Origin of the sequence: Flagellimonas aurea, from assembly GCF_017313785.1 — a bacterium.
GTDB lineage: Bacteria > Bacteroidota > Bacteroidia > Flavobacteriales > Flavobacteriaceae > Flagellimonas > Flagellimonas aurea.
On record NZ_JAFLNL010000002.1, the window covers coordinates 403,305 to 584,511 of the forward strand.

Here is a 181,207-nt window from a genome sequence, read left to right on the forward strand (position 1 = left end):
TTTTTGGGTACCCCTACCCTAGTCTAGATAACGTGCCTCCGGGAGAATACCAAGCGCAAGCGCTATTGCATGTTTATGAAACTTTTGATTTATCCACAGGGCATACCGTAAAGCTGCCCATGGACAATGGAGAAGGCCAACATTGGAACACTTCGCCAGGTAATTTGTACAGCAAACCTTTTAAGGTCACCATCGGTGACAATGGCCTTGAAAATGTTTCGATTGTGATGGATCAAGAAATTCCTCCCATTCCAGAACCCGAGGATACCGAATGGATAAAGCACATTAAGATCAAGTCCGAAAAATTATCGGATTTCTATGGACGGGACATGTATTTGGGGGCGCATGTTCTTCTGCCGAAAGGTTTTGACGAGCATCCCGAAGCCAAGTATCCGTTGATGGTATTTCATGGACATTTTCCCAGTGACTTTGGCGGCTTTAGGACCACACCTCCAGACCCGAACCTAGAACCGGAGTATTCTGCCCGTTTTGATTTGGAAGGATACAACATCATACAACAACAAGAAGCTTACGATTTTTATCAAAGGTGGAACGAGCCCGATTTCCCGCGCTTCCTTATCATCGAGATACAGCATCCTACCCCTTACTATGATGATTCTTATGCGGTGAACTCGGCCAGTCAAGGTCCATATGGCGACGCCATTACCTACGAGCTTATCCCAGAAATCGAAAAACAGTTCCGAGGCATGGGTGAAGGGTGGTCACGATTTTTATATGGAGGTTCCACAGGGGGTTGGGAAGCCCTTGCCGTTCAGGTCAAATATCCGGAGGAATACAACGGTTGCTTTGCCGCCTGCCCGGATCCCATCGATTTTAGGGCCTACTGCCTTACCAACATTTATGAAGATGAGAATGCCTACTATTATGATTCCGCACACAAAAAGCTGGAAGTCCCCTCCCATCGAAATTATTTGGGCGATATACAGTCCACATTAAGACAGGGCAACCATTTGGAACTTGTATTAGGTGATAAATCACGTTCAGGGCAACAATGGGATATTTGGGAAGCCACTTATTCCCCGCAGGGCGATGATGGTTATCCCGTTCGGATTTGGGATAAAATGACAGGGGATATAGACCACGAAGTGGCTGAGTATTGGAAAGAGAACTATGACCTTCGCCATATACTGGAAAGGGATTGGGACAAGCTCGGACCGCAGCTCAAAGGTAAAATCCATATATATTGTGGTGACATGGACAATTATTACCTGAACAACGCCGTCTATTTGATGGAGGACTTTTTGGAAAGCACTACCGAGCCCTATTATGATGGAGAAATATTGTACGGAGACCGTGCAGAGCATTGCTGGAACGGAGACCCCGACCAACCCAATGCCATAAGTAGATTACGGTACAATTCGATGTACGTCCCTAAGATCATGAAACGAATTGCCGAAAGTGCACCGCAAGGCGCAGATTTGACCAGCTGGAGGTATCAATAATAAAAAATGGGAGCTTTTTTGCCCCCATTACTTTGATTGGATATTTAGTACGGTTATCTGTACAGGGTAAAGTGCCCAACAAATTCCCTGGTATCCTCATCGCCATTTAATTTGATGATATACCAATAATCACCTGTTGGCAAATCGGCCTGATTATAGAAACCGTCCCATGGGTCGGTGTCCTGTAACATTTTGTATATGCTTCTTCCATACCTATCAAAAATGGATATGGTGATATTCGGGAATACTTCGATGTTTCTTGGTTTCCAGGTATCGTTCAACCCGTCACCATCTGGTGTAAAGAAATTCGGGATCTCAATATCGATGAACTCCATAAAGATTTCCTGGGTAACACTACACCCGTTTTCATCGGTAACGGTAACAGCATAGGTCGCTGTCTCACGAATCAAGAATGTATTGTCTTCTCCATACGACACCCCATCTACCTCAAAGGTGTAGTTGGGATTACCTCCTGTGACGGTGGCAGTTATCTCGTTGATATTATTATTGCTCAATGCCAAGGTCAATGGATCAAACCCTTCCACTTCAAAAGTAAAGGTACGGTCGCAACCGTTGGCGTGAGCCACGGTAAGGGTATGTTCCCCTGGTGCCAAGTTGGTGAAATCCGAGGTCAGGACCATATCGTTCGGGTCATTGGAATCCAAACCGTACAATAGGTCTGAAACCATGCTTGGGTCTTCAAAATTGAGGTCAAGGTAGTTCGTTGGTGAATCACCATCACACTCGTAAACCACCTCCACGCTGCCTTCCAAGTTCACCCCTGAGTTTATGGTAACGATTTCGGTCGTCATACAACCATTCGCATCTCTTATGAATACTACGTAGTCACCACTGGCCAGGTTGCCATAGCTCATCTGTCCCTCTACAAAATTCTCATCTTGACTGGAGTTCAAGCTTGTGCTATATGGAGCTGTTCCGCCTTGGACTTCCAAGTTGATCAAACCATCTTCACTGCCAAAACAAATCTCATGTTCCGCAGTTGAGGTAACGGTCAATGCATCCGGTTGGGTGATTGTAAAATCCAATACTTCAAAGCATCCGTTGGCATCTTGTACTATCACCGTATAATCACCGGCCGCAAGATCTGTGAATGTTCCTTCATCAACAAATTGATTCAAGTTGGGTGAAATTGCATACTGATAGCCTGCTGTTCCGCCCGATACATCGAGTACGATGCTACCATCATCGGCACCCATACAAGTTACATTGGTAACATCGCTGGTAATTGAGAGAGGTGTTGGTTCCGTAACATTTATGGCTCCGGATACCCATTCACAATCGCCACTGATCACTCCTGCATAGTACGTGCCTTGCGGAAGCCCATCAAAGTAACCGTTTAAATTGGTCGGTGCCACTGGAATGGTCATTGCACTGTCTTGGTACAGTCCATAAACGTAGTTTCCTAGACCTCCATCCGCATCTACGGAAATGAATGCGGTGCTATCACCATTACAGTTTACATGAGGATTATAGTTTTCTACTTCGGCAGTCAATGGAACAACATCAATTACGGTAACGCCACTACTTAATACGGGGTCACAACCGTTCGCATCAATTACGTAAAACTGATATGGGGCAGTCCTCGGACTTACATCAAAAACGTGGGTGTTTCCACCAGGCATAGCCGTATATGGCCCTGATTTGGATGTGCTGAATCGATACTCATTACCAGCAAATGGAGTTCCTCCGGATACCGTAAGGGTCAACTGGGCAGGGGTATCACAAGTAAGCCTTCGTGACAAAACCAAATTCGCCCTCACCGGGTTTGGATCATTGATTACAACTTCGGCAGTTGTCACGGTACATCCTGCATCATCGCTTATATTGATGGAATATGTACCCGCACTCAAATTGTTAAAGGTACTTGAAGTTTGAGTGGACGAGGTTGAAACGGTGCTTCCGTTCTCGATTCGGTTTAAGCTAAACAATACGGTTCCCACACCACCAGATGTCAACGTAGCCGTAATGCTTCCGTCGGAATCACCGATACAATCCAATGTTTGGGTGGCAGGTGTAATATCCGCCAATAAAGGATCTACGGTCTGAATGGTTCCGCTCAGCGTGTCGTTGGTACAACCCGCCGCATCGGTAACCTCGATGGTATAAGTTCCGTCAGTCAAATTAGTGAACACATAACTGTACACATTGGTCTGCGTCAGTCCCAAAGAAGGTATCGAAATTGTGTACGGAGCAATACCTCCCGTTGGTGTTACTGACAGTCTTCCTTGATCGTTAGCACATGATGCATTGCCAATCTCGGTGATGGTCGCATCCAAAACAGCATCTGCTCCGCCTACGGTAATTGTAGTTTCCTTGGTACAGAAGGGGAAGTCGCCCTGAACCACCTCAACACGGTAAGTGCCTTTGGGCAAATCAATATTTCCGCTGGTTGTTCCGCTTCCGCTTCCGAGAGGACCATACTGCGTATCGTCACTTGTATCGCTCAATGTGCCATTTGTATTGTAAACGGTCCAAGTGAAATCACCGGAATACCCTCCTGTTAGTTCAAAATGATATTGGGCATCGTCTCCTGCACATACCACTGGTGCATCTTCATTCATATTGATTTGGAACTGCTCTATTTCTTCCACATTGTGGGTAACGATTATTGAACAGCCCGTGTCTGTATTGGTTACTCGGAACGAATGCAACCCTACCTGTAGTCCCGTAAAAGTTCCTACCGCATTGGTATTTCCTGTTGAGATTTCTTCAAATTCATAGTCGTGTGGCCCTGTAGTGGAATCCGACAACAAACCATCTGCAATAATGGTGATAGTCTCTCCTGAGTTGGCACAAGAAATATCATACTCCACATTTATGGTCGCATCCTGTAGCTCATCAAATGGTCGTATCATTGCCGTAGTGGTTCCCAAACAGCCAGTATCATCATACACATTGATGGTATAGATACCTCCTGCTCTATTTGAAATTATGAGTTCGTTGTTATTTCCATTTTGAACCACATTGCTGGATGGGTCAACAAACTCATATCGAACATAAGTTCCGGTTCCACCGGTAATTGAATTTACCGTTATGCTTGCATTATCAGGATTATTTCCTGCGGCACATCCAAACTGTACCACATCGGCGGCTGGAATGGTCACAGCGATTGGAGTTGGTTCATTGATTGTCGGAACACTAATGTCCGAAGTACAATCATTGGTGCCTGTTGCCCTCACCACGTAATCTCCAGGAGCCAAATCGTTAAATGTCCGTGTGGTGGCATCCCAAGTGAAATCACCTGATGGTATTGGGGTCAATCCACTATCCAACAATTCATAGGTCAATGGTGTGATACCATTATCGGTCTGTCTTACCGCAATGCTTCCATCATTTGCACCATTACAGCTAACATCGGTAGGTGTAGCGGTGAAGTCCGGTTCTATTGGGTCTGGAACCACAATGGTAAATGTACGTTCACAAGCTTCGTGGTCCGCTGTGGCATCCACGTACACTTTGATTTCATAATCGCCTGCGGTCGTTGGATGGAATTCAATGGAATTACCTCCCATTGAGGTTTTAGGTACCTCAACAGATAATGTGGTAAGATTCTCCACGGAATAATCGTAACTGCCCGAACCTTGTAACGCTTTGATTTCAATAGTGCCATCCGGTGTGCTAGAACAATCGATAAGTTTGGTCAATTGGGCATTTGCTTGAAGCGGAGGATGAATGGTAAAAGTAGTCCACGTCATAGAACATCCATTACCATCAATTATATAAAAGTCATAGTCTCCAGCAGCTACATTGGTAAATAGGCCTCCATTGTTCAAAAATGTCGTTGGAGCTCCAGCTCCTGCGGTTACCATGGCATAACGAATACCTCCTACCAAGGAATTTCCTGTTACGGTTACATCTGCACTACCATCACAATTGGCGACCTGAATGTCGTCAATAGTTGGGTTGGGGGTCAATGTCATTGCAACCGTATATGGAACGCTTGTAGTACATCCATACACATCGGTTACGGTAACATGGTAATCCCCTGCTGGTGAATTAGCAGGTATTTCGATTGGGTTTTGAGTGGTTGCAGTAATTGCCGTAAATCCACCTGGACCGGTTACATCAAAGGTGTATGGTGCGGTTCCTCCATTGATATTTGTAACGGAAATCAATCCGGGTTGATTACATCCAATTTCTTGAGCTTCTGTAACATCGGCTGTGATTGGAAGTTGTTCTTCAATTAACACGTTTTCACTGCCTCCAAGACATGCATCTAGGTTTGAACCATCTACCTGCGTAATGTTTATGTAGTATTCTCCCGCAGATAATCCTGTAAAATCAAGGGTACTTGTATAAGGTACATTTGCCGCAGATAATCCACCTCCACTAACCTCCAAAGGAGTAGGGTTTCCTAGTTCAAAAAACTCCCATCTCATTTGCGGCTCCGCAAAGTCAGGATTTAGACTGAAACTTACACTTCCATTATTGGCGCCATTACAGCTTGGAATTGCCGTTTCCGTTATTTCTATTGGTAAATCAACTCCCGGAATTTCATTGACATTTCGGTCGCTTTGTCTTATACAACCATTGCTATCCATCACATAGAAAACATAGGTTCTTCCGGGTATTAAACCTGTGAACACATATGGATCGTTCAATCCTTGAGCTGGCGATGTCCAGGTTGCCAGTGAAGGGTCGAAATCGACAGGGTCTTCCGTATAGGCGTACACATAATCCGGGGTTCCTTGTTCCCCCTGCACCGTTACCTCCAACTCATTACAATTCACAACAATAGCTGAAATTGAAATATCGAGATCATCCAAAGGATAGGTTAAGGTATATTGTGGTAAATCGTACCTACAAAGTGTGTTTCCACTACCATCCACTGTCCTGATGGAAGGGCGTACTTCGTCGCCTGATGCCAATCCTAGATCATTAAAAGTATCACTGGCCCTCCAGCTTGTTCCATTGTTATGGCTAAATTGAAGCGAACCATTCAATCCACTTGTTGGATACCCGGTAATTCTGAATCCGATAGCTGGGTCGCAATCATCCGAAGGAAATTCAGTAAGTGCATATCCAGTCAATTCCGGTGGGTCAACTACGTCTAACAAAGTTTGATTCATGCTACATCCTGAACCATCCGTAATTCTAACTTCATAGGTGCCGGCAATCACATTGTTAAATGTATAAGTTGTAGATGCCAAATTAGAAACTAAAGCAATCTCGGTAGCCCCTTGATATAGCGAATAGGTAAAAGGACCTGCTTGGGTAATTTGTGCTGGTGAAAGACTTCCTCCTCCATTCAATTGTACATTGGCCACAATGCTTCCGTTACCACCATTACAGTTGGGATCTTCGGGCACAGCTGCAACTTCCCAATCCACTGCTGGGTTTATGATGATATCTTCTTCAACGACCTCACAAAAAGGTGAAGTGCCGTTGTTGTCTCGGACATATAAATCAAACCCGGTTGGGTTTGCAGTGGCAGTGGCATTATCTATCAAGAAATTGTTGGTTGTTCCAAAATCTCCCGAAGTGGGCACGTCACCTTCTGGGACCAATGCATAAACCAAAGTACCGTTTCCACCCGATGCTGTTACATTGATAGAACCATCCGCACAACTGCTCACATCCGTCGCTGTAACATTTACCAATAACTGTGCATCAATGGTAACCTGGGTCACTACATCCTCACATCCAAAAGCATCTTTTACATTGATATCGTATGTACCACTGGCCAATCCTGAAAAGGTATAGGTATCCGGTGTACTAGCGTCGGGACTTTGCCATGGCCCTCCATCAATCTGGAAGAGATATCCTCCATTTCCTGAAGTTACGGTAATATCGATTGATGCATTATTGCCACCGTCATAACAACTGGTGTAACTTACATCATAGGCCAATGTATCTGGAGCATCCAATGTTATGATGTTACTTCTTATCTCACAACCAGAAATATCACGTGCAATAATCACATAATCACCAGCAGCAAGACCGTTGAATATATTTCCTGTTGGATTTGGGAAGGCCACAATAGAACCTCCTAAACCATTCTCCAAGGCATACTCGTATGTTGGTGTCCCTCCTGTTACCGTTGCCTCGATACTTCCCAATGGATCATTACAGCTTGGACTTTGTAGAATACTTGGGTTTATGGCAAGAACTGCTGGCTCGTCAATATCTTGGTTGAGTGTAATGGAGCAGCTGGTATCATCTGCCTTACGGACAATCACACTTTGGGTGCCGCTGGACAACGTTGTTGCCGTAGTCACAGGTGATGTTGTTGATGCAATCCAGTTGCTACCGCCATCTATGGAATACTCAAAGCCTACAGTGGCATCAAAATTTTCTACTTCAAACGTGATGGAACCATCGTTTGCTCCGTTACAAGAAATATCTGTATGACCGATTACCGTTGCACCAAAGCCATTTCCTGCTTCTATGACCACGGGAATATCCATGGTTCTTGGACAAGATTCTGGTACCTGTTCCACCAAAATATCGTCGATGGCCACATCGTTACCGCTATTGCCTATTTTTTTGGAAATCAGAATAAAATCCAGTTCGGTATGCACTCCTGGGTTTATGGCAAAATCAAAGGTGTTCCAAATGCGGTTCTTTGGGATATCATTGGTCTGAACTTCTCCTATTACAGTACTTGTGCCAGGTATTCTCATCTGCACATAGATATCTGGATCTAGTTGACTTCCGCTTCCCAACAAATTGATTGCCGCGAAGGAAATACGCATATCCTGATTGGGTATAATGTCCTTAATTGGTTTTTGATAGATTATTTGACCTGGTGCCGGAGAACCTACATTGATTACCAAATATCTACCATTGGAATCGGAGCCTCCAGAAGTATGGTCCGTTGGCCTTATCCATGGGCCAAAAGGAGATACGATATAACTCGTTATGGAATATTCAAAATCATTGATTTGTGTATTACTACCAACCTGATCCTCATAAGTATAGCCCAATACGTAAGGACTATCAACGGTAGGTCCGCTCCCGAAGTCCTCTAGCAACAGTACGCTTGGGTTTGGCGGGTCACTCTCTGCATATTCTGCAGTAATGGTATAGGTTCCCGGTGCAATCCCAGAAAAAGTACCATCGGTGGATGTTGTTGCACTGGGCGATGTATTTATGGTATAGCTATAATCGTAAACCGTTTGGTCCGGAGTTAGCACCACATTTCCATTCCCGTCACAATCATAAGCTAAATCCAAATCAAAGTTTGGAATTGGCAATGGTGGGTCTATGGTAATGGGCAGCGTAATTTGGCACCCCCTGGCATCTCTGGCAACCAAAATATGATTCCCTGGTGGCAACAGACCAATTCTTACCGAGGGATCCATCGGGTCGTCGGCAATGAAGGAACTTCCCCCATCAAAACTAAATTCGTATGGTGCGGTACCTCCTTCCATATTGGTAAACCTTACTTCAGAATTACCATTTACGTCACAAGTCCCAGTACTTGAAATACCAGCATTTGCCTTGAAGGTTTCCGGGTCGTCCAACGTAAAAGTTGTACTGTCTTCGCAACCATCAGCGCTTCTCACCCTAATGGTATAGGTTCCCGGTGATAAATTCACAAAAGTCGGGTCGCTTTGTTGCGTAGCCCAATCATCGATACTATAAGTATAAGGAGTTTGGGACCCTGATACGTTCATGGTAACCTGTCCTGTATTTGACCCTTCGCAGGTAATCTCCGAGTCGATGGTCGGAGCTGCTACGGTTAGACTTCCCAAATCATTAATTGTGACTTCATTGGAAAGTGCCCAACAATTGTTACCGTCCACCACCACAAATTGGTATGTCCCTTCTTCCCCCGATGGAAAATTGAAAACTCCCGGGGCAATGGTATCCCTTTGAAATTCTATGGAAGGGATATCTGAGATACCCGAGTAAGATGTGCTGCCATCTTTTGCCCAAATGGCATATAAATAGGATGGACTTGGATCACCTTTTGAAGCACTCAATGTTATAGTACCATCAGTACAGGTTATTTGTTTGGTGGTTGATGCAGTAACTACTGGATCGGGAATTTCCACTATGGTAAACGCCTCGGTTTCTACACATCCATCATCTGTACTCACAACTACCACATAGTCTCCAGCAAGAAGGTTTTCGAAAGTATAGTCGCTATTGGCATTTGCCAGATTCTGATTTACAAAGGTTCCCGGATTTCCAGAACCGTCATCCTCGTATAAAACATAACCATAATTGGCCCTTGCTTGGGTCGCCTGGATTCGAACACTTCCCTGTCCTAAACAAGTTACTGGATTTGTCGTTATGTTGATGCTAAGATCCCTGCGCTGTATACCTATCTCTTCGGTACTAAAAACACAACTGCCGTCCAACGGATCTCCAGTTATAGGATCCAATTGGGTAAAATCAACACGGTAAGTTCCTGGGGTACTAATGTTAAAATTAGGTCCATTGTTATCGGTATAGGAAATCAAAATCGTTTCCGATGATGTATCCACCAATTGATAGCCATATCCAGAACCTACATTTTGAATTCTGATATGTCCATCAGTGGAACAAAAAATATTCTGCGTATCATAATCAAAATCAAGATTGTTCTGAAATACATCAAAGTAGAAAATGCTGTTACATCCACCTGCATATGACAATACGAGCCTATAACGTCCTCCTGTATTGGCTGTGAAGGAGTTTCCTGTCTCCACTTGATTCCATGTACAGCCCATTTGTGTATTTGGACAATCGGGATTGGTCGCGGCACAGCTGGCCTCGTCCAATTTTTCCCATCTAATGGCCTGGGCATCCGTAATATTCAGGACAATATCCTGCGTATCGTTTGTTCCGCATAGAAATATTTGCGGCAGCTGTGAACCATCATTTGCACAGGTCACTATTTCACCTTGTATATCGTTTGTGATATCGGCATCCCCATTCAAATTGTTGAAGTAAGTGATTATTGGGTTTACCTGAGTTGTTCCAAAACGTGTCACCTCCATAGATTCAATGTTGGTTCCACAACTGGCTGATTCTTTTCTAACCAAGTAATTTCCTGTCTCTTGCACAGTAACCGTTGTTGGGTCATTATCTGAATCTCCATCGGTATAAACCGTATCGGTTGCATCAATTTGGCCATTTTGGTTCAAATCACGGTACCAAGTGTAGGTATCGTAGCCCTGTCCTGCTGTAATTACGGTGCTAGCGCCGCAGATTTGGATTTCACTTTCAAAAACACAATTGGTCAAATCGTCCAATAAAAAGTTGGTGGCCCCATTGGTCACAAAGCCACAACTGTTCACATTGGATACACTCGGGTCATTTGAAATGGTCTGACCGCTTGTAACTCCATCGTATGTGGAGAATGCGGTATTATGAATGGTAGAACTACAGGCTGCAACAAAATCGTGACAGTTATCGGATACCTCGACACGAATGATTATTTCATAAGTGTTTCCTCCTTCCGTTACCAATGCATCCGGTACTTCAAAAATTATTTCTTCTGGGTCCGTACCACTGGTTGTCATGGTAACACCAGGAGCACCGGATAAATCTATATTGTTTAAATTGACATTATCAGGAAGTACATCACGAATGATAAAATTGGTAGCATCGTCGTTACCACGGTTCCAAAATCGTAAAACATACTCCAAGGACTGTCCAAGATTGACACCATCTCCGGTGATATCGTTTCCAACTAGATCTTTTACCTTTTTCTCTACTATAATTTCCGGGTTGATGATTTCAACCGCAACTGTGGTAAGAAAAAGAATTACTCCTTCGCTGGAGGTACTGATCAATACTTCACCGCTATCATGGTCGTTGGGCAACACTGAATTCCCAGCATTGGGCAGGTTCAATATATCGGCATCCCAGCCCAAAGTGTTCCTACTTGCAGGGGTACGGGTATCCACCCAGCTTCCAAGGTGGCTTATGGTACTGTTAAAGACGTTGTTGCTCGGGTTGATGGCATCACTCAGATAAGTCCAGCTATCGGTTGGATTTGCCCTAAAACGCATACTTGGCCCAGTGACACGGTCACCATCAATTGTACTAGCGCCTATCACCGCATTCACAGGTAGTGGTGCTGGAACGGTTCTAAAACCACTGAAGGGCACGTTTGTTTGGGAATAGGTACTGCCCATTGCTGCATACCCATCAAAAGTGGAAATATACTTGCTTGTCGAGTTCTGGTTCTCGTATATCACTACCATGGTCCAACCTGCACTTACATTGCTCTCCGCAGTAGAAGCTACTACATTGGCCACTGTATACTCACCATTGGGATCGCTAAGACCTGAAAGTAAATGTGTGACCTCCGCATAATTAAGATAAGAGGTCATATTGACCCCGCTCAAATAATCGACATCCACAATACCTGGATCGGTTACACCATCACCGTCCCTATCGCCGTCCTTATCATAAATCTGTTCAAACTTAAATTCAGGACCACTGTTCGGGCCGATATCCACATAAGTACCCCCGGGAATTTTAAATTTCACCTGTTTGTAAGGGTCGTCCCTGTTAGTGTCCCTGTATATCCCGCCCCAATATAGGCCCGCATATACCACAGCAGAACAGCTTGGTGCGTTCAACTCGGCACTACTGGAACTAAACGTGGATGGATCCCCATCAATATCGATATAATCCATAGTAACGTTCTGGTTACTGGAACTACCATTATAATCGGTATTGGGGTCACTGGCAATGCTCACAATATTATTGGCCACATATACCAAATCTCCTTTTACCTTCATATTGTCACCTGGCAATCTGGGTTCGAACGGTACGGAAAGTTGTGCTTGGGACAGCGATACAAATGCTATAAAGAACAAAAGGAATAGGGTCCTGTTGGAATGAATAGCAAAGAATTTATAATTCATGCTTGAGGTTTTGGATAGTGTCGGTTATTTGACTGCGGTATCAAATCTATCCAAAGAAGAAAACGTGAGGAATCTTATGTTGTGGAAGGCTTGCAAAATGTTGCAAACCTTACATATACTGGTGTTTAGAACTATTCTAAATCATAAAAATCTTTGATAAAATGGGGGGCTCACAGTATCTAACCATCAAAAAAAGCTATACATCAGTAGGATAATTTAGGCTCCAACCATATCCACCCCAAGGAGAAAAGAAGCAAAATATAGAACCAAAATGGGGATACAGGTTCCAATTCTTTATTTAATATCGACGCTGAGTCATCAAAGGTATTTTTAGAGCCGAATTTTCGATAATTTACTTTCATAATTTCCGATTGACCGATAGACTGAAGTTCTTCGTCCTCATATACAAAATAACTTAATGGCAGAATGGAATCACTGAAAACTCGGAGCTGGTTCCAGCCAGTTTTTTTGGGATATACAACTCCAGTAAACTTATTGGGCACCAAAACGTCTTCAAGCAATGGAATAATTTCATCGTCGTTGACCTGGACTTGGAAATCGGTCAACGGGGTCTGTACTTCGAATTGAAAAGGCTCATCGCGTCTTGGAATTTGGGTAATTGCCGTCCATTTCAGCATTGATTCCTGTTCCTTTGCAATATTGTTTAGTATTTGAGTCCAGATTTGAGCATAAAGTGCTTCCTTTCCATCCAAAATCAATTGATAAGTATTCTGGAGCAAGGTTGTACCGATTTTCCCTTTTTGAATTGGTAAGTAGGCCGCCACGGCAACGGAATCCATCAAAATCTCTTGTGACCGTAAAGTTTCCTTAAACTCATACGGGTACTTTGATAAGGTTTGTGCGGGCTGGCCCAATACGATTTCGGTAACATAATCCCGATTGAATTGAAACGGGGATTGACTTTTTGAAAGTCTGAACAAACCTTCACCGGCCTGCACAAAAACACCAAGACCTTGCGATTCAGCAACCTCTTCCATGGCTTCTTTTGAGGCACGTCCCAAACCGGTGTACGAATCCGTATCAATAATCAAGAGGTCATACTCCTTCAAATTTTCGGAAGTAAAGCCATACATAGATCCCGAAGCTCCATTGAAATATTCAAACTTATATTTCCCTTTGGTGAGTTGCGTTCGGGCCAAGACCTCATGTCCTTTTTCAGTCAAGAAGTTTTTGAGATATTTCGTCTCAAAAGTTGGAAATGTATTGACCATTAGAATCTTTAAGGGTCTTCCCTCCTTTACCTGAATAGGTACCGGCTCATTGGATACAACTTCACCATCTCCCCTTTTTTCCAAAAGATGATATACAAATTTTCCACTTGCTTTCGGCTCTGCGCTGAGTGTTACCACCTGAGCATCTGTTTCTTCAAAAAGCACTGAATCCAAAGGGTTTTCGGCATTATCAGCTAAAATGGCCCAATGACCTGCTTTGGGCTTTGCGTATTTGGCCCTTATTTCCAAAGGTTCACCTAAAATCATTTCGTTATTTCTGGAAATCACGGTCCACCCTTCTATCTCATCACTCCCTAAAAAAGCAACGGATTTATTCTCGACCTGCCAAAAATCAAATGCTTCCAATCCATGTCCCAACAGAAAAATGGAATCCACGTCGGTTAAAAGGGACAACGTGCGTCCTTTTGTATACTCCTCGGTTTTGATTCGTTTGTAAATTGACTTCAAACTATCCAGTTGGGTCGGGCTATAGCCTGCGGTCAAAACAATTCCTTTACCCCTTTCGGATTCTTGATAGGTACTTGGTTTCAATACAATCATGCAAAGCGAGACGATGGCCAAAAATGATGCGATCAGTTTCACATAAAACCGTCGTTCTTTTCGTTGCGACCATTCCTTCCAGATAAAAACAACCCAAAGAACCAGTCCCACTATAATCACTGGCCATAAAAGATTCTGGTTCAAAAACACCACGCCATCATTCATAAACGCCCAATTCTTTTAAGTACAACGAATTTATTTCACTATAATACTTTGTCTTTTTCATCGGAATGTCCTCTATTTGAGGTAAAACAGACAATAGATTTTTTTGCACTTCGGAATAGTTTTCTTTGGACCTGTTGGCGGCCTTTTCCAGATCGCGTAGTCCCTGCAAAACCTTAATATATTTCAAGGGTTCCGAAACTGCTCTTTGGGCCAATTCGTTTCCTGCATCAACAAAAAGAGCACTGTCGCCAGCATCAAACTTTTTTTTACCTTGAATCAAGGATTCTAATCGGGATATGGCTTCCCTTGTGGATGCAAAAGATTTTTGATACTCGAATTCCTGTCGCTTATCATAATTGGTGATGTTTTCAACATCTCCGCTCAACCTGTTTTCTTCCTTGATTGGCGGAGGGTCAAAACCAATCCGGTGAACATAAATCCTCGCACTGTTTTTGATTTCTTGTATGATTTCCAGAGCATCGTACTGGAACGGCAATGATTTTTCGGGTTCGTAAAGGCGTAAATGAAGTTCCGCATCCCACATAATGTTCAGGGCATCCCGAAGCTTTGCTTTCAATGATTTCTCGAACAAGGTCGACTCTTCGGGGTCGGAATGGTTGTGCAAATAGTCGTGCAAAGGGTCTTCCGCTTCTTGGCCTTCATTCTCATCACCGTGCTCCTCTACCAAATTATGCTCGTTATCGCTATCGTGTTTATGACTGTATTCGTCCAAAAGGTCTTCCTCTCCTCCCTCATTACTTTGTTCGGTTTCGCCATCGTTATGCGAAACCGCTCCTGCCGCCGCTTGCATCTCGGTCTCGTCTCCCATAAACTGCCCGTATTTTAATCGCAACTGTTTCTGGTCAAACCCCAGTTCGTTGCTCCTAAATTTGAAGTCTTTTTCAGAAATATTGGGTTTATCGGCAATCAGCTTTTCGGTATCGATAATTAATTGGCGCTGACTCCTAAAATAGTCGGGCATCAAATCCACCCCCAAGTTGCCCTCTACTGCAAACATGTCGGTCACGGTATCGCGGATTACCGCAAAGTAGGTCTCGCTTCGTGCAACATTTGGTGAAGGTCTTTTTTGGTCCAATGCCTCCACATAAAAATAGAGCTCATCCCCCGGGTCCATTTTGAGGTCATCCAAATCCAGAGGTTGCTGCAAATCCATTCGTTTATTCCCTTTGGGAACGGCCTTATTAAACCGAATGGTCTCTTCCCTAAACTTGACCGATTCACCTGACCCTTTGCTCACCGTTGCAATGATATAGGCATCTGCAATTCCGAAATCATCGGAAATGCTCGTATTGAGCATTAGTCTTTTCTCATCATCAAACTCGAAATAACTGTAACTGTCCAAGCCTTCAATTTGTACCATTGGGGGCTCATCCTTGACCATTTCCAAGGAATATAGGTCACTGACATAATTGTTTCCTTCGGAATCTTTAAATGTAAAACTGTAAAATCCAGAAGCTTCCAAATTTTTGGTCAATCGGTATGATTCATCAATTTTAGCAAAATCTATAAGTTCGCCCATTAAATCCAGCTGCACTCCTTGAACACCTCCATCAAATTCCAAGTTCCATTGAATACTGGAACCTTGCACCGCTTTAATATTGGGGTCGGATGTGTCCAATGCTGATTTTCCAGTGTAACCCGGATATCGAACCGTAATCTTGGTTCCTGTCAGCTCTGGAATTTTAATTGAAGTCGACAAGTTATCCTTTGGTGAAAATGTGATTTGCTCTTTTGTTGATTTATTTCCGTCCAATGGATTCCCAACTTTTGAAAATACAAACCTTCCCGCAAGCCCCAAAAGAATCATGGCAAACATAATAAGGGTTGCTTTCAACAAGTTGTGGGGCGGTCTCAATTTGGACAAAACAGGTTGCAATTGCAAGGCAACACGGTATTGCTGTAATTTGGACAAATCCGATAGCTCGTTGGAGGGCGACAATAAAAGTCCGCTACTAAATCCAGCTTGGGGCAAATGGGCATCAATGTAGCTCACGGCATTCTCTTGACTTATGCTCCACGGTCTCAAAACAAAAACGGCTATGGCGGCAGATACTATAAAACCTATAACTCCATGAACAAGATTATGGGTCAATAAGTAGACAAGACCACCAAATCCTATGGCGTAAAATAGCCCTTCCAGATATTTGGATCGCTGCCATCTCTTTTGAAACTGTTTTATGGACCGGCCCCCCATCATTGTTTTTTATAGTTTGATAATAACCGTTCAACAATCATCAGCACAGCAAGAATGCCAAATATCCAGAAGGAAATATCCAGCAAAGTAGCTCTTTCCCTTTTTCGCTTGGGTTCCACGTAATTGGGTCTGAGTTGCCCCTCGTCCATTTGCCTGATATCGGAACTCGCTACCAAATTCCTTACGTCGGAGTCCAATTCCAATAGTTGAAGCAATTGCTCCGGCAAGCGTTGTTCCATCGTATTCTTTGGGTTCAACCTTGATGTTAGGTAAAATAAATTTTTCTCTGGTCCTGCTTCGATCAATTCCTCGGACAACGGGTTTTCTTGATATACCAACTGTTTACCTTCCAACTGATTGTTATCTGTATTGCCCAAAACAACATTCAAATCGGCTTGATTGTTGATTGATTCGTCTTGTTTGTGAATACGTATTTCCCGTTTTAAAAACGTCGATAAGGCCTTGAACGATGCTTCAATATAATTTCCTTCCCGTTCAAACTCCGCCTCCACAAACATATTAACATGAAGGGTGTCCAACTTTTTTAAAGGAACTATTTTAGGTTCATCGGAAAGCAAACGAAGACTGTCATTTATTACCTCGAAGCCATCATCCCATACGTTTTTATTGGTTTTGGTTGTTTTACCACTGCTTGAAACTGTGACCAATTCAATGCCGTCTTTACCCTTAAATGCCATTAATGGTTGATCTTGTATTCCTTCCGTATCCGTGACCACCCAATGGATTTTCTTTTGGGTATTGGGTCGCATCGACCGAAAGCCTTTTTGCAATGCCTTGGTGAAGACCACAATACTATCGGAGCGTAAAGAATCCATTTTTTGCACCAATTGCCAATAGTTGGGCTGTTCCTTGTGCATTTGATAATCCCCGTCAGCTTCCCAAGCTGGAAAACCATTTGCTAACAGGAAAACCGGAGAATTTTCTTGTAAACTATCCAATATTTGGCTGATAGATGCATCGTTGGCTAGAGAAGCTTCCACAAGGTATGTGACTTGCTTCCTATCTCCTTTGGTGCGCCATTGGGGACCCGCCATCAACAATACGATAAGGGCTACCATCAACATCCGGAGCAATAACAACAGCCACTCGTTCAATTGAATGCTACTGGACTGCCGTGAATTGGATTCATCCAATAACTGGATACTTCCAATTTTTATGGTCTTGGCTTCCTTTTTGCTCCACAAATGGATGGCCAAGGGAACCAAAAGTCCCAACAATGCCCAGAGATATGACGGATTCGCAAAAACCATTTACACCAATCGTATTCGTTCCTTTAAAAAGAGCTGTAGGGCATCACCAAGGTCACTGTCCATTCGAAACAAATGATAGTGGACTCCTTGTGACAGCAATTGCTCCTTGGTCGCTTCTATTTTTTCTTCCAAAGCCTTTAAATAAGTGGCCTTGGCTTTATTGACATCAACCTTTACTTTGGCGCCTGTTTCCAAATCTTCAAAAGTGATGGACTTTTTGTAATCAAAATCCATTTCTGCTCCTGCCATAATTTGAAGCACCACCACTTCATTAGTTGCGGTTTTCAGATTCTTTACAAAGTCGGACAGTTCCGACACATCCTCGTACATATCGGTCAGGAAAAATATTAGTTCCTTTTCACCTCTGTTATGTATTTTTCGTGAAGCTATGGCAAGTTCAGGCCATTTCCCCTTGGTGGATATTTTTAAAAGCTCCAACAACAAACGGTTGAAATGTTTTTGGTCGGCTTTGGGGTAGATGCTCGTAAAATCGTCTTCATTCAAAGCAAAAAGCCCTACGGAATCGCCTTGTTTTTGTGCCAAATGGGACAGACAGGCCACCATGACACGGGCAAATTCCAATTTGGAGATGCCATGCTCTTCATGTTCCATAGAAGCACTGGCATCCACTATAAATTTTACGGTAACATGACTTTCCACTTCGGATTGTTTGATGTAGTACCGACCCGAACGGGCCAACATTTTCCAATCCAGTAGCCGAAGGTCGTCCCCAGGTTCGTATCCTCTGTATTGACTGAATTCCATACCAGGACCTACGCTCTTGCTCCGGTGCAGACCAGAAATATAGCCTTCCACCACTATACGTGAAATCAGGCTAAGGCCCGATACGGTGTTGATGACTTCAGGTTTTAAAAGATCGTGGTAGTCCCTTGAGGCCATTATCTATCTTTTAATTGAATTGCCTTAAATATCTCTTTTGTAACCGTATCCGAGGTGATTCCTTCTGCATCGGCCCTAAAGTTTACGAGTACCCTGTGTCGCAAAACTGGCAAGGCAACACTTTGAAGATCTTCCAAACCAACGGCCAATCGGCCTTCCAAGAGTGCATTGGCCTTGGCGGTCAATATCATGGCCTGACCAGCACGGGGGCCTGCCCCCCAATCCACCCATTGTTTTACATAGTCCACTTTGGATGTATCTGGACGGGTAGCCCTTATGACATCGCTCACATATTGAATCAGCCCATCGCTAATGGAAACTTCCCGCACCAACTGCTGCAACCTCACAATATCCTCTCCTGATAGCACTTTGTTCAGTTGGGCTTTTTTGGTGCCCGTAGTGGCTTTCAAAATTTGGGTTTCTTCTTCGTCCGTTGGGTAGCCTATTTTGATGTAGAGCAAAAATCTATCCTGCTGAGCTTCTGGCAAAACAAAGGTTCCCGATTGTTCAATGGGGTTTTGTGTGGCCAGTATGAAAAATGGCTTGTCCAACGGATATGTTTTGTCCCCGTAGGTTACTTCGAACTCCTGCATGGCCTCCAAAAGGGCTGCTTGCGTTTTAGGAGGTGTTCGGTTGATCTCATCCGCCAAAATGATATTGGAAAAAATAGGGCCCTTATTGAATTTGAAGAATTTTTTCCCCGTGCTATGATCCTCTTCCAATATTTCGGTACCGATAATATCCGAAGGCATCAGGTCGGGCGTAAATTGTATCCTTTTGAACTTTAAATCGATGGCATTCGAAAGTGTTCGGATCATCAAGGTTTTTGCCAATCCTGGAACTCCTTCCAGCAAGGCGTGTCCTCCTGCAAGAAATGTAATGAGCAATTGGGAAACCGTATCCTCTTGCCCAATGATTACTTTTCCTATTTCTTTTTTAAGGGCGGTCAGTTTTTCTGAAAGCCCTTCTACTTCACTTGCAATTTGTTGTAGTTCTTTATCCAAATTAGTCCTGTTAAGAGGTTAAAGCGTATAACACAATGTTTACCCCAAATCGGGTGTTGTCAATTTTGTACCAGCGTTTGTTCCTAAAGTCATAATCCCATTCACAACCATAATCTTTGTTGCTGTAGAGGACCCCTATTCTTCCATCTATGATGATGGCTTTTAGATAGTCATGCACCAAATCGTCGCCCCAACCGTTCAGCTCTTGGGATGTTGTGGGCGGACCATCATCAAACTCAAAGAAAATGGTATAGATTTCGTGGTCGTTGGGTATTTTTTTCAATTCTCCTGGCCCAAATATTTCATCCATTTGGCGTTCAAAGGATTTGGCAAAAAGGCCATCAATATCATGATTACAGTCATCAGCGAAGACAAAACCGCCATTGCGCACATATTTTTCAAAGTTTTCCCGTTCTTTTTTGTTGAACTGGACCAATTTATGCCCAGAGATATAACAGAACGGGCTTTTAAAAATATCGTCGCTCGCCAGCGTAATAATCTTCTCTTGGGTATCCACTTTTAAAGTGGTGTACTCGACCAAAGAATTCAACAGATTGGAAGGCATGCGCTGATCTACGTCCCAGTCTCCTGATTCATATTGCAATCGTGTAAAAAAGAATTCGTTATCCAATGCCATTTGGGTAGTTGGCTAAAATCATTGTCAAAATAAAAACTGGCGATCAAGGATTACCTGACCACCAGTTTGTTTTGATTTTATTGTTTATACCGCGTCCGAAAGACTGGTGAACGTAAAGTCACGAATCTTCATATAGGGAATCAAGTTACCTTCAACACGAACTTGTTGTCCTAGCGATTCCAAATTATTCAGCATAATAATGGGACTCTCGTTGAACCTAAAGTTCTTGACAGGGAACTTGATTTGTCCGTTCTCGATATAGAACGTTCCGTCCCTTGTCAAACCTGTGTACAATAAGGTTTGTGGGTCTACACTTCGGATGTACCAAAAACGGGTTACCAAAATACCTTTTTTGGTTCCTTTGATCATATCTTCCAAGCTTTCGTCGCCGCCTTCCATAATCGCGTTACTGGGGAATGGAACGGGTTCCACACCTTTTTGTTCGGCCCAATAACGGTCATATGCCAAATTTTTCACAACACCATTTTCAATCCAACTTGTTTTTTTAAGTGGTTGCCCAGCACCGTTCCAAGTAGCCGTAGGCACATCGGGATTCAAAGGATCTGACCAAATATTGACTCGTTCGTCCACTATTTTTTGACCTAGTTTAGTGCCGCCATCTTTTGCAGACATAAAACTTCGCCCTTCATCGGCAGATCTTGCATCAAAAGAGCGGAACATATTTTGCAACAGACCAATCGATGCTGCTGGCTCCAAAATCACCGTATATTTTCCCGGTTCAATGGCACGTGCCTCTCTGGACATTACTGCTTTGTCTATAGCTACTTTTGATGCTTCGGAAGCATCAAACTTGTCGATATCGTTATAATCCCTTGTCACCCAACCAGAACCTGTTCCGTCGTTGGTACGCATGGTCACGGTAAAGTCCACATTGGTGGATTGGTTGTATGCGAAGAGTCCGTTGGAATTGATCATTGCTGAAAATTGCGCTGAATCGTCCAAGAAACCTGCTGCGGTAACATCCTGCTCAGCTGCCGGCACAATACTTTTACTGGCCACTTCCGCCCTGTACTCTGGTGTAACATTGGCGGTTGACTCTTTATAGGTTATGGCCTCATCATAGGTCTGTGGTCCCAAAGGCGGCATAAATTCAGGGTTTTCAGGAGATAGCTGAGCTAACTCTTCAGCTCTTTTAACTACCTTTTCCAGTGATGCATCATCAAACTCATCAATGGTAGCGGTACCCACTTTTTTGCCAAAGCTGGATTGTACCACCAAACTTTGTGTAGATCTATATCCTGCGGTGGATACGGTATTTCTTGCATATCGGATATTACCGCTGTTACTTCCACTTAGGTTTATTTCGCAGGCATCGGCCTTGGAGAAACTCAAGGCTTTCTCCAAAATCTTTTTTGCTTCTTCTTTAGTATATATAGCCATTGTCTTATTATTTAATTTGAATAAACCTTAAATGGTCCTACCTGTATTGATTACGTTGATTCCGTTAAATCTTGATGTGGAACTACCGTGTGAAACGGCACTCACCTGAGAAGGCTGTCCTTTTCCATCGAAGAAAGAACCGAACAATCTGTAGTCGTCCTTATCACATATTTTAGCGCAGGAATTCCAGAATTCTGGGGTATTGGATTGATAGGCTACATCTTCGAGCATACCTACTATCTCACCATTCTTGATTTCATAAAACAAGGTTCCTCCAAATTGGAAGTTGTAACGTTGTTGGTCAATAGAGTATGATCCACGGCCTAAAATGTAGATTCCCTTTTCCACATCTTTGATCATATCCTGCAGTGAATATTTCTCCTTCCCGGGTTCCAATGAAACGTTTGGCATACGTTGGAACTGCACATCTTCCCAACTTTGGGCGTAGCAGCATCCGTGCGATTCGTTTTGATCGATCATATGAACTTGATCTCGGATGGCTTGGTAATTCACCAAGGTTCCATTTCTGATCAAATCCCATTTCTTGGTCTTTACACCTTCATCATCATAACCAACGGCACCTAAAGAACCTTCTTGGATTTTATCGGCTACAATGTTCACGATATCGCTACCGTAGTTAAAGTCCTTGGACTCCCATTTGTCCAATGTGGCAAAACTGGTTCCTGCGTAGTTGGCCTCGTAACCCAATACACGGTCCAATTCCAATGGGTGCCCCACAGATTCGTGGATAGTCAATCCAAGGTGGTTCGGCTCCAATACCAAATCATATTTTCCGGCCTCTACGGATTTTGCGGAGAGTTTTTCCTTGGCCTGTTTTGCTGCCATGGTAGCGTCTTCAACAATATCGTAGCTTCTATTGTATAGTTTGATGCCTTCCGGACCTTGAAGTTTTTCGGATTCCAGACCATCCATATATTCGTAGCCCATGCCCATTGGAGCACTCAAGGCTTGACGGCTTCTGAACTTGCCTTCTGCACGATCGATTGCCGTAACGTTAAAGGTCGGCCAAATTCGATGCACGTCTTGATCAATATAAGAACCATCGGTAGAGGCAAAATACTTTTGTTCGTTCACCATAAAAAGGGCGGAATTCACAAAATTGGCCCCATTTTCCATAGCGGCAGCGTTAGCACTCAAAAGCAAATCTACTTTTTCGGAGATAGGCACTTCTTTAAAGTCCTTTTTTATTGGTGTTTTCCAAGATACCTCTCCATGTCCTTGAACCGGTGCCAGAACAACGGGTTCTTTTTGAATCTTTGAGTTGGCCTTGGCAATGGAAACCGCATGCTGTGTAGCCTTTTTGATTCCATCCTCGGTCACATCATTGGTGGATGAAAAACCCCATGTACCATTGGCGATAACACGGATTCCAATACCAAATGATTCGGTGTTCACCACATTTTGAACTTTATCCTCACGGGTAAAAACATACTGGTTCAGATATCTTCCAATTCTGGCATCTGCATAGGTGGCCCCCATGGACTTTGCCGTATTCAGGGCGACATCCGCCATTTTCTTTTTAAGGACGGTGTCCATACCTGGTTCGAGCAATGCCTCCGCAGGGATGTCATTTCCCAGAAGAAGCGAGGGCATCATCATAGCCCCTGCACCCATACCAGCGTACTGTACAAAATCTCTTCTTTTCATTTTGATTAGTTATTTGATTTATTTTGAGTTATTAATAGGTAAGAACATTTTTTTTAAGATGATGGGGTCAAGTCCATTCGTTTTAAAATTAAACAGCGTACCCGTAGCTTTATGTTAATTTTAACCTAAAATCCTTGAACAACGGTCTACAGGCCCCAAACGACCAACCCTTATTACCAAAAAATCCGGCATTATTTATTCGTGATTATACAACTGAATTACAAGGTTTATCTTACAATGGCACTGACCATTGTATCTGTATTGATTTTCTATATTTTGTTACAGTACATTCCAAATTGATTAGAATGTTTCGAGAATCTTATCTTTGAAACAAACGTGGATTATATGGACCACATGCTCATACCTATCCTCATTGCACTCTACATTCTGGTTGCACTGACCATGGTCGTAAGCTTATTATTAAATGGAGTGAGACCCAGCAAGACCTTGGCTTGGCTGTTGGCCATCTTTACCATCCCCGTAGCAGGTGTCCTACTCTATATTCTGTTCGGCAGAAATAGGAGAAGGTCCAAGATGTTTTCCTTGAAAAATCAGTTTAATCCCATCAAACCATTGGAAAACGCAAATTGTGATCCCCAAATCTCTGACGATAAGCTCAAAATAACCCATTTGATCAACAAGACAACCCATTGCGGCATAACGTGCCATAACGATCTAGAGTTGTTGAAGGATGGAAAGATCACCTTTGAAAGCATCTTTGAGGCCATCGAAGGGGCAAAAGAGCACATTCACTTACAATATTACATTTTTGAAGATGGCGAACTGGCCGATAAACTTCTGGATATTTTTGAAAGGAAGGTGGCCAATGACGTAACCATAAGATTACTCTACGATGGTATCGGCAGTTATTCACTAAGTAAAAAATACCTCAAAAAACTCAAGGATATCGGTGTTGAAACAGCGCAGTTCCTTCCCTTTAAGTTTGGAAGGTTTCTGGCTTCATTAAACTATCGGAACCATAGAAAAATAATTGTGATCGACAATAAAATAGGGTTTACCGGTGGCATCAATATTTCGGACAAGTATCTTAGGGGCGACCAAGCATTGGGGAAATGGCACGATACCCATTTGAAAATAGAAGGTGAGGCCGTTGACTTTTTGAACCGATTGTTTGTTACGGACTGGTTTTTGGCCAGTGGCAAAAAAGTGGATGCTTCCAATTTTAAAATCCATGCAATCCATAAGCGTAAAACTTCACTACAAATTGTACCCAGTGGCCCGGACGACGATTTTGATGTAATGGAACAGGTCTATTTTTCCATTATCAATAGCTCTCAAAAATACCTCTACATCGTAAATCCGTACATAATTCCAAACCATGCCATATTGCAGGCACTCATGACGGCAGCTTTGAGTGGTGTAGATGTGAGGATTTTAATGTCGACCACCACCGATATCAAATTGGTGGACTGGTGCGTTAGGGCCTATTTTGAGTCATACTTAAAAGCGGGCATTAAAATATATTTATATGCAGATGGCTTTTTGCACAGTAAGGTGATGTTGTGCGACGACGAGATTGCCAGCATAGGAACGGCAAACTTGGACAATAGGAGTCTGCAGCAAAATTATGAAGCACAAGTGTTTGTTTATGACAGCGACTTATGCAAAAGGATGAAATCTGATTTTTTAAAGGATTGTGAAAAATCATTGATTTTGAACGATTACAACAAATACAAGGAAAGGCCTTGGATTCAAAAATTGATTCAGGGCTTTGCCAAATTATTGAGTCCTCTACTATAAGGTCACCGTTTCAAAACCCAGCTCATTTTTACAGATTTTCCCTTCTTCCCAACAGTCCAAATTATACATTGTGGTCTCGGCAATCCTCAACAAGGCCTCTTTGGTGGCAAATGCTTGGTGTGGGGTTAGAATCACATTGGGCATTTCTATTAGTTGCTTTAGGAGGTCATCGGTAATGCCCGTTTTTCTGTTATCCTTATAGAAAACACCTCTTTCATACTCGTATACATCGGTGGCATACCCTCCAAGGTGTCCTCCTTTCAGGACCTCAACAAGGTCTTCTGTTTTTACAATGCCACCGCGCGCCGTATTTACCAACAGCGCTCCTTCCTTCATGGCCAAGAACATGGGTTCATGTAGTATATGGTGGGTTTCGTAGTTCAACGGTACATTGATGGTGATAATGTCCGACAGTCTGCACAATTTCTCCAAAGGAAGATATTCCAGATCATAATGGTTTTCCAGATAAGGATTACGATGCAGGTCATGTGCCACAACTTTGCATCCAAAGGCATGGAATATTTTCACCAAAATAGAGCCGATTCTACCCGTTCCAAAAATACCGACTGTTTTTCCGTTAAGGTCAAACCCCATTAAATTGTCCAATGTAAAATTGTATTGTTTTACTTGGGCATTTGCCTGAATCAACTTCCGGTTAAGTGCCAATGTCAAGGCTATGGTATGTTCAGCAATGGCGTGTGGGGAATATTCCGGAGCATAGGCTACTTTTAGCCCTATACGTTTGGCAGATTTGACTCCTATGTTGTTATAGCCCGTAGATCGCAGCGTAATGTACTTGACACCAAGGTCGTGCAGTATTTCCAGTACTACCAGACTTGCATCATCGTTCGAGAAAATACAAACGGCATCGTAACCTGCGGCCATTACCGCCGTTGTGGAATCCAAGGCTTCGGGCACAAACACCATTTTATGCCTGCCTGCGTTCAATTTCTCCAAGTTTTTTATCTCAAAATCCTTGGCACTGAAAACCAATACTTTCATACGTGTTCTTGATTCAATTTAATTCAACAATCTTTTTTGTTTTCTGTGCTTGATCACTTTTGATATGATATCGAACATGAGGTTCTTGGTATGCCTGTACTTCATAAAATAATCGGACACATCCATGGACAAATCGTTGTGGGTATCCAGATAGGCTGCTTCCATTTTTTCTTGATCAATATCATCCACCATGATCTGGAGCTGATTTTCATGCAGTTGCACCCTTTTGAACAAGTCCACCAAATCCTTTTCGGATTGGTTCAAGGATTGCACCAAGGGCTGTACACTTTTGAACATATCCGAATCGATAATGTCCAGTGTATAATCCTTCACCATGGTATTCAGAAATTTTTGCTCGTCTCTGGCAAATTTCAATTCAGAAAACCACTTTTTTGATTCCTCGTGCAGCTCCTCTGCACTGAACCACTCTTTAAGCCTCCTTTTGTTTGATTTTGTTTCCATAACGGTAATTTGTACATAGTTACATGTCATGTATCGCCTAATTCTAGGTCAATCAAAAATAGACCACAATCGTTTGATGTATAATGATTTAAATCATATCAAACAATTGATTATCCGGATTCTTAGTTTCGACCGCCCTTCCCAAAGGATTTTTTTACCAATGCCTTTATCTGGTTTTCGGTCATGCTGTCCGCAGTCTCCTTCTTCTTTACTTTTTCGGCCAAACGGGAATGCCTTGTTTTTAGGGCGTCCAAAAATTTATCCGGCGTTTCTGCAGGGCCAAAAATGACTATTTCGTCGGCATCTGAAACTTGCTCGGCAATCTCTTCAAAGTATTTTTTTAATTGGTGTTTCTCCCTTTCAAGATATTTGCTGTCCTGTACCACATCCTGTGGACCCCATTTTGTTTTGGAACGCGAACCTCCCTTTGGGTTAAAAAAGTCAAGTTCCGAGGGAATATTAAAAAAACTTTCCTTGTCATTGTTAAGGACCACTCCTTTGGCTTCTTGCTTATCCATCCATATTCCTACTTGTTTCATACCATCATCCTTTTAATTATAATTCCTTTTAACATGGGCATTCTTCGGCCATGACCAGTATATCGGTTTTGCTGGAAAATACAAGGATTCATACTTCTCTACAATGATTTATATCACTTGATGGGGATAATCTTACTCAAGTAGTATATGGAAGTACCATAAAGGGGACTTTACTGTAGAGACCTATTTTTTTGATGACGGGGTCCAAAAAAAGACGCTCCAAAAATGAATGTTTGTTCTTTACCATGACCAGCAATTCAACGGGGTGCTTTTCTTGAAAGGCATTGATGGCCGGTATCAGTTCTTGGTCGGGCAGGTCGTAGAATTCATGGTTGTGTTCCAACAGTTTTCCTTCCAATCGTACTTTTTGGTTTATTTGTCCTTCATCGAGTCCTTCTGGCGAGGATATGTGCAATATATGTAGCTTGGAATGCTCTAGCTTGGAGAATTTGAGCAGAAAATCCAGGTGGGCTTTTTGGTAATCCACTTCATAATCGGTAGGGAACAAGATGTTTCTTGGTGGTTCATATTCAAAATCATTTGGGATCACCAAAACCGGTACTGCAGATTTTTGGATTACCTGAACCGTATTGGAACCAAAAAGAATTTCCATAGCTCCTGTGGCACCTTGTGTTCCCATCACAATAAAATCGACACCCTCCTTATGGGAAATGGAATCCATCTCTTCTGCCAGCGTATTAAAGGCGGCATGGGACACAAAAGTGTGCTTGGCGGGATTGGACAGGGGCTTGATTGTTTTTATGGTATCCTCCAGAGTTTCCTCTACACTATTTCTTTGAACATCCGGTAATCCCAACTGTCCAGGGCTGCCCAGTGTATAATCCACTCGGTAAATGGGAGGTGTGTAGGTATGCACCAAATAAAACCTGCAGGTATGATCTTGCAATAACTTCAAGGCATAGGCAATGGCATGGAACGCATTTTCGGAAAAATCGGTGGGCAATACTACTTTGATCATTACTCAGACTATTTTAAAACCCTAATTATATCAAAGTTACACAAGCTTTCCCAGTCATGGTATGATTTGCATCACATGGTTCCAAAAAATCGAAAGGATAATCTTTCAAACCTTATTCGTGTATCACATAGAAGGGTATTTTTGTATGAAAACTGATTTGTTCCACGATGGAATCGAACAAAACCTGCTGTATAAAATTGATATTCTTGGCTACCATGAACATCATATCAATTTCCCGGCTTTCCACAAAACATTGAATGGCAGACTTCACTTTTTTGTTGGTAATGGTGTGAAAGCTATGACCTTCTTGGAGAGTTTCCTTTATAAAATCCAAAAGATATTCTTTATTGTTCTTTTGTTCCTCGGTCAGGTGATCGCCCTCCTGTATTGCATGCATAATACGAAATTGCGACTTGCCCAGCCTCACCATTTCCATCATGGGTCGAAGGATTTTTAAAGAATAGAAAATGTTCAAGTCTGTGGGAAAGGCAATTTCCCTGGGTTTGGACAATTCAACATCCTCGGGAACCACTAGGGTATTACATTGGACCTTGGTGATAACATCTCCGGTATGGGTTCCCACTACCTTTTCCTTGATTCCCGATGCTCCCTTGGTCCCCATCACAATAAGGTCGATATTGTTTTCCTGAAGGTGCTTTTTGATGGTGGGGATAAAGAACCCATATTCGTGCAAAGGGAAAAAGAAATGATTGGCCTCCAAACTGTGCTCCCTAGTTTCCTTGACTAGATCGGCCAATTCCTTTTTGGTGCTTTCGGTGACCTTATCGGTTTCCGGGTAAAGTCCGGCATCGTTTTTAGTATCTAGGAGCGTACCAACATGGAGCAAATAAAAGTTGCATTCCAAAGAGCTGAACAGCATCTGCGCATACTTGAGTGCCCTGATGGAGTTCTGGGAAAAGTCGGTCGGTACCAGAATATTCTTCATTATGTCATAAATTGTGGGCACAAGTTTATCATTCACAAAAAAATAAGGAATGATAAATATCACTTACACTATTTATGGCATTGATTTAATTAATGTACCTGCTCCAGAGCCTCCTTGTCGAGTACCAAAATGTTTCTATTTTCGATGGCAATAAGTCCTTCTTGTTTAAAATCCGACAACGTTCGTATCAAACTCTCCGTTGCAATGCCCGCAACGCCTGCCAAGTCGCTTCGCGTAATTTTTAAGGCCTGTTGTTTATCCCTGTTTATTGCTTTGGAAAACAGCAAAAGAGTTTGCGCCGTTTTTTTTCTCACCGAACTGTATGCCATTTGCAACAACTGCTTTTTTATTTCCGTGAGGTTGCCCGCAATAACATCCATCAATTCCAGTGAAATGCTTTTATTGTCCTCTAAAATGGCCTTGACCTTTTCTTTGGATATACCCGCCAGTTCCACGTCATCGATGGCAATGGCATATTCCTGATACGGCAAATGGTCTGTCAATGAAGTAAACCCCAGAAAATCGTCCTCGGCGTATATGGAGGTAATCAGTTCCTTTCCTTCTTCATCCAGACTACAACTTTTGACGACGCCTTTTAGGATAAGGAATACCATGTTTGAATGGTCTCCGCTGTTATAGATAACCTCGTCCTTTTTAAAGGAGAGCTGTTCTCCATGATCATCAAAAAAATTTTTTAGTTCGTTCAGGGTACGTATCTCATCCTCCCTTACCTGTTGTGGCCGCTCCTTGAGCATGGTATCCATTTGTTTTGCCTTTTCCAAGCGGCACTCAATGGCGGACAAAAGCTCTTCTTCTTCAAATGGTTTTGTCAAATAATCATCGGCACCAAGATTCATGCCCCTCCTCACATCCTGTTTTTCGGTTTTGGCAGAAACGAAAATAAACGGGATATGGCGTGTGCTTTTGTCTGATGATAATTCTTCCAAGACCCCGTATCCGTCAAGTTCGGGCATCATAATATCGCAAAGTACCAAATCGGGGAGTTCCTTTTTTGCCATATCCACAGCTATTCTTCCGTTTGATGCCGAACACACATTAAAACCGGACAATTCCAACAATTCTGCTACATTTTCGCGTAGCGTAGTGTCATCTTCAACCAGTAAGATTTTTTTCATTTTCCTTGTTATTTATTGGTATGAACAGAGTGAACGTAGAGCCTGTCCCCATTTCACTCTTAAAAGTTACATTTGCGTTTAGGTTGTTCATATGTTGCCGCACAATATTGAGTCCTATTCCCGTCCCTTGAACGGTTAGCACATTGGTGGCCCTAAAATATCTGTCAAAAATAAATGGCTGATCCTCGGGCGGTATACCAAACCCATTATCCAAAATATCAATTTTCAGTTGGTCATTTTCTTGGGATACCTTCAATTCAATATCCGAATGCTCAGGAGAATATTTTATGGCATTGTGAACTAAATTGGAAAGTGCCAATCCCATGATTTTTTCATCAAATTCCACTACAATCCCATCGATATCCCTTGGATACTGTATCCGCTGGCCCTCTTTTAAGAGCATATTGGCGTCGTACACTACCTCATTTATCAACTTGCTCAGCGGAAAAGAGGTCATGGAATAATTCACCTTACCGAGGTCCAAACGCTCGATGGAAAGGAAATCCGTAAGTATATTATCCAGATACTTTACCTTGGATTTAATGGTGGTAATGTGTTTGTCCCGCTTATCCTGCTGTTCCGATGTGGTATATTTTTTCAAAAGGGATGTTGAGGTCAAAATACTGGAAAGCGGTGTTTTAAACTCATGGGATACCAAGGAAAGAAATTTGGTCTTTAGCTCGTTTAGCTTTTTCTCGGCCTGTAGTGCCTCCCTTAATTGTTGGGTTCGTTCCTCTACGGTATTTTCCAGTTGCTGTGTGTAATTTTTCCTCTCGGTAATATCCAGAACAATTGCCACACACACCCTCCTTCTCCCGATAAAGGAGAGTTGGAGATGTACCTCGACCGGATATAGGGAACCGTCCTTTCGTTTATGGATGGTTTCAAAAATCACCTTTTCCTTTCGTCCCAAAATTAATGGCGATATCAAACGTTCCAAAACATCCTTGGTGACCTCTGGTTTAATGTCCATTACGGACATCGTGCCCAAATCCTGCATATTGTACCCCAAATTCATTTGGGCACCACGGTTCACATTGATAAAAATAAAAGATTCCGCATCGAACACATAAATTTCGTTCAGTGACTCATCAAAAATCTGAAACCAATAATCTATGGTCTGTTCGGCCTTCTTTTTTTCAGTGATGTCCATGATCAGGGCCAAAACATATTGCTTTTCTTGAAGCTTGAAAGGGTTAAGGCTAATTTCCAATGGAAACTCTTCCCCACCTTTGCGAATTCCAACCAGGTCCAACCCCTTTCCCATTTGCCTGGCCTTGCCCTCGCCCATAAATTTATCGGCCAGTTTGCCATGTTTGTGCTTTGCGCGCTGTGGAATTAAAATGTCCAAAGGTTTGCCGATAAGCTCTCCCTCCCTATAATCGAACATTTTATTGGCCGCTTTGTTGCTCGCGGTAATTTTCTGTTGGGCATTGACAATGACTATGCCCTCGGAGATAACCTCCGAAAACATACCCAATATGTTACTTTCTTCAAATTTTTTCAAAACAATTCCTAAAATTAGTGATTTTGATCATGCATTAATGTCAATTGGATCAGTATATTTAATCTTGAGTTAAAAATTAAGAAAATGTTGGAATCTGAAAAAAATCAAGTGAACGAATTATACCAAAATCTAGGAAAACTCTTTTATGCTATGGCCATGGCTGACCATAGTGTTCATATGAAGGAAATGGAAAAGCTGAACGAAGTTGTCCGTGACCATTGGCTGGAGGTTGATGATATTGAAGATGAATATGGAACCGATTCTGCTTTTCAAATTATTTCTGTTTTTGATTGGTTATTGGAATATCAAAAAGACAGTGAAGAGATTTACGAGGAGTTTGAAGCATTCTATGTGGAGCATAAAATTCTGTTCACCCCAAAAATCAAACATTTGGCCATGTCCACTTCAAGAGCGATAGCCGCAGCATTTTATGGGAGCAATAAATCGGAACTTATCCTATTGGGCCGCCTGCAGTTACTCTTCGAAGAATAATCAAATTTTGATGGTCATTACCGGTATTTTGGCGTGATTGGAAACATTCTCGGCCAAGCTTCCAACAACAAAGTGGTCCAATCCCTTGCGGCCATGGGTTGGAATCACCAATAGGTCGGCGTTTCTTTCAAAACAATAACGCAGTATGCCCCGCTCCACGGAATTATCGTCATAAAAATGGATATCGATTTGCTCGCCCAATTCTTTTTTAAAGTTTTCCATTCGTTTGACCACATCATCCCTGCCCATAAAATTGGCCCCGGCACTGTGCACATATACCACTTCCAAGGAAGCGTTGTTCAATTGGGCAAATGCCTCGGCTTTGCGATATACCGGAATGGCCTCCATCTCCAGGTCACAGGCCATCACCATTCGTTTAATATCAAATTCATTGGAGCTTGCCTTGATTACGATAACGGGAAGTTCAGAGGAACGCACCACCTTTTCCGTATTGGACCCAACAAATAATTCCTTTAGTCCGCTGGTACCATGCGACCCCATTACGATCAAATCACAGTTTTGCTCAAGGGCCACCTGATTTACTTCTTCAAAATCCTTATAATTTTGGATAACGCCGTCCACAGGAATACCGTTGAGATACTTCTTTTTGGTAAATTCATTGATTTTATCCTTTGCCAATTTCAAGAAATACTTGGCTTCTGCCTCTTCGCTTACATCGGAATTGGCCAAAACGGAATCGGACATTCCGATCATGTGGAGCAAAACAATTTCGGCCCTATGTTGTTTCGCAATTTTTGATGCTGCTTCAAGGGCGTATTCGGAATGTTTTGAAAAATCGACAGGTACCAATATTTTTTTCATGACATCGAATTTTAGGGGTTGGAATGTTTCCCGAACCAACTTATCCTTAAAAGTAATCTCTAAACGATTCTTTTCCTATGACATCTGTCATGTCAAAAAAAACATGTTCATTTCAATGCATTGAGTCTTCTTTTTAAAGCTGCCACCTCCTGTTGTAGACTTTCCACTTGACCCAATAAATGGTAAATGGCCTGGATTCCTTCAGGGTTTATATCGAGTTCATTGTGCAGACGGACCATTTTTTCCAAAAGTGGCAGATCTTCCAAATGTAACTTTCCCCCTTCTTGTTCAAAATGAATGTGTAGAATCTCATATTCGTACATGGAACGAACAAAAGATTCACCAATCCCATGGCGTTCACAAAACGTTTTTAACGATATATATTGTTCTTCCTTCATTTGCACTATGCTAAGTTGGTTTTTTCCAAGGATTCAAACAACGACTTTTGTTCCGGGGTCAGGTTCTTGGGCATTTGTACCACATAAGTTAGGTACAGGTCGCCAAACTGTCCTTCCTTTTTATATTTCGGGAACCCTTTCCCCTTGAGCTTCACCTGTGTTCCGTTATCGGTTCCTGGAGCTACTTTTAATTTCACTCTTCCTGTCAGCGTCTCCACTTGTATCTCTCCGCCCAAAACAGCTTTGATCAAAGGAATTTCAATGGTTTTGTACAGATTTTCCCCGTCGCGTTTAAAAGTTGTATTGTTGACGATGGAAAAGGTAATGTAGAGATCCCCAGGCGGTCCCCCTTCGATACCTGGACCTCCATGCCCCTTGATTTTAATGGTCTGCCCATCTTCTACACCTGCGGGAATGGTCAATCGGATATTTTTTCCGTTCACCGTTAGCGTTTGTTTTTGGGTTGTGTAGACATCTTTTAGGTACAATTTTAATTCAGCGTTGTAATCCTGTCCCCTAAACCGTACCCGTTGGCCACCGGAACCAAACCCGGCACTTCCGCCGCCGAACATCGACTCAAAAAAGTCCGAAAAATCTTGGGCAGAACCTCCAGAGCGACTGTACGTATACCCCGAACCGGTATTTTGACGAGCATGTTGTGAACGTGATCGCTTTGCTTTTTCAAACTCTTCTGCATGTTGCCAATCCTTACCATACTCATCATATTTTTTTCTTTTGGAGGGATCGGACAATACTTCATTAGCTTCGTTCACGCGCTTAAAGTTCTTCTCCGCCTCCAGATCATTGGGATTAAGATCAGGATGATATTTCCTTGCCAACTTCCGATAAGCCTTTTTAATCTCATCGGTGGATGCTTTATTGTCCACCCCCAATACTTTATAATAATCGATAAAATCCATAAGTCAATCTAGCTAGAAATCTGAGTTTGGTTGAACCGTAAAATACCTTATCAAATTTCGCTAAAATCTTCTTTCTTCACAATGACCTATGTCAGAACATCCCACTTTGCCTTCAAAAGTTTTTGATTTTCGTATCTAAGCTACAAGAAGTACCTTTAAGTTGATAAATCCCAATACATGATCATTCATCAATTCGACCAGACCAATTCCGTTTTGAATAGTTTTATTGCTGAAATAAGGGATGTCAATATTCAAAAAGATGCCATGCGGTTTCGCCGCAACATTGAACGCATTGGAGAGGTTCTGGCTTACGAAATGAGCAAAACATTGGATTATGAACCAAAAGAAGTCACAACTCCTTTGGGGATCAAAAAATCCTTTCTATGTTCGGATAAGTTGGTGCTGTGCTCCGTGCTCAGGGCCGGTTTGCCATTACACCATGGCATCTTAAGTTACTTTGATGGGGCCGAAAATGCCTTTATTTCGGCATACCGTAACCACCCTAATAACGATGATGCATTTGAAGTCATTGTAAACTATTTTGCAGCACCTCCGCTTGATGATAAAATTTTGGTGTTAACGGACCCCATGCTGGCCACGGGAAAAACTTTGGAAAATGTACTTAACGCCCTAAAAGGCCATGGTTCGCCAAAACAGATTCATATTATATCCGTAATCGGTTCCAAAACCGGCGTGGCAAAAGTGGCAGAAACATTTCCCGATTATACCCAGTTGTGGATTGCAGCTGTTGACGAAGGACTCACCAGCAAGGGTTATATTGTTCCAGGTTTGGGCGATGCCGGTGATTTGAGCTATGGAGCCAAACTGTGACCTAACCTTAAAGAATCACCTCGAAGACCTCGTAAATTTTTGGAATATGGCAATGCCACCCGTATTTTTCATGAATTTTGTCCCTATAAGCTTCCATTGAAGAAAGTTCCCCATGTACCAAAAACACCTTTTCCGGAATGTTTTTAACAGCACCCATCCAAGTCAATAGTTCCGATTGGTCCGCATGTGCAGAAAGACTCTCCAAATGATGGACCTTGGCCTTGATAGGAACATGTTTACCGTAAACCTTAAGTTCTGTGGCTCCCTCCAATAATTTTCTTCCGCGGGTCTCCTCCGCTTGGAAACCTACCAATAAAATGGTGGTAGATTCCTTATCCGCCAATTGCTTTATGTAGGTCAGTACACGCCCCCCTGTTACCATGCCACTACCAGCAATCACAATTTTGGCCCTCGGGTCGTCAATCGTTTCCCATGTCTCCGCATAGGAGCTCACCAGATTGATGTGACCGTTCATATTTGAATATTCCGTTGGGGTCAATTTGTGCCAATTCGGAAAATTCTGGAATACTTCTAGCACATTGTTTCCCATAGGGCTGTCCACGAAGATGGGAATATTGGGAATCTTGTTCTTCCGGTAAAGTTCCCATAATTGATACATAAGGGATTGAAGGCGTTCCACAGCAAACGAAGGAATGATAAGCGTACCCTTTTTATGTAGGGTCTCTTTGATCAAACCGATCAAAATATCCTCTACATCCTCTTTTGGGTGCAGGCGGTCGCCATATGTGCTTTCCACAAAAAGATAATCGGCCCATTCGGGTCGCTTCGGCGGGTCGAGAAGTTTATCATGCTGCCTACCTACATCCCCGGAGAACACCAACCGTTTTCCATACAGATTGATTTCAATATAAGTGGAGCCTAGTATATGACCGTTATATAAAAAAGTTGCAGAACAATGGTCATAAAGGATAATCTCTTCTGCTTCTTCTACCTGCTCAAAGAACTTTAGGGCAAAGGCAGCATCCTCTTTGGTGTACAAGGGCAGTGCGGGATTGTGTTTACTGTAATCCTCTTTATTGGCCTTGGCGGCCTCTTCTTCCTGGATTTTGGCGCTGTCCCCTAAAATAATACGAGCAATTTCCAAGGTCGGGCCGGTACCCAGTATCTTTCCCCTAAACCCTTGGCGAACTAAAAGCGGTAAATATCCACAATGGTCCAAATGCCCATGGGTAAGCAGTACATAATCAATTTTAGAGGCATCAACTGGCAATTTATCCCAATTCAAGGCACGTAAGGCCTTTACCCCTTGGAACAGTCCACAATCCACCAAGATTTTGACCTCATCCGAATACAGATAGAATTTTGAACCGGTTACGGTTTCAGAGGCGCCTAAAAAATGGATTTGAAGCTTTTTCATGCTATGGTCACAAATTGCAAAGTGATTTCATCTCTTTTAGGATTCGTTGCTTGCGGCCATTTGACACCCCTAAATGATCGAGTAGAAAACTACTTTTTATCAATTGCCTGCAAAGAACTATATCTCTCTCCAACAAAAATTGTTTTTCCCGATTTGAAAGTAAGGTGGACACTGTAATGGGATACAACCGTAACCTGTCAATTCGTTCTTTGAGTCCATCACCTTGAGGGTAATCCCAGCTCAATAGGTATAAGCCAGCACACTTTCCATATTCCAGTGCATCTTGCGAAAACCTAGTGTTAGTGACCACCCAACCCTGAATGGTTTTATAGGTGCTGTTCCTTGTTGATTCCAATGGCCGCTTTACATCGATGTACCTGGAATTGATGTACAATGGGACCTTTACATTACATTTAAGACCATCTTCACCGTGAAACTTACATTCTATAACATTCAAGGTTTCATTTTTTGTGGCAAGTACATCGATTTCGTGAGAAACACAGGTGCCCTGTAAAACCTCTCCTGTTTTGGTATCAAAACCAGAATAATGCAAAATGCCACTAATGAATTTTTCGAATGGAAATCCAGTGGGACCAAGTTCATAAATGGCCTTTTTTAGTTTATACTTGGATGCGTAGACAGATGCCTTCTTCTTTAGAAGGGCAAAGGCTCGATTATAAATTTCTTTCGTGGTGATGCCTTGATAGAGTTCATCTTGAACACGACTCAAAATCTCTTCAACCATTTCATCGGAGGCTCCGCTGAACTGTAATGAGTTTTTCAGCTTTTCCATGGAAAAATCCACTTTTTCCCCCGATGATTTGGTAATATGAAAATGTTCTGCGCCCATACCACTAAAATACGCAAGGTTTTGATCATTAATCACATTTTAGGACGGAAATGATATCTGAAAAGGAGCTACATCAACATCAAGAAATGGCACTCTCCGACACGTCCACTTCCTTGACCGTTCTTCCTTTTTGAATGGACAACCGCGCATCTTCAAGAATCAGGTATAGACATGGCACTATAACCAGTATGATTGCCGTGGCAAATACAATACCGAATCCAAGTGAAATTGCCATGGGTATCAGATAAAATGCCTGACTTGAGGTTTCCAAAATAATGGGGGCCAAACCACCAAATGTGGTCATAGTAGTTAAAATTATCGGTCGGAACCTTCTCAACCCAGCTTCGTGAATGGACTTGTAAATAGGGTCGCCTTCTTTCCTACGCTTGTTTGCATAATCGATCATGATCAAAGAATCATTTACAACTACACCGGACAATGCAATGACTCCCATCAAACTGACCAGGGAAAGATCATAACCTAAAAGAATGTGGCCTATGACTGCTCCCACAATCCCGAAGGGAATGGCCGTCATCACGATCAAAGGTTGCACATAACTGCCAAAAGCTATGGCAAGTAATGCATAAATTAAAAGCATGGCTATGGCAAAACCGGCCCGAAGGGTACTTGTACTTTCCCGCATATCTGCCTGACTTCCCTCAAAAGTCCATGTAATCCCAGGAAAATCCGCCCTCAGTTGGGGCAATGTTTCCTCCTGTACTTTTGCAATGACCCTGTTGACAGCATTAGCGGGTTCCACATCCATGCCGACATTGACGACCCTACGTCCGTCCCTACGGTTGATACTGGTAAATGCCTCTCGTTGTTGAACCTCGACCACGTCCATTAAGGGTACCTCTACTCCATCTTGTGTACGAATCAGGAAATTTTCGAGGTTTTTGATATCCTTACGTTCTTCCATGGGAAGTTTTACCCTGACTTCAATTTCATCCATACCCCGGAGCTGTCTCATTGCCAAGGCGCCAAAAAACCCGTTCCTTACCTGCCTTCCCACCTCGTTGGAGGTCAGTCCCAAGTTCCTTCCTTGTGTCAAGAGCTTAAAATCGTACTGTAATTTTCCTTTATTGTAATTATCGGTGACGTCCCGTGTATTGGAAAACATCTCCATACGCTCTACAAATGCGGTACTGGCCTTTTCCAGCACACCGATATCGGTATGGCTCAAATCTATGCTAATGGCCTGCCTAGCTCCTCCGGGGCCTCGTTCCGCTTCAAAGGTAATTTGATCAACACCTTCGATATCGCCAATATTGTCGCGCCATAACGCAATGACTTCTCCCGCGGTAATATCCCTCCGGTCCGGTGGCAACATTACGATTTCCACATCAATAAAATTTTGTCCACGTACATTGGTCTTGATCCCTTCGGCAACCTCATATAAATTGTGTTCCTCGAACATTCTTTGGGTAGCATCGGAGATATCGTGGGCTACCTTGGCAGCTTGGTCCGGGGTTGTTCCCACTGGCAGGCGGACACCTGCCTCTATTTCATCCGCTGCTACTTCGGGCATCATGATCATTCCCATATGCCCACTGTAGCCATAGCCACCAACAATTAATAAAAGTGCAATGGCACTTGACAGGGTAATATATCTATGCTTAAGACACTTATCCAACAACGGGCGATACCATTTGTCGACCAACTCGTTGAACTTATTGGCAAAAGCGCCCTGCCAGTTTTCTAGTTTATGCACCCATTTGTTTTTGCTCGGGTCTTTTTTTAAGTGTGCCAAATGCGATGGTAGAATAAACAAAGCCTCCAACAATGAAACCGCCAATATTACAATGACCACAGCTGGAAGGGGTTGCCAAAACTTACCTGTTTCCCCGGGCATAAAAAGCAGTGGTACAAAAGCGATAATGGTTGTGGTAATACTAAAAACCACGGGCAACGACACATCCTTGGTCCCTGCAATTGCCGCTTTTATGGGGCTCAACCCTTTTTTCCTGTATTCGTAAACGTTCTCTCCCACTACAATGGCATCATCAACCACAATACCAAGTACCACCAAAAACCCAAACATGGATATCATATTGACACTTATACCTATGAGGGGAAGAAATATCATTCCTCCGATAAAGGAAACCGTCATACCCATCATCACCCAAAAGGCCAAACGGTATTCCAAGAACAAGGTGAGAATCAACAATACGATGATAATGGCCAAGACACCATTTTCGGTAAGTAAGGACAATCGTTCCCGATAATCGGATGCCCTATTGCTATCGGTACGATAATTCACGCCTGGTGGCAATTGGAAATCCTCCAGTATTCCCAAAGCTACATCCTCAATTTCCATAGGCGATTGGTCACCTATCCTAAAAATTTGGAGCTCCACGTAATTTTGTTGATTAAACTGTCCGTGAAATCCGGTTTCTTCAAAATCATCGGTAATGGTAGCAATATCGCTCAAGCTTACCTTGGCCCCAGCAGGTGTGGATACGATGGTAATGCTTCCGTATTCATCCGCCCATTGTTTACGTTCCTTCATTCTCAGCAATATCTCACCACTCTGTGTTTGTACTGCTCCTGCGGGAACATCGTTACTGCTCTGTCTTATTATGTCCGCCACTTGGCCAAGGGTCAAGTTATATTTTTGAAGATTGTTCCGGTTTATTTCGATACGGGTCTCATAATCGGGCACATTGTTGAGCTCCACTTGGGTAATGGCAGGATTGCTCAACAAAATGGTCCTCAAACGTTCGGCCAGTATCCGAAGTGTCCAAATGTCCGCCTTTCCATAAAGACCGATTTGGAGTACATCACGTTGTCTGGAACGTAGGCTCACCTCTGGCCGTTCTATATCATCAGGGAAAGTTCGAATTCTGTTGATGGCCTGATCAATGTCCTGAAAGGCTTTCATTCGTTCGGAACCTGCAATAAGTTCTATACTGATTTGGCCCGACCCCTCATCTGCCTGTGAAACGATTTCCTTTATGCCCTGAACACTTCGTACGGCTTCTTCCACGGGTTGAAGGACGCCTTGTTCCACCTCTGCTGGCGAAGCTCCCGGATAGGCCACGGAAACATCTACAAAATCCAATTGAAACTCTGGAAAAACTTCTTTTTGGATAGTATACATGGTAAAAATACCACCACCCAAAAGTATCAGCATCAATAGATTTGTGGCTATTGAGTTTCGGGCCATGTAACCTATGGCTCCTTCTTTCCTCACATTCTTGTTTGTATCCTTATCCTTCATCTTCTCGGTTTTCATCATCTTCATTATCTGAAGTTTCTTCTGAACGCGTTCGGAGTTCAACCCCATTGGTTACCGTACTTAGGTTTGTCGATACGACTTTATCACCATCTTCCAGGCCCGATTTTATATAAGCATGCTGATTGTCGGTCAAGATTATATCCAATTCACGGATTTCCAATAGATTGTCCTTCATTACCCATGCAGTTTGATTACTTCTGACCAAATCGCGGTCCAGTCGGACCACATTTGGAATGGAATCAGCTTGAATATTAACCTCCACAAAGGTCCCAATCATCAATTTTGGAGCTCCTTGCAGTTCGTCACTTGTGGCCAAAGGGTCATCTACACGCACCAAGACCCTTGCCAACCGCGTCTGGTTGTCCAATGCGCCTATCTGCCTGTCCAAATATCCTTCGCGATGCGCACCTGATGGCCATGCTGATGGGTTTTCAATACGCACCATAGAACCCTTTTCCTTTTCTGATTCTGGAAATTTCAACCATTGTAATCTTGAAACGGGGACCGTTGCCAATACCCAATAACTATCCGTTCCAACGATTCTGCCAAGGTCATCGCCCTGAGAAACTTGAGATCCCACCGTTACATTTTGACTCAGGATATGTGCATCGAAAGGTGCACGGATGGTAGTCCTGTCCAAGTTTAACTGAGCTTGGTTCATAGAGGCCCTTGCCGCTTCAATGTTAGCTTTAACGGCATTCAATTGTGGTTGACGAAGTACCAATTGGGTCTCGTTATCGGAGAGTGGGTTATCCCCGAACAACGAATCGTTATTGATGAGTTCAAGGTCTTGTTCGGCAATCTGCTGGCGGCCCATTTCCGTGGCCAAGGCCGTCTCGGATTGCAGCAACTCGCTCTTTCGCAATTCCAATGTATTGCGATAATCCGAGGGGTCTATTTGTAACAGGACCTCGCCCTTTTGTACAAAACCTCCCGGGATAAAGGCCGGGTCCCTGCGAACAATCTGTCCCGGTACCAAAGGGCTGAGAATAACGTCTTCTACTGGCTGCACTGTTCCAGTGGCCACTATGGTGGGGGCATATGTTCCTTTTTCCGTTGTTACCACATCAACCAAAATTGCAGTTTCAATGGTGGCTCCCTCACTTTGTGCTTCAGGCTCGGTGAAAAAAATGAGAGTGGTCACTAAGATTCCCCCAATCAAAATGGCTAAACAAATCCAGATTACTTTCTTATTGCTCATATAGTTCGTCGACTTTACTTTTTTGATTTTCTATAGTTCTACCGGTATCAAATCCTCCTGCCAATGCTCTGTATAAAGCTATCCGGATCTGTATATGCTGCAATTGCGCTGACACAAAATCCCTTCGGAGCTGTTGTTCCTGATCTAAGCCCAACAGCACGTCCAAATATGGACTGAATCCATTCAGAAACTCTACACGTAACTGTTTGTTGCTCTTTTCGGCCAATTCCAATTGTCTCCCAATATTCTCCAATCGCTCCGTTTGTTTTACATCTTGCACCATGGCATCTTCAACCTCCCTAAATGCAATCAATGTGGCCTGACCGTATTCATAGAGGCGCTGCTCTTTGATGGCAGTTGCCCTGTCTGCTTCGGCACTGAGCCTTCCGCCATAAAAAATCGGGGCTAAAAGGTTTCCTGCCAAAGAATAGGCCCAATTGTCAAAAAGGTTATCAAAATTGTTGGAACGCAGCTGTCCTCGACCACTCAACGAGAGTCTTGGGTATTTGCTCAGTACCGCAGAGGCCATATCCCTATCAGCTGCCAATAAGAGTGCAAAGGATTGTTTTACATCGGGTCTGCGCCGTACCAAATCCAATGGCAGACCTGCATCTGGTAGTTGGGATATATTTGGCAGGGAGGACCCATCCAGCGAAAGTTGAATTTGTGGTTGCCTACCCAAAAGGACAGATAATTGGTTCTTCAACAACTCAACATTGGTCTCGAATATAATCTTCTGCTCTTTGGTGCTTTCCAATAATTGTGCTTGCCGTAAAATATCCACTGCCCTGATCTGGCCTCCCACGAAGCGGGAACGAATCAATTTGATTATGGCTTCGTTGGTCTTGATTTGATCCTCCGTAATCTTTAATTGTTTTTTTGCTGCTTGTAATTGATACCAAGTGGTGGCTATTTCTGCGGAAAGGGACAGGGAAAGTGCTTCGTAGTCAAAATAACTGGCTTCTGACCGAAACCTTTCTGCATTTATTGCTGTTCCAATACGTCCCCATAAATCCACTTCGTAGCTGGAAAAAAATCCCAATTGTGTATTCTCACCGCCTACAAAATCAGGTTCGGGAAGTGTTCTTGCTGTTTGGGCAGATGCTTCGAGTGTGGGCCATCTGTTAGAAGTTTGCGACCTCACCGAAGCTCTGGAAGCTATAAACTGCTGCCACCTAGCAGCTAAGTTTAAGTTGGACTGCATGGCGGTATCTATCAACGTATTCAACTTCTCATCGTTAAAAACCTCCCACCATTTGCCGGATACCAATGTATCGCCACTTGTACTAAATTCCTGAAATTCTTCAATTGGAGGTGATAGATTCGAATATTTGGGAGAACAATTAAAATAAAGTGTCCCTACGAAAAGAATACAGACAAAAATCCAAAGGTTTCGCCAACGGCCAATTTTGGGATTCACCCGTACCACGTTGTTATTTACCATTACCTTGATTTGATGGATGTAGTTTTATAAAAACTCTACCTATATAATTTCGTGAATTTCAATGGATTTAAAAAATAAAACCGTTCCAACTACGCTACCACACCTCTCAACGTCAAGTTTATACTAACAAGCCGTTTGTCCCATAAAGAAGATTTTTATCCAGGTGACGACCGCAAATGAGTAATACATAACAGAATACTTAGCTTGAAGTTGATGGGGGCAGGGTTAATATTCCAAATAAGTTGGTATATTATACCGCCTTAAAAAACTGAACAACTTTATTATCATGAAATACTTATTTTACACCTTAGTTGGACTTTGCATGTTTATTTCTTGCAAGGAGAACAACGAGAAAACTGCGGAGCAAGAAAAAGACGACCAGAAACGGCCAAATATTGTTTTCATTATAAGCGACGACCATGCCTACCAGGCCATCAGCGCGTATGGTGGCAGGCTGGCCGAAGTGGCCCCTACCCCGAACATTGATAGGATTGCAGAAGAAGGAATGCTCTTTGAGCGCTGTTTGGTCACCAACTCCATCTGCGGGCCTTCCAGGGCAGCCATCCTTACGGGAAAGTACAGTCATTTAAACGGTTTTATCGACAATACCATCGGGTCCAAGTTCAATTTTGACCAGCAAACTTTTGGGGAGCTATTACAACAGGCTGGTTATAAGACCGGGGTTCTGGGGAAATTGCATTTGGGAGATACCCCTTCCAAAGGGTTTGACTATATAGATATTTTGCCCGGTCAGGGATCCTATTACAATCCTACCTTTATAAATGAACAGGGGCAATACGAACTGGAGGGCTACACCACGGAAATCATCACTGAAAAGGCCATTACATGGATGGACTCCGTAAAATCGGAAGAACAGCCCTTCATGCTATTTTTGGGACATAAGTCGCCCCATAGGCCATGGCAGCCCGGTCCCAATGAACTGGGAATGTACGAGAATGTTGAAATTCCCGAGCCCGAAACATTGTTCGATGATTATTCCGGGGGGCGTGAGGTGGCCGGCATGAACTATATGTCAATCTCCGAATCCATGAAAATGGGACCGGACCTAAAGATCACGGACCAGCCACAGAACGGCTTTACCGAAGAGCAACAACAAATGTGGGATTCCATTTACGGTCCCATCAATGAAAAGTACAATAGGGAAAAACCTACCGGCGATGCATTGACCCGTTTCAAGTACCAACGCTATATGAGGGATTACTTGGCCAGTGTGGCCGGGGTCGACAAAGGTGTCGGACATGTTTTGGATTATTTGAAAAAGGCCGGTCTCGATGAAAACACCATTGTCATCTATACCTCTGACCAAGGGTTCTATTTGGGCGAACACGGTTGGTTCGATAAGCGATGGATGTACAAGGAGTCCCTGCGAACCCCTCTTTTGGTAAAGTGGCCCGGCAAAATAAAACCGGGCAGCGTTAATACGGACCTGGTGTCCAACATAGACTTTGCCGAGACCTTTCTGGACATTGCGCAAACCGAAATTCCCGGGGATATGCAAGGTAAAAGTTTGGTCCCCATTCTTGAAGGGGAGACCCCTGAAGATTGGAGGAACGAGCACTATTACCATTATTATGAGCATCCTTCTGAACATGACGTTCGCAGACATTACGGTATAACCACGGATAGGTACAAATTGATTCACTTTTACTATGACCTTGACAAATGGGAGTTGTACGACCTTAAGAACGACCCGAACGAAATGAACAACATTTATGATGACCCACAATATGCAGACGTTCAGGAAAAATTACACCAAGATCTTGAGCACCTCAGGGCCAAGTACAAGGACAACGATTCATTGAACCAAAAATTCATCGAGGAATATCACGAAAAGGTCAAGGACAACCCGTTGATTGAATATTGGAAAATAGAGCCTGAAGAAAGGGAAAGATTATTTCAAGAATACCTGAAAAGTAGGGACAAATAATATCACATCAATTCTTAACTACGTTATAATTTTAGTGGATTTGAATTTGCTCAAAGTTTATTTAATGGCTTACTCCCTCTCAAAAAGTATTTGTTTCGTTTTGATAATCTTGATTATCGGTTGTAAGACCAAATCTGAAAATCAGGATAACACCAATGATAAACCACATAAAGAGGCTCCAAGAAAAGCACCGGAAGGAATGGTATGGATTCCGGGTGGAGCGTTTGTTCAGGGAGCCGTCCCCAACGACAAGATGGCCATGGGGCACGAAAAGCCGGCCCACAAGGTTCATGTTGATGGCTTTTTTATGGACATTCATGAGGTGACCAATGCCGAATTTGCAAAATTTGTGGAAGAAACGGGCTATGTGACCGTAGCAGAAAGGGAAATTGATTGGGAGGAAATGAAGAAGCAGTTGCCTGCCGGTACGGAAAAACCCCATGATTCAATCCTACAACCAGGTTCGTTGATCTTCAAAAAAACAAAGTCCAGTGTTCCCAACCTCTACGATTACTCCCAGTGGTGGGAATGGAAGATCGGGGCCGATTGGAAGCACCCCAATGGACCTGAAAGCACCATCGAGGGAAAAGATGACCATCCCGTTGTACATATAGCCTTCGAAGATGCGTTGGCGTATTGTGAATGGGCCGGACGGAGACTGCCCACCGAGGCCGAATGGGAATACGCCGCCCGCGGAGGGAAGACCGACAGCAAGTTTTCCTGGGGGGACGATATTTCCCGATTGAGCACACATGCCAACTCTTGGGAAGGAGAGTTTCCCGTGGAAAATACCATGAAAGATGGTTTTGAGCGCAGGGCGCCGGTTATGAGCTATCCCAAGAACGGATTTGGACTGTACGATATGGCAGGGAATGTCTGGGAATGGACAAACGATTGGTACAATACCAATTATTATAAGGAATTGGCCTCAAATAATGATATCGCCCAAAATCCACAAGGAGCCACTAGTGCCTTTAACCCGAACAACCCGTATGCCAAGGAAAAGGTAATAAAGGGAGGTTCTTTTTTATGCAGTGCTTCCTACTGTGCCAGTTACAGGATTTCTGCGCGCATGGCCACCAGTCCCGATTCAGGACAGGAGCATTTGGGATTTAGAACAGTGCTGTCCGAATAACTATTCTTTTTCCTTTTTGAGAACGGCTAAAGGAGAGTTCCTAACAATTCCTACACTATTACCTACACCTAGGGCAAATACCAAAAATGTAATGGCCGGTAAAATAATGGCAAACGGTATGACTGAGGGGACAAAAGTGGTATCAAAGAGCATCCACGCAAGCAAAGTGCTTCCCAATACCGCTAGCACAACACCCATAAAGGCTCCCAAAAATCCTAAAATGGTATACTCGATTGCAATCATTTTTAAAATTTGAAAGGTTTTGGCCCCTAGGGTCCTAAGCAATGCTCCTTGTTTTACCCTTTGATGTTTGCTGCTATAAATGGCTCCCATTAGCACCGCGACACCAACAAATATGCTGAAAAATGCCATAAAATTGATGATCCAACCTATTTTGGCCAAGATGTCTTCCAAAAGTTCAAGAATCCGTTTTAAATCCAAAATGGATACATTAGGGAAATCACTGACCAGTTTTTGCTGGAGTTTGGCAGAACTGTCATCATTAGGTGTTCTCAGGGTCATAACACTAAATTGTGGCGCACTTTCCAACACACCTGAGGGGAATACCACCGAGAAATTAGGCTGCAATCTGCTCCAATCCACCTCTCTTATGCTTTGCACGACCGTATTCATGATCCTACCTTGAACATTGAACGAAACCGGGTCACCGATCGTTACCTTGGCCATGTTGGCAAAATCACTGCTTACGGAAATCGGTATATCCATATCTGAATTGAAATTGTTCACCCATTTACCCTCGATCACTTTTTCGGAACCTATAAGACTGTCCCTATACGTAACCCTGAATTCATGGTTCAATATCCATCTACCGACTTGTGACGTAGTATCCTTTCGAATATCTTCCACATGTTTTCCATTGAGGGTCTCCACCCGCATGGTCACAATAGAAATTTTATCTATCACAGGCATGCCCGAGGCTTCAATAGTGTTGGATACGTCTTCGACCTGCTGGCTTTGGATATCCATGAGAATCATGTTCGCACTGTTTGCACTATCCTCAATGGCAGCCTTTTCCAACAACATATCCTTGGTAAAATATAACGTACTGATTAAAAATGTGCCTATTCCTATGGAGAGTACCAATACCAAGGTCTGGTTTTGTGGACGAAACAAATTCTTTAGGCTTTGGCGAGGAACAAAACCCCATGAATACGGGAAAAATCTTTTCAATAGGGCCATAAATAATCGGGCAACTGCGGTCAAAATCAAAAACACAACCAATAGGCCTACCACAAAAAAGAAAGACCTCAATAAATCATCCAATAACCAATATGAAAACCCGAAAACAAAAGATATAATTCCAAATCCCACAAGTAACGTGGCTCTTTTTGAACGGGTTTGGGTTTCCTGTACCACGCGCAATGCTTGCAATGGAGACACATACAGGGTTTTCATTAATGGGTAAAGGGCAAACAACACAGACATGGCCAACCCGAGCGATAGTCCCAAGACGATGCTTTGGAGAGATAGTGCAATGTCCACCTCAACCGGAATCAAATCGCCCAATAGTACGGGAAACAGTTGTTGCAATCCATAGCCAATAATGGTTCCCAAGAGACCACCAACGATTCCCATACAAGCTATCTGAACAAAGAAAATCAAATAGCTCTGCTTTTTTGAAGCACCTAAACATTTGAGCACGGCAATGGATTTCACCTTCATTTGAACATAGATGCCCATGCCACTGGCAATACCTACACACCCCAACAACAATGCAATAAATCCGACCAGATTAAGAAACTTTCCGAAGTTTTCATATCTCCTGCCCAAGCGCCTAGCTTCTGATAGGTGGGTGTCCAGGTCGGCGTCTTCAGCATCGAGAACAGGTTCTACTTTTTCATTCAACAGAGCCATATCCTGACCCTCATCTGCCTTGAAATAATATTTGTACTCGATTCGGCTCCCCGTCTGCACCAAACCTGTAGTTTCAATAAATTGAAAAGGAATCAGTACGGGTGGGGCAATGGCCCCAAACACAGAAGTACTTCCGGGCACATTTTCCAAAGCTCCTGCAATAGGGAGTGTGACTGCCCCCAATTTAATGCTGTCCCCCTTCTTCAAATTGAGCTGTAGCATGGTAGTGGCATCAACCAAAGCTCCACCAGCCTTAAAGCTTGTCTTCGCCGAGGATGGGTTGGTTTCCAAATCTCCGTAAAATGGAAAACCGCCTTCAACTCCCCTAACCTCCATTAACTTGGTTCCGTTGTTTCCTGGAAAAGCGGCCATGGACAAAAAATTGATTTCCTTGGCATCGGAACCGCCCAAGGAATCCATTATTCCTTGAACCTTATCGTTTACAGGTCTATCGCTTTCTATAACATAATCCGCACCTAAAAGGGATTTGGACTGTAGGGCTATATTTTCTTTCAACAGTCTACTAAAAGAATGGACGCTCACCACAGCGGCCACCCCCAAGGTAATGGAGAAGACGAACAATAAAAGTTTACCGTAACTTGCCTTCCCATCGCGCAAGGCCATTTTTAGCAGCCATAAAAATCCAGCGTTGTTTTTTCCCATGATCAACCTATGGTTTCTTCTATCTTACCAGACCTCAACCGGATACTTTTATCTGTTTTTTTGGCCAATTCCAAATCGTGGGTCACAATAACGAGTGCCGTACCCTGCTCTTTGTTCAATTCAAACAACAACTCTTCTATCCGGGCTCCTGTATCATCGTCAAGGTTCCCAGTGGGCTCATCGGCAAAAAGAATGGATGGCTTATTGGAAAAAGCTCGGGCAAGGGCCACGCGCTGTTGCTCCCCGCCTGACAATTGCGATGGATAATGTTCTGCCCTATTCAACAAACCCACCTTTTCCAGTAGCTCCCTACCATGGTCGGAAGCATTTTTTACCCCTCGGAGTTCCAAGGGTACTATTACGTTTTCCAAAGCGGTCAAAGTGGGCAATAATTGAAAGTCCTGAAAAACAAACCCTACGTTTTGGTTTCTTAAAACTGCTCTTCCATCTTCATCGAGCCCCGACAAACTTTCACCACAGAGCCATATTTCACCGTCATCCGTGGTATCCAATCCGGCACAAAGCCCCAATAATGTAGTCTTACCACTGCCCGAAGGCCCTACTATGGCAAAACTTTGACCTTTGTCCACATCAAACGAGACGTTATTGAGTACATTTAGGTCGTGTTCACCGCTCCGATAAGTTTTAGAGAGGTTTTGAACTTTTAATATCTTTGACATACCATGCTTTTGGTTAAAACTCTCAAAATACTAAAATTGTCCATGATCAAGAAAAACTCTGCCCTCAACAAGTCGTTAATGTTATGTTATTTTTTGATGCTGGTACTCGCAAGCTGCGGGGAAAAGAAACAGCAAAAAGAGGACGGTCAAGCTTCCGTTGAGGAAGAAGTGGTCGAGGGGACAACGGAGTCGAGCAAAAAAATCCTTTTTTTTGGGGATAGCTTAACGGCCGGTTATGGTTTAGAGCTTGGTCAATCTTTCCCGTCGGTCATACAACAAAAAATTGATTCCTTGGGTTTGAATTATGCCGTGATCAATGCAGGATTGAGCGGCGAAACCACAGCAAGTGGCAAAAACAGATTGGATTGGGTATTGGAGGATGATATGGATATCGTCATCATTGAATTGGGAGCCAATGATGGTCTCAGGGGTGTTCCGCTTTCCGAAACCAAAACGAATCTTCAGGAGATGATAGACCAAGTGCAGGAAGACCTTCCAAATGCCAAAATCATATTGGCCGGAATGAAGATTCCACCAAATATGGGACCCGAGTACACATCTGAGTTTGAAAACATATTCCCAACATTGGCAAATCAGGAAAATATTGCCCTAATCCCCTTTTTACTGGAAGATGTTGCAGGAATTCCCGAACTCAATCAAGGAGATGGTATCCATCCTACAGTTGAGGGTCAAAGATTAGTGGCCGAAAATGTTTGGGAGGTACTCAAGCCAATGTTGTAGGCAACCTTAAAAGTAATCCACAGCTTAAAAATCCCAAAGCAAGGGCAATAACAGGAATACGGCCAATGACATAATTGCAATGGAAATAAGGTTCATTAAAAATCCGGTCCGTACCATATCCGGAATCCGAAGGTACCCTGAGCCAAAAACGACTGCATTGGGCGGGGTTGCCACTGGCAACATAAAGGCGCATGATGCTGCCGAAGTGCATGCTACCATCAGTAAATAAGGATTTATGCCCAAAGTCAAGGCCAGTGGGGCCAAAACGGGAAGCATCATTGCCGTGGTGGCCAAATTGGAGGTGACCTCTGTCAAAAAATTGACGCATGTGATCACCAACAGTAGCAATATGAAGAGCGGAAATCCTTCAAAGAATGCCATTTGTCCCCCAAGATAGCTTGCCAGACCTGTTTCTTGAAATCCTTTGGCGATGGCCATTCCTCCTCCGAACAATAAAATTATCCCCCATGGAATCTGTACGGCTTCTTTCCATTGAATCAATGGCCTTCCTGACTTGTTCGCAGGTATGATAAAAAGTAAAATGGCCGACCCGATGGCTATAATGGTATCATCTATATTTGGAATAATTTTTTGTAAAAGAAATGATCTGGATATCCAACAAAAAGCTGTCAAAACAAAAATGAAGAGGACCATCTTCTCTTCTTTTCCCAAGGGCCCCAGTTCCTTTAAAAGTCTATTGATCTCTTCTTTACCACCAGGAAAACGTGACCTACGCAGTGGATAGGCGACTCTTGTGAGGTACAGCCACGCCAATACCAAAAGTAGGGATGCTACGGGCAATCCAAATTTCATCCATTGCCAAAAACTGATGTCTACTCCGTAGGTTTTTTGAACAAACCCTGCAAAGACCAAGTTTGGCGGTGTTCCAATCAATGTGGCGATTCCCCCGATAGATGCGGCATATGCGATGGCCAACATTAATAACTTACTGAAGATTTTGTTCTCATCTTCGGGCGTGTCGGGGTTGTCCTTGAGTTGCTTTACTATGGAAATAGCCATGGGCAACACCATTACAGTGGTCGCGGTGTTGGAAATCCACATGGAAAGAAAAGCTGTGGCCACCATAAAACCCAAAACTATTGTGTACATATTTGTACCGATGGTCTTTATAATTTGGAGGGCTATCCTTTTGTGCAGGTTCCATTTTTCAATGGCCATGGCCAACATAAATCCCCCCATATACAAAAACACATACTTATGCCCATAACTGGCTGTGGTATCTCCCAACGGAATAGTGTCCAACAACGGAAAAAGCACAATCGGCAACAATGCCGTAACTGCTATGGGAAGTACTTCAAAGACCCACCAAACCCCTATCCAAACAGTTGCTGCCAATATGTCCCGCCCTTGAGGTGAAAGTCCTTCCCCATTAAAAAAGTGGTGAATCAAAATAAATAGAAGAGGCCCCAATACGGCCCCGAACCGTTTGTACGACATATCGTTGTTGTTTAGTTATGTGCAAAAAAAGGGACGGTGGCCATGTGCGGCGCACCATCCCTTTCTGAAGATTACTAGATTTAGTCGATATTTTCCTTATCCATCCAATAAAGTAAATAAGGAATATTATATGCGTGGGTCCAACCAAATACACGGAGCCCTTGGTTGGTTTGCCAGTTGGTAAACCGCTTTTTGCTCATGGGGAGGTTGGAAATTTCCAAAAGGTCCTCGCTATAGGCTTCAGCATTTTGATAGTCTTCCGGTGATTTTGGCAGTTCACCTATTTTCAACATTTCTGCTCTTGTCAACGCTTCGTTCAAATATACTTTTTCACCACTTATTTCGTAACCCAACAACAATGGGTAAATGGTCGCCAGATAAGATTCCATTTCATGGTTCAATGGAGGTACGTCCCTGACCCATCTGGCATGCTTCAACAATGCCTTTCTTACCTCTTCATCTCCTGTTATTTGCTGATACTTATAAAGTCCTTGTGCCACGTAGGTCTGGCTGTATCCATATCTATCCAATAGCAAGTTGCCCCCTTGTCGTTCTTGGAACTCCAGCATAAGGTTCACCCTATCGTCCAGTTCATCCTTATATTTTTGAAGCTTGGTGGCATCATACAACTCCACTAAGTTCAGCACAGAAAGGTATAACCTTCGTCCCCTCAGGTCATGATCGCCCCAAATTCTTTTGATATAGGTGTCACCGGTCATTTTGGCCACCTCCAACGCTCTGTGGTCTGCGGCTAAATAATAATCGGCTATCCACCCTTGAATCCAAACATGCGCACTTAAAAGTGCGTACCAATGTTCGTTGGCATGTCGTCGCCCTATACCAAGGTATGGTGTGGATTCTGGCTCATCTTCATAATTCCAAAAATCAATGGCATCGTTGATCTCTCCGTAATACGTTCGTTTTTTGGGCCAATGGATGTTGTCCACATCCATCGTATGCCTACTCATCGCTTGGGCCATTTTAAAGTATTCCGGTTTACCGGTACGCATAAAATTAGTCCATAGCATAAAATCTACAGTAGGCTCATTGTTGGTCCATTGCACCCATCTTCCATCAAAGAAATAGCTTTTTCCATCACCATAATTGAACATGCCATACCATGGTTCGTTCTTTTGGTTATAGGCCCACCATTGGTATCTGTATTGCAATGCGTTTTCAAACTCTGGATGTGCTTGGGAAGCCGGTGCCATGTTCCCATACACTTTTGAATTTGTGTACCACTCGGGTGTGGCATGTGCGACCGGGCTTTCGGTAACATATTCCATTTTCTCCCCAACGGATTCCGTGGCGTCATTATCGTGGAAATAATAAACAAATTCCGTGGTCTTGGTGATACCTTGTGCAAAATTGTCCAACATGCCCCCATCTGGCTCTGTATTGTGTCTGGCAAAGTTCATTGGGCCGTTTTCTTTGGGCCAAATACTTCCCAGCAGAATATTGTTGGCGGGATCTACTTCTATCCCTTTTGGGTATTCTTTCATGAAATTCTTAATGCCCAGACCAACGCCCCGCTTTCCATCGGTGATGTTGATCCATCCCTTGGCCCTTTGTGCGGTAGCAATGTTGTCTTCTCCCTTGGACACAGTTGCTTCAAATCCCAATTCTTTTTCAGGGCCATCATTTGTCCCTTCTTTCTTAAAATCGTTCAGGTAAAGACTTCTTAAACTGGTGCTTTTGCGCCTATCTGGTCCTTTTTGTAACAATTGAACAGGAGTTTCATCGTTCACCGTCACTTCTTCCAATACTGTCTTTGCTTCATCATCTTTCCAAGCCCCGTCATAAAGTGGCATCGAAACGCTCACATTATCATCCAAATGATATTTTAGCTGGAGTCCAATAGCGGCAATCTGATCGTTCGGCTGTATCCAGCCCATATCATCTTCGGTACTCTCGGATATGATTTCCTGGTTCTGCGTTGCTATATTGGCATGCTCTCCCTTTTGCTGTTTGTGCTTGTCCGGAACGCCTGTGTAGGTCATCGTATGCAATACTTTTATATAACTCTTACCGGCATAGGCGTGCAACCAAATGGTAAATGGTGACAGATTATTGTCTTCCCTACCATAAGTGTAAGTCCCTTCTATTCTAAAAATGGTGTGCATAGGACCAGACCCTTTTTCCCTAAAAACCTCATTGATGACAGCTTTGGATGCATCTATGCCCGAATCGTCCAAAAGATCAAAGAAGGAGCCTCGGTTCTTTTCGGGTGATGAGCCAATTAGTTCTTCTTCGGTAAACTTTCCATCTTTGTTGGAATCAAGAAAGACTTCATCCAAAAAACCGTTTCCTTTTTTATGTATTGAAAATGATAGTGGTCCTGTATTTACATCTATTCCGCCCTGAGGTCTCATGTTGTTCATAGAAACCACCTTCTTCTCTGGAAGGATGGGCACCACGCCATCCCCATACTCCAGCACATAGTCCTGTGTATCTTCGGAAAAAAAGAACACCCATACCCATTTGATGCTGTCGTCCGTTGGTCCCCAATTGCTTACTTCCGTGGTCTGACAAGGTATTTCCGTGCCATCGGCGGTGAGTAAGCGTAGATGATCTACGGAATTCAATTCTCCTTTGGGGAAAGGTATTCCCAAGGTTATAGGAGCGCCCTTTTTATTGTTTTCTACCGTTATGGTCACCTGTTTCCCTTTCTCTATGGGTTGGGAGCAGGATTTGAGCAGAAAACATGCCAGCAGTAGTGATAGTATTATTCTCATTTGTATAGTGTAGTAAGGTTATTTTTTACAGACATAGTGCAGCTGCACCCAAAATGGGCGAATCCACCAAATCCGATGTTTCGATTTTAAAGTTTTCCAATTGTTTTTGATAGGCAAATGAATCCAGGGCCTCATCCAAAGAAGCCTTGAAAAATGGATAGGCATTACTAATAGATCCTCCCAGAACGATACATTCTGGTGCATACAGATAGAGAATTGCCTTTATGGCAACACCCAAATGAACCCCAAACTCGTTGAAGGCGGACAATGCATCGGTGTCTTTGTCAATGGCTTTTTGATATAGAGCCCTGGCGGATTCCCTATAAGTTTCTTCAAAAAAGAAGCTTCCTGCATAATGCTCCAGAATTCCGTCTTTGTAGGGTAGCATACCTATTTCCCCTGCACCGCACAAGACTCCATTATAGAGTTTGTTAGCTATTAAAATCCCCATGCCGAGTCCAGTTCCCAATGAAAGTGCAATACAATTTTTATAAGGTTTGGCCTTGCCAAAATATTTTTCTCCCAATGCAAAACAATTGGCGTCGTTGTTCAGGTGTACGGGGACGTTGAACTGCTTTTGCACCAATTCTTTTAGTGGGACTTTTTTCCATGCTGGAATGTTCTGCACATCGTATACCATGCCAGAATCCGGGTCCACTACCGCTGGCACCCCGATACCAATGGCCTCAACGTCGGCGGTCATGACTTCATCAATAGTCATCAATAATCTGGAAAGCGAATCCTCTTGTGAGTCGTTTTGGTTTACTTTGGAAAGACTGGTCTGCACCACCTCTTCACCAAAGACTCTACCTGTTTTTATCTTGGTTCCGCCAATATCAACCCCCAAAACCGTTTTTGCTTTTTTGTCCACTAGTCCTTTTTTAAGCTTATGGTTTTATTGTTCACCAAGGGTTTGGCCCAAAATCCTATGGATAGAATGAACGCCAACGGAATTATCAAAAAAAACATTCCTGATTTTAATGACATTAGTTCACCCAAGCCTCCCACGATAAATGGTATCACTGCTCCTCCTGCAATACCGGTACAAAGAATACCTGATAATGAACCATGATGCTCCTTTACCGAGTTGAGTGCCAAGGAAAAGATTATCGAGTACATCACGGAAATGAAGAATCCTACCATTGGGAAACCTATCAACGCCATTTGTTCCGAGCCGGTAAGTGCCAAAATTAAACTTATGATGGTGATGGAAGTTGCCAAAATCAATAGCTTTCTACTGTCCATAAACTTTAACAACAATAGGCCCAATAGGCAACCAACGGTCAACATGGCCCAGAAATAAGATACTGTATTGGCACCTACTGTCTGTGGATCCAGTCCGTGATATTGATTCAAAAATTGGGAAATCCAATTTCCAACACCTTGCTCTGTACCTACATAGCAAAAGATTCCCAAGAAATAGAGTATGGTCCATTTGTTCTTCAACAAATCCCAATACGAACTGGTATCTCCTGCTTTTTCTTCTTCGGTCTTTTCAAATTTTGGGTACTTGGTCAAAAAAACATAGAAAAACAATATCAGCGAGATTGCGGCAAAAACTATGTAGAGGGATGCCCATGGCAAAGTTTGTGGCACCCATCCGCGCAATGTTTCCGCAAATACATCCCCAGTATTGTTCTTGCTCACCAAATATTTATATAAATATGGGCTCAGGAACGATGCAGCCCCAAAAACCAGTTGTGCCAACACGGAATTGAATGCAAAATGTTCCTCTCCACCAGCTACCCGAAGCATTGGATTTATAATTACTTGTAGCACAGCCATACAGCATCCCAATACAAATAAGGTTATGCTAAAAACACCATACTGCGGCAATAGGGCAAAACCCAGGGAAGCAAGCGCCATGACCAAAAATGAAACTGAAAGTAATGTCCTCTCACTATACTTTTCGGATAAAAAACCTGCCGGTATGGACATGATGCCGTACGCTATAAAGAAGGTGAACGGCAATAGGCCTGTTAAAGTAAGACTAAGGTCAAAACTATCTTTAACGTCCACGATTATGGAATTTAGGATATTGGTTATGAACGAAATCACAAAGAATACGATCATTACCAGTCCTATAATGTGGATGTATCTTTTGGTCTTGGGCTTGCTGGTCTCCATTATATAATTGGTTGGTTATTTAATTTGGATTCTACCTGGGCGGTCAGTGGTATTTGCCTATTTGGAACCCAACATTGGGAACATTTGTTTGATTTCTTCATCCGTAGGCTGTTTTCCATATTCACAGATTTCAAAGAACTCCACTTGGTTAACTTTTGATGTATCTACGTTAGGGTACCATTTTTTAACGGCTTCCAAAGTGCTCGCATCCGGCTTTCTATTCATCCACTTTTCTTTGAGCCATTTTAAACGTTCCTGCTCACCGGTTGGAATAGTTGAAACATCTACCCCATTGGTCCATGGCAACCATTCGAACATTTGCGAATCGTGGGCTGCCAGGCCTTTTACCTTGGTATCTATAACATCGTCAACAATCACGGCTATATCCTTTTGAAAAGGGTATGGTTTCTTGAAATGGTCGCTCATATAAAGAAAAACCGGGTTCTTTTCCAATGGCGGCGTATCCGGGGCCACGTTTGGTACAATGTTCATATAAGCGGCATCTTGTACAACAGAGCCGGCATTTCTATGATCTGGGTGATAATCGTTCGGTCTCAATCCCAAAACGATGTCTGCATCCCATTCCCTGATTCTACGGATTACTTCCAATCGTACGTTCAAGGTGGGGAACAACTCCCCATCGTGGTTGTCCAACACTTCATATTCTGCAATGCCAAGTGCCTTTGCCGCATCCTTGGCTTCTTGCCGACGTTTTTTGGCAAGGACGCCACCGCCCATGGCATAATGTCCTGCGTCTCCATTGGTCAAAGCCAAAAACTTTACATTATGCCCCATTTTTGCAAACAGTGCCGCCGTTCCCCCGAACTTGGAATCACAATCATCGGGATGCGCACCAATTGCTAGAATATTCAAGGCCTTTTTCTGTTGTGCTTGAATTGTTGTAAATGCAAAGCATAAACAAACTGCCATTATCAACTTTCTCATTTTTCTATTTTATTATTTGGTTCTTTAAAATTTTACAATTCGGGTCCTGGTCACCTCCGGTGAAGCAACCAAACTTTTGCATTAAAAACATTCCATTTATAGGTCAGTTATCGCACATAGTGATAAGTAGGAAATCCATGGTTTGGGTGCACTGATCAATCAAACTAACCTAATGAATGAAAACATTAATTTTTGATACTAATTCTGATTAAAATTTGGATTGATATCCATTTCCCTCTGCGGGATAAAGAAAAACTCTTTTGTACTTGTTATAAAATCCTCTGCCTCTATAACTTTTTCCGTGGCACCAAAGCGCTTCAGGTCGGGCCACCTATGGTTCTCAAAGGCAAGCTCCACCCTTCTTTCATGTAGCAACTTCTCCTCAAAGGTTCCTGGTGTAGCGGCATCGATATCCGGTAATCCGGCCCTGTTCCTTACCTCGTTGATCAAGTCGTAACTTTCTGGTGTTTCCCCCAAGGCTTCTGCTAGCATAAGCAGAACATCGGCATAGCGGAACACCACAAAATTGATGTCGGAATCGTTCTCTATGGCCAAATCGGATTGGTATTTTCTGACATGTCTTGCCTCGACAACTTCTCCTTCAAGATTGACGTACGTAGCTCCCATTGAGGGCTCAAATCTTAAATCTCCATCTTCGTAAGCTTCTAACATAGAAACTGTTGGACGGTTTCTTCCAAACCCGGAACCTGTCTGTAAATCGGTACTGGGTGAAAAATCATTGGTGTAAAGACTTCCTTGGCCAATACCTCCACTGATATACTGGACCTCAAAAATGGATTCTGCATTGTTCTCATTGGCAACGCCCCATAAATCCGAATAATTAGGCAACAATTCGTAACCATAATCGGAAATGATACGTCTCAAAACGGTTTCTGCGGCACCATTGTCCCCCATGGTCAACAGTACTTTGGCCAATAAGGTAGCTGCAGCCCCTTTTGTTGCCTTGCCGACCTGACTTCCTGAATATGACACGGGAAGGTTGCCTTCTGCAGTGGTTAAATCGGTTACCAGTTGCTCCAATACAGTGTTTTGATCCACCTGAACAAGCTCGTCACCTGATACATAGGGGGTTAGTTGTAACGGTATATTTCCAAAACCAATGGCCAAGTGATAATACACTAAGGAACGGATAAACAGGGCCTCACCGGTTACCCGGTTTTTTAAAGTAGCGTCCATTTCTATTTCCGGGATACGATCCAGGATTACGTTACAATTGGAGATCACCCTATAGGAGTCGCTCCATGCAGAGGTTATCTGCTCGTTCAACGCATCCTCTGTAAAGGAATTTATCTCGGTGTACTGACGGGCCAATCCGGTGGCATCGGGTCCTTGGTCGGTATTATCGCTTCGCATTTCGAACATTGTCCAATAGCCGCGCCCGTATGTTCCTGTGCTCTGCAATCCTGCATAACTGGCATTTATGGCCACTTCGAAATCTTCGGGATCGTTATAAAAGTCCGCCTCGTTTCTATTGGAAATTGGTGCGAGATCTGTAAAATCTTCACTACATCCGGTAGCTAGCACCGTACATAGCATTATATATAGAATTCGTTTCATTTTTTTCCGTTTTTAGGTTAGAACTTTAGGTTTAATCCCAGTGTGAAAGACTTGGTGAGCGGAAACGCCCCATAATCCTCACCAGGTGTTAAACTATTCGTGGTAATGCTACTGACCTCGGGGTTATAGCCGAGATAATCGGTAATGGTAAAGAGGTTTGTTCCCGTAACATAGAACCTAAGTTTTTGGATTTTGCTTCCAAAAAGATTGTCGGTCGGCAAGGTGTAGCCCAAGGTCACATTTCTTAAACGTATATAAGAACCATCTTCCACTTGAAAAGAGGAGGGCCTGTTATTATTGCCATGGTTTCCGGATTCCCTATCCGCCCTTGGTATGTATCCATTGCCGGGCTCTGATGGAGACCTCCAACGCTCGTTGAAAACTGCATAGGAATTAAAGTTGGCCTCTCCGTTCTTCATGTGTCTTGAAGTAAGGTTAAGAATCTCGTTACCTTCAACTCCTTGGATCAAAAAGCTAAAATCGATGTTCTTAAAGGTCAACCTGTTGTTGACGCCCCATGTAAAGTCCGGAAAGTAACTCCCTGTAACTGTTCTATCATCGGGTGTGATCTCACCATCACCATCAACATCCTTGAACTTGAAGTCTCCAGGTGCCGGATCGGGCGCTTGGGTATCCAACGGAGCATTGTCTATTTCTTCTTGAGATTGATAGATACCATCCACTACGTAGCCATAATAACTACCTATGGGATCTCCTACCCGTGTTACGTGCCTTACACCAGCGCTTCCAGAAGAATAAATCGGTTCATTGCTCTCATTTAGGGAGAGAACTTCATTCTTGTTGGTAGAAAAGTTGATATCCGTGTTCCAAGTGAAGTTATCCCCTACAAAGTTTTTGGTGCTCAACGCAAGCTCCAAACCTGTATTTTTCACCTCTCCCAAATTCCGCAAAGTTGTCTCGAATCCAGACACTGATGATATGGCCACATTCAGCAACAGGTCTCTTGTTCTGGTATCGTAATAATCTGCCAAAAGGAATACTCTGTTATTGAAAAGCCCCAACTCAATACCTGCATCAACTTGCTCGGATTTCTCCCAAGTAAGGTTTGGATTCGGAATTGTGCTCTGTACAAGTCCATTGATTTCGTTTCCTCCAAGGTTATAGTTCTGAGGTGATAATAATCCTACGGCACCATAGTTTGGAATCTCAAAATTTCCTGTTTGTCCCCAGCTTACACGAAGTTTAAGTTCAGATATGGTTTCAGAATCAGCTAGAAACTCCTCTTCATTCATTCTCCATCCTGCAGAAAAAGAGGGGAAATAACCTGTTTGGTTATTCTTTCCAAATCTGGAAGATTTATCCGATCGGAAAGTTCCTGTAAAAAGATATTTATCCTTATAGCTATAGTTTACCCTAAATAGCGATGACAACAAGGACCATTGTTCCTTAACAGATGTTCCACCAAATACTTGCCCTCCACTAACCGTAGGTACAAGGTCATCTGGATAATTATTGGCCAATACCTGTTTTAGGGACAGGTTGTCCTTTTGCGCGGTATAACCAATCACCGCATCGATGTAGTGATCACCGAATTCCTTGGTCCAGCTCAACGTATTTTCCCAAAGCCAGTTGGTCTCCGTGGAAGAAGAAGCCTGACCATACGGGTTTCCATCAGCATTGTTCCTGTACAACAATGTATTAGATCTATAAAAATCTTGGTTGTACAGGTTGATGTACACGCCTCCAAATGTTTTAAAACTCAATCCAGGTAATATGTCGTAGGTCAACGCGAGGTTTCCCCTAGTCTGAAATTGAAAGATTTGATCATCCACCGCTTTGATAATGGCCAACGGATTACTCGCCGTTGTGGTACCACCGCCCAAATAGGATTGATTGTTCAACTGGTTGATGGTTCCATCTGGATTATAAGGGCTGACCGTAGGTGAATGTACTATTCCAGAGTACACGATTCCCGGAGGTGTGGCAAAATATGGGGAAGATGCCGGCACCCTCTGATTTTCGGTAACGGTCGGTGCCAATCTTAAGTCCAGGTTTAATTTTTCGGTCAATTGCGAATTTAAGTTCAACAATACCGAGTAGCGCTCAAACTTTGCTTTGTCTATAACACCTGTTTGGGAAAAATATCCTGCAGATGCATAAAAGCTGGTCCTGTTTCTTAGTGGTGAGGCATAGGAGAAATTATAACTCTGTACAACCCCTGTTTTAAATAGAAGGTCTTGCCAATCGGTATCCGTCCCGTCCCAGTTCAAGAACGATTCTGGCAATTCATAGTTAGCGTTGCCCCTGTCGCCAGGCCCAATAGGGTCGTCTACCGAAGCCCCATCAACTGCCTGAAGATAAGCGTTGTTTCTAGCGTCCCTTGTAAAATCTATCAATTCAGGGGCGTTCATCAAATCCAATTTGTTGGCAACGGATTGCATGCTCATGTAAGAATCAAAAGAAAAAACACCTTCTTCCCCATTTGAACCTTTCTTGGTGGTGATCAAAAGCACTCCATTACCACCTCTAGAACCATAGATGGCAGCCGCACTGGCATCTTTTAGAACCTGAATGGATTCGATATCATTAGGGTTTAAGGTAGCCAAAGGGTTTATGGTCGGTGGTTGAAACGTGGAACGTCTATTGGCCACACCCCCCAATTGACTTGAAGATGTAAGGTTACGGGAAATTGGGATTCCATCCACAACGAACAATGGGTCGTTTCCTGCAGATATGGAACCCGAACCTCTCACACGAATGTTCGGTGCAGCTCCTGGTTCACCAGAAACTTCTTGTACCTGTACCCCTGTTACTTGGCCAATAAGTGCGCTTTCTGGAGTTAGTGCCGGTACTTCTGTAATGGTCTCGGGTGTAATGGAAACTACGGAGCCGGTCACCTTTTTCTTTGCCAAGGTACCATAACCTACTACCACAACCTCTTCCAAGGCAGCAGCATCCTGCTCCATAGAAATGGTTATAGAGGTTTGCCCGGACACATTTACTTCTTTGGCCTTATAACCGATATAGGTAACTTGGATCACTGTAACTCCTGCGGGCAGGTTAATGGTAAAATTTCCATCAAAGTCAGTGGTTGTCCCTTCACTTGTGCCTTTGGCTATTATTGTGGCCCCGGCAAGCGGTATTCCCGACTCGTCCAATACCGTTCCTGTGAGATTGGCCTGAGGATTTTCTGCATTGACCTTGCTCTGTGGGGTTAAGCTTGGTAGTGACTTTCTATTCTTTTTTATGACAATCTGCCTCTCGATTATCTCAAATGACAAGTCGGTTCCCTTGAATATTTCCTTCAAAAAATCTTGTATGCAAAGGTTCTTCCCGTTTATGGTCACTCTTCGGTCAACATCTACCTCAGAGGCTTCATAAAAGAATTTATAGCCAGTGGACTCGGTAACGGTCTCGAACACCTCGCCCAACTTGGTTTGGTAAAAGCTCTTCTCTACCTTATCGTATTGAGCACAGGATGCGGCATTTACTTGGCCGAACATGAAAAGCAAGAAAAATCCGTACAGTAATCTTTTGCCCAGCCTTGGTACAATGGCAGGTTTAGTTTTGGTTTTTTTCATAATTGAAAAGTCTAGTTAGTTAGTAATTGTTTTTTGGTTTAATTGGTTTTCACATCATAGGCACTACTGTTTATTAGGATTTTTAATTGTTATTACATTATCGTTCTTGTCATAACTAAAGTGGGTATGGGCTTGTATGGTTCTCAGCACATGGTCTATGTTTTCTTCATCGAACATTCCCGTGAACCTCCGCTCATCCAACTCCTTGTATGTATTGTGAATTTTTATATTGTATTGGCGCTGTAGCCTTTTTATGATCTGTACCATGGATTCATTTTCAAACGCCAAAATTCCTTTGGTCCATGATATATATGGGGCAACATCAACATCTTCGACCCTGAAATCCGTATCGCCTCCAACAACACTGGTTGCCTTTTGCGAAGGTTTGAGCATTTGTATATCCCTTGAACTTAAGTTGGCTGGATTTCCCACACCTACGGAACCTTCTACCAGAACTACTTCTGCCGGGCCATCCTCTTCGTATGCGGAAACATTGAAAACAGTCCCAAATACTTGGGTATACATGTCCTTCGTTTTTACGATGAATGGTTTTTGTGGATTTTTGGCGACTTCAAAAAATGCCTCGCCTTTTAGTTTCACCTCTCTGGTATCGGCACCCTCAAAGCTTGATGGATAAGTGATACTGGATCCTGAATTGAGCATTACAACGGAACCATCTTGCAGGGTTATGGATAAATTTTTTCCAAATGGCACCTTGATCGTATTATTACTCACCTTATCCTTCTTTCCTTTTTCTTGCTTTTGGGACAGCATACCTTTGACCATAGATACCACCGTGCCCCCATTTTTACTCTGTATGGTGGCATCGGATTCAGGGTCAATGGTAAGTACTTCCCCATTATCCAATTGTAGTGTTATTTGGTCTGGATCTACTTCCAGTGGAATATCCATTACTGTTCCTTGGTTCAACAAGAAGAACAGGGAGGAACCAACAGTGATCATTATTACGGCAGCATACTTCCAAATATGGTTTTGAGCGTATAAGGACCTAACCTTCAAACTTTCCTTTTTCTTGATCGTATGCAGGAAGTTTTCAAAAGCTTCTTCAGTCTGCCAAGATTTATCCTCGTAGTTGACCAAAAAATCTGCTTGTACTAATTTTTGAAAAATCTCTTTATTGTTTCCTTTCTTTACCCATTCATATAAAATGGCCAATTCTTCTTGGGAAGCTTCTTGGTTGATATACCTGGTAATTATTCTTCTGATATCAATTTTGGTCATTTGAAAAATATTGTCACTTTTAAAAGAGACGCAACTTTTTCAAAAAACCCTTACATAAATTTATTTTTTTAACATTTTAGATATGAAGTAACCTGCTATCTTGAAGAATTGTTAGATAACAGATGTTACATGCCGAGCATATTCTGGGCAGGGAAAGTCTTATAAAAATGAGGTGAGTTGTGCTCTCAAGCGTTTCATGGCCTTAGCCATATGTACTTCTACCGTTTTAATTGAAATATGCAGCTGCTCGGAAATTTCCCTATACTTGAGTCCTTCCTTTTTACTCATTATAAAGACTTTTTTGCACTGCTCGGGCAGATTATCTATCTCCATCTCAACTTTTTTGAGCCGTTCTTCAAAAAGGGATGTATCAGCATCGACCAGTTCTAAATAGGCTTCTTGTTTAAGGTTTTCGAGCAATTCAAATTCTTTTTTCTTTTTTCTTTGGGAATCAATGAACAGATTATAAGCTACCTTGAAGAGGTATCTTTTCAGCTTATCTTTGGAAACGGAAAGTTTTTTTCTGTTCTCCCAAATTTTAATGAAGGTTTGCTGTGCTATATCTTCCGCAATCTTTGGATTCCCGGAAATCGCTGTCATATAATTACAAAGCTCCCCATGGTACAATTTAAAAAGGTGACCATAGGCCTCTTTGCAGCCATTCTTTAACTGCGCAATTAGGTAAGATTCATTTTTGAAATTGTCCTGGTCCATTTTTTCGCCTCTCATTTTAATGTGGAAAAGCAAAAAAGAATCAACATAAACTTAGTTATATGCCTTTTCTATTTCTCCACAAAAACGCTACTGGTCAAACTAAAGCAAGTAGCGAATACCTTAAACGCGAAAGTGCCATATGATGGAAACCTCCCAAAAGAGGTCTTCTCTATAAAAGAAGAGTTGTTTTACCTTTTGTATTTAGTAAAAAGCCAATTGAAATTGCACCAAAAAACGTTAACAAATTATAAAAAAATCTTTAAATAGTTCTACTACTACAGATTTTTTTTGATATGGGAATGAATTTGGCCACTATGCCAAGCCTTTATATATGTACGTTTTATAAGGTGAATACAGTAAAATACCATATTCACCTTATACAGGTGTTGCGCTCAATCGGTTATCTGAATATCCTAAAGAGTCTTGACTTTTACAGTCCCATCCTTCAAATTAAACTCAAATGTACCGGAACTAAGCTCATAGGTGCCAACTTTGATTCCATTGCGCTGCCCTATTCCTTTAAATTCAACACCTTTGATCGGTTCAAAGGAATCTTCTCCCTCTATTCCCATTGGCAAATAAAGAGTCGATGCAGTATTGGCAGGTACAGTACAACGATATGACTGCATATTGCCTTGACCATCAGATGTCCAACCACTAACTATTTTTCCGTAGTTGGATTGATAACTTCCGGACAATGACTCAAAGGTACCTGCTACTTGTGGCTGTAAAACAAAATGCTTGTAACCAGCCTCCCCTTTTTGATGATCGGTGGTGATACCCAATTGAAACTCGTACATCCATTGGCCAACAGCACCCAGAGCAAAATGGTTAAAGGAATTCATTCGGTTTTCGTTATTTTCCTTGAAAGCTGCCTTAAACCCGTTCCAACGCTCCCAAATAGAGGTTGCTCCTTTAGTAACGGGATACAACCAAGAAGTGTAATCTGTACTTGAAAACAATTTATATGCTTCATCAACCTTGCCTCCCCTGCTCAATGATGGCAATATATTCGGTGTCCCGGAAAAGCCGGTGGTCATGGTATAGGGTAAAAAATCTTCGGTTACTTGTTCGCTATTCATACCAAAACCACCTAGGGTGCCTTCCCTCATGGGATAGGTTACCCTAGTTCCATCAGGCTTTGTATTACTGGTGGAAGGCTCTTTTACCAGTTCTGCCAAATAGGCTTCAGCCTTTAGTTTATTTTTCTCACTGAAAACGTTGAAATTAAGCGGGGTGGCATACGACGATTGGGAATGCACTATCAATCCCTCTAGGTTTTTGGTTCTTCCAGATTCAGGATCGACAAAAAATTGGTTCCATTCTTCTTTTGCTTTTTGATGCCTGTCGCGTAATGTACCGGCATACTCGGTTTCCCCTATGGCATCGGCCATTATGGCCGTAACCTCCATCATATAAATGTAAATGGCATTGTTTACCAACTCGGGCGGCGTATTGTTGTCCATGGCCAGCCAATCGGCCAATCCATCGGTTTTGGAGGATAAATACGTATACTCCCCATTAAAATCATAATGATCCATCCCATCCAACCAAAGTCGCATGGTTTCCATGTTTTCTGCTATGACCTTGGTATCCCCGTACTGTTTGTATAATTGCCAAGGCACCATACAAACAGCTGCGGCCCATGTTGTTCCATTGGCAAAGCTCGTATCATCAGTCATGTTGTAGGTGGGTACCGTACTTCCGATTCCTCCTGGGGCCTCCGTTTCACTACCAACACCTTGGTCGTCTCTCAGGGCAACCATCCATTGCCTAAAAAAATTGTATGTATCGGAATTATAGGTTCCCGTTCTTGTATAGGCCTGTGCATCTCCCGTCCAACCCATACGCTCGTTTCGTTGTGGGCAATCGGTGGGCAATGTGAAGAAATTCCCCAATTGACTACGCTGTATATTTTTAAAGAGTTGATTGGCCAATTCTCCGGTGGCTCCATCCGTAGTAGTGGCCACATAGGTCCCCGAAGGTAGCTCATCCGAAGATAGCGATAGTCCCATTACGTTTTCCAATGGCAATGGCCCTGTATGATTGGGCAAAGTGACCTGAACGTATTGGTAGCCCCTAAAAGTTGTTTTTGGTTGAATGACTACTTGACCATCATCTTTGGCTATATAAAAATCGGTTGCCATTGCAGCTCTATAATTCTCTGTGAGGATACGTCCTGCAATGCCCTTACCATTTTTATACCCATACCTATCAATGTACTGAGGTTCATCCCCTTCTAGTCCAGGGTAAACTTGTTCCCCATACCTCAATATGACGGTATCCCCTTTTTTGAGCCATCCTTGGGGAACGGTAATGGAGGGAACGCCCACCATGTTGACCCCCATGTTGTAAGTGTATGTCCTTTCATCTTCACTATGCACTTCCATCACCTCGGTCGCCTGAAGGTTTTCCACAACACGTACAGGTCGGTCGTAGCGGGACACGATTTCAAAATCTATCCAATCCCTTGATTGTACTTCTTCGGCGTTGGACCATTTTGAATCATCATATGCCGTGGTGGCCCAGCCATTTATTTTACCATCAACCGCAATGTGTTCTTCTTTGAGGGCATTGTAGCGTTCCCCTTGAAAAAAACTTCCGTATTCCACTGGACCTTCGGTAAATATTTTCCAAGTATCTGGGTCAGTAACCACAGTTTGTTCACTCCCATCCTCATAAGTGATGACCAATTTGGCCAACAAAGCTTCGGTATCTCCAAAAAAATTGAAGTTTGTAGGTGTATAGGTCATATAACCTGTGTACCAGCCAGGAAAAACCAATGCTCCAATCACATTTTTCCCTTGATTGATGTTTTTGGTGACATCATAGGCGTAGTACCCCAAGGTTTCCCGAAACTGGGTAGCACCAGGTGCAAACCAATCTTCACCAATTCGATTACCATTGATATATACCTCGTTGGAACCCATTGAAGTAACATACAGTTTTGCCTTGGCGATATTCTTATTCCCTGTATTAAATTCTGAGCGCAACATGGTCGCGGAGCCATGACTTGGATCTGCATATTGAATCAAGGTTGTGTCAGTAGTATTACCAAGTTCGATGATGCCGTCTTGATTAAAGGAAACACCTTCAAAGTCTTCGAATATGGCATAAGTAGCCCCTACACCTTTTCCAAAGACCTCATTATTGTTTGGGTCGCTTTTTCCAGCATTCAAAATTTTGTAATCCTTAAAGATTGCCTTTGTGCCCGGTTCTGTGGCAAAACCAATTGAATTTATATGGGGATATGTCAAAAAGTTTCCGCCACCGACACCTGTAACGGAAAAACCTACTTCCCTAAATTGAGGAGGTATGGGATTATTGGGGTCTTCAGGTTCCAAAAGCAGCATTTCCCCATTAATTTTGATTACAATATTGCTGGCATTAACTCCGATTTTGAGTTTGTTCATTTGGGATTTGTTGTCCGGTGTAATCAATGCATTAATATTGGTTTGAGGGTAGTTGGCCTTGGAAATGGTCATATAAGGTTCCTTGGCCGAATCGTCCTTATCAAAACCAACGCGATAAATGTTCAAGAGTGCACCCTTGGAACTGCCCACCCCTGAAATATCAATTTCCAATCGGAGGTAATTTTCACCTCCCATGTTATTGATGTTCTGAAACTTATCATTGAACCTAAAATCATTGGCACCAATGATAAGAGACGCTGTATTCCCTTCCACAATCTGAAAGTCAGTTTCTATATCAAAGAGCAATGCGGACGTGGCGTCCAAGGTCATAGTATTGGTGCCGATAAATCGAGCGCCTTCCCAAGCGGATATTTCAGGATTCATCAACCCGGTTTCAAAACTGGATTCTTGATTATAGGTTTTCCCTTCGGCATCCCAAACGGTTAAATCCCAAGTATAGGCCGTCTCTGGCTCCAAAGGTTCCCCTTTGTAAGAGATGTTATTGGAAATACCGCTCTCGACCCTTCCACTATCCCAAACTTGGTTGCCATCGGATTTGGAAACTTTTATTTGATAGACTTTTTGTTGTTGTCCTACCACTTCGGATTTCATCTGCCACCCAAACAAGGGGTTTTCATCTTCAACGGCCATGGGGATTGCAGCATAACCTACTTTTAATCCATGTATCTCGGTGTTTGGTTCACCGCACGAAACGACTATAAAAAGACAGCCCCATAAAAAGGCGGTCATTGTTCTTGGAAAGAAATTCATTGTTTAGTTTTTATGTGAGGGAGCTCGATTATTTTTCAGACATCAAAGCCAAGAATTCCTTGTCGTGTTGTGGTTTAACTTCACATGTATTATCAAAAAACATGGTAGCTGTATTTTTGGGATTGTATTCCGGCCATTGTGGTAGTCCGTCATGATTAGGATTTCCTTTTTTGGCAAAGTTGATCCATGCACTACTCATTTTATCCGCCAAAACATGGGCTTCTTGACCGCCCCCGGTCATTTGTCTGGCCCGTTCCACATTATCGAAAACAAATGGCAGTTCCATGCAGTGAAGCGCCTTGTACTTCCCATCAAAAACAGGGGATTGCCATGTAAACATAAACATATACACCGGAGCACCATTATCCAATTGCGACTTTTTATTGGCTTGGAAAACGGCCCCAGGTCTGAAGGTAGCGTCGATATCCAGAAGGTCTGAAGGTCTTGTGTCGTTTGGATAGGCTTTTTTGACTGCTGCTATATAATCATCTGCCTTTTCCTTGTATGTTTCTTTGATATGTGCCATCACTTTTTCTTCAGATGCGTTAAAAAAGCGACCATTCATAAATGGGGTAAATTCATTTTTGGTAGTTCCCACCATCAAAGGAATATCTTTGGAAAGTTCGAATGCCTCATCGGACATCAAATCGTGAGGAAGTACAGTGCCGTCCATGCTTGGTCCCCAATTGAGGCTCATTCCCACGGGAACAATACCCTGTGCCTTCATTTGTTTGGCCACTGTTTGCAATGCTGCGCTCCCCGCTGCACTTAATTTATCAAATGGAATAGTCTGTAGACTATCCACTTGGTCCTCCGATAATGAAAGTTCCTTTAGTACCTCGGCTGCAATGGCTCTTGTTGTTTCTTTTTTGGAAAGACTTCCCCTAAAGGAGCCACTTTGGTTAATTGCCTTATGAAACAATCCCTTGGCCTTTGGCATGGCCATAAGCGTATTGACCTTGGCCCCACCCCCGGACTGACCGAAAATGGTTACATTGTTGGGGTCTCCCCCAAAATTGGTGATGTTACTCTTTACCCAGTCCAAGGCAGCTACAATATCCAACATACTATTATTGGGTGTATGTTTGTACTTGTCGCCATAGGCGGAAAGATCTAAAAAGCCCAAAATATTCAATCTATGATTGATAGAAACCACGACCACATCACCTTTGGCGCTCAAATTTTCCCCATGGTATGATGGGAGTTCTTGACTTGAGCCTGCTGTAAATCCTCCTCCGTGAATCCAAAAAAGTACGGGTCTTTTTTTGCCATCATCAATACTAGGTGTCCAAACATTAAGCCGAAGGCAATCTTCACTCGTGTATCCCCAATCATGGTCGAAAACGAATTCTGATTCATCTTGCACCTGTGTGGTAGGTGTCATCAACGGAGCTACCGGGCCATACATAGTGGAACTCCTGACTCCATCCCAAGGTGCTACTTTTTTTGCAGGCATAAATCGCTCTGCTGTCGCATAGGGAATCCCTTTATAAGTGTATATTCCGTTTTGGATAAATCCGCGGACTTTTCCGGATTCGGTATCGGTAACGGCCACATCTGCTCCGGTTACAACTTCGGTTTGTGCCATTGCGATGTGCCCAATAAGGCAGACCCCAATTAGTAACATTAATCTTGTTTTCATTTTTATGTGCTTAAATTATGTTCGTTCCTTATGGGCAATCTTTGTTGACTAAAGAGATTGCTATCCCTTAAATATACAATCCTGTTCCAAAAAACCACTCATTGTTGGCTAGGATTCCTTCAAAATCAGTTTTGCCATAAAAGCTGGATTTCCTCCTACTTACATTTTTTCAAGGATATCGGCTAGAATCCCGATTCCTTGTTTTGTAGCTATCTCTTTAATTTATAGACACACGGGGGCCTATTTTGAGCTCCGGTATATTTTTGTCCTAACGTTCCAGAACATTCAGTCCCAATATCTTTTTCTGAAAACTTTTCATGGGAAACTCCTAGTCATAAAACAGCCTCGTAGAGCTCCTTGACCTTAGTAAAGCGATTCAACGGCATGTATATGACATCCCTGTTCTTGAACAGGAGCCGGGCCTCCTACATAATATAATGTTGTTGGCAAGTCCTCAAATTAATTCGTTTTTAAACTACCATATTTAATAGGACAGAACCAAAATCAATAGTATGGCTCCCATCTAATCGCTTATTTTTTGTTACAAGTCTGGTTCTTGGTCCTTTTGGCAATCTTACTTAACAGTACAGAACACTTAAAAGAAAATAGTCTGGTAAATTTACGGGTGAAAGTAATCTGAGGGATATCGGAAGCATCGGTAGAACTATCAAAGTCGAGCCTCTAAAAGATTAACGCTGGTCATAAACAAGCCAAAACGTTCAAAACATAAACACATGCCACAATCTAAATTGAAAAGTCCAACAGCGATCATCCTACTAACCATATTGTTTAATTGGAGCTGTGCCATAAAGCCAAAAGAGGTTGCGAACATTTCAAAAAAAAAGGAAGGAGATATGTTAGGGCAAATGAACAATGTTTTTATTCCCTCTTATATTGATACTTGTAACAACGGCATGGGCAAGGAGCTCAAACTACTGATCATAGGGAACAGCCTTTCCTATCATGGAATAGCGCCCGGGATTGGATGGTACCACAATAGCGGAATGGCCGCTTCCGAAAAGGAAAACGACTATGCCCATCAACTATTTCAATCCATTCAGGTAAAACGTCCCAATCATAAGGTCTGCATGAGGATATCCAACTTTGCCAAGTTTGAAAGGGAGCCCAAGGGTTGGAATGCTCAGACAGTAAAGGAACTCCAAGACTATAACCCGGATATTGTGGTTTTTCAATTGGGCGAAAATGTAGATGGGGAAAATGCTTCGGTATTGGCACTCTTCGGAAAACAGTATATCAACCTGATTGATTCGTTCAAATCGGACAACCAGAGACATATTGTCGCTACCACTCCATTTTTTCCATCACTGGAGAAGAATAAAATAATACAGCAGGCCGCCATAGCAACGGGTATTCATTTGGTCGACCTTTCCCATTTAACATTAATCGATCCCGAGAACTATGCAAAAAATGAAACTGATTATCCAGAAGAAAAAAATGATTGGAAGGTAGATGGGATAGGAATTCATCCTGGGGATAAGGGAATGCAAAACATTGCTAATCTTTTGTTTATTTCAATACAACCGTTTTTGGATTCAAAAAATTAAATGTTCAGCCATCTCTTTTGACCAAAATAAGTATTTTACGAGTCCAAAGTCTAATGAACACAAAGTTTGCCATCACTCTCAAAGTCGACATAAAAACGTTGCAACTAACCTTAAATTCCCCCTAGAATACCGATGACATCCAAAAAAGTATTGAGTTACATAGAGGTAAAACAGAACTCTAGAATCCCCAAGTACAAACAAATCGTAAATTCCATTTTAACGAACATTGCCAACGGGAACTTTAGTGTGAACGACCGGATTCCCTCTATCAATGAGTTGAGCGAAGAATTTTATCTTTCGCGGGATACTGTAGAAAAAGCCTATAACCTGCTAAAGAGCAAAAAAGTGATTTCCTCTATCCCAGGTAAGGGCTCCTATATTTCAAGTACGGAACTTGTATCCAAGATCAATGTGTTCTTTCTCATTAACAAATTGAGTTCCTATAAGCTCAAAGTCTATCAATCGTTCATCGATAGGATGGGCGACCAAGCCCATATTGACCTTAATGTATACCATTGCGATGAAACGATGTTCCTAAACCTTCTGGACAAAAATATTGACGCTTATGATTATTTTGTGATCATGCCGCATTTTAAGACGGATGACCTAAAGCATGTTAGTTTTACGGAAAAAACACTCGAAGCTGTCAATAAAATTCCGGACAATAAATTGATCATAATGGACAACATTAAGTCCAACCCCAAGGAAAATGCTGCAAAAATATATCAAAACTTTCAAGAAGATCTTTTTGAAGCCCTTGTGGACGGCCTTGAAATCGTCCAGAAATATGAAAACCTGATTCTTATCTATCCCGAGAATTCACTTTACCCCTACCCTATGAGGATTACCAGGGGATTCAAACAATTCTGTGTTCAATATGGATTTGAATACGAGATAATCAATGAGGTCTATGAGGATATGGAACTTAAAGCCGGGGACCTATATATTTCCATTGAAGAGTCGGACTTGGTGAGCCTGATCAAATTAGTCCGTAAAAGCTCGTTGGAACTGGGCAAGGACGTTGGTATCATCTGCTATAACGACACACCCCTTAAAGAACTTTTGGGCATCACGGCAGTTTCAACCGACTTCGCTAAAATGGGAGAGACCGCTGCAGACATGATTTTGGAAAATAAGTTCGAAAGCGTGAAAAACCCTTTCTATTTTATAAACAGAAAGTCCACTTAATCATCTTATTGTGATGCTTGTTTGCAGGCACAAACCAGAAAATGAACAAATCAGAATAATTTAATCCAGCAACATAAAAATGAAACAATACAAACTTCCGCTGATGGCAACATTCCTGTCTTTGGGCATGTTGACCCTGGCATGTAAAGACAAAAATCAAGATGACAAAGAACCTGTGATCCAGACCAAAAAGGTAACAGAGCCACAAACCTGGGCCGAGAGACTTGGTTGGCCGGCAGGGAAAAAGGTTTTGGTGCTTCATGCAGATGATATTGGCATGTGCCCAGAAGCGAACCATTCGGTAAAACCCATGCTTACCGAAGGCCAAATCCAATCGGCCGCAGTTATGATTCCTTGTCCCAATTCACAGGAGTTTATGCACTGGGTCCAAGGACAGCCAAAATTGGACATTGGTCTGCACCTCACCCTAACAAGCGAATGGGAAACACATAGATGGGGTCCAGTAAGTCCTAAAGATTCCGTTAAAGGTTTAATGGACGAGACCGGTAACTTTTGGCGTTCCGTACCAGAAGTAGTGGAACATGCCACCGCCAAAGAAGTTGAAACCGAGATTCGGGCACAGATTGAAAAATCAATCGAATGGGGGCACAGGCCAACCCACATAGACACCCATATGGGAACTTTATATGCCGATAAAGGCTACACAGAAGCCTTTCTTAGGCTGGCCATGGAGTATGGGGTTCCTGCCAATGCCATTGACCTTACACAACCTAAAGTTGCCCAACATTTTAGGGATATGGGCTACCCAATTGACGATCAAATGATTCAATTGATCAAAGATTATGATTTACCCAAACTTGATTTCTTCGGAAGTGTTCCCGGTGCCCTAACCTACGAAGAAAAAATAGAGGCGTTCAAACAAACGATTCTTTCCTTTCCTAGCGGGCTTACTGAAATCATTTTTCATCCATCTGAACCTACGGAAAACCTAAAGAATATTACAGACTCTTGGCAACAACGGGGTTGGGAAGCCGAAATGTTCGCTGATCCAGCTGTGGTAGAGTTTTTGGAAGAAGAAGACATCATCTTTACCAATTGGAAAGAAATCATGGAACGTTTTGAGAAGATTGACAAGTAAGTTCCTCTGAATATTATTTATAAAAAAAGCACCCTTATGGTGCTTTTTTTTTGGCCTTTTCAAAAAAACAATGTTCAAAGCTATCCAAGAAAACATTCTCCCACAAAAACTCAGTATTCCACATAGGCAAGAAAAACATCGACAAATACAATGATAAGTCTAGTTGCGAACGTAATAAATACCCCCCTAAATCGAAAGAAGCTCTTAACAACTTAGCCAAAAGATTTATTACGATAGCAAAGAGGCTTTAAAACAAATACCGCCCTGAAAGATTTTCTTCTAGAGCGATATTTTATACAAAACTTAAAATTAACCGGGGAAGGATTACGAACCCTTGGGCCCGTAATTTGTGCTAATCCTATTCCTCGGAAAGAAAGTAATAATTATCGTGATAACTTAAATAAGTAGAGTAGAAGCCCGCTACACCACCAACAAAGGTACTTTGATCATCTACAACCGTTCCTTCAACAATGACTGCCCCTTCCGCCGTCAGTACCCTTAAATCAAACGTATATGGAGTATTGGAGCTGACCTCTAACCTATACGTGTTGTTTCCTGGTAATTGTGCAGCAAAACCAGAAGTGGACAATACTGCACTGGCATTTCCATCTATTACCCTGATTAACTGGAGCAGTCCTCCTCCTCCAATACGGAATGCATAGTAATCATCTTCACTTTGAACATGGAAAGCAATGCCACCAAGAGCAGAATCAGTAGTAGCAGGTATGTATACATCACCTCCAAGGCTATAGCTCATACCATTTTGGTTTGAAGTCACCGAAGGCATGTTCACCATAAGGTTATCACCCGCCACAACTCTTCTAGCTGAAATAAAGTTGTCTCCACCAGGTCCTTCAATCATCCACTCTCCACTTCCAATAACCCAATTGGAACCAATAGGGTTGGGCATGGTTTCCAAATCGGCCCATTCTGTAGTAGGTCGGTTAAAATCATCAATTATAGCAGGTATTCCTACTTCAAAAGTAACTTGGTTAGAAGAAAGACCATCACGCTCGACTTGGACCATAACTTCGCCATCGGCAGCGTCTTGTGGCACTTTCACCCATATATTTTCATAATTAAGACTGTCTATTTCAAGTGATTGCCCTCCAAACAAGACGGAAACCTCTTCTATATGCTGTATGCTGTCAGAAACAAGGTAGTTATTGGCCAAGAAGTCTCCCAAAATAGTGAAACTTGATCCTGCACGTCCTTGTGAAGGTGCCAAATCTGAAATAAAAGGTGGAGAAGGAATAAGTTCGAAACCGGCACTTACAATAGCTGTTTTTCCAGTTCTCACTTGAATATCCCCATCCCGCGCCCCCAAGGGCACTACCACATCGATTTCTGTAGGTTCGGCCGAGACTACCTGTCCCAACATACCTCCCTCAAAACCAACCACCGTGGTATGTAGCCCTTTAAAACCGTTTCCTCTAATTGTAATGGTATCACCGATCATTGCCTGTGGCGGCATTACACTATCAACTCTAAGGTCTTCTACCACATCATCGGAATCACAGGAAACCAAGGTGACGAGGACCAAAAAACATAATAATATTGAAGCTTTAGATTGAATCATGATAATAATGTTATTGCTTATGAATCTTTTATTTGAATATGTCCTTCCCTAGTAACCAGGGTTTTGCTCTATTGGGCTCAGTTCTATTTCGGTCAACGGAATAGGGAACCATATTTTATAGGGTTCCAAATTCGCCTGCATAATGGGAACTGCAACGTTCCATCTTCCTCCATTTTCATCAAGGCCCATAATGGCATCGTAAAACTTGCCGAACCTTATCAAATCTATTCTTCGTTGACTTTCAAAGGCAAATTCCCTAGATCTTTCATCCAAAAGTTCTTCCAAAAAATCAGCCTTATAATAGGCATCGTCCAAGATATCGACTTGGGAGACATCGCTCACCGACCTAGTCCTCACCTCTGTAAGCCTTTCACGTGCGCCTGCCTCGTCTCCTGTCATGTAAAGTGCTTCTGCATTGAGCAGCAAAATATCTGCATACCTCAACAAAGGATAGTTGCCCATGGATTGGCTAATGTCTATCGGTTTGCTTGAGGGATCCACATAACGGTATTTCGCCACAGAATAGAAACCTGCGGTTACACCGTCTGCTGGGTCGGGCACGTAATACGTCTCACCTTCAATAGTTTCGGTTGCAGAAGAACTGGAAAATGAATTGGAAAGGTTATGCGCTCTTCTTATGTCCAAAGCATTGTACCTATAGAACATCTCTCCTGTTGGGCGGAACCAACCATAACCGCCCCCCATGGTAGTAGTGTTCCCCGGTGGCACCATCCATTGGACCCAAACATGGTAGTTACCTATAATTGAGCTACTACTTGACACGGAAGAGAACAAGGATTCCTCCATTTGAAATTGATTGGTAGTCTCCCGAAACAGATAGTCGTAGTTGTCTATCAACTCATAACCGCTCTGGGCAATTATCCCATTGGTAATGTCCCTGGCACGTGTATAAAAATCATCGGCATCGACCCAGTCAAAACTATTGAGATCAAACCCTAGATCAGTACCAACTCCATTGGTCTTACAACTGGCTAAATAGGTATATACTTTCGCAAGGAAACCGGCAGCAGACCATCTGTTCGCTCTTCCTTGAATATCCGCTCTGTTCGGTAGATTTGAATAAGCTGTTTCAAAATCGGATATAATCTGAGCGTAAACCACGTCCAAAGGCTCCCGCAGGGCATTTTCATCGTGCTCCCCTGTGGTATACACTGGCACACCCCCATACATTTGGGCCAAATACATATAGTAAAGGCCCCTTAGGAAATGTGCTTCCCCGATGATTTCAGCTTTACGCTGTTCTCCCATCTCCGTATCCTCTATGGCATCCAAGAGATAGTTACATCTATTGATACCTACGAACATGGTAAAAAAGTGTTCTTCAATTGTTGGTGTCTGGCTTGTTACCGCCAAATTACCGAAGGGGGCGTATCCAATTGCTGTTAATCCATCCCTAGTGACCAACTCATCTGTTCCTGCGCTCAGCATAAAGGTCATACTTGAATTGAAATTACCTCGCCAAACGCCTTGTACGGATTGGGCATTGAGCGCACTATAGCAACCTATGAGTGCCGATTCCGCATCATCTGCTGTTTGGTAGAAATTCTCCACCGTAGTAAAGGATAGTGGCTTTGTATCCAAAAAATCGCTACTGCACGAACTACAATAAATACCGATGAACGTTAAGACAACAATATTCTTTAGTATTCTATTTTTCATCTCTATTGATTTTTTTGCTGTTATTAAAATGTGAAACTGGCTCCAAAAGTGAATGTTTTGGTCCTTGGATAGGTCAATCTATCATATCCGGGCAAAAGCGAGTTTCCTGAATGGATTTCTGGATCAAATCCAGAGTAATTGGTCCACGTGTACAGATTGGTTCCCGTAAAGTAAATACGGGCGTAATCTATACCCATTTCCTTAATCCATTTTCCTGGAAGGGCATATCCAAACGATATGTTTTGAAGCCTTAACCATGAAGCATCCTCTACATAATAGCTAGAAGCCAGCAAAGAAGTCCTGTTCCAAAGGTCGTCGGCAAAAGTACCATACTGATTTGTTGGGTTCTCAGGCGTCCACCTGTTACTAAAAAAGTCTTCCGAAATATTCATCCAGGTATTTGACACCCCTCCCTCTAGCCTATATTTGGCTTCGTTGAATATTTCATTTCCATAGGACCAGTTGAACATTACGGAAAGGTCAAAGTTTTTGTAATTAAAGGTGTTGTTAATACCTCCAAAGTGCTTAGGAAAGCTTCTGCTAATGGATGTTCTATCATTGTCCACATCAATGGTCCCATCTCCGTTTAAATCTTTGAACTTAAATGATCCCGGCTGCACATTGATCCCGTCTACGGTAACAACTCCTTCGTTCAAGACATAATCACGTTGCTCGTGCGGAATGGTCGCATCGCTATCGTTCTGCCAGTTAAAATCTGATATCTGATACACACCATCAAACTCATAGCCATAGGCGTTACCCAAAGATTCGCCTTCGATTACCCTACCTGCATTGGTAATCCAACCACCTCCAATGTTCACAGGAATAAAGTCTACACCTCCAAGGTCCTTTACAATATTCCTGTTGCTACTAATATTGAAATCTGTTTTCCATTTAAAATCGCCTCCTTCAATATTTCTGGTCGAAATCTGAAGTTCGGTACCATCATTGTCTACTCTACCAAGGTTTTGCCATTGCTGTTGGAAACCACTTCTTTTAGGCACCAATGCAGCAATCAACATATCTGTAGTAACTTTATAGTAATAATCCCATGTAATGCTAATTCTATCGTTCACCAGTCCAAGGTCGAAACCTGCGTTGAACTGTGAGGTCTCTTCCCACTTTAGACCATAATTGGCCCTAGAGTCTGGTGCAAGCCCCAAATCTCCACCATAATCGGTGTTCACCATTCGTGCCAAGTACCTAAAGGAAGGGATTCTGTCGTTACCGGTAATACCATAACTCAAACGGAGCTTCAAGTTGCTCAGGTCATCTACATTGGATAGAAATGGCTCCTTATGCAACTGCCAACCATAGGCGAAGGATGGAAAGTATCCAAATCGATTGCTTGGACCCAATTTATCTGACCCATCTGCCCTAAAGGTTGCTGTCAATAGGTGTTTACCCTTAAATTGGTAGTTAAATCTTCCAAAATAAGACATTCTATTTATAATGTCCTTACCTGTAGAATTACTTTTTATCCTCCTTCCCTTGCTGATATCGTGAACCCCCGTAGACTCATCGGCAAAATCGGCTACCTCCATAAACATATTCTCCCAGCTATACCTGTTTGCTTCAAAAGCCACCATGGCCGTCAGCAAATGATCTTGGTTGGGTCTTAAGGTATAATTCAACCTGCTGGTAACGTTCCATGAATTTGCCCTGGCCTCTTGCACCATAGCACGACCATTGTCCAAATTACCCCAGTTGGTATACTTACTATAGAATTCCTTTCCCTTGGAGCTGGAGAGAAAACCACCTCCCGAGACATGGATTTTTAGGTCCTTCATCAATGCATATTCCAAATAGGCATATAGGTTGTTCCTCAATGAAGAAACATTTTTCTCCGCATTATCGATCATCGATAAAGGATTGATATATCTTCCATCGGTATCCCAATTGGGGGCGAAAAATTCCAATGGTCTTGATATCACAAGATTTTGAACAACTCCATTGAATATTCCCGAACCACCACCACTCTGTGTGGCTCCGTTTAGTTCCGAATAACCCATATTGAAATTCAACCCCATCTTTAACTTATCGCTATGCTGGTCGTCAAGGTTGAGTCTCATGGTGTATCGTTGGAAGTTGTTGTTGATTATGATCGCTTCCTGATCTAACACTCCAATTCCACCAGAAAAAGTGGTTCCCTTGTTATCCCCACCGGAAATTGAAATATTGTGGCTATGGGAAACAGCGGTCCTCAACATCTCGTCTTGCCAATCATGCATGGGCAGCTCATAAGGGTCCCTTGGAATATCATCCGAATTGTACAACCCATCTTGATTGCTATCCGTATAGAACAAAAAGGTCTCAGGATTGAGTGCGGCCCTATACTCAATATATCTTTCGGCATTAAGCACAGGTAGTTTTCGTGTTACGGTACCCAAACTGACAAAACCATCGTAGGTAATCTTGGTATCCCCTGCTTTTCCTGATTTTGTCGTAATTATAATGACTCCGTTTGCTCCACGAGCTCCATAAATGGCAGTTGCAGAGGCATCTTTGAGCACTTCAACGGACTCTATGGATGATGGGTTCAGTGTTGCCAATGGGTTGGACGGTGTGCCGTTCCCTACACTGGCATCGGCAACCTCTCCGTTATTGACATCATAGGGTACTCCATCTATAACATAAAGTGGTGCAGAGCTACCAAATACCGTATTGGCACCACGAATGCTAATATTCATGGCCGCACCAGGTTCTCCGGAGGAAGACGAAACTTGTACCCCGGCCAGCCTTCCCTGTATAGCCTCTTGGAATGACAATACCTTGCTTTGGGAAATTTCTTCCGCCTTTACACTGGAAATGGAGCCGGTCACATCAGCTCTTTTTTGTTGACCGTACCCAATTACCACAACCTCATCCAACCTGTTCTGATTTTCGGATAGCTCAACGGTAATTGATTGCCTTCCCGACACCGGCACCTTTTTAGTAGAGAAACCCATGTAAGAAAACACCAAAGTTCCTTCGGGATCCATTGTTATGGTGAATTCACCATCAAAATCGGTAACGGCTCCGTTCGTGGTTCCTTCTACCACAACATTCACCCCTAATAGCGGTAAGCCTTCACTTTCTGAGATGACTTTACCATTAACCTCAATTCGTTCTTGTGCTGTTGCTGCTTGTATTGCTAAAATTACAATGAACAGACAGCAGAATGTTGTTTTTAGTATTTTCATATTGCATTAATTGTGAATTGTTCAAAAAAGTTGATCCAAATCTATATAATGGGAATAGACCAAGTATCCTGCCCCATCCTGTTCCCTTTAAACAAATGGGATAAAAGAGTTTTTGGCCTTATTTCACATGCGTCAATGCTACCTTGTCTCAACGCTTTTAACACAAGCGTTACAAAAGATTTAGTAGGAAAAAAACCACTTTAAATATCGAGATATAAGGTGTTAAGAATAGAAAGATTCCAAATAAAGAACAGTACCTGTACGGCATGTTTTTGTAGGTAAAACCAACAGTTTATCTGAACTGGTTCAGCAAAAACATTGAATAGATTCAAATAATCGAGATATTGTTGGAGAAAAATCAAAAAAAAGAAGAAAACCCGGGATAATGACCAACCAAGGCGCCAATATTCAACCTTATGGTACAGCATACATTGATAGGAGAAGTATTTTGCTCCTATGCGGTAGAAGCCCTAACCGCACACCCCCCACATCCCGGGAAGTTGTCCAGGCGCAAGACGCCTGTATTTATATGGACCAGCATATATTTAAATATGACCAATAGACTATTATTTTAAGTAAGGCGCCATGACCTTTTGCCAAATCTGATAGCCCTTGGCATTCATGTGAAGGCGGTCGTCCAAAAAGATTTCCTCTTTAATATTTCCTCCTTCGTCCAACATTGGGTAAAATATGTCGATGTATGATGCATTTGCCTTATTGTCCAGATAATCGGCTATCATTTTATTGGCCTCAATGGATTTATCCAAGATATTCATCCGAGAAGGACTTGGCTTAATGGACAAATAGTTTATTGTGGCTCTTGGGAAGTTTACACGGATCATCCCGTATAAGGTCTCAAAACGCAGAAAAAACTCTTCTACCGAGAGGTCGTTGTCAAAAGCAAAATCATTCTCACCACAATAAATGATGATCTGATCAGGGTTATATGGCACAACGATATCATAAAAATATCGGGTTACATCCACCAAGGTCGACCCACCAAATCCTCTATTTATAATCTGATGATTTGGAAAATAATCATTGACATCCTTCCAGAACTTAAAGGAACTACTTCCGATGAAAAGTATTCGATTTTTTGATATCGAGTCTGAAGCGTCCAACTCCTTAAAATCTACGATTTCATTCCATAGTGTTGGGTATTCCTGAGCTGACAACTGAAAGTTAAAAACAGATATTACCAACAAAATCAGAATGTTATATTTAATTGAATTAATTTTCATAAGTACTTGATTTACATTTCTATTTTATAAGTGGTGGTTAAATAAGTGTCGCTACGGCAACAGCCCAGTTGCAAAACTATTTTAAAGTCCCTGCAGTACCATCCTGTACCTTACTGTAAGCTAGTTTCCGGCGCGATACCTGCCCGTAAGTTGAAGTTCACGTACCAACATACCGGAATCGAAAGTCCCTGTGGTTTCCCATCCAAAATTGAAGCTGGAAATAAACATATCGGACCAGTGCGCATCTTCCAAATACCCTTGTCTCTTGGCTCGTTCAAATGCGTTTTTAATGTACGGCAATATATCCTTGTCCACATCTATACTTCCGGATTTTTGTAAACTTCCTGGGAAAAATTCCTCACTTGCTATACTCACAATGAACTTTTTACTGGCATCATCCTTGCCCAAATCTTGGGCAGCGTACAGCGGAATCCCATCTGGCCTCCTGTGGTCAAATACGGGAATACCAAACCAAAAAAAGTCGGTCGAATCACTAATGGTCAAATAAAGTGAAACCTGAGAGGTATGAAGACTTTCGTCAAACTCGGAAGGGTCCATCATCATCTTGTCATACACAAGCGAAAGGCCCATGTTCAATTCAAGGGACTCCATATCCTCTAGGGCTATTTCATCTGCCATGGTCTGTTCCAATAATAAATGGGGCCAATCTTCTCCATCTTTACGAACAGAAGTATAATCTTCGGAAGCTATTACTTCCAAAAGTACATGTGGTTTATCCTGAGCTTCCTCCTTTATGAATACTACCCGCTTTGCTTGATTGGCATAGATTATTGAATCTCCCTTCACCTCTTGCTCCACATTGCCCAATGCATGGTTACTGCCCCATTCGGCAAGTTTCCAGCTAGCTGTTTCCGTCCCTTTAGAATATGGATAGATAAGATTCAAGGTCTGAATGTCCCCAGTATCAGTACCGAGCAAGCGAATACCATTTATGAACCCAGTGTCCTTTACAAATTCAACGGAGCTCAGAGAATCTTCATCATCGACATCACCATCTTGCTGGGCAATATCGGATTGTGATTCGTCATCTTCCAGATTGTGCCCATTGCCGTTGCATCCAACAAATATGAACATGCCCAACATTACCATTCCTAGTTTTAGTGCTTCCGTCCATAATACTTTACTTAATCTCATATGCTTATATCTTTACGTTAGGTTCTCATCAACAGTTTCAAAACCCAAAGACTCTTAAATGAGTAAAAGATGAAACTTTCGTGCTAAAGTAACAGCAGTGACTTGGTTAAGCATCCTGAGGTGTCAGGTAATAAAATTCGGCAGGAACTGTCCTGTAAGACAGGAAATAGATAATTTTAAAATAAAGTCCTATTGAAATGATCAATCGATTTGGATGTCGTTCATACCTTCTTTAAGTGCCAGGTTACGACCATTCCAGATCAAGGTGCCATCTAGCCCCTTTGGAAGCTCAATCTTGCCCTTGAGACCGTTTTGCCCTCTTTTTTTAAGATCAAATTCTATTTCGCCCAAATGGTGCGGCACTTTACCATTGACCTCTTCTAATTTTCCTAAATGAGGTTCTACATGTATCTTCTGAAATCCCGGCTCGGCAGGCTGAATCCCACAGACCATGGATAGAAAATGATACATCGGCGAGGCGCTCCAGGCATGGCAGTCCGACCGGGTAGGTTCTTGCTTTTCCGCAAATGTAGTGAGGCCATTATCGAGCATTTCTTCCCATCTGCCCATAAGTCCAAGATATTTCTCTTCCATTCCGGTATGCCTAAGGGCCTCGGTCAAATAAAAGGAAAAATAATAGCTAGTCTTTGCTAAGGACTCATCTTCTAGAATCTTTTTCATTATAGAAGCGGCTTTTTCACCAGAGACAACATTCGCCAGTATGGCCATGATATTGGTATGCTGACTGAATTTTTCACCTTTCGGGGTATCACTGAACAATTCCTTTTGCTCATCCCAAGCGAGTTCCTTTACTTTGGCCCTTATGTTTTCCAATCTACTTCGATAGACATCGGCCTGCCCAGTATGACCAAAAACTTCCAACATTTCAATGGCATATTGAAGGGTATAGGCATATTGCAGGTTGAGAAGTATTGAGTTTCCTTTTTCAGCACCGGGAGGCACCCCTCGAACCCAATCATGTGTATCCACCCAATCGACGAACATCCACCATTCGTTTTGCTCCACCAGCCCGGATTCTCCACTTCTCTTTTCGAACCAGTTGAGAATATTGAGTACATTCGGCATCATTTTGCCAACAAATTCTTCATCTGGCAAAAGCATCCAGTAATCGTGCAGCATGGTTATCCATATGAGAGAAAAGGTTGGTATGAACTGTGTTTCGTTGCTAGGATAACGGCTTTGGGTGAGACCGAAAGATTCCTGTGAGTGCTGGAAGGATTCCAAAGCATTTTTATAAAGCCTTGAATCACCTGAAACATAGGTGGTCACCAAGCTCTGTATTCGGGTATCCCCGATGTACTGCAATTGCTCGTAGTAGGGGCAGTCAAAATAATTCTCGCCCGAACATAAACGCTGTGTTCTCCAGCTTACGTCCCATATCTTATCCAATAAAGGATTCTTGGTTCCGAACTCTGCAACTTGCTTAAAAGGATATCCCGTGAACCTCGATGCAAAATCATCCAAAACCAATGGTTGTTCCTTGGTCTCGATATCCAATTGCACATACCGGAACGTTCGCCACCAAAGCGGTTCATAAACCCGTCCTTCCTGACCATCTGGACGTATGATATCGATATTGCCCTCGATGCTCTTGCCGTTTACATCGTTTCGGTTGCCTTTTTGTCCGTGGTCATCGAAAAGCGCTTCTGCATAAGTGACAACAATTTGGGAGCCAGTTCCTTTTGAAAAGCTCACGATCGGATAGGCATTGGTTAAATGGCCCTGATCTACCAAAACGGTTAATTTGGTATGGGGAGGAACAATAAGTTTTTCTTTTCCTGATATGAAATTGGGCACCGACTCTTTCGTCGAGGTTCTCCTTATGGATTCGAAACGTTGAAACTTTTCCTCCATTAAAGGTATATCCCTTTGGACCAAGATATGTGGCGGAACAATGCCATACCCCGCAACCCCATTTTTAGGAACTCCCCTAGCAATACTTTTGGCGGGTACAAACTCGTCCGATTTAAAATCTTCGCCCATCCATCCCCATGGATACTCGCTTGAATCAAAATCCTCCCCTGCTCCCGTAATCAAGTAGATCCTTTGATCTATTTGGGTTGGCTTATGTGCACCACTTTGCATTACGGACCATTGTTCATCCGTATTTATCCTTTGTTCAACATCCCCGTTTCCTTGTAAAACAAAGCCTGTTTTTACCGTATGCTGTGCCAAGGGTCGGTAATCTGAAAAATTCCAAACTACGGCCGATAACGTATTTTCCCCATTTTTCAGGTAGGGAGCTATATTAAGGGATTCAAAACGCCAGTTCATTTGGTCCCCTCGGGCAGGTCCATTGGCCACATATGTTCCGTTTACGTAAAACTTGTACCTGTTGTCGGCGCTAAGATGTACAATAAATTCCTCTGGAATATCTCCGACCTGAGTAAAATTTCTCTTAAAAAAATAGACCCCATACTCATGGCCCTCTACTGTTGGGTGACTGATCCAGTTGGCTTCCCACGAGGTCAACAATTCCTCGTTTATTGTATCCACTTGCTGGGCTCCTGCCCTACTTCCGACGAGAAGACAAAGGACCAAAAAACAAACAACTTGTCTTATTAAATGATTAAATACTATAATCTGCATATTATAAAAGGTAACGATACGATTAATGGGAAATATTGCATAACTCCGAATCCAAGGACCAAAGTGCCCTAACAGAACAGGAAGATACCAATACAAGAATAGTAAAGAACACCAAAATAACCGTCCTGTACTATCATGAAGGTCATTTCATCCTTTGCAATGGGTTTCTCTTTATACAAAAAAAAGGATTTTACATATAAAAAAGGTAGCCTTTCAAAATGAGTTTGACTTCATTTTTTTCTTGCATTTGCAAACTATAATTCCTGTACTTTTTCTTAAAACCATGAGGATCCCAAGGATAGGATTATCAATTTTCTTTTGCTTTTGCTTTCCTGAATAGTATAGGATTTGACTCCCATAATATTCATCATCATCCCATAACTTAAGATATAACCATTTAAATAGTGAAATTGTTAGTTCCAGATTTAATTTTGGTCGATTTTCCCCGCCAAATAAATTCACCGTAAACCCCTTCAGGTAATGTAATGGTTGCCTTCACCTTCCTACCTGTTCTTTTATAATCCACGGATATCATTCCCGATGGATGAGGTATTTCGCCCCCAATTTTTTCGATGTTCCCCAAATTTGGGGCTATCCGTACCGTTTTAAAGTTCGGTGAAGCACTTTCTATCCCTAAAATAATCCTGAAAAATTCTATGTTAGGACTTGATCCCCACGCATGGCAATCAGAACGCGTAGTTTCCACTTGGGAAATCTCCGCCCAAGTGGTCAGCCCCAACGCTATATTTTTTCTCCAAACATCCAACCAATCCAGATACTCGTTGCCGTATCCGGCCTCGTTAAGAGCCAGATGTAGATAATAGCTAAAATAGATGGAGGCTGGAGCCAAGGATTTATCGTCCAACAGTGATTTCCCAATGGCCATTTTCTGGTCGGCATCCACTATATCGGCAAGAATGGCCAAAGAATTGGTGTGCTGCGAATACTTGTTCTTTTCCGGGGTATCGGCAAACATTTTCTTGTCCGGGTCCCAATATTTATTTTTGATGGTCTCCGTTAATTGCTCGACCATTGTTGTGTACAGGGTTACGAATTCCTGCTTCCCCAATTCCTTCTCCAGAGCTATCCCATATTGTAGGGCATGGAGCATTTGTAAATCCAAGGCGGCCGATGAACCGTCTTTGGCCATCGGGGCCACTCCCCCTTCCCACTCCGGGACCCAGTCCGTAAAGTTCCATCCGGGAACGTTCTTCAAAGAGCCATCCTCATCCAAATACGTAATGAAATAATTCAGTACCTGTCGAGATCCCATTAACTTCTCTTCAATAAATTCCATATCGCTGCCATACATCATATAATCATAGAGAAGGGCAACATACCAAAGAGAGTAGGTTGGGATTACCTGATCCTGTCTGTCCGGGTACCTGCTCAAGGTAAATCCGTCCGGTTGTCTTGAATAATCAATTAGATTGATGGCATTTTTGATCAACCGATCATCCCCGCTGTTATAAAATGATACAAAATGCTGGATTCTGGTATCTCCTACATATTGTAGCCTTTCATAATATGGACAATCCATATAGGTATCCACAGCACAAAGTCGTGCAGTTCTCCAACCAATTTCCATCATATTGGAAAGTTCTTTCTTATCCGAAATGAGATTTGCCTTCATTTGGAACGGATACCCCGTGAAAGTGCCATAAATATCGTTGATGATCAAGGGCTCTTCCTTTGTCTGAACCCCAACCTCCACATACCTATATGTTCTATAGGTCAAAGAAGTGTATTCTTGATCGGATTTTCCATTGGAAATGATGCTATCCCTTCTTCCTGCCATCGATTTTCCTTCGATAACATTGCGGTTTCCCTTAACTCCTTCGCTATCGAAGAGTCCTTCTGCATATGAAAGGGTAATTATACTATTCTTTCCTCCACTGAACAACAAGGTTAAGTAAGCGTTAGTCAAATGCTCTTGATCCAATAATATTTTGACATTGGAATTGGCCCCTACCTTGATATCCTTGGGTTCAGCTGGAAAAGATGATGGGACTTTCACTCCCTCGGACTTTCTCACCGCTGCCAAACGTTCCGTGGTCAATTCCATTTCCGGTAAGATCGTAGGGGTCAACTGCCAACCTTCTTGATACCGTATTCCACCACCCCTTTGCACCGCCTCAAAAACAGTATCGGGAGCTTGCCAAGAGCCATCATCAAAGCTCTGGGACTTCCAGCCCGTCAATGCCTTGTTCATATCTATAAAATCCCCGGAACCGGCCGCATAGTAGCCTCTTATATCCTGCTTCAAGGGGGTATAACTTTGATCCCTGGTGACTTTCCAGCTAGCATCTGTATCCACTATTTTTTCCAAATCGCCCTCACCTTGTACAAATAATGCAGTTTTATAAGAAAATTGTGCCACCGCTCGCATGTCGGCTTCATTCCAAACTTTTATTGCCAAAATATTTCCACCTGCCCTTAAATGCTCGGCAATATCCAAAGTGTGATAGTTCCAATGCTTAATATCTCCCCAATTGGGGCCTACAGAAACCAAGGTTCCATTCACAAAAAGCTTATATCTGTTATCAGCTGAAATACGTATTGTGAACTCGCTCGGTACGGATTCCAGAGCAAAGTCCTTTCTAAAAAGGAAAGAGCCTGCAGCTTGCGTATCTATTTTTGGCATAGTTATCCAATTTGCCGTCCATTCCGGCTCTGTACTGGGTCTCCGCTGGGCCATTGAAACTAAAGTAGTACATAAAATAAGTAGTGGTAGAAATCTTCTCATATTTTAAATATAAATGATTTGTGCAAGTATCCTCGGGCCTATGTATTTTGGTTTTGAATCCAGTAAAAACACACCATACGTTTCCATGTCTCAGGCCCAATGCAACGATAAGATAAGGTCTAAAGAAAACTATCCCGTTCTGTACTGTTCTGATAAAGAGGTAAGGCCCCCAATATTGGACTACAGGGAGCTCCTTTGAATTACATGGAAAGGGTTTTCCATATATACCCCTTGGTTCTTCAGTATTATTTCAGCAGCTTTTTTACCAAGGTTCTCAAAATCAGTGGAGATTACGGTGATGCCATCCAGAAGCACTTCCTTTAGCGGGGTCTCGTTATATGAAATAATCCCAACATCTTGTCCCAACACAAAATTGGTCCCCTTTATTTTCTTGATCAAAATGACCAAGTCACTTTCCTTAAGGTTAATATAGACAGTTTGCTTTTCAATTTCACCGGATTCAATTTCCTCTATAATTCCAAATTCGTAAGCAAATTGTGCGCAAAACTTTATGAAGCCCTTTTTGATCTCAATTGGATGGTACGTCTTCTTTCTTAATAAGAGTTTGATCTGCCGGTATTTTTTGAGTTTAGGGTTAAGTGCAACCAAAGCTGAATATATGTCCTGCTCAAAATCTTGATAAATGCTGGAAACGGTATTCGCCAGACCATCCAATCTTTTATCGAGTACGATCAGTTTTTCCAAAGGAATTTCATCTTTGATAAAGTTGATCACATCATCACCTCCTTCTTCAAAATGACTGATCACAACATAATGTGTGTAAGTGTAGGATCTTTTCTTGGACTCCAAGATTAGTTCCTTAAAATGTCTGTAATTATTTTCATAGATGAAAAAGTCTATGGTAGCATTGTCTCCCAAAGTTCTGGCAAAAGCATCATAAATAATTTTTTTATGTGCACTCAACTTATTAAAAAGAAGAAAAACTTTTGCTTTCAAGGCCAACTCATCTTCCTTTACATAATAGCCCTTTCCGGGTACGGACTCTATAATTTTGTTCTTCTTCAAGTGGTCGTAAGCCCTTACCACAGTATCGCGGGATATATCATATTCTATTAGCAACTCATTCACGGAAGGCAACCTATCGTCCAATTTGAGCTTGCCATTTTCAATGGCCGCTAAAATGGAATCAACGATTTGTTTGTACTTTGGAACCTTTGATTCCTCCTTTATATCTATCAATTCCAGCATTTTATTAACTTTTACGGTACAGTACAGAACACTTAATAGAAAATGGGTAAGTACATTTACCGACAACAATAATAAAAAAAATACCTGATGGGGATTAAGACTTTTAAACATGTGGATTATTTATGGGACGAAAAAAAGGCCTTGGAACTTGGCGATGACCAAGTGGCTTTGTTCCTATATAGGTCCAATATTTTGGGCTCCGATTTAAGGATTACAAACTACGGTGGAGGAAACACCAGCTGCAAGACAATTGAAAAGGACCCGCTGACCAATGAAGAGGTTGAAGTTATGTGGATTAAAGGATCTGGAGGAGACATTGGTACCCTTACCCGTTCAGGAATTGCCGGACTTTACACAGAACGATTGAGAAACCTGAAAAAAGTCTATAAAGGATTGCATGATGAGGATAGAATGGTGGGACTTTTTAACCATTGCATCTATGATTTGGACAGTAGGGCCCCATCCATTGACACTCCCCTTCATGGATTGCTCCCATTTAAACATATCGATCACCTTCACCCAGATGCACTTATCGCAGTGGCAGCAGCCAAGGACAGTGAAAAAGTGACCAAGGAAATATGGGGCGACACCATGGGCTGGGTCCCATGGCAAAGACCTGGTTTCGACCTGGGCCTCCAGTTGGAAAAATGTCTGAACGAAAACCCAGGTATACGAGGTATTGTTTTAGGAAGCCATGGCCTTTTTACTTGGGGAGACACCTCTTATGATTGTTACATCAACAGTTTAGAGGTCATAGAAATGGCCTCCGAGTATATCGAAAAGAAAATAAAAGAACAGGGAGAAGTTTTTGGCGGTCAAAAAGTGGAATCGTTGCCGGCCGAAGATAGAAAAGAGAAAGCGGCACAGTTGATGCCCCTCCTTCGTGGACTTTGCTCTTCTGAAAACCGCATGATCGGTCATTTTACCGATGCTGATGTGGTGATGGAATATATCAACAGCAACGATTTGGAAAAATTGGCCCCAATGGGGACCTCTTGCCCGGATCACTTTTTAAGAACCAAGATACAACCGTTGGTATTGACTTTGGATGCTGGGGAGGATCTATCCAATGCAGAAGAAGTACTTAAAAAATTGGAGCCTGCCTTTGAACAATACCGAAAAGAATATAAGGAATACTACGAAAACTGTAAGCACGATAACAGTCCAGCGATGAGAGACCCCAACCCTGTCATCATTATTTATCCCGGGGTGGGTATGTTCAGTTTCTCGAAAAACAAGCAAACTACACGAGTGGCCAGTGAATTCTACATCAACGCCATCAATGTGATGCGTGGTGCGGAGGCCATTTCAGCCTATACTTCGTTGCCGAGACAAGAGGCTTTCGATATTGAATATTGGCTATTGGAAGAGGCTAAGTTGCAGCGTATGCCCAAAGAGAAACCACTATCTAGAAAAGTGGCCCTGGTTACCGGCGCCGGTGGGGGAATAGGTAAAGCAATTGCCGATAAACTCGCCGAGCAAGGAGCCAATGTGGTGTTAACGGATATTGCCGAGGACAGATTGAAAGAAGCTGTTGAAACCTACACAAGGGACGTGGCCACTTATGCAGTGTGTGATGTAACAAGTGCCGATTCCATAAGAAAGGCATATAAAGATGCATGTCTGGAATTTGGAGGTGTGGATTTGATTATCCACAGTGCAGGATTGGCCATTTCCAAACCATTGGAAGAAACTACCGAAAAGGATTGGGACTTGCTTCAAAATGTTTTGGTGAAAGGACAGTTCGAACTCTTTAAACAGGGAGTCGATATTATGAACAAACAAGGTTTGGGAGGAGATATTATAAGTATTGCCAGCAAAAATGGTTTAGTTTCAGGACCGAACAATGTAGGCTACGGAACTGCGAAAGCTGCCCAACAACACATGGTACGTTTACTTGCGGCCGAACTCGGCGGCAAAGGAATCCGAGTAAACACGGTAAATCCTGATGGAGTCATCGTAGGCAGCAAAATTTGGGAAGGCGATTGGGCCGAAGGTAGGGCCAAAGCCTACGGCATTGAAGTTGAAGATCTTCCTGCGCATTATGCCAAGAGAAACTTGCTCAACGAAATTATATATCCAGAAGACATCGCCAACGGTGTATTCGCTTTTGTAGGTCTACTGGATAAAAGCACTGGAAACATTATCAATGTGGATGGCGGTATGGCAAATGCCTTCACTAGATAAGGTTTTGAGTTTAGTTATTTTTAATTCAAATTTTCCGCAGGTCTACATATTGGCCTGCGGTTTTTAAAGATTAAATCATCCTATGATTATCAATAAAGAACAAATCGCATCGCATAACCAAATCAACTTTGACAACCATGATCAAAGTTTTGATTTTTTGGCGAACCAGTTGTCCAAAAAAGGCTACGATGTTGAACATATACTCAAGAAAGTCACCGACTTTCAAGTAGCCATTCCAAGTTGGGCCTTGGGTGCAGGCGGAACGCGCTTTGGGAGATTCTCCTATCATGGGGAACCTGGCACTTTGGAACAAAAAATCGAAGATGTCGGAATGATTCATGCGCTAACCCAATCTGCAGGGGCCATTTCACTTCATATTCCTTGGGATGTGCCGGAAGATGCTGAAAAAGTCAAAAAATTGACCAGTGTCCTGGATCTAAAGTTCGATGCAATGAACTCCAACACCTTCCAAGATCAGCCCGATCAAGAGCATTCATATAAATTCGGTTCACTTTGCAGTACCGACGAAAATGCACGCCAACAGGCCATACAGCATAATATAGATGTCATCCGATTAGGAAAAAAATTGGGTTCCAAAAGTCTTACCGTATGGTTGGCGGACGGCTCCAGTTTTCCTGGGCAGAACAATTTCCAGACCGTGCTTAAGAACACCCAGGACAGTCTACAGCAAATCTACAAGACATTGCCCGAGGACTGGAAGCTCTTTATCGAATACAAACCTTACGAACCTTATTTTTACAGCACGGTCATCCAAGATTGGGGAACTTCCTTTATGTTGGCCAACGAATGTGGTCCAAATGCCTATACTTTGGTAGATTTAGGGCATCATCTGCCAAACACCAACATAGAACAAATTGTGGCCACTTTGATGATGAAGGGCAAATTGGGAGGATTCCATTTCAATGACAGCAAATATGGGGACGACGACCTTACCGTTGGAAGCATAAAACCATATTCCCTGTTCTTGATTTTCAACGAACTGGTTTATGGTATGGAGAACAATCCGCAAAACCCCTACCCTGCCTGGATGATAGATGCCAGCCATAACCTAAAAGATCCTTTGGAAGACTTAATGCAATCGTTGGAAGCTATTAGATCTTCCTATGCAAAGGCTCTCTTGGTAGACCAAAAGTCACTTCGTGAAGCACAGAGGAACCATGACGTGTCACAATGTCAAGAAATTCTTCAAGATGCTTACCACACCGATGTAAGACCGTTATTGGAACGTGCTCGAATCTCAAATGGGGGCGCTCTGAATCCATTGGACACGTACAGATATCTTGATATCCGTAAACAATTGATTGACGAGAGAGGCAAACACACCATGGCAACAGGACTGTAACTCATACTTTATATATGGCTAAAGAAGTGATCGCGATTTTTGATATAGGAAAGACCAATAAAAAATTCTTTCTTTTTGACCTTGACTTTAAGGAGGTCCATCGGGATTACACCTATTTGGAACCAATTCAGGACGAAGATGGTCATCCAACAGAAGATGTTGTCAAACTCCAGGACTGGATAAAAGCCACTTTTCACAACATCCTAAAATCCAAGGATTACAAAGTAAATGCCGTAAATTTTTCATCTTACGGTGCCAGTTTTGTGCACTTGGACGACATGGGCAACGTTGTGGCTCCGCTTTACAACTATACCAAGCCCATACCGGAAGAAGTTATCGAACAATTTTACGATACCTACGGTCCGGAAACAACATTTTGCAGGGAAACTGGAACAACAAAGGAAGGTATGCTTAACTCAGGCATCCAATTGTATTGGTTGAAACACCATAAGCCGGAAGTTTTTTCAAAAATCAAATATTCGCTTCATCTACCACAATATCTAAGCTATTTGTTTACAGGAATACCGATCAGTGAATATACCAGTATTGGATGCCATACCGCCCTTTGGAACTACGAAAAACAAGATTATCACGATTGGGTCTACAAAGAGCAGTTGCACAGGGTACTGCCTTCCATTGTAGATACAGGAACCAGTATCAACACGAGTTTGCTGGGGCACAACATAAAAGTCGGTGTTGGTATTCACGATAGCTCATCCGCTCTTTTGCCCTATATAAGAAGTATAGATAAAAAATTCCTACTACTCTCCACAGGCACTTGGAGCATATCCCTAAACCCATTTTCAAAAGAGTTTTTAACGGAAACGGACACCGTTTCCAACTGCATCAATTACATGCGGATAAACGGAGAGCCCGTTAAGGCCGCTAGGTTATTTTTGGGAAACGAGTACAATATCAAAATAAAGGAACTATCGGAGCGCTACGGTGTTGCGAAGGATCATCATAAATCGGTCGATTTTGATTCTGAATTGTACCATCGTCTCAAGGATAATTTTTCACATAAATTCCAATGGTCCAGTCTTGATGTTGGCACTTTGGAAAACCGCTCTCCACTTAAATTTAATTCCTATGAAGAAGCCTATCACCAATTACTGATGGAGCTGGTGGAGTTGCAGATAGATAGCATCCAAAGGGCTATCGGAGAGGAGCCTATTGAGCAATTGTACATCGATGGAGGCTTTGCCAACAATCAAATTTTTGTGGAACTATTGGCACAGGGCTTTAACCATATGAAGGTAAAAACCACCGATGCCTCCCTAGGTTCTGCGCTTGGTGCGGCCATTGTCATATCCAACGTGGAACTGGACCAAAAATTCCTAAAAAAGAATTACGCATTAAAAAAACATAGACCCCTAATCACAAATTAATATGGCCCAAAGTTTCGATACCCGATACCCTTCCGTTGATGACCTTAGGGAAAAAGCCAAGAAAAGAATCCCCCGTTTTGCTTTTGAGTATTTGGATGGCGGCTGCAACGAGGATGTAAATATTAAGCGAAACACCTCCGAAATTAGGGACGTTACGCTAAAACCGACCTATATTAAAGATTTTAAGGGAGCCTCTATCAAGACCAAACTTTTCGGACAGGATTACGATGCACCTTTTGGCGTAGCTCCGGTTGGTCTGCAGGGGTTAATGTGGCCAAATTCGCCAGAAATCCTCGCGAAGGCCGCCCATAAGCACAATGTGCCATTTATTCTGAGTACCGTAACCACTATGGATATAGAACGGGCCAGTGAACTGACCGAAGGTAAGGCTTGGTTTCAGCTGTACAATCCGGCAGAAGATGCTGTAAGGTACGATATCATTGACAGGGCCGCCGCATCTGGCTGCCCCGTTTTGGTATTGTTGTGCGATGTACCCACTTTTGGATACCGCCCGCGTGACTTTAAAAACGGATTGGCATTGCCACCTAAAATGACCATGGCCAATATACTTCAGGTTTTGGGCAAGCCCAGTTGGGCCATGCAGACCTTAAAATATGGCATCCCTACTTTTGAAACTCTAAAACCCTACACCCCGGAAGGACTGAACCTTAAGCAATTGGGCAAGTTTATGGACAAAACTTTTTCCGGTCGTTTGAACGAGGAGCGCATTAAACCGATCAGGGATAGATGGAAAGGTAAGTTGGTGTTAAAAGGTGTCGCTTCCGAAGAAGATACCGAACAAGCAATTCGATTAGGGTTTGATGGCATCATAGTTTCCAATCATGGAGGAAGACAGTTGGATGCCGGTGAATCCACCATTGCCCCATTGACCAGAATCGCTGCCAAATACAAAGATCAAATCACCGTAATGATGGATAGCGGTATGCGCTCAGGGCCCGATATAGCACGTTCCCTTGCACGGGGAGCGGAATTCACGTTCATGGGCCGTTCTTTCATGTACGGTACCGCTGCCATGGGCAATAAGGGTGGTGACCATACCATGACCATCCTTAAGGTACAACTACAGCAAATTATGGATCAATTGTGCTGCGAGAATATCCAAGACCTGCACAGGCACCTGATCTAACAAACTAGCACATAAAAATTAACGAACAAACCAAACCTATATGAGCCAATATAATATTGATGAAGAAGTTGAGGAAATAGCTGGCGGAGAATTTGAAAGACAGCCCGTTCCCCAGTCCAAATTAAAAAGCTGGAAAAGTTTCTTGGGCATGTATGCCGGTGAGCATGCCGCAGGTACCGAATTCGTGATAGGTCCCTTATTCTTGACCACGGGAGTAAGTGCTTTTGACCTTATAGTCGGACTGTTATTGGGAAATCTTTTGGCTGTGCTCAGTTGGAGGTTCTTGACGGCAGAAATAGCCGTAAAGTATCGTCTTACCTTATACTATCAATTGGAAAAAATTGTTGGAAAAAAATTGGTCATTGGATATAATCTGGCCAATGGGATTCTCTTCTGTTTCCTTGCCGGTGCCATGATTACCGTTTCGGCCACGGCAGTTGGAATTCCTTTTGACATGGAAATGCCCAAGTTAACGGATACCATGCCCAACGGTATTACATGGGTCGTTATCGTATTGGTTATCGGGGCCGTAATTTCGTTGATTGCAGCAAAAGGGTACGAGACCGTTTCAAAAGCGGCAAACTATATGTCCCCTATTATTGTATTGGCATTTTTGGCAAGTGGTATCGTGGCATTGCGTGATCTTGATGTAAATAGCTTCTCCGACTTTTGGAACATTTGGGGCGAAGGTGGAGAACCTTTCCCCGGACAGATAAAATATACTTTTTGGCACGTCACCATTTGGTCATGGTTTGCCAATGCTGCGATGCACGTAGGCATGTCCGACTTGTCCGTATTTAGGTTTGCGAAAAAGGCAGGATCAGGTTGGACCACTGCAGCGGGAATGTACGTAGGACACTATATGGCGTGGATTGCGGCAGCATTACTTTATGCTGTTTACCTTAAATCCCCAGAAGCTCAGGCCGCTTTGGCCGGGGGTAATGCACCAAATGTTGCTCCCGGACCATTGGCCTATAATGCTTTGGGCATTTTTGGTGCCATTGCCGTGGTCTTGGCTGGATGGACAACGGCCAATCCGACTATTTATCGGGCCGGACTGGCTTTTCAGGCCATTATTCCTAAAACATCCACATTTTGGGTAACCATTATTGCCGGTAGCGTGGCGACCCTTGCAGGGCTTTTCCCTGCCTTTGCAATGAAACTATTGGATTTTGTGGCGCTGTACGGTTTTATTTTGGCCCCAATGGGCGCGATTATAGTTTTTGAGCACTTCTATGGAAAAAAGGTCAACATCATAATAAATTATGCCGAAAAAATGAACGTGAAGTTCAACAGGGCCGTATTCTGGGCCTGGGCCATAAGTTTTGGACTATGTTATTTCATCTCCGTCACTTTTGATGTCTTTTTATCCTTCATGACGCTACCTGCTTGGTTGCTGTGTGGGACATTGTTCTTGTTATTGTCCAAAAAGAACCGTCAAACCAGCGAATCTTAACTAAAGATATACCAGAGGTTATAGGTCAACCGACCATAACCTCATTTTTTAAATTTATAGATATACGGGGCCCTATTCTGTGCCCCTGTATATTTTTTGCCAAGTCGTTCCAATACGTCAAGCCCCAATATCTTCTTTTGGAAATTGTTCATGGGGAATTCCTTATCATAAATGGCCTCGTATAATTCCTTGATTTCCCTCATGGTAAACTCCTCAGGAAGTAGATTGAACCCTATCAACTTCTCATCAAGGTTTTGACGCAGCGATTTATGGGCCTCTTCAACAATCTCATTATGGTCATGCGTCATATTGGGAAGATCCTCTATGCTGACCCATTTTAGAAACTCCTCGAACTCTCCTATTTTTGGGTCCACCTTGTTCAAATCCACCAAGGCATAATAACCGATACAGACAAAACGGCTTGTTACCCAGTCTATGGCTTCGTCATCAAATTTCTTTGCGGCAAAATCCCGAAGTCCTGCCCTTACCACTTCCCTATATTCACTTCCGATGATTCTATCAGGACTTCCGAAAGCTCTAAACTGCTCTAAATATATATTGTCCAGTCCAGTTCTCTCCATTAAAATACGTGAAGCTGCCTGATCAATACTTTCCGTTTGGAGAATAAACCCCCCCGGTAGACTCCATAAATCCTCGCCATAACTCAATTTTGAGATTAACACCTTCAATTCGTTATTATTATATCCGAAAATCACACAGTCGATCGAAAGTTGTGCGATATAATCTTCTTTTCGAAACTCTCCCATAATCGTTCTATTAACACAACTATAAATACAAGCATTCACAGCTGTTTAAATATCGTTGTAAACTAATTAAAGTAACAACACAAACCTATTATCTTTTATTGAGAAAATAATATATATATTTATCATGCACACAAAACTAAACAAAGTAATCATGAAGCATTTTTTTCAACTTCGGGAATACGCTTTGGGCAATATACTGCATCTGTTCCAAAGGTATTTCCTGTTTTTTCTTGGGCTTCTTATAAGTTCATCCATGCATTCCCAGAACGATTCCATTGCCATCATCAAATTATTGGAAAAGGAAGGGCTTACTTGGCGTATGGGCGATAAAAAGGCCCATGCGGATTGTTGGATGGAACGACCCTACAGTCGCATATTGGTATCCACTGCGGATGGTCGAACCATCGATGTCCCAACAAAGACCATTATTGACCCACCGTCCAGCATGATAGGAAAGGGAGGATTTGCCTTCCATACCAACCATAAAATGAGGATTGATAAAAATATCGCATGGGTGGCCCACGATGAAGTTTCGGTTGGTACCGATGGCAAAGAAACTCTATCCAACGAAGTCCGGTTTCTGGAAAAATTTGATGGCGATTGGAAATTGGTAGGGCAATCCAATCATTTTTATGATCATCCCCCAGAAAATAAAATCGATACCACCAGTTACATTCAAACAGTGGACATTGAAACCGGTAGAATCGAGACGGTTCTAACTATTGACGACCACTTTGAAGCCCCAAACTGGCATCCTGATAATTATCTGATAGTCAACAGTAAAGGAAAACTATATACATTGGACCTAAAAACAAAGGATTTAGAGCTATTGGATACCGGTTTTGCCGATCAGAACAATAACGACCACGGTATTTCCCCAGATAACCAATGGTTGGCCATAAGTCATAATGATGTAACAGACCCCTCACCAAAGTCCTATAAATCGGCCATTTATGTGCTGCCCATTGAAGGTGGCAAACCTAGAAGGGTCACCTCTGAGGTGATGTCCTTTTGGCATGGTTGGTCTCCCGATGGAAAACGATTGGCCTATTGTGCCGAGCGAAACGGCAATTATGATGTGTACTCCATTAGCGTTGATGGTGGCAAGGAAAAAAGATTGACCACGGCCGAAGGACTTGATGATGGCCCCGAGTATTCTCCCGATGGAAAATATATTTATTACAACTCGTACAAATCCGGACATATGCAGATTTGGCGCATGCGGACCAACAGCAAAAAACAGGAACAATTGACCTTTGATGAAAACTCGAACTGGTTTCCGCACCCATCTCCGGATGGAAAATGGATTGTGTATATTGCATACACGTCTGACCAAAAACAGAACCATTTATTCGGGAAGCAGGTCAAACTAAGGCTTATGAATATTGAAGCAAAGAAAATCAAGGATATTACACCTGTATTTTTCGGTGGACAGGGTACCATAAATGTGCCCTCTTGGAGTCCGGACAGTAAAAAATTGGCCTTTGTGAGCTATTCCGTCAACTAAACCATACATATTATATCAAAGCACATGAAAAACAACGATCAGAACAAACGACGAAAGTTTCTACGGCAAATTGGAGCCACTACCCTGGCTTCCGCCGCTACCCCATTTGCTTCTTTTGCTGCCCAAGAAAAAGCAGAGGAGAGAATCTTGAGATACAACAGGACATTCTCCAACAACGATACTGTAAGAATCGGTGTCATCGGATACGGTGTACAGGGCCATTTTGATTTAAGGACCGCCCTACAGGTTCCCGGTGTTGAGCTTGCTGGTATCTGTGATATTTACAAAAGTAGATTGACTCGTGCCCAAGAGGAATTTGGAAAAGATTTATTCGTAACCCGAAGCTACAAGGAACTTCTGGCCAAGGATGATATTGATGCCGTTCTGATATGCACCACCGATGTATGGCACTCCCAAATTACATTGGATGCCCTTGCCAAAGGCAAACATATTTACTTGGAAAAACCGATGATGCACAAAATTGAGGAAGGTTACCCAATGATGAAAGCCGCGGAAAAATCCGGAAAAGTATTTCAGGTGGGCAGTCAACGAGTGAGCAGCGTTGGATATGCAAAGGCCAAAGAGCTTTTGGCTGCCGGTGAAATCGGTGACCTAAATATGGTTCAGGCAGCTTGGGACCGCCAAAGTTCCATTGGTGCTTGGGAATATACCATCCCGGATGATGCCAGTCCAGAAACTACCGATTGGGATACCTTTACCGAGGTGACGGACAAAATGGAATTTGACGCCAAAAAATTCTTTTGGTGGAGAGCTTATAAAGAGTTTGGTACGGGTGTAGCCGGGGACCTATATATCCATTTGTTGAGCGGAACCCACTTTATCACCAATTCCAAAGGACCGGAAAGCATCTACAGTACCGGACAGTTCAGCTATTGGAACGATGGCAGAAACATGCCCGATGTTATGTCCGGGGTAATGCAATACCCAAAAAGTGAAGAGCACCCGGCATTTCAATTAAACCTTCGGGTAAACTTTATCAGTGGTACGGGAGGTCAGGAAGTAATCCAGTTGATAGGTTCTGAGGGCACCATTACCATCGACCGTAATGATATTATTGTAAGTTACAGCAAAATGCCTGAGGCTCCAGGTTTTGGAGGATACGATTCCGTATTTACTTTTCCAGAGGCTATGCAAGAACGCATGAAGACCGAATACAACGCCAAATGGACCGAGGCACAGCAAAAAAGACATCCGAAAGGTGATGTAATCCATAAAGCACCTGAGGGATATAGTGACCATTTGGACCATTTCACCAATTTCTTCGATGCCATAAGGGATGGTAAAGAAGTAGTTGAAGATGCCGAATTTGGCTTTAGGGCCGCAGCACCTGCACTAGCTTGTAACACGAGCTATTTTGATAAGAAAATCATACAATGGGATCCCACAAAAATGAAATTGGTATAAAATAATTTCCCACCATCTTTTGGAAGGAAAAAGGAGACAATAAGTTAATTTTTCATTGGTATATCCGATTGTTTTATCATTGTTTGGGCTAGCTTATTGTCTCCACCAAAAGTTATGGTTATGCTAAAACCTTGACGAGTATTTGTTGTTTTTATACTTATTGATATATTTACATGTTTCAATATATTATAGCATTTTGAACTTAAAACAAATAGAACGGATTTCGAAAGCGCTCAGTGATGTTAATCGCCTAAAGATTGTCCAAGCCATACAGTCCTGCGATGGTAAACTTGAATGTAGTACCATTACAGCGTCCTTGAACCTTTCACAACCATCGGTTAGCCATCATATCAAAAAATTAGTGGACGCCGACTTAATAGAACCACAAAAAGAAGGTAGGTTCTACTTTTACACGCTCAACCACGAGGTTATGGACAATTATTTGTCGACACTCAAAAAGCTATAATTTTTTTATTTCAACAATATATCGATACATATAAATATATGGATTCAAAAAAAATTGCTTACTCCATTTTGGAACTGGCCGTACTTCCCAAAGGAAGCACCATCAACCAAGTCTATAAAAATACGGTAGCCCTGGCCCAAAAAGCGGAAGAGTTGGGCTATGAAAGAATGTGGTTTGCAGAGCACCACAACATGCCCGCGATTACCAGTAGCGCACCCGAAATTTTAATTGGCCATGTAGCAGAGGCCACCACCAGTCTGCGCTTGGGCTCTGGAGGCATAATGCTGCCCAACCACTCCCCTTTTGTTGTTGCCGAACGTTTTGGAACACTGGCAAACCTATACCCAAATCGTATTGACCTTGGTCTGGGTAGGGCTCCCGGTACCGACCAACCTACCGCACATGCCATAAATCCTGGTTTTATAGAAGCCACTCATTCCTTTCCCAAGGATATTGAACAGATTCAAAACTATTTTTCGAACGACAACAAAACTTCAAAAATCAGGGTGCCATTGGCTGAAGGATTGAATGTGCCCATCTATATTTTGGGCTCAAGCACCAGTAGCGCCAGATTGGCCGCCCAGAAAGGTTTGCCCTATGCCTTTGCTAGTCATTTTGCAACGGCACAGCTCTTCAATGCCTTGGAAATTTATAGAGACCAGTTTCAACCATCTGAAGCTTTACAAAAACCTTATGTAATTGCCGGTATCAACGCAGTGGTTGCGGATACGGATGAGCAGGCCGAACGTTTATATACTTCTGCGCTAAGGATGGTCATTAATATATTATCCGGCACGCAAACACAGTTTATAGAACCTCCTACGCAGATGAGCACCAGTCTAAAGGAAGTAAGACAACACCCGGCCATTATGCAAATGACCCGCTACAGTTTTGTTGGGAGCAAAGAAACCGTAAAAAAACAGGTGGAAGAATTTATTGGGCAAACCCAGGTCGATGAAATAATTGTTTCATCCATGATGTATGATAGCGATGACCGTATAAAATCGGCTGGATTGTTCGCAGAAATCATGAAGGAAATCAATAAAAGCACTAAAGTTGCCAAAACATCTTCCTTGTAGTTTACCAAAAAGTGTAGTCAAGAATTGAAACCAACTTTTAAAATCACGCATGGAAACCCGTTTGTCAAGCATCCATAGCCAACTTCCCCAAAGGGCCGTATGAAAAAATCAATCAAAATTGACAAATTTGTGGTAGGTATAATCCTAGTAATAGTTTTGGCCTACTTTTTTCCAGGTCTTGCTAGTAGAGAGAGTGCGGTTCCTTTAGATACTATTTCAGGAATCGGGGTATCGCTCATTTTCTTTTTTTATGGACTAAAACTCAATCCCGAAAAAATAAGGCACGGATTAAAAAATTGGCGTTTGCACATTTTGGTGCAATCCTTCGTGTTCCTAATTTTCCCATTATTGGTGATAGTTTTCTACCCACTGTTCAAGTCGGGCGATTATTTACATATCTGGCTTGCATTCTTGTTTATGGCCTCCCTCCCCTCTACCGTATCCTCCTCGGTGGTGATGGTGTCCATTGCAAAGGGGAATATTCCCGCGGCAATTTTCAATGCGAGCATATCGGGGTTGATCGGTATTGTGGTAACGCCATTGTGGATGGGCATTTTCTTGGAACATCAATCAGGTGATTTTAGCCTCATGGATGTCTATACAAGTTTGATGTTACAGATTTTATGGCCCGTATTTCTTGGATTGTTACTACATCGATATTTGGGCGGGTTTGCCACACGATATAGTAGTTATCTGACCCTTTTTGATAAGTTGGTGATTCTATTGATCATATATAAAAGTTTTGTGCACTCTTTTGAAGATGGAATCTTTGACTCAGTGAAATTGGAACAGCTGGCCCTGATCTACTCAGGGGTACTTGCCCTATTCTTCTTGGTCTTCTTCATCATAGGCCGGGTTTCCAAACTACTGAAGTTTTCAACAGAGGACACTATTACAGCACAGTTTTGCGGCACCAAAAAATCCTTGGTACATGGAACCGTTTTCTCGAGCATCCTATTTCCCGCTTCTTTTTCGATAGGGATAATTTTATTGCCGTTGATGCTTTTTCACGTGACACAGATTTTCATCATCAGTATTGTTGCCAGTAAAGTCTCCAAACGTGATGATACAGGGGAAATAGTCACCTCTAATCAATAAAGCAAATAGAACGGCAAGACGTAACAACGACCATTTTTGGCAAACAAGCTGCCATTTAATCAATGGAGTCTTGATTTGTGGAATCAGTCTTTATGGCGGCACTATCTTTTGTTTTATTGGATTCGGACCATTCCTTGTACTTTTCCATACTTTCATTTTGGGTCTCTTTGACCTCCTTAAGTTCTTCTCCTTCTTTTGGATGATTCAATTTTTTTTCCCGGCAGGAAGTGGCAAGAGCCATCAAGAGAGCTAATGCTAGCAATAAACCATACTTCTTCATCATTATGTTTTTTTAAGATTGTACAGAAAAATAATATGTCTTTTTCTTGGACATGGTTCTTATCCGTTCGAAAATTGTCTTGATTCAAATAACCACATAAACTACTGTTAGTCAATTAGAAATGGATCAATTTTTTCTTGGAAAAAGCAAATACCCACCTTCAATCCCCAGTATCTTGAAAGTGGAAAAAGAGCTGGATGTTTCCAGTTTTATTTTAAAAAGAAATATTAATAAAAAACACACATTATGAAAACTTTGAAAACAATAACCGTATTGGCAACTTTTTTTGTTGCTTTCGGAACTTTTGCCCAAAACAGTAAGGACAAACAAATTATTGAAGATGCCAAAAAGGCTAAAAAACAGCTCATTGCAAAAGATGCTGGACTTAAAAAATTCTTTGAGACATCCACAGGTTATGTAATTTTCCCAAATGTTGGTGAAGGTGGTTTTATTTTAGGTGGTGCTTCGGGAAACGGAGTGGTATATGAGAACGGGAAAAAAGTAGGAATGGCCGACATGAAAAAGATTGATGTTGGGCTCCAAGCAGGAGGCCAGGCTTTGACCGAGGTTATCTTTTTTGAAACCGAAGACGCATTAAACGAGTTTAAAACCGGAAGTTATGCTTTTTCGGGAGACCTTTCTGCCATTGCCGTAAAATCCGGAGTCTCCAAAAGCGCAGATTATGACGATGGGGTTGTAGTATTTGCCATGCCTAAAGCGGGACTTATGGCAGATGCCTCTATCGGTGGCCAAAAATTTGAATATGTTCCTTTTCAATAGGATTTAAGGTATAGCTAACAAAAAAGGTCGGTATTTCTACCGACCTTTTTTTTATTACCTAAAATCAAACCTTATGGTTTGACCTTGACATCCGAATATACGTTCTATAAGTTTACAAATCCCTTTTCACTGGAAGACACATTGCTTTCCCCTGCTTCAAAGAAGGGCACCAACTTACTGTTCTCGTTATCCCAGAAAAAGGCATTTTCCATATTAACGCTGATGAGTGTAAGGTCGGGGTCGTCCTTACCTTCGAACCAATTGAGCAAATGATGGTTCCATAGTTCCTCTTTTTTCTGTTCGGCTATAATGTGTGTTGCATTTCCAAAAATGGACAAGTATTGCTGCTTGTTATCATCGTTGTAGATTATCTGAACCCGATTATCTTCCTCGATATCCTTAAAAAGTCCACTATCCTTGGAAACAAAGAACCAAAGGTCTCCTTTTTCATCCATTTGTTGGACGGTCATCGGGCAGACCGAAAATGGTATGGTATTTAAATTACTGGCCATCATCACAGTTTTCTGTTCATCAATCAAAGTCCTCACTTTTCTGAGGCCTTCTTCATTTTTCATATAATTTCTCTTGTTCATCGTTTTTGTTTTTATGTATTATTGATTCAGTTATATCATCCGGCCGAGAAGTGTTCTTACTATATTTTCATCTACTGGCCCTACTCTGACCATCATCTACTTTAGTTTGATGATTGCATTTGGATGATTTCATAAATCTAACCGAAATACAACTGTTGGCTTTGCTCATTAGATAATATGTTGGACGTAATCAAATAAATCGTAATATTCCCATTCACGATTCAACATACTCATATTCATTATGTTGCCCACACACATCCACCATATACGGCAACCTTTCAACCATTAATGTCAAAGAATGCGTCGTCTGTGCTTTATATTAATATTGATGATGAACGGTGCCTGGGAAACGGTACCATTAAAATGAACTTTTAACCTTTAAAAAGATAACTATGAGTATTGCAGATAAAAGAAAATTTAAACGAAAAGTAAAACAGAATAATCCAACAAACCCTACCGGGAACACCAATATTGATACGAATAAATTTGATATTGATGAGAATACCATTAAAGAACAGCAGAATAAAGAATAATAAAAATAACTGCAGTGGATTAAGAAAAAAAGCTCTCGTAAAAGAGAGCTTTTTTAATGATAATAAGTCCCGCAAGGAAACTATACTAATAAATGGATAACATAATTATGTTATGAATATATAGAGATACAACACTAATGTTGCAATTATTTTATGCTGAAATAGCAAAGCTTCTCTGTTTGTCCTTATACTCTTTGGGACTACAGTTATATTTTGCTTTAAAGATTTTAGAAAAATAGCTTCTACTGATAAAACCAATGCTGTAAACAACCTCGGAGATGTTCATATCGGTGGTCTTGATTAGGTTCTCTGCCAATCGTACCCTTACATCCCTTATATAGTCCGTTACCGTTGTGCCATGCATCATTTTAAAGCCTTCTTGCAATTTGGAAGGTGATAAACCTCCTTTTTTACAGAGATATGCTACGGATAGCTGTTTTTCGGGATAGTTGTTAATAAAGACGGACAGTTCCCTTACAATCTCTCTTTCCTTTTTTGTTAAGGAAGATTCTTGTACCGTTGCGTTCTTAAGGTCATCGGAATGCTGCTGTATCTCCAGGGCCAAGATCAAATGTACCAACCCTTCTATCATTAACTTTCTGGCAATCCCGGTCACGGATACGGTATTTATTTGACGTACCTTTTCCGCTACTTTTAGGTTGTAAGAACCTATGTATGCAAAATTGTCCACAACATTATCCTTGAAGAACAGTTTTTGAAGTTCATGGTTTAAATGGTTCTCGTTTCCCGCTCTTTTGGTAGGGCTTACGATAACCAGTATCATTTTAAGGCGCATGTCCTTCTCAAAATAGAGAACATTGTCCTGTAACGTTTTGCTTGTTAGAATACCTGTCTGAAAATTTTCCAAATCATGTTTTTCACCTTTGCGTCCAAAGCTGTGCGACACTTGACCTTGTGAGCAATAGGCAAAACAAATTGGGGTATATTGGGTGGAACTTGCCACCAACATAACATCTTCCGTGAATTCCATGTCAAACTCCATGTAGGATATGCCTCCTTTAAAAGAAATGCCTTTTATAAGGCCTTGCCCTAATGGATTGTCTATTTCGAGAATATGCTCCTCCGTATCATGTGTTAGGTTACCTGCAAAGTCTGCTTGCAATTGTTCGAACACTTGATGGATTTTTGCTGTTTTTAGGGATATCGTTTTCATGGCTTATTGTGTTTTAGGTTGTTTTTTCTATTACTGATTGATAATGAAAAATCTTGTTTTGTAAAGATCACCTACTAAGCCACAAAGTATTTTATACAACTTTTGGATTCTGTTATAGAACTTTTTGATATGCCCGGAAATAGTGTTAAAAAGCTCTTAAACAAGCTTTTTGATAGCGTCTTTGAGTAAGTTCCGGACTAAACAGGAAGGTAGATGGTGAAAACGGAGCCTTTGCCCTTCTCACCGGTTGCTTGGATATAGCCATGGTGGTTTTCGACTATTTTTTTACAAATGGCCAATCCGATGCCCGTACCGGAATATTGGGTTTTGGAGTGAAGGCGTTGAAACACTTCAAATATTTTATTTGCATTCGTATTATCAAAGCCTATCCCATTATCGGTAAAAGTTATTTTAAAAGAATGCTTTGAAGATTTCAAGAACTCTTCAGTAATCTGGTCATTGGCAACCATTTCAGATGTTACCCTTATTTTGGGAGCTACTTTGGGATTTCGATATTTTAAGGAGTTGGACACCAAATTACCGAAAAGTTGCTCGAGTTGAAAGCCTACTCCGTGTACCATGGGTAGATCCTCCCAAACAATTTCTGCTTCCTCGGCCTTAATGCGCTCTGCATTTTCTTCGCTGACCTTTTTCATGACACTGTTAAGGTCGACTACCTCAAAATCATCATGAGTGCTATCTATTCGAGAATAGTTCAACAGGTTACGGATCAAGGATTGCATCCTGGCCGCTACTTTGTCTATTCTATCAAAATATACTCTTCCTCTTTCGGACAATTTATTTTTTTCCTCCCCATCAATACGGGATATAAACATTTGGATTTTTCGCAAGGGCTCCTGTAAATCATGGCTTACTACCCTATTGAATGACTCCAGTTCCACATTGCTGCGCTCTAGTTCAAGATTCTTTATCCTCAATGCATTTTCTGCCGCTATTTGGTCGGATACGTCCTGTACTACACCGATCAGTACAGTTCTCCCATCCTTTTGTATAAACTGGCCCTTGGTACGTATGTGTTTTACTTCTCCGTTTTTAGATATGATTCTGTATGTATGGTCCCGTGGTTCTTTTTTTGCCCTATGCCATTCCCCGTATTCATCATATTGCTTCAAATCTTCTGGGTGCACAAAACTCCTGTATCTTTCCAGTGATGGTTTAAACTCGTCTGGTTCGCAACCCAATATTCGGTAATAGTTTTCGGATATTTCTGCCTCTCCGGTATCCAAGTACCATGTATAACTTCCAATTTTCGCCACTTTCTTGGCCTCGGACATAATAAAGTTCTGAACCTCCAATTCTTGGTTGGCCCTTAATAGGTTTTCCTTGGCCTTGTACTCCTCTGTATTGTTTCGCACTACTTCCAATATTCCACCATCCATTGCCCTAACAAAGGTGTGGAACCAAAATTGTTGGCCCTCCACGGTAACCTGACGCTCGAAATCTATGGTCTTGTTTTCAAGAAAACAATCTATCATCCGTTGCAGTTCGTTGTTCTTGAGAACAAACGGAAAAACATCGGTTATGGGCTTTCCAAGAAGTTCATCCGGTTCTAGGTTTAAATAGTCCCTGTTGCATATATTGGCGAAGGCTACCCTAAAATCGACCACCTTTGCATTGGAATCGTAAATGGGCTCATAATAGTTCATTATGTTATCGGTACTCTGAACAATGTTCTGCAACAAAGCCTCAGAGGATTGAATTTTGTTTTTGTGCCTCCGTAACCTGAAAAATGCTATAGTGAACATAACAATGGAAAACAGGGCAAGGAACAATGTGGTTAGCGGCGTAAGAAAGGTAAGCCTCCTATAGGTCACCAATTTGTCCTGAAGAAAGTTCTCGTTATTAGCCAGCATATTTCTCTTGAATCCCCTAAGTTTTTTTAGGATGGAAGCTGCTCTCTCCACATAAACCATGGCGGTAGAATCTGCCTCCATTGGTTTTACCTTACCGTGTAATGCGGTCAGGGTCGTATGTAGGCTATCCTTTAACTTTGAAACCGTATCCAAATTTCTCCGATGGTAGGGCATCTCCTTGACCAGTCCATACAACCTATCAAAGGTTCTATCATTTTGCAACTTATGGTCTATGTACGATGCTTCAAAAGTTGAATCCTTTAAAATCACAGATCTGAACTCTGCAGACTCCATCAGGTCATATTGGGTGAACAACTTATTTATTTCTTTGTCCACCGTTAAGGAATGGGATACCATCTCTGCGGAAACTTCCAGATCTCTTATCTGCTTGAACAATACGGTGGTAATAAAAAGAAGTAATACTATGGCCAATGCCAAGGCAATTCTGTCCACTACGGGTGATTGGGCTATGCGACGAAAAATCTTAAAATCCATTAGTAGTTGCAGTAACCTATTTTAAGGTTTTATTATAAGTAGCACATAATTAAAACATATGCTGCTCAATTTTGATCACAATCGCAACAAAAAATTATCCCGATTGAGGTTAGAGGTGTGGTACTGCCAATTGATCTGCAAAACCTTCTCTATGGAATCCCTCAATTTACTAAAGTTATTGGGCTTGTTCAAATAAACATTGGCTCCATTGACAAAAGTTTCCTCGATATCGTTTTCGGAACATGAAGTTGAATATATGGCAATGCACACATCATTGAGCTTTGGGTTTGAACGAATCTCCTTTAAACACTGCATTCCATTTTTAATGGGCATGTTCAGGTCCAAAAAAATCAAATTCGGCAGAATAATGTTAGGAAGGTTCAGGTAGTCCATCAATTCCTGTCCATCGCTCAACAACGATAGTTTTGTCCGGATGGAAATATCCTCAATAGCTTCTTGAAAAAATAAGCGGTCGTCCTCATCATCATCGGCAAGGGCTACATTTAAAATCTGTTTGCCTGAATTGGAAGGAAATTTATTCATATAGTTTGTTGTATTCTAGTACCTCTTCGTCTTTCCAATATCTCTTGAAACTTTGTAGGTGTCAATCCTGTTATTTTCTTAAACTGCCCGGACAAGTGTGCTACACTACTATAGTTTAAACGATAGGCTATTTCTGTTAATGTTAGGTCAGTGTCGGCCATAAGATCTTTGGCATGGTCGACTTTTCTGAGAATCACAAAATTCTCTATTGATGTATAGGTGGTTTCAGAAAAAAGGTTGGAGAGGTATGTATAGGAATAGTTTAATTTGTCGGCAAGATACTCGGAAACCTTTTGCGATTTTAACTGGTCATCTTCCAACATTTCGTTTATGGTATTCTTTATGCGCTGCACCAAGACTGTTTTCTGGTCGTTCAGGACATAAATGCCATATGCATTTAAATTATTGAACAATTCCTGCATCTCTTCATCAGAAATTGCCCGCTTTATCTCTATCTCACCAGTACCATGAAGCAGGTGGGGAATATCCAATTTATCCAATTGCTCCTTTAAAATGGTTTTACAAGTGATATTTAAATCATATTTGACACTAATTTTCATCCTTCTCCTGCATAATTTGGCAAAGTCTCTTTAAGGCCGGGGCAAGCCATTGCAAGTATAGACTAAATTTAAATAATTATTTAACACAATTGTGGTGTTTTTGGCCAATATTGAACTTACCGCATGAATGAAGGAAAGAATGTCTTGATGACTTATTCAATACTCTAATACAGAGTCTTTCCTTAAAAAAAACCTCTGTTTAATGGAACATACGTCCACGTTACCGTTAAGAAGAAAATAAATAATTGTATCTAGTAGAAGGGCACTAGATTTTTTTAAATGAATTTTGCGGATTCGTTGTTTATTAAATGGAAAAATCAAGAATCAATGCTTGCCTTATCGGAAACATTCTCATCGGGAATGGCCTTAAAGAATTCGGCTGCATCCAGATTCGCATTAGGCCCATATCCCAATAAATGGGTTCCTTTTTTTCCATCATTGGTTTCCAAAACATATAAAATTGACATGTCCGACGGGTTGCTCATACCTTCATAACGATGGTCGGCAACAATATGGACGTCATCTGGGGAATAGCTTGTTTTAGAATCGGAAGCAATCAGTTTTCCTTCCTCGAACCTAAAATTGGCAGTATATCCCTTTTCTTGATATGCTTTTATATAATCCTTTTCGTGCTTTGCGTTTTCATTTTCCATCCCTGATGCTATTTTTATCAAATATGGGGAAATGCAACTATTTTGGTTGACACATTACCTAACATTCTTGACCCATTTAAAAATAAAATTGGCACATAACTGAAAAATATACGTAATTAACAGTTTAAAACTAAATAATAGTGTCTTTGGCAATCTTCTTTTTACAAGTTGATCATAGCCCGGCCATAGCCTACTGCCTTATAGATTATAGCAATGAGCGTTACAATTGAAATACGTGATACGGACACCAAACAATTCATTAATGACCTAGCCGACAACCTCAAAATAAATGTTGAGGAAGAGAACAACGAACACTGCTTACGTTTACCTTCCAAATTGGGTTCGGGGTTCATTAAGGGCACTTGCTTTGAAAACGGTGTGGGCGTTTTGGAATTTGATTGCCAACTAAAAAAAGAACTGGTCCTGGCATACAAAAAAGGATTGGTACACCCTTTAAAACTTATTTTTAACAGGGAATCCCCTATTGTGCACAGGTTCGATGAAATCGATGGGGAGCATGAAATACAACGATTGGAGAACGCTATTTTATCGAGCACGCCACACAACAACCACATATTCAGTTTTCCTCCCAATCAACCCATTTGTGTTTATAGTTTGGAGATCAACAGGAAACTTTTCGAGGATAAGATCAGTGAGTTTCTTCCCGAAATGAATACAGATTTAATGGATCTCTTCCGCGATCTGAACGGTACCCAACTGTTTTATCACAAATCCCATTACAGTCTGGAAATTGCAAAGTTTATGGAAGAGTTTACAGAGTGCGATCTTACGGATTTTATGAAGACGGTGTACCAGGAAGGAAAGGCCTATGAAATATTATCCCATCAACTACAACAATATCTGGATGACCTCAATGGATCTGGAGAACATAAAATACTCAGACAGGCCACCCTGTCCAAAATTGAAAAAGCTGCAGAAATAATCCATGATGAGCTAAACAGAATGGACAATATTGTCAGTTTGGCCAAAAGAGTGGGATTGAACCAAACCACATTGCAACTTGGTTTTAAAAAGCTTTACAATGTATCGGTAAACGAATACATCCGAAATTACAGGATTGAAAAGACCAAAGAATACCTGGAAAATACCGACTTGAACATTACTGAGATAAGTTACAAGGTAGGAATAAATTCCAGAAGTTACCTTTCGAAGCTCTTTAAGGAAAAGTACAATATCACACCAAAGGAATACCACACTCAGGTCAAAAATGGCCATTCAAAATAATTTTCTATTTTGATTTAATCTTTACTTGTACAGTTTTTATGATTGTGCGATCTTTCCCAATCTTTTTATGATGTTTAAGTCATTGGAGATTTTGTTCATTTGTTGCCGAATGATCATCTCTACACTGGAAGGCAGATCTATTTCCTGCAATACCATTCTATAACTATCAAGCGTTGCTCCCTCGGCTTCTATGGCTCCTCCAAACATAGGCTCGTTCCTGTGTATGGAAAAATCCATCCATCCCTGTTGCAATGTTCCTGCGGAGCCTACGTTTTCCCTTATTTCTTGATTGAACTTCATCATCTCTATTTTCAGTTCATGCCCAAAATGACAGCGTTCCTTCGCCTTTTCTAAAAAAAAGTTTTTTAAAGAGGGACTATCGGCTAATTTCCCCGCCCTTTCGAACTCATTTTCGGAAATATATATTTTTTCCAGAAGATTATTGAGTTTCTTCCCCAGTGATCGAGAATAGTTCATTTACTTTTGATTTTAAGGGGGATGGCTTTATCGGGGGAGTAAGAATTCATCCTTATAACTAAAGATACTTCAAAATAAAGTTCAACGACTATCTCAGAAAAAATGATTGTTGACCCATTTGATCAACATATCTGTACAAAGAACACAAAAACATGCCCATTGCTGCCTTAATGGAAACGCAGGGGTTGATCTCCACTTTTTGAGTCAATATTTTTTTTGAATATGCTAAGGCAAAAAAATAAAAACCTATAGTTTCACCAAACCAATGATTAATCATTGGAATAACCTAGCCATCAACTTTAAGGTGACTCATTATGAAAAAGAAGGATCAAAAACAGCCTCAAGAAAACACGGAACTCGTTAAGGATGAAAACAGCCCCAAACGAAACTATATTTTCCAAAAAAGTGGTATTACCAAACTAGGATTTGTAATCATATTGGCAATACTCATACTCATCGTATTCGGAATTGTGCTTTCGGGACTCTTTTTTGAAACACCGGACCTTGCCTCCTCCTAGCATTGTGATATCATAATATTCTGCAAAGAGCAAGCTTAACACTGATTCAACTTTCCCAAACTTCTTTAAATGCAAAGTCTTCTTGGGGTACTCTTTGTCGGCCGGCCAACTCGCTTTCCTGAAGTTTCTTGGGCAACTTATCCAGTTCCCCGCCATAGTACCCTACCGCAATAGCGGATGAAATGTGGTACCCGTCCGGCACATTGAATTCTTTCTGGGCCTTTTTCCAATCTACACCGGCCATGTGGTGCAGTGCTATGTCCAAATATTGGGCTTGAACGGACATATTGCCCAAACAAAGCCCCAGATCGTGCAGCGCATGGAAATTCTCTTTTCCATCATTAGTTTTTTCCTTGTAAATGGCCAACATTAGCAAAGGGGCCTCTGGAGCCCATTTCTTGTTGAAATCACTTAAGCAATTCACAATCTTGTCAAAAGCTTCGGACCCTTTTTCGGCATAGATGAATCGCCATGGTTGTAAATTATTTGAACTGGCGGACCATCGGGCAGCTTCAAAAAGTTGATTTAACTGGCCTTTTTTAATTTTCTCGTCCCTAAATGTTCTCGGGCTGTATCTTTGCTTTAGCAAAGCAAAAATTTCGTAATCGGTATCCGCTATGTTACCTAATCTGACTTGTTCCAATTCTTTCTTCATCGCTCTTTTTATTTAAGTATACTTTTATCACTTCAGATCGCTTGTCACAAAACCTTATTATTTTGATGCTATTGCATTAAAAAAATCACATCGGTCTTTTTTGAACAAAATCGAGTTCTATCTATCTTTTGCCATTACGTTATTGAACATCTTCTTTACCATACTCCCTTTTGTATATCCTTACGATCACCAAAAACAGATTGATCAGTAAAGGGCCAAAAACCAGACCTATGAATCCAAACAAAGGTATTCCCACAATAACCCCTATCAAAGTGATCAGCGGGTGCACATCATCCAGTCTTTTGAGCACGTACAATCTGATGATGTTGTCCGTTAATCCTACCACAACGATCCCATATACAAGAATCCCCCAAGCTTGAAAAGTTTCCCCATCGCTCAATGTGAGTATAAAGACCGGAAGGGTTCCTAAAAGATTGCCTACAAAGGGAATCATGGAACCAATGGTAACCATTAGAGCCCAAAAAAATGGATTTTCTATTCCAAATATCAAGAAACCGATCAAAGCAACAACTCCTTGGGCCAACGCCACCAATGGGATTCCCAATGTATTTGCTTTGACAATATCCCGTATTTCCGCTCCAATAATCGTTAGGTTTTTGTTGCTTATGGGAACATAATCAAAAAGAGATTTGTAAAGTTTTTTTTGATTGGTTAGCATGTAATACAGAAGAAAATACATTATGGATATGGCGATTGCGGTATTGAAGGTGCCCCCCACAAAACCTTGCAGACTTCCCGACAGCCATTCAGATACGGCAGAAGCATCTACTTGTGAGCTGAACTTGTACCCCACTAGATTTTCAAAATACTGTATTTGTGATTTTATGATGGATGTGAGCTTTTCCGAATTATCCAACGCCTTACTGATTTTGTTTCCCAACATTAGCAAGGCCCCCGAAATCGGCAACAGTATAATGAAAAAGGACATTACCATTAGCAAACTGGCAGAGAGTACTGGATTCCATCCTTTGTCCACCAATTTTTTCATTGGCTTTTTCAATAATACAAACAACGTAATTGTTCCGAGCACTCCCGAAAAATAGGGAGCCATTTCCAACATGATCAACCCTCCGATCAATGAAATTAAAAGGAGAATAAAAATCTGGCGGATTATTTTCGGGTGGATATATTTCATAAACTTATTTAAATTGAAATCGCTTTATCAGTGGTTTCTCAAAGCACCTATGAGCTCTTTCTTTGACATTTTGGAACGGCCTTCTATACCTATCATCTTGGCCTTTTTATATAGTTCTTGCTTGGTCCATTCTTCATAAGGGCTTGCTTTGCCTCCTTTTTTTCCTGAATCCGGTGTATTTGCAATCCGGGCCGACTTTTCTTTACTGTAGCCCTTATCCCTCAAAGCTTCATATTGTTCTTCATTCTTTATTTGTGGATTTGGCATAACAATGATTTTTGATTTGTTGTAAGATTTAATACCTGACCTCTTCAAAATTTAAAAAATCAAGTGGGTATGCTTGCCCCATTTGACTTTTTTATTGTCTTTATAGGCATAATCAATCCTTGATAACCGTAAAAAAGATCAAACTTTTGATTGCGTCAATATTTTAAGTTTCCGGGGCGATCTCCCGCGATGGAAAGAAATACATTGGATGTAGAATTATTAATTTAAAATTATACAGATATGAACAACGATCAATTAGAAGGCAAGTGGAAACAGGTAAAAGGAAAGTTCAAAGAAAAATATGGTGAGCTTACCGATGACGACCTGAAATATTCCGAAGGAAAGTTTGACCAAATGTTGGGAAGACTTCAAGAAAAGACAGGAAATTCCAAAGAAACTTTGAAAAAGGAAATCGAAAAACTATAGGTTAAACCGGTTTTCCATAAAAAAGGCCCTCAAAATATTGAGGGCCTTTTTTATGGGTCAATATTTCCTGTGTTTTTACATCATTTGTCCAGGCTTGTATTGTCCTGCCTAAGCCACGATACCAAAACACCCAGAAAAAGAGCCAAAGCTATAAAGCCCAAAGAAATCCATTTTGGAAATACAATATGGTGAGCCAAAATCATTTTAAGCCCCACAAAACTTAAGATAGCGACCAAACTGTATTTAAGATATTGGAACTTATTGATCATATGGGCCAAAAAGAAGTACATGGACCTAAGACCCAAAATGGCAAATATATTTGAACTGAACACCAAAAAAGGGTCGGATGTAATGGCCAATATCGCCGGAACGCTGTCCAAAGCGAACAAAACATCAGTAAATTCAATAATTATCAACGCCATGAACAACGGAGTGGCTGCCGTAATGTGCCGTAGTTTCACAAAAAACTTTTGTCCATCCATATGTGAGGTGATGGGCATGATCTTTCGGAGATTCCGATAAATGAATGATTTTTTGGGTTCGAAGGGCTTTTCTTTGGAAACCACCATTCTTATGGCAGTAAATATTAAAAACGTCCCAAAGATATAGGTCGTGAAACTGAATTTTTTGATGAGCGCCACTCCAAAAAATATCATTAGGGCCCTAAAAACTATCGCACCCAGAATTCCCCAGAACAAGACACGGTGCTGATACTTTTGTGGTATTTGAAAAGAAGCGAAAATTACCGCGATAACAAAAATGTTGTCAATGCTCAAGGAAAGTTCAATAAGGTAGCCGGTAATGTAATCTATTGTGGCTTCCATGGGTTCGAGGCCATCAACATTATCTATTTTACCGGTACTGTATAGCCAATAGATAACTCCCGAGAACAGCATGGACAACGAAACCCAGACCGCGGTCCATAGTGATGCTTCCCTAACGCTTATCACGTGGGCATTTTTGTTGAAAACGCCCAAATCCAAAGCTAAAAAAACAAGAATACCCAAGAGGAAGATAATCCAAACCGTCATACGCTAAATGTATTATGGGTCGAAAATATACAAAGGAACAGATTCCCTCACCAAAACGTTGTATAATAAAATGTTAAACTGGAATTAAAGTAAATCAATGTCCTTGTTCCTTACTTAATCATACTGCGTTCAGGAGAGGTGTTTTATTGATACAACCTTACCTTTTTATACTATAATCATAAAATCTTCAGGTGAGAGTCGACGAAAAAATGCTTTTCAATTGAAGTGAATGAGCAAAAGAAACATTGGATGGGCTGCATAAGGAGCTCTTGTCTATCAATCTAAAAAACACCAAATACCCTTTTATCACCTGTTCCAATTGTTATCCAGCTCAACATCTATAGGTAACCGCACATAAAAATCGATTCCATCGGTTCTTTCAAAACATTTGGAACCACTTCATTTTAAAACCAAATATATACGCGAAATTTTAGTAAAACATAAAATATATGTATCTTGATTATAGTTCTCCTACAAAAAACATAGATAAATTTTTACAAATTCAACACCTCAATGGGTTGATTTTATCAATTTGTTAAAATACCTCCTTATGTGGAACAGGATTATCAAAACATCCGCGGCGCTTTATATTCCCCTCTTAATATTTACCCTTGTTTGGGGATATCTCCAAAAGAAAGAGCTGATTACCAACATGGGGCAAATACAGCAACGGAATATCTTAAGCAAAAGCTACAACTTGATAGATCAAGGAATGGTTTTGATAGATATTACCTCTTTTTGGTCAAGTGTTACATTTCCAGCATCCTTCTCCGATAAAAACCAATTAAACCCTGATTTTTTAAATAATTACATAAGAACCATGCAGGGACTGGATGTGTACGAACAATTCCGGCTGGTCGACCTTCATGGCAATGAACTAGTGAGGTATGAAAAAGTAGACCAAGATAGTATGGCTCCTGCCGACCTGCAAAATAAAGTGGATAGAGGTTATTTTCAGGCAGGGCTTTCTTTAAGAAAAGGGCAAGTGTATGTTTCGCCCATAGAACTCAACAGGGAAAATGGTGTCTTGGAAACTCCGCACAAACCAGTTATACGAGGAGTGACCCCTATATACGATATCAACAATGCCCAAGTCGGTCTGGCAGTAATCAATTTTAACATGAAAAAGATTTTTGATTTACTTAAAACCAGAATTTCCGGCGACAACTTTTATCTATTGGATAAAAGTAGAAACGTAATCACCACCAATCTTTCTGATAATGTTTTACCTCATCAAGCGCAGATGAGCCCTACAGACTCAGCCATAAAAAAGAAGCTCGAACTCAAAAAATTGATTTTTCCGAGGGACACCTTCTTTATGGAAAACGGCAGTTTATGGGTATACCAAAATGTAAGAACGGGCTTTGAAAAAGATGTTGGAATGAACCGCTACACTGATATGGCCGAAATCGTTACCGATAATGATTGGGCCATAATTCAGGAAATACCACCAACCTATATAAGGGGCAGACTGCAGACCATCAGAAAAAATCTGATTCTATTCAACATCCTTACCCTGATCGTAATCACCTTGATTGCTTTGATTTATGCCCGAACTCAGAGAGAAAAAAAGAATTTCGTCACCCAACTTCAGCAAAAAAACAAACAATTATTGAGCAGTCAGGCCCAGTTAAAATCAACCAATGAGCTTGTAAAGCTTTCCAATGAACGTCTTCAGGTACGTAACCGGCAACTCGAAAATTTCAGCTATGTTGTGGCCCATAATCTAAAAGCACCGGTAACCAGCATGTCCATAATGGTGGATCTGTTGAGCAAGTCCAAAGATCAGCAAACCTTTATGGAGCTGTTTCCCAAGTTGCAAACCATTTCCAATAACATCAGTACCCTTACAGAGGATGTAAGCACCTATATTTCCATTTTGAACAATAAGGAATTACAAGTAGAAAATGTAAACCTCCTTTTATTGCTGCAAGAAGTCGAGAAAGATTTTGTGGAAACCCTTTTGGATGATGACGCTCAAGATTTTGAGATCGTTTACAAGCTGGATGCATGGCATTCCATCAAATCCTCCAAATTTTATATGAAGAGCATCTTACAGAATTTCCTGTCCAATGCCATTAAGTATAGAAAGTCAGACGCCCCATCCCATATAATCTTTGAAAGCAGTTGGGAAAACGACCACAAAGTACTTTATGTAAAGGACAATGGTCTTGGTATTGATTTAGATAGGCACGGAGACAACATTTTTAAGCTCTACAAAAGGTTTCACCGGAATATATCCGGCAAGGGAATGGGGCTTTTTATAGTAAAATCCCAATTGGAAGTCATGGATGCCACACTGGAGGTGGAAAGTGAAGAAGGCGTGGGAACAACGTTTAAAATTACATTTAAAAGGATATGAAAAAACCTAGAATTTTATTGGTCGATGATGATGAAGTCTATCTATTTGTAACCAAAAAGATATTGAGCAATTTATCAGAAGAAATTGTCATAAACACATTTACCGACGGGGAACAGGCCATTGAATACATTTCCATGTGCCTTAAGGAAAACGTACCCTTGCCCGAGGTAATCCTACTGGATATAAACATGCCTTTTTTAGACGGATGGGGATTTTTAGCGGAATTTAAAAAAATGAAACCTTCCCTATCCAGTCAAAATGTGGATATATTTATGGTAACGTCTTCCGACGACCCCAATGATCTGAAAAGGGCCCAGAATTTTGAAGAAATAACCGGATATGTTGTAAAACCAGTATTCGAAGAAAAATTGGCCGAAATCTTAACCGAGGTATATAACAAGAAATGGTAAATAATTGTTTTTTCGTGGTTTTGAAATATTTCTGGGGTTAACTCAATTAGGTTCTTTGTAAATCAAGTTCTCCAAGTCTATTTCGCCTATCTTCTTTGTCAATAATGCATCTGAGTACAATTCCAGGGTCGGATCCAAGAAATGATAGGTATAATCGGCTCCGTAAACAAATGGATTGCTTGTTTCAAATGCTTTAAATACCGACCGAACCTTCATGGTGAGTTGAAGAAGTACACTTTTGTCGTTGATGAGAGCCTCGGCCTTACCGGGGTCTATTTTAAACAATACGTATCCATTGATATATTCTACTTGGGCCATAGTGTTCGCTATTTGGTTCCCGTAAGGTGTCTTGGGAGAAAACTCGCTGAAATAGTCCAAGGACGAAACTTCCATGGACTGCCGTTCAATGGGAAGCTGTACCCAGAACCCTCCTTTGTCAAAATCGTATTGGCCATAAAACTTAATGGCATGCACCAATTGAAAATCCTGTGAACCATCAGAAAAAAAATCCGAACTCCATTCCAATATTTCATCCAAATACTTTTCTACAAAATCGACATATCGTTCGTTCTCGGTAAAATCATCAGCCTGATGGCCTCCCCATTCCCTCACCAAAGCACTTTTTCCGGTTCCACTCCAATCGTTCATAAAGTATTCCTTTTTAAGGGCATCCGTACCCATGGTAAAGGCAAACTCCTTTAATACTTTTTGGGCCAAACTGGATTTGGCCTCCTTTTCTATAATCTTTCCTTTGGTAGGAACGGTAATCGCAGTTCTGTCCATCACCTTAAAATGTTCTTTCAACATATGAATGCGCACCAAATGCTGAAAACCTGCATATCCTAGACCCGTAAGATTTCTTTTGTCCGCAGCATCTTTGGAGAGATCCGCTTTTTTGGGATTGTCCCTGTCCATATATGAATCAATGGCCCCGAATCTTGGAAGCTCTTTGAATTTTTGAATCACTATATCCTTGAAAGCTGCAGGATTTGGCGATTTATAAACAAGGTAATCTGAATGGTCGTACGAGATTTTTTCTTCCGGTTTGTTCCCTTCTTGTGTATTCCCCCCTTTGCTCCCGTTGTCCATATTTCCAGATTGATGCCCTACCTCCTGATCTTTGCTTTTCTTGTTACCTTTAAATAGATCATCAACTTTTTTATCGGCCTTCTTCATTATTTTTTCTTCGGCCTGCTTTTTCAATTTTTTAAAAAACTGGGCATTGGTACACTGTGGCATTACCAGTATGAATGCCATCACCATCAACGGTCGAATTTTTTTGGAACGAATAATTTTCATCTTCTAATCCTTAAATGTTACAGTTTTCATATCAACCTCACCTAATTTTTGACTTAGGAGACCATCCTTATAAAATTCCACATCGCTATCTTCCAATTGGAATTCCCATTGTATTTGGTCCGGTGCAATAATTTTTGGGAAGACCTTCACTTTAAAAGCCACAAAAACAGGAGAAACATTGGTAAGGGCATACTCTTTTGCTTTTGAAGGTTCTACCGGCAGAAAAATACTTTTGGAACTGTGCCTTAAAGTTTTCTCATTTTCGGTATAGGGCATAAAGTTGGTATTGTGCAAAATAAAATCACCCCCTATGGAAAATATGCTCCGTATCCAATATCCCTTCTTCTTAAAATCATACTTTCCGTTGACCGCGCCCCGCGCAACAAAATAGGCGATTTGCTCATCATTGGGGAAAAACGTATTGCTCCATGCTTCCAATGCTTCAAGATGGTTCTGAATGAATGCCGTATAGCTCCGGTTTTGAGCAAATTCGTTGTTTCTTGTACCTCCCCAACTGGGCACCAGGCTTCTTTCTCCGGCGGTATTGTAGAAGTTACAAGGCGATTCAGCATCACAAAAGTATTCTTGTAGGCGTTTATCGGAAAGCACATCCTTACCGAGCATCAACAAATGATGTTGTGCTTTATTGGAATACTTGGTCTTTGTATCATCTTGCGCATAGTTGTACGTTGTCAACTTGGATTTGTCCATCTGCTCCAATAATTCCTTCATATATTTAAGCTCCAGTAAAGCTTTATAGGCTTTGCTATTGGTAGATGCTGTCTTACCTCTCAAATAATAGACGTCGCCGTATCTGGGCAATCCCTTGTGAGACTGTATCACAATATCAATAAAGTCTTTGTTCGGGGCTTTATGGGTGATAATATTATTGTCTTGGATAGTGGGCTTTGAACCATTTGCCGATGCATTATCCCCAATAGTGCCGTTTTCTGTCTCCTTGGTATTTTTGACATTGCCCGAATCATTCCCGGCACCTTCCCCATTTAAAAGTTCATCGGTTTTTTCACTGGCTTTATTGACGATCTTGTTCTCTACCTTTTTCTTCAGCTTTTTTAAAAACTGACCTTGGAGGGATATGGGCATTATCATGCAACCAAGTCCCATTACCAGAATCATATGTATTCTTAATCCTTTCATATCTGCAAATTATCGTGTTTTAATCTCCACCGAACCAATATCCATTTCGGCCACTTTACTTGTGAGGGAGTCATCAGAGTATATTGTAATTATAGAGCTGTCCAAGGCAAAGGTGGTTTTGAGCTGGTCGGCTCGATAATTTTCCAAACCATTTAGTGATGCGGATACCTTGAATACAAGAAAAATTTGTTGATACTTTTCAGAAAAGTCCTCCGCCTTGTCCGGTGCCATTTGTAACAATAGGGAAGAACCATTGGGGTGCAGCAATTTACGTTCGGAAGAATTGACCGGTTGTAGATCATGCCACGACAACAAAAAACCTTGGTTATGGAACTGATGGGTGTGAAACCAATATCCTCCAGCCTTAAAATCGTATTGTTCCAATTGCGTCTTTACCACATAATACCCTTCCAATGTGTTATCCGGATACAAAGTATCCGCCCATTGTTCCACGGATGGAAACAACTCTTCAACAAATGTGGTGTATGCCCTTAATTTTTGGAATTCCGAAGCACCTCTACCACCCCAACCTTTAATGTTCCTCGGTTCGTTATAATACCCATCTTTTGGAAAAACTGAGGTACAATCCCCCTCTTTTGGATTGCAAAACAAACGAACGGATTGTGTTTTGTTGCAGAGGGCATTGGCCAAGGTCAGTACATGTTGTTGAGCGGTATGGGATTTAATTTCCTCTTCATACATGTTTTGCCTTCGTTCCGTAAAATAAGTCTTGTCCATTGCATCGAACATCTCTTTTTTAAACCTCATTTTAAGCAGTTCCACAAAGGCATGTCTGCTTGCCCTGTTATGACTGGAGCGTTTGTCCGTTTCAAAATAACCATCATCCCTTGAGCTGATATAGGTTCCATCCGACTTCAGGAAATATTCGTCTTGATTACCAAAACGAAGCTTCCCCTCGTGCGTCTGTAAGGAAAGGGATATAAAATCAGGCGAAGGTGGCTCGAACACCATTTCTGGCGACTGTCCGTGTACGACTATTTGTATCAAAAGCAAAAGAACAATCCATATACGCTGGTCCATATATTAATTTTTAAGAGTAAGGTCGTTCATGAAAAGTGTTCTGTAATGATCGGTCAATCCTTGGTCCGTATAAATTTCCAAGTCTGGAGTTTCATGGCTGTATCCGAACTCGATTGGCTCTGTTGGGTCCCCCAACTCTTTATCCAAAGGTCTCAACGTGATTTTTTTGACCAGATATAATCGATTGTTTCCCTTTTTTTTGAAACCTTCGGCCGTTTGCGCATCCATTTGTAAAAAAAACGGAACGCTCTTAGGATTTTCCAACTTGTTTGAAAGTGCTCGTTCATAAGGGCTTAAAGGTTCAAATACCACCCGTTTCATCACACCTTGCCGCATTGGAAAAATATCATTGAGTACCAAGGAGTGATACACCCAATAACCTCCCCTATCAAAGTCATAATTACTGCCAATGTTAAGAGTGGAAACATGATAGATTATCCATTCTCCGTTCATAAAAACCTGCTGGCTCCAATTTAGAAGCGGTTCTAAAAATTTGTCTGTAAAAGTCTTGTAGTTTCGGAGTCTCTCAAATTCATTATTGCCGCGGCCTGCATTTCTGCAATCCTCGTTCAAGCATAAGTTTGGAGCTACTTGGCTCAATAAAAATCGCTGTAAAAAAGCGGAATTAGCCTCTGTTTTAGATATATTGCCTTTTACAGTGGTCAAACTTTGCTTGTCCAGATCATCCATAAATGGCTTTACATATTTTAAACTGACAAGAAGGGAAAAAGCATTTCTGCCATCGGCCACCATTTTGCTTTTTTCAAGCTGTGCCGAGTTCCTACCCACACGCACGCCTCCCCTTGGGTTTACATTCCGGTCTCCATAGTTGTCCATAACGCCTAGCCGAGGAAGTCCCTTAAATTCTTGGAGCTCAATGGAAACAAAATCATCAGAAGGTGGTGCGTAGACAATAGAACTTTTTGTCTGTGCAAAAGCTTGGGACACCAAGCCCAGGAATAAACATATAACCGCCATGAATTTCATCCTGCTTCTGAATAGTGTGAATTTTACTCCCATGTTACGGTACCATCCAAGGTAAGTATTGCTCCATCTTCGGTATTGATCACTGTCGTATTTTCAAAAGTGACCTTTTTCCCTTCAAAATCCACAGCGAACCCCTCTCCGCAATCCGTAAAAAAACTGAGATAGGGCGAGGTACAGGCATGTCTAAACTCCTCTCCGTTCCTCACAATGGTCATGGAAACGGTCTTGTCCACATCAGGAGAACCTCCAGTGGAAAAATCCGCTGCTACAATCACAAAACCATTCTGATCATCGCTGTACACAAATTCGTTATCAACAACAGTAATGTTCTCTGACAATAATATTATGGATTTGTCCGTACCGGAAAGAGTGGCATTGGCTACTTCGATATTGCCAACTTTCAACGTTTCCCCAAGTTCCGAGGTTTCCTCTCCCGATAGTCGTATGGTGCCCTGAACCTCTTTCTGATTGCCTTCCTCTGATAAATTCCCATCACCTGAACTGCAACTAAAGACAAGGAAAATCATGTGGAGGTACAGAAAAATTGAAAACATATGCTTCATTATAGTCAATGGTTTGATGATATAGCTAGCCCTAAACTATATAGAACCAAGTCACCATGCCAAGACCAATTATTTAACGTGCATATTTTCAATTTTTCCGTTACCATTTTTTTAATATCCGTAAAACATGGCATAACAGCGGATTAATGTAACAAATGGCTTAAATTTGGTTTCAACTAACCTCATCACATGCATCAACCAAACAAAATTGTATTCTACTTACTCTTTATACTCTTAATACCGTTTGGAGCATTTGGACAGGGAAATGAAATCGATTCTCTAAAAAATGAATTGAAGGGACATTCCCCAATGGATACAATACGGGCAGGACTACTGATTGAGCTGGCCAACAAATTAACTTATTTCGACCCCAATGAGGCCATTCCACTTATGGAAGAGGCTATATCCATTTCCAAAAAAACCGATTGGACATTGGGTGAAGCCCTGTCCCATCGTCAAATGGGCAACCTACATTATGTTCTTGGAGATAATATCAAAGCTCTCGATCAATATCAAAAAGCATTGGCCCTTAGTCACAAAACTACCGACCGACAACTACAATCAAGCTTGTTGAGCAATATCGGAAATATACACGCTGATCTAAAAGAATATGATCTGGCCTTAGAAAATTATCATTCCTATCTCACCACATCACAGGAAATGGGAAATAGGGCGGATGAGATCAAGGCACTTTCCAACATTGCCATAATCTATAACGACACCGAAAGGTTCGAAGAAGGGGTTTCCTATTTGGAGAAGGCATTGTCCCTGTCCAAACTTGAAGAAAACAATCTATTTATAGCTGCAATCACAAACAACCTTGCTCTGGCCTATAAAAAACTTAATGAAAACGAAAAAGCGCTTTTCCTTTATTTGGAAGCTGCCGAATTAGCCGAGCAAATAAACAATAAATACATTGAGGCTTCAGCTTTGAACAGTATAGGTAAGATATACCTTTTGTTTAATGATTACGAACTTGCCGAAACAAATGCAAATAAAGCATTAACGCTTTCCAAAGAGATTGATGCTGTGGAGTGGCAATCCGACTCTTGGGAAGTCCTCAGCGAAGTATACGAGCATAACAAAAAAATACCAGAGGCGCTCGATGCCTTCAAAAAACATGTTCAATTACGGGACAGTGTAGTAAACGAGGAAAAAAAATCGGAATTGACCCGAAAGGAGATGCAGTTTAAAATGGAGCGCCAACAAGCGGTGGCACAGGAAGAAATCAAAAGACAACAACTTGTCAAGAACGGATACCTGATCGGGGCCATACTTTTGTTAGTCTTCTCTATCATGGGATATTTTCTGTACAAAAGGAGAAGGGATGCATTGGAAAAGAGAAAATTGGCCGAATTCAATGCAAAAGTGGCCGAGACCGAGTTGAAGGCGCTCCGTTCTCAAATGAACCCCCATTTTATTTTTAACTCCCTGAACTCGATCAGCGATTTTATATCAAAAAACGACATTGAGCAGGCAGATGACTATTTGGTCAAGTTTTCCAAATTGACACGGTCCATACTTGAAAATTCGGAAAAAAAATGGATAACACTTGAGGAGGACATTGAATTAATGAAACTCTACATGCAGATTGAAGGCTTAAGGTTCGATAATAAGTTAAAGTACCATGTCTCCGTGGACAACAGTTTGGAACCGGACAATGTTCTAGTCCCCCCGCTCATTTTACAACCCTTTATTGAAAATAGCATCTGGCACGGCATTGCCCCTAAAAAAGGAGGTGGGAATATTGATATTAGAATCGCAAAAGACGGGACAATGTTAAAATACATAGTGGAAGATGATGGGGTCGGAAGATCAGGACAAAATAGGGAAGAGAAGAAGACAAAAGACTCCTACGGAATCAAAATCACAAGTAGTAGGATTGATATAATAAATCATTTAAAGAACACTAAAGGCTCTATAGAACTAATGGACAAAGCAGAAGGTTTCCGTGTGGAAATAAAGCTCCCTTTAGAGCTCCAATTTTAAAAAAGATATGTTAGAGGCCATTATTGTGGATGATGAGCAACATTGTATCAACCGTTTACAAAAACAGTTGGAGGCCGAAGCGCCCGATATCGAAATAATTGCTTGTTGCAAAACTGTTGAAAACGCACAACAAATTATTGCCGAAAACTCTCCTGACATCCTTTTTCTCGATGTTCAACTAGGAAACCAGACAGGTTTTGATCTTTTGGCAACAATGAAGAAAATCGAATTTGAAATTATCTTTACCACATCCTACGATAACTATGCCCTAAAAGCCTTTAAATTCTCCGCGCTTGATTATCTCCTGAAACCCGTTGATAAAGATGACCTAAAACGTTCCCTACAAAGACTAAGACAGCAGAAGGGACTAAAGGATACATCGAAAAAAATAGATATCCTGTTTCATAATTTTAAGGAAGGTAGCGAAACATCCAAAAGAATAGCCATTCCAACCGTCGATGGATATACCATGCTAGGTACCAAGGACATCATACGACTTCAATCGGATGTCAACTATACGAATATATATACCTCAGCAGGAAAAAAAATAACCGCTTCCAAAACCATAAAATTTTTTGAAACAATGCTTGAGGGCAATGACTTTTTCAGGGTTCATAAATCACATTTGGTGAATTTGAAATTTGTTGAATCCTATACTAAGGGGAAAGGTGGCCACATTACCTTAGCCGATGGCAACCAGATTGAGGTCGCAATAAGACGTAAGGAGGAACTGCTCAAAAGGATTACATGATTGTGGACTGGTATTCCTAAATCAAAGTTCGATGGGTCAGTCCTCCCTCGATTAAAAAGCTTCATTAAGATCCAATCAAAAGTTAGGAGCATCAAACTTCGGATCAACAGGGGGTGCTATGATTCATACGGATTGTCTAGGTAACAAATTCCGCTATTGCTTTCCCAATTTCTGAAGAGCCCTCGCTCATTTCTAGAATTTTTGAATGGGTACCGCTGTTAGGAAGAACCTTAAGAACCGTTTCAGCTACTGCAGCCCTTGGAATTTCTTTATTTAGTTGATGGGTTTCTGATTGGATGGTTATTTTACCTGCATCATCGTTATCCGTTAACATTACCGGACGAACAATCGTGTAGTCCAAACCGCTACGCTTCAATTCTTTGTCTGCCATATGTTTGGCAATGTAATAGGGCTTCATACCATCCGAGGTCCAACTGGAGGGGTCATCGGAAAGTGCTGCACTGATCATAACAAAACGTGAAATGCTGTTCTTTTTGGCAGCTTCTATTGTTTTTACTGCACCAAACAAGTCTACTTCAATGGTTTTATCCGCTCCTGTGGCACCGCCTGAACCAGCGGAAAAAACCACGGCATCGAAACCCCTTATGGCGTCTCCTATATTTTCTTCAGAGTTTTCTATACTCTCAACAACCACAGGAACTCCTATGGAATCGAAATATGCTTTCTGTTCTTTCTTTCGGATAAGAGCGGTGGGTTCAAATTCATCGGATGCGCTCATTTTTTGCGCTATCAATCTTCCTACTTTTCCGTTCGCTCCCATAATTATTACTTTCATTATATCTTTCTTTTTCAAGTTTACTTTTTAAATTTTTTTGATGCCTATACACCTATTCTGTAGATTACGGCATTATCACCGTCCGTAAGCACATAAAGGGCGCCATCGGAACCATTCAGTACATCTCTAAAACGTTCACCTTCATCTTCTAACAATCGCTCTTCACCGACCACAACATTTCCTTCTATGACCAACCTAACGATGTGTTGACCACTGAGAGCCGCCAAAAACAGATTATTTGTCCATTCAGGGATGGCATTAGCGGAATAAAAATCCATTCCGCTAGGTGACACCACTGGGTCCCAATAATAGACAGGCTGTTCCATTCCATTTTGCTGAGTGATTCCGGAGCCAATGGCCGCTCCGCTATATTCCAATCCATAAGAAATTGTTGGCCAACCATAATCAGCTCCAGATTTAATGAGATTAATCTCATCCCCTCCTCTTGGTCCGAGCTCGGATTCCCAAAGATCTCCGGTTACCGGATGAATGGCCAGACCTTGCACATTGCGGTGTCCGTAGGAATAAATTTCCGGCAATATCCCTATTTCGCCCACATACGGATTGTCTGCCACAGGTTCACCATCGGTAGTAATTCGCAATACCTTGCCCAATGCAGCATCCAATTCTTGTGCTTCTGGTCTAGTGACCGTACTTGATCTGTCGCCGGTGCTTACGAACAAATTTCCTTGTCCGTCCCACGCCAAACGAGAACCGTAATGGGCGGTACTGTTAAATTCCGGAATCGCCGTGTAGATGACTTCGACATTCTCCAGTTCATCCTCGCTATCCGACAACCTTCCCTTGGCTACGGCGGTTGCTGTACCATCGGGACCATTTTGCGAAAATGACCAGTATACCATTCTGTTTTCTTCAAAATTTGGGTCTACGGCTACATCCAAGAGACCACCCTGACCCGAGCTGTTCACGGAAGGGACACCGGTAATCGGGCCGCTCACTGTTCCAGAAGTGGACACCAACTTCATGACACCTGCCTTTTCGGTCACTAAAATTCTACCATCCGGAAGATGCGCCATACCCCAAGGGCTGGATAACCCTGTGGCAAAAACGGTAGTGGTATATGCTGTTTCCGTTTGAACGCCATTGATTCTTGTTTGTCCTTCGAAGGCCGGTGAATAATCCGTGTTCGGCTCATTTGTTTCTACAGGGTCCAGGGCTTCCTCTGGAGCTTCTGGCTCCTCATCATCACCATCGTCATCATCATTTCCCTGTTCAGAACCTTCAGGCCCCTCTATAGTTGGGTCCGTCCCATCATCCAAGCCACAGGATTGCTGCATTCCCAACATCAAAACAAAAACCATAGACCATATCGTAACTTTTAGAACGTTTTTCATGTGAACTTTTATTTGGAGTACTTTGCACATAAATTTAAGGTTGTTCTTTCGATAAGTTTGGTCGGTTCGGTCAAAGTTTTGACCGAAATACTATTCCAAGCACCGATACTGTCACGGAAACAATAAAAAACCTTTCATTTAAAAGGCCCTTTTACTTGGTCGCGAAACAGAAGCATTTCAGCTTCTATGAAGCTTTTAGACTTCCCGCTCCTTAGGTTTAATGATCATCCTAAAATATTGATCTCTGTGAATATAATATCCGATCCAGTCAACAAACGCACGCATTCGGTTCTTAAAATTGACCAAGCCCATGATATGGACAAATATCCAAATAAGCCAAGCCAAAAACCCCTTAACAGAATAATTTTGACCGGGAATGTCCAAAACGGCCTTGTTCCTTCCTATAATGGCCAAAGATCCTTTATCCTTATAGGCGAAATTCTTCCAATTGTCATCTTTCCTCTCCAAGTTCTTGGCCAAGTTTTCGGCCTGTTGTATTGCTGGTTGCGCCAATTGGGGGTGTCCATTCGGAAATGCCTCGTCGCCTAATACCAGCGCACAGTCTCCCAAAGCATAGATATTTGTATATCCCTCAACCAGATTGTACTCATTTGTTTTTAAACGATTGCCCTTGCCATAGCTTTCCTTATGGAATCCTTCAAAAGTCTTTGCGGAGACTCCTGCGGCCCAAATCAGGTTCTTGGTAAAGATTTCTGTATCGTCGGACAACAATACTTTTTCATTGTCGAAGTCTTTTACGAAAGTGTCCAATTTAATTTTAACTCCGTATTGTTCAAGCTTTTTGTGCGTGTATTTCTGTGATTTGGTGGACATGGCCGACAACACTGCTTTTTGACCATCGATCAAATAAATACCTCCTAGATCTTCCCGATCCAGTTCAGGATAGTCTTTTTTTAGAATTGAAGAGCTCATTTCAGCCAAAATTCCCGATAACTCAACACCAGTAGGGCCTGCACCGGCAATTACAAAGGTCAACAATCGTTTACGTTCCTCTGCTTTCTGCAAACGGGTGGCACGATCTAACCGTGTCAAGATTGTATTCCGTAAGGATAATGCATCGCTAATGGTCTTCATAGGAAGACTATATTTTTCGATATTCTTGTTTCCAAAGAAATTGCTTTCCGCTCCTGTGGCCATCACCAGAATGTCATAATGCAACTCACCATTGCTCAAGATTATTTTGTTCTCTGATGGCACCACTTTTTCCAAACTGCCCAAGCGAAAACGCACACTTTTTTTATCTCGAAGGATTCTCCGAAAGGGATAACTTATTGCTGAAGGTTCCATGAAACCTGTAGATACTTGATAAATTAATGGAGGAAAAAAATTATAGTTGTTCACATCCACCAAAACAACGTCGTATATTTTTGAGTTGCCCAACTTTCTAATAAGTTCCAATCCGGCAAACCCACCTCCTACGACTACAACTTTTTGCTTATTTTTCATTCCAATGCCTTTTATTCAAAATTACGGTTATCGCAACAGATTTCACTTAAACTGGTTTAATAACCTCACCAAAACATTCCATTTTATCCCAACCAATCACCAAAATGTATACAAAACAAAAAAGAAGGCCCAACAAAGGGCCTTCTCTACTAAACACACAACTATGAAGCAAAAAATAGTTAAGGGGTATAAATCTGGGGAAGCTTCGTATTCGCAATAAGCTGGTTGAATTCAGCAACTTCTTTGCTCTTTATGAATTGTAGATCGGTTTTTAGTTTGCGCCATTGATCAAGATAATCTTTGGTCACCTCTCTCACCCCTTCGGTAACCGGGAGATTTCCTTTACCAATACGGTTTAGAAAGTCTTTGTATTTGATCAACAATCTGGCCTCGAACATATAATTACTTTGATAGGTCCGCATTTCCTTCTGCAAGATTTTTGCTATCCAATCATCTATACGTTCTTCGAGCAGTTTTCCTTTGGTCTTTAGTTCTGGGGAATCCGATTCTTCCATCACAAATTTCAGCTGTTGCTTTACCTTTCTTAGGCCCCTTACCCCTTGGGTCATTTCGGTACCTGCACTATAAATCGATTTGAAAATTCCATCTCGCTCAACATAGGCTTCTTCCACATTATCGACGCTCATCTTGATTCGTGGGTCAATCGTGATGGCAAAATCTTGGGTCATGACAACATCACCAATGGTCAATCTTACTTTATAATCACCGGGAGCTGCATCATAAGCACTTAAATCTCGATTGGTGGTATAAAGCTCCGTTAGGCAATCGAACATTCCCTCCCTCATGTTCCACTTGTATCGGTGTGTTCCGATTGCCTTTTTTAATTGTGGCTTAATCAGGCTATCACATTCAGTTCTTGCAACATTGGTGAATTCGGCATGGATTACCTCGCCTTCGCTGTCCAGAATCTCTAACGACATTTTTGTATCCGCGGGAACCTCCTTGTTGTTCACGTAATGGATTTGAACACCCTTTGGAGGGTTTTGACCACTGCCATCGGAACTATAGGCAATCGATAATTCCGCATGGGTATCATTGGGTTGGTACAAAAAGTAATCAGATTTTGCCACTTCATCGGAAATTTGATGCAAGGGCGTAAGATCATCCAAAATCCAGATGGCCCTACCTTGTGTGGTCACTACCAAATCTTTACGCTGCACCCTTAAATCAGTAATGGGTACTTCTGGAAGATTGTTCTGTAGCGAATGCCATTGTTTACCATCATCAAAAGAAACGAACACTCCCGTTTCCGTGCCAGCGTACAACAATCCTTTTCTATCCGGGTCCTCACGAACCGTCCTTGCGAAGGTGTCGCCCGGAATCCCAGTTACAATTTTTTCCCAAGATGCTCCGTAGTCGGTGGTTTTATAGATCTGTGGGGTAAAATTGTTCATCTTGTATCCAGCCATGGCAAAATATGCTGTGCCGGCATCGTGTGGGGAGGGTTCCACTACATTTATGATTCCTTCCTCCAAACCTTTAGGTGTCACATTGGTCCATGTTTCACCACCATCTTGGGTTACGTGTACCAAACCACAATCTGAACCTGCCCAGACCACCCCTTCCTTAACAGGAGATTCTTCAATATTGAAAATATTGTTATAGCTCTCTGCAGTAATCTGTTCGTTGGAAATTGGAATACCACCTTTTCCTTGATGGTCCTTGTTGTTCCTTGTAAGGTCTTCACTCATGGTTTTCCATGTAACTCCCCTATTCGTCGACTTCATTACATATTGCGAACCGTAATATATTACGTTAGGGTTATGTGGCGACACCATTACCGGTCCGTTCCAATTGGCCCTTAACTTTAGGTTTTTTGGTTGTTCCCCACTAATTCTTTCGGGGTATGGGCGAACCATTCTTGTATTATCGATATCACGGTCCCATTCCACAAAATTGCTGGCAAAATAGGTGGAGTATACATATCTTGGGTTGTTTGGATCCACAGCTACGGTAGAAGACTCCCCTGCACGCATGATATCCCAGTGCATTTCCCCTATACCATTGTCCATAACCCGGCTATCTATCGCGATGGTACTGTTGTCCTGCTGGCCGGAATACACTCTGTAGGGGTAACCATTATCGGTTATTGCCCTGTAAAACTGTCCTGTGGGTTGATTCATAATGGTGGACCAAGTTTTACCTCCATTATAGGTGATGGAAGCACCACCATCATTCGCATTGGCCATAATGGCACTATTATTTGGGTTGATCCACATATCGTGATGATCTACATGGCTTCCCGGGTTACCGGTAAAGGTTTTGCCACCATCAATGGATTTCATGGCATGACTGTTCATTACCCACAGCTCGTCTTCATCATTGGGGTCCGCAATAATGTGCATGTAGTACCATGCCCTGGCATAGGTTGTCGCATCATTAGTGGTTTGAGAAAATGTTTCACCTGCATCATTGGAGCGATACACCCCTCCTTCTCTCTCCTTTGCCTCAATGGCCATATATACCACGTTTGGATTGGCCGGACTTATATCGATGCCCATTTTTCCCTTTAGCTTTGGAAGACCTTTGTTGATTTCCTTCCAAGTTTTACCACCATCTGTGGTCTTGAAAACCTTACTTCCTGGGCCACCACTCTGTACAACCCAGGGTTTTCTTTGGAAATCCCAAGAGGTTACCATCATAAAGTTGGGGTCGGATTCACTAACCGTCATATCCACAATTCCTGAATGATCATCAACATACAGAATTTTTTCCCAGGTCTTCCCACCATCTTCTGATAGGTACAATCCCCGATATTCGTCCGTTCCCCAAGGATTACCCTGTGCGGCGACATAAACTTTGTTGGGATTGGTAGGATGAACGTAAACTTCACCAATATGGCGCGTCTCTTTAAGTCCGATATGTTCCCACGTTTTTCCCGCGTCCAAGGATTTGTACATACCATCCCCATGAGATGTTTTTACACCTCGGATACAGGATTCACCGGTTCCAACATAGACAATATTATGGTCCGATGGTGCTACGGTGATGTCTCCGATGCCAGTAGTATTAAAATAGCCATCGGAGATATTGTTCCATGTTTCACCTCCATCCTCGGTCTTCCACACACCACCACCTGTGGCACCCATATAATAAGTAAAGATATCATCGGGAATACCTTCTATCGTTGTTGCTCTTCCACCGCGGAAGGGTCCAATGTTCCGATATTCCATGGACTCGTAAAGCCGCTCATTTATACCACTGTCCGGCTTTTTTCGTTGTCCATAGGACGAAAAGGATATTGCCATACAGAGCAATATCAAAAATTGATTTTTCATTTGATAAGGTTGATTTTGGTTGGTTCTATAAAATTTTACTTGTCCTCAAGTGCCGTACCTAGGCACTACAAACTTGATGCAGTCCATACATACGGAGCATGAGGTAATGATTCATCAATACATAAGTATTGTGGTATCTAAACCTTTTATTTTAAATTTTGAATACCCTAAGTAAAAGACTATTCTTAGGTGGTGTTTTTCTGTAGTGTCATATTAGTTTGATTTCGATTTACCCTGACCGAAAAAAACCAATTGAGGCCAATCAATTAAATGGTTTTCACTGTCATAATTTATTACACCAACAAATTACAAAATAAATTCATTTCATCTCTGATTTTCCCCTAAAAATAAAGACTTTGACCTTTAATTGACCCTCTATAAAGTTTAAAATGCATATCCCTTTTAGTAACTTTGCTACAACTGTGAAATAAATATTTAAAAATTAATTTAATCAAGTATGGGAAAAGGATTTTTTCATGTTCCGACCGCTATTAATGAGCCGGTCAAAAGCTACGCTCCGGGCACTCCCGAGCGAGAAGAAGTACTAAAACAATACAAGGCGTTTTACGACAGTGAGGTTGACATTCCTCTTTACATCGGAAGCGAAGAGATAAGAACGGGCAACACCAGGCCCATGTCGCCCCCGCACGACCACAAGCACATTCTGGGGCACTACCACTTGGCCGAGAAGACCCACGTGGAGCAGGCCATCGCCAACTGCCTGGAGGCCAGGGAAGCCTGGGCCGACCTCACTTGGGAACAGCGATGCGCCATCTTCCTCAAGGCTGCCGAGCTCATTGCCGGGCCGTACCGACAAAAGATGAACGCCGCCACTATGCTGGCCCAGTCCAAAAATATTTATCAGGCCGAGATCGATTCCGCATGTGAGATCGTGGACTTTCTACGGTTCAACGTGGAGTACATGGCACAGATCTATGGCGAACAGCCCGAATCCTCGGAAGGGGTATGGAACCGGGTCGAGTACCGTCCATTGGAAGGCTTCGTCTACGCCATCACCCCGTTCAACTTTACCGCCATTGCAGGGAACCTTCCCGCCAGTGCGGCCATGATGGGCAACGTGGTGGTCTGGAAGCCCAGCGATAGCCAGATCTATTCCGCCAAGGTGATCGTCGATGTCTTCAAGGAGGCCGGATTGCCCGATGGGGTGATCAACGTGGTCTATGGCGACCCCGTTATGATCTCCGACACCGTTCTGGACAGCCCGGACTTTACGGGAATACATTTTACCGGTTCCACCACCGTGTTCAAGAACCTTTGGAAGCAGATCGGGAACAACATCCACAAATACAAAACATATCCGCGCATCGTGGGCGAGACCGGCGGAAAGGATTTCATCATCGCGCACCCGACGGCAAAACCGCAACAAGTGGCCACTGCCATCAGCCGTGGGGCCTTCGAGTTCCAGGGACAGAAATGTAGCGCTGCATCACGGGTGTACCTGCCAAAGTCCACTGCCGATGAAATTCTGGAACTGGTGAAGAAGGACATTGCATCCTTCAACAAACCGGGCTCCCCGGAGGACATGGGCAATTTTATCACCGCGGTGATCCACGAGGGGTCCTTTGACAAACTGGCCAAATACATCGACAAGGCCAAGGCCGATGACAATGCAGAGATCATCGCCGGAGGGAACTACGACAAGTCCGAAGGGTACTTTATAGAACCTACCGTGATCTTGACCACCGACCCACAGTACGAGACCATGTACACCGAGCTCTTTGGCCCAGTGGTGACCGTTTACGTATACGAGGACAAGGATTGGGGCGAAACGTTGAAGCTCGTGGACGGCACATCGGAATACGGGCTCACCGGGGCAGTGCTCTCCGGCGACCGCTATTCCATCGACGAGGCCACCAAGGCCCTGCAGAACGCGGCAGGTAACTTCTACATCAACGACAAGCCAACGGGCGCCGTTGTGGGGCAACAGCCCTTCGGAGGGGCAAGGGCATCCGGGACCAACGACAAGGCGGGCTCCATGCAGAACCTCCTCAGATGGGTCTCCCCCCGTTTGATCAAGGAAACCTTCGTGACCCCCGAGGATTACAGGTATCCTTTTTTGGGATAACACCAAAAACGAATAACTTCAAGGCCGTCATATTGTAATGACGGCCTTTTTTTGTTCAATTCGATTTTGGTCAAAAAAAAAGGCCGTAAAAGCAATGCCCTTACGACCTTTACATACACCATTACGAATTCATTATCTCAATTTGGCCATTTCCTTTCGTCGTTGTAATTCTTTTTTGAGCAATTCCATTTCCCTTGAAGATTGTGAACCTACGGATGAGTTTTCTTCTGCTCGGCGAATCAAATACGGCATTACATCTTTAATTGGTCCGAAGGGCACATATTTTACCACATTATACCCTGCTTTGGCCATGTTAAAACTAATGTTATCGCTCATCCCGAACAACTGACCAAACCAAACGCGCGAGTCTGTAACGCTAATTCCCTGATTGTAGAGCTTCTTAACCAATTCCCTACAACTGATTTCGTTATGGGTTCCGAGAAACAAATCAAGAACATCCAGGTTTTCAAGAACAAAATCTACCCCGTTATCAAAATTTTTATCGGTCGTGGATTTGTCCGGACATACTGGGCTATCATATCCTCGTGCCAAAGCTCTGTCCCTTTCCTTTTCCATGTAGGCACCGCGAACCAACTTTACCCCCACTCTGATTCCGCTCTTTTCCCCAAAATCCTTTAAATGTTTTAGGTAGTCGTATTTTTTGCTCAAATAAAGTTGAACGGTTGCAAAAACAACAGTTCGCTCTTTGTTGTATTTAAGCATCATATCTTCTGTAAGCCCATCAACGGCATTGTGGCTCCAAGACTCTTCAGCATCTACCATAATCTTTAAATTATCGGTCTCTGCCACTGCCCTACATATGGCTTCAAATCTTTTTTTTATTCTTGCCCATTCTTCAGATTCCGACAAATTCATAGGTACATTTTCCGAAACCTTACGAAAAATTTCCAGCCTACCGAGTCCTGTTGGCTTGAAAACCAAAAAAGGAATCTGCTTTTGAAATTCGGAGAACTTACAGATTTTAAGCAGTGTATCTAAAGTGGCATCAAAATTTTTATCGTTCTCAGCTCCTTCGACAGAATAGTCCAATATGGACATTACTTCCCCATTTTGATATAGTTGATCTATTTGTGTTTTGCATTCTTGAAGGCTCTCACCTCCGCAAAACTGGGAAAAAATGGTTTTCTTTAATATTCCCTTTATCGGAAGTCTAGCTTGAAAAGCGAAATTAAGCATAGGTTTCGCCAGCTTGGTAAGCTGACCATACTCCAACATTCCAAATAAGAATTTGGCCTTTTTAAGTTCCATATTGGACTTTGTGGCAAAGGCCGTTTCTGTATTGTTAAAATTTAAAATGTCCGACATGATGTAAATTGTTAACAATTGCCACGATAGGGGTTACCCTAAAATTGGGTATAAGTTTCTTGCTCGTTGAAACATCAGGTTTACCGTAACAACCTATTTGTTCATACTGAAATGATTTTTGTTTGTAGTGAAGTATCGTGGTGATTGCGAACAACCACCACGATTGTAAAAAGGGTATATATTCTAACCTATTAAAATCAAACTAATTTTACCCTTTTATTCCTGGTTGCAATATTTTATAGTTTTTGGCTTCTTTTTCCTTATCCACCATTTCCTTCACATCTTTCAACAATTGTTTGGCATCATAGATGATTCCGTCCTTGATGGTATACTTTACACCACCCACTCTTTCAATGGTATTGTCCTCCATTAATTTGATGGCCCCAGTTCCGTACAACGATTTAAGGTTCGCCAACGGGTTCTCTTCTGTAATCACGAAATCTGCCAATTTGCCCACGGCAATGGTACCTATCTCATCATCCATACCCAAAGACTCCGCTCCGTTGAGTGTTGCTGCTTTGATTACTTCTAACGGGTGAAAACCGGCCTCACGCAACAATTCCATTTCTCTTGGATATGCAAATCCGTACAATTCGTAAATAAAACCTGCATCGGTTCCTACTGTTACACGACCACCACGGTTTTTATATTCGTTGATGAAAGTCATCCAAAGTTCGTAGTTGGCCTTCCAATCAATCTCTCTTTCTGTTCCCCAATAGTGCCAATAAGAACCGTGGGATTGACGGCTTGGTGAGTAGAATTCCCAAAGCGTCGGCAAAGTATACTCCTCGTGCCACTCAGCTCTTCTTGCTCTTGCCAAATCACGGTTGGCCTCATAAATCACCATTGTTGGCGATAGTGTAAAGTCCAACTCGAGCAACTCCTCCATTACGGCATTCCATTTATCGGAATATGGTTTTGCTGCCTGGGTCCACAACTGGCCTGCTTCACCAAAACGATCTTGCTCGTTCTGATAGTTATAGTCCAAAGAATAATCCTGAACTGTCCTATCATTGAACAATGCCTCTGGAAGTCCATACCAGTGTTCCATTGCCGTTAAACCTGCACGAGCGCTGTGAAGCACGTTCCATTGCCCCACATAGGTCTGGGAGTGGTGCATTTTGGAACGAAGTCCCAATTTTTTGTTCTCCACCAATGCAGCTTCCATAACTTTTGGTGGGGCTCCAAAGAATTTGATACCATCCGCTCCTTTTTTGGCATTTGCACGGACCCATTCGATGGCCTGCTCCGGTGTGGCAATGTTCTCTCTACCCATTTCACCATTAAGTTTACTACCAAAAGCAGTATATGCTTTGATTCGTGGGGCGGTAATTTCATTGTTTTTACTTTTCTTCTTGTGTTCCAAGGTCCACTCTATGCCATTGCCAGATGCTGGGTCGGCGATCGTAGTGATTCCATGTCCCATCCAAAGTTTAAAAACATACTCGGCAGAAGTTCCTTGTGCCATTCCGCCAATATGGGCGTGGGTATCCACAAAACCGGGCATTATGTACATTCCTTCGGCATTTAGTTCTTTTCCTCCAGGCTTTAGAGCTGGGCGTCTTTTAGGGTCTATTGGAACCCCTGGATAGCCAACCACCCTGACATCTACGATTTTGTTGTTTTCCACAACGATATCCACAGGGCCCTGTGGCGGGGCCAGTGTACCGTTTATCATCGTAGCTCCTCTGATGATCAGTTGGCTCCAAGGCCCTTCTCCTTCGGCACGCTCCGGTGCTTTTTCAATTTGTCCGTACATTGCTCCTTGCACTAAGGCAACAGCAAGAATCAATAAGTGAAATTTTAGTTTCTTCATTTTATAAGTTAATTGTAGTCTATTCTATTTTGGCCCTGCATCAGTTGTTTACTTTCTACTATATTTTGCGGGCATTCCTTCTGCCGGGAGCGACTTTGCGATAAACTCCCTGAGGTCATCGTTTGCGGTTTGCAAATCCTCATTCCTAAGATACATCATATGTCCGCTCCTATAACCTTTCCACTCCATTCTATCTTTAAGTTTACCACTGGGGTCCATCTGCCACATGTTATATTTTGCATTGAAGTAGTCCGTACCTCCATCATAATATCCGGATTGAACCAATACATTCAAGTACGGGTTTTGTGCCATAGCCTGTCTCAAATCGTATCCTGTTGTATTGTTGCTTCTATCCCAAGGACGCACCGGACCAAACATGTTATACTTTATATCGGTATGATAATTTAGATAGTTTTTGAAGTAATGGTTGATGGCTGGTGTGAAGGAATGTAACCAACTGGTTAGTTCTGCCGCGTAATCGGGCCTTGTTCCTGCGGTCTGCTCATCGATTCCCAAGTAGCGTGAATCCAATCTACCTATATTGTAGCCTTCATCTCTCAATAATTCTTTCCAAAAGAAGGTTTTTGGTATACGTAGGTTATGCTCCAATATCACTTTCTCCGATAATCCAGAGTATCTCGCTATTGTTGCTGCAACTTGTTTTTTTTCTGATTCTGGCAAATATCCTCCCTTAGAGATTGCCGGGGTAAGTACATCAATGGTATAGGCCTCTACTTCCGGAAGAATCTCCACTAAATCCTTGGATTGCAAATCAGCAGGTAATTGCTCGTGGAACCAAGCCGCAGCAGTATAATAGGGTAAGAAGTTCGCTGCACCTGCAACAGCACCTCTTTCTATTCCCAAGGTTGTTGGGGAAACCAAAATAACCCCGTTCAAATACATCCAATGGGAGTTTTGGAGCTCTAATGACAACCCTGAAACCCTTGGTGTTCCGTAGCTTTCTCCAATTAAAAATTTGGGTGAGGCCCAACGGTTGTTTCTTGTGACAAAATTATCAATCCATGTCGCCAAGTATTTTATATCCTGTTTAACACCAAAAAAGGTCTCCGATTTGGTCTTATCGTCCATTTCGTTTATAGCTCTGGAGTAACCCGTATTCACCGGGTTTACATAAACGATGTCGGCGACGTCCAAAATGGAATTAGGGTTATCCTTAATTCCATAGGGTTGTACCGGATATCCTTCTTCATCAATATTCAAAATTTTTGGTCCGGTATATGCAATGTGCATCCAAACCGAAGCTGAGCCTGGACCACCGTTGAAAGAAATTACCAATGGTCTTTTGGCAATATTGTCCACATCCGTTCTTTGGTAATAGGTAAAAAACAGTCCGGCTATTATTTTTCCTTTATCGTCCCATACAGGTTGCTTACCAGTTGTTGCTTTGTATTTTACTTCTTTCCCTTTAATATTCACCCTGCCTTGTACAGTTACCGTTGAGTCCATTGCGGTATTCAACTGCTGTGCAGAAACTGTTGTGCCTATAAAAAAGAGAAGGTATATTATTTTGTTAAGTCTTATGTTCATGGTTTTTACTTTTTAATGTGACGAGGATAGCCCAAAACGTTGGGTACAACAATTTATATCTTTAGAAATTTAAATGTGCGATCCATTAATTAAAAAAGGGGCAGGATTTTGATTTATTGAGCAATCAAATTTAGATAGAGCATATCCTGCCCCTTTGAGCTAATCAAACGGATAAAAAAATCAATGAGAGCCTGAGCTGGGTCACAGCCCAGGCAATCTTATGGTTAAGTTGGTTATTTTACAAGAATTTAATCCACATCCCAGAACAAACTTGTCGTAAGCAGGTCTCCACCTATGACCGCAGCTGCGCTTTCATAATTGGCCCTGTTCAAGGTTTGCTCGGAAATAGGGTACGTCAATCTTACGGGGACAGTTGGAACAAAGGATTGAGGTGGGGCTTCTAAGGTTGGATAATCCAATCTTCTGTACTCTGTCCACGCTTCCAATCCTTGGTTGAACAATGCCACCCATTTTTGCATACCTATTTTTTCTTCCCAAGTACCGGGAGCGCTAGTATATGCTACTTCTGGATTAGCCAAGTAGGCAGCTGCGCTGTCTCCAAGTCCGTAATAATCAAAATTTGCCTGTATGGCCGCATTGTAGTGCGATTCTGCATCGGTCACCCCAGCGATTCCTCTTTCAGCTGCTTCTGCCAACAAAAATTCTATTGTTGCATAATCCAAAAGGATTACCGGAGTGGTAGGCTGATAGAACAGTGTTCCAAATCTGGAGAAATCAAAATAAGCTACCACAAGGCCGGATTCTGAACCTCGATACACACCATCTGTGCCATCTACTTCTTGAAAGAAAACTGATCTTCGTGGATCTTCCAATTCGTTCATGTAGTCGATAAAAACATCTGTTCCCACAAAGTCCCTACGGTTACCTACTGCTAAATCCGTCCAAAGTTCAGCGGTATTTGGCTGTGACTCCAAATGCTCTATTTGTGCAATATCTGCATTTGAGGTAAAGATATTTGGCAAGGCGGTGGTTATGGCATCGTTGGCCAAAGTAGGATTGGCGTCAATGATCCTCATTCCCATTTGGAACAATAATGAACTTCCAAAACTGCTCCAGCTGGCCACATCTCCATTATAAAGAAGGTCTTGACCCCATGAAGGTTGGGATGCATCCAAAGCACTGATGGCTGCGGTCAACCTTGCAATCAAATCAGTGTAGATTGCCTCTTGATCATCATATTCTGGTGAAATGTTATCCACATCCAGTGCTTGTGAATAGGGAATATTTCCAAAAGACTCCACAAGTTTGGACCATGTATACACCTGAACAATCTCAATGATCGCCAATTGATTTTCGTTTGCGGGAGTCAGACTCTCAGCACTTTGAATTACTTCCTCACTTTGGCGAAGGTTGTTCAAGATATCCATATACACCTCGTTCCAGGTAAAGTTGGAATAGTACGTGGTTCCCTCGTTATAGGTTACAGAGGAAATTTGCTGCACCAACAATCTGGTTGTATTAAATGGGTTACCATTGGCCCCATAGGTGATACCGCTCATGGTATCGGACAGATTTTTCACGGCATTGTTGAAAAAGGTCTCCGCCGGAGCCTCTGTTGCGTTCTTCACGTCCACGTTCATGTCTTCCAAATCACCGGAACATGAGAAAAACAGTGCCATTAAAATTATGATATAATAGTTTTTCATTTTCTGATTTTTTTGGGTTTAGAATTGAACTTGTAGGTTAAAACCGATATTTCTTACCGTAGGCAAAACCCCGTTTTGAGAACCTTGCAAGTTACCGGAACTCAATCCAGCTTCTGGGTCAGCATATGGCAGGTTCTTATGGATGATCCACAAATTGGAACCTGTTAACCCCAATCTTAACGATTGAATGCTAAGTTTGTCCATAAAGGCCATTTTTGGGAAGTTATAGTTCAAGGCAACTTCTCTCAACTTCACATAAGATGCGTCGTATACGAAGTGCGCCTGTGGTGCCATAACACTACCTGTTGCATTTCTGTAATTATCCATTGCAGTTCTAACGGTGTTTGGAGATCCATCAGGAGCTACACCGTCCAATATGATTCCCCCGCCATCGGCCAAGGAGTTTCTTATTGGATTGCCCAAATCGTTAAGTCCTACAGACCAAGCGTACAGCCCTGAACGGTTACCTGTTGAGATATCGTTCGAATACACATCTCCGCCACTTTGGATATCGATCAAGAAACTCAAATCAAAGTTTTTGTACCTTAACTGGTTGGTGATACCCGCTGTCCAATCTGGGGTAATGTTACCGATTACGTTGTTGGAAGTGGTTGTACGCTCGTAAGCACCAGTTTCTTGGTTTATTAAACGTTTTCCATCCACGTAAATGTAATCGGTTCCTTGAATGGTTCCATAAGGTTCCCCCACTGTTGCATTAATGGAAACTCCACTTACCGTTCCCAATTGTAGGTTGCTACCACCTTCGAACAAGGAAACTACCTCACTCTGGTTCTTTGCCCAGTTTACATTGGCTTTCCATTGAAAATCCTCCGTTTTTACGATGTCTCCATTAATGGCCACCTCAATACCCTTGTTCTCAACTTCTCCAGCGTTCACAAATCTAGAAGAGTATCCTGTTGTGGTTGAAATGGCCACAGGGATGATCTGATCCTTGGAATTTGTTTGGTAAAGAGATAGATCAAAGCCTAATCTACTGTTCAAGAATCTCATTTCAAGACCTGCTTCGTAACTGATAGTTGTTTCGGGCAATAGGTCTTCGTTGTTCTTGGTATCGTTTGTTCCGTACAAAGGAACTGCTCCAAATGGTGTCGGTTTGTTCAATACATCGATCAAACTGTTTGCTGGTGCGGAACTACCTACCTCTGCATAGTTTAAACGAAGTTTACCAAAACTCAACCAGTTTTTGTCCACTAAATTGGAAAACACAAAACTGGAAGAAATGGATGGATAGAAATATGTACTGTTCTCTTCTGGCAATGTAGAGGAATGGTCAAACCGTCCTGTTAAATCTACATAGATCAAGTTATCGTAACCGAACGAGGCCAGACCGTAATATCCATCAACTCCAACTTTCTCCACATTCTCTATGGGTGCTGGTGGTAAGTTCAATGAATTTGAAAGGGAGAACAAATCCGGAAGTACCAATCCACCGTTTGTTTCGGCATATATGGAACTTAAGTCCGTTCTTCTGATATTGGCTCCCAAAACACCGCTGATGTTCAACTTGTCTGTAACATATTTGTTGAAGTTGATCATCAAATCATAGTTTTCTTCACTATAGTTGATGTTTCTCCTGGAATATCTTCCCACGGCACCAGCTGTACCTACATTATTCCTTTCTTCTTGAATAAAGGAATAGGTATCCAAGGAGACCCTACCTTCCACATTCAACCAGTCGGTGAATTTATATTTTGCGGATACGTTTCCAAAAATCCTACTACGGGAATCGTTCTGATAGTTTTCGTAAACGACCCAGTAAGGGTTATCGATTGTACCTCCCATAAATGGGTCAACATTGGTTCCCGTGTTGAAATAGGCATCCTTCAATTCGTCTATACCAACGTTCATGGCCCAGTACCTTCTCATGGATGAGATTACGTTCTGTGCATTGGCACCAGTTTCACTACCTGTCCTATTTCGTCCCAAGGCATCGGTAAGGATATAATTGGCACTTCCCGAAACGGAGAACTTATCGGTAATATCAAAAGTTGTATTGATGGAAATGTTGTCCCTGGTCATATTACTGTTAGGCATCAACCCATCTTGATTGAAACGGGTATAGGCAATCCTATAGGTTGCCTTATCACTTCCACCAGCAACCGCAACACTATTGGTCATAGTTACGGGGGTTTCAAAGAAATCGATCAATCTGCTTTCCGGAGCAACCCATGGACTTGGTTGGAGATAATACGGAGATCCTTCGTAAAAGGAATCCCATTGATATACCATTAGATTGGGATCAAACTGCGCACCATAAGAACCATATGCGGTAGCTGGTGTCACCAAATCCAATTCCCCATCGCCATTCACATCTTGGTCATTGAAAAAACTCATTCCATCGTTACCATAAACAGGACCATATCCTGTACCGTACTGATATTGGAAATCTGGCCATGTGGATTTATCGATGAATCCCATGGTAACGTTTGAGTTGATAGTTACTGTTGGTTTTTGTTTTGCACCGGCTCCAGATTTAGTGGTAATGATCACCGCACCGTTTGTGGCCCTAGAACCATAAAGTGCCGTTGCGGCCGCACCTTTAAGTACGTTAATGGATTTGATATCGTTCGGGTTGATATCCGAGGCCATGTTACCGTAATCGAAACCACCGGTACCACTCTGCTGATCGGCAGTGTTGAAGTTGGAGTTGCTCACAGGAACACCATCCACAACGAACAAGGCTTGGTTGTTACCTGTTAAAGAGGTACTACCACGAATTACAACGTTACTGGATCCGCCCATGTTGGTGTTGTTCTTGATCTGTACCCCGGCAATTTTACCGGACAATGCGTTCACCACGTTATCGGTGGGAGTTCTGTTAACATCTTCGCCATCAACTTCTTGCGTTGCATATCCCAAAGATTTTTTCTCTCTGGAAATACCAAGGGCGGTAACTACAACCTCATCCAACTGTGCGGAATCTTCTTGGAGTTCAATAGTGATGGGACCGCTACCCGTAACTTCGGTCTCCGAAGTCTTAAAACCGATGTAGGACACCACTAAAATGTCTCCTGGTTCGGCCTCTATGGTAAAATTTCCATCAAAATCCGTTTGGGCACCGTTGGACGTTCCTTTAACCATAACGTTCGCACCCAATAAAGGTACCCCGCTAAAATCCACGACCGTACCTGTTACAGTACTCTGTATTATTGGCTTAACGGGTTCCGTCGAAGAAAATCCATCCGATGATTTTTTACTTGCAGATTTCATCAGTATGATTTGTCTACCACGGATTTGATAAACCACTTTAGTGTCCCTGAACAAAAGCGTCAGGATATCCTCAACTTTTTGGTCTTTTGTCTTTAAACTTACTTTCTTTTTTAAAGGGATTTGACTGTACTCATACATAAAACGATACTCGGAACGAGACTCGATCTCGCCCAATGCGCTCTCTATGGTAACTTCTTCTAAATCAAGTGAAAGCTTTTCTCCTTGCGAATCGGAGTTAGCCGCCTTAATTTGGATTATCGAAGCAATTATTAGAAAAATGGTCAATTTGGTTGATAAACCATTCTTCAAGAATCTCTTTAAAAAAAGAATTCTAGATGGTTTTTTTTTCATAATTTTGAGTTGATTTAATTAGTTTGAATCGATATTTATTACACACAGTTCAAGAGAGGGAATGGGCCAACATTCCCTTTTTTTGTGTGCTTTTTTTAATAAAAAAGTCATTTCATTGGCATATATATTTTAGTATTAATAGTTTATCGTTTGGTTGTTATCTATCTGTTACTTTATTTTAACATCCTTCTTTTTACCTTTCTTACCATCAACAAACTCATACTCAAAAGGTGTTATAATCCTTAAGGCCTCAAGAACATCCTCTATTTTTTCTACATTTCTATTGAACCTTGCACTAAAAGTCTGTCCAACAATACTGTCGTTGGTGTTTTCTATTTTCACATTGTAGGTCCTCTCCAAACTTGCAAGCAATTCGGTAAACGGTGCATTCCTGAAAACAACCTCTCCATTAACCCAACCGGTATGTAATGAAACATCTACTTCTTCTACCTCGATTATTCCCTTGTCCCTGTTCCATGCACCTTTTTCTCCAGGTTTCAACAAAATCCTGTCAGAACTGTTTTCCGAACGTGAAAGACTCACCGAACCTTCTACCAATACTGTGGCCACTTCATTCTGATCGTCATAGGAAGACAGATTGAATTGTGTTCCCAATACTTCTATCTCAACTTCCTTGGAATTGACCACAAACGGACGCTCTTCATCCTTGGTCACATCAAAATAAGCCTCACCATAAACCAACACTTCCCTCCTACCTTTTTCAGGAAACTTTACAGGAAATTTGATTCTTGTTCCTGAGTTTAAATAAATCTTGGTGCCATCTGACAATACAAGCGTGAACATTTTCCCGTTGGGTATATTGAGCTCATTGTAAACAAAGTCCTTGATTTCTTCATTAGAACCATAAATTAGTGTATCCCCATTATGGATGGCCACTGTTTCACCTGATGGAAGTGTAACGGCATGGCTACCATGTGACTCTATCAAGGTTCTATCCGAACCCGTATCCAATGTTACATGCATATCGTCCGTATCGGACAATAGGACATCATTTTTATTATCACTTAGCCACACATAACCTATTCCCAAAGAAACGACCCCGATAAAAATAGCGGCATACCTGAGAATCCTTTTCGGATATAGTTTTTTGAGCTTACCTTTTGACATTCTAGCCTGCAAGGATTTCCAATCCTTATCCACATCCAAACCTTCCAAAAGTTCCAAAGATTCGTCTACCAAATCCTCTTCAATAATACGCTCGATCAATTTTTGAGTGAAATCTTCGAACTCCTTGTCAGATTTATCCTTCCAACCGGTCGACTCCTTCAACTTTTTTAAAAGTGTACGCAATGTTTCTTTCTTATGCATTCGATCATTGTTCTCATTTATTAGATAGTATTTTATTGAAATAGGGTGACAATCATCAAATATTTTTTTAAAAATCAATAATTTTTTCAACCATTTTGGGTAATGATCAACTTTAACTTTATATTTCGGTAACTTTAAATTTATATGAATATCCCCCGAAACCTCAATTTATGAGATTTAAGGTTGAAGAGCTTTTTAAAGACAACTATCCACTTTTGTGCTTGGTTTCCTTTTCCATAGTAAAGGATAAGGATATTGCAAAAGACATTGTGCAGGACTTTTTTGTTTCGTTTTGGAACAAAAGAGAGTCGATCACGATAAATATATCTTTTGAGGCCTATGCAAAAAAATCCGTCAAAAATTTAAGCTTTCAATATTTAGAAAAGAAAAAAAGGGAGCAAAAGCTACTGGATACTTTTGAAACGGACCCTAGTGCTCCGGAACCTAGATCGGACCGACAAAACAATAAGTTGAATGATTTAATAAATAAATTGCCCACAAAAAGGAAAGAAATTTTCGTATCGGTCGTAGTGGATGGAAAAAGCTATACTGAAATTGCCGAAGCCAACGGTATTTCAGTAAACACGGTAAAAACTCAAATGAAAAGGGCCTATGCGTTTTTAAGGTCCAACAAAAAAGAAGATTTTATCTCCTCAATTCTTCTGATCTTGCTCTCCCAAGTGGTAGAACAACTACCTTCAATTTGCTGATCACGATTTTTCTACACCATGACGGTTCTGTGATTTTTTGAGCCATTTATCAGGCTGGCTGTCTTAATCCCATATAACACTTCCATTATTTATCAAAAACGACAAAAAACAACCTTCTGTCACCCTAAATCTATATTTTTTTAACATAGTATTGAACAGTGTTATTAAATACGGATTGTTTATGCCCATTTTTCACAATCATGGGTTTGACCAACCACCAACCATTTAAACCTTAAATCATGAAAAAATTATTTTTTGCAACACTTCTTTTGCTCCCTTTGCTGATGTGTGCCCAGACCATTGGAGCACCTGACAGAAAACCGGGTGAAGGAGAAGGTCCCTTTGACCGGCTTATTATTAGAGGTGCCATTTTAATTGACGGTACCGGAGGTCCTGCTTCAGGGCCCGTGGACATTATAGTCGAAGACAATAAAATTGTGGATATCGCAAGAGTAGGTGTTCCAAAAGTACCTATTGACGAATCCAAGCGCCCAGCACTGGGCAATGGCAAGACCAAGGAAATAGATGCTACCGGAAAATATGTGATGCCAGGTCTTATAGATCTGCACGTACACACTGGAGGTGCTCCAAAAGCTCCTGAAGCAGAGTACGTATACAAATTATGGATGGCCCATGGAATTACCACAATAAGAGGCGTTCCTTTTGGAGACTTGGAATGGTCGCTCAAAGAAAAAGAAAGAAGTGCCAAGAACGAAATTGTGGCCCCAAGAATGGTCTCATTCCATAGGATCGGAACTGGAAAAGAATGGAAAGGACGTAAAATCCTAACTCCTGAAGATGCCAGGGAATGGGTTCGCTACGCCAACAAGAAAGGTGTGGACGGGCTAAAACTTAGTTCACATCGCCCAGAAATTATGGAGGCCGTACTCGATGAAGCCAATTCATTGGGAATGGGGAGCACCGCCCACCTTGCACAAAGCGGGGTGGCACAAATGAACACGATCGATGCAGCTAGATTGGGACTTACCAGCATGACCCACTTTTATGGACTATTCGAATCCATGTACGAAAACAACGATGTACAGCCTTGGCCGGTGGATATTAATTATGGAGATGAACAGCACCGTTTTGGCCAAGTTGCCCGCCAATGGAACCTGGTAAAACCGGGAGGTGAAAAGTGGAACGCACTTCTTGATGAATTTTTAAAACTGGATTTCTACATCAACCCTACCATGACCATCTATTCAGCAGGGAGGGATGTGATGAGGGCACGTAATGCAGACTGGCATGAAAAATACACATTGCCCTCTTTAATGGATTTCTTTTCCCCCAGCCGTACAAGCCACGGTGCATATTGGTTCGACTGGACCACGGAAGACGAAGTGGCATGGAAAAAATATTATCAAGTTTGGATGCAGTTCCTAAACGAATACAAGAACATGGGTGGAAAAATCACCCTAGGTTCAGATTCAGGTTTCATATACCAACTATATGGTTTTGGGACAATTTTGGAACTTGAAATGTTCCAAGAAGCAGGATTCCATCCATTGGAAGTTATTCGTGCCGCCACAATGCACAGTGCCCAAGAAATCTTTAAGCCTTTGAAGAAACCTATCGAATATGGTGTAATCCGCGAAGGCTTGTTGGCCGATATGATCATTGTGGACGAGAATCCCCTTCAAAACCTAAAGGTACTATACGGAACTGGCGCCGTTCGTTTGAACGATGAAACCGCAAAAGTGGAAAGAGTTGGTGGAATAGAATACACCATCAAAGATGGTATTGTATATGATGCCAAAAAGTTGCTGAGCGATGTGGAAGCTATGGTGAACAAGCAAAAACAAGAAAGAGGTGAGTAATACCTTGAGATTTTATTTAAACAATACTATTTCTAAGCGATTGTGAAGGAAGTTTGAGCCTTTCATGAAGCTGTAAAAAGGCCCTGAAACAGGGCCTTTTTTTTTGCTAAAAAATGAAGAATTTATCCCTATCGATTTTTCATATTCAGATGTATAATCGACCATATCCCTTTATGAACCAATTGAATACGAAAATTAAATTGTTGGATGTAGAAAGGTCGCCGAACTTTAGGCCATACAAATTCAAGCCAAGTACGTACATAGTATTTTCAATGAGACAATCTAAGCTCTCATTGGCTTTCTTTCAATGAGGGAAATAAAGTCATCTTTGATGCCATCACAAATGGCTACGGAGTTGTAAGTACAGTTTTTCATGTTTACAGGATCAAAACTGTACATTTTTATCTTAGAGGGTTTAAATTCCTTGCACTGCAAATGAGTAAACATGCTAAGCGCTGCTTTGGAGGTAGAATAGGCAGTAAGACTATATCCCGAATAACAAAAACTTTCATCCTTCATCTTATTGATGTCCCCTAAGGAGCTGGTGATGTTGATGATTCTAGGTTCTTCACTCTGATTCAATAAAGGCTTAAGTGTTTGTATGGTTCGAATGATAGAGAAAAAATTAATCTCATAGACCTCCTTTATATCCTCGATATTGATCTGATCTATCTTGTGGCCAAAACCATTGACAATTTCAGCATTGTTGATCAGCAGATCTAATTTGCCGTATGATTCCCTAATGGTATGTTCAAGCACACGCAAACTCTCTTCCGAACTAAAATCGGTTTTCAAAAGCTGATATCCGTGTAAATCCTCCCCGTCTTTGGAGAGTAATTCAAAGCTTTTCCCGCATGCCGCAAGCACAACCTCATACCCATTCTCCAATAAAATCTTGGCAAACTTGTGGCCCAGTCCGTTACCTGCTTCCGTTACAACGGCAACATATTTATCATTCTTCATTACTCATTTATTTCATGTTACAAATTTAGCATATGGTTTTTCATTCTTAGTAGTATTTCTTTTCTCAATTTATTGTTGGTCAAATCGGTATCAAACTATTTACATTCTCCTAAATTGATTTGGCGTTACTCCGCTCAAATTTTTGAAGAACCTAGTAAAATGTGTCGGTTCTTGAAAATTTAGGCGATAGGCGATCTCAGCGATATCCAGTCCCGAATATTTCAATAGGCTCTTACTTTCCATCAAAAGCCGTTCCTGAATAATGTCCTTTGCACTTTTTCCTGTCAATTTCTTGATGGTCGTGGTCAGGTAGTTCGGTGTTATGTTCAATTCTTCCGCATAATCGCTCACGTTTTTGGTATCCACATACATTTTGTCCACCAACGCTTCAAACTGATTTGCAATGATCTGTGACCTGCTCAGGTGATTTTCAGTTGTTTTATGCCGCTCATGGATTGCCTTACAGAAATATAGTAAGGAACCGAGCATTCCCTCCAACATTTTCTCTTGATATGGGTGTGGGTTTTTAAATACCGAATGCATCCGCTCCATATCAAAATACAACGACTCATGTTCTTCTTTGGTGAGCATCAGCACATTGTTTTCGGACATTTTCAAAAAAGGAAAATCCTTCTGCAAATCCGGAAAGGTATTGATCAAAAACTCCTTTCTGAACATCACATAATACCCGGACATCTTTTCATCCCTAAACCAAGAGAACACCTGTCCTGGAACCACAAACCATAAAGGAAATTCATTCAATTCCAAGGTATCGGTATTGAGATTGAGTTGACTCTTTCCTGTATAGTTCAACAACCCTATCTGATAAAATCCTTGACGATAGGGCGGCATACACCTTCTCGATGAAGCTTCCATATCTTCTACTGGAAACACATCAAAATTGGGCATATGGCTCCTATGGGCAAAACCAATGGCCTCATGTAAATCGTTCGTATTTTCAAAAACAGGTATATCGGCCTTGTTCATATATCTTGTAGTGGATCGGCGCTATTTTTTGTCCAAAATATCCGATCCACCTTACAACCTAAGTTTTAATTGGCATCGGCACTGGCCAGATGCAAGTTTTGAAATTTAGTATCCAATTCATCTTCTGAAATGATTTCCCAACCGCCGCCCAAGGCCTTGTAAATGGCTATTAGGGAGGTCGCCGACGAAATCTCGCTTAAAGCTAACGCATTCTCAGCCTGCAACAAAGCGTTGTCAGCATTTAGGTAATCAATAAAACTGTCCAATCCAGAGTTAAAGCGCTGCCTGGCAAAGGTTGCTGCCTGAGCACTTGCCTCGGATGAAATACGCAAGATCTCCCTTCGTTCCAGCTCTTTGGTATAGTTTGCCAAGGAGGTCTTGATATCTTCCAGTCCCTGCAGTACCGCTTTTTCATATTGATTGAGTGCGGCAATGGCCTGTGCATCGTTTTGTTTGATCTGTTGTTTTACACGACCCAGATTAAAAGCGGCCCAACTGATACTGGGCATCAAGGTCCAAGTAAAAGATGGCTTTTCACCGAAATTCGCAAAATCGACTGCCGAAAATCCAACCGAACCACCAAACTCGATCTTTGGGTAGAGGTCGGCCACAGAGATATTATAGGCAGCAATGCGCGCCTGAAGTGCAGCCTCCGCCCTACGGACATCGGGCCTTCTTCTTAGCATTTCCCTAACATCGCCCAGAGCTACCGTTGCCGGTAGGCTTGGCAATGGCCTTTTGTCAACCACTTCATTTCCCAAATTTCCGGGAACCTCTCCAATAAGCACGCTTAAACTGTTCTTCAATGCCTCTATCCTGGCCTCCAAAGGTGGAATACTGGCACGGGTACTTTCCAATTGGGCCAATGCCCGGGATACATCAAGGCTGTTACTGGTACCCGCTTCCGTTAATTTGACCGTGAGCTCATAAGTTTCCTGTTGCCCCTGTAAGTTACGTTGAGCGATATCGAGCAAATATTGTGTACCGCGAAGCTCCATGTAATTATTGGCCACTTCGGCAAATATGCTTACGTACATTCCGTGCATATCGGCCAAGGCAAGATTACTATTGGCATACGCCCCTTTGATTCTATTGGTTACCCTACCGAAAAGGTCAGCTTCCCAAAAAGCGTCAAAACTTGCATTATACGTATTAAAGGTAGGGTTGCTGCCCTGAACAAATACATTCTCTCCCAAACGGGTACGGGTATAATTGCCATTGGCGGTCACCGTTGGCAATCGGTCCAATTTGTTTTCTTTGAGAAAAGCCCGTGATGCCTTGTAATTGGCCACTGCCGTATTGATATCCAGATTGTGCTTTCTGGCCTTTTCAATGAGCGTATCAAGAATGGGATCATTGAATTCTGACCACCATTCTTTTGTTATCGCTGCTTCGGTATACGCTTTCTCACTGATTTCCTTTGCTAGGAAATCCTGCTTTACACCAGCATCATTTTGAACATTGTAATCTCTCTTTGTGATTCCACAAGAGGCCAACAGGAATGTTATTATGGTTACTATTATTGAATTTTTCATTGTTGCTTGATTTTAATTTAATTGATGAACCAGCTCCTTATTCTCTCTTACATCCCTTTTTAATGACCATTTTCTGCCCAAATAATAGAATACAGGGGTCAAGAAAATTCCGAAAACGGTTACGCCGAGCATTCCACTGAATACGGCGATACCCAAGGACACGCGTAATTCCGAACCTGCTCCTGTAGCAATGGCCAATGGAACAACTCCCAGGATGAAGGCCATCGCCGTCATTAGTATTGGTCTCAATCGCAGTTTTGATGCCTCAATTACCGCGGTTTTCAGTTCTTCCCCTTGGTCCTCCAATTGTTTGGCGAACTCCACGATCAAAATGGCGTTCTTACTCGCCAGTCCCACAAGCACTACCAGTCCAATCTGTACCATGATGTTATTGTCCAATCCGGCCAAATCGACCCCGATCATTGCGGATAACAATACCATAGGCACAATAAAGATTACTGCCAATGGCAATACCAAGCTCTCGAACTGAGCGGCCAACAAAAGGAATACAAACACGACCGCCAATAAAAATGCTATACCTGCGGTATTGCCCGCTTTTCTTTCTTGATAGGCAATTTCCGTCCATTGATAGGATAAGCCTTGTGGCAGTATTTCCGCAGCCAATTCTTCCATCCGGTCCAACCCTTCACCTGAGCTATGGCCAGGAGCAAAATCCCCATTGAGAGAAGCTGACGGATACAGATTAAATCTTGGGATTCGTGAAGGTCCGGCAATATCCTCTTGTTTGGAAACGGTACCCAAGGGAACCATCTCACCTTTATCGTTGCGGACCTTTATCCTTGAAATATCATCGGGTGTCAACCGGTTTGGGGCATCGGCTTGGGCCGTTACCTGAAAAGTTCTTCCCAAGTAATTGAACTCGTTCACAAAGGCGGAACCCATGTAAATCTCCAAGGATTGGAAGATATCCCCCACATCGATTCCCAATTTTTCGGCCTTTACGCGGTCGATATCCAAGAATAATTGCGGGGTCTGGTTGTTGAAAAAGCTGAACACGTTGTTCAATATAGGGTCCTGATTGGCCGCCATGGCCAGCTCATTGGTAGCCTTGAGGAGTTCTTCCGTTCCCAGGTTCCCTCTATCCTGGACCATCATCCTGAACCCACCTGCATTACCGATACCCCTTACCGATGGTGGCGGGATAACCAATACAATGGCATCATCAATTTGGCTAAACTTTGCTCTTACGGTTCCCAACAGATCTTCATATGCCAGGCCTTTTTCATTTCTAATGTCAAAATCCTCCAAGGTCAAGAACACGGCTGCTGCATTGGATGCATTGGTAAACGATGCTGCATCAAATCCTGTGAAAGAAACGGCATTTTCCACACCATCAATATCCAAGCCCAAGTCAAGTACTTCACGGACAACCTTATCGGTTCTGGTCAGCGAGGAACCCGGGGGAAGCTGGACAATGGTAATGAAATACTGCTAGTCCATAGCCGGGATAAATCCTTGGGGCACCCTATTGAACTCAAATCCTGTAATGGCAATCAGTCCAAAATAGACTGCCATGACCATGGTGGCGGTACGTACCAATTTTTGCACCGCTTTTCCATAGCGCTCGGAAACCCAATCCATAAAAGCGTTGAAACGATTTCCAATAAAGGCCAACGGTCGTAACCATATCACCGTCTTCTTTGTTGAAGATCTATCCTCGTGCTTCATGAGCAATGCAGCCATGGCCGGGCTCAAGGTAAGGGACACGAAAACCGATATGGCAGTGGCAACGGCAATCGTCATCCCGAATTGCTTATAAAATTGTCCGGAAATGCCCTCTAAAAATGCAGTTGGAATGAAAACGGCTATCAAAACCAATCCAATAGCGACCAAAGCTCCCCCGACTTCGTCCATCGTCTTGAAGGCAGCTTCTTTCGGGGATAATCCCTTTGCCAAATACCTTTCCATATTTTCGACCACTACAATGGCATCGTCCACCACAATTCCGATGGCAAGAACCAATCCGAACAAGGTAAGGTTGTTCAGCGAGAACCCGATTGCCTGCATCACCGCAAAAGTACCGATGAGCGAAACGGGTATGGCAAGAATTGGAATGATGGCCGCCCTCCAGGATTGGAGGAACAAGAGAATCACCAAGACCACTAAAATTACTGCTTCAAAAATGGTACGGTACACCTCATCAACCGACTTTTGGATAAATTCAGTGGGATTGTACGCTATTTTATATTCAAGATCGTTCGGGAAACTTTTTGACAGTTCCTCCATTTTGTCCTGAATCTGAGAAGCAGTTTCCAAGGCATTCCCGCCCGGTTGTTGAAAAATGGGCATGGCTATGGCGGGGTCCTTGCCCAAATATCCTTTTGTGGCGTAGTTCTGCGCGCCAAGTTCTACACGGCCAACATCTTTAAGGCGAACAATTCTCCCATCCCCACTTGATTTGATAATCACATTTTCAAACTGTTCCGTGGTCACCAGTTTTCCTTGGGTCTGTATATTCACCTCAAAGGCCGATTGGCTCCCGGAAGGGAGGGCGTTCAACGTACCACTGGCAATCTGTACGTTCTGAGCCCTTAGGGCTGCGACCACTTCTCCAGCAGTGATGTCCAATGTCGCAATTTTATCGGGGTTGAGCCAAATGCGCATGGCATATTCGGCCGCTCCAAAAATCTGTATATCCCCAACCCCTTTGATACGGGCTAGTTCATCTTTGAGTTGGAGCACGGCATAGTTACCCATATAGGTCTGGTCGTAGGTCTTTTTCGGAGAATACATGTTCACTACAAGAAGCATATCCGGCGATATCTTTTTGGTGGTGATTCCCAACCTTTTTACCGATTCTGGCAGTCGTGGTTCCGCTATGGCCACCCGGTTTTGCACCTGTACCTGTGCCTTGTCGAGGTCTGTCCCCAATTCAAAGGCCACCTGTAGTACCACTCGCCCATCAGCTGATGATTGTGAGGTCATGTAGATCATATCCTCAACTCCATTGATCTCTTTCTCTAAAGGTGCGGCTACGCTCTCGGAAAGGGTCTGTGCGTTTGCACCGGGATAAATTGCCACGACCTCAATGGTTGGGGGCGCCACATCCGGGAATTGTGAAATGGGCAAAGAGACGTAGGCAAGCCCTCCCACAATCAGGATCAGTACGCTGAGCACTGCGGCGAATATGGGCCTTTTAATAAATATATGACTGAATTTCATTGTTTTTACTTTTTGATGCTAGTTCTCCCGGCACCCTTCCAAACACCTTTTTCAAATAGGGTTTGGAGGGCAATAGAAGTATGCTTTTTATTCGTTTTTATTTTGCGGTTGGTAGCTCTTCCAATATCAATCTGCTTGGGCCACCGCTGTAAGGTTGTTGACCTCTCCTTGAATGGCCACTTGAGACGGACTTACCACCATGCCCGGTCTTATCTTTTGTAGATTGTTGACAATGACCTTGTCGTCCGGTGATATGCCACCCCTTACGATCCTAAGCCCATTGGAATGCAAAGGGCCCAATGTTACTGCCTTGCTTACTACTTGGTTGTCATCTGACAGGGTGTAGATATACCGAATGGATTGATTGGTGCCTATAATCTCATCGGGGACCATCATTGCCTTATGTTCCTCACTGCCTACCAATTTGGCCTTACCGTACATTCCAGGCTCCAACAAATGATCTTTGTTTTCAAGTACCGCCCTGCTTTCAATGGTTCCAGAATTCATATCAATTTCGTTGTCCACAAAATCCATTTTGGCCTCGTGAACAAATTCGTCCTCGTCCAATAATTTGATAAAAACGGGCAATGCTTCAGACCGTGCCTCGCCACGTTCCCCATTTCTTGCCAATCGTACATATTTTAAGTAATCCGATTCACTTCCTGTAAAATAGAAATGTATGGGGCTAGTTGCAACGATAGTGGTCAACACGGTAGAATTAGCGCTGCCTCCATCAATAATATTGCCCTCATTGACCCTGTCCCGGCTGACCAGTCCAGAAATAGGTGCCTTTACTTCCGTGAATTCCAAATTGAGTTTGGCATTGTCGACCTTTGCCTGTGCCAATTGGATACTTGCCTCTGCATGTACAAGGGCCTGTTTTCTTCTGTCGTATTCTTCAATGGACAGCGCTCCTGTTTCCCTTAAAGATTCCACTCTCTCAAAATTGTCCTGTGCGGTTTTCAGGGAAGCCAAAGCTTGGGCATAATTGGCCTTGGCCTCATCCAAAGCAATTCTGTAAGGTCTTTGGTCGATGACAAAAAGTGTCTGTCCTTTTTTAACAAGTTCACCGTCCTGGAAGTTGACTTTTTCCAAAAAGCCGCTCACACGAGCACGTACCTCTACCCTGCTGCTGGCCTCAAATCTACCGGTGTATTCGTCCCATTCGGTAATGCTTTCATATATAGGCTTGGCGACCTCTACCGGAAGTGCCGCCATCCCCGATTCTTGTTTTTCAGTTTCATTTTCAGCACTTGTGAAAGCATAAATGAATACTGATATCGCCAAAACCATAACACCTATGGTCAGGTTTTTCTTTGTGTTTAAATTTAGTCGTATCATGATTTCTACTTTGATTTTAGATTAGGTGAACAAAATTATAGGAGGGGTTGCCATTCTTGATAACCATATTATTTTCAAAAATGACCAAAATCTTAACTACGGACCATGGTTGGTATTATTTGGTCAGTAGCTGCGAATACTGCCAATATATCCAAGTATCCGTTCAAGGTTTTTGAACGCATGGCATCATACATTCCGGAAAGGGTTTTTCTATCTAGGTTATTGATAAAGTACAGTTGCTTTTCCAAAAAATAGGTCTTGAACTGTATGCTGTTGTCCGAACTTCTTGCTGCACGTTTAAAGTGCCTTAACAACTTGGTCTTGCTCAGGGTTGTGTCCCTGAAATAAAACACGGAATTATCAGATCTGGAGTCCTTAAGTTCCTGCCGGTAGTTAAATTCTTCCTTAAGTGCAATATCGTTTGATAGTTGCTTGAAGAGTTGCAAGGAATTTTCGACCATTTGATTGGTTTCAACACCAGTGTCGGTTGTTTGTGCTTGGGCGCTTATCCCTATCATAACAAAAGATAGCAGCACTTTGTTTATAAAATTGATTGTTTTCATGGTTCCCCGATTTGATTCCATCATTATTACATGACAAAATTAGCTGGTCAATCAGCGGTCGTGGTAACCAAAAAAGGGAAGGAAATGACCAAAATCTAATCTATATGAAGATAATGATCAACAACATCCAACCCAGCACATAGCCATAGGGAATCGGGGCGCTCAAAAGCAGTATTTTGTACAACAGTGCAAACAATCGCTCAATTAGAGAGGACCCTTTATGTACATAATACAAACAAAAACACGGACATTAATGTCCGTGTCTTATTAACTAAACTACTAAATCAAATTAATTGAACTAAAATTTAATTGAACCATTCCTTATCGGGCTCAGGTCCTAATTGATACTCTAATTTCGCCCCTTTTTTTAGTACATCGAGCGGTATCTGGTTAGTATGGCGCTGCGTACCATTCACCTTTAGGGATTGTATGTAATGATTTTCAGGAAGGTTGTCCTTAGTTTCTATGGTTATGGAGCTGCCCCAACCTGATTTTATTTCTATTTTATCAAAGATTGGGCTTGTCAATTGAAAGACTGGGTCGATTTCCACCAGTCCTTTCACGTCAAATAGGCCTATGGCAGCCATATTATACCAGGCTCCCAACTGCCCCTGGTCCTCGTCCTGACCATACCCATATCCATGAATGGGTTCCACACCATAAAAACCATCGCAAATCTCACGCACCCATTTTTGGGTAAGCCATGGTTTGTCCGTAAAATTGAAGAGGTAAGCAATATGAAGATTGGGCTGGTTCCCTTGATTATATAAATAATTCAATCCAGCAAAGGCATCGATTTGTTCACCTCCAAACTTCGTTTTTTCGGATACCGTAAAAATGGAATCCAATCGTTTTACAAACTTTTCCTCTCCCATCTTCTCCACAAGTTCCTTGGGTTGATGTGGGACATAAAAGGTGTATTGCCAAGCATTTCCTTCTTGGTAACCGATCCAAGGGGCAAAAGGGTCAAAGTCATCTAGAAAATTACCTGAGCTATCCTTTGGTCTTATAAAATCGGTTTGTTCGTCGTAAAGATTTTTCCAATTCTCGGAAAGTCTCATCAATTCTTCGTATTCCTTTTGTTTCCCCAAGGCTTTGGCAAACTGGGCCACGGCATAGGAACTGAAACAATACTCCAGCGTATGTGACACGGAAAATCCCGACCCTTCGGGTGTAGTTTCCATTCCCGGGATATAATTGATATACCCATTTTCCACAAAACCTTTTAAATCGGTTTTGCCGGCTCCTTCTATCCTATTTTTATAACGGACCTCATTTTCATAGGCGGCCTTAAACGCCAGTTCCACATCGTAATCCCGAATACCTGCCTGATAAGCGGATGCTATCATCAAACTCACAAAGTTGGTACCAACACCGGATACAAAACGGGAATTCGCTAGGCCATCTCCCATCCAACCGGAGTTTTTGTATACGGCAAGGTGGGTTTGAACCAAATCGTTATAATATTCAGGCCATGCAAGTGTCCATAATTGGGTAAGGTTCCAAAAGGCTCCCCATATAGCGTCGGTATTGTAAAAGTTAAATTCCGGATTTCCGTTTGCATCCAATGGAATCTGACCTATACTTCCATCATTTTCTGGAAACTGCCCGTTTACATCGTTTGCCAATCCCCTACCTAATAAGGCATGGAACAAACCAGTGTAAAATTTGGTCTTGTTGACCGTTGAAGTATCAGTGACCATAATTTTTGAGAGTTCGTCTTCCCACGTCTTAGTTGCCGTTGAAAGGGCTTCATCAAATGTCAAATTCTCTGCTTCTGCATTGAGGTTTGCCAATGCATTCGCTGCTGAAGTATAGGAAAACCCTGCTTTGATTTCAATAGCTTCATTCTCTTCCGTTTTAAATCGAAGATAGATTCCAGCACCTTCTCCTTTTTGATCAAGCACATCCTTGAATTGTTTATCGCTAATGAATGTTCCTGCCTCTTCTGCTTTTTTGTTTATCTCGCCTGCCACGAACATTTTTACCTCAGCACCTTGCTGATATTTTTGAACATATTTGGGGTACGTGATCACCCATCCCGTGAATGTACGGTCTTCGGGATTATAAGTTACTTCGGCATCTTTTACGTCGCCACTTTCCCCCAACTCGTTACCGATGTCCAAAATAACATAGGCACTGTCAGATTTTGGGAATGTGTATTTATGGAACCCCACGCGTTTTGTAGCCGTAAGTTCGGCCGTTACATCGTAATCTTTAAGTTTTACTTTGTAATAACCGGGGCGGGCAATTTCATCTTTTCTATCAAAACTGGAACGATAGCCTGTTTCGGGGTTTTCCATGTCACCCGGGGTTGTTTTTAGATCTCCTGTCATGGCGGTGAACAAAAAACCACCAATTTGAAATTCATGCAGGTTGGCAAATCCCTCGATGGTATTATCCCTTGAATCATAGCCCGTAGCTTCCCAACCTTGCTCATTTCCTAAGCTTCCATTAGTTGAAGGTCCCAGTTTCGCCATACCAAAGGGCATGGAAGCAGGTGTATAGAAAAACCATCGACTATGGGCGGTACCGATATTAGGGTCCACATAACCAAGAAGTGAATTCTCCGCAGTATCTTTCTTTACTCCATCTGCTTTTTTTGAAGTTTCGCAAGACACGAACAAAACGGCACAGGCAATCAAAAATCTATAAATCATTTAACCTCTTTTTTTAATAATATAATATGTAACAAAAACATATAGTGCAGACAATACGAGCACTACAAAACTCAATTGAACTCCAAAGGATTTATTGATCAATCCCATGATCGGTGGTATAACCGCTCCTCCCACAACTGCCATGATCATCAATCCGGAGATTTCGTTGGCACGTTCGGGCATCTTGTTTACCGTAAGTGAAAAAATCAATGGAAAAAGGTTCCCTGAGGTCAGACCAATCAGAAAAATAACTACTTGAGCCATCAGGCTTGATGTTGAAAAAACCAGGACTACAAGTAGCAGAATGGTCAGTAAGGACGACCAGTACAAAAACTTGAGATTATCAATTTTAGACAATAGGAGTGCGCCTAAAAACCGGGTTATCATCAATGCCGTAAAATAGATGCTTATACCTATGGATGCCTGTTCCAAGCTTATCCCAAACTGGGACGTAAGAAGATTTTGAATGTTGGTGTTCATGCCTACATCAAGCCCTACAATCAAGAAAATGGCGAGTACCATGGCGGCAATAAATGGATTCTTCAATAATTTGAGTGCCGAACCAAAGGTAGCCCTCTCTTCCGAAAATGATTCTTCAACAGGGGTCAGCATCAACCAAAGCCCTGCAATTGAAGAAGTAATGCCGTATACTAAAAACACAAGTTTCCAATCGCCATACCGAGATACGGCAAAGGTCACGATCAACGGGCCAACAAGTGAACTAATGGCCTTTATGAATTGGGACAGGCTCATGAAACTGGAAAAACGGTCCTTGGCCACTACATCCTGTAGCAATGGGTTTGAAGAAACTTGAATAATGGTGTTCCCTATTCCCAACAATACAAAGCAGACCAATAGTATAGCATAAGAATAATAGACAAAGGGCAAAAACATGCCCACAGTAGTAAAAAGTATACCAAAGAGCAATACTTTGCGCTTGCCTAAATTATGTTGCAGCACACCTACGGGTATGGATAGGAAAAAAAACCATACGAATACCATAGAGGGAATCAACTGTGCCATTTCCGGTGAAAGATTAAAATCACGTCGTGCAAAACCAGTGGACACCCCAACAATGTCCACAAACCCCATAACGATGTAGCACAAGAGTACAGGAAACACTACCTTAAAATTCATCTTTTTTGTATCCATTACATCAATTTTAAGGTTTCCGATATCCCAGCATAATAATGTTCATCCAACAAAAGGGCACTTCCCATAATCGCTGCTTCCTCTCCAAATTCTGACACATAAATCTCATCAACCCCTTTCAACGCATCTTTTAATGCAGGGCCAAAGAATTCAAACGCTTTGGAAATGTTACCTCCAAAGACCAAGACATCGGCTTCAAATTCCTCAATATAAGGGTTGATGAAATCGGCCAGTCGGGTTCCAAAATCGTTAAAGACTTTACGGGCATTGGGGTCTACATCAACCAATTCGCAAAGTTCCTTTACATTTTTTAGTCTCTTACCCGTCTCTTCTTCAAAAGCATTGATAATGCCCCTTGTGGAGAAAAGATCGTCCGCGAACACGTTTTGATAATATTGGTTGTAAAGGAAACCTCCTTCGGGAACTTGTTTATCCTTTATGATGGGCTTACCGTTCAACAAAAAACTAGATCCCAATCCCGTGCCCAATGTTATCGCAATTGCTTTTTTATATTTTGATGCTTTACCTATCAATGCCTCGGCAACGGAGAATGCGGTTGCATCATTTATAAACCTAATCTGGGAGGGCTGAATCTTAAGCCTATCGGCCAACTCCAAACGGAGATTGACATCGTACAGGGACTGAAGTTTTTCAACATCGGTGATTTTGCTAATTCCATTATAATAATCAAACGGACCGGGCATGGCCACTCCTATGCCACTTATTGGTTTGCCCAGACCTTGAATGGTGGTCTGCAATGCATCTACCCATCCGGTCAATATTTCTTCTTTTGTGCCTTGGGAGTTTATCTTCTTATAAGAAAACGTTTCCCTACATAAGGTTTTGTTCTCATGGCTATACGCACAAGATGAAATATGGCTTCCTCCTATATCAACTCCTATACTGAACATCTACTCTTTTATTCAATTACTGGAAAAACAGTATTTCCGATCAAAATCCATTTATGATTCATTTTCATATAAGGCCACCACGCCGTAAGCTTCTATCAAAGCTGCTTGATGAAGTAGCCAATAGTAACGGCCTTCGCTATTACCTGACCAGTCTTCAAAAAACTGTCCTTCGGCATTTCTTGCATTATCCCAAGCATAATCCATGTTTTTAATGAAAACGTCTATGTATTCATCCGTTTTGGAATCGTATGCCGATAATTGTACAAAAGCGGACAATAGCTCTACATTGAACCAAGAGTCGTGGGTTTGATAAAATATTTGCCCATTGACGACGCTTGTAAATTTGGAGTAGGCAGATCGTGCCGTGGCAATGGCTTCGTTCAAGTATTCCTGATCATCGGATATTTCATAGAGGTTGACCCCTGCCATAATCATCAAGGCTGCATTGTAAGTCCACTTTGTAGTATTTATTTGCTCTGTTCCTATATTGATATCGTTCCAATATAGGTTATCGCCGGGATCTCTTAAGGTGTTATGGTTCCACTCGTACACCCGTTCCGCAAAAGTTCTGTACTGTGACTCGTTGGTCAATTGATACATTTTGCTGGTTACATAGGCCGCATATGCGCTTGTATTGGCCGCTTTCATACAATTGGGTCCATCTGTACAATTTGTGGATTCCCCCTCAAACCAGTACAATCCGCCGCCCATTCGGGAATCTTCACCGGACATAATAAATTCTGTAACGGTCTTGGCCCTGTTCAAATAAAAGGCATCCCCCGTAAGCTCGTAAGCTTTGATGAGTTCCATGGCCACAATGGCACTATCATCATAATAATGATCGGTCTGTCCCTCGGTCACGGGAGCTGCTTGGTAAGTGGGCAGAACACTTCTGTCATCATAATAGGCCTCAAGGCCGGAAAACTCCTTATCCAAAATAGACCTGTCGTACCCTAGCTCATAAAGCACATTGCCAGCCGTGAGCATTCCCACATAGGGCCATAAGTAGCTATAAGAAGGATCTCCTGATTGTGATGGAAAATTTTCTTTATATAAATCCTCTTTTTTATAAAGGGATTGGATCATATCATAAACGGCCTTGGCCTTTTCTTTATGGCTCAAGGATTCCTCTTCTTCGGGAACCGGGTTTTCAGTTTCTTCGTTTCCTTCTTCCAACTGATCTTCAATGGAGGGGTCGCTGCTACAACTGACCCCCCATAAAAACAACAAGGAACAAAAAAATGTGATTTTTGAACTTATCATATTCTGTAATTATTCTTGTATTAATTCTTGGTAATAATTTTCAGCCTTGGGGTCAAACACTACCCTGACGGTAAAATTTGCACCGTTCAAGGCATCTGGAAATTTCCAGGCTCCTTGCCAATAGGCGGCCTCTGGTCCCAAGAAATACACATTATTGTAATATTCCGGTTCGCCTCCGTTGGGTCGTCCATTGTATCCTTCAAGCCCGGGAACCAAAGAGCCGTTCATTGCTTCGTTGTGCATACTTCCCAGATAGGAAACCTGTCCATCTCCCAGTTGAAATTGATATCGGTAGCGTTCTTCCTCCCAACCTAACCAATCCGGTGCATCGGGGGATTCTGGCGTTAAGAATTCAAAATAGGCGTTGGTAGCTTCAAAAGTATGATTTCCGACGTATTCAAGGTCTGCCTTAACCGCTTGATTGGCCAAAATATACAATTGAATGTTAGAAATTTCGACAAAGGAAATAGTGGCTTTGGCCAAATCCATACGTACCCTGTACACACCCTCTTCCATATCAAAAGTGGTAGGATCATCCCCTGATCTGATCTTTCCTTCCGAATTGATGTAATAATGGGTCAAGTCTTCAGCTGAAGCATTGTTTCCATTGACGATATAAAATTCGCCTGGAGAAAGTCGGGTTACCGATTCAAAAACGCCAGGTTGAAAATTATCATTGGGCAATTGATTGGAAATCTGCTTGAATGCCACTGCACTTGGAATATCGGATGCTTCGGTAGCAGAACCGTATACGTACATGTATTCTGGAAATATCGCCAGCCCTTCAGGTCGCTTCAAACTAAGTGTAGAAGGCTCGGTGAAATTCTCCCTGAAATAGCTGCTCGAGGCTTCGACCGTCCATGCCACATCACCTGTTTCCAATTGTTGAATACCAGCTTCTGCCGCTATGATGTTCATCCGCGAGGTGCTCATGGTAAAAGTAGTGGCGCCACCGCCATTATCGGACGGCGATGTATACAATGGGTCGCTAAAATCCCCGCCCGGTCTATCAAACTTTATGGTATACAATATGGTACCACCATCATTGGCCTGTGCCGGGGTCCATGAAAAGATGATATTGTCACCGTTCTCAAGGTCGATCTCTATAGTCTCATTATTACCTGGGCTTTCCAAGGAACCCGTTAGTGCAATTTCTGGATCTAAAGTGTAATCGTCATTATCACATGAAACCAATGTCATGGATAAAACCATCAATGTCAAAAGTGACTTTAGTATTGTTTTCATTACCAATTAGGGTTTTGGGTTAGATTGTCATTTATATCTCTCTCACTAAGAGGAATGGGCCACAAATAGTGTTTTGCGGGGTCAAAGTTTCTCTCATCCACTCTAATGTATCCATCGTCGACAATGCTGTCGTCCGTTTTAATACCGTGGGCCCAACCGTTGAGCACCTCTTCGGCAATTTCCCATCTTCTGATATCGAAAAATCGATGTCCGCCTTCAAATGCCAGTTCTATTCTTCTTTCGTTCCTTACAATTTCCCTTAACAGGTTTTGGTCATTTCCGGGAAACACAAGTGCATCCCCTTGAAGTCCGGCCCTTGCTCTTATGGCACCAATGGTAGCATCCCAATCCGCCTGACTGAATGTTCCCAACTCTATTTTTGCTTCAGCTAAATTCAAGAGTACTTCGGCATACCGAATCAAAATTAGGTTAAGACCTGAATTAACTTGGTTCCGGGCCATGGGATCGTAGAACTTGTGCACATAATATCCGGTCGGCGTACTATTGGATGAATAGTTCAGTCCATCCGGTTCATCGCCTGGAGAAGTTCCTATGACTATATCATTGCCTTCAAAATCCTTCATAGTGTATTCATCATAAATAATTGTCGCGGACAATCTTGGGTCACGATTTTGATATGGGTTGTTCTCATCATAATTTGCTTCTGGCTCATCAATACCATATCCATTTATGGTTGGATAGGCATCCACCAGTTCTTGCAAAGGGGAAAAATTGGCATACCCTCCCAAACTCGGTGGTATCAATGAATATTGATTGTTGTGTTCCCTAAATGTAGGGATGTACTGAAGGCTCAATAAAATTTCGTTGGCTGATTCATTTTCCGTTTTAAAAAGGTTAGCATAGCTGGGAAACAACGAATAATCGCCCAACAGTCCTTCTGCCAACGTTGCCGCCATCCCATAGTCTTCATTGTACAGGTGGACCCTGGACTTAAATGCTATTGCCGCATCTTTTGTTATCCTACCACTTTGATCGGCCGGATAACTATTCGGAAGACCATTGATTGCCGTAGTAAGTTCATCATAAATGAAGTCTAAAATCATTTCGCTATCGTCCCGTTCAAGGGTAAGCGACTCTTCTATACTAATTTCATCCGTAACAAGAGGGACATCGCCATACAGTTCTATAAGGTTGAAGTAGTGCCAAGCTCTAACAAATCTCGCTTGAGCGGTAAGGGCTGTTCGTTGGTCTTCGGTGATTTCAGCAACTTCATCAATGTTGTTGAGAAATATATTGGTTCTACGTATAGCTTCATATCTCCCGGACCACACACCTGCCACTACGCCATTTGCGGTGCCGTAACTTCCGCTGGCAATATTACGGTAATCTTCCATGGCCTTGGTATAGGCGTCGTCCGAAAGTGCGTTGAAGTATAGGTAGTCTTGTGCCGACATTAAATCAGCATAAATCGAGTTCAGGAATATTTGCGCATCCTCCTCGGTATCCCAATAATTCAATTCGCTCTGCGAATCCATTGGGGATAGATCCAAATCTGAAGAACATGCGGAAAATATCCATATGACACTTAGAAATAAAAATATTTTTTTCATGATGTTTTTTTTAGAAATTAATGTCTAGTCCCAAAGAGAAGATTCTGGACACTGGGTATACCCTTCCACTTGCCCCTGTATTTTCTGGGTCTACGCCAATAGCGTTCAACGGACTGAATGTGGCTATGTTCAAGCCGGTGAGATACAATCTGATTTTGCTCAGTCCCATCTTCTCAACCGCTAGATCAGGTATGGTATACCCCAATTGAATGTTCTTGATTCGAAGATAGTGGGCATCAAAAATGTAGAAATCAGATTTTGCCGCATTGTTCACCGATTCTGCACCGACTGTAAGTCTTGGATATGAAGCATCCATGTTTTGTGGGGTCCAACGATCAAGATGGCGATTGAACACAGGTCCTTCGTTACTGTTATGGAATGCCTCGATCACTTCTCCCCGCAGCCATTGCTTTCGCTGTCCCACACCTTGAACGAAGATTGAAAAGTCAAACCCGTTCCAATTCGCGGCATAAGTTGCACCATAAGTATACCGAGGAAATTCATTGCCAAGGATAAAACGGTCGTTGTCGTAATCGATTTGTCCGTCTCCATTGCGATCAACGTATTTGATATCCCCGGGGTCTACATCATTTACAAAAATCGGAGTAGGGCTATTGGCTATTTCCTCATCTGTGTTAAAGAAACCATCACTCTTCAATGCGTAGTAGGAATTGATGGAATATCCTTCCCGTAAAATGGTATTGACATCAAAACCATTTATAAATTCGCGACCTCGGAGATCTTCGACTTCATTCTTGTTATCAGCAACATTAATATTTAATGAATGGTCAACTTCCCCTGTTTGGAACCTATAACCCAAACTCAACTCCCAACCTCTATTTCGTACCGATCCTGCATTTTGGAAAGGCTGTCCTAGACCATAAGTCCCTGGAACTGGCAATTGGAGCAATATGTCCTCCGTAAGATTATCAAATAACTCAACGGTCAGGTCAAAACTTCTATTGAACAAGGATAGGTCTATACCCAAGTTTTTCATGGTTGATGTCTCCCATGTCCTATTACTGTTGCTTACGGAATAATAAGATCCGGAAACAGGCATGCCACCAAAACTGTAAACATTACTATTGATGTTAACCAAACTTTGATAGCCATATAGATCGTTGATGTCCTGATTGCCCAACTGCCCCCAAGAAGCTCTAACTTTGGCAAAAGAGACAAAATCAACGGATTCCATAAAAGCTTCATTGCTTATGGTCCATCCGGCGGAAACCGAAGGAAAAACACCCCAACGGTTCTTCGATGAAAATCTGGACGACCCATCGTACCTAATATTACCATTGATTTGGTAACGGCTATCATAGGAATATCCAATTTTACCAAAGAAGGATTGGATAGACCATTCATTTCCAGAACCATTGGCACTCTGGATATCACTGGCATTGCTGATTACTCCAAACTCATTTCCAGGAATATCGATTCCCGTAACACCAAAAAACTCACTTTTGAAACTTTCGGACGAAGCTCCCAACATCATGTTGAAACTATGCTTTTCATTAAAATCCTTGCTGTAACTAGCCGTCAAGAAAGGATTTAAATACAGGGACCTATTATAATTATCGGTTACCGAATTTTCATTGTTTCCCCCTCCTGGGTATGCAAAGTCTATGGCTTTGCGGAACTGATGCGTTTTATTGCTGGTCAAGTTACCACCCAAAACACCTTTTAATATTAAGTTTTCGACCGGTTCATATTCTATACTGAAATTCCCCAGAAACTCATCATTCTGATATTTGGTGGTCCCCCCTACCTCAAGTTGGGCCAAAGGGTTGCTGTTACTTCCACTTACAAGGGTGTAATCACCATTTTCGTCCACAATGTCATAAATGGGAGGTATACGCATGGTGGGCTCAATGATCCACTGTTCAAAATATGCATTGTCCTTGATATCATTTCGGGCAAATGACATACGCCCGCCCAACTTCAATTTATCATTGACCTGCTTTTCCAAATTTATTCTGGCGTTATATCGTTGGTAGCCATAATCAGGACCTTTGAACATGCTTTCTTGGTCCACATAGCCGAGCGATACCAAATAGTTAAGACCATTTTCTGCACCGCTCATGGACAGGTTGTGGCTACTTTGCAGTGCCATATCCTTGTATATCTCACGGTTCCAGTATACATTGGGACCATTCTCCTTGTAATCCAAAATCTGTTCCGGTGTAAACGCAGGTTGAAACCCTGAGTTCACCAAAGCCTCGTTACGTAATGTGGCGTATTCCCAAGAAGAGGCAAATTCAGGAAAATTGGTAGGCGTCTGCACTCCATAAGATCCTTGGTATTGAAATACAGGCTTTCCTGACTTCCCTTTTTTAGTGGTCACCAATATCACACCGTTGGCCGCACGGGAACCATAAATAGCGGATGAGGCGGCGTCTTTAAGAACACTTATGCTCTCAATATTGTTGGGGTTCACATTATTTAGAGAACCGATTACACCATCGACCACAATCAAGGGAGTGTTTCCATTGATGGTACTTACACCCCTAATGTTTATCTGGGGGACAGAACCGGGCCGGGAGGTTGTATTTTGAATGATCAATCCTGGCGACTCTCCTTGTAACGCCTGATAGGAATTGCTCACAGGTTTCCCTTGAATGGCAGTCTCATCGATGGTACTGATGGCCCCGGTAAGATCTGCCCGTTTTTCCGTACCATACCCTACTACGACAACTTCGTCCAAATTGGAGGTATCCGATTCAAGTGTTATCGTTAATGGCGTATCGCCTTCAACAATGATTTCTTGTGGTTTATACCCAATATAAGATACAAGAAGTACATCGCCTTCATTTGCGGTAAGGGAAAATTGGCCTTCCATACCCGTACTGGTTCCGTTAGTGGTTCCCTTGACAAGGACATTGGCCCCAAATATGGGTCCCAGTTCATCGGTCACCTTACCGGTAACGTTAATTTCCTGTGCGAATCCACAATATGTGAAAAGTGCCAGCAAAATCACGGTAGCATAAGACCTTTTTATAACAAAGCCCCTCTTGCAGTCCACCATTGCTGGAGCAACTGTCAGCCCATTTGAAGGAATCCCCGAAAAGAACCTCCAAAAATGGCATCCATTCCTTAAAAAGTTAGTTATTGATTTCATACGTTTGTTTTAAGCTAATTTTTAGTTTTTTGTGTGCGTTTAGTTGTACTACTGAGTGCGTTTTCGTTTGTTTTTCATGGTGTTTATTTTAGAAATGCGTTTATGACTTTGGCCCTACCTTGGCCCAAATTTTTCAACTTGAAGCTTTTAGCAGCAGCTGGAACAACAAAAGTTTCGGCATAAGCAAGTGTTTCCACATGACCGTTTTCAGTTTCCAATTGAATCCGGTCCCCTTCGACCAACATCATTACCTGACATGAGTTTTCGGTGCTTCTTTCAATAATTGCATCGAATTCAAGTCTTCTGACGTCATAGAAATGATCGGGATGGGTTGGGTAATTGGTAATGGAATGATCCGAGGTCTCTTCGGCCACATAAGTTTTAGAGAAAAGCTCCTTGGGTACATTTTCTCCTTTTCTATCAAAATTCAGGTTCTTAAAGGCATGCTCAATATTGATAGGACGTGGTTTTCCATTGAGGTCCAATCGCAACCAATCGTACATTTTGAAGGTGAAAATATATGGGGTAGCACTGATTTCCAGCACCATATTACCAGAACCTGCACTGTGTACGGTTCCATTGGGAATAAGGTAAAGCTCATGCTTTTTGGAAGGGTGCTTTTGCACATAGTCGACAATGTCCAATTCAACATTCTCATCCTGACTACGTATAAGATCTGCCTTGAATGCTTCTGGATCTATGTCGTTTTGAAATCCCAGATAAACACTGGCATCTTCCTTACAGTCCAAAATATAATAGCATTCATCCTGTGTTATGTTCTCCCCAAATTCCTCTTGAATGTAAGTAAGACTGGGGTGACATTGGATGGATAGATTCCCTCCTTCATAGGTATCCAAAAAATTGAAGCGAATGGGAAACTCGGTTCCAAAGGTTGCTTGATGCCTGCCCAACACATTTTTGGATTCTTGGTTCATCAGAAAATCAAAAGAAATCTCGAGAAGGTTACCATCACTTTCAAAAAGCAGTCCGTTTTCGGGAACGATCAAAGAAAATGCCCAAGCATAATTGACGACATCTTTGTTCAAACCAGATATGTGTTCCTTCATCCATTCACCTCCCCATGCTCCTGGCTCAAACCAAGGCCTTACCCTGAATACAGAAGTGGCCATCACTTTAAGAGCTTCCTTGATATCGTTCATGTGCGACCATGTAATCGTACTGCTGAACTGCGCATCTACAATGACATCTATTTTGGAGGACAATCTCTCTTTCTCTTGGTTCAAAACCACCCAATCAATAAAGTAGTAATGTTTGTACATTTTAAAATCCACATTGGAAGATGAAATACCCAAATTGGTTATTGAACCAGCCCTCATTCGGTACTGCAATTCATTTTTTGGTAAATCAAAATAAACCAACGGGCAATCCCAATCCACTAAACTGGCCCCGCTCCCGTATACTATATTGATCATATTTTGATCATTGGGCTGGACGGTCCTAAGCTTTTCCCTATCAAAGTAATCCACAAGGGAAAAATCACATTTTCTCCCCCATACCGATTCCTCATCCCCTAAAAAGGGAGCGACCATGGATATAATTTCATTTTCATCCTTTAAGCATTCCTCAATTGCGATGGCATTGACTTTAAAACCCTTGCTTTTTATAGCATCACATATTTTATGGGCCACAATCTCCCATGCTACCCCTGAAAACCCATCAAGGCAAACTGTTTTGTGTTTGATAATAAAATCTGCAAGCCCTTCGTAACCTTCGAAAACTTTTCCGCTTCCCATATGATGACGCGGATAAATATCATATTGGCCATCTTGATGCAGGCTTGAAACTTGAGTAGGGGGTAATATATATTGGTCGGTCTTACGCTTTATTCCCAATGTGCTTTTGCTTTTTTCTTCGTTCTGAATCATTAAATCAACAAATAAATTATAATGTACTTATGTACAAACATAATAATTTATTTTATTTAGATCATGATGTTTTAATAAAAAGTTGCTTTTGTAATTTGGAAAGTGCTTGATTATTGAGGATAATATTAGGAATTTAACAATCCCCTATCGACTACTTTCAACCGAATAAATAAAACTATCGGATTTATAATAGCCAAAATTGAACTCAATGGGGCGTTCCCCTTGATCAAAAACAAATCGTTTTCTGAACAACACAGGAGTTCCTATTTCAATTTCAAGTTTTTGGGACACCAACTCATTGGATGCTGTTGCGCTGATTTCTTCTTTGGATAGTGACGCTATTGTTGAATGCTCTTGTTCAAGCATCTCATACAGGGGCATTTTAAAATCCTCTTCACCTGTTAGCCCAATTCGGGGATGAAAGTAGGATACAAAATAAACGAAAGGCTCGTCTGGCTTTCCTCTTACCCGTTCCATCTTAAGAACTTTTTTGTCTTCAGGAATATTAAAAAAGTCAACAACATTGGAGGGGGGCTTTACCCAACTTAAATGCAGTTCAAAATTCCGTATCGGAATCCCCCTTACTTTCATTTCCTGCGAAAAGCTCAACCAATTATTGGAACGCGAACTTACAGGCTGTGGTGCAACTCGAGTACCTGCCTTTTTCTTCCTGACCAACAGCCCCTCAAATACAAGCTTTTTGACTGCTTGCCTCACGGTAGATCTGGAGATTGCCAGTCGTTTGCTCAATTCAACTTCGCTGGGAAGTGTCTTTCCCTTTTGGTATTCCTCCTGTGCTATTAATTCACGGAGCAATTGCTCAACTTGGGCGTGCAAGGGAACTGGACTTTTGTGGTCTATTTCAAATTTCATTTGGCATCTAAATTATAATACTGCTTTTTAATGTTTGCACATACAATCAAAAATAACACTATATCAGCGTTTTTCATTTATATGCATCAACATTTAAAAGAAACCTGGGAATACTCTATTAGTTATGTACATAGTTGTCCTTTGACATGTTCCTGCCATCCGGTCCTATGATTTTTACATCTAATCCCAATCCTCCCTTAGCTTGGAAATAATGGAGCGAAAGTTTATGATATCCTTTTTGAAGCGGTAGATCTATCGTTTTGGTATCCATGGCGTGGTGCCCATCATGTTCAATGACCTTCTTATCATTGATCCATAGCATGGAACCATCGTCCGATGTCAAATGAAAGGTATAAATACCATCCTCCATAAGGCGAACGTACCCATCGAATGTCAAGCCAAAATCGCTCTCCCGAGTTGCTTTGTCCAAACCAATGCCGTCTGCAATACCTGATTTCAATGATTCGAGTTGACTAAAATCTGGCAGATAATCCCATTGCCCTTGGTAATAAGAATATTTCAAGCCCTCCTGAAAATTGTCACCCAGTTGAAACTGTGGTGGATTCAAGGAGTCTACTTTTTCAAACTGCTTCTGCGTTACTTTACTCTTTTCATTACCGTCTATAGACCTTGCCTTCAGCAATGATGTTGCATTGACCCATATGGGTTTGGTATATTTATTTGAACTATCTGTAGGATCTGAGCCGTCTAGCGTGTAGTATATGGTCTCTCCTTTTCGATTTGCCAATGCGACTTTCTCATGCTCCAAAAACAACGAGTGATCGGAAGAAATGACTACCGGGGAAACCATATTATCGTTATGAACATTATAAAGGAATTCCACGGGCAATTTTATGATTTCACGATCATAGGTTACCAGACCATTTACTTCCCCTTCCACATCGGATAGCTGCGTGTACACCACTGCACTTGCCGCATTGCCCTGTTTCATATGCCATACATTGTCCCACAGTTCTTGATATGAGTTTTTAAACTCCAACGTATCCGTCATCTCACGGTAGCCCCAATTGTTCGACTGCCATAGGTGTTCTGGAACTGCCAATCCAAGGCCTCCAAATTCTCCCAATACGGTCGCCCGCTTTTCTTCCACCGGATAAATATCGGGGCCGGGATAGCTGTGCATGTCAATAATGTCCCCAACGTTATGATCTGTCCATCCGCTGGCATTGCTCACCAATCTTGTTTCATCCATATCTTCTACCCAATGGGTGAGCCTTTCTGTGTCGTACTGTCCCCACCCTTCATTGAAAACGACCCACATCACAATGCTCGGGTAGTTATAAAGATCATCCACCATGGCTTTGAGTTCGCTTTCAAACTGCTGCTTGTCTTTCGGGGTAAGCCTTTCTTCAAAATCTTCGTGTGGGTAAACTTGCGGCATATCTTGCCAAACCAGCATTCCCAATTTATCGCATAGGTAATACCAACGTTGGCTTTCGGTTTTTGCATGTTTGCGCAACAAGTTAAAGCCCATCTTTTTAAAGGTTTCAATATCCCATATATAAGCTTTTTCTGTAGGCGGTGTCATCAAACCATCGGGCCAGTACCCTTGATCCAGCACGCCGACTTGAAAATAAGGTTCGTTGTTCAATAGTATCTTGGTATCATTGTTTTTATCTTTTCCCAAACTGATTTTACGCATGGCCACATAGCTGGAAAACTCATCGGTAATGGAATCATCATTGACCAATTGTACTTCCAAATCATACAGAAAAGGCTGCTCTGGGCTCCATAATTTCGGCTCTGGGACCTGAAGTATAATATGCTCTCCTGGGGAGCCTTCTGTTTCGGTAACCAAATGATCTCCATCCTTTAGGACCAGCTTGATGGTTCCTTTCCCTTCTGTGGTATCAGCAAAAAAATCAATTTGCCCTTTATCGATATCCGATTCCACTTTGAAGGACTGGATATGGTTCGATGAAACTGGTTCGACCCATACCGTTTGCCAAATACCGGTCGTGGAAGTATAAAAAATTCCTTCAGGTTTTTTGACCTGTTTTCCTACGGGCTGTAAACCATCATTGGAAGCATCATGAACCTTGACCATCAATTCTTGCTCACCTTTAGTTAGATACTTGGTGATATTAAATGAAAAGTGGTCGAAAGCGCCCTTATGCTCTCCAACTTTTTGTGTGTTGACATAAATGGTAGCATGATAATCCACTCCCTCGAAATTCAATATGACTTGATTATCCCAATCCTCCGGTACCGTAAATGTTCTGCGATAGAGAAGGTCATCCGTTTTTTTTTTGACTCCGGAGAGATAGGATTCCACCGCGAATGGAACTAAAATAGTATCCGAAAGTGCCGTACCAAAAGGAATATCTTGCTTTGGAGAAGTATCAATTTGCCAATACCCGTTTAGATTCATCCATTCCTTACGTTGTTGGATAGGACGGGGATATTCGGGCAAAACATGGTTTGGGTCTACCTGATCGGTCCATCTGGTTTTTAAAATGGCTTCGGAACCCATGTTCGACCCATCTTTTTTTTCCTCCATTTTACAGCTAGTCAACAAAATAAGGAATAACAGTCCTGTGTGTAAAAAATATGATTTCATAATCTATTAAATGCGTTTCGGTTGTTCTATCTAAGGTATTTGTTTTATGGCAATGAGCGTTGCTATTAATTCTTTGTTCGAATTAAAACCTCTCCTCCCTTTTCAAATATGGAATGATCGATAAAGTAGCCATCTATTTTTGTTCCATTGACATATATGCCTTTGAGTGCTCTCGTGTTTCCTTCCAATATGATTTTCACATTCTTACCGTCCTTCAAATGCCAGGTTACCGTGTCAAAAATGGGAACAGTAACCAGGTATTCAGGGTCCGTAGGGGAAAACGGATATAGACCCAATGCATTGAATACGTACCAGGAAGACATTTCCCCGGCATCATCCATACCGGAAAGTGCCAGGCCTTCTTTACCAATTCCATAATAGTCGGACAATAATTTATCGATGACCGCTTGGGATTTCTCTGGCTTTTCAATAAAATAATAGGAGAACGGAGCCTCGTGCCCTGGTTGGTTTCCTTGGCTATATTGCCCCATAAACCCTGAAACATTTCGTGCAATATGGTTGGGGTTCCATTTATAGGAAAAGAGCGAGTCCAGTTTTTCCTCAAACTTTTCACTGCTTCCATATTGGTCGATAAGGCCATGCATATCGTGGGGTACAAAAAAAGAAACCTGCCAGGCATTGGCCTCTCTGTACATATACTCGTAATACGGGTATTCTGGATTGAAGGGAGTGATCCAATCTCCATTTGCCAATCTACCCCGCATAAAATTGGTTTTCCGGTCAAATACGTTCTTATAGTTGTTAGATCTGTCAAATAAATCATTTTGGTGTTCCGAATCACCCATTTCTTTTGCCAATAACGAAAGGGAATAATCATCATAGGCAAATTCCAAGGTTTTGGACACCCCTGCCTTTCCTTTGGATTCGGTGTTGGGCTCCTGTATTTTGGGATCCGAAATATACCCTAGTTCCATATACTCTTTTATATACGGACGAGTTCCTCCTTCTTTATAAGCATTGTTAAGTAGAAGCTCATATGCTTTTTCCACATCAAAATCTTTTATGCCACGCAAATAAGACCCCGTTATGAAAGATGCTGCATGATCTCCGTGGAAAAATGTAGGGATAAATCCGGTAACCTTCCCCCTGTCGATAAGCGATTCGATAACATCCGATGTTACTTCTGGCCTCAAAATCTCCATCAACACTACTTTATTTCTATAGGTATCCCATAATGAAGGTATGGTATAGTACTGAAAATCCTTATTCTGAATATTTCCTGAAGCATCCACAAAGTCTCCGTTACTGTCACTTCGTAATGCTGGCCATAAAAAAGATTTATAAAGGGAGGTGTAGAAGATTTCCTTTTCCTTTTCGGATCCGCCCGCAACCTCAATTTGATTAAGGAAATCCGACCATATTTTTTTCCCCTCACCAAACACTTCATCAAAAGATTTGGCCCCAACTTCTTCTTCCAAATTCAGCTTTGCATTAGCAACGTTCACATAGGACAATCCCATCTTTATGGTAACTTTTTCCTTACTATTGTCCTTTAAATGTACTATAGCGTATCCTTTGGGTTTTCCAAGGTTGGTCGATGCAATGCTATCAATAGCACCATCGATTCGGGCAAAAAAATGAATCTTATCCCTGCCCACCTTCTGAAAACCACTGATTTCGTTGGACGATACTTTGGAAATCTCCCAATGGGAAACATGGTTGTTGGCAGTTCCCAAATCAAACAATATTCTTTTCCCATCAGCCTTCCCATATTGATATTCATGTATGGCGGCCCTAAGTGTTGAAGTCAATCTTACATTGATATCATAATTCTGTAAATGAACCTGATAGAAATCGGGGGAAGCCGATTCATTATCATGTGAAAAAGTCCCTTTGTAGGGAGCTTTTGCTTGGGAAGAAATAGGCAGAACTGGTAGATTGCATAAATTCCAGTGTCCCTTGTTGGTATGGGCAAACCCCAAAATTTCAGTATCCTCATACTCATAACCTGCTCCTGTACCATATTCCGTGATTGGACTTAGCTGTACCATAGCGTTTGGCAATGATGACCCTGGGTAAGTCAAACCTGCCCAAACCCTCCAACCTTCGGGCGGTGTATATCCAATGATAGCCTCGTCCAAAAGAGGCGCTGTTCCCATAAATGTATTCACATATTCGTAGGGTGTTTTATCAAGATGTGCAGGTTTACCATCTGACTTGGTCTTATCTGTTTTACACGAACTTAATATCACGGATATACATAGAAACAGTATAGGTTGTTTAATTTTCATGGCATTGGTTAAAAAGAGATGAAACACCCGCTTGTTGAATGATCAGCAATTGTTTCATCTGAATAAATATGGAGGATATTTTTCGTTATTATGTACGAACATAATAATTAATTTTGATACTTCAACTTTTCTGCTCAAAAAATAGCTGGATTGCATTAGTGTAACTTACTTGTAGAATAACACCTATTATCCACTAAGACCTTGTTGCGAATACTGTGGTTAGACCCTTGCTTTTCTATACTGATACGTACATGGATAAGAACAAGGCCGTTGTTTTTTATAGTTTTTTTGTGGAAACCAGTACTGAATATGTTGGAGTATTTTATCTGCTCAACTACCCATAAAAACAGTAATGATCTAAAGCTATCTGTTTTCAACTTTAAAAACTTAATTACTCATCCTCAAAGGCAATCTATAGTTGAACGCTTTGTAACACTTTCTATAAAAGTGTAACCGACAGATACTATATCTAAAATTTTTGTAGCTTAATGTTCCTTAAAACATAGGGTATGTATGTTCATGTTAACGGGACGAGAATAATATTGATACCTTATTTGATGACCGATTATAATGTCTGTATTACATTTATTCGGAAAAATAACATAAATCTATACGGAACGATAATTTGCAAAATTTGGGCATAGCCAGCTATTTTGGAAGAATATGCCCAACAAAGTTCAGCATATAAACAAGTTGTAGTGCATTTAAAATCCATTCCGAATAACATATGAATTATAGAAAAATACTAGATTTCATTAAAAATGAACAAAAATCTGGAAAAGTATTTGTTGGCTTAATCTCAGTTATTATTCTTATCGGAATTGGAAAACAATATTGGGAACAGAAACAAATATTTGAGGATAGAGGGACTACAACAGGAATTATAACTGAATATCTTGAAGCTGGCTGGCAATATGATGCACTACTCTATGAATACACTGTGAATGGAAAAAAATACCAAAATAGTGTTGGAGTCTCTCGTAACACCGACAAAAAAGCTGGAGAAAAGCTAAAAATGAAATTCAAAGTTTATTATGCAAAATCTGAACCAAGACTTAGCGTAATTAATTTAGCTGAACTGGAAGAATATAAAACATATGTAGAGTTTTTTGATTTTTAAAAACGCACTACAACACTGGCTACAATTCATTGTTACCTCCTACCTTGAACTAAATTCCCTACTTTTAAGAAAACTAATAATAACTGGAATGCTTTCGTTACGCGGCTATGGCTCGCTGGAAAATCGCACTGGCCCACGCCGTCGCTCACCAGCCGCCAACCACAACGAAATCATAGCCGAGAACCGTGTGTCAGCTAAGAAAAAACACGAAAGAATAGAGTTTAACCTAAAATGAAAGTAAATCCGAAAAAACGAACCGAAAAACTTTTGCTAAGACAATTTGACGAGAACGACATAGAAAATGTTTTCAAAGGACTTTCACACACTGACGTTATCAAACATTACGGAATAAGTTTTGACAGTTTAGAAGCGACAAAAGAACAAATGACTTGGTTCGCTGACCTTGAAAAAGACGGAACAGGAATGTGGTTTGCTGTTTGTTCCTTAGACAACAAAACTTTCTACGGTGCAGGCGGACTTAACAGTCTAAGCAAAGAACATAAAAAAGCGGAAATCGGTTTTTGGTTGTTGCCAGAATTTTGGGGATATGGAATTATGAAAGACGCAATGCCATTAATTTGCGACTTCGGTTTTGACAAACTCGGACTTCATAGAATTGAAGGGTTTGTGGAATCGGAAAACGTAAATTGCAAAAACGCAATGGCTAAGCTTGACTTTCAACACGAGGGAACAATGAAAGACTGCGAAATCAAAAACGGAAAATTTATAAGTTTAGACATTTACGCTAAAATAAAGAATGAATAAAAAAGCCGAACACATAACATTGGCTATAAACAATTGGGGCAAAAGTGATAAAACGAAAGTATGAGCATAAAATAAAGGTCGGTGCTTAAACGAAAAGTTAAGGCATAATAACCCCAACTGTTCATAGCCTTGACCGTTTTGCCTACAATACGTGGAATGTAAATAACATGATTAAAATTATAGAGAATGACAATCCGATTAAACTGGAAATAGGTAGGGATTCCCTTTATCTAGCGACTGCGATAGCGACGTATATTGAAAATAATCCAATGGAGAGTGATTTTTTCTGTATGCGCCCAGACATTGAAGAAAATATATTTGCCGAAGTATTGGGTGTTTTAAGACAAGCCAGAAGTAGTATGAATAAGCATGATACGATAGGTTTTATATATTTGGATAAGGGGCAATATTGTGTACTGGAGGCCATATTTTGGTTTGGAAGGAACTTTGGTGATGACGTGGCAGAACTAGAAGAGTTACATGATGATATTTGGAATGTTGATATCCCCTTATCGAAAATATAATTTATCTTCCTATTGAGGTAAAGTGAACGTAATAAGCTTTGATATCAAAAATATCGAAGAAGATTCATACATTAAATGTCCTGAAAAAAATTCAAGAAATGTATGATGCGTTAATCAAATGTACTTTTGGGGAGTAGAAAAATTGAAAATGAGGAATGAAAACAGAAACACGAAAAGAAAACTTAAAGAAAACGGGATTGAAAATCTGATTCCAAACATTGCGTGGAACTGAATAGCGCTACGGAAAAAACGACCGAAAAACAACACGTGGAACCGAAGCAGGACGCTGAATCACAAAAACGTGGAATACAAATACGTCCGTTTAAGAAAAGGCAGATAAAACAAAAAGTACTGTAGGCAACAATGCATCCTATGAAAAGCCATAGTCCAGTTTCTCAAAGATAGTCAATATGTTCTTTTTGTCTTAAACCACTTTTTTCTTTTAGTATAACTTGCTCGGCATCCTATATGTGATACACTCTTTTCTGT

124 protein-coding genes and 1 pseudogene (1 of these 125 running past the window's edge) are annotated in these 181,207 nt (G+C 41.9%); 35 read left to right on the forward strand and 90 right to left on the reverse strand.

All coding sequences use genetic code 11. The features are described 5' to 3' along the window. Positions 1–1,463, forward strand: partial view of an alpha/beta hydrolase-fold protein gene (locus J0656_RS05190; RefSeq protein ID WP_207032034.1) — the 3' portion only. It extends 268 nt beyond the left edge of the window; only the last 1,463 of its 1,731 coding nucleotides appear in the window; the start codon falls outside the window, past its left edge; its stop codon occupies positions 1,461–1,463. A 53-nt stretch (positions 1,464–1,516) separates the two neighbouring features. On the opposite strand, the gene J0656_RS05195 is transcribed toward J0656_RS05190, so the two are convergent. The 9 genes from J0656_RS05195 to J0656_RS05235 form a co-directional block, all read right to left on the reverse strand. Continuing rightward, positions 1,517–12,295, reverse strand: coding sequence for a T9SS type B sorting domain-containing protein (locus tag J0656_RS05195; RefSeq protein WP_207032035.1), 10,779 nt, complete (start codon positions 12,293–12,295; stop codon positions 1,517–1,519). 203 nt (positions 12,296–12,498) lie between these two features. Next, positions 12,499–14,253 carry a hypothetical protein gene (locus J0656_RS05200; protein WP_207032036.1) on the reverse strand — a complete coding sequence of 585 codons (1,755 nt, stop codon included), beginning with the start codon at positions 14,251–14,253 and terminating at the stop codon, positions 12,499–12,501. Further along, the gene (locus J0656_RS05205; RefSeq protein ID WP_207032037.1) at positions 14,246–16,471 is read right to left on the reverse strand and encodes a tryptophan-rich sensory protein; all 2,226 of its coding nucleotides are present in this window, start codon (positions 16,469–16,471) and stop codon (positions 14,246–14,248) included. The genes J0656_RS05200 and J0656_RS05205 overlap by 8 nt, the downstream gene beginning before the upstream one ends. Further along, complete coding sequence (locus tag J0656_RS05210; RefSeq protein ID WP_207032038.1) at positions 16,468–17,739, reverse strand: BatA domain-containing protein; 1,272 nt, start codon at positions 17,737–17,739, stop codon at positions 16,468–16,470. The genes J0656_RS05205 and J0656_RS05210 overlap by 4 nt, the downstream gene beginning before the upstream one ends. Further along, positions 17,740–18,639 (reverse strand): DUF58 domain-containing protein, encoded by a 900-nt coding sequence (locus J0656_RS05215; protein ID WP_207032039.1) that lies wholly within the window; start codon positions 18,637–18,639, stop codon positions 17,740–17,742. Continuing rightward, entirely contained in the window at positions 18,639–19,643 is a 1,005-nt protein-coding gene (locus J0656_RS05220) for an AAA family ATPase (protein ID WP_207032041.1), read from the reverse strand. Before J0656_RS05220 ends, J0656_RS05215 begins: the two co-directional genes overlap by 1 nt. Positions 19,644–19,653: 10 nt before the next feature. Next, positions 19,654–20,274: a DUF4159 domain-containing protein gene (locus tag J0656_RS05225; protein WP_207032232.1), complete on the reverse strand. Its 621-nt coding sequence runs from the start codon at positions 20,272–20,274 to the stop codon at positions 19,654–19,656. Between the two features lie 90 nt (positions 20,275–20,364). Next, positions 20,365–21,681 carry a TldD/PmbA family protein gene (locus J0656_RS05230; RefSeq protein ID WP_207032043.1) on the reverse strand — a complete coding sequence of 439 codons (1,317 nt, stop codon included), beginning with the start codon at positions 21,679–21,681 and terminating at the stop codon, positions 20,365–20,367. Between the two features lie 27 nt (positions 21,682–21,708). After that, the gene (locus J0656_RS05235) at positions 21,709–23,349 is read right to left on the reverse strand and encodes a TldD/PmbA family protein (protein ID WP_207032044.1); all 1,641 of its coding nucleotides are present in this window, start codon (positions 23,347–23,349) and stop codon (positions 21,709–21,711) included. 345 nt (positions 23,350–23,694) lie between these two features. Here J0656_RS05235 and cls point away from each other — a divergent pair, with 345 nt between their 5' ends. Beyond that, positions 23,695–25,110, forward strand: coding sequence for a cardiolipin synthase (gene cls, locus J0656_RS05240; protein WP_237688850.1), 1,416 nt, complete (start codon positions 23,695–23,697; stop codon positions 25,108–25,110). Here cls and J0656_RS05245 read toward each other — a convergent pair. The 7 genes from J0656_RS05245 to J0656_RS05275 all read right to left on the reverse strand — a co-directional run bounded on the left by J0656_RS05245 (position 25,105) and on the right by J0656_RS05275 (position 31,681). Continuing rightward, positions 25,105–26,112, reverse strand: coding sequence for a 2-hydroxyacid dehydrogenase (locus J0656_RS05245; RefSeq protein ID WP_207032046.1), 1,008 nt, complete (start codon positions 26,110–26,112; stop codon positions 25,105–25,107). The genes cls and J0656_RS05245 overlap by 6 nt on opposite strands. Before the next feature lie 18 nt (positions 26,113–26,130). Next, positions 26,131–26,574, reverse strand: coding sequence for a hypothetical protein (locus J0656_RS05250; protein WP_207032048.1), 444 nt, complete (start codon positions 26,572–26,574; stop codon positions 26,131–26,133). A gap of 122 nt (positions 26,575–26,696) precedes the next feature. Beyond that, on the reverse strand, positions 26,697–27,113 hold the full coding sequence (locus J0656_RS05255) for a hypothetical protein (protein WP_207032050.1): 417 nt from the start codon (positions 27,111–27,113) through the stop codon (positions 26,697–26,699). Positions 27,114–27,249: 136 nt separating this feature from the next. Beyond that, on the reverse strand, positions 27,250–28,092 hold the full coding sequence (locus tag J0656_RS05260) for a universal stress protein (protein WP_207032051.1): 843 nt from the start codon (positions 28,090–28,092) through the stop codon (positions 27,250–27,252). Between the two features lie 112 nt (positions 28,093–28,204). Then, positions 28,205–29,038: a universal stress protein gene (locus tag J0656_RS05265; RefSeq protein WP_207032053.1), complete on the reverse strand. Its 834-nt coding sequence runs from the start codon at positions 29,036–29,038 to the stop codon at positions 28,205–28,207. 89 nt (positions 29,039–29,127) lie between these two features. After that, the gene (locus J0656_RS05270; protein ID WP_207032055.1) at positions 29,128–30,174 is read right to left on the reverse strand and encodes a response regulator; all 1,047 of its coding nucleotides are present in this window, start codon (positions 30,172–30,174) and stop codon (positions 29,128–29,130) included. Then, entirely contained in the window at positions 30,152–31,681 is a 1,530-nt protein-coding gene (locus J0656_RS05275) for a sensor histidine kinase (protein ID WP_313790183.1), read from the reverse strand. The genes J0656_RS05270 and J0656_RS05275 overlap by 23 nt, the downstream gene beginning before the upstream one ends. An 84-nt stretch (positions 31,682–31,765) precedes the next feature. Here J0656_RS05275 and J0656_RS05280 point away from each other — a divergent pair, with 84 nt between their 5' ends. Continuing rightward, complete coding sequence (locus tag J0656_RS05280; RefSeq protein ID WP_207032056.1) at positions 31,766–32,173, forward strand: hypothetical protein; 408 nt, start codon at positions 31,766–31,768, stop codon at positions 32,171–32,173. On the opposite strand, the gene J0656_RS05285 is transcribed toward J0656_RS05280, so the two are convergent. From J0656_RS05285 to J0656_RS05295, 3 genes are all read right to left on the reverse strand, one after another. Next, on the reverse strand, positions 32,174–32,995 hold the full coding sequence (locus tag J0656_RS05285; RefSeq protein ID WP_207032057.1) for a universal stress protein: 822 nt from the start codon (positions 32,993–32,995) through the stop codon (positions 32,174–32,176). 107 nt (positions 32,996–33,102) lie between these two features. Beyond that, the gene (locus J0656_RS05290; RefSeq protein WP_207032058.1) at positions 33,103–33,393 is read right to left on the reverse strand and encodes a chaperone modulator CbpM; all 291 of its coding nucleotides are present in this window, start codon (positions 33,391–33,393) and stop codon (positions 33,103–33,105) included. 5 nt (positions 33,394–33,398) lie between these two features. Continuing rightward, positions 33,399–34,313 carry a DnaJ C-terminal domain-containing protein gene (locus tag J0656_RS05295; RefSeq protein ID WP_207032059.1) on the reverse strand — a complete coding sequence of 305 codons (915 nt, stop codon included), beginning with the start codon at positions 34,311–34,313 and terminating at the stop codon, positions 33,399–33,401. Between the two features lie 177 nt (positions 34,314–34,490). On the opposite strand from J0656_RS05295, the gene upp reads away from it, so the two are divergent. Continuing rightward, complete coding sequence (upp, locus tag J0656_RS05300; protein ID WP_207032060.1) at positions 34,491–35,144, forward strand: uracil phosphoribosyltransferase; 654 nt, start codon at positions 34,491–34,493, stop codon at positions 35,142–35,144. A gap of 7 nt (positions 35,145–35,151) precedes the next feature. On the opposite strand, the gene J0656_RS05305 is transcribed toward upp, so the two are convergent. The 5 genes from J0656_RS05305 to J0656_RS05325 form a co-directional block, all read right to left on the reverse strand. Continuing rightward, positions 35,152–36,522, reverse strand: a complete 1,371-nt coding sequence (locus J0656_RS05305; protein ID WP_207032061.1) for an MBL fold metallo-hydrolase RNA specificity domain-containing protein — start codon at positions 36,520–36,522, stop codon at positions 35,152–35,154. 7 nt (positions 36,523–36,529) lie between these two features. Continuing rightward, entirely contained in the window at positions 36,530–37,372 is an 843-nt protein-coding gene (locus J0656_RS05310; protein ID WP_207032062.1) for an ATP cone domain-containing protein, read from the reverse strand. Between the two features lie 79 nt (positions 37,373–37,451). Continuing rightward, complete coding sequence (locus J0656_RS05315; RefSeq protein ID WP_237688851.1) at positions 37,452–40,619, reverse strand: efflux RND transporter permease subunit; 3,168 nt, start codon at positions 40,617–40,619, stop codon at positions 37,452–37,454. Further along, the gene (locus tag J0656_RS05320; RefSeq protein ID WP_207032063.1) at positions 40,585–41,814 is read right to left on the reverse strand and encodes an efflux RND transporter periplasmic adaptor subunit; all 1,230 of its coding nucleotides are present in this window, start codon (positions 41,812–41,814) and stop codon (positions 40,585–40,587) included. The genes J0656_RS05315 and J0656_RS05320 overlap by 35 nt, the downstream gene beginning before the upstream one ends. Beyond that, the gene (locus J0656_RS05325) at positions 41,804–43,258 is read right to left on the reverse strand and encodes a TolC family protein (protein ID WP_207032064.1); all 1,455 of its coding nucleotides are present in this window, start codon (positions 43,256–43,258) and stop codon (positions 41,804–41,806) included. The genes J0656_RS05320 and J0656_RS05325 overlap by 11 nt, the downstream gene beginning before the upstream one ends. A gap of 286 nt (positions 43,259–43,544) precedes the next feature. Here J0656_RS05325 and J0656_RS05330 point away from each other — a divergent pair, with 286 nt between their 5' ends. Next, on the forward strand, positions 43,545–45,206 hold the full coding sequence (locus J0656_RS05330; protein WP_207032065.1) for a sulfatase family protein: 1,662 nt from the start codon (positions 43,545–43,547) through the stop codon (positions 45,204–45,206). A gap of 64 nt (positions 45,207–45,270) precedes the next feature. Beyond that, on the forward strand, positions 45,271–46,341 hold the full coding sequence (locus J0656_RS05335) for a formylglycine-generating enzyme family protein (protein WP_207032066.1): 1,071 nt from the start codon (positions 45,271–45,273) through the stop codon (positions 46,339–46,341). On the opposite strand, the gene J0656_RS05340 is transcribed toward J0656_RS05335, so the two are convergent. Then, positions 46,342–48,879 carry an ABC transporter permease gene (locus J0656_RS05340; protein ID WP_207032067.1) on the reverse strand — a complete coding sequence of 846 codons (2,538 nt, stop codon included), beginning with the start codon at positions 48,877–48,879 and terminating at the stop codon, positions 46,342–46,344. A 2-nt stretch (positions 48,880–48,881) separates the two neighbouring features. Further along, a complete protein-coding gene (locus J0656_RS05345; RefSeq protein ID WP_207032068.1) occupies positions 48,882–49,559 on the reverse strand; it encodes an ABC transporter ATP-binding protein in 678 nt (225 codons plus the stop codon). A 42-nt stretch (positions 49,560–49,601) separates the two neighbouring features. Here J0656_RS05345 and J0656_RS05350 point away from each other — a divergent pair, with 42 nt between their 5' ends. Then, entirely contained in the window at positions 49,602–50,300 is a 699-nt protein-coding gene (locus J0656_RS05350) for an arylesterase (protein ID WP_207032069.1), read from the forward strand. Positions 50,301–50,324: 24 nt separating this feature from the next. Here the strand turns inward: J0656_RS05350 and J0656_RS05355 are convergent, their stop codons facing one another. The 11 genes from J0656_RS05355 to J0656_RS05405 all read right to left on the reverse strand — a co-directional run bounded on the left by J0656_RS05355 (position 50,325) and on the right by J0656_RS05405 (position 70,467). Continuing rightward, complete coding sequence (locus tag J0656_RS05355; protein WP_207032071.1) at positions 50,325–51,758, reverse strand: SLC13 family permease; 1,434 nt, start codon at positions 51,756–51,758, stop codon at positions 50,325–50,327. An 80-nt stretch (positions 51,759–51,838) separates the two neighbouring features. Further along, positions 51,839–54,493, reverse strand: a complete 2,655-nt coding sequence (locus J0656_RS05360) for an exo-rhamnogalacturonan lyase family protein (RefSeq protein ID WP_207032073.1) — start codon at positions 54,491–54,493, stop codon at positions 51,839–51,841. 25 nt (positions 54,494–54,518) lie between these two features. Next, positions 54,519–55,364 (reverse strand): ROK family protein, encoded by an 846-nt coding sequence (locus J0656_RS05365; RefSeq protein WP_207032075.1) that lies wholly within the window; start codon positions 55,362–55,364, stop codon positions 54,519–54,521. Further along, a complete protein-coding gene (locus tag J0656_RS05370) occupies positions 55,364–56,620 on the reverse strand; it encodes an MFS transporter (RefSeq protein WP_207032077.1) in 1,257 nt (418 codons plus the stop codon). The genes J0656_RS05365 and J0656_RS05370 overlap by 1 nt, the downstream gene beginning before the upstream one ends. Before the next feature lie 57 nt (positions 56,621–56,677). Beyond that, on the reverse strand, positions 56,678–57,565 hold the full coding sequence (locus J0656_RS05375; protein WP_207032078.1) for a PIG-L deacetylase family protein: 888 nt from the start codon (positions 57,563–57,565) through the stop codon (positions 56,678–56,680). Positions 57,566–57,763: 198 nt separating this feature from the next. Further along, entirely contained in the window at positions 57,764–59,143 is a 1,380-nt protein-coding gene (locus J0656_RS05380; RefSeq protein ID WP_207032080.1) for a RagB/SusD family nutrient uptake outer membrane protein, read from the reverse strand. A 17-nt stretch (positions 59,144–59,160) separates the two neighbouring features. Further along, a complete protein-coding gene (locus J0656_RS05385) occupies positions 59,161–62,685 on the reverse strand; it encodes a TonB-dependent receptor (RefSeq protein ID WP_207032082.1) in 3,525 nt (1,174 codons plus the stop codon). Between the two features lie 63 nt (positions 62,686–62,748). Beyond that, positions 62,749–63,927, reverse strand: a complete 1,179-nt coding sequence (locus J0656_RS05390; protein WP_207032084.1) for a FecR family protein — start codon at positions 63,925–63,927, stop codon at positions 62,749–62,751. Between the two features lie 159 nt (positions 63,928–64,086). Further along, positions 64,087–64,641, reverse strand: a complete 555-nt coding sequence (locus J0656_RS05395; RefSeq protein ID WP_207032085.1) for an RNA polymerase sigma factor — start codon at positions 64,639–64,641, stop codon at positions 64,087–64,089. A gap of 413 nt (positions 64,642–65,054) precedes the next feature. Beyond that, positions 65,055–68,825 carry a family 78 glycoside hydrolase catalytic domain gene (locus J0656_RS05400; RefSeq protein ID WP_207032086.1) on the reverse strand — a complete coding sequence of 1,257 codons (3,771 nt, stop codon included), beginning with the start codon at positions 68,823–68,825 and terminating at the stop codon, positions 65,055–65,057. A 28-nt stretch (positions 68,826–68,853) separates the two neighbouring features. Then, positions 68,854–70,467, reverse strand: a complete 1,614-nt coding sequence (locus J0656_RS05405; protein WP_207032087.1) for a carboxylesterase/lipase family protein — start codon at positions 70,465–70,467, stop codon at positions 68,854–68,856. Between the two features lie 734 nt (positions 70,468–71,201). Between J0656_RS05405 and J0656_RS05410 the strand changes: the two genes are divergently transcribed. From J0656_RS05410 to J0656_RS05420, 3 genes are all read left to right on the forward strand, one after another. Continuing rightward, positions 71,202–72,032 carry an SGNH/GDSL hydrolase family protein gene (locus tag J0656_RS05410; RefSeq protein ID WP_207032088.1) on the forward strand — a complete coding sequence of 277 codons (831 nt, stop codon included), beginning with the start codon at positions 71,202–71,204 and terminating at the stop codon, positions 72,030–72,032. 132 nt (positions 72,033–72,164) lie between these two features. Continuing rightward, positions 72,165–73,220 (forward strand): GntR family transcriptional regulator, encoded by a 1,056-nt coding sequence (locus J0656_RS05415; RefSeq protein WP_207032089.1) that lies wholly within the window; start codon positions 72,165–72,167, stop codon positions 73,218–73,220. Between the two features lie 103 nt (positions 73,221–73,323). Next, positions 73,324–74,319, forward strand: a complete 996-nt coding sequence (locus J0656_RS05420; protein ID WP_207032090.1) for a polysaccharide deacetylase family protein — start codon at positions 73,324–73,326, stop codon at positions 74,317–74,319. Positions 74,320–74,677: 358 nt separating this feature from the next. On the opposite strand, the gene J0656_RS05425 is transcribed toward J0656_RS05420, so the two are convergent. The 8 genes from J0656_RS05425 to J0656_RS05460 form a co-directional block, all read right to left on the reverse strand. Beyond that, positions 74,678–75,898, reverse strand: coding sequence for an IPT/TIG domain-containing protein (locus J0656_RS05425; RefSeq protein WP_207032091.1), 1,221 nt, complete (start codon positions 75,896–75,898; stop codon positions 74,678–74,680). A 48-nt stretch (positions 75,899–75,946) separates the two neighbouring features. After that, positions 75,947–77,578, reverse strand: a complete 1,632-nt coding sequence (locus J0656_RS05430) for a RagB/SusD family nutrient uptake outer membrane protein (RefSeq protein ID WP_207032093.1) — start codon at positions 77,576–77,578, stop codon at positions 75,947–75,949. A 23-nt stretch (positions 77,579–77,601) separates the two neighbouring features. Then, a complete protein-coding gene (locus tag J0656_RS05435) occupies positions 77,602–80,760 on the reverse strand; it encodes a SusC/RagA family TonB-linked outer membrane protein (RefSeq protein WP_207032094.1) in 3,159 nt (1,052 codons plus the stop codon). 566 nt (positions 80,761–81,326) lie between these two features. Continuing rightward, on the reverse strand, positions 81,327–82,001 hold the full coding sequence (locus J0656_RS05440; RefSeq protein WP_207032095.1) for a GDSL-type esterase/lipase family protein: 675 nt from the start codon (positions 81,999–82,001) through the stop codon (positions 81,327–81,329). Positions 82,002–82,121: 120 nt separating this feature from the next. Beyond that, the gene (locus tag J0656_RS05445; RefSeq protein ID WP_207032096.1) at positions 82,122–83,156 is read right to left on the reverse strand and encodes a hypothetical protein; all 1,035 of its coding nucleotides are present in this window, start codon (positions 83,154–83,156) and stop codon (positions 82,122–82,124) included. Between the two features lie 201 nt (positions 83,157–83,357). Next, on the reverse strand, positions 83,358–85,766 hold the full coding sequence (locus J0656_RS05450; protein WP_207032097.1) for an alpha-L-rhamnosidase-related protein: 2,409 nt from the start codon (positions 85,764–85,766) through the stop codon (positions 83,358–83,360). 397 nt (positions 85,767–86,163) lie between these two features. Beyond that, entirely contained in the window at positions 86,164–88,410 is a 2,247-nt protein-coding gene (locus J0656_RS05455; protein WP_237688853.1) for an alpha-L-rhamnosidase-related protein, read from the reverse strand. Between the two features lie 282 nt (positions 88,411–88,692). After that, positions 88,693–89,721 (reverse strand): GntR family transcriptional regulator, encoded by a 1,029-nt coding sequence (locus tag J0656_RS05460; protein ID WP_207032099.1) that lies wholly within the window; start codon positions 89,719–89,721, stop codon positions 88,693–88,695. 87 nt (positions 89,722–89,808) lie between these two features. On the opposite strand from J0656_RS05460, the gene J0656_RS05465 reads away from it, so the two are divergent. The 5 genes from J0656_RS05465 (at position 89,809) to J0656_RS05485 (ending at position 97,262) form a co-directional block, all read left to right on the forward strand. After that, positions 89,809–91,908: a bifunctional aldolase/short-chain dehydrogenase gene (locus tag J0656_RS05465; RefSeq protein WP_207032100.1), complete on the forward strand. Its 2,100-nt coding sequence runs from the start codon at positions 89,809–89,811 to the stop codon at positions 91,906–91,908. 82 nt (positions 91,909–91,990) lie between these two features. Continuing rightward, entirely contained in the window at positions 91,991–93,271 is a 1,281-nt protein-coding gene (locus J0656_RS05470; protein WP_207032101.1) for a sugar isomerase, read from the forward strand. Positions 93,272–93,285: 14 nt separating this feature from the next. Continuing rightward, a complete protein-coding gene (locus J0656_RS05475; RefSeq protein ID WP_207032103.1) occupies positions 93,286–94,659 on the forward strand; it encodes an FGGY-family carbohydrate kinase in 1,374 nt (457 codons plus the stop codon). 1 nt (position 94,660) lies between these two features. Continuing rightward, entirely contained in the window at positions 94,661–95,806 is a 1,146-nt protein-coding gene (locus J0656_RS05480; protein ID WP_207032105.1) for an alpha-hydroxy acid oxidase, read from the forward strand. A gap of 40 nt (positions 95,807–95,846) precedes the next feature. Continuing rightward, positions 95,847–97,262 carry a purine-cytosine permease family protein gene (locus J0656_RS05485; RefSeq protein ID WP_207032107.1) on the forward strand — a complete coding sequence of 472 codons (1,416 nt, stop codon included), beginning with the start codon at positions 95,847–95,849 and terminating at the stop codon, positions 97,260–97,262. 41 nt (positions 97,263–97,303) lie between these two features. Here the strand turns inward: J0656_RS05485 and J0656_RS05490 are convergent, their stop codons facing one another. Next, complete coding sequence (locus tag J0656_RS05490; RefSeq protein WP_207032109.1) at positions 97,304–98,029, reverse strand: NUDIX hydrolase; 726 nt, start codon at positions 98,027–98,029, stop codon at positions 97,304–97,306. Between the two features lie 151 nt (positions 98,030–98,180). Between J0656_RS05490 and J0656_RS05495 the strand changes: the two genes are divergently transcribed. The 5 genes from J0656_RS05495 (at position 98,181) to J0656_RS05515 (ending at position 103,604) form a co-directional block, all read left to right on the forward strand. Continuing rightward, positions 98,181–99,536 carry a TolB family protein gene (locus tag J0656_RS05495; protein ID WP_207032111.1) on the forward strand — a complete coding sequence of 452 codons (1,356 nt, stop codon included), beginning with the start codon at positions 98,181–98,183 and terminating at the stop codon, positions 99,534–99,536. A gap of 24 nt (positions 99,537–99,560) precedes the next feature. Next, positions 99,561–100,961, forward strand: coding sequence for a Gfo/Idh/MocA family protein (locus J0656_RS05500; RefSeq protein WP_207032112.1), 1,401 nt, complete (start codon positions 99,561–99,563; stop codon positions 100,959–100,961). A 196-nt stretch (positions 100,962–101,157) separates the two neighbouring features. Then, entirely contained in the window at positions 101,158–101,427 is a 270-nt protein-coding gene (locus tag J0656_RS05505) for an ArsR/SmtB family transcription factor (protein WP_207032114.1), read from the forward strand. Positions 101,428–101,465: 38 nt separating this feature from the next. Then, positions 101,466–102,506 carry an LLM class flavin-dependent oxidoreductase gene (locus tag J0656_RS05510; protein WP_207032116.1) on the forward strand — a complete coding sequence of 347 codons (1,041 nt, stop codon included), beginning with the start codon at positions 101,466–101,468 and terminating at the stop codon, positions 102,504–102,506. 99 nt (positions 102,507–102,605) lie between these two features. Then, positions 102,606–103,604 (forward strand): bile acid:sodium symporter family protein, encoded by a 999-nt coding sequence (locus tag J0656_RS05515; RefSeq protein ID WP_207032117.1) that lies wholly within the window; start codon positions 102,606–102,608, stop codon positions 103,602–103,604. A 55-nt stretch (positions 103,605–103,659) separates the two neighbouring features. Here J0656_RS05515 and J0656_RS05520 read toward each other — a convergent pair whose 3' ends face one another. Further along, the gene (locus J0656_RS05520) at positions 103,660–103,887 is read right to left on the reverse strand and encodes a hypothetical protein (protein ID WP_207032120.1); all 228 of its coding nucleotides are present in this window, start codon (positions 103,885–103,887) and stop codon (positions 103,660–103,662) included. 243 nt (positions 103,888–104,130) lie between these two features. On the opposite strand from J0656_RS05520, the gene J0656_RS05525 reads away from it, so the two are divergent. Continuing rightward, complete coding sequence (locus J0656_RS05525) at positions 104,131–104,664, forward strand: lipid-binding SYLF domain-containing protein (protein ID WP_207032121.1); 534 nt, start codon at positions 104,131–104,133, stop codon at positions 104,662–104,664. A gap of 104 nt (positions 104,665–104,768) precedes the next feature. Here the strand turns inward: J0656_RS05525 and J0656_RS05530 are convergent, their stop codons facing one another. After that, a complete protein-coding gene (locus J0656_RS05530) occupies positions 104,769–105,257 on the reverse strand; it encodes a pyridoxamine 5'-phosphate oxidase family protein (protein WP_207032123.1) in 489 nt (162 codons plus the stop codon). 392 nt (positions 105,258–105,649) lie between these two features. Between J0656_RS05530 and J0656_RS05535 the strand changes: the two genes are divergently transcribed. Then, a complete protein-coding gene (locus tag J0656_RS05535) occupies positions 105,650–105,790 on the forward strand; it encodes a hypothetical protein (RefSeq protein WP_207032125.1) in 141 nt (46 codons plus the stop codon). A gap of 151 nt (positions 105,791–105,941) precedes the next feature. Here the strand turns inward: J0656_RS05535 and J0656_RS05540 are convergent, their stop codons facing one another. The 5 genes from J0656_RS05540 to J0656_RS05560 form a co-directional block, all read right to left on the reverse strand. Then, on the reverse strand, positions 105,942–106,964 hold the full coding sequence (locus J0656_RS05540) for a helix-turn-helix domain-containing protein (protein ID WP_207032127.1): 1,023 nt from the start codon (positions 106,962–106,964) through the stop codon (positions 105,942–105,944). Positions 106,965–107,161: 197 nt separating this feature from the next. Further along, positions 107,162–109,333, reverse strand: a complete 2,172-nt coding sequence (locus J0656_RS05545) for a sensor histidine kinase (RefSeq protein ID WP_207032129.1) — start codon at positions 109,331–109,333, stop codon at positions 107,162–107,164. A gap of 75 nt (positions 109,334–109,408) precedes the next feature. Then, complete coding sequence (locus J0656_RS05550) at positions 109,409–109,876, reverse strand: response regulator (protein ID WP_207032131.1); 468 nt, start codon at positions 109,874–109,876, stop codon at positions 109,409–109,411. Continuing rightward, a complete protein-coding gene (locus J0656_RS05555; protein WP_207032132.1) occupies positions 109,873–110,436 on the reverse strand; it encodes a helix-turn-helix domain-containing protein in 564 nt (187 codons plus the stop codon). The genes J0656_RS05550 and J0656_RS05555 overlap by 4 nt, the downstream gene beginning before the upstream one ends. Positions 110,437–110,753: 317 nt before the next feature. Next, positions 110,754–111,089 (reverse strand): hypothetical protein, encoded by a 336-nt coding sequence (locus J0656_RS05560; RefSeq protein WP_207032134.1) that lies wholly within the window; start codon positions 111,087–111,089, stop codon positions 110,754–110,756. A gap of 213 nt (positions 111,090–111,302) precedes the next feature. Here J0656_RS05560 and J0656_RS05565 point away from each other — a divergent pair, with 213 nt between their 5' ends. Then, entirely contained in the window at positions 111,303–112,334 is a 1,032-nt protein-coding gene (locus tag J0656_RS05565; RefSeq protein ID WP_207032136.1) for a helix-turn-helix transcriptional regulator, read from the forward strand. Between the two features lie 36 nt (positions 112,335–112,370). On the opposite strand, the gene J0656_RS05570 is transcribed toward J0656_RS05565, so the two are convergent. Further along, positions 112,371–112,811, reverse strand: a complete 441-nt coding sequence (locus J0656_RS05570; RefSeq protein WP_207032138.1) for a DUF2383 domain-containing protein — start codon at positions 112,809–112,811, stop codon at positions 112,371–112,373. A gap of 314 nt (positions 112,812–113,125) precedes the next feature. On the opposite strand from J0656_RS05570, the gene J0656_RS05575 reads away from it, so the two are divergent. Then, positions 113,126–113,329, forward strand: a complete 204-nt coding sequence (locus tag J0656_RS05575) for a hypothetical protein (RefSeq protein WP_207032139.1) — start codon at positions 113,126–113,128, stop codon at positions 113,327–113,329. A 46-nt stretch (positions 113,330–113,375) separates the two neighbouring features. Here the strand turns inward: J0656_RS05575 and J0656_RS05580 are convergent, their stop codons facing one another. The 3 genes from J0656_RS05580 to J0656_RS05590 all read right to left on the reverse strand — a co-directional run bounded on the left by J0656_RS05580 (position 113,376) and on the right by J0656_RS05590 (position 115,407). Beyond that, complete coding sequence (locus tag J0656_RS05580; RefSeq protein ID WP_207032141.1) at positions 113,376–113,984, reverse strand: nitroreductase family protein; 609 nt, start codon at positions 113,982–113,984, stop codon at positions 113,376–113,378. 139 nt (positions 113,985–114,123) lie between these two features. Then, on the reverse strand, positions 114,124–115,140 hold the full coding sequence (locus tag J0656_RS05585; protein WP_207032143.1) for an AI-2E family transporter: 1,017 nt from the start codon (positions 115,138–115,140) through the stop codon (positions 114,124–114,126). A 27-nt stretch (positions 115,141–115,167) separates the two neighbouring features. Beyond that, on the reverse strand, positions 115,168–115,407 hold the full coding sequence (locus J0656_RS05590; RefSeq protein ID WP_207032145.1) for a DUF7218 family protein: 240 nt from the start codon (positions 115,405–115,407) through the stop codon (positions 115,168–115,170). A gap of 240 nt (positions 115,408–115,647) precedes the next feature. Between J0656_RS05590 and J0656_RS05595 the strand changes: the two genes are divergently transcribed. Beyond that, positions 115,648–115,833 (forward strand): CsbD family protein, encoded by a 186-nt coding sequence (locus J0656_RS05595; RefSeq protein ID WP_207032147.1) that lies wholly within the window; start codon positions 115,648–115,650, stop codon positions 115,831–115,833. Positions 115,834–115,913: 80 nt separating this feature from the next. On the opposite strand, the gene J0656_RS05600 is transcribed toward J0656_RS05595, so the two are convergent. Further along, a complete protein-coding gene (locus J0656_RS05600) occupies positions 115,914–116,864 on the reverse strand; it encodes a TerC family protein (protein WP_207032148.1) in 951 nt (316 codons plus the stop codon). A gap of 550 nt (positions 116,865–117,414) precedes the next feature. Between J0656_RS05600 and J0656_RS05605 the strand changes: the two genes are divergently transcribed. Together J0656_RS05605 and J0656_RS05610 are read left to right on the forward strand one after the other, a co-directional pair. Then, the gene (locus tag J0656_RS05605) at positions 117,415–119,226 is read left to right on the forward strand and encodes a sensor histidine kinase (protein WP_207032149.1); all 1,812 of its coding nucleotides are present in this window, start codon (positions 117,415–117,417) and stop codon (positions 119,224–119,226) included. Continuing rightward, the gene (locus J0656_RS05610) at positions 119,223–119,636 is read left to right on the forward strand and encodes a response regulator (protein WP_207032150.1); all 414 of its coding nucleotides are present in this window, start codon (positions 119,223–119,225) and stop codon (positions 119,634–119,636) included. Before J0656_RS05605 ends, J0656_RS05610 begins: the two co-directional genes overlap by 4 nt. Positions 119,637–119,678: 42 nt before the next feature. Here J0656_RS05610 and J0656_RS05615 read toward each other — a convergent pair whose 3' ends face one another. Genes J0656_RS05615 through J0656_RS05635 form a run of 5 tightly spaced genes read right to left on the reverse strand, consistent with a single transcriptional unit; the run spans position 119,679 to position 124,684 of the window. Further along, positions 119,679–120,935, reverse strand: a complete 1,257-nt coding sequence (locus J0656_RS05615; protein WP_207032151.1) for a hypothetical protein — start codon at positions 120,933–120,935, stop codon at positions 119,679–119,681. 3 nt (positions 120,936–120,938) lie between these two features. Continuing rightward, entirely contained in the window at positions 120,939–122,093 is a 1,155-nt protein-coding gene (locus J0656_RS05620) for a hypothetical protein (protein ID WP_207032152.1), read from the reverse strand. 9 nt (positions 122,094–122,102) lie between these two features. Beyond that, on the reverse strand, positions 122,103–123,134 hold the full coding sequence (locus J0656_RS05625; RefSeq protein ID WP_207032153.1) for a hypothetical protein: 1,032 nt from the start codon (positions 123,132–123,134) through the stop codon (positions 122,103–122,105). A 3-nt stretch (positions 123,135–123,137) separates the two neighbouring features. Then, on the reverse strand, positions 123,138–124,112 hold the full coding sequence (locus J0656_RS05630; protein ID WP_207032155.1) for a hypothetical protein: 975 nt from the start codon (positions 124,110–124,112) through the stop codon (positions 123,138–123,140). 32 nt (positions 124,113–124,144) lie between these two features. Beyond that, positions 124,145–124,684 (reverse strand): hypothetical protein, encoded by a 540-nt coding sequence (locus J0656_RS05635; RefSeq protein WP_207032157.1) that lies wholly within the window; start codon positions 124,682–124,684, stop codon positions 124,145–124,147. Positions 124,685–124,873: 189 nt separating this feature from the next. Between J0656_RS05635 and J0656_RS05640 the strand changes: the two genes are divergently transcribed. Then, positions 124,874–126,673: a tetratricopeptide repeat-containing sensor histidine kinase gene (locus tag J0656_RS05640; protein ID WP_207032159.1), complete on the forward strand. Its 1,800-nt coding sequence runs from the start codon at positions 124,874–124,876 to the stop codon at positions 126,671–126,673. 7 nt (positions 126,674–126,680) lie between these two features. Continuing rightward, positions 126,681–127,424 carry a LytR/AlgR family response regulator transcription factor gene (locus J0656_RS05645; protein ID WP_207032161.1) on the forward strand — a complete coding sequence of 248 codons (744 nt, stop codon included), beginning with the start codon at positions 126,681–126,683 and terminating at the stop codon, positions 127,422–127,424. A gap of 136 nt (positions 127,425–127,560) precedes the next feature. Here J0656_RS05645 and J0656_RS05650 read toward each other — a convergent pair whose 3' ends face one another. The 4 genes from J0656_RS05650 to J0656_RS05665 form a co-directional block, all read right to left on the reverse strand. After that, entirely contained in the window at positions 127,561–128,220 is a 660-nt protein-coding gene (locus tag J0656_RS05650; RefSeq protein WP_207032163.1) for an SDR family oxidoreductase, read from the reverse strand. A gap of 44 nt (positions 128,221–128,264) precedes the next feature. Next, positions 128,265–129,575, reverse strand: coding sequence for a PQQ-dependent sugar dehydrogenase (locus J0656_RS05655; RefSeq protein WP_237688854.1), 1,311 nt, complete (start codon positions 129,573–129,575; stop codon positions 128,265–128,267). Positions 129,576–129,770: 195 nt separating this feature from the next. Continuing rightward, complete coding sequence (locus J0656_RS05660) at positions 129,771–131,042, reverse strand: NAD(P)/FAD-dependent oxidoreductase (RefSeq protein WP_207032165.1); 1,272 nt, start codon at positions 131,040–131,042, stop codon at positions 129,771–129,773. A gap of 179 nt (positions 131,043–131,221) precedes the next feature. Then, positions 131,222–134,341, reverse strand: coding sequence for a WD40/YVTN/BNR-like repeat-containing protein (locus J0656_RS05665; protein ID WP_207032166.1), 3,120 nt, complete (start codon positions 134,339–134,341; stop codon positions 131,222–131,224). 457 nt (positions 134,342–134,798) lie between these two features. Between J0656_RS05665 and pruA the strand changes: the two genes are divergently transcribed. Then, positions 134,799–136,427, forward strand: a complete 1,629-nt coding sequence (gene pruA, locus J0656_RS05670) for an L-glutamate gamma-semialdehyde dehydrogenase (protein ID WP_207032167.1) — start codon at positions 134,799–134,801, stop codon at positions 136,425–136,427. Between the two features lie 132 nt (positions 136,428–136,559). Here the strand turns inward: pruA and J0656_RS05675 are convergent, their stop codons facing one another. From J0656_RS05675 to J0656_RS05700, 6 genes are all read right to left on the reverse strand, one after another. Then, positions 136,560–137,753: a proline dehydrogenase family protein gene (locus tag J0656_RS05675; RefSeq protein WP_207032168.1), complete on the reverse strand. Its 1,194-nt coding sequence runs from the start codon at positions 137,751–137,753 to the stop codon at positions 136,560–136,562. Positions 137,754–137,961: 208 nt separating this feature from the next. After that, the gene (locus tag J0656_RS05680) at positions 137,962–139,569 is read right to left on the reverse strand and encodes an amidohydrolase family protein (RefSeq protein ID WP_207032170.1); all 1,608 of its coding nucleotides are present in this window, start codon (positions 139,567–139,569) and stop codon (positions 137,962–137,964) included. 48 nt (positions 139,570–139,617) lie between these two features. Beyond that, positions 139,618–141,117 (reverse strand): S10 family peptidase, encoded by a 1,500-nt coding sequence (locus J0656_RS05685; protein ID WP_207032171.1) that lies wholly within the window; start codon positions 141,115–141,117, stop codon positions 139,618–139,620. Between the two features lie 248 nt (positions 141,118–141,365). After that, positions 141,366–142,784: a SusD/RagB family nutrient-binding outer membrane lipoprotein gene (locus tag J0656_RS05690; protein WP_207032172.1), complete on the reverse strand. Its 1,419-nt coding sequence runs from the start codon at positions 142,782–142,784 to the stop codon at positions 141,366–141,368. Between the two features lie 18 nt (positions 142,785–142,802). Next, complete coding sequence (locus J0656_RS05695; protein ID WP_207032173.1) at positions 142,803–146,366, reverse strand: SusC/RagA family TonB-linked outer membrane protein; 3,564 nt, start codon at positions 146,364–146,366, stop codon at positions 142,803–142,805. A gap of 168 nt (positions 146,367–146,534) precedes the next feature. Next, positions 146,535–147,695 (reverse strand): FecR family protein, encoded by a 1,161-nt coding sequence (locus J0656_RS05700; protein ID WP_207032178.1) that lies wholly within the window; start codon positions 147,693–147,695, stop codon positions 146,535–146,537. Between the two features lie 170 nt (positions 147,696–147,865). On the opposite strand from J0656_RS05700, the gene J0656_RS05705 reads away from it, so the two are divergent. Beyond that, positions 147,866–148,405 carry an RNA polymerase sigma-70 factor gene (locus J0656_RS05705; protein WP_207032179.1) on the forward strand — a complete coding sequence of 180 codons (540 nt, stop codon included), beginning with the start codon at positions 147,866–147,868 and terminating at the stop codon, positions 148,403–148,405. 239 nt (positions 148,406–148,644) lie between these two features. After that, the gene (locus tag J0656_RS05710) at positions 148,645–150,225 is read left to right on the forward strand and encodes an amidohydrolase family protein (RefSeq protein WP_207032187.1); all 1,581 of its coding nucleotides are present in this window, start codon (positions 148,645–148,647) and stop codon (positions 150,223–150,225) included. Positions 150,226–150,507: 282 nt separating this feature from the next. Here the strand turns inward: J0656_RS05710 and J0656_RS05715 are convergent, their stop codons facing one another. The 17 genes and pseudogenes from J0656_RS05715 to J0656_RS05795 all read right to left on the reverse strand — a co-directional run bounded on the left by J0656_RS05715 (position 150,508) and on the right by J0656_RS05795 (position 178,309). Then, on the reverse strand, positions 150,508–151,188 hold the full coding sequence (locus J0656_RS05715) for an SDR family NAD(P)-dependent oxidoreductase (protein ID WP_207032188.1): 681 nt from the start codon (positions 151,186–151,188) through the stop codon (positions 150,508–150,510). Between the two features lie 99 nt (positions 151,189–151,287). Continuing rightward, the gene (locus J0656_RS05720; RefSeq protein WP_166248512.1) at positions 151,288–152,175 is read right to left on the reverse strand and encodes a helix-turn-helix domain-containing protein; all 888 of its coding nucleotides are present in this window, start codon (positions 152,173–152,175) and stop codon (positions 151,288–151,290) included. Between the two features lie 65 nt (positions 152,176–152,240). Continuing rightward, complete coding sequence (locus J0656_RS05725; protein WP_207032189.1) at positions 152,241–153,710, reverse strand: efflux transporter outer membrane subunit; 1,470 nt, start codon at positions 153,708–153,710, stop codon at positions 152,241–152,243. A gap of 12 nt (positions 153,711–153,722) precedes the next feature. After that, positions 153,723–156,893 (reverse strand): annotated as a pseudogene (locus tag J0656_RS05730) (efflux RND transporter permease subunit). 126 nt (positions 156,894–157,019) lie between these two features. Next, positions 157,020–158,234 carry an efflux RND transporter periplasmic adaptor subunit gene (locus J0656_RS05735; protein WP_207032190.1) on the reverse strand — a complete coding sequence of 405 codons (1,215 nt, stop codon included), beginning with the start codon at positions 158,232–158,234 and terminating at the stop codon, positions 157,020–157,022. A gap of 92 nt (positions 158,235–158,326) precedes the next feature. After that, positions 158,327–158,797 (reverse strand): hypothetical protein, encoded by a 471-nt coding sequence (locus tag J0656_RS05740; protein WP_207032191.1) that lies wholly within the window; start codon positions 158,795–158,797, stop codon positions 158,327–158,329. A gap of 305 nt (positions 158,798–159,102) precedes the next feature. After that, complete coding sequence (locus J0656_RS05745) at positions 159,103–161,457, reverse strand: GH92 family glycosyl hydrolase (RefSeq protein WP_207032192.1); 2,355 nt, start codon at positions 161,455–161,457, stop codon at positions 159,103–159,105. Next, positions 161,458–162,609, reverse strand: coding sequence for an MFS transporter (locus tag J0656_RS05750; RefSeq protein WP_207032194.1), 1,152 nt, complete (start codon positions 162,607–162,609; stop codon positions 161,458–161,460). Then, positions 162,609–163,520, reverse strand: a complete 912-nt coding sequence (locus J0656_RS05755; protein WP_207032196.1) for an ROK family protein — start codon at positions 163,518–163,520, stop codon at positions 162,609–162,611. Before J0656_RS05755 ends, J0656_RS05750 begins: the two co-directional genes overlap by 1 nt. A gap of 51 nt (positions 163,521–163,571) precedes the next feature. After that, positions 163,572–164,783 carry a glycoside hydrolase family 76 protein gene (locus tag J0656_RS05760; RefSeq protein WP_207032197.1) on the reverse strand — a complete coding sequence of 404 codons (1,212 nt, stop codon included), beginning with the start codon at positions 164,781–164,783 and terminating at the stop codon, positions 163,572–163,574. Between the two features lie 9 nt (positions 164,784–164,792). After that, complete coding sequence (locus J0656_RS05765; RefSeq protein WP_207032199.1) at positions 164,793–166,028, reverse strand: SusE domain-containing protein; 1,236 nt, start codon at positions 166,026–166,028, stop codon at positions 164,793–164,795. After that, entirely contained in the window at positions 166,028–167,599 is a 1,572-nt protein-coding gene (locus J0656_RS05770; protein WP_207032200.1) for a RagB/SusD family nutrient uptake outer membrane protein, read from the reverse strand. Before J0656_RS05770 ends, J0656_RS05765 begins: the two co-directional genes overlap by 1 nt. A gap of 10 nt (positions 167,600–167,609) precedes the next feature. Further along, a complete protein-coding gene (locus tag J0656_RS05775; RefSeq protein WP_207032201.1) occupies positions 167,610–170,717 on the reverse strand; it encodes a SusC/RagA family TonB-linked outer membrane protein in 3,108 nt (1,035 codons plus the stop codon). Positions 170,718–170,800: 83 nt separating this feature from the next. After that, positions 170,801–172,603, reverse strand: coding sequence for a class I mannose-6-phosphate isomerase (locus J0656_RS05780; protein WP_237688855.1), 1,803 nt, complete (start codon positions 172,601–172,603; stop codon positions 170,801–170,803). Positions 172,604–172,747: 144 nt separating this feature from the next. Continuing rightward, on the reverse strand, positions 172,748–173,476 hold the full coding sequence (locus J0656_RS05785) for a GntR family transcriptional regulator (RefSeq protein WP_207032202.1): 729 nt from the start codon (positions 173,474–173,476) through the stop codon (positions 172,748–172,750). Between the two features lie 118 nt (positions 173,477–173,594). Continuing rightward, positions 173,595–175,997: a PA14 domain-containing protein gene (locus J0656_RS05790; RefSeq protein WP_207032203.1), complete on the reverse strand. Its 2,403-nt coding sequence runs from the start codon at positions 175,995–175,997 to the stop codon at positions 173,595–173,597. 125 nt (positions 175,998–176,122) lie between these two features. After that, the gene (locus tag J0656_RS05795) at positions 176,123–178,309 is read right to left on the reverse strand and encodes a GH92 family glycosyl hydrolase (protein WP_207032204.1); all 2,187 of its coding nucleotides are present in this window, start codon (positions 178,307–178,309) and stop codon (positions 176,123–176,125) included. Positions 178,310–179,036: 727 nt separating this feature from the next. On the opposite strand from J0656_RS05795, the gene J0656_RS05800 reads away from it, so the two are divergent. From J0656_RS05800 to J0656_RS05810, 3 genes are all read left to right on the forward strand, one after another. Then, positions 179,037–179,429, forward strand: coding sequence for a hypothetical protein (locus J0656_RS05800; RefSeq protein ID WP_207032205.1), 393 nt, complete (start codon positions 179,037–179,039; stop codon positions 179,427–179,429). 231 nt (positions 179,430–179,660) lie between these two features. Continuing rightward, positions 179,661–180,194, forward strand: a complete 534-nt coding sequence (locus tag J0656_RS05805; RefSeq protein ID WP_207032206.1) for a GNAT family N-acetyltransferase — start codon at positions 179,661–179,663, stop codon at positions 180,192–180,194. A gap of 167 nt (positions 180,195–180,361) precedes the next feature. Beyond that, entirely contained in the window at positions 180,362–180,718 is a 357-nt protein-coding gene (locus J0656_RS05810) for a hypothetical protein (protein WP_207032207.1), read from the forward strand. The last annotated feature ends 489 nt before the right edge of the window (positions 180,719–181,207 follow it).

Excerpts from the sequence above, each read along its gene's own strand:
- J0656_RS05335 (WP_207032066.1), top strand. The coding sequence starts at position 45,271 with ATGGCTTACTCCCTCTCAAAAAGTATTTGTTTCGTTTTGATAATCTTG.
- J0656_RS05725 (WP_207032189.1), bottom strand. The coding sequence starts at position 153,710 with ATGAAAAATTCAATAATAGTAACCATAATAACATTCCTGTTGGCCTCT.
- J0656_RS05745 (WP_207032192.1), bottom strand. The coding sequence starts at position 161,457 with ATGATTTATAGATTTTTGATTGCCTGTGCCGTTTTGTTCGTGTCTTGC.
- J0656_RS05770 (WP_207032200.1), bottom strand. The coding sequence starts at position 167,599 with ATGAAAAAAATATTTTTATTTCTAAGTGTCATATGGATATTTTCCGCA.
- J0656_RS05595 (WP_207032147.1), top strand. The coding sequence starts at position 115,648 with ATGAACAACGATCAATTAGAAGGCAAGTGGAAACAGGTAAAAGGAAAG.
- J0656_RS05410 (WP_207032088.1), top strand. The coding sequence starts at position 71,202 with ATGCCACAATCTAAATTGAAAAGTCCAACAGCGATCATCCTACTAACC.
- J0656_RS05695 (WP_207032173.1), bottom strand. The coding sequence starts at position 146,366 with ATGAAAAAAAAACCATCTAGAATTCTTTTTTTAAAGAGATTCTTGAAG.
- J0656_RS05315 (WP_237688851.1), bottom strand. The coding sequence starts at position 40,619 with ATGAAGATGATGAAAACCGAGAAGATGAAGGATAAGGATACAAACAAG.
- J0656_RS05550 (WP_207032131.1), bottom strand. The coding sequence starts at position 109,876 with ATGAATAAATTTCCTTCCAATTCAGGCAAACAGATTTTAAATGTAGCC.
- J0656_RS05390 (WP_207032084.1), bottom strand. The coding sequence starts at position 63,927 with ATGACCAAAATTGATATCAGAAGAATAATTACCAGGTATATCAACCAA.
- J0656_RS05810 (WP_207032207.1), top strand. The coding sequence starts at position 180,362 with ATGATTAAAATTATAGAGAATGACAATCCGATTAAACTGGAAATAGGT.
- J0656_RS05195 (WP_207032035.1), bottom strand. The coding sequence starts at position 12,295 with ATGAATTATAAATTCTTTGCTATTCATTCCAACAGGACCCTATTCCTT.
- J0656_RS05630 (WP_207032155.1), bottom strand. The coding sequence starts at position 124,112 with ATGGCGGTTATATGTTTATTCCTGGGCTTGGTGTCCCAAGCTTTTGCA.
- J0656_RS05715 (WP_207032188.1), bottom strand. The coding sequence starts at position 151,188 with ATGAAGAATGATAAATATGTTGCCGTTGTAACGGAAGCAGGTAACGGA.
- J0656_RS05420 (WP_207032090.1), top strand. The coding sequence starts at position 73,324 with ATGGCAACATTCCTGTCTTTGGGCATGTTGACCCTGGCATGTAAAGAC.
- J0656_RS05560 (WP_207032134.1), bottom strand. The coding sequence starts at position 111,089 with ATGGAAAATGAAAACGCAAAGCACGAAAAGGATTATATAAAAGCATAT.
- J0656_RS05760 (WP_207032197.1), bottom strand. The coding sequence starts at position 164,783 with ATGATAAGTTCAAAAATCACATTTTTTTGTTCCTTGTTGTTTTTATGG.
- J0656_RS05635 (WP_207032157.1), bottom strand. The coding sequence starts at position 124,684 with ATGAAGCATATGTTTTCAATTTTTCTGTACCTCCACATGATTTTCCTT.
- J0656_RS05445 (WP_207032096.1), bottom strand. The coding sequence starts at position 83,156 with ATGAGATTAAGTAAAGTATTATGGACGGAAGCACTAAAACTAGGAATG.
- J0656_RS05675 (WP_207032168.1), bottom strand. The coding sequence starts at position 137,753 with ATGTCGGACATTTTAAATTTTAACAATACAGAAACGGCCTTTGCCACA.
- J0656_RS05555 (WP_207032132.1), bottom strand. The coding sequence starts at position 110,436 with ATGAAAATTAGTGTCAAATATGATTTAAATATCACTTGTAAAACCATT.
- J0656_RS05590 (WP_207032145.1), bottom strand. The coding sequence starts at position 115,407 with ATGCCAAATCCACAAATAAAGAATGAAGAACAATATGAAGCTTTGAGG.
- J0656_RS05490 (WP_207032109.1), bottom strand. The coding sequence starts at position 98,029 with ATGGGAGAGTTTCGAAAAGAAGATTATATCGCACAACTTTCGATCGAC.
- J0656_RS05700 (WP_207032178.1), bottom strand. The coding sequence starts at position 147,695 with ATGCATAAGAAAGAAACATTGCGTACACTTTTAAAAAAGTTGAAGGAG.
- J0656_RS05260 (WP_207032051.1), bottom strand. The coding sequence starts at position 28,092 with ATGATCAAAGTAGTATTGCCCACCGATTTTTCCGAAAATGCGTTCCAT.
- upp (WP_207032060.1), top strand. The coding sequence starts at position 34,491 with ATGATCATTCATCAATTCGACCAGACCAATTCCGTTTTGAATAGTTTT.
- J0656_RS05495 (WP_207032111.1), top strand. The coding sequence starts at position 98,181 with ATGAAGCATTTTTTTCAACTTCGGGAATACGCTTTGGGCAATATACTG.
- J0656_RS05790 (WP_207032203.1), bottom strand. The coding sequence starts at position 175,997 with ATGGAGGAAAAAAAAGATGGGTCGAACATGGGTTCCGAAGCCATTTTA.
- J0656_RS05325 (WP_207032064.1), bottom strand. The coding sequence starts at position 43,258 with ATGGTAAATAACAACGTGGTACGGGTGAATCCCAAAATTGGCCGTTGG.
- J0656_RS05440 (WP_207032095.1), bottom strand. The coding sequence starts at position 82,001 with ATGAAAATTAATTCAATTAAATATAACATTCTGATTTTGTTGGTAATA.
- J0656_RS05565 (WP_207032136.1), top strand. The coding sequence starts at position 111,303 with ATGAGCGTTACAATTGAAATACGTGATACGGACACCAAACAATTCATT.
- cls (WP_237688850.1), top strand. The coding sequence starts at position 23,695 with ATGGACCACATGCTCATACCTATCCTCATTGCACTCTACATTCTGGTT.
- J0656_RS05320 (WP_207032063.1), bottom strand. The coding sequence starts at position 41,814 with ATGAGCAATAAGAAAGTAATCTGGATTTGTTTAGCCATTTTGATTGGG.
- J0656_RS05355 (WP_207032071.1), bottom strand. The coding sequence starts at position 51,758 with ATGTCGTACAAACGGTTCGGGGCCGTATTGGGGCCTCTTCTATTTATT.
- J0656_RS05720 (WP_166248512.1), bottom strand. The coding sequence starts at position 152,175 with ATGAACAAGGCCGATATACCTGTTTTTGAAAATACGAACGATTTACAT.
- J0656_RS05345 (WP_207032068.1), bottom strand. The coding sequence starts at position 49,559 with ATGTCAAAGATATTAAAAGTTCAAAACCTCTCTAAAACTTATCGGAGC.
- J0656_RS05310 (WP_207032062.1), bottom strand. The coding sequence starts at position 37,372 with ATGGGCGCAGAACATTTTCATATTACCAAATCATCGGGGGAAAAAGTG.
- J0656_RS05280 (WP_207032056.1), top strand. The coding sequence starts at position 31,766 with ATGTTGGAATCTGAAAAAAATCAAGTGAACGAATTATACCAAAATCTA.
- J0656_RS05665 (WP_207032166.1), bottom strand. The coding sequence starts at position 134,341 with ATGAAAAATCAATTTTTGATATTGCTCTGTATGGCAATATCCTTTTCG.
- J0656_RS05575 (WP_207032139.1), top strand. The coding sequence starts at position 113,126 with ATGAAAAAGAAGGATCAAAAACAGCCTCAAGAAAACACGGAACTCGTT.
- J0656_RS05690 (WP_207032172.1), bottom strand. The coding sequence starts at position 142,784 with ATGAAAAACTATTATATCATAATTTTAATGGCACTGTTTTTCTCATGT.
- J0656_RS05620 (WP_207032152.1), bottom strand. The coding sequence starts at position 122,093 with ATGAAAGGATTAAGAATACATATGATTCTGGTAATGGGACTTGGTTGC.
- J0656_RS05615 (WP_207032151.1), bottom strand. The coding sequence starts at position 120,935 with ATGAAAATTATTCGTTCCAAAAAAATTCGACCGTTGATGGTGATGGCA.
- J0656_RS05705 (WP_207032179.1), top strand. The coding sequence starts at position 147,866 with ATGAGATTTAAGGTTGAAGAGCTTTTTAAAGACAACTATCCACTTTTG.
- J0656_RS05370 (WP_207032077.1), bottom strand. The coding sequence starts at position 56,620 with ATGGAGACCAGCAAGCCCAAGACCAAAAGATACATCCACATTATAGGA.
- J0656_RS05395 (WP_207032085.1), bottom strand. The coding sequence starts at position 64,641 with ATGGACCAGGACAATTTCAAAAATGAATCTTACCTAATTGCGCAGTTA.
- J0656_RS05545 (WP_207032129.1), bottom strand. The coding sequence starts at position 109,333 with ATGGATTTTAAGATTTTTCGTCGCATAGCCCAATCACCCGTAGTGGAC.
- J0656_RS05640 (WP_207032159.1), top strand. The coding sequence starts at position 124,874 with ATGCATCAACCAAACAAAATTGTATTCTACTTACTCTTTATACTCTTA.
- J0656_RS05400 (WP_207032086.1), bottom strand. The coding sequence starts at position 68,825 with ATGAATTTCTTTCCAAGAACAATGACCGCCTTTTTATGGGGCTGTCTT.
- J0656_RS05465 (WP_207032100.1), top strand. The coding sequence starts at position 89,809 with ATGGGGATTAAGACTTTTAAACATGTGGATTATTTATGGGACGAAAAA.
- J0656_RS05210 (WP_207032038.1), bottom strand. The coding sequence starts at position 17,739 with ATGGTTTTTGCGAATCCGTCATATCTCTGGGCATTGTTGGGACTTTTG.
- J0656_RS05580 (WP_207032141.1), bottom strand. The coding sequence starts at position 113,984 with ATGAAGAAAGAATTGGAACAAGTCAGATTAGGTAACATAGCGGATACC.
- J0656_RS05660 (WP_207032165.1), bottom strand. The coding sequence starts at position 131,042 with ATGAAAAATAAGCAAAAAGTTGTAGTCGTAGGAGGTGGGTTTGCCGGA.
- J0656_RS05655 (WP_237688854.1), bottom strand. The coding sequence starts at position 129,575 with ATGAAAAACGTTCTAAAAGTTACGATATGGTCTATGGTTTTTGTTTTG.
- J0656_RS05645 (WP_207032161.1), top strand. The coding sequence starts at position 126,681 with ATGTTAGAGGCCATTATTGTGGATGATGAGCAACATTGTATCAACCGT.
- J0656_RS05525 (WP_207032121.1), top strand. The coding sequence starts at position 104,131 with ATGAAAACTTTGAAAACAATAACCGTATTGGCAACTTTTTTTGTTGCT.
- J0656_RS05685 (WP_207032171.1), bottom strand. The coding sequence starts at position 141,117 with ATGAACATAAGACTTAACAAAATAATATACCTTCTCTTTTTTATAGGC.
- J0656_RS05800 (WP_207032205.1), top strand. The coding sequence starts at position 179,037 with ATGAATTATAGAAAAATACTAGATTTCATTAAAAATGAACAAAAATCT.
- J0656_RS05510 (WP_207032116.1), top strand. The coding sequence starts at position 101,466 with ATGGATTCAAAAAAAATTGCTTACTCCATTTTGGAACTGGCCGTACTT.
- J0656_RS05540 (WP_207032127.1), bottom strand. The coding sequence starts at position 106,964 with ATGAAAACGATATCCCTAAAAACAGCAAAAATCCATCAAGTGTTCGAA.
- J0656_RS05755 (WP_207032196.1), bottom strand. The coding sequence starts at position 163,520 with ATGTTCAGTATAGGAGTTGATATAGGAGGAAGCCATATTTCATCTTGT.
- J0656_RS05780 (WP_237688855.1), bottom strand. The coding sequence starts at position 172,603 with ATGATTCAGAACGAAGAAAAAAGCAAAAGCACATTGGGAATAAAGCGT.
- J0656_RS05460 (WP_207032099.1), bottom strand. The coding sequence starts at position 89,721 with ATGCTGGAATTGATAGATATAAAGGAGGAATCAAAGGTTCCAAAGTAC.
- J0656_RS05380 (WP_207032080.1), bottom strand. The coding sequence starts at position 59,143 with ATGAAACGAATTCTATATATAATGCTATGTACGGTGCTAGCTACCGGA.
- J0656_RS05305 (WP_207032061.1), bottom strand. The coding sequence starts at position 36,522 with ATGAAAAAGCTTCAAATCCATTTTTTAGGCGCCTCTGAAACCGTAACC.
- J0656_RS05340 (WP_207032067.1), bottom strand. The coding sequence starts at position 48,879 with ATGGGAAAAAACAACGCTGGATTTTTATGGCTGCTAAAAATGGCCTTG.
- J0656_RS05740 (WP_207032191.1), bottom strand. The coding sequence starts at position 158,797 with ATGAAAACAATCAATTTTATAAACAAAGTGCTGCTATCTTTTGTTATG.
- J0656_RS05500 (WP_207032112.1), top strand. The coding sequence starts at position 99,561 with ATGAAAAACAACGATCAGAACAAACGACGAAAGTTTCTACGGCAAATT.
- J0656_RS05245 (WP_207032046.1), bottom strand. The coding sequence starts at position 26,112 with ATGAAAGTATTGGTTTTCAGTGCCAAGGATTTTGAGATAAAAAACTTG.
- J0656_RS05230 (WP_207032043.1), bottom strand. The coding sequence starts at position 21,681 with ATGGCTATATATACTAAAGAAGAAGCAAAAAAGATTTTGGAGAAAGCC.
- J0656_RS05750 (WP_207032194.1), bottom strand. The coding sequence starts at position 162,609 with ATGGATACAAAAAAGATGAATTTTAAGGTAGTGTTTCCTGTACTCTTG.
- J0656_RS05405 (WP_207032087.1), bottom strand. The coding sequence starts at position 70,467 with ATGAAAACAAGATTAATGTTACTAATTGGGGTCTGCCTTATTGGGCAC.
- J0656_RS05485 (WP_207032107.1), top strand. The coding sequence starts at position 95,847 with ATGAGCCAATATAATATTGATGAAGAAGTTGAGGAAATAGCTGGCGGA.
- J0656_RS05435 (WP_207032094.1), bottom strand. The coding sequence starts at position 80,760 with ATGAAAATACTAAAAACAACATTCTGCTGTCTGTTCATTGTAATTTTA.
- J0656_RS05255 (WP_207032050.1), bottom strand. The coding sequence starts at position 27,113 with ATGAAACAAGTAGGAATATGGATGGATAAGCAAGAAGCCAAAGGAGTG.
- J0656_RS05290 (WP_207032058.1), bottom strand. The coding sequence starts at position 33,393 with ATGAAGGAAGAACAATATATATCGTTAAAAACGTTTTGTGAACGCCAT.
- J0656_RS05270 (WP_207032055.1), bottom strand. The coding sequence starts at position 30,174 with ATGAAAAAAATCTTACTGGTTGAAGATGACACTACGCTACGCGAAAAT.
- J0656_RS05535 (WP_207032125.1), top strand. The coding sequence starts at position 105,650 with ATGAGTATTGCAGATAAAAGAAAATTTAAACGAAAAGTAAAACAGAAT.
- J0656_RS05470 (WP_207032101.1), top strand. The coding sequence starts at position 91,991 with ATGATTATCAATAAAGAACAAATCGCATCGCATAACCAAATCAACTTT.
- J0656_RS05385 (WP_207032082.1), bottom strand. The coding sequence starts at position 62,685 with ATGAAAAAAACCAAAACTAAACCTGCCATTGTACCAAGGCTGGGCAAA.
- pruA (WP_207032167.1), top strand. The coding sequence starts at position 134,799 with ATGGGAAAAGGATTTTTTCATGTTCCGACCGCTATTAATGAGCCGGTC.
- J0656_RS05650 (WP_207032163.1), bottom strand. The coding sequence starts at position 128,220 with ATGAAAGTAATAATTATGGGAGCGAACGGAAAAGTAGGAAGATTGATA.
- J0656_RS05765 (WP_207032199.1), bottom strand. The coding sequence starts at position 166,028 with ATGAAAACAATACTAAAGTCACTTTTGACATTGATGGTTTTATCCATG.
- J0656_RS05450 (WP_207032097.1), bottom strand. The coding sequence starts at position 85,766 with ATGCAGATTATAGTATTTAATCATTTAATAAGACAAGTTGTTTGTTTT.
- J0656_RS05605 (WP_207032149.1), top strand. The coding sequence starts at position 117,415 with ATGTGGAACAGGATTATCAAAACATCCGCGGCGCTTTATATTCCCCTC.
- J0656_RS05785 (WP_207032202.1), bottom strand. The coding sequence starts at position 173,476 with ATGAAATTTGAAATAGACCACAAAAGTCCAGTTCCCTTGCACGCCCAA.
- J0656_RS05625 (WP_207032153.1), bottom strand. The coding sequence starts at position 123,134 with ATGGACCAGCGTATATGGATTGTTCTTTTGCTTTTGATACAAATAGTC.
- J0656_RS05600 (WP_207032148.1), bottom strand. The coding sequence starts at position 116,864 with ATGACGGTTTGGATTATCTTCCTCTTGGGTATTCTTGTTTTTTTAGCT.
- J0656_RS05350 (WP_207032069.1), top strand. The coding sequence starts at position 49,602 with ATGATCAAGAAAAACTCTGCCCTCAACAAGTCGTTAATGTTATGTTAT.
- J0656_RS05710 (WP_207032187.1), top strand. The coding sequence starts at position 148,645 with ATGAAAAAATTATTTTTTGCAACACTTCTTTTGCTCCCTTTGCTGATG.
- J0656_RS05570 (WP_207032138.1), bottom strand. The coding sequence starts at position 112,811 with ATGAACTATTCTCGATCACTGGGGAAGAAACTCAATAATCTTCTGGAA.
- J0656_RS05295 (WP_207032059.1), bottom strand. The coding sequence starts at position 34,313 with ATGGATTTTATCGATTATTATAAAGTATTGGGGGTGGACAATAAAGCA.
- J0656_RS05265 (WP_207032053.1), bottom strand. The coding sequence starts at position 29,038 with ATGAAGAATATTCTGGTACCGACCGACTTTTCCCAGAACTCCATCAGG.
- J0656_RS05585 (WP_207032143.1), bottom strand. The coding sequence starts at position 115,140 with ATGAAATATATCCACCCGAAAATAATCCGCCAGATTTTTATTCTCCTT.
- J0656_RS05775 (WP_207032201.1), bottom strand. The coding sequence starts at position 170,717 with ATGAAATCAATAACTAACTTTTTAAGGAATGGATGCCATTTTTGGAGG.
- J0656_RS05520 (WP_207032120.1), bottom strand. The coding sequence starts at position 103,887 with ATGATGAAGAAGTATGGTTTATTGCTAGCATTAGCTCTCTTGATGGCT.
- J0656_RS05475 (WP_207032103.1), top strand. The coding sequence starts at position 93,286 with ATGGCTAAAGAAGTGATCGCGATTTTTGATATAGGAAAGACCAATAAA.
- J0656_RS05795 (WP_207032204.1), bottom strand. The coding sequence starts at position 178,309 with ATGAAAATTAAACAACCTATACTGTTTCTATGTATATCCGTGATATTA.
- J0656_RS05610 (WP_207032150.1), top strand. The coding sequence starts at position 119,223 with ATGAAAAAACCTAGAATTTTATTGGTCGATGATGATGAAGTCTATCTA.
- J0656_RS05805 (WP_207032206.1), top strand. The coding sequence starts at position 179,661 with ATGAAAGTAAATCCGAAAAAACGAACCGAAAAACTTTTGCTAAGACAA.
- J0656_RS05205 (WP_207032037.1), bottom strand. The coding sequence starts at position 16,471 with ATGATGGGGGGCCGGTCCATAAAACAGTTTCAAAAGAGATGGCAGCGA.
- J0656_RS05285 (WP_207032057.1), bottom strand. The coding sequence starts at position 32,995 with ATGAAAAAAATATTGGTACCTGTCGATTTTTCAAAACATTCCGAATAC.
- J0656_RS05375 (WP_207032078.1), bottom strand. The coding sequence starts at position 57,565 with ATGAGAAAGTTGATAATGGCAGTTTGTTTATGCTTTGCATTTACAACA.
- J0656_RS05330 (WP_207032065.1), top strand. The coding sequence starts at position 43,545 with ATGAAATACTTATTTTACACCTTAGTTGGACTTTGCATGTTTATTTCT.
- J0656_RS05215 (WP_207032039.1), bottom strand. The coding sequence starts at position 18,639 with ATGGCCTCAAGGGACTACCACGATCTTTTAAAACCTGAAGTCATCAAC.
- J0656_RS05515 (WP_207032117.1), top strand. The coding sequence starts at position 102,606 with ATGAAAAAATCAATCAAAATTGACAAATTTGTGGTAGGTATAATCCTA.
- J0656_RS05455 (WP_237688853.1), bottom strand. The coding sequence starts at position 88,410 with ATGCCAAAAATAGATACGCAAGCTGCAGGCTCTTTCCTTTTTAGAAAG.
- J0656_RS05415 (WP_207032089.1), top strand. The coding sequence starts at position 72,165 with ATGACATCCAAAAAAGTATTGAGTTACATAGAGGTAAAACAGAACTCT.
- J0656_RS05430 (WP_207032093.1), bottom strand. The coding sequence starts at position 77,578 with ATGAAAAATAGAATACTAAAGAATATTGTTGTCTTAACGTTCATCGGT.
- J0656_RS05530 (WP_207032123.1), bottom strand. The coding sequence starts at position 105,257 with ATGAACAAGAGAAATTATATGAAAAATGAAGAAGGCCTCAGAAAAGTG.
- J0656_RS05480 (WP_207032105.1), top strand. The coding sequence starts at position 94,661 with ATGGCCCAAAGTTTCGATACCCGATACCCTTCCGTTGATGACCTTAGG.
- J0656_RS05250 (WP_207032048.1), bottom strand. The coding sequence starts at position 26,574 with ATGGAAACAAAATCAAACAAAAGGAGGCTTAAAGAGTGGTTCAGTGCA.
- J0656_RS05360 (WP_207032073.1), bottom strand. The coding sequence starts at position 54,493 with ATGAGAATAATACTATCACTACTGCTGGCATGTTTTCTGCTCAAATCC.
- J0656_RS05200 (WP_207032036.1), bottom strand. The coding sequence starts at position 14,253 with ATGAATGATGGCGTGGTGTTTTTGAACCAGAATCTTTTATGGCCAGTG.
- J0656_RS05235 (WP_207032044.1), bottom strand. The coding sequence starts at position 23,349 with ATGAAAAGAAGAGATTTTGTACAGTACGCTGGTATGGGTGCAGGGGCT.
- J0656_RS05735 (WP_207032190.1), bottom strand. The coding sequence starts at position 158,234 with ATGATACGACTAAATTTAAACACAAAGAAAAACCTGACCATAGGTGTT.
- J0656_RS05680 (WP_207032170.1), bottom strand. The coding sequence starts at position 139,569 with ATGAAGAAACTAAAATTTCACTTATTGATTCTTGCTGTTGCCTTAGTG.
- J0656_RS05425 (WP_207032091.1), bottom strand. The coding sequence starts at position 75,898 with ATGATTCAATCTAAAGCTTCAATATTATTATGTTTTTTGGTCCTCGTC.